Below are 224,417 nucleotides of genomic sequence, written 5' to 3' on the forward strand. Positions count from 1 at the left end.
CGCCAGGTCGTACGGGTCCTGCGGCGTGATCCAGGGCGCCAGCAGCGCCGCGGCGACGATCACCACCACCACCGCCAGCGCGATCACCGCGACCCAGTTCTCCCGGTACTCGTCCCAGAAGGCGCCGAAGGCCGCGGTCATGCCGCGCGCCCCCCGCGCCGGAGCCGCGGATCGAGCAGCGCGTAGGTCAAATCCACGATCAGGTTGATGGTCACGAACAGGAAGGCCACGAGCACGAGGTAGCCGACCATCACGGGCCGGTCGAGCGAGGTGATGGAATCGATGATCAGCTTGCCCACGCCCGGCCAGGAGAAGATCGTCTCCGTCACCACCGCGAAGGCGAGCGTGGAGCCCAGTTCCAGCCCGAACACCGTGACCAGGGGAATGGAGATCAGCCGCAGCACGTGGCGGCGCAGGATGGTGATCTCCGAAAGGCCGGCGGCGCGGGCGAACTTCACGGTATCGGAGAGCATCACTTCCCGCGTGCCGGCGCGCGACAGGCGGATCATCATCGCCAGCTTGAACAGGCTGAGGTTGAGCGCCGGCAGGATCAGGAACTGCAGCCCCTCCCAGGTCAGGAACGACCATTCGATGCCCAGCACCTCCACCGTCGGGCCGCGATTGCCCGCCGGCAGCCAGCCGAGATTCACCGCGAAGGTCAGGATCAGGATCAGCCCGATCCAGAAGGTCGGCACCGAGAAGCCCAGGACCGACAGCGCCATGATCCCACGCGAAAGCGGGCTGCGCGGCCGATACCCGGCGTAGATGCCGAGCGGGATGCCGATGAAGGCGCCCGCCAGCACCGCGGCGAAGGCCAGCTCGATCGTCGCCGGCAGGCGGCTGAACACCAGCTCCGTCACCGGGATGTTCAGCACGAAGGAGGTGCCGAGGTCGCCCCGCAGCAGCCGCCCCAGGAAGGCCAGGTATTGCTGCCAGAGCGGCAGGTCCAGCCCGTAGTGCCGTATCGCCTGCTCCCGGATGTCCTGCGTGGCGTCGGGCGAGATCAGCACGTCGATGGGATTGCCAATCGCGTATACGCCGACGAAGACCAACGCCGACATGGCCAGCATGACGATGGCGGCCTGCAACAGGCGTTGGATGATGTAACCGAGCATCCGCCCGAGTATCGGGGCATGGACAGCGGGCGCAAGCCGTTCCTAGCATGGGGGACGCAGGAAGCTCACGGGAGAACGGGACCATGCGCCGCAAACTGCTCGCCTTCGCCGCCGCCTCTGCCCTGGTATCAGGCAGCGCCACGGCCCAGAACCTGACGATGGGCGTGATCGCCGGTCCGGAAAGCATGGACCCACACTACACCGCCACCGGCACCCATTCCGAGGCGCTGAAGCACATCTTCGACACGCTGACCAATTCCGGCGACCGGCTGCAGATCGAGCCGGGCCTGGCGGAATCCTGGCGCGTGGTGAACCCCACCACCTGGGAATTCAAGCTGCGCCGCGGCGTGAAGTTCCATGACGGCTCCGACATGACGGCAGAGGACGTCGCCTCCTCGATTCGCCGCATGCAGACCCTGTCGGGCCCGAATCCCACGCGGATCTATGTCCGCCGCGTGCAGGAAGTGCGGATCGTCGATCCCCACACGCTGCATATCGTCACGGATGGCCCGGCGCCGACCCTGCCGAACGATTTCATCCGTCTCTTCGTCACCTCCGCCCGCGCGACGCAGGGGCTGACGCCCGAGAACTCCAACGAGGCCTTCAACAGCGGCCGCGCCATCATCGGCACCGGCCCCTATCGCTACGTCTCCTGGACGCCGCGCGAGCAGTTCACGGTGGAGCGCAGCGACAACTACTGGGGCGCCCGCCCGGCCTGGGCCCGCGTGGTGCGGCGCGAGATCAGCAACCCCGCCGCGCGCGTCGCGCAGCTTCGCACCGGCCAGGTGGACATGATCGTCCGCGTCCCTGCCGCCGACGTGCCGACGCTGGAACGCGACCGCACGCTGACGGTGATGAAGGGCGAGACCGTCTATGTCTTCAACCTGGCACTGGACCAGCGGGAAAGCACGCCGCAGGTGACGGCGCGCGACGGCTCGCGCCTGAACGCCAACCCCTATCGCGATCCGCGCGTGCGGGAGGCGATCGACCTCGCCATAGACCGCCGCGCGCTGGCCGAAGTCGCGATGGAAGGCCTCGGCACGCCGCAGAGCCAGATGGTGACGCCCGGCATCTTCGGCTACAACCCGGCCATCACCATCCCCACCCCGAACGTCGCGCGCGCGCGGCAGCTTCTGGCCGAGGCCGGCTATCCCAACGGCTTCCGCATGGTGCTGAACTTCACCAACAACCGCCTGCCCGGCGATGCCGGCGTCGGCACCGGCATCACGCAGATGCTGGCGCGCATCGGGCTGGAGGTGCAGGCCGCCGGCCAGCCCGCCGCGGTGATCTTCCCCGCCCGCGCGCGCGGCGAGCTGTCCAACATCATGGCCGGCTGGGGCACGCTGACCGGCGAGGCGAACTACTACTACGCCGCCAATGCCCACACGAACGATCCGGCGAAGCGGCTCGGCGCCTTCAACTGGACCGGCTTCTCCAACGCCGAGATCGACGCTCTGATCGAGCAGGCGAATGTCGAGCTCGACGACAAGAAGCGCGAGGAGCTGCTGCAGCGCATCGGCGCGCTGTTCACGTCGCAGCGCATCGCGATCCCGCTCGCCGCGGTGGGCTCGGCCTGGGCGATGCGGCGCGACCGCGTGACGCTGCGCGTCACCCGCGCCGATGAGGAGACCTATGCCTGGGACCTGACGCCGGTCCAACGATGAGGATTGCGGACGCCAACTGGCAGGACGTCGAAGCCTACCTCACGCGTGACGACCGCTGCGTGCTGCCCTTCGGCAGCACGGAGCAGCATGCCGGCCTCTCGCTCTGCGTGGACGCGATCCTGGCGGAGCGCGTGGCGGTGGAGGCGGCGGAGCCGCTGGGCGTGCCGGTCTACCCCGCCATGCCCTTCGGCCTCGCACCCTACTTCGCCGCCTTTCCCGGTAGCGTCTCGCTGCGCGTGGAGACGCTGCTGGCCGTGGCGCGCGACCTGATCGAGAGCGTCGCCGCCTCCGGCTTCCGGCGCATCCTCCTCGTCAACGGCCATGGCGGCAACGCGCCGGTCGGCGCGCTCGCGCAGCAGATGATGACGGAGCGGCCCTCGCTCTCGATCAAGTTCCACAACTGGTACAACGCGTCGCGAACCTGGGCCGCGGCGATGGCCGCCGATCCCTCGGCCAGCCACGGCAACTGGTTCGAGAATTTTCCCTGGACGCGCCTGCCGCATGCGCCAGCGCCCGAAGGCCGCAAGGCAGCGGTGAACACCGCACTCATGAAGGCGTCGCCGCCCGCGAAGGTGCGGGAGATGCTGGGCGACGGCTCCTTCGGCGGACCGTGGCAGATGCCCGACGTGGTGACCCAGGCGATCTGGGACACCGGCGTCGCCGAGACGCGCGAAGCGCTGGAAGGACCTTGGCATTGAGCGCCTCCGACCCGATCGTCATCTGGGGCGCCGGCGCCATCGGCGGCACGCTCGGCGCCTATTGGGCGCGCGCCGGGCATGACGTGCTGCTGGTGGACACGGTGAAGGAGCATGTCGAGGCCTGCCGCACGGCGGGCCTCGAGATCTTCGGCCCCATCGAGGAATTCCGCATCGTCATCCCCGCCGTCACGCCGGAGGAACTGACCGGCACCTATTCGCGCATCGTGCTGGCGGTGAAGGCGCAGGCGACGAAGGTGGCGCTGCCCATGCTCGCGCCGCACCTGAAGCCGGACGGCTTCGTCTTCTCCGCGCAGAACGGGCTGAACGAGATCGAGATCGCCGAGGCCGTCGGCCCTCAGCGCACCATGGGCTGCTTCGTCAACTTCAGCGCCGACTGGCACGAGCCCGGCCGCATCCTGTTCGGCGGCCGCAGCGCCGTGGTGGTGGGCGAGATCGACGGCAGCATCCGCGACCGCACCCGCGCGATGCACGACCTCTGCCGCATCTTCGAGCCGGAGGCGATCCTCACCGACGACATCTGGGGCTATCTCTGGGGCAAGATGTCCTATGGCGCGATGCTGTTCGGCACCGCGTTGAACCACGATTCCATGACCGCCAACTTCGCCGATCCCGCGCGCTTCCCCGCCTGGCTGGCGCTGGGGCGGGAAGTGGTGGCGGTCGCGCTCGCCCGCGGCGTGACGCCCCGCGGCTTCGGCCAATACGACCCGATGGCCTTCGCGCCCGGCCGCGACCTGGCGGAAGCGCATCGCGCCGTGGACTGGCTGCGCGACTTCAACGCGCCGAACGCAAAGACCCATTCCGGCATCTGGCGCGACCTGGCCGTGCGCAAGCGCAAGACGGAAGCCGGCGCGCAGCTCAACGTGGTGCCGAAGCTCGCCGCCGAGCTCGGCATCCCCACGCCGGCACTGAACGCCGTCGGCCGCCTGATCGCCGATATCGAGGAAGGCCGCCGCGAACAGTCCGCCGAGACGTTCGGCGAACTGATGAAGGCCATCTCTTGACCGACCCGGTACTGACGCGGCTTCTGGACGAGCGCGAGAGCTTCGTCGCGCGGCTGACCGAGCTCGTCGCCTGCCGCTCCGTCTCCACCGATCCGGCCTATGCCGAGGGCATGGCGGCGGCGCGCGCCTGGTGGCGCGACCGCCTCACGCAACTCGGCTTCGAAGGCGCGCGCGAGGTCGCGGCCGGCGGCCATCCCGCCGTCACCGCACGCTGGCACGGGGCAGGGCGCGATGCACCGACGCTGCTGGTCTATGGCCATTACGACGTACAGCCGCCCGATCCGGTGGAAGGCTGGGCCTCGCCACCCTTCGTGCTGACCGCGCGCAACGGCCGCCTCTACGCGCGCGGCGTCTCCGACGACAAGGGCCCGTCGCTACTCGCCATCGAGACGCTCGGCGCCTTCCTTGCGGTCGAGGGCCGGCTGCCCTGCAACGTGACGATCCTGCTGGAGGGCGAGGAGGAGTGCGGCTCCGCCACGCTCGCCCGCATCCTGGAGACTCATCGCGACGACTTCGCCGCCGATGCCGTACTCTCCGCCGATGGCGCGCGCTGGCGCGCCGACCTGCCCACCATGACCATCGGCACGCGCGGCTCCGCGGCGCTGGCGCTGACCTTGCGCACCGCCGCGAAGGACCTGCATTCGGGCCGCTATGGCGGCGTCGCGCCGAATGCGCTGCACGCCATGGCCCGCCTGGTCGCGACGCTGCACGATGCGCGGGGCGCCATCGCCGTCGCCGATTTCGAGCGCGACGTGCCGCCCGTGACGCCGGCGATGCGCGCGGCGCTCGCCGCAATCCCCTACGATGTCGCGGCGCATGACGCCTCCATCGGCATCGCGCCGAGCGGCCGGGACACCGCGGATTTCCTCGAACGCCTCTGGCTGCGCCCGACGCTCGACCTGAACGGGATGTGGGGCGGCTATACCGGCGCCGGCGGCAAGACCGTGATTCCCGCGGAAGCGCACGCAAAGATCTCGATGCGCCTCGTCCCCGGCCAGGATCCGGCGCAGGCAGTCGCTGCCGTCACGACCCATCTGCGCGCACATTGCCCGCCCGGCGCCACGCTGGAAATCACGCCGACGCGCGAGGGCACCAAGGCGACGCTGCTCGCCGCCGACCATTGGCTGCTGCGCGCGGCGGAGCAGGCGCTGGAGACCACCACCGGCCGCGCGCCGCTGCGCGTCCGCATGGGCGCGACGCTGCCGCTGGCCGATATCGTGCAGCGCGTGCTTGGCCTCGATACCGTGATGTTCAGCTTCGCGACGGCCGACGAGGACTTCCACGCGCCGAACGAGAACTGGCGCGAAAGCGCCATCGCCGAAGGCTTCGCGGCCTGGGTCGCGCTGCTGCGTGGCATCAGGACGGGCTGATCAGCCCTCCGCGCCGCCGCGCGCCCGCACCACCGTCACGCTGCAGGGCGCTTCCGCCGCCACCTCCGCCGAGACGCTGCCCAGCACGCGCCGTTTCAGCGATTGCGCGCGCGCGCCCATCACGATGTGGTCCACGCGATTCGCCCGCGCGTGGTCCAGGATGGCGGCCGCCGCATCCACCGCCTCCAGCACATGGAAGGTCGCGCGCCCTTCCGGCAGGCCCAGCGGCGCGGCCCAGTGCTTCAGCTCCACCAGTCGCTGCAGGTGCTTGTTGTTGCCCTGCTCGTCGAGCGTGGTGTCCAGCGCGATGCGGTTCTGGCGCAGCACGTTCAGGCAGGCCAGCCGCGCATCCGGCAGCGTCGCCAGGATGCGCCCGACGGTGCCGCGCAGCGCGGCCTGCAGCGCGGGATCAGGTTCGGAAAGATCCACCGCGGCGATCACGATCGGTGCTGCCGCGCCGGCATCCTCCATCTCCGCACGCGTGCGCGCGAAGCGCGGCTGGTGGTCCGGATGGAAACGGCGCTGGATGGTCCGCGCCCAACCGTCGCGCCGTTCCTTCCGCGCCCGCGCCGTCAGTGCCACCTGCTGCGGATGGCGCAGATCGAAGGCAAGCTGCGCCGCGGTGGGATGGCGGCGTTCCGGCTGAACCTCCAGGCATCGCAGGATCACTTCCTGCAGCCAGTCCGGGCAATCCTTTCGCAACTGCCTCGGCGGCTGCGGGTCGCGCCAGATGCGCCGCTTCAGCCCGTTCAGGCGCTGCGGATCGCCGAAGGGGCGCTCGCCCGTGGCGAAGAAATACAGCATCGCGCCGAGCGCAAACAGGTCGCTGCGCGGCTCGCAGCGGATGCCCATGATCTGTTCCGGCGCCATGTAGGGTGCCGTGCCGTAGGGCAGCCGGAACTCCTCCTCCATCAGGTCGGGGAGCAGCGCGTGGCGCGACAGGCCGAAATCCACCAGCACCGCCTCGCCGGTCGGCCGCATCAGGATGTTGGAAGGCTTCACGTCCAGATGGATCACGTGCTGGCGGTGCAGCGCATCCAGCGCATCCGCCACCTTCGCGCCGATCTCCGCCACGCGGTCGATGCGCAGCGGCAATTCCTCGATCAGCGGCAGCAGACTCGCGCCGTCGATGCGCTCCATCGCGATGTACGGCGTGCGGTCGAATCCGCTGGCGCTGGCGAAGCGCGGCACATGCGGGCCGGAAAGCCTCGGCAGGATCATCTGCTCCATCTCGAAGGAGACGATGGCGGCGGGATCCTCGCCTTCCGCCAGGCGCGGCACCTTCACCAGCAGCGGTCCCGGATGGCCCGGGTGCGTCGCCTCCCACAGCACCGCCATGCCGCCGACATGCAGTTGCGCGCCGATGCGGAAGCCGTCGATCTCCTGGCCTTCGGCGAGACGATGCGCGGTCATGCTCAGCGCCCCCGGGAAAGGCGCGCGGCCAGCGCATCCGGCAGCCCGACCGCACGGATCTTCTGGGCTGCTGTCTCGATATCGTAGGGCACGCGAATGTTCGTCAGCGTGTTCGCATCGGCGTCGAGCATCGCATAGGCCGCGGCCGGGTTGCCGTCGCGCGGCTGACCGACGGCGCCGACAACGGCAAGCCAGCGCCGCGGCCGTGTCAGCGGCACCGCCACTTCCGCCACCGGCCGGTGCGCCACGATCTTCGCCGCCGCCGTCAGCCCGTACAGCGCGGGCACATGCACATGCCCGCACAGCACCACGCGCGCGCGCACGGCGTCCAGCGCGGCGCGCGCATCCTCGGCATCGCGCGTGTAGCGCCAGCGCGTGGGATGCTGCGCATCGGCGTGCACATACAGCCTGTCCTCCTCCTCCACTTCCATCGGCAGCAGGTCGAGGTAGCGCTTGGCGTCCGCGTCCAGCACCTCGCGCGTCCAGGCCGCGGCCGCGCCGGCATCCGAGGTCATGCCGCCGCGATCGGCGACGGCCGCCTCGTCATGGTTGCCCTTGATGACGACGGCGCCGCCTTCCGCCAGCTCGCGCGTGCGCTGCACCGCCCAGACGGGATCGGCGCCGTAGCCCACGATGTCGCCCAGCAGCACCAGGCGCTGCGCGCCGCGGCGCGCGGCATCAGCCAGGCAGGCCTCGAACGCCTCGCGGTTGGCGTGGATGTCGGTGAGGATGGCGACTCGCATGCGTCAGGCGTCTCCGTCCCCGGGCGAGGCCGCGGCGGACGTTCCTGGCGTGATCCGTTCCCGGCGCGCTTGAAGCACGGAGTCAGGCGCCAGGATAGGGGCCAAGCTCCGTCGCGAAGCGACGCGCGCAATCCAGGCCGAAGGGTGTCGGCGGCAGGGCTGGCGGGCGCTCGATCACCTCCGGCAGGCGCATGCGCCAGCCGGTCATGCGCTTGCCGTAGCAGAGGAAGACGGCGACGCCTTGCATCGCGAAGGCGATCATCGGCGCGATGCGGCGGTATTCCGCATCGGCGGCACCGAGGTCGCCGCTCGCGAACAGGTCGTACACCCGCGCCTGCACATCCGCGCATTCCGGCGCCGGGATCATGCCCGCGCAGCCCGCGCGCAGGCAGTCCGGCAGTTCGAGCCCGGCGCGGCCATTGAACACGGTGAGCGATCCACCCGTCGCCTCGATCAGCCGCTGCACATCCACCGCGCTGTCCTCGGCCTTGATAAGCTTCACATTCGCATGGTTGCGCGCCAGCGCGGCGATGCCCGCGGTGGAGAGGCCGACGCCGATATAGGCCGCGGCGTTCTGGATGCCGAGCGGGATGGCGCTGCGCCGCCCGACGAGATCCGCGACGCGCCCGTACCACGCCACGTATTCCGCTTCCGGCAGCCCGCGCACCGGCGGCGGCTGCAGGATGATCCAGGCGGCACCCAGCGCCTCCGCGTCCAGCACGAATTGCGCCGCGTCCTCCGCCGTCGCCTCGGCGACGGTCACCGCAAGCGGCACGCGCCCGCCGATCTCCTCCGCGCTCCAGCGCACCACGTCGCGCTTCTCGGCCGGGGAGAGCTTGTTCACTTCGGTCGCCAGGCCCAACACCGCCAGGCCATGCGCGCCGCCGGCCAGGCAGCAGCGCACCTGCCGGCGCATCGCCGCCTCGTCGAGCCGGCCATCGGCATCGAAATAGGCGTAGAGGATCGGATAGATGCCGCGGAACCCGGTGCTCATCAGGCGTCCTCCCGCAAGGCGGCGATCGCCTCCGCCACCAGCGCATCCGGCGTCGCCGCGACGTCGAGCGTGATCACGCCCTCGTCCGGCGTCGGCGTTTCGAGCGTCGCGAACTGGCTCGGCACCAGGCTCGCCGGCATGAAGTGGCCCTGCCGCGCCGCCTGCCGCGCGGCGACCAGCGCGACGTCGCCATGCAGGTGGACGAAGCGAAGGCCGGGCGCCGCGGTGCGCAGCCGGTCGCGATAGGCGCGCTTCAGCGCGGAACATGTCACGACGCAACCCGCTGCGCGATGCGCCGCCAGATGCGCGCCGATCGCGTCCAGCCAGGGCCAGCGGTCGTCATCCGTCAGCGGCTGCCCCGCGCTCATCTTCGCGATGTTGGATGGCGGATGGAAGTCGTCGGCGTCGCGGAACGGCACGCCCAGGCGCTCCGCCAGCTTCGTGCCGACGGTGCTCTTGCCGGCGCCGGTCACACCCATGACGACAACCTGGGCACTCATTTCGGCTCCAGATGCCCACCGAAGGCATTGCGCATCGCGCTCAAAGCGCGATCCGCGAAAGGCCCGTCCTGGCGCGAGCGGAAGCGCGCATAGAGCGCCGCGGAGAGCACCGGCGCCGGCACCGCGCTCTCGATCGCCGCCTGCACGGCCCAGCGACCCTCGCCGGAATCGCCGACGCGGCCGGTGAAGCCCGAGAGCTCCCCGTCATGCGCCAGCGCCTGCGCCGTGAGGTCGAGCAGCCAGGAGGCCACGACGGAACCGCGCCGCCAGGCTTCCGCGATGTCGGGCACGGGAAGCTGCGCGTCATGCGCGTGCAGCAGCTCCAGCCCCTCGGCCATCGCCTGCATCATCCCGTATTCGATGGCGTTGTGGACCATCTTGGTGAAGTGCCCGGCGCCGTTCGGCCCGCAATGCACATAGCCGTTCGGCGGGCGCGGATCGGCGCCCGCATCGCGGCCCGGCGTGGGCGACGCGGCGCCCTCGCCCGGCGCCAGCGCACGAAAGACCGGATCGAGCCGCGCGACGGGCTCCGCCGGCCCGCCGATCATCAGGCAGTAGCCGCGCGCCAGGCCCCAGACGCCGCCCGATGTGCCGATGTCGAGGAAGTCGAGCCCCTTCTCGCGCAGCATCGCGCCGCGGCGCTCCGCGTCCTTCCACATGCCGTTGCCGCCGTCGATCGCGACATCGCCGGGGGACAGGATCTGCGCGAGTTCGAGCAGCGCGCCCTCGGTCGCGTCGCCGGCCGGCAGCATCACCCAGACGGCGCGCGGCGGGGCGAGGCGCCGCACGAGGTCCGCCACGTCGCTCGCCGCTTCCGCGCCCTCGGCGGCCAGCGCGGCCACGGCGGCGGGGTCGCGGTCCCACACCACGGCGCCGATCCCGGCCTTGCCCAGTCGCCGCACCAGGTTGGCGCCCATCCGGCCGAGGCCGATCATCCCGAGGCGCATGCTTCCTCCCAAGGTCACGCTGGCCCCCACCCCGACCCTCGCCCGCAGAGCGGGGAGGGAGAAGCGGCGCAACCGGCCCCCTCCCCCGCAGTGCGGGGGAGGGCTGGGGTGGGGGCTGCTTCTGACCGGGAGAGTGCGGGCCCGCGGCGCTCAGGACAAGGCGGCGTCCGGAACCTTGGCCTTCACCGGAATCTTCAGGTAGCGCACGCCATTCGCTTCCGCCGCCGGGAAGCGTCCGGCGCGGATGTTCACCTGGATCGAGGGCAGCAGCAGCGTCGGCGCCGAGAGCTTCGCGTCGCGTTGCGTGCGGAAGGCGACGAAGTCCTCCTCGGTCTTGCCGTCCTTCACATGCGGGTTCTGCGCGCGCTGCTCGGCGACGGTGCTCTGCCAGGCGAAGGCATCCCGCCCCGGCGCCTTGTAGTCATGGCACATCCACAGCCGAGTCTCCGGCGGCAGCGACAGCAGGCGGCGGATCGAGCGGTACAGCGTATGCGCGTCGCCGCCCGGAAAGTCCGCCCGCGCCGTGCCGTAGTCGTGCATGAAGATCGTGTCGCCGACGAAGACGTCGGAGACGCCCTTCGGTTCCGATTGCGGCGGCAGGATGCGATAGGCGACGCAGGCCGGCGTGTGGCCGGGCAGATGCATCACCTCCACATCCAGCGTGCCGATACGGAAGCGCTCGCCGTCGCGAAACAGGTGGTCGAAGTCGCCGCCCTCCGGCAGCATGTCCTGCAGGTTGAAGACCGGGCGGAAGATGGTCTGCACCTGCTTCACGCCCTCACCGATGCCGATGCGCGCGCCAGTCTCGCGTTTGATCCAGGGCGAGGCGGTGAGGTGATCCGCATGGACATGCGTCTCCAGCACCCAGTCCAGCGTCACGCCCTCGTCGCGCGCCGCGTCGAGAATCGCCCTGGCCGATTTCAGGTCGGCCTCGCCGCTGCGGTTGTCCCAGTCCAGCACGGGATCGATCACCGCGCCGCGCTTCGTCGCAGGGTCCCAGACCAGGTAGCTGACCGTGTTGGTCGGCTCGTCGAAGAATGCCCGGATCGCCGGGCCGCTATCCATTGCCATGCCGTCCTCCCGCCAAGGCGGGTGGGAGCATATCCTACTCCCCCGCCAGGCCGTCAGCCCCTGTTGCGCAGGGCCATCAGAACCCGTTCCGGGGTGGCGGGCAGGTCGAGCGCCGGCGTCCCGATGGCATCCTTCAGCGCGTTCCACACACTGGTCGCGAGAAGCAGCGGCGGCTCGCCCACGGCTTTCGAGCGGAAGATCGTGTCCACCCGCGCCGGCGCGCTTTCCAGCAGCCGCGTCCGGAACACCGGCGGCACGTCGCGCGATCCGGGTATCTTGTACGTCGAGGGGCCGACGGTACGCAGGCACCCCTGCGCGTCCCACCACAACTCCTCGCAGGTCAGCCAGCCCATGCCCTGCACGAAGGCGCCCTCGATCTGTCCGAGATCCACCGCCGGATTCAGGCTGCGGCCGCAATCCTGCAGCAGGTCGGCGCGCAGGCAGCGATGCTCGCCGGTCAGCGTGTCCACCACCACCTCCGCCACCGCCGCGCCGTAGGAGAAGTAGAAGAACGGCTTTCCTGTCATCGCCACCGGGTCCCAGTGGATGTCGGGCGTGCGGTAATGCCCCGTCGCGGACAGGCTGACGCGTTCCAGGAAGCAAAGCTTGGCGAGCTCGCCGAAATCGAGCCAGCGATTGGCGCCGGCGCGCTCGGCCCAGGCGCGGTTGTCGGCGAAGACCACCGCCTCCGGCGCGATGCCCCATTTCGCCGCGGCCACCTCCGCCATGCGCCCGCGGATCGCGACCGCTGCGTTGTGCGCCGCCCAGCCATTCAGGTCGGAGCCGGTGGAGGCCGCGGTCGGCGCGGTGTTCGGCACCTCCGCGGTGGAGGTCGCGGTGATGGCGACGCGGTCGAGATCGACGCCGAAGGCCTCGGCGACGACCTGCGCGACCTTGACGAACAGTCCCTGCCCCATCTCCGTGCCGCCATGGTTCAGGCGGATGGAGCCGTCGGAATACACATGCACCAGCGCGCCGGCCTGGTTCAGGTGGCGGATGCCGAAGGAGATGCCGAAGCACAGCACCATGCTGCCAAGGCCGCGCCGCAGCGTCGGGTGCTGCGCGTTGAAGGCTGCGATCTCCGCGCGGCGGCGATCCCATTCGGACTCGGCCTTGGCTTCCGCCCAGACGCGCGCGATCAGGTCGCCTTCCACCCGCTGGCCGTAGGGCAGTTCGTCGCTGTTCCCGCCGACGCCCAGGAAGTTGCGCGCGCGCACCTCCTCCGGCGTGCGCCCCAGCGCCGCGGCAACGCGATGCACCACGTCTTCCATCAGCAGCGCGCCCTGCGGGCCGCCGAAGCCGCGGAACGCAGTGTTGGAGACGGTGTTGGTCCTCACCGCGCGCGCGGTGATCGCCACGGCCGGCACGTCGCAGCAATTCACCGCATGGGTCACCGCGCGGAACACCACGCCGCCGGACATGTCCAGGCTCCATCCGCCATCGGCGGCAAGCAGCGCCTCCAGCCCCGTGATGCGCCCGGTCTCGTCGAAGCCCGCGGTCCAGCGATAGAGGAAGGGATGGCGCTTGCCGGTAGCGATCATGTCGGCGCGGCGCGGCAAGCGCAGCTTCACCGGCTTCCCCGTGACGCGCGCCCCGATCGCCGCCGCGGCGGCCACCCAGCTTGCGTTGCTTTCCTTGCCGCCGAAGCCGCCGCCCATGCGCCGGCAGGTCGCCGTCACCTGGTTGTAACCGGCGCCAAGCACGCGGGCGACGATGTGCTGCACCTCCGAGGGATGCTGCGTCGAGGAGACCACGGCCATGTCGCCGCCCTCGCCCGGCGTCGCCAGCGCCACCTGGCCTTCCAGGTAGAAATGCTCCTGCCCGCCGGCGCGGAATTCCGCGGAAAGCCGGCGCGGCGCCGCGGCGATGGCGGCGGCCGCATCACCGCGCCGGATCACCTGCGGCGGCACCACGTCCTGCCCAAGCTCCAGCGCCCGCTCGATGGTCAGCACCGGCTCCAGCGGTGCGATCTCGGCCTGCACGGCGGCCGCGGCGCGCAGCGCCTGGTCGCGCGTGCCGGCAACGACCATCGCCAACGGCATGCCGGCGAATTCCACCACCGGATCGGCGAAGAGTTTTTCCTTCTGGGTCGCCGGGCCGATGTCGTTCTCGCCCGGCACGTCGCCGGCAGCGATGATCGCGACCACGCCCGGCATCGCCCGCGCGGCCTCCATGCGCAGCGCCGTCAACGTGCCATGCGCCACGGTGGAGAGTACCAGCGCCGCATGCAGCGTGCCCGGCACCTCCGGGATGTCGTCGGCGTAGCGCGCCGCGCCGGTGGTGTGCTTCAGCGCGCTGTCGTGGCGCAGCGCGGCGCCGACGGACTTCGTCGCGATCCCGTCCATCACGCGATCTCCAGAGCGGTCACGTCATGCACCAGCTCGGGCCGCGTCGCGCGGAGATGCAGCCGCCGCAGCAGCCCCTGCGCCACCGCCAGGCGATAGGCCGCGCTGCCGCGCCAATCCGACAGCGGCGCGATGTCCTGCGCCAGCGCCGCGGCCGCCGCCTCCACCGCCGCCGCATCGAAGGGCTCGCCCAGCAGCGCCGCCTCCGCGCCCGCCGCGCGGATCACCGTCGCGCCGACGCCGCCGAAGGCGAGCCGCGCCTCCGCCACCACCCCCGCCGCGACGCGCACCAGCATCGCAGCGCCCACCGTCGCGATGTCCTGGTCATGCCGCTTGCTGATCTTTTCGCACGCCAGCAGCGCATCGGGTGCGGGACGCGGGATGAACACGCGGAGGATCACCTCATCCGCCGCCAGCGCGTTGCGGCGATACCCGGTGAGGAACTCGGCGACGGGCATCGTGCGCTCGCCCCGCACCGAGCCCAGCGTCACCGTCGCGCCCAGCGCCACCAGCGGCGGCAGCGCATCCCCGATCGGCGAGGCCGTGCCGAGATTGCCGCCCAGCGTGCCGAGCCCGCGGATCTGCCGCGAGCCCAGCCGCGCCAGCAGCGCCGCCAGCGGACCGAACCCCGCCTCCGCCCGGCAGAGATCGAGCAGCCGCGCATAGGACACCGCCGCGCCGAGCCTCAGCCCCGCTTCCGTCGCCTGCACGGCGTGCATCTCCGGCACGTTCAGCAGGCAGGTCACCGCCCCCGGCACCTCCCGATGGTCGGAGACACGCAGCCCGAGATCGGTGCCGCCCGCCAGCAGCCAGGCCTCCGGGTGCGCCGCGCGCAGCTCCAGCAACTCGGGCAGCGTCGCCGGCGCCCAGAACACCTGCCCCGGCGCCTCGAACCGCGCCGAACCCGGCGCCGCCAGCGCCGGCGCCGGCGCCGCGTCGTCCGAAACACCGGAAAACACCTCGACGATCGGCCGGTAGCCGGTGCAACGACAGAGATTGCCGGCCAGCGCCTCATGCACCTCCCCGCCCACCCGGGCATGCGCCCAGGCGGACATGACGATCCCCGGCGTGCAGAAGCCGCATTGCGTGCCGTCGCTCTCGGCCATCGCCACCTGGATCGGATGCGCCGCGCCATCCGGCGCGCGAAGCCCTTCCACCGTGCGCACCGCGCGCCCATGCACCTGGCCGAGCAGCGTCAGGCAGGCATTGATCGGCGTGCGCCCACCGTCCGCCCCCTCCAGCACCACGGTGCAGGCGCCGCAATCGCCCTCCGCGCAGCCCTCTTTCGTCCCGGTCAACCCGGCCGGCCCACGCAGCCAGTCCAGCAGGGACATGGTCGGCGAGGTCCCTGGCGGCAGGCTTTGCGCCCGGCCATTCAGGGTGAAGGCGATCGAGGTGGCGGTCATGCGGCCGAGTTAAGCAAAGCCCGCGCCGCGACCGAAGCCCCGCCTGCGGAAGGGACCGCTTGACCCTGGCCGGGCAGCCCCGCAGCCTCGGCGCGATGAGACGGCTTCGACGATGACACTCGGCTTCCAGCTCCGCCGCCCCCTGCGCGCGCTGTTCGTGCACCAGAACTTTCCAGGGCAATACGCGCATCTCGCCCCCGCGCTGGCGGAACGCGCGGGCGTTCAGGTCTTCGGCATGGGCGAGAAGCCCGGCTACAGCGCCCCCGGCGTCGCCTATTTCGCCTATGGCGCGCCGCGCGGCGCCGGCGAGCAGACGCATCGCTACATCCGCCCGCTGGAAGCCGCGATCCGCCGTGGCCAGCACCTGGCCAATCGCCTGGTGCATCTGCGCGACAAGGAAGGGCTGCGGCCGGATGTGATCGTCTGCCATCCCGGTTGGGGCGAGGGCATGTTCCTGAAGGACGTCTTCCCCCGCGCGAAGACGCTCTATTACTGGGAATTCTACTACAACGCCTTCGGCCAGGACCTCGGCTTCGATCCCGCCCACCCCGTCTCGCTGGACGATGCGGCGCGGGTGCGCACGCTGAACGCGACGCAGCTCATTTCCCTGCAGGTGGCGGATTGGGGCGTCAGCCCGACCCGCTGGCAATGGAGCCGCTACCCCGACTGGGCGCGGCAGCGGATGACGGTGCTGCACGAAGGCGTGGACACCGCCCGCTGCGCGCCCCGCGACGGCGCGGTCTTCCGCACGCCGGAGGGCCGCGAGTTCCGCAAGGGCGACCCGGTCATCTCCTACGTCGCCCGCAACCTGGAGCCCTATCGCGGCTTCCCGTCCTTCATGCAGGCGCTGGAGATCATGCAGCGCGAACGGCCCGATCTTCAGGCCGTGCTTGTCGGCGGCAACGAGGTCTCCTACGGCCGCAAGCCCGATGGCGCGCCGGACTGGAAGACCAAGATTCTGGGCGAGATGGAAGGCCGCCTCGACCTCTCGCGCATCCATTTCACCGGCCGCGTGCCGCATGACGCGCTGCACGACCTGTTCCGCGTGACCGCGGCGCATGTCTACCTCACCTACCCCTTCGTCCTTTCGTGGTCGATGCTGGAGGCGATGGCCTGCGGCGCGCTGGTGGTCGGCTCGGACACGCCGCCGGTGGCGGAAGCCATTACCCATGGCGAGAACGGCCTGCTCGTCCCCTTCTTCGACCCCGAGGCCATCGCGCGCACCGTGCTGGACGTGCTGGCCGACCCCGCCGGCCATGCGCCGCTGGCCGCCGCGGGGCGCCGGAGCATCGTCGATCGCTACGACCTCCGCAGCATCTGCCTGCCGCGCCAGCTCGATCTGGTGGAGCGCTTGGCGGCCGGGGAGGCGCCCAACCCCGGCTGAGCCGGTGCTTTCCGCCCCCGCTGGCCTGGGGTAAGCACCGCGGCCGTTGCGCTGCGCCAGGGAGACGACAGGACCATGCCGGACGAGGCGCCGACCCCGCTGCGGTCCGGCAATTTCGGCGCCGCGCCGCTGCCCATCCCCGGCCCGCTGCTGATCACGCTGCGCCCCTTCGCCGATTCCCGCGGCGCCTTCGCCGAGACCTACAGCCGCCGCGACTTCGCTGCCCTCGGCATCACCGAGGAATTCGTGCAGGACAACCACTCGCTCTCGCGCCAGCCGGGCACCGTCCGCGGCCTGCATTTCCAGGCACCGCCGCACGCCCAGGCGAAGCTGGTCCGGGTGCTGCGGGGCCGCATCCTGGACGTGGCGGTGGATTTGCGCGCCGCATCGCCGACCTTCGGCCGCCACATCGCGGTCGAACTCGCGGCGGAGGATGCGCGCATGCTCTACATTCCCGTGGGCTTCGCGCATGGCTTCGCGACGCGCGCGCCCGACACCGAAGTCGCCTACAAGGCCAGCGCCGCCTATGCGCCGGAGGCCGACCGCGGCATCGCCTGGGACGACCCCGCGCTCGGCATCTCCTGGGGCATCTCGGCAGAGGATGCGGTGCTGTCCGACAAGGACCGCCGCCTGCCGCGCCTCGCCGAACTGGCGAAGCTGTTCTGATGCGCGTGCTGGTCGCCGGCCGCGAGGGCCAGGTCGCCCGCGCCCTGGCATCCGTCCTGCCGCGCGAAGGCCACGCCGTGGTCGCGCTGGAACCGCCGGAGCTCGACATCACCGATGCTGGCTCGATCGAAGCCGCAATGCGGCAGGCGCAGCCGGACCTGGTGGTGAACGCCGCCGCCTACACCGCCGTGGACCGCGCCGAGGACGAGCCGGAGGCCGCCATGGCCGTGAACTGCGACGGCGCCGCGCGGCTGGCCGAGGCGGCCGCCACGCGCGGCCTGCCCGTGCTGCACCTCTCCACCGATTACGTCTTCGACGGCACGAAGGGCGCGCCTTACGTCGAGGCCGACGCGCCCAACCCGCTCGGCGTCTATGGCGCGACCAAGCTGGCGGGCGAGGGCGCGGTGCTGGCCTGCAACCCCCGCAGCCTGATCCTGCGCACGGCCTGGGTGTGCAGCCCTGACGGCGCGAATTTCGTGAAGACGATGCTGCGCCTGGCGGCGGAGCGGCCGGAACTGCGCGTCGTCGCCGACCAGCAGGGCGCACCCACTTTCGCCGAGGACCTGGCCGACGCCATCGCACACCTCGCACCCCGCATGATCGCCGCGCCGGCGGGCGATCCCGGCTTCGGCCTGTTCCACCTCACCGGGGTGCCGCACACGACCTGGCACGGCTTCGCCGCGGCGATCCTGGATGGCGCCGCACGTCGCGGCCATCCGCGGCCGGCGCTTGCCGCCATCGCAACCGCCGACTATCCCACCCGCGCCCGGCGCCCGGCGGATGCCAGGCTGGACTGTGCGCGGATCGGCCGCGTCCACGGCATCGTCCCAGCGGATTGGCGGCTCTCGCTCGCGCGCTGCCTCGATGCGCTGCTCGGCCCCGAGAAGGAACAACAGGCATGAAGGGCATCGTGCTCGCCGGCGGGTCCGGCACCAGGCTGCATCCGGCGACGCTGGCCGTCTCCAAGCAGCTCCTGCCGGTCTACGACAAGCCGATGGTGTACTACCCGCTCAGCGTGCTGATGCTCGCCGGTATCCGCGAGATCATGCTGATCACCACGCCGCATGACATGCCGCTGTTCCAGCGCCTGCTCGGCAGCGGCGAGGCCTGGGGCATCCGCATCGAATACACCGTGCAGGAACGCCCCGACGGCATCGCCCGCGCGCTGATTCTCGCGGAAGAGTTCCTGGCCGGCGCACCCTCCGCCCTCGTGCTCGGCGACAACCTGTTCTATGGCAACGAGCTGGACGAGCAGCTCGCCGCCGCGCGCAACGGCACCGCGGGCCATGGCGCCACCGTCTTCGCCTATCGCGTCGCCGATCCCGAGCGCTACGGCGTGGTGGAATTCGACGCGCAGGGCCGCGCGCTCACCATCGAGGAGAAGCCGAAGGCGCCGCGCTCCAACTGGGCGGTGACGGGCCTCTATTTCTACGATGGCCGCGCGCCGGCCTTCGCCCGCGCCCAGAAGCCATCCGCGCGCGGCGAGCTGGAGATCACCGACCTCAACCGCGCCTATCTCGAGGAAGGCACGCTGCGCGTGACCCAGCTCGGCCGCGGCTTCGCCTGGCTCGACACCGGCACGCATGACAGCCTGCTGGAAGCCGGCGAGTTCGTCCGCGCGATCGAGAAGCGCACCGGGCAGAAGATCGCTGCGCCCGAGGAAGTCGCCTGGCGCATGGGCTTCATCGACGCCGCGCAGCTTCGCCTGCTCGCGCAGCCGCTGCGCAACAGCGGCTACGGCACCTATCTGGAAAACCTGCTGGCACGCGAGGGCGCATGACGACGATGGAGAAGCGTCTGGTCATCGTCGGCGCCGGCCCGGTCGGGCTGGTCCTCGCGCTCCGTCTCGCGACGCTCGGCCTGCCCAGCCTGGTGCTGGAGGCCGAGGCCGATGTCAGCGAGGATCTGCGCGCCTCCACCTTCCACCCGCCGACGCTCGACATGCTGGCGGAACTCGGCCTGGCCGATGCGCTGATCGCGCAGGGGCTGGTGACGCCGACCTGGCAGATCCGCCGCCACGAGGATGGCGCGCGCGCGGTCTTCGACCTGTCCGTGCTGAAGGACGACACAGCGCATCCATACCGGTTGCAGGCGGAACAATGGAAACTGTCCCGCCTTCTGCTCGCCAAGCTGCGCGCGGAGCATGCCGGCACCGTCGAACTCCGCTTCGGCTGCCCCGTTGAGACCGTCGCGCAGGATGCCGATGGCGTGACGCTGGCAGGGCCGCGCCTGGACCCCATCCGCGCGCCCTACGTCGTGGGCTGCGACGGCGCGCGCAGCGTGGTGCGCCGCGCCATGGGCCTCGACTTCCCCGGCGACACCTATCCGGAGACGACGATCCTCGCGACGACGGAATTCGACTTCGCCCAGGTCTTCGAGGGGCTGTCCAACGTCAACTACATCTGGACGCAGCACCCCGCCTTCAGCGGCACCTTCTCCCTGCTGCGCGTGCCGGGAAAGTGGCGCGCCAGCCTCTATCCCGCGCCCGGCGAGACGGTCGAGCAGGCGCTGGAACCCGCCGCCATCGAGCGCAAGCTGCAGGCGATCCACCCCAGGGACACGCGCTACGACGTGCCCGACCTGCGCCCCTATCGCATCCACCAGCGCATCGTCGAACGCTACAACGCGGGACGATTGCTGCTGGCCGGGGATGCTGCGCATCTGAACAGCCCCTCCGGCGGGATGGGCATGAATGGCGGCATCCACGACGCGATCGAGCTTGCCGCCACGCTCGCTGCCCTCTGGCGCGGCGAGGGCGATGCCGCCCTGCTGGACCGCTACACGCGCCGCCGCCGGCCGATCGCGGAGAAGGAGATCATCGCCCAGGCCGACCGCAACCGCGCCCGCATGCGGGAGACGGACCCGGCGCGCCGGGCGGAGATGCTGGCGGAGATGCAGCGCATCGCGGGCGATCCCGTGCGGGCGCGGGAGCATCTGTTGCGCTCCTCGATGATCGCGGGGCTGCGGGCGGCGGCCGCCGTCGCCTGACGCGATCGGGCCTTCATCCCGTTGTCATAAGACTGTAAGAAGGAGGCAACGCGGCGCCGATACCAGCCCGCGGCCAACGCGTCATGGGAGAGGAATAGCCTGATGCACCGCCGTACGCTCATGGCCAGCGCCGCCGCGCTCGGCCTTGCCGGAAGTTTCCGCCCGGCCCTCGCGCAGCAGCGCACCGAGATCCAGTTCTGGCACGGGCTGAGCCAGCCGCTCGGCGGCATGCTGGAAGCCGTCGTGAAGGAATTCAACGACAGCCAGACCCGCTACACCATCGTGCCGAGCTACCGCGGCTCCTATCCGGAGACGATGGTCGCCGCGATCGCGGCCTTCCGCGCGGGGCAGGCGCCGGCGGTGGTGCAGATGTTCGAGGTCGGCACCGGCACGATGATGAACGCCGGCCGCGCCATCATCCCGACCTACCAGCTGCTGGCCAACACCGGCGTGACGATCAATTGGGACGACTTCCTGCCGGGTGTGCGCGGCTACTACGCCGCGGCCGACGGCAAGCAGATGTCCATGCCGTTCAACAGCTCCACCGCGATCACCTACTACAACAAGGACGCCTTCCGCGCGGCCGGGCTGAACCCCGACCAGTTCCCGGAGACCTGGGGCGGCATCGAGGAGGCGATGCGCAAGCTGAAGGCGGCGGGCCCGATGGCGCCGCTCTCGGTCGCATGGCCGACCTGGACGCAGATGGAGCAGTTCAGCGCGATCCATGACATCCCGCTGGCGACCCTCGGCAACGGCTTCGGTGGCCTGAACACCGAGCTGAGCATCAACAACGAACTGATGCTGCGCCACCTGACCAACCTGACGAACTGGCAGAAGGACGGCCTCTTCAAGTACGGCGGCCGCAACAATGCCGGCGAGCCCGCCTTCCCCGCCGGCGAATGCGCGATCATGCAGACCTCCTCCGGCTTCCGCGCACGGGTCCAGCGCGAGGCGCGGTTCGGCTGGGGCGTGGCGATGCTGCCCTTCTACGAAGGCCGCCGCCCCGCCAACAGCATCATCGGCGGCGCGAGCTTCTGGGTGATGAACAACGGCCCCAACGCCCCGCGCAGCGAGGCCGAGCAGAAGGGCATCGCCGACTTCTTCGCCTTCCTCGCCAAGCCCGACGTCGCGGGCAAGTGGCACATGGACACCGGCTACCTGCCGATCACGAAGACCGGCTTCGAATACGCCAAGTCCACCGGCTTCTACCGCAAGCCGGAGAATGTCGGCGCCGAGGTGCCGATCGAGCAGATGCTGCGCGGCGCCACCACGGAGAACACCCGCGGCATCCGCCTCGGTGGCTTCGTGCAGATCCGCGACATCTGGCAGGAGGAGATGGAGAAGTCCTTCCAGGGCCAGCAGACGCCGCAGCAGGCGCTGGTCGCCATGACCACGCGCGGCAACCAGGTGCTGCGCAACTTCGAGCGGGCGAACCGCGGCTGACCACGTGCCGTAACGTCCCGCGTGGCATCCTTGCCGCGCGGGCCGGGGGGTTTAAGGGGGGCTGGCACTGCCCCCCTTTCCGCCCGGCAGCTAGGGTTGGTGTGGCGGCTAGCTGACGGGCGGACGAATCTCCATGCGCAAGAAGGTCATCTTCAAGGGCGTCGCCCTACCCTACCTGCTGCTGCTGCCGCAGCTTCTGATCACCGCGGTGTTCTTCTTCTGGCCGGCGGGCCAGGCGATCTACGGATCGTTCCTGCGGGAGGACGCCTTCGGCCTCTCGCGCGACTTCGTCGGCTTCGCGAATTTCGCCGAGATCTTCGCCGACCCGAACTACCTTGGCGTCGTGTGGAACACGGTCGTATTCTCGGGCTCCGTCGCCTTCTCGGCGCTCGCCGTGGCGCTGTTCCTCGCGGTGCAGGCGGACAAGGCGATCCGCGGCGCCGATGCCTACAAGACCCTGCTGATCTGGCCCTATGCCGTGGCACCGGCCATCGCCGCGGTGCTCTGGCTCTTCATGTTCCACCCGCAGATCGGCCTCTTCGGCCGCCTGCTGAACGGCATGGGCGTGCCCTGGGACTACAAGCTCAACGGCAACCAGGCGATGCTGCTGGTGATCGTCGCCGCGGCGTGGAAGCAGGTGAGCTACAACTTCATCTTCTTCCTCGCCGGCCTGCAATCCATCCCCCGTTCGGTGCTGGAGGCGGCCGCCATCGACGGCGCGCGGCCGACGCGGCGTTTCTGGACGGTGGTGTTCCCCCTGCTGGCGCCGACCGGCTTCTTCCTTCTGGTGGTGAACATCGTCTACGCCTTCTTCGACACCTTCGGAACGATCCACGCGCTGACGCAGGGTGGCCCCGGCCAGGCAACGACGACGCTGATCTACCGGGTGTATCTGGACGGCGTGCAGAACCTGAACTTCGGCTCCTCCGCCGCGCAGAGCGTGATCCTGATGGCCATCGTGATCGCCCTGACCGCGATCCAGTTCCGCTTCATCGAGCGGAAGGTGCATTATTGATGGCGCTCGTTTCGCCGCGAAAGCCCTCTCCACCCGCAGGGGGGAGAGGGTTGGGTGAGGGGGGCGCAGGCTCAGCGATGCGCGCGCGCAGTTGCGACCGCGACGATATCCGCCAGAACGCCGTCCAGGTTCTCGACGACCTCCGAGTTCCAGTAGCGCAGCACGCGCCAGCCCGCCGCCTGCAGCGCCGCATCGCGTGCCGCGTCACGCTGGCCACCGTGCTGCCCGCCATCCACCTCGACGACGAGCCGCGCCTCGATGCAGGCGAAGTCCACGGTGAAAGGCGGAATAGGATGCTGCCGGCGGAATTTGAAGGCCGCCTGCCGGCTGCGCAGCGCGGCCCAGAGCGCGCGTTCCGCGTCCGTGGGTTCGCGCCAGAGGGCGCGTGCCCTTCGATGCTGAGGGCGACCGGGCATGGGCGCCTACGCTACTCCCCCACGCCCCCCTCACCCAACCCTCTCCCCCCCGCGGGTGGAGAGGGCTTTCGGGGTCCGCTGCCATGCTGATGCGCGACACCACCGCACAGGATCTCGCCCTCGCGCGTGCCACGGAACGGCGACAGTCGCGCAGTAGGTGGCTGGCGCATGCCGTGCTCGCGCTCGGCGTGCTGGTCTTCGCCTTCCCGATCTGGGTCACAATCGTCGGATCCAGCCACGACGCCAGCACCATCGGCCGTGGCGACATGCCGCTGTGGTTCGGCGGCGAGGCTGTGGCGAACTACGTCTCCGCCTGGGTCAGCGGCGGCACCGCGCGGCGCACCACGGGCGGGCTGCCCGCCTGGCTGATGCTGTGGAACAGCCTCAACATGGCCGTGCTGATCGCGGTCGGGAAGATCGCGATCTCCCTGCTCTCGGCCTATGCCGTGGTGTTCTTCTCCTTCCCCGGCCGCATGGTCTGCTTCTGGCTGATCTTCATCACGCTCATGCTGCCGGTCGAGGTGCGGATCATCCCCACCTTCGAGGTGATGGTGAACCTGCAGCTCACCAACACCATGACCGGCCTCGTCGTGCCGCTGATCGCCTCCGCCACCGCGACGCTGCTGTTCCGCCAGTTCTTCCTCACCATTCCCGACGAGTACGTCGAGGCCGCGAAGATCGACGGCGCCGGCCCGCTGCGCTTCTTCAAGGACGTGGTGCTGCCGCTCAGCGTCACGAACATCGCGGCGCTGTTCGTCATCCTCTTCATCTATGGCTGGAACCAGTATCTCTGGCCGCTGCTCATCGTGACGGACAAGGACCTGACCACCGTCGTGGTCGGCATCACCAAGATGATCGGCAATGGCGACGCGCAGAACGAGTGGAACATCATCATGGCCACCTCGGTGCTCGCCCTGCTGCCGCCCGTCGCGGTGGTGATCTTCATGCAGCGCTGGTTCGTGAAGGGCCTGACGGAGACCGAGAAGTAATGGCCACCCTCACCCTCTCCGGCATCCGCAAATCCTTCGGCGCCACGCAGGTTCTGCACGGCATCGACCTCGATGTCGCCGATGGCGAGATGATCGTCGTCGTCGGCGCCTCCGGCTGCGGCAAGTCCACGCTGCTGCGCATCGTCGCCGGGCTGGAGACGCCCACCGCGGGCAGCGTGCTGATCGATGGCCGCGACGTCACCCGCCTGGAACCGGCGGACCGCGACATCGCCATGGTGTTCCAGAACTACGCGCTCTATCCGCACATGTCCGTCTTCGACAACATGGCCTACGGCCTGCGCATCCGCGGCATGCCCACGGCCGAGATCCGCAAGCGCGTGGCGGATGCGGCCGAGATGCTGGAGATCGCGCAGCTGCTCGACCGCAAGCCGCGCCAGCTCTCTGGCGGCCAGCGACAGCGCGTCGCCATGGGCCGCGCCGTGGTGCGGGAACCCAAGCTCTTCCTGTTCGACGAGCCGCTGTCGAACCTCGACGCCAAGCTGCGCGTGCAGATGCGCGCCGAGATCCGCCGCCTGCAGAAGCGCCTCGGCGTCACCAGCCTCTTCGTCACGCATGACCAGGTGGAAGCCATGACGCTGGGCGACCGGCTGGTGGTGATGCATCAGGGCCGCGCCGCGCAGGTGGCGGCGCCGATGGAGGTCTGGGGCACGCCCGCCGACACCTACGTCGCCGGCTTCATCGGCTCCCCCGCCATGAATTTTCTCTCGGCCGCCCTCTCGGATGGCGGTCGGGCAGCGAGTCTGAAGGCCGGCCCGACCCTGCCCTTCGCCGATGGCCCGCGCGCCGCCGCCGACGGCACGCCGCTGACCATCGGCATCCGCCCCGAGCATGTCGAGCATCGCCCGGAGGCTGCCGACGCCATCCCGCTCAGCGTGGACCTGGTCGAGCCGCTCGGCTCGGAGACCGTGATCCACGGCCACCTGCCCGGCGGCGAGTCGCTGGTCGCGCGCCTGCCGCTTGCGGCCGGTGCCATCGGCGATGTTCTTCCCGTCGGCCTGCCGCCCGCCGAATGGCATGTCTTCGGCACGGAGGGCTCCCGCCTGCCGGCGCGCCAGGGCGTGGCAGCGGCCGCGTCCCGCTGACCTCCGCGGGCCTGCCGGGCGGCGCGACTCGTCGCCCCGTGCCATGCTGGCGAGGTGCCGCTGCCCGATAGCCTCGCCCGCCGCCGCCTCTGCCTGATCGCCCCCGGCCCGGATCGCGATCCGGAGACCGACCGCATCATGCGCCGCCTCGCCGCGCTCGCCGCCGAAGCCGGCGCGGAAGCGGTGCTGCTCACCCCCGAAGCGTCCATGCCCGCCGCGCCCGAGCCAGGTCCCGTGCCGCGCCTGCCCTGCCCGACCCCGCCGCAAGAGGCGCTGCACGCCGCCGCCGCCCTGCGGGAGGCACTCGGTGTCGTGCAGCGGCTGCGCGCGCTGCGGCCAGAACTCGTGGTGGCGGCCGAAGCGGGCGGGCTCGGCTATGCCGTGGCGGCGCTGCGCAGGCTCGGGCTCGACTTCGTCGCCACGCGGCTCCTCGTGCTCGGCACCGGGCCGCGCGGTTTCCGCGCCGCGCTGGATGGTCGCCCGCCCGCCGGCCGGGAGGATCTGGCGCTCGACCATCTCGAACGCTGCAGCCTCGCCTGGGCGGATGCGGCGGTCATCGCCGCGCCGGACCTCGCGGATTGGCTGCGGCGCGAGGAGTGGTCCCTGCCGGCGGTGCTGCACCACATGCCGCCCCCCGCACCGCGGGCACTCCAGGCGATCAGCGGGCGCGGCACCGCCACCAGCGAACCGGCCGCGGAGCCCGAGATCCTGTTCCCCGGCGATCTCCGCCGCGGCGCGGGGCTGCCGCTGCTCGTCCAGGCGCTGCGGCGCCTTCCGGCGGAGCGGCGCACCGGCCTGCGCGTGACGCTGCTCGGGCGCCAGCCGCGCGAGCCCTGGGCCTGGCCCGCCATGCCCTGGCTCGCCGCCGCCATGCCGCCCGGCCTCGACTGGCGGGTGGAGGCGCCGCCGCAAGGCGCCAGTGCCCTTGCGGCCCGGCTCGCTCGCCCCGGCAGCATCGTGGTGGCGCCGGGCAGGCTGCCGCCGGACGAGGCCACGCGGCTCTGCCGCGCCACCGGCATCCCGGTCATCGCGCCGGACAGCGTCGCACCCCGGCCGGGGCCGCTGGCCGAGGCGATCGCGCAGGCGCTGGACCGCGGGCTGCCCGCTGCTGCCGCCGAGCCCGACGCCTTCGGCGGCCGGGCCGCCTGGGCCGCGCTGCTTGCCGCGACGCTAGACCTGCCGCTGCCCAGCCCGGCCGAGCCCGGGCCGCTGGACGGCGCCGCGGTCAGCGTCGTCCTGATCCACCGCAACCGCCCGGCGCTGCTCGCCCAGGCGCTGGACGGGCTGCGCGCCCAGACCCTGCCGGGCTTCGAGGTGGTGCTGGTCGATGACGGCTCCGACCAGCCTGCCGCGCTCGCCGCGCTGGATGCGCTCGAACCCGACTTCGCCGAACGCGGCTGGCGCATCCTGCGCCAGGAGAATGGCTGGGCGGCGGCGGCGCGGAATGCCGGCTGGCGCGCCTCGCGCGGGCGCTGGGTGCTGTTCCACGACGACGACAACATCGCCATGCCGCACCAGCTTGCCACGCTGCTGGCGGCGGCGCGGCATTCCGGCGCCGCCGTCGTCTCCTGCTTCCCGGCGATGTTCCGCGGCGACACGCCGCCGGCCGAGGAGGCGGCGCCGCTCTTCACCCTCGGCATGCTCGGCGACGCGCTCGCCGCTGCCGTCTTCGACAACGTGCTGGGCGACATGCATGCGCTGGTGCGGCGCGACCTGCTGGAGGCGATGGACGGGCTGGAGGTGGTGTTCGGCCTCGGCCACGAGGATTGGAGCTTCTTCGCCCGCGCCGCCCTCGCCGGCCATGCCGTGATGGCGGTGCCGGAGGCGCTCTACTGGTACCGGATCGGCACCGATTCCATGACCGGCGAACGCCCCGATGCCGAGCCGGCCTATCGACGCAGCCTGGCGCCCTTCGCCGCGCTGCTGCCGCCGGCGCTGCGCCCGGCGCTCGAACTCGCCGAGGCCGATGTGCGGCGCCTGGCCGCTTCGCGGCAGGACATCGCCCGGCTCTCGGCCGGTCTTGCCGCGGCGGAAGCGCGTGCCGCCGAGGTGGAGCGCCGCGCCGCGGAGGTCGAGGCCGCACGCCACGCCGCGCTCGAGGCGAAGGCGGCCGCGGAGGCGGAACTCGCAGCCCTCGCCGCCACGCTGCGGGCGGAAGCGACGGAGATCGGCGCGTCGCGCTCCATGCGGATCGCGCAGGCGATCGGGCTCGGTCGCGCCCTGCCTGCCGCCGATCCGCCGCACGCCCCGCAGGAACTGGACCGGCTGCGGCGCCTGCGCGCCTCGGCCGGCTGGGAAGCGACGGCGCCGCTCCGCCTGCTCGGCAAGCTGCTCGCGCGGCTTCGCGCCCGCTGACCCCGTCTGGCCGAAGCATGGCCTTCCCGTTACGGTCCTGCGTCAGAGACGCGCCGGAACCTGCGCATCCGGCACGGATCAGAACGACGACCCGGACGAAGGGCTCCGCTCCTGCCAGCCTCCCGCGACGACGCCGACGCCGAGCGCGCCATGCTCCGTGCGCATCTCGCCGCCCTGGCGCCCGCGCTCGAAGCCGCCCGCGCCGAAGCCGAGGCGGCTGGCCGGATCGCGCGGGACCGGGAGGCCGCGGCGGCACGGGCCGAGGCCGCGCTGGGCGCCATGCAGGCGAGCACGTCCTGGCGGGCGACGGCGGGGCTGCGTCGCCTCGCGAAGCTCGCGCGCCGGCTGCGGCCCGCGCTGCCCGATCCGGCCCCACAGCAGGACATGCCGCCGGCACCCGTGCCGGCGGAACACACCGTCGCGCCACAGCCGCCTGCACTGCCCTGGTACGATGCGGCGGAGCCGGAGGTTTCCATCCTCGTCGTCGCCCATGGCCAGGCGGCGCTGACCCAGGCCTGCATCGCCAGCATCCATGCCGCCACCACCGGCCTGCGCTACGAGATCCTGCTGGCCGACAACGGATCCCCGCCTGACGAGCAGGCGCGCCTCGCCGCGATACCCGGCCCCGTCCGACTGCTCCGCATCGCCAAGAACCGCCGCTTCGGCGAGGGTTGCAACATCGCGGCGGAGCAGGCGCGCGGACCGCTGCTCTGCCTGCTCAACAACGACACGGAGGTGACGCCGGGATGGCTCGCCGCGCTGGCGGCGACGCTGCGCGACCATCCCGGATGCGGCGCGGTCGGCGCGCGACTGGTCTTCCCCGATGGCCGCCTGCAGGAGGCCGGCGCGACGCTGCTGCCGGACGGCCATGCGCGCCAGCACGGCAAGTTCGGCGATGCCGCCGACCCCGCCTATGCGACGGGCCGCGAGGTGCACTACGTCTCCGGCGCCTGCCTGCTGATGCGCCGCGCCGACTTCCTCGCGCTCGGCGGCTTCGACCTGCTGTACGAGCCCGGCTACTACGAGGATGCCGATCTCTGCCTGCGGCTGCGTGCGGCAGGCAGGACGGTGCGCTACTGCCCGGATGCGGTGGTGCGCCACCATGAGGGCGTCTCGCATCGCGGCCTGCCGGGCCTGCCGGACAGCATCCGCATCAACCGCGCGAAATTCGTCGCGCGCTGGCGGCAGGGAACGGCCCCTGCACCGCGCAAGGCTGCGCCGCCGACTCCCGCGCCGGGGACGGGCGGCATCCTGCTGCAGGTGCCGGACCCGCTGGTTGCCGGCAGCGGATTGCGCAGCCTGCTCGGCCTCGCCGCCCTGCTCGCCCCGCGGCATCGCGTGGCGCTGCTGCCGGAGGGGCCGTGCAGCCGGATGCGGCTGGATCGCCTCGGCACCGTGCTCGGCCTCGACCTCGCCGCGGTCGCGCTGCTCGACGCGGCGCGTGCGCAGGACTTCGGCGCCGACCTCGTCGTGACGATCGGAGCGGGCATGATGCCGCCGGAGGCACCGCCCGCGCCGCGCCGCATCCATCTCTGCCGCCAGGCGACCCCGCCCGGGCTGCCGGATGCCGCCGCGCTGGCGCGGCTCGCGCGCTGCGACCGGCTGGTCGTGCCCTCCGCCTTCCTGCGCCGGCAGGTCGAGGCCGCCGCACAGGTGGCGGGGATTGCCCTGCCGCCGCTCCGCCTGCTGCCGCCCCTGATCGCGGCAGGTCGCGCGCGCGCGCCGCGACCCTCGGGCGAGGTGCTCGGAATCCTCGCGCTCGGCGCATTCCGCGAGGGCCCCGGCGGCAACGCGCAGGACATGCTGCTCCGCGCCTTCCGGGAGGTGGCGGCAAGCGCGCGGCGGCCGGTCGTGCTGCACTGCGCCGGCGCCACGCATCCGGAACCGCGGCACCAGCGCTTCGTCCAGGCCTGCCGCGATCTCGCCGAGGGCCTGCCGGTGCGCTTCCATCTCGGCCTGGACGACGCGGCGCTGGCGCCGCTGCGGGAAGCCGCCGACCTCGCCTGGCACGGCAGCGGCTTCGGCGTGGATGCAAGCGCGGCACCCTGGCATCTCGAACCCTGCGGCACCACGCTGCGGGAGGCGATGGCCCAGGGCGCGCTGCCCTTCGCGCGCGATGCCGGCGCGCCGGCGGAGCTGATCGAGGATGGCCTCTCCGGCCATCTCTGCGCCGATCCCGGCGCGCTCGCGCGGCGCACGCTCGATGCCATCGCCGCCTGGGACTCGCCGTCCGTGCAGGTGATGCGCCATCGCGCGCTGGCAGGGGCGCGGCGCGAGGAGGCCGCCTGGCTGGCGCTCGTGCAGGAAGTGCTGCCGGCGGAGGCCGCGCTCGCCTCATGAACGACGCGGCGATGACCTTCGGTTTCCGCTGCAATCTCTGCGGCGCGGCGAACCTGCCGGATGTGCAGGATGGCCCGGCGCCGGCCTGCGGAGGATGCGGCGGCACCGCGCTGTCGCGCGACATCGCCGCGGCGCTGACGGAACGTCTGTTCGGCGTGCCGCATCCGCTGCCCGCATTGCCGCTGGACGATCCGCGCAGCGGCATCACCATCGGCGCCGCCGCGCGCTGCGTCGGCGCGATGGAGCAGCGCTTCGCCTGCCAGCATGCCGGCGGCGACACGCCGCTCGACCTCGCCAGGCCCGAGGATGCGTCGCTGTGGCTGGCCGCGGATTTCGTGGTCTGCGCAGCGCAGCTTGTCCGCCTGCCGCCGCCCGTCTCGCACGGCTTCGCGCGACTGCACGCGCTGCTGCGCCCCGGCGGGCTGCTGGTGCTGGCCGAGCCCAGCGCGCCGATCGCCACCACCATCGAGCATGTGCCCGCGTATCACGACGCCCGCATCCTCGCCTTCGGCGCACAGCGCGTGCTGGTGAACCGCTCGGCCTCGGGCGCGATCCAGACCTTCGCCGCGCTCGACTTCCCGGACGAGACGGATCGCCCCGTCTTCCGCCGCTTCGCCACCGGCGACCTGCCCGCGCTGCTGGCCGAGGCCGGCTTCCGCGACATCGTGCTGCATGACCCCGCACCCTTCGCCTTCGGCACGACCGGGCGTGAGGGCGGGCCGGTCGTGACCGCCCGGCGCGCGGCGTAGCCGCTATCGCCCGGGCGATTCCTCCAGGTCTTCCGGCCGGCAGGCGCGCGTCATGTCGAGCTGCTTCGCCAGCCCGCGCAGCGCCGTGCGCAACCCCGTCTCCAGCACCGGGTGGTAATAGGGCATCGCCAGCGCCGCGGGCACGCAGAGCCGCTGTTCCACAGCCCAGGCGATGAGCTGGCCGATATGCTCCATCGCCGGCCCGAACATCTCCGCGCCGACGATCCGCCCATCATCCCGCGCGGCATAGACGCGCAGCAGGCCGCGGTTCACCGCCATCGCCCGCGCGCGCCCCTGGTCGTCGTAGCTTGCCGCGCCGATCGCGTGCTTCGCCGGATCGAGTTCCTCGTGGCGCAGACCCACCATCGCCATCTGCGGGTCGGTGAAGGCGATGGCGAGCGCGGTGCGGCGATCATGCCGCGTCACCGCGGGAAACAGCGCGGCATTGTCGCCGACGATGCGCCCCTCATCCGCCGCCTCGTGCTGCAGCGCGCGATGCCCCGCGACGTCGCCCGCGAAGAAGATCGAGGAAGCGCCGCACTGCCCGGTCTCCGGATCGCTCTCCGGCACGCCATGCCGGCCGAGCGCCAGCCCGGTCGCTTCCAGCCCGAGCCCCGCCACCTGCGGCCGTCGCCCCGCCGCGACCAGCACGCGCGCGAAGCGTTCCGTGCGCTCCTTGCCGTCCGGCTCGCGCCAGCGCAGCGTCGTGCCATCCGCACCGGGTTCGGCGGCCAACATCTCCCGCTTCAGCCGCAGGTCCAGCTCGGCGCCGAGGTCGCGCCGCACCACCGCGATCACCTCCGGATCGCTCAGCGGCCCGAGCTCGTCGAAGGGCGAGAAGAAGGCGGTGCGCACGCCGAGGCGATGCATCGCCTGGCCCAGTTCCAGCGCGATCACGCCCGTGCCGATCACCGCCAGGCTGTCCGGCAGCTCCGCCAGTTCGAAGATCTCGTCGCTGGTCAGCACCTGCGCGCGGTCGAAGGGTTCCGGCACGAAGGGCACGCTGCCGGTGGCGACGACGATGCTGCGCGCGCGGAGCTCCGTCGCCTCGCCCACGGCGAGCCGGTCCGGGCCGAGGAAGCGCGCGCGCCCGTGCAGGAACTGCTCCGGCGGGATCGCCTCGATCCCCTTCACCGTGCCGGCGACATACCGGTCGCGCTCACGCTGCACCCGCGCCATCACCGCGCGGCCGTCGATGGAAGGCGCCGCATGAATGCCGAACACCGCCGCGTCGCGCGCGGATTGCGCGGCGTCCGCGGCGGCGATCAGCAGCTTGGACGGCATGCAGCCGACGCGGGCGCAGGTGGTGCCGAAGGGCCCGGATTCGACCAGCACCACGCGCGCGCCGCGTTCCAGCGCCGCGCGTCGTGCGTTCAGCCCGGCCGTGCCTGCGCCGATGACCGCCACATCCGTCTCGATCACCTGCATCCGTCGCCCTCCCGTGCCGGCGTTCCGAGGCGAGCCACGCTCAGCGCGGCGCGGCCTCGGCCGTGTCCTCCTCCGCCGCGGCGGCGTCGCCCGGGCAGGACGCCGCGCGCCGCTGGAGCCAGGCGCTGCGCAGCACCGCATAGGGATCGAGCGATTGCGCCGCCACCCGCGCGAGTTCGCCCTCCGCGCGCTCATAGGCGAGGAACCCGTCGCTCGCCTGCCAGCCCGCGACCGGCCCGGCGCCCAGGCCCTGCGCCAGCGCCGCATTGGCCGCGAGCCCGGCGGTGGCGTCGCGCAGGGTGCTCGGCCCGAGCAGCGGCAGCACGAGATAGGGCCCGCTCGGCACGCCCCAGGCGCAGGCGGCATCGCCGGGCGCCATGGCGCGGCGTTCGAAGCCGCGCGGCGCCGCCGCCTCGCGCCAGCCGCCCCAGCCGAGGGTCGCGTTGATGCCGAAGCGGGCGGTGGCGTTCCAGGCGCGCGAAAAATCCCCGGCGGCGACCGCGCTGAGCGCCGTCACGGGCTCACCGAGATTGGCGACGACGCGCCCGATGCCCTCGCGCGTGTCGGACGGCACCTGCGCGCGCCAGAAGGCTGCGGCGGGGGCGAGGGCGTATGTCTGCGCAAGGTCGTTGAAGGCGTGGACGCGCCGGTTCACGCCTTCCCAGGGGTCCGGCGCAGCCTGGGCGGCGGCGGGGAGGAGCAGGGCGGCGCAGAGGGGCAGGAGAAGGGCGCGCATGGGCGGAGGGTAGCGCGGCGGGGCGGCTGGCGCGACGGGCGAGATGTCGGCGAAGGGCGGTGAACGGATATACGCGAACTGCAGCGAGATAGCTGCTCTGCGCCCATCTCAGTCGTTTAGCGCGTGGCCTTCAACTTCCGAGAGCAGACGTATAGCCGGAGAGTGAGCTCGGCCGCCGTCGTTTACCATCTCTAACAGGCAAAACGGATGGCTCGCTACGGCAGTATGGTTATGCTGCGCCAGGGTTGCCGAAAAGTACGCCGAGAAAAGCCATGCATATGCTATCAGACCATAATCGGAAAGAGTTTCTCGCGACGCCGCAGCTGGTGCGCTTCGACTTTGTCAGCGGCACGAACGGGTTCGAGCCGACCTTGCTGATCAAGGCCGATGTCGTTGTGCTCAAATACCTTACCCGAGGCGTCCGGCTTCAGCTGATGATCGCGCAGACCCATGGCCATCGGCTGATTTATAGCCTCATTGTCCATGATGATCCGACATCACCCGGGGTCATCTGGTCAGTACTTGAACGTGAAGAAGAGCGTCAGGCGCTGCTCGGTGTTGCGGAAGGCAAGCCGCTCCAGGTTTTCCTGTTCAACGAACTGGCGATTAACGTCGCTTGGGCGGAGATACAGGTTGCCGTCGCCGGCAATAGGCTTGGATCGCTCGCCGCGTATGCTGGGCTCGGCAAATTTGATCATTCAAGCGTCGTCGCGACAATTGATGACATTTACCCCCGCTTACGCGATGGCGAGGTCGACGATCCGACAATGTTGCTCATTGACTTGCCGGCCGTGTCAGAATGGAACCGGGTGCGGAACTTGTTGATCACCAATAGATCGGGTGTTAGCGAAGTCGACCTGTTCCATTTTGACGAAGGTCGCCAGCAGGAGAAGCTCGTCATCTGGCTCGCTGACAATCTGCATCCCGATGTCATTATCGACCAGCCGCAGATCATGAAGGGCGGCCGTTTCCGTGAGCTGACCGACATAATTCTCAGCTACTCGGGCGGCACATTCATCTTCGAGTCCAAGGCGCTCACGCTACTCAACCGACCCGAGCTTCCCGATCGCACCAAGCTCAGCAGTAATATTTCTGCCAGTATCGAGAAGGCGTTCAAACAGCTGAAAGGTGCTGCGCGCCAGATACGGGACGGCGCGACGATCTGCGACCTCGCTGGTCGCGAGCACGAGGTTGAGCGCACCCAACCGATCCACGCAATCATCCTCGTGCCCGACCTAAGCTTGCTGCCACCAAAGTTCGGGTTTGACATGATGGTGGAGTTCGTAAAGGCGACAGGCGGCTATCTTCACATCCTCGACCCCTCGGAACTGCTTCGGGTCGTTGGGATAGCCGAGGAGCTCGTTCGGCGCAGTGAGAGCCAAACCATTACGCCAATGACGGCGCTCGACAGTCGGTTCATCCAGCGCGCTGAAACCTGCGTCGAAGCTCAGTCGCTGAACGTCGAGATCATCACGCGATTCAAAGCCGCGTCCTGACACTGCGTTGCCCAGGCGGACATCGCGTGGGCAGCGGCGATGGCCGCTCCGGGTCGAACCCGGCTGCGCCGTTGCCCTTCGCTCGGCGCCGCTCACGCCGACAGCTTCAGCATCGCGATCCCCGCCGCGATCAGCGCCACGCCCCCGATCTTCAGCGCCGTCGCCGGCTCGCCCAGCACCAGCATGCCGAAGGCCGCCGTGCCCACCGCACCGATGCCGGTCCACACCGCATAGGCCGTGCCTACCGGCAGCGAACGCAGTGCGACGCCGAGCAGGAAGATGCTCGCCGCCATCGCCACCGCGGTCCACACGCTCGGCCAGAGCCGCGTGAACCCCTCGCTCAGCTTGAGCCCCACCGCCCAGCCGATCTCCAGCAGCCCCGCGAGGAAAAGCCAGAGCCAGGCCACGCCGCTCAGGCCACCCCGGCGCGGCGCAACTCGGGCTCCAGCCGGCCGGCGGCCAGCAGCCAGGCCATGCGCAGGTCGGAGAACAGCGACCACAGCGGATAGCGGAATGTGGCGGGACGGTTGCGCTCCACCAGCAGGTGCGAGCCCCAGGCGAAGCCATAGCCCGTCGCCAGCGCGGCCAGCGCCAGCCACAGCGGCCCCACCAGCACCGCCCAGGCCAGCACCACCACCCCCAGTACCGTGCCCACCGCATGCACCGACCGCGTCATCGGATTCGCATGCTCGCGCAGGTAGTAGGGCCAGAATTCCTCATAGGTGGCGATGCGTTCGACCATGACCGGAGCGTAACCCAGCCCGCCCGGCGCCGCCAACGCGCCTTTGCGCTACCGCCGCGGCGGCGCGGCTGGCAGGTTGCCCCGCGATGCGCCTGCCCACCGCCCTGATCCCGCTCCGCCATCCCGCCTTCCGGCTGCTCTGGCTGTCCAACCTCGTGGCCAACACCGGCATGTGGATGCAGAACACCGGCGCGGGCTGGCTGATGACCAGCCTGGCGCCCACGCCCCTGATGGTCAGCCTGGTGCAGGTGGCCTCGCTGCTGCCGGTGTTCCTCCTGGCGCTGCCCGCGGGGGCGCTGGCCGATATCGTGGACCGCCGGCTGTTCCTGCTGGCGACCCAGGCCTGGATGGCGCTCTCCGCCCTGCTGCTGGCGCTGCTGACCCATGCCGGCGTGCTCGGCCCCTGGGGGCTGATCCTGCTGACCTTCGCCATCGGCGCGGGCACGGCCATGTCCTCGCCGGCCTGGCAGGCCACCACGCCCGAACTTGTGCCGCGCGACGACCTGCCAGGCGCGATCGTGCTGAACGGCATCGGCTTCAACCTCAGCCGCGCGGTCGGCCCCGCCATCGGCGGCGTGGTGGTCGCGCTGGCGGGAGCGGAGGCGACCTTCGCGCTCAACGCGCTCGCCTTCCTCGTCGCCATCGCCGCGCTCGCGACCTGGAAGCGGGAGGAGCCGCGCAGCACCCTGCCGAAGGAGAGCTTCCTCTCGGCACTCCGGGCGGGGCTGCGCTTCGTCCGCGCCAGCCCGCCGCTGCGCGCCGCGACGATCCGCGCCTGCGTCTTCTTCGGCGGCCTTGCCGCGATCTGGGGTCTGCTGCCCCTGGTGGTGCGGGAGGGGCTGGGCCTCGGCCCCGAATGGTATGGCCTGATGCTGACGGCGATGGGCGTCGGCGCGGTGGCGGGCGGCTTCATGCTGCCCGCGCTGCGGGCGCGGCTCGACCGCGGCAGCATGGTGGTCGCCGCCTGCATCCTCGGCGGCGGCTCCCTCGCCGTGCTCGGCGTCGCGCCGCATGTGACGGTGGCGCTGCTGGCCATGCTCGGCTTCGGCTTCGCGTGGCTGGCCGGCGCCTCCACCCTGCAGGCCGCGGCGCAGCTTGCCACGCCGCCCTGGGTGCGGGCGCGGGCGCTCGGCTTCTACCAGGTCGCGACCTTCGGCGCGCTGGCGCTCGGCACCGGGCTCAGCGGCTGGGCCGGCGACGTGGTCGGGCTGCCCGCCGCGCTGGCGGGTTTCGGCGCGGCCTGCGCCATCGGCGCGATCGCGGTCCGCGGCATGTCGATCGAGGCCGTCGCCGCCCCCACCGCGCCGGCGCGCAGCGACCGCGCTCCGCGGCCGGAACCCGCCGATCCCAGCCTGACGCCGCTGCTGGCCGATGAACGCCACCGCGTGCTGGAAGCGGTGCGCTACACCATCGATCCCGCCGACCGCCGCGCCTTCCTCGAAGCCATGCGCGAATGCCGCGGGGTGCGGCTGCGCGGCGGCGCGCTCTCCTGGCGGCTCTATGAGGATGTCGCACACCCCGAGCGTTGGGTCGAAATGTGGATCGTCGAAAGCTGGACCGCGCATCTGCGGGAAGCGGAACGACTCACCGAGTTCGACCACGCCGCGCTCGCCCGCGCCGCCGCGTTCCAGCGCGATGGCGGCGCGCCGGAGGCGGGGCGCTACCTCAACGTGACCGGCGACCTGCCGGAATGAACCGCGCCGGTGACATTGTCATGGGGCATGTCTCAGTACGCGTGTATTTCGCACGAGACTGAACAGCCCTTCCCCTCCCTGTTCCGATAGGAGGAAGCACCGAGGACCCGGCGCCGTGCCGGCTGCCCCTCGACGGACCAAGGAGGATGACCTCATGCGGATTCACGCGCTGGCCCTTCTGGCCGCGGCCGGGCTGGCGATCGCGCCGGCCGCGCAGGCCGACTGGCTCTATGTGGGAAGCTGGGAGGTGAACGAGGGGCCGAGCTGGGTCACCCTGCCTCCGGCCTATACCGGTCAGCAGGCCGCCGCCCTGCTGTTCGGTGGCAACCCGGCCGACTATGCGATCTCCACCGCCGGCTCCGACCCCGGGCAGATCACCAACACCGCCTGGTACAGCGTGCTCGGCGTCTTCGGCCTGAACAATGGCGGCTTCGAATTCGCGCAGGACTACGTCGCCCCCGCCTCCAGCCAGGCGCCGGGAAGCTACTATTCGGGCGCCTCCTTCCCCTCGCTCGCGACCGATGCCGCCTCTGCCTATGTTTCGGACAATGCCGGCGAGGGCAACGTCAACTACGCCTTCGTCTGGGGCACGGCGACGGTGCCGGAGCCGATGTCCTTCGCCCTGTTCGGCCTCGGCCTGGCCGGACTGGGCGCGATCCGCGCACGGCGCCGCTGACCAGAACGGGCCCGCGGCGCGGGCCCGCTCATCCTGCATGGCTGCGGAACGGCACGCCGGTGGAACCCGGGCGTGCCGTCGCCAGTTTAGGCAGCGTAACCAACCCTGGTGCGATGCAGGAGACCGCCATGCCGAAAAGCCGCAACGACCTGAACGACAACGCGAAGAAGACGTCGATCGGGGTGCTGCAGGCCTGCCTGACCGACAGCATCGACCTCTACAACGGCACGCGCCAGGCGCACTGGAACGTGCGCGGCCCGAACTTCCGCTCGCTCCACCTGATGTTCGAGGAATTCTACAACAGCCTCGCCACCGACATCGACGAGATTGCCGAACGGCTGGTGCAGCTGGGCGGCACCGCCAATGGCACGAGCCAGTCCGTCGCCTCCGGCACGACGCTGCCGCCCTTCCCGACCGACCTGCACGCCGGCGACAAGCTGCTCGCGGCGATGCTGGAGCGCTACACCGCCGTGGCGAAGAGCCTGCGCGAGGGCATCGACACCACCGACGAGGCCGGCGACGCCGACACCGCGGACCTGTTGACCGGCATATCGCGAAACGTGGACAAGGCGGTATGGATGATGGAGGCAACGGCGGACCGCTGACGCCGGCGGCGGCCGCAGCGACGCGCTGCGAGACGCCGGAGGCCGCGGTGGATGCCCTGGCGGCGCTGCATGGCGCCGCCACCGCCGCGTTGCGCGCGGCGCTGGAACGAGTCCTGTCCGGTGGACCACCGCCCACACCCGAGGAGCGCGCCGCCTTCCGCTACCCGGAGCTTCGCCTGACCTATGCGCCAGGCACCGGGGAGCGGCCGGCGGTGCGGCGGGCCTGGGCCAAGTTCCAGGCGCCCGGCATCTACGCCACCACCATCACCCAGCCCGGCTTCTTCCGCCGCTACCTGCTGGAGCAGCTCCGCCCCCTCATGGGCGAGTTCGGCGCCACCGCCGAGGTCGCGCCCAGCACGCAGGAGATCCCCTACGCCTACGTCCTGGAACCCGGCCGCGGCGTGGAGGCGGGCGACGCCACTGGCGCGCTGCTGGCGCGCCACTTCCCCACACCCTCGCTGGCCGAGGTCGGCGACGAGGTGGCCGACGGGCTCTGGCGCTTCGCGCCCGGCACGCCGGAGCCGCTGGCGCTGTTCGACGCGGTGCGCGTGGACTACTCGCTGCGCCGCCTGGTGCACTACACCGGCACCGACTGGCGCGCGGTCCAGCCCTGGATCCTGCTGACCAACTACCACCGCTACGTGGACCAGTTCCTGCGCTGGGCGGTTTCGGAACTCGCCCGCGCGGACAGCCCCTGGTCCGGCCTGGTGCTGCCCGGCGGCGTGCAGGTCGGCCGCGGCGAGCTGCGCGACGAGCAGACCGGCACGGTGGAGGCGCTGACCGCCGCCTCCCCCTGGCACCGCTTCCAGATGCCGGCCTATCACCTCGTGCGCGCCGACGGCTCGGGCGGCGTCACGCTGATCAATATCGGCGTCGGTCCTTCGAACGCGAAGAACATCACCGACCACCTCGCGGTGCTGCGGCCGCATTGCTGGCTGATGGTCGGGCATTGCGCGGGGCTGCGCGGCAGCCAGGCGATCGGCGACTACGTGCTGGCGCATGCCTATCTGCGCCGCGACCGCATCCTGGACGAGCTGGTGCCGCCCGACATCCCCCTGCCCGCCCTGGCCGAGGTGCAGGTCGCGCTGCAGGAAGCGGCGGCGCGGGTGACCGGGGAGCGTGGCGACGCGCTGAAGCGCCGCCTGCGCACCGGCACCGTCGTCACCTATGACGACCGCAACTGGGAACTGCGCTGGTCGCGGGAACGCCGGCCGCTGAACCTCTCCCGCGCCATCGCGGTGGACATGGAAAGCGGCACGCTGGCGGCGCAGGGCTATCGCTTCCGCGTGCCCTATGGGACGCTGCTCTGCGTTTCCGACCGTCCGCTGCATGGCGAGATCAAGCTGCCCGGCGCGGCGAGCGCCTTCTACGAGCGCGCGGTCGGCCAGCACCTGATGATCGGGCTGGAGGCGCTGGAGATCCTGCGCGGCGACCTCGGCTCGCTGCACAGCCGCAAGCTGCGCAGCTTCGACGAGCCGCCCTTCCGGTAGAGCTCGTTCCGATCGGCTGGAATCAGTCGATCGGACGGTCGTGCTCCAGGAAGCTTGATTCCAGAGCAGCCTATGCCCGTTCGGCGGAACCGCGGAGCGGTTCCCGTGCTCTGCGGCAAAGGCGCGCAGCAGCGACCGAGCGGCGCACGCGTGCACGAGGCAGCGGTGCCTCGGAGCGGACGCGCAGGCCGCGCATCGGCGCATGGCTGTTCAACCCTGTGTGGCGGCTGGCATGATGCGACCGCGGCGCAGGGGAACCGGTCCGACATGCGGCATGCAAGACCGATCCTGGTGGCGGCCCTGATGGGGGTGTCGCTCGCGATGCCCGGCTGCGCCACGCTCCAGCCGCCTGACGCTTCCATCGGCTGCGGGTCGCAATCCGCGCTCTTCGCCTCCCAGGGCGCCGTCGTCCTGCAGCCTGCGCCGGCCCTGGCGCGCTGGGGTGCGCCCGCGCCCGCGGCCCCGGTGCTTGAAGCAGAGCTCGACACCGAGAATGCGCTGCTGGAGGCGCTGCAGATTGCCTTCGATTCCCTCCTCTATTGCCGCTGGATCGAGGCACGCTGGGTGCGGGCCGATGTCGCCGCCCGCCGCATCACGCCGGAGCAGGGCAGGGCGGAGATGGGCGCCCTGCGGGCGCGGGTCGCGCAGGACCTGGCGCAGGCGCGGGCGGTGCTGGCGGCGCTGGACCGCCGCGCCGATGGCCGGAAGGATCGGGTGGAAGCCGCGGCGCCCGGCACCGGCGCGGTGGTGGGCCGCCGGCGCTCCGACAGCGCCGGTGCGCAGCGCGCGGTGGCCGCGGCGACGGTTGCGCTGCGCCAGCGGCCCGAACCGGGGGCGCCGACGATCGGGCGCGTGGGTGCCGGCGACACGGTGATGCTGCGCCCTGCAGGGCGGGGCTTCGCGCTGGTGGAAGGGCCCGGCGATCTCCGCGGCTACGCGCCGCTCGGGGCGTTCCAGGCGCCGGAGCTCCCCGCGCAGGCTGCGCAGGCCGAGGCAGGCGTCAGGCAGCTTGCCGCGACGAACATCGCCCGGCGCGACAATTTCGAGGAGAGCATCGCGCTCGCCGCCCGCGCGGCGGAAGCCGGCTTCGAACTCGCGAGTTGACGCGCGGCGGCAGGGCCGTCCCTGCCCCTACCAGCGCGAGGAGACGACGATCTCCACCTCCATCGTCGAGGCGAAGCCGTCGCCGAGATCCGCCCGCAGTTCCACCACCGCATAGGGCGTGGCCCAGGACGTCTTCACCTCGGTCGCGGCACGCGACGGCGGCGTCGGCTGGGCGTCCGACAGGCAGTGCCCGATCTCCCCCTGCAACTGCTCGAAGCGACGGGCGATCTGCGGCTGATGCTCGCGCCCCTCGGCACGCAGCATGGTCGCGAAGATCGCGCCGCGCTCCGGCCCATCCATCCGCCGCACCACGCCGCGATGCTCGGAGATCGAGCCGGGGATGAGATGCGGCGCGCGGGCGATGTCGTTGAACCCCCATTGCGCGGCCGCCGTCAGGCGCTTGAGCGCCGGGCAGAAGGCCTCGTTCGCCTCGGCCGGCAGCGGCATCAGCAGGGGCAGGAGCAGGCTCAGGCGGCGCATGGCGGGAATCCCGGCGGGCTGGGGCGGCGCAACTTGGCCGTTCGCAGCGCCGCGATCAATGCGCGCCAGCGCGCTTTGCCGGAAACGGATCGGCTTCGCGCCGCTTCCCCCGACTCGTGCCCTGTTGGTTGTGTGCAGCGCACCCCGTCGCTATCTTCACCCCGAGGGCGAGAACACAGCATGAACGATCTGTTCGGCCGCGGCAAGCTGAAGGGCGGCGCCGCGGCACTCAGCACGGGTGAGTATTCGGCCAAGGACATCGAGGTCCTGGAGGGGCTGGAGCCTGTCCGGCGCCGGCCCGGCATGTATATCGGCGGCACCGACGAGAACGCGCTGCACCACCTCGCGGCCGAGGTCCTCGACAACGCCATGGACGAGGCGGTGGCCGGCCATGCCGACTTCATCGAGGTCGTCCTCGAATCGGGCAACTGGCTGACCGTGCGCGACAATGGCCGCGGCATCCCGGTGGACCCGCATCCGAAATTCCCCAAGCTCTCGGCGCTTGAGGTGATCCTCACCACCCTGCATTCGGGCGGGAAATTCTCGGGCAAGTCGTACGAGACCTCGGGCGGCCTGCACGGCGTCGGCAGCAGCGTGGTCAACGCGCTCGCCGAGCGGCTGGAGGTGGAGGTCGCGCGCGACCGCACCCTGTTCGGCCACGCCTTCGAACGCGGCAAGCCGGTGCAGAAGCTGAAGAACCTCGGCGCCATCCACAACCGCCGCGGCACCACCATCCGCTTCAAGCCGGACCCGGAGATCTTCGGGAAGCAGCTGTTCAGCCCGGCGCGGCTGTACCGGCTCTGCCGCTCCAAGGCCTATCTGTTCCGTGGCGTCGAGATCCGCTGGAAATGCGATCCCGCCCTGGTGCAGGGCACGGAGACGCCAGCCGAGGCCGTGCTGCATTTCGAGCGCGGCCTGGTGGACTTCCTCGCCGCGGCGATCGAGGGGCGCAGCACGGTCGTCCCCGTCCCCTTCGAGGGCACCCTGCCCTTCCCCGACCATGCGGGCCGCTGCGAGCTGGCGCTGACCTGGCTGGAGCAGGGCGAGGGCTTCCTCAACACCTATGCCAACACCATCCCGACGCCGCAGGGCGGCACGCATGAGGCCGGGCTGCGCGCGGCGCTGGTGAAGGGCCTGCGCGCCTATGGCGAACTCAAGAAGGACCGCCGCGCGGCCAACGTCACCGCCGAGGATCTGTTCGGCGGCATGGCGGGCATGCTCAGCGTCTTCATCCGCGAGCCGCAGTTTCAGGGCCAGACCAAGGACAAGCTGACCAGCCCGGAAGCCGCGCGCCTGGTGGAAGCCGCGCTGCGCGATCATTTCGACCATTGGCTGGCGGGCGACCCGGCCACCGCCGACAACCTGCTCGCCTGGGCCGTGGAACGGGCGGAAGAACGGATCCGCCGGCGCGAGCAGAAGGACACGCCGCGCAAGAGCGCCACGCGCAAGCTGCGCCTGCCCGGCAAGCTGGCCGATTGCTCGCGCGAATCCTCTGATGGCACCGAGCTGTTCCTGGTGGAGGGCGACAGCGCCGGCGGCAGCGCCAAGCAGGCGCGCGACCGCGAGACCCAGGCCGTGCTGCCGCTGCGCGGCAAGATCCTGAACGTCGCCAGCGCCAGCGCCGACAAGCTCCGCGCCAACCAGGAGCTCAAGGACCTGATCGAGGCGCTGGGCTGCGGCGTGGGCGAGAAGTTCGACCTGGCCCGCCTGCGCTACGGCCGCGTCGTGATCATGACCGACGCCGATGTGGACGGCGCGCATATCGCCGCGCTGCTGATGACCTTCTTCTACAAGGAACTGCCGGAGCTCGTGCGGCAGGAGCGCATCTTCCTGGCGCAACCGCCGCTCTATCGCCTGCAGGCCAGCGGCAAGACCGTCTACGCGAAGGACGACGCCGACAAGGACCGGCTGATCAGGCGCGAGTTCAAGGCGAACCAGAAGGTGGACGTCTCCCGCTTCAAGGGCCTGGGCGAGATGCCGCCGGCGTCGCTCAAGGAGACGACGATGGACCCGAAGCGGCGCACGCTGCTGAAGGTGGTGCTGCCGCCGGAGGAACGCGCGCGGACGAGCGAACTGATCGAGGCGCTGATGGGCCGCAAGCCCGAGCTCCGCTTCCGCTTCATCCAGGACAATGCGGCGAAGCTGGATGAGGAAGCCGTGGACGCCTGAGCGGGGCGCTCGGCGCAACGGGCGAAGCCCCCCACCCCGACCCTCCCCCGCACTGCGGGGGAGGGAGAGTCCGCCCGCCTCTGCTCCCTCCCCCGCAGTGCGGGGGAGGGCTGGGGTGGGGGCGCGACCGTCCGACGAAACAGGCGCGCCGTGCGTTCCTGCGCCGCAGCGGACTGCGACGCCGCTACCTCATCCCCGCGCCGCCTGCGTGATCCCGACGATGAACGGCTCCGGGTCCACCGGCACCACCGGCCGCGCCGGCGCGGTGATCTGCACCTTCAGGAACCGCCCGGCCGCGGCGCCGACGCAGACCAGCGTGCCCACCTGCTGCCTGCCATAGGTGCCATCCAGCCGCGCGCAGGACAGCGGCGCGCCGCCCGGCACCGAGAGCGCGGTACGGCCGCTCTCGGCCATCTGCTGGCTGGTGCGCGTGCCCGCCACGGCGATGGCGTCGGACACCGCGGCAGAGAATTCACGCGCCACCCGCGCATCGCCGGGCTGCGAGGAGACCGGACCCTGCCCGCGGTCATAGAGGCTGACCGTCGCCACCGCCGCGCGCGACGGCCCGGCATATTCGACCGAGGCACCCAGCCCCGGGCGCTCCCGCTCATGCCAGACCGTGTCGCCACGCTCGAAGCCGGCGACCGAGGCCGGCAGCCGCGCGACCGCGGCCTCCAGCCCCGGGCGACCGCCCGCTGTGTCCTGGAAGGCGGTGCCCTGGCCGGCACAGCCCGCCAGGACTCCCAGGAACAGAAGACTCGCTCGCCGCATGCCTCAACGGTTCCGCCGCAGAAGCTGCAGCGTCAAGTCCACCACCACGGTCGTTATGGCCGCGAGGATCATCACCTGGAACACCGTGGCGAAGACCCAGAGCCCGATCGGGAAGGTCGAGACCCCCGCCGGGATCGCCATCCAGCCCAGCGGCAGCAGCAGGTAGCCATAGGCATGCGGCACCTCCTCGGCGATCTGGTGCGTGCCTTCCCAGATCATCTGCGCCGCGACGTAGAGGATCAGCAGCAGGCCGACCCAGGCGATCCAGCGATGCTTGTCCAGCAGCTTGGCGATGAAGGTCGCCGCAACGCCCATCAGCACCACCGAGAAGGCGAGGCCGATGATCATGATGTAGGGATGGTCCTTCGCCGCGCCGGCCACCGCGAGCACGTTGTCGAGGCTCATCGAGACGTCGGCGACCAGGATCTGCGTGATGGCCTGGCGCAATGTCTTGCGCGGTGCCTGCGGCGACGCGCCGTCCAGCGCGGCGACCCCATCGGCATGTTCCGTCTCGTCCGGATGGTTGTGCGATCCGCCGTCGCGCAGCTCTCGGTACATCTTCCAGCAGACCCAGAGCAGCAGGATGCCGCCCGCGAGCACGATGCCGACGACGGAGAGCAGCTGCACCGTGATCGAGGCGAAGCCGATGCGCATCACCGTCGCCGCGACGATGCCCCAGAAGATCGCCTTGCGGCGCTGATCCGCCGGCAGGCCGGCCGCGGCCATGCCGACGACCACCGCGTTGTCGCCAGCCAGCACGATGTCGATGAACAACACCGTGACGAGCGCCTCGAGCTGAGGGCCAAATGAAGAAAAATCCATGTTTTCGCAGCCTGATCCCCGGACCTTACAGGGCGGACATGAGTCGCCAACGCGCGGGCTTGTCAACTGCCGCCCGGCCGCGCGAAGACGCGCCCGCGCCCGCTCCGGCGCCCCCCACCAACGGACCGCAAGAATGATCCCGCGCTACAGCCGGCCCGAGATGGCGGCGATCTGGTCGCCCGAAAATCGCTACCGCATCTGGTTCGAGATCGAGGCTCTGGCGGCCGAGGCGATGGCCGAGCTCGGCACCATACCTGCCGAAGCCGCCCGCGCGATCCGCCAGCGCGGCGCCCCGCGCCTTGCCGCGATCGGGCAGGCCGATCTCGACCGCATCGACGCGATCGAGCGCGAGACTCGCCACGACGTGATCGCCTTCCTCACCTGGCTCGGCGAAGGCATCGGCGATGACGCGCGCTTCATGCACCAGGGCATGACCAGCAGCGACGTGCTCGACACCTGCCTCGCGGTTCAGATGACCCAGGCAGCCGACCTGCTGATCGCCGGCGTGGATGCGCTGCTCGATGCGCTGCGGACGCGCGCGATCGAGCACAAGCACACGCCGACCATCGGCCGCAGCCACGGCATCCACGCCGAGCCCACGACCTTCGGCCTGAAGCTGCTCGGCCACTGGGCCGAGTTCCGCCGCAACCGCGACAGGCTCGTCACCGCGCGCCGGGAGATCGCGACCTGCGCCATCAGCGGCCCCGTCGGCACCTTCGCCAGCGTGGATCCGCGCGTGGAGGCGCATGTCGCGAAGCGCCTCGGCCTCGCGGTCGAGCCGGTGAGCACGCAGGTGATCCCGCGCGACCGGCACGCGGCGTATTTCTGCGCGCTCGGCGTCGTCGCCTCCGGAATCGAGCGGCTGGCGACGGAAGTGCGTCATCTGCAACGCAGCGAGGTGCGCGAAGCGGAGGAGTATTTCCACAAGGGCCAGAAGGGCTCCTCCGCGATGCCGCACAAGCGCAACCCGGTGCTGAGCGAGAACCTCACCGGCCTCGCGCGAATCGTGCGCGGCTATGTCGTGCCGGCGCTGGAGAACGTGGCACTCTGGCACGAACGCGACATCAGCCATTCCAGCGTCGAGCGCATGATCGGCCCGGATGCGACCGTCACGCTCGATTTCGCGCTGCATCGCGCGGCGGCGATGATGGCGAAGCTCACGGTGTATCCGCAGCGGATGCAGGCGAATCTCGAATCGCTCGGCGGCGTCGTGCATTCGCAGAAGGTGCTGCTCGCGCTGACCCAGGCGGGCATGAGCCGGGAGGCCGCCTATGCCGCCGTGCAGCGCGCGGCGATGGCGACCTGGTCGGCGCTCGGCACCGCCGAGGCACGCGACTTCGCCGCGAACCTTCTGGCCGACGCCGAGGTCGCGCAGCGCCTCGATGCGCCGGCGCTGCGCGCGACGATGGATCCCGCGCGCGACTTCGGCCAGGTCGAGGCCACCTTCGCGCGCGTCCTCGCCGAAGCGTGACCGGGATGTGGCAGGAATCGCGCGGCGAATGCCGCGCTCCCGCCACAGCCGCTGCGTATCTCCTGCACATGACGAGGAGAGCGCAACGCATGTCGAACCCGGTCCCGTTGCTGCCGCTTGCCCTCGCCGGCGCGCTGGTGCTGGGCCCGGCGGACCCCGCCTCCGCCGCACCGGCCAAGGCGGATGGATGGCAGGATGCCTCGGTGCAGCTCGTGGATGGCCGGGACCGCGGGCGCGGCCGCGGGTACGGCCATGGCCGTAGCTGGGGGCCGCCGCCGCGGGCGTACTATCCGCCGCCGCGCGTCTACTACCCGCCTCCGCGCTACTACGCGCCGCCGCCGCCGGTGGTGTACTACCCGCCGCCGCCGCGCTACTACTATCCGCCGCCGCCCCCGCCGCCAGGCGTCGGCCTCTACTTCCGCTTCTGACGCGGCGTCACGCCGGCCAGCGCCGCACCGCGACGCTGGCCGCGCGGATGCGGTCCCAGTCATAGGTCACGCCGAGGCCCGGGCCGGAGGGCACCGGGAAGCAGCCATCGGCGCCAATCGCGTCGATCTCCTCGCTGTAGTCGCAGGCGAAGACCGGCGGGATGGGATTGCGCCGCCCCGGCGCGAGAAGCGACAGCTCGTAGAAGTTCGTGTTGCGGATCGCTGCCATGCAGTGGCGCTGCGCCGGCCCGGCGCCGTGCAGTTCCACGTCGATGCCGAAGGCCTCGGCGAGATGCGCGGTCTTCATGGTGCCGGTGATGCCGCCATCGTATTCCGGATCGGCGCGCAGGAAGTCGGTCGCACCCTCCTGCACCCAGGCAACCTTCGCTTCCAGCGTGCGCACATGCTCCGTCAGCAGCAGGGGCGTACGCAGCTTCTCCCGCAGGCGCCGATGCGCCGTCGGCGCGGTGCCCATGTCGGCGAAGGGATCCTCGTACCAGAAGCAGCGCGCGTCATCGCAGGCGTGGCCCAGATGCAGCGCGTCGGCCCAGCTCGCCAGCGTGCAGGCGGGATCGATCATGAGCGCCATCGAATCGCCGATCGCGCGCCGAACATGCAGCAGGTTCGCCGCCTCCTCGCGCGGATCGCCCTCGCCCCAGCCATGGATCTTGAAGCCGGGATAGCCGAGGTCGCGGCACTGCTGCGCGAAGGCCGCGAAGGCCTCCTTCGAGGACAGCACGCCCACGCGATCCGCATGAGTGGTGCTGGCATAGGTCGGCAGCCTCTCGCGGTAGCCGCCGAGCATCCGCGCGATGGACTGGCCGCTCGCCTTCCCCGCCAGGTCCCACAGGCAGACATCGATGGCGGAGAGACCGATCGCGCCGAGATGGCGCTGCGACCAGCGCAGCGCGTGCCAGATGCCCTCCCGCGCGAAGGCATCGCGCCCGATCAGCCGCGGCGCCAGCGCCGCCACCTGCGGCACGATAGCTGGGTTCTTCCCGCTGTGCCCCGGCACGTATTCGCCGCGATGCCCGTCCGCCGTCTCGATGACGATGCAGAAGGCCGGCACGGTCTGCTGCCCGGTCGGATGCGGGCAGAGCGCGCCGTGATGATCGCGCCCGAAGCCCTCCACGACATAAGTGAACTCGTGCAATTCAACGCGGGAGATGCGGCTCATTCCGCGCGGATTCCCGCCTCGCGGATCACCTGGCCCCAGCGCGCGAATTCGGCGCGCTGGAAGGCGCCGAATTCCGCCGGCGTGTTGCCCACGGGATTGGCGCCGAGCTCGCGGATGCGCGCCGCCACCTCCGGCCGGCGGATCGCGGCACCCGCGGCCTCGCCGAGCTTCGCGACGATCGCGGGATCGGTGCCCGCCGCAACGAACAGCCCGTACCAGGTGAGCGAGGTCGCGCCCGGCAGGCCGAGCTCCGCCATGGTCGGCACGTCCGGCAGCAGGTGGCTGCGCTGCTCCGAGGTGACGGCCAGCGCGCGCAGCTTGCCCTCCCGCACCATCGGCAGCAGCGCCAGCGGGTCGCCGAAGGTCAGGTTCACGCGATTCGCCAGCAGGTCCGGCAGCACCTGCGCGAAGCCGCGGGTGTAGTTCACGATCTCGAACCGCACGCCGGCGGCGCGCTCGAACAGCACGGCCGAGAGATGCTGCGAGGATCCCATGCCGCCGGTCGCCGCGATGATCCGGCCCGGCGAGGCCGCCGCCATCGTGCGCAGCGCCGCGACGCTATCGATGCCGGTGTCCGGATTCACCACCAGAAGCTGCGGCACGGTCGCGATCAGCGTGATCGGCGCGAAATCCGTCACCGCGTCATAGGGCGTGCGCGGATAGATGTGCGGGTTGGTGCCGTGTGTGGAGAAGGTGCCGGTCAGGATCATCCCGCCATCCTTCGGCCCCTTCGCCACCATCTCCGCGGCGATGCCGCCATTCGCGCCGGTGCGGTTCTCCGCGACAAAGGGCTGGCCGAGCGCCGCGCCGAGCTGCTCGGCCATCAGGCGGGAGAGGATGTCGGTCGCCGCGCCGGGGGCGAAGGGGATGACCACGCGCACCGGGCGCGTCGGATAGCCCTGCGCGCGGGCCATGCCCGGCAGCGCGGCGCCGAGCGCGAGCCCGGCCGCCAGATGGCGTCGCGTGATCATGGAGACACGTCCCTTCCCTCGGCGCCGCCTTGGCTGGCGGCCTCGTGCGATCATGCTGTCAGACAGCTTGGCAGGCAAGCTGCTTCACAAGCAGGGCTGCGGCGTGCCACAGCTTGCCCATGTCACAGACCTTCCCGGCCCAGGCGCCGGTCCGCCGGCTGCGCCTCTACGAGGAGATCGCCGGCCGCATCGCCGACCACATCCGCGACCGCGACATCCCCGTCGGCGGCCGGCTCCCCGCAGAGAGCGAGATCGCCCGCAGCCTCGGCGTCAGCCGCCCCGCCGTACGGGAGGCGATCGTGGCGCTGGAGACCGCCGGCATCGTCATCGCCCGCTCCGGCGGCGGCCTGTTTGTGCTGCGCCGGCCGCGCCGCGGCTCCCCCCTGCCCTGGGCGCGCCGCGGCGACCCCGGCCCCGGCCCGCGCGAGCAGTTGCGTGCCCGCCAGCTCGTCGAGCCGGAGATCGCCGCCGAGGCCGCCCGCCGCGCCACCCCGGCGAAGATCGCTGCCCTCGACCAGGCCGCGCGGGCCATCGCCGCCGCGGCCGCCGCGGGCCTGCCTTTCGCCGAGGAGGCGGTGGAGTGGCACATCCAGCTCGCCGAGGCCGCCGGGGTCGGTCCGCTGGCGGCGTTCCTGCCCCGCCTGCTCGACAGCAGCCAGCACGCGATGTGGCGCCTCATCCGCGCCCGGTCGGAGACCGACGAGCAATGCTCCGCCCGAACCGGCATGCGGGAGAGGCTGGTCGCCGCGCTGCGCGCCCGCGACGCGGAGGAAGCGCGGCGGCTGATGCGGGCGCATCTCGATGCGGTCGAGGCCGCCGTCTTCGGAGAGCCCGAGGGGCTGTAGCCGCCGCCTTCCCCTGGCAGGATCGGCCGCGTGTGCACCGTGATCCTGCTGCGCCGGCCCGGCGATGCCTGGCCCCTGATCCTGGCGGCGAACCGCGACGAGCGGCTCGAACGCGCCTGGGACCCGCCGGCCGCGCATTGGCCGGAGCAGCCGAGCCTGGTCGGCGGGCGCGACCGGACAGGCGGCGGCACCTGGATGGCGATGCGCAATGGCGTGGTGGCCGCGGTGCTGAACCGGCCTGGCAGCCTGGGACCGGCGCCGGGGAAGCGCTCGCGTGGGGAGTTGCCGCTGATCGCGCTGGAAGGCACCACGGCCGCCGATGCGGCTGCCGCGATCGCCGCACTGGAAGCCGCCGCGTGGCGCCCCTTCAACATGGTGGTGGCCGATGCGCGGGACGCCTTCTTCCTGCGCGGCCTGGGCGAGGGAAGGCCGGAGGCGGTGGCCTTGGAGGCGGGCATCAGCATGGTGACCGCGCATGATCCGAACGACCTGACGAGCCCGCGCACCGCCCGCCACCTGCCACGCTTCCGCGCCGCGCCGGCACCCGATCCCGGGCGCGGCGATTGGGCGGTGTGGGAGGCGCTGCTGGCGGATGACAGCGTCGGCACGGCAGGCATCGGCGCCGCGCTGAACGTCCCGCCGGTGAACGGCTTCGGCACGGTCTGCTCCAGCCTTGTGGGGATGGACGCGACCGGCGCGGTGCAATGGCGGTTCTGCCGCGGCCGCCCGGCGCCGGGCGGCTTCCTCCCCTTGCCGTCGGAGCGCACGCCATGACCCGGCGCTCCGGCCACCGTGGCGCGCCCGCGGCCCCGTCAGACCAGCATGATGTCGCCGAGCGAGAGCGCCGGCAGCCCGAGTAGTGCCGCGATGCGCACCGGCGCATCGCCGCCCTGGCCGTCGGCATCGAAGAACATCATCCCGGTCGCCGTGTTGTAGATGAATTGCGCCGTGCCGCTCGCCGCGGTGCTCCCGTTCCCGACCCGCGCGACGAACTGCGCCGCCTCCAGATCGCCAGGCGAGGCAAAACCGAAACCCGCGGCCGAGACGGCGATACGGTCCTCGCCGGGCGTGAAATCCGCGATGCGGTCCGCGCCATCGCCGGGCAGGTCGTAGCGGAACCAGTCGGCCCCCGCCCCGCCCAGCAGCAGGTCGGCGCCTGCACCGCCCAGCAGCGTGTCCTCGCCGCCGCCGCCGGCGAGCATGTCCGCGCCATCGAGGCCTCTGAGCAGGTTCGCCGCGGCATTGCCGTGCAGCGCGTTGCCGCGCGCATCACCGGTGCCGGACAGCGGCATCGTGCCGCCCTGGCGGAGGATCTCGACATGCCCGGGCATGATGAGGTCGACGAAGGCCACGACGACGTCGCGCCCCTCGCCCGCCGCCTCGATCACGCGATCGCCGGCGTGATCCACGCGGTAGCGGTCGTTGCCTGCGCCGCCCTGCGCCGTGTCCGCGCCGGCGCCGCCATTCAGCAGGTCGTTCCCCTCCCCGCCGGAGAGGCTGTCCGTGCCGCCACCGCCGCCGAGCAGATCGTCGCCCTCGTCGCCGGACAGCGTGTCGCTGCCGCCGAGTCCGATCAGCGTGTCGGCGCCGCCAAGTCCGACCAGCGTGTCGGCCGCCGCCGTGCCGGTCAGCAGGTTGTCCGCCTCGTTGCCGATGGAGCCGCCGGTCGAATCCTCGATGAGGATGGTCAGGGAGCCCAGGCTCCCATCGAGCGTCGCCACGGAAATCACGTCGTACAGCGCCTCGCCCGGCGCCAGCGCCTGCACGGCGGGGTTGGTCTCATCCAGCAGATAGGTCCAGAAGCCGGACTTCGCGCTGACCAGGCTGAAGGTGCCATAGGTCGTGGCGACGCCCGTCTGTAGCACGAAGCGCGCCTCGGGCGGCGGGTCGCCGCCGTCGGTGTCGGGATCGGCGATCTGCAGGAAGCCGCCGGCCGCCGGCTGCACGCCCTCCCGCACCACGGCAATCCGGTCGCTGGTGATCGTCGCTGCGTCGTTGGCGCCGGTGACGACGACCTGCAAGGCCTGCCCGACCGATCCGCCGCGCCCGTCCAGGATGTCGTAGGTGATGTCGAAGATGCGGCCACCGCGCGCGGGAATGCCCTGGAAGATCGCGGCGCTGCGGTCCAGCGTCAGAGTCGTGCCGCTGACGGTGAGCCCCTCGCCCAGCCCACGCACATGCGCGACGGAGAGCGCGTCCCCGTCGGCATCGGCCGCGCCGGCGAGCAGGTCGATGACCTCCACGCCGGTGTCCTCGAAGGCGGCATAGCGCCGCGTGCCCGCGACGGTCGGCGCGGCGTTGGGCGTGGGCGAGACCGCGTCGAGGATATCCTGGCGGTCGAGCAGCGTGCCGCCGATGTCGAGGACCTCGATCCCCTTCGCGCCCCCCAGGAAATGGTCCCGCAGCGTGACGGTCTCGGCACCGACCGCAAGGCGCAGATCGTCGCCGACGCGCGAGAGCGCCACGCCCGCCGGCGTCACGCCGGCGAGCTGCAGCGTGTCGGTCTCCGCCGATACGGCGAAGAAGCTGGAGCGCGCCGGCCCGTCCTCGATGATCAGGTCGTCGCCGTCGCCCGGCGCCCAGACATAGAGGTCGGCGCCGCCCCGTCCCATGAGCGTGTCGGCGCCGCCGCCGCCGGACAGGGTGTCGGCATCGCGACCGCCGGTCACCTCGCTGGCCTGCGCGTCTCCGCGGAACTCGAAGGGAAGGCCGCCAGCGACGAAGTTCTCCTGGAGACGCCGCAACTCGAAACGCTCGAAGCCGGTGAAGACGGCGCCCGCCAGTGCGCCGGCGTTGTTCGCCTGGTCCGTCAGGTCCAGCACGGTGATTGCGCGCGGCGTGATGACCAGCAGGTCGCTGCCCGCCCCGCCTTCCGCCGTGACCGGATCGGTGATGGCGTTGGCTCGCATCCAGAGCGTGTCGTCGCCGCCGCCCATGTCGATGTCGAGCGCGCCTGCACCGACCTGAAGCTGTTGCGGCGCGTCGTCGCCCCGGAACACCAGGCCGCCGAAGCTGTTGCCGAAGTCGCTGCCAACGGCGAAGACCTCGAAGTTCAGGAAGCGGCTGTCGCGGAACATGCCGGCGTTGTTCGCCTGGTCCAGCAGGTCGAGCACGTTGCCGTCCCGGTCATACTGGAACAGCAGCGCGTCCAGGCCGGCGCCGCCGTCGATGGTCGCGCCGGCGAGGGACGGGATGACATCGGCGAGCGAGTAGAAGCCAACGATGTCGTCGCCGCCGCGCGCGTCGATCACCACGCCCGCCGTCTCGCTGCGCGCATCGCCGATGATGTTCGACCCGTCCGTGCCGAGCACCGTGTCGCCCGGCTCCAGGCCGAACACGTTCTCGACGCTGGTGAGCGTCAGGGTACCGCCATAGGGGTTGGCGCCGGTGCCCGCGGCAAGGTCCACGAACAGCGGCTGCACCCGCGGGCTGGCGCCGGCGAAGCCGAATTCGGGCGCGAAGGAGAGCCCGTCGCGCCCTTCCCCGCCATCGTAGACGAGGTCGCCCGGGTCGAACTTGACCAGCATGTTCGGACCGTCGCCGAAGGTCACGGTGTCGTTGCCGGAGCCCGCCACCGCGGCGTCGAAGGGGCCATCGCCCTCGATCAGCGTGTCGCCGGTGGCCAGCCTGGCGAACATGGCGTAGCGCAGGCCGGCCTCGTTGCTCGCCATCGCGGCGAAGAAGGCCACCGCGTCCACGGGCGTCAGGTCGTAGCTGGCCGAGAGCAGGCGCCCGAATTCGTCGCGGAGGACAAGCGCGGTGACCTGCCCGCCAGTGACCGTCAGGTTGCCCGGGCTGCCGGCGGCGGTCAGGCCCGGCCCGAAGGCCTCGAACCAGACCGTATTGTTGCCGATGCGTCCCTGAAGGCCGTTGTTGCCCTGGATGGCCGCGCGCAGCTTGTCGATGTCTTCGATGGGCCAGAAGAGCGCGATCATGGGCGAGATGGCCGCGCTCACCACCACGCCGACATTGATGCTGGTGTCGGAGGCCTTCTCCTCTTCCGTGGAGAGCTCAAGCAGCCGCTTCTCCAACTCGGGATCCGGCTGAGGCCGGAGCTTGTCCATCGCCTCCTGCAACGCCGCGAGCTCGGCCAGCGACACCGCGGGGATATCGACCAAGACCTGCGTCCCCATGGCGCTTCTCCTTCCCCCGCATCCGTTGGGTGAGCCCGGCACGAGGCGGGCCCGCCCGTCCGTCGCCGGCAGGCAAGATTAGCTGCAAACGGAGGCGTTCGTTGCAAGACTCGGCCATTGGCGCGGCGCGGCCCCCGGTTTCGTATTCAACCTGGGAATGACATGCCTCCGCCGGCCGCCGCGCGGCCTGCATGCCCCCTGCCCGCGGCCGGCGTGGCGGCGCCCGGCGGGGCCTGCTATACGCCAGCCCGGCCTGCCGGGGCGCCCACGCCCCGCGGCCTCGTGCGCCCGCCCGGACGGCTCCGGGGCCCGGGCGCGCGGCAGAGACAGGAGTTCCCCCCGCCATGGCGCGCCGCCGTCAGGTCTATGAGGGCAAGGCGAAGGTCCTCTTCGAGGGACCCGAGCCCGGCACCCTCGTGCAGTATTTCAAGGACGACGCGACCTCCGGCAACGGCGCCAAGAAGGGCACCATCACCGGCAAGGGCGTGCTGAACAACCGCATCAGCGAATACCTGATGACGCGGCTGAACGAGATGGGCGTGCCCACCCATTTCATCCGCCGCCTCAACATGCGCGAGCAGCTGATCCGCGAGGTGGAGATCATCCCGCTCGAGGTCGTGGTGCGCAACGTCGCGGCCGGCAGCCTCTCCACCCGCCTCGGCATCCAGGAAGGCACGCGGCTGCCGCGATCGATCATCGAGTTCTACTACAAGAACGACCAGCTCAACGACCCGATGGTGTCGGAGGAGCACATCACCTGCTTCGGCTGGGCCAGCACGCAGGACATCGACGACATCGTCGCGCTGACGCTGCGCGTGAACGACTTCCTCTCCGGCCTCTTCCTCGGCGTCGGCATCACGCTGGTGGACTTCAAGCTGGAATTCGGCCGCCTGTGGGAGAACGAGGACATGCGCATCGTCCTCGCCGACGAGATCAGCCCCGACAATTGCCGCCTGTGGGACGCCAAGACCGGCGAGAAGATGGACAAGGACCGCTTCCGCCGCGACCTCGGCAAGGTCGAGGAAGGCTACCAGGAAGTGGCGCGTCGCCTCGGCATCCTGCCCGAAGCCGGCGTGCGCGACCTCAAGGGGCCGGAGACGGTGCAGTGACATCCGGTCGTCGCAGGGCGCAGCGGAACGCGAGCACCGGAGACGTGAATCGGATGTCCGGACCATGAAGGCGCGCGTGTATGTCATGCCCAAGGCGGGCGTGCTGGACCCGCAGGGCAAGGCGATCGGCCATGCCCTGGAAGGCCTCGGCTTCGAAGGCGTCGGCGAGGTGCGCGCGGGCAAGGTGATCGAGCTCGACCTGGCCGAGACCGACGCCGCCAAGGCCAAGGCCGTGGCCGAGGAGATGGCGCGGCGGCTGCTGGCCAACACGGTGATCGAAAGCTTCCGGGTCGAGGTGCTCTGACCGCCGATGGTCAAGGCCTCGGTCCTCATCGTCATCGTCCTGACCGTGCTGATCGCCATGGGCCTGCGCTGGCGCGAGCAGCGCATGCCGCAGGTGGCGCAGCAGAAGCGGCTCGGCCTGATCGGGCGCGGCAAGAAGGGCCTGGACCGCTGGGTGACCGCGGCCGCGCTGGCGGTGGTCGCCACGCTGGTGACGCTCGGCGGACTGCACTGGCTGCGCGTGTGGATGGAGTAGGGGCATCCGATGACCGGAGGGCGGAGCGCGTGAAACGAGCGAGCACCGGAGGTCTGAATCGGATGCCGCGCGGAGCGCAAGCATCCGATGACCGGAGGGCGGAGCGCGTGAAACGAGCGAGCACCGGAGGTCCGAAGCGAATGCCGCGCGGAGCGCACACATGAAGGCGGTGGTCGTCGTTTTCCCCGGCACCAACCGCGAGCGCGACATGGCGATCGCGCTGGAACGCGCTGCGGGCCGCAAGCCCGTGATGCTGTTCCACCGCGAGACGGCGCTGCCGCAGGGCACCGACCTGGTCGTGCTGCCCGGCGGCTTCTCCTATGGCGACTACCTCCGCTGCGGCGCGATGGCCGCGCAGTCGCCGATCATGCGCGAGGTCGCGGCCTTCGCCGCGAAGGGCGGCCATGTGCTCGGCGTCTGCAACGGCTTCCAGATCCTGTGCGAGGCCGGCCTGCTGCCCGGCGCGCTGCTGCGCAATGCCTCGCTGCGGTTTCTCTCCATGGACTGCCACATGCGGGTGGAGCGCGCGGGCACGCCCTTCACGGCGCATTGGCAGCAGGGCGCAGTGTTCCGCGCGCCCATGGCGCATGGCGACGGCAATTTCTTCTGCGACGATGCGACGCTGGCGCGCCTTGACGACGAGAACCTGGTCGCCTTCCGCTACTGCACGGCGGAGGGCACGGTGACGCAGGCCGCAAACCGCAACGGCGCGCGCGACAACATCGCCGGCATCCTCTCGCCCAATCTCCGCGTCTGCGGCCTGATGCCGCACCCCGAAGACCTGGTGGATCCGCTGATGGGCGGCGAGGACGGGCTGCCGATGTTCACCGCGCTCGCGGCAACGCTGCAGGCGGCGTAGCGCGCCTCATACCCGGCGGACGAAGGTTTCACCTTCGTGCCTCAAACGCCGGCGCTCCGCTTGGTTTCGCCGCATAAGCGGCGGGCCGCGTTCGCAGCGTCGCCCGCCTTCTGCGGGCGCAGGTCAGAACGTCGTGCGCCAGGTTTCATTCCACCCGCACCGCTTCCACCCGGCGGTTCAGCGCGCGGCCGGCCTCGGTGTTGTTGTCGGCGATCGGCTCGTTCTGCCCGCGGCCATCGGTGACGATGCGGTCGGCCGAGATGCCGTTCCGCACCAGCCAGGCCCGCACCGCCTGCGCCCGGCGCTGGCTCAGCGGCATGTTGATCGCCGGCCCGCCCTGGTTGTCGGTATGGCCGACCAGCCGCAGCCGCAGCGCCGGATCGGCCTCCAGCGCTTCCTGCACCTGCGCCAGGATCGGCGCGACCGAGGCCTCCAGCTCCGCCGAGCCCGTACGGAAGGTGACGTAGAGCGATACGCGCCCCGTGCGCCGCAGCGAATCCGCCACCGGCGCCTGCACCGGCGCCGCCGCCGCCACGCGCTGCGCGCCTTCGAAGCGGAAGCTCGAGCGGTAGTCGCCGAAGGCCATGCTCTGCACGCCGTTGCGGCTGCTGCCGGCATAGCGCGGCTCGCCCGGCAGCATCCGCACCGTCACCGCGCCCCCGGTCACCGGCACCACACCGGCATGGCGCGCGGCGCGGCAGACGGCGCTGTCGCCGGTATAGGGACCGCTGCCCCACACGGCCGAACCGCGCAGCACCGCCTCCCCGGTGCAGACGCATTGCAGCGTCTCGTCGGTGTTGGCGTAGGCGCTCATCGTGTCCGGGCAGATCTGCGGCCCGGCGGTGACGCCGACGAAGGCATAGCTCGCGCCGTAATCGGGGTAGTCGATGCTCTGCACGCCGTTGCGCGTGGTGCCGGGATAGCGCGGCCGGCCCGGCGCCATGCGCAGCGTCACCAGCCCGCCGCGTCGCGTCACCGCGCCGGCATGCAGCGCCGCCGCGCAGACCGCGCTGTCCGCGGTGTAGATGTCCGTCCCCCAGACGCTGCCGCGGGGCTGCGAGACCTCCGGGCAGGTGCAGGCAAGCTGTTCGGTCGTGCCGGCATAGGCGGTCATGTCGTCGGGGCATGGCTGCGGGCCGGTGGCGACGGGCACGCCGTCGAAGGCGAAGCTGGCGCGGTAGTCGCCGAAGCTCATGCTCTGGATGCCGTTGCGCGTGCTGCCGACGTAGCGCGGCTCGCCCGGCAGGATGCGCAGCGTCACCGTCCCCCCGCGCCGCGTCACGGCGCCGGCATGCAGCGCGGCGGTGCAGATGCCGCTATCCGCCGTGTAGGGTCCGCTGCCCCAGATCGCGGAGCGCGCGGTGCTGGTCTCCGGGCAGGTGCAGGTGATGGACTGGCCCTTGCCGACGAGGTCGAGCGCATTGTTGGGGCAGGGCTGCGGCGCAGCGGTGACCGGCGCGGGGGCGGCCGGCGGCGTGGCCGGCGCGGTCACGGCCGGCGACGTGGGCGGCGGCGCAGCGGCCCCGCCCTTGCCCTTGCCATCCTGCGCCAGCGCGACGGCCGGCAGCAGCAGAAGAACGCCCAGCAGATGCCGCATGGACAGGGTTCCGTTCGCGCCGGCCGCGCATCGGGCGCGGCCTTCGGCACGCACAGATTGCCACCCTTCGCGCCGCCCCGCGCGCCTTTTCCACTGCACATCCGCGCGAATCCGCATCATTCTCCCCGTCGCCGTCCCGCGGTTGCCGCCGCCGCGCGCCCGCAGCAGGATCGGCATGGCAGCACAAGGGTCAGCGGGCGATGACGGCTTTCCTGCGGGAACGCGAGATGGGCTTCGATGCCTCGCGCCTCGGCTTCCCGAGCGTCGCGAACTGCCTGGCGCTCTGCTACGTCACGCCCAACGGCCTGTTTGGCCTGCACAACAACGGCGCCATGACGCCCCAGACGCGCGCCGAGCGCGCCACCGCCTTCGGCAACTGGGTGATGAACCACGCGAATTATGCGAAGGGCACGCGGCTTTATGGCGTGACCTTCGCCGCGAACAACCGCTACTCGGCCTCGCCCGACGCGGAATGGGCCGAGGAGCTTGCGGTCTTCGCCACCGCGCTCGGCTTCAGTGGCAAGCTGCGCGGCTACGACCTGCGCAACGGCGTCACCACCAACTCGGCCTATGTCGAGTATCGCTGGGCCGGCGAGAAGGCCGAGATCTGGTACGCCCCCTGGACCAACCAGGCCATGACCACCGGCCCCGCGACGAACCCCACCTTCCAGGGCTTCATCGCCAACCGCCGCATCGGCGGCAACGACCTGGTGCTGCTCGAACAGAAGCCGGCGGTGGTGACGTCCGTGGCGATGGGTGCGCTGACGCGGGCGCATTCGGTGCGGCTGCGGGGGTGAGTGGGCGGGGCTGACGCGCACGGCTCAGCGCGGGGCGTTCCCGCTCTCCTGCAACCGCGCCTCCAGCTGCGCCGCCGGCTCCGCGCGGTCGCCCTTCAGCGCCTCGTCATGCCGCCGGTCGGGTTGCGCGACGCGACGGCCGTCGGGCCAGTCGATCATCCGGCCTTCAGACTGGCCGGCCGAGCCGCCGCAGGATGACGAGGCCAGCCAGCGTGACGATGGCGAGGTGCCCGAACGCCAGCGCCCAGCCCGTCGCGCCGGTCCCGGCGAGGTCGAGCGCCAGGCCGACGCCGATAGGCCCCATCAGGCCGCCCGCGTAGCCGCACATGCTGTGCAGCCCCATCGTTGCGCCGCGCCGCTCCTTCGCCGCCGCCTGCACGGTGCCCGCGGTCAGCGCCGAGCTGTCAAGGTAGATCGCCGCGTTCCAGACCAGCACGCAGAGCGCGGCCAGCGGCGCCGAGACCAGCAGCGACCAGCCCGCCAGCAGCGACAGGGCCGCGGCGCCGCCCATCGCGGCCGCCACCACGCGCGGCCGCCCGAAGCGTTGTGCCGTCTCGTTCCCCGTGATCGAGAAGGCGATGCCGACAAGGCCAGCCGCGGTGAACAGCACGCTTGGTCCGGGCAACCAGGCCGGGGTACCATGCAGGGCGACAGCGGTGGCGAGGAAGGTCACGCCCCAGGCCCGAAGCGCGGCCAGTTCCCAGGTATGCACCGTGTAGCCGGCGATCCAGGCCATCGCCGCCCGGTTGCGCAGCACGGGCCGGAAGTCGAGCAGGGCTGCCGGTGCCACGACGGGGCGCGGCACCGCCCGCGGCATCGCCGCCAGGCCGATCGCAAAGGCCACCGCCGCGCACGCAGCGCCGAAAGCGAAGGCGGCGGGCGGCCCGCCGAGACTGTCGAGCGTGCCGGCCACGGCAAAGGACGCCGCGCCGGCGATGCCCACCCCGGCGGCGTGCCAGCTGACGGCCCGGGACTGCGCGTCCCCTTCCAGCCGGTCGGCGATGGCCTTCAGCCCCGGCATGTAGCACCCCGCCCAGCCGACGCCGGCGAGCGCGCGCAGCGCCAGCCCGCTCCAGAAACCGTCGGCAAGCAGGGCGAAGCCCAGGTGCGACAACGCCGTGGCGCCAGCGCCGAGCAGGTAGACCCGCCGCGCCGGCACGCGGTCCGTCAGCGCGACCAGCACCGGCACGGCCGCCACATAGGCCCCGAAGAAGGCCCCGATCAGCCAGCCTGCCTCCGTGGCCGAGAGCGACCACGCATGCAGGTAGTGCGGCAGCAGCGCGGGCAGGATGAAGGCACCGATCTGCACCAGCACCTGGGCCGCCACCACCGCGGCCGTGAACCGGGCAGCGGGCGAGAGGCTTGTCGGGGAGAGCACGGGCCGATCCTAGGCGCGGTGCCGGAACGGGAACACCCGGCCTTGGCCTGCTTCGGCCCGTCCGCCGGGCCCGAGACGAGCAGGAATGATCTGCCGGCGCCAGCGCGCGCGAGCGCTGCACGGGGCGGCCTGGCCACATCGCCGCGGAGCGACTCTACATTTCAGGACACGGAATTTATGCCTATACTGCCTGATGGTCGAAGCCGCCCGCCTCCTGGTCCGCACGTGCGTGCCGATTTTCCCCACGGCAGGCCCGCGACTCTGTCCGAAACGCGCCCCTTCCGCCGACCCCGGTGACGTTGTCCGAAAACGCGCCCCCGCCCCAGCTTCCCCGCGCTGGACACCGCGCGCGCCCGGCCTGACAACACGCCCATGTCGCCCGCCCCGCTCGACCCCACCCGCGCCCAAAAACTCTCGGCCGAGTTCGGCCTCAAGCCCGACGAATACGACCGCGTGCTCGCCATCCTCGGCCGCACGCCCTCGCTGACCGAGCTCGGCATCTTCTCGGTCATGTGGTCGGAGCATTGCTCCTACAAATCCTCCCGCGTCTGGCTGCGCACCCTGCCGACCAAGGCGCCCTGGGTCATCCACGGCCCCGGCGAGAATGCCGGCGTCATCGCCATCGGCGACGGCCTCGCCGCCATCTTCAAGATGGAGAGCCACAACCACCCCAGCTTCATCGAGCCCTACCAGGGTGCGGCCACCGGCGTCGGCGGCATCCTCCGCGATGTCTTCACCATGGGCGCCCGGCCGATCGCCAACCTCAACGCGCTGCGCTTCGGCGCACCGGACGCGCCGCGGATGAAGCGCATCGTGGATGGCGTGGTGCGCGGCATCGGCGGCTACGGGAATTGCGTCGGTGTGCCGACCGTCGGCGGCGAGGTCAATTTCCACCCCGCCTACAACGGCAATCCGCTGGTCAACGCCATGACCGTCGGCATCGCCCCCGCCGACCGGATTTTTCTCTCGGCTGCCGCGGGCATCGGGAATCCGGTCGTCTATGTCGGCTCCAAGACGGGGCGCGACGGCATCCATGGCGCCACCATGGCCAGCACCGAATTCTCCGCCGACACGGAGGAAAAACGCCCGACCGTGCAGATCGGCGACCCCTTCGTGGAGAAGCTGCTGATCGAGGCCTGCCTGGAGCTGATGGCCACCGACATGATCGTCGCCATCCAGGACATGGGCGCGGCCGGCCTGACCAGCAGCAGCGTCGAGATGGCCGGCAAGGGCGGCGTCGGGATCGAGCTCGCGCTCGACAACGTTCCCCAGCGCGAGACCGGCATGACCGCCTACGAGATGATGCTGTCGGAATCCCAGGAACGCATGCTGATGATCCTCAAGCCCGGCCGCGAGGCCGAGGCCGAGGCGATCTTCCGCAAGTGGGAGCTGGATTTCGCCGTCATCGGCCACCTGACGGACACCGGCCGCATCGTCATCCACCACCAGGGCGCGCTGGAGGCCGACATCCCCCTCGCGCCGCTGGAATCGGAAGCGCCGCTCTACCGCCGCCCGACCGCCGAGACGCCGAAGCAGCCCGCGCTGGACGCCGCGACCATCCCCGACCCGGTGGGCGTCGCGCCCGCGCTGGAAACGCTTGTCGCCTCGCTCGACCTCTGCTCGCGCCGCTGGATCTGGGACCAGTACGACAGCACCGTCGGCGGCCAGACCGTGCAGCGCCCCGGCGGCGCCGACGCGGCGGTGGTGAAGCTGGAAGGCCTCAAGCGCGGCCTCGCCATGACCACCGATTGCACCCCGCGCTACTGCCTGGCGGACCCCGAGGAAGGCGGCAGGCAGGCCGTCGCCGAGGCCTGGCGCAACCTGACCGCCGTGGGCGCGCTGCCGCTCGCCATCACCGACAACATGAACTTCGGCAACCCGGAAAAGCCGGAGATCATGGGCCAGTTCGCCGCCGCCGTGCGCGGCATGGCCACCGCCTGCACCGCGCTGGATTTCCCGGTCGTGAGCGGCAATGTCAGCCTCTACAACGAGACGAACGGCGCCGCGATCCTGCCCACGCCGGCCATCGGCGGCGTCGGCGTGCTGGAGGATGCGGCCCAGGCCGTCGGCCTCGCGCTGCAGCCAGGCCTCGACCTGGTGGTGATCGGGCAGACACAGGGCTGGCTCGGCCAGTCGCTCTGGCTGCGCGAGATCGCGGGCCGCGAGGAGGGCGCGCCGCCGCCCGTGGACCTCGCCGCCGAGCGCCGCAACGGCGATTTCGTCCGCGCGCAGATTCTGTCGGGCCATGTCGCCGCCTGCCATGACGTCGCCGATGGCGGCCTGCTGGTGGCGGTGGCCGAGATGGCGATGGGCAGCGGCATCGGCGCCACGCTGGAAGCCCCCGCGGGCCTGCCCCCCCACGCCTTCTGGTTCGGCGAGGATCAGGGCCGCTACGTGCTGGCCGTGGCCGATTCGGCGGCCCTGCTCGCCGCGGCGGCCGCTTCCGGGGTGCCGGCCATGCGGCTCGGCCGCAGCGGCGGCGGGGACTTGGTTCTCGGCGCCGGCTCCTCCATATCCGTGGCGCGGCTGCGGGACGCCCATGAGGGCGCCCTTCCGGCACTGATGGAGGCCGCGGGCTGATGGCCCCGGCGACGAAGGAGCGTCCTGCATGGCGATGAACGCCGCCGAGATCGAGGCGCTGATCAAGTCGGCCCTGCCCGACGCCCAGGTCACTATCGAGGACCTGGCCGGCGACGGCGACCACTACGCCGCCAAGGTCGTCTCCTCCGCCTTCAAGGGCATCTCGCGCGTGAAGCAGCACCAGATCGTCTATGCCGCGCTGCAGGGCCGCATGGGCGGCGCGCTGCACGCGCTCGCCCTGCAGACCAGCGCACCCGATTGACCCGAACCCTGGGAACACAAAGCCGATGACCGAGATCCACGACCGCATCCAGGCGGAGATCACCGAGAACCCGGTGGTGCTCTACATGAAGGGCACGCCCGTCTTCCCGCAATGCGGCTTCAGCGCCCGCGTGGTGCAGATCCTTTCCCACGTCGGCGTGCCCTTCAAGGGCGTGAACGTGCTGGAGGACATGGAGCTGCGCGAGGGCATCAAGGGCTTCACCAACTGGCCGACCATCCCCCAGCTCTACGTCAAGGGCGAGTTCGTCGGCGGCTGCGACATCGTCATGGAGATGTTCCAGTCCGGCGAGCTGCAGAGCCTGCTGGAAGAGAAGGGCGTCGCCGCCAAGGCCTGACGCCCCGCCCGGCGCCGCCTGCGGGCGGCGCCGCGCAACGGATGCAACACGGCGCGCAACGCCGCGACATACCCCGCGCATCCGGCCATGCGATGCTCCTCGCGACAACGAGGACCGCATGGACACCACCGCCGACAGGCGCCCGATCGCGGCGCGCGACCTCACCCTCACCCGCCGCATCGCGGCCTGGCTGGTGGCGCGCGGCGCCTCGGCCGACGGGATCTCGCTGGCCGGCATGGCCGCGGGGCTCGGCGCCGGCCTCTGCCTCGCCGGCACCGCCTGGTGGCCCGGCGCGGCAATGCCCCTCTGGCTGCTCGGCGCGCTGCTCATCCAGCTTCGCCTGGCCGCCAACCTGCTGGACGGCATGGTCGCCATCGGCCGCGGCATCGCCTCCCCCGCCGGGGAACTGTTCAACGAGGTGCCGGACCGCGTCTCGGACACCGCCGTGCTGCTCGGCCTCGGCATCGCCGCTGGCAGCCCGGCGCTGGGCCTGGCCGCGGCGCTGGCGGCGATGGCGACCGCCTATGTGCGTGCCGTCGGCAAGGCTGCCGGCGCGCCGAGCGACTTTCGCGGACCCATGGCGAAGCAGCAGCGCATGGCGCTGGTGACGGCGCTGGGCGTGGCCTGCGCGCTGGCGCCGGCCGCCTGGACCGCGCCGCTGCCCGTCGTGGTGCTCTGGATCATCCTGGCGCTGTCGCTGGTCACGGCCTGGCGGCGGCTTGCCGGCAATTACCGCACGCTGCGCGCGGGAGCCGGCCGATGAGCGCCGCCTTCGCCAGCCCCGTCACCATCTGGATCGTCTCCGCCACCGGCGCGGTGCTCGCCCTGGCGGCGGCCGCCATCGGCTGGCTCTCCGCCAGCGGCCGCGCGAAGCCGGAATTCCGGCGCGAGCTGTGGCTGCGCTTCGGCTCCTGGTGCGTGCTGCTGCCGCTGATGATCGTCCCCGTGCTGGCCGGCCGCGCCTGGACCATCGGCGCCGTCACGCTGCTCGGCCTCGCCTGCTACCGCGAATATGCCCGCGCGACGGGGCTGTTCCGGGAGCGTGTGCTGTCCGCCGTCGTCGCCCTCGGCATCGTCGCCGTGAACTTCGCGGCGCTGGATGCCTGGTACGGCTTCTTCGTGGCGCTCTTCCCGCTGACGGTCTGCGTGCTCGCGGTCGCCTCCATCCCGCTCGACCGGCCGCAGGGCTACGTGCAGCGCGTGGGGCTCGCGGTGCTGGGCTACATGCTTTTCGGCGCAGGCCTCGCACATCTCGGCTTCATGGCAAATGATGCGAACTACCGCCCGCTGGTGCTGCTGCTGCTGACGGCGGTGGCGCTGAACGACTGCGCCGCCTTCACCTGCGGCAAGCTGATCGGCGGCCCGAAGCTGCTGCCGGCGACCAGCCCGAACAAGACCATCTCCGGCGCGCTCGGCGCGGTGGTGGTGACGGGCAGCATCGTCGCGCTGCTGGGCTCCGTGCTGTTCGCGGGCACGCCGATGGGCCAGTGGCACTGGCTGGTGCTGCTCGGCGTGCTGGTGAGCGTCGCGGGGCAGGCGGGCGACCTGATGCTGTCCTCGATCAAGCGCGACATCGGCATCAAGGACATGGGCGCGGTGCTGCCCGGCCATGGCGGCATCCTCGATCGCTTCAATTCGCTGCTGCTGGTCTCGCCGCTGGTCTTCCACCTGGTGCACTACCTTGTGGGGCTGGGGATGGACATGCCCGCGCGGGTGATCACCGGTGGCTGAGATGGATTGGCAGCTTCGCCCCGCCCGCGACCTCGGCCTCGCCCCCGGCGACCGCCTGCGCAGCCTCCGCCGCGAGCGCGGCCTGTTCGGCATGGCGGCGAGCGGCCTCTGGCGCCGGCTGCTGCGCCTCTATTTCCGCCTGTTCCACCGGCTGGAGGTGGAGGGGCGGGAGAACCTGCCGGCGGCGCCCTTCGTGCTGATCGGCAACCACACGAGCCACCTGGATGCGCTGGTGCTGGCGAGCATCCTGCGCGGCGATGTGGCGCGGCGCGCGCATGCGCTGGCAGCCGGAGAAGTGTTCTTCGGTTCCGGCGCGGGTGCGGTGTTGTCCGCCTACGCCATCAACGCCTTCCCGATCTGGCGCGGGAAGACGAAGCGCGGGGAGATGGCGGCGCTGCGGACGCGGCTGGTGGAGGACGGGCTGGTCTATATCCTGTTCCCGGAGGGCACGCGCAGCCGCACCGGAGAGCTGGGCGAATTCCAGCCGGGCCTGGCGATGCTGCTGGCCGGCACCGGCGTGCCGGTGGTGCCGTGCTTCATCGAGGGCGCCTTCGAAGCCTGGCCGGCGACGCGCAAATGGCCGCGGCCAGGGAAGGTGCGGGTGCGGATCGGCGCGCCGGTCTCGATGGAGGGCGACCGCGCCGCGGCGATGGCGGCATGCCGGTCAGCAGTGGTCGCGCTGGATCGCTGAAACGCGAAACGCCGGCCCTGTGAAGGGCCGGCGCTCGAAAAGCGGCACGGTCGATCGTGCCCCCACCCCGGCCCTCCCCCGCATGCGGGGGAGGGAGAAGGTGGCGGGAGGAACAGAATCAGCGGCTGTAGAACTCGACGACCAGGTTCGGCTCCATCTGCACGGGGTACGGCACGTCGGAGAGCTTCGGGGCGCGGAGGATTCGGCCGCGCATCGCGCGGTGGTCGACCTCGAGATACTCGGGCACGTCGCGCTCGCCGGACTGCGTGGCGTCGAGCAGCGCGGTCATCTGCTTCGACTTCTCCTTCACCTCGATCACGTCGGTGTCCTTGACGAGGTAGGAGGGGATGTTGAGCCGCTTGCCGTTGATCGTGACATGGCCGTGGTTCACGAACTGCCGCGCCGCGAAGGGCGTGACGGCGAATTTCATGCGGTAGATCACGGTGTCCAGCCGCCGCTCCAGCAGCTCGATCAGGTTCTCCGAGGTGTCGCCCTTCCGGCGCACGGCTTCCTCGTAATACTTGCGGAACTGCTTCTCGCCGATGTTGCCGTAGTAGCCCTTCAGCTTCTGCTTGGCCATCAGCTGCACGCCGAAGTCCGTGGGCTTCTGCTTGCGGCGCTGGCCGTGCTGGCCGGGGCCGTATTCGCGCTTGGCGACCGGGGACTTTGCGCGGCCCCAGAGGTTCACGCCCAGGCGGCGATTGATCTTGTACTTGGATTCGGCGCGCTTGCTCATGCGCAGCACCTGCCGGGCCTCTCGGCTCCGGTCCTTCGTCTTGCGGGCGCTGAAGCACCCTGGTTGTCCCGGTAGTCCCAGAGAGCCTCTTGGAAGGCCCAAGGGCGGGCGCGAGGGATCACCCCTCGTCCACGTTCCCGGAAGGAGGCGGCGCTATAGGCGGCGGGGGCATGGCTTGTCAAACCGCGCTCCGCTCCCCTACTCGCGCGGCATGGTGACACGCGCGGATATCCTGGTGCTCGGCCTGACGGCGGGCGTGACCGGCAGTCTGGTGGGCGGCCTCATGTTCGGCATCGGCATGGGGCTGGTGGCCGACGGCATCCATATCGGCTGGCTGCTGGCCCTGCCCGGCGCGCCGGTGGGCGGGCTGCTGGGCTATCTGCTGGCAAGGAAGCTGGCGAAGAAGGTGGGGTAGCGCGAGATGCCCTCTCCCCCGCTTATAGGGGAGAGGGATGGGTGAGGGGGACGCGCGGGATCGGGACGCGCTTGGTCTTGCCACGCCCCCCTCACCCAACCCTCTCCCCCCTTTGGGTGGAGAGGGCTTCGACACGGCTTGCTACTCCGCCTTGATCCCCGCGGCGGCGATCAGGCGGCGCTTGTAGTCCAGGTCCTCGCGCAGGAAGGCGGCGGTGGCTTCCGGGGTGCGGGCATGCAGGGTGAAGCCGGCGGCGTCCACGAAGCGGGCGCGCAGCGCCGGTTCGTTGATCGCGGCGGCGATGTCGGCATGCAGGCGATCCAGAAGCGCGGGCGGCGTACCACCCGGGGCGAAGCAGCCGAACCAGGTGCGCGGGTCGATCTCGGCATAGCCGGCCTCGGCGAGCGTCGGCACATCCGGCAGGCGGTCGCTGCGCGTCTCACGCCCGATCGCCAGCGCGCGCAGTGTGCCGGCGCTCAGGTGCTGCGCGGCGCTCGGGATGCCGGTGAGGGTCAGTTGCACCTCGCCCGAGACGGTCGCCAACACCGCCTGCGGCAGGCCGCGATAGGGCACATGCACCAGCTCCAGCCGCTCCCGCGCCGCCAGCGCGCCGAAGGTCAGGTGCGGCTGGGAAGCGTTCCCGTAGCTCGCGAAGTTCAGCGCGCCGGGCCGCGCGCGCGCCACGGCCACCAGTTCCGCCATGCTGCCGGCGCCGACCGAGGGATGCGCGACGATCATCTGGTGCACGTCGACCAGATGGCTGACCGGCGCGAGGTCGCGCATCGGGTCGTAGGGCAGGTTCTTCACCACGAAGGGGTTCGAGGTGATGGAGTTGTCGGTGGTGATCAGCAGCGTGTGCCCATCCGGCGCCGCCTTCGCGACCGCATCCGTGCCGATCACCGTCGCGCCGCCGGGCCGGTTCTCCACCACCACGGGCTGGCGCCAGGCGGCCTGCAGCCGCTCCGCCAGCGCGCGCGCCAGCGCATCGAGGCCGCCGCCCGCGGTGTAGGGCACCACGATCCGCACCTGGCGCGTCGGGAAGGCGGCGCCCTGCGCCCGCGCGACGGCGGGCAGGGCGAGCGGGGCGATCAGCAGCGCGCGGCGATGCATCACGTCTTGTCTCCGAACAGGTGGTCGCGCACCAGGGAGAGCGTGCGCGCGGGGAATTCCATCTCGGGCAGGTGGCCGCATTTCTCGGGACTGACGAAGCGCCCGCCGGCGATCGCATCCGCCACGGCGCGCCCCACGGGCGGCGGGTTCACGCCGTCGGAATCGCCGGTGACGCAGAGCGTAGGTGCCGTGATGCGCGGCGCGAAATCCTCGACCACGTCCACCGGATCGGTGCAGCGCGCGGCCTGCAGGTAGCCGCGCGGCTCTGTCGCCGCGACCATGGTGCGGACCAGCGCGCGCACCGGCTCCGGCGTGCCCGCGGCGACGAGGTTGCCGCTGCGCGTGGCCGCGAGATCCAGCGGGCCGTTGGCGATGGAGGCCTCCCGCATCGCCAGCATCCGCGCACGTTCCTCCCTGCCCTTCCAGCGCTGCCCGCGTGAGGTGCCGAGCAGCACCATGCGCCCGACGCGCTGCGGATGCCGCGCGGCGAGACAGGCGGCAAGCATCGAGCCGAAGGAGGAGCCGAGCAGATGCACGGGCCCCCTCACGCCGAGCGCGTCCAGCAGCGCGACGGCGGCCTCGGCGTACTGGCCGGGCGTCGGCGCGGCGGCGACGAAATTGTCGGACAGCATGTAGCCAGGCGCGTTCCAGGCGATGACGCGCGCGCGGCTGGAAAGGCCCGCGAGGATGAAGCGCCAGCCCATGGCGTTCGCGCCGATGCCGTGCAGGCAGAGCACGGTGCGCTGCGTGCTCTCGCCCGCTTCCATGTAGGACATGCGCGGGCCTTCCAGGCCGAGCGCGGTGGCGTCGAGGCCGACGAAGCGCAGATCGGGCAGCGGCGCGATGGGGGTGCCATCGGGATGGATCACGTCTTCTCCTCCCAGGGCGGGTCGGGCACGTCGCCGGCGAAGCGGCCGCGCACCATGCGGCCGCGCGCGAGTTCCGTCACCACGCCATGCAGCGTGCGCAGCTCCTGCTCCGTCACCTCGCCGCGTTCGAACCAGTGGCGCAGGTTGCGCACCATGCCCGGGCGCTTCGGCGGGTTGTGCAGGAAGCCGGCGGCGTCGAGCTCGGCGATGAGCCGGTCGAGGAATCTCTCGAGCTCGCCCTTGGTCGCGATGCGCGTCTCGTTGGTTTGCAGGGAACGCGGCGGCGTGGCCTCGGCCTGCATCCACCATTCGTACGCCAGGATCATCACCGCTTGCGCCAGGTTCAGCGAGTTGTGCTGCGGGTTAAGCGGGTAGCGCACAAGCGTGTCGCAATGCGCGAGGTCATCGGCTTCCAGCCCCGCGCGCTCCGGCCCGAACAGCACGGCCAGGCGCAGGCCGCGCGCGTTGATCGCGCGGAAATCCTCGGCGGCGGCGCGGGCGTCACGGACGGGGACGACGACGTGGCGCGGCCGCGGGCAGGTGCCGAAGACGCGGTGGCAATCCGCGACGGCGCTGCGGATATCGGGGTGGATGGTGGCAGCGTCGAGGATCGCATCGGCGCCGGAGGCTGCGGCATAGGCATTGGGCTGCGGCCATCCGTCGCGCGGGGCGACGATGCGCAGATGGAAGAGCCCGCCATTCGCCATGGCCCGTGCGGCGGTGCCGATATTGGCCGCCATCTGCGGGCGGACGAGCACGACGATGGGGGATTCGCCGGGAGGGGGCGTGAGAAGCGCCCCGCCGACGGGGCGGCCGCCGGTCATGGGATGTCTGCGGATGGCGAGATCGGTCGTGCCCCCACCCTCCCGTGCTCCGCACGGGCCCCTCCCTCCCCCGCTGCGCAGGGGAGGGCGATTCGGTGCGCCACGCCCCCTCCCCCGCACTGTGCGGGAGGGTTGGGGTGGGGGCGCGATTGCGCAAGCAAGATCGGAGGCAATGCCTCCGCCCTCCATAACGCCGAGTGCAATAAGCTGACGGCATGCCAAGCAAGGATGAACATGCCAAGACGCGTCGGCTGCGTCGCGCAATGACAGACGCCGAACGCAAGCTGTGGCAGGCGCTTCGCTTCGACGCGCTCGGCGTGCGGTTCCGAAGACAGCACCCGGTGCCGCCTTACGTGGCGGATTTTGCGGCGCCCGCCGCAATGCTGATCGTGGAAGTCGATGGCGGACAGCACGGCGGGGACACCGACGCAGCGCGTGATGCGGCGCTGCGCGCGGCGGGATGGCGCGTACTGCGCTTCTGGAACGACGAGGTGCTGGGTAACCGGGACGGAGTGGTTCAGCGGATTGCCGAGGCGCTCAGCTGCATAAAGCGATAAGGTTGGTCGCGTCCCCGCCCCAGCCCTCCCCCGCACGCGGGGGAGGGGGTGGATGCGCGGGCTGCTGGCCTGCCTCACCGCGCCGGCTGGCGCGCCAGGAAGGCGCGGAGCTGCGCGATCTCCGCTTCCTGCGTGCGGATGATGTCCTCCGCCAGCTTGCGGATCCCCGGATCGCGACCGTAGCGAAGCGCCACGCGCGCCATGTCGATGGCGCCCTGGTGATGCGGGATCATCGCGGCGGCGAAGTCGCGATCGGCATCGCCGGTGAAGCGCACTGCCATCTCGCGATGCATGCGGTCGTTGATGGCGCGGTATTCGCGCGTGCTCGCAGGCTCGCTCGCCGCGGCGGGCGGCGCACCGTGGCCCGCATGCTGCGCCAGGGTAGGCGCGGCGAGGACGAGAGCGAGCATCGAGGCAAGGACAAGACGGCTCATGGCGGGATCCTCCGGTGTGTAGCCGGAGCGCTCCCTGCAACATTGCCACGGGGGCAAGGCAAGGGGTCAGGCGCGCCGCCATGTCGTGCCCTGCGGCCCGTCCTCCAGCAGGATGCCCTGGCCGGCGAGTTCCTTCCGGATTCGATCGGCCTCGGCCCAGTTCTTTTCCTTCCGGGCCGCGAGGCGGGCGGCGATGGCGGCTTCGATGGCTGATTCGCCGGACGCTGTTGCTGTGCCGGGATGAAGCGTCGCACCGACACCTAGAGCAGCGCCGGGGGCGGTCGCATCCTGAAAGTCGCCGCGCAGCCACGCCGAAGGGTCACGTGACAGCAGACCAAGCATCTTCCCGGCCATCAGGATACGCCCCTTCAGCCAGGGCAAGTCCTGCGCGTCGTCCGCCGCCATCGCCTTGTTCGCCGCCGAAACCAGGTAGTGCAGCGACGCCAGCGCCAGCGGCGTGTTCAGGTCGTCGGCCAGCGCCTGCTCGAAGGGCGGCTGCTCCACCGGGTGTGGCTCCTCGCTGCGCTCCGGCGTCACCTCCGCCATCTTCGACAGCGCGCGGTAGAAGCGGTCGAGCTCCCTCCGCGCCTCCTGCAAGGCGGCCTCGGTGTAGTCCAGCGCCATGCGGTACTGCGTCTTCAGCAGCAACAGCCGGAACGCCTCGCCCGCCCACGGACCCAGCCCCAGAATGTCCTGCACGGTCCGGAAATTGCCGAGCGACTTCGACATCTTCTCGCCGTCGACGAGCAGCATGCCGTTGTGCATCCAGTATCGCGCGAAGTGACTGCCGGGAAACGCGCAGAGGCTCTGCGCCACCTCGTTCTCGTGGTGCGGAAACAGCAGGTCGGCGCCGCCGCCGTGAATGTCGAAATCCGGCCCCAGATGTTTCCACGACATGGCGGAGCACTCGATGTGCCAGCCCGGCCGCCCGCGTCCCCAGGGGCTCTCCCAGCCGGGCTGGTCGGGCGTGCTCGGCTTCCACAGCACGAAGTCACCGGGATCGCGCTTGTAGGGCGCGACCTCGACGCGCGCACCGGCCAGCAACTCGTCCGGCGAGCGGCCCGACAGCTTGCCGTACTCCGCGAAGCTGGCGACGGCGAACAGCACATGACCTTCCGCCGCATAGGCGTGGCCGTTGGCGATCAGCCTCTCGATGAGCGAAACCATCTCCGGGATGGTGCCGGTCGCGCGCGGCTCGACATCCGGCGGCAGTACGCCGAGGGCTGCCATGTCGCGGTGGAAATCGGCGGTCGTCCGCGTGGTCACGCTCTCGATGCTCTCGCCGCTGTCGCGCGCGCGGTCGATGATCTTGTCCTCGACATCGGTGATGTTCCGCGCATAGGTCACCTTCGGGTAGAGCCGCCGCAGCAGCCGCACCAGCACGTCGAACACCACGTTCGGCCGCGCATTGCCGAGATGCGCCAAGTCATAGACCGTCGGGCCGCAGACATAGATGCGGACATGGTTCGGATCGAGCGGGACGAAGCGCTCCTTGCGGCGCGTCGCGCTGTTGTGGATCTGCAGTTCCATGGTGCTCAGCCTGCGGCCTGCTGCAGGCGCTTCAGCGCCCGCGCACGGCCGATCAACGGAAGGAAGACCTTGAGGTCGGGGCCGTGGTCCTCGCCGGTCAGCGCCCGGCGCAGCGGCAGGTACAGCGCCTTGCCCTTGCGCCCGGTGCGCTCCGCAAGCGTCGCTGTCCAGCCAGGCCAGGTGGCCTCATCCCAGGGCTCCTCGGGCAGGGTCTCGGCGGCGGCACGCAGCAGCGCGGCATCGGCCGGATCGCCCGCGGGCACGATATCACCGGCGACAACATCCCACCAATCACGGACTTCGCGGAACAGGTCGAGGTTGCCGCGCACCGCGAGCCAGAATTTTTCGTCCGCTCCATCAGGGAGCCTCTCCTGCACGGCGGTGAAGTCCAGGCCGTGCAGCCATTTCCGGTTCAGCGCCAGCAACTGCTTCGTGTCGAAGCGTGCCGTGCTCTTCGATACCTTCGTCAGGTCGTAGGACGGCGCGAGGTCGGCGGGCATGCCGGGCACGGGATCGGTGCTGGACCCGAGCGCCACCAGATAGCCCGCCAGCGCCGCCGGCTCCACGCCATCGCGCCGCAGCTGCCGCAGCCCGACGCTGCCGGTGCGCTTCGACAGCGGCCCGCCATCGGCATCGGTCAGCAGCGGCAGATGCGCGAAGCGCAGCGTGCGCGCATCGCCACCCAACGCCCCGAAGATATCGAGCTGGATGCCGGTGTTGGTGACGTGGTCCTCGCCGCGCACCACATCGGTGATGCCCGTCTCCAGGTCGTCCACGACCGAGGTGAAGGTGTAGAGGAAGCTGCCATCGGCGCGGATCAGCACCGGATCCGACAGGCTGGTCAGCTTCACGCTGCGCTCGCCCAGCACGCCGTCCTTCCAGGACACCGACCCGCCCGAAAGCAGGAAGCGCCAATGCGGCTGCTTGCCGTTGGCGATGGCGCGGTCCAGCTGCTCCTTCGTCATCTTCAGCGCGGCGCGGTCGTACAGCGGCGGCTTGTGCTGCCGGATGCGCTGCTCCCGCTTGTAGGCCAGCTCCTCCTCGGTCTCGAGGCAGGGATAGAGCCGGCCGGAGGCCTTCAGCCGGGCGGCCGCGGCCTCATAGGCGGCGATGTGGTCGGACTGGCGGCGGAACTCGTCCCAGTCGAGGCCCAGCCAGCGGAGGTCCTCCTCGATCGCCTGCGCGTATTCGGGCTTGGACCGCTCGGTGTCGGTGTCGTCGAGGCGCAGCAGGAAGCGCCCGCCCTGGCGCCTTGCCAGGCACCAATTGGCGATCGCGATGCGGGCATTGCCGACATGCAGCAATCCCGTGGGTGACGGCGCGAAGCGGACCTTCATGGGGCGCGACAGGAACGCCAGATGCGGCGGGAAGGCAAGGCGGACTGCCTTGATGCGGGCGCAATCGGGTCGTCTGATGGCGTCCTGCGCAGAGGCGCAACGGAGGCGCGGGCAATGAGCGGGTCACTGGCGGTTCGGGGGGCGGTCTTCGCGGCGGTGATGGCCGCCGGGACGCTGGCGGCGCCGGCGGCCCAGGCCGATTGGCGCGGCCGTCCGGGCTGGGGCTATGCGCCGCCGCGCGCCTATTACGCGCCCCCGCGCTACGTGGCACCGCGGGCCTATTACCCGCCGCCGGCCTATCGGGGCTATTATCCCGGCGCCGGGCTGGCGCTGGGCGCTATCGTCGGGCTGGGCATCGGGGCTGCCATCGCCTCGCAGCCCTACTACGCGCCGCCGCCCCCGCCGCCGGTCTACTACGCCCCGCCCCCGCCGCCCGTCTACTACGCGCCGCCGCCGGCGGTGGTCTATCCGGCGCCCGGCTGGGTCGGGCCGGCAAAGCAGGGCTGGTAGAGCAGGCGGGCGGCCGGGGAACGGGTCAGACCCGCTCCGTCTGCGCCGCCTTCACCCGCTCCAGCTCGCCGCGCAGGCTGGCCAGTTCGGCGCGCAGCGCAGCGATCTGCTCGCCCACCGGGTCCTCGTTGAGGCCGCCGAGCCCATAGCCGATCCCGCCATCGTCGCAGGGCGAGCCCTTCGGCGGGCGCGCGGGGATGCCGACCACCGTGCACCCGGCCGGCACCGCACTCACCACCACAGCATTCGCGCCCACGCGCGCGCCACGGCCGACCCGGATCGGGCCAAGCACCTGCGCGCCGGCGCCGATGGTCACATGGTCCTCGATGGTCGGGTGCCGCTTGCCCGGCTGGCCGGAAAGCCCGCCGAGCGTGACGCCATGATAGATCAGCACGTCGTCGCCGATCTCCGCCGTCTCGCCGATCACCACGCCCATGCCGTGGTCGATGAACAGCCGCCGCCCGATCGTGGCACCCGGATGGATCTCGATCCCCGTCAGCATGCGCGCGACGTGGGAGGAGAGCCGCCCGGGGCCGCGCAGCCCATGCGTCCACAACCAGTGCGACAGGCGGTGCCACAGCACCGCATGCACGCCGGCATAGCAGAAGACGCTCTCGAACCAGGATGGCCGCGCGGGGTCGCGGGCGCGGACGTTGCGGGCGAGTTCCAGCAGTTCCATGGGAAGGATCACTCCATCCAGGCCGGCGCCGGCAGGCCGCGCGCGCGCAGGAAATCCGGATTGAACAGCTTCGACTGGTAGCGGGCCGCGCCGTCGCAGAGCACCGTCACCACCGTATGGCCGGGCCCGAGGTCGCGCGCCACGCGGATCGCCGCGGCCACGTTCAGCCCGGCGCTGCCGCCGACCGAGATGCCTTCATGCATCTGCAGGTCGAACACCTGCTCCAGCATCTCGGGGTCCTGCACCTGCACCGCGTCGTCGATCAGGTCGCGCGCGGCGGCGAGGTTGCCGGGCGCCCGCGCGGCCTGGCCGATGCCCTCGGTGATGGAATTTCCCTCGGCCTTCACCTCCCCGGTCTTCACCCAGGAGAACAGGCCGCTGCCGCCGGGATCGGCCAGCACGATGCGCACATCCTTGCGCCGCGCCTTCAGCGCGCGCGCGACGCCGGCCAGCGTTCCCCCGGTGCCGCAGGCGCAGGTGAAGGCATCCACCGCGCCGCCGGTCTGCTCCCATATCTCGGGGCCGGTCGTCGCCTCATGCGCGGCGGCGTTGGCCAGGTTGTCGAACTGGTTGGCCCAGACGGCGCCCAGTTCCTCCGCCAGGCGGCGCGAGACATGGACGTAGTTGCCGGGATCGGCGAAGGGCTTCGGATCCACGAGCCGCAGGTCGGCGCCGATCATGCGGAGGTAGTCCAGCTTCTCCTTCGCCTGGGTGTGGGGCACGACGATGATGCTCTTCCACCCCATCGCATTCGCCGCCAGGGCGATGCCGATGCCGGTGTTGCCGGCGGTGCCCTCCACCACGGTGCCGGGCTGGCCAGGCGTCAGCAGCCCGCGATCCACGGCATCGCGCAGGATGCCGAGCGCGGCACGGTCCTTCACGCTGCCGCCGGGGTTCATGAACTCGGCCTTGCCGAGAATCTCGCAGCCGGTCGCCGCCGAGGCGCGCCGGAGCCGGATCAGCGGCGTGCGTCCCACCGCCCCCCAGAAGCCGTCCACCACGGAGGAAGTCACGGGCAAGGCGGCATCCATCGTCGCGTCCTCTGGCCGGTCCATCGCAGATAAGGCGTCGCCGCCGCGGCTTTCCAGCGTCGCGGTCCGGGCGTTCCCGCGAAAGCGAGGATCATGCATGCTCCGCGCGCATGATGACGCCGAAAGCCTTCTGCGGTTCTGCTTACCCGGAGAGTGGAATTTCACCTCGGCCGCCGCGGGCAGCCGGATGTTTTTTCTTGCCGCCGCAAGCGCGGCGGCCGCGATGAGCCTCGATGCCGCAACGGCGGAGCGATTCGCCCGGATCGCGCTCGGCCATGTCGGGCAGGAATGGCCCCAGAAGCTCGACCTGGTGCTGGAAGGCCCGCAGGATCTGCTGCGCCCTGCCCTGCTGCACCCCGCCTTCCATGGCAGCTTCGACTGGCATTCCTGCGTGCATGCCCATTGGATGCTGGCCCGCCTGCTGCGCCGCTTCCCGGACCTGCCGAGCGCCGGTGCCATCGCCGCCCGTTTCGACCGCGCCTTCACACCCGACACTATCGCGGCCGAGCGCGCCTTCCTCGCCCGCCCCTCGGCGCGCGGCTTCGAGCGCCCCTATGGCTGGGCCTGGCTGCTGAAGCTGCATGCGGAGCTTGAGGACCGGTGGGCTTCGCGCCTCGCTCCGCTCGCGCAGGATTTCGCCGCCCGCTTCGCCGCCCACCTGCCGCGCGCGGATTACCCGGTGCGGCATGGCGTGCATGCCAACACCGCCTTCGCCCTGACGCTGGCCGCCGACTGGGCGGAGCGGCACGACCCTGGCCTGCTGGCCCTGTTCCGCGCCACCGCGCAGCGCTGGTACGCCGCCGATTCGGATGCCCGCCCCTGGGAGCCCTCCGGCGAGGACTTTCTTTCGCCCACCCTGGCCGAGGCCGTCTGCATGGCGCGTCTGCTGCCGCCGGCCGCATTCGCCCCCTGGTTCGACCGCTTTCTTCCGCGCCTGGCCGATGGCGAGCCCGCGGCGCTGCTGACGCCGGCGCGCGTCAGCGACCGGACCGATGGGCGCATCGTGCATCTGGACGGGCTGAACCTGTCGCGCGCCTGGTGCTGGCGGGCGCTGGGCACCACGCTGCATGCGGCAGACCCTCGCCGCGCGCTGGCCGAAGCGGCGGCGGAGCGGCACCTCGCCGCCTCGCTGGCCGAGGTCGGCGGGCACTACATGGGCGCGCATTGGCTGGCGAGCTTCGCGGTGCTGGCGCTCGACGGGGCGTGATCCGGCGACATCCTGCGTCGAATGTCGCGCGAACACCCCACAACGCCCGCGCGAGACGCTGCATTCCGAACAAAACCGAACACACCGGAATCGTCCCGGTGGGTTAGATTGTTCTCGTTATTCGCGGGGACCGACCCACCACAATGGTTGCAATGACCAAGCCGCTGGCTGGTCGAGGCGAGACCTCGGCCGACTACAAGCGCGACCTGGGCCTGTACGTCCGGGACCTTCGCATGCGCCGCGGCCTGACCCAGGCCGAGCTCGCGAAGGCCGTCGGGATGACATACTACACCTCGATCAGCGCCATCGAGGTCGGCCGCAACGTCGTTCCCTCCGAGCGCTACATGGCCTTCGCGGAGGCGCTGGACGTGGACCCCCGCATCTTCGGCCGCCGCGTGCTGGCGCTGACCAATCCCTGGATGCACGCGATGCTCTTCGCCGCGCGGCCGAAGGAGGAGATCGACCGGCTCAACGCCGTGCTGGGGCAGCGCGTCAGCTCGCAGTAGGCGCGACGCGCTCGGCGGCGGGAGAATCGGCTGTGCCGTTCAAGCTGTTTGGAAAGAAGCCATCTGCCACCACCAGGCCGGACATCGCCGAGATGCTGGCCGAGGCGGAGGTGCGAAGCGGCGCCGCGACGCGCGCCAAGGAAGTGCCTGCCTGGGCACTGCTCTTGCGTTCGCCCTACAAGTCGTACCCCGAACCGACCAGTTGGCTGGGCGGTACGCCCAAGGTTCCGCCGACATTCCAATGGCCCGAGGACAAGGACGGCCGCGCTCTTCATTTCGTCGCGCAGATCGACCTGGCCGCCTTGAAGCCAGAACCCTCCACCGGCGCCCGCGCGCCCGGCTTGCCCGCCGAGGGCGCGCTTCTGGCCTTCATCGGCAACGGCCATGCGGTGCGCGTTCTCTCCCGGCGGGAGATGGAGCATGCCGTCGCGACGCCGCCGCCATCGACGCTGCCGGACCTGTCGGAACATGGCTTCTGGGGCCCGGGTTCGACCTTCGGGCACTGGCCGGTCGATCCGGTGGCCTATGTCAGCCGCGGCGAGGAGCGCCCGGCCTTCCTCCCCGATCCATTCGCGACGCCGCAGCAATGGATCACCAACTGGGGTCTGGCCGCGCTCGAAGCCTCCTTGGCCCACGACGCGCTTGCGCTGGAACTGCGCCAGGGCCGCGAGTTCATGGAGCAGCGCCGGTCCCAGGCGGCCCTCGGCCGGGCGTTGCCGTCGATGCCGCACATCGAACGACGCATCGCCCATTGCGCGCTGTTGGAAGAGCGTGCCCCCGCGGTGCTCGATGCATTGCAGGACTGGCGGGCGACCTGCGCGGCGCGGCCTGCCGAGACGGCCGTCGATGTCTCCGCCCTTGCCGCCATCTTCGCCGTGCGCACGCGCCTCAGCGCGGCGATGCAAAGCAACTACGGCGCGCGCACGGTGCTGGCAGGCACCGCGCGTGCCGTGTGGCAGAAGCTCCTTGCCGATGCGCCGGGCACGCAAGGCCGCAAGGACTTCTCCGCCATCGCGACCGCCTATCGCCCGTTCGTCGAAGCCAGGATCACGGACTGGCGCGGCCACCGTCTGTTCGGCATCGAGCCGGAGTTCCCGAACAACTTCGAAGACCTGCGCAACCAGAGCCCGCTGATCTCGATTGCTGCGGACGAGCTTCTCGGCACGCAATCGGAACACGACTACGGCTTCTCCGTGTGGCTCGAGGACCAGGACGTCGCCCTTGGCCGCTACACGGGCGGACAATTCATCCAGCATTGCGCGGTCTGAAGCGCCGGACCGCTCCGTCTCCGCCGAATTCCATCGGTCGCCGGCAGGCATGACGTGCCGAAGCGGCAGGATCTGGCGCGCCCGGAGGGATTCGAACCCCCGACCTACGGAGTAGAAATCCGATGCTCTATCCAGCTGAGCTACGGGCGCCCATGCGCGGCCTTACCATCCGGGGCGCGGACCGGGTAGGCCGCTGATCGCTCGCCTTTCTCGGGCAGTATACGAACGCAATCCAACCCAGGATTGACGCCCCGCACCCTCGCCCGGCAATTTCGCCTCCCCTCTCTCGTGCCAGGAGCCGAGCGCGATTCCGCGGCGAGCAGCGACGATCCCGCGCCTTCGCCGCCTGCTTGCCGCCGCGTTGCTGCTCGCGCTGCCCGGCGTCGCGCGGGCGCAGACGCCGCCGCCCCTGCCCGGCATCATCCAGCGCGTGTTGCCGCCGCAGCCGCCCGAGCTTGGCCCGCCCCTGCTGCCGCCGGAGACCGGGCCGATCACCGGCCCCGGTGCCGGCCGCCTCATCCTGCCCGCGCGCGTCACCATCGCCGGCAACACGGCGCTGGCCGAGGCAGCGCTGCGCGTCCGCTTCGCCGCGTTGGAGAACCGCCAGGTCACGCTGGCCGAGGTGGAGCAGGCGCGGCTGGCGATCCTCGGCGCCTATCGCGAGGCCGGATTTCCCTACGTTGCCGTGCGGGCGACCCTGGCCGCCCTCGCCGAAGGCGGTATCGAGCTCCGCTTCCTGGTGATCGAGGGCGTCATCGCGGAGATCACGCTCGAGGGCGACATCGGCCCGGCCGAGCGCCAGGCGCGCCGCTTCCTCGATCCGCTGCTGGGGCAGCGCCCGCTGCCCGCCGCCGCGCTGGAACGCGCGCTGCTGCTGGCGGGCGACATCGCCGGCGTCACCGCGCGCGGCGTGCTGCGGCCGATCCCGGAGGAGCCGGGCGCGCTGCAGCTTGTCGTGCAGCTTGCGCGGCAGCCTTTCGACGGGTTCTTCAACCTCGACAACCGCGGCTACGACCTGACCGGCGCCTGGCAGGGGCTGCTGGTGGCGCATCTGAACGCCTTCACCGGCCTCGGCGAGCGCACGGAGATCGCGGCCTTCGAGACCGACGGCCACGGCCAGACCTTTCTCCAGGTCACCGAGGAGTTCTTCCTCGGCGGGTCGGGCCTCAGGCTGCGCGCCTATGCCGGTGGCGGGCGGGCGGCGCCGGGCTCGGCTCTGGCCGCGATCGGCTATGCCGGGGAAACGCGCGTAGGTGGGGCGGCGCTGCTCTATCCCGTCATCCGCAGCAGGCCGCTGAACCTGAACGTATCCGGCCATCTCGACGCCTATGAGAGCACCGTCGAGTTCCGCAGCGCGCCCGGCGAATCGCGCAGCCGGCAGAGCCGGGACGGCGTGCGGGCGCTGCGGCTGGGGGCGGATGGCGCCTTCCAGGATGCCTGGCTCGGCTTCGCCCCGGCCGCGGCGGCGAGCACGGGGCTGGTGCGGTTCTCGCAGGGGCTGAGCTGGCTCGGTGCCAGCGACGGCGACAGCGGGCTGACCGCCCGCCTCGGCAGCGATTTCGGCTTCTCGAAGGTGGTGGGCGAGGCCAGCCGGCTGCAGCCGCTGTTCTCGCCGGCCGAAGGCTGGCTGGTGTCGCTGTTCGGCGTCGTCGCCGGGCAATGGTCGGACGACGTGCTGCCGCCGGCGGAGAAGTTCTATCTCGGCGGCAACCGGCTGGGCCGTGGCTTCTATGCCGGCCAGGTCACCGGCGACCGTGCCCTGGCGGGCAGCCTCGAGCTGCAGCTTTCCACCGTGCTCGAACTACCGCGGCTCCGCCTCGGCACGCAGTTCTACGCCTTCCGCGACGAGGGCAGCGCCTGGGACAACGGCCCCTTCGCGCTGGATCGCTCGGTGGGGTCCTGGGGCGGCGGCGTGAGGCTGCAATTCGACGAGCGGGTGCAGCTGGACATCGAGGGCGTGCGGCGCATCACGCGGCAGCCGGATGGCGCGAACACCCAGGCGCTCAGCGCGGATGCGGCGTATGTGCGGCTGCTGGTGCGATTTTAAATCGTTGCGACGGGAGCCTTCATCATTTATAATTTACTAATATAACATATTGGGAGGGATCAGCATGCGCCCAGTCATTCGCGTTCTCGGCGCCGCTCTTCTCGCAACAGCCCTGCTCTACGGCAACAGCACATCGCCGCAGGCAGCGCCGATCCTGCAAGTCACCATCGATACTCCAACAAGGGGCCGAGCCGTCCTGGCAGGCGATATCACACGCGGTGACATACGCAGATACGAACTGGTGACCAGTGGCGCTTTCTGGAGCTATGAAGCGACAGTCACGATCATTGACGGCCTTCTCGGCACTGGCGACGAATCGGTTTCGTTGCTGGTGAAGGCGCGGCATCTTGTCGCCGTCCATCCCGGCGAAGCGCACCCTGCGCTGTTGCTGACACTGCCGATCGCATACTTTGCCAACCGCACGCCTCCCGACTTCGTTGACGAGTCGGGTCCGGCCCGGTCGAAGACCAGCGTGCTCCATCCTGGAAGCGACGAGGGGCATCAAGACAGGCTTGTCCTGACGCTCGACGATCTGAACGGCGTGCTCCCGGGCTTCGTCCTCAGCGGAGTACAATCCGACCAGATCTCGGCGCGGCTGGACGTCGCGCATATCCCAGAACCCGGCAGCATCGCTATCCTGCTTGCGGGGCTGGCCGGCACCGCCGCCCTTCGGCGTTGGCGGCGTCAGGGCTGAAGCGATCAGGCGGGCAAGGCCTCGCCTTCAGTGCGTCCAGTTCTCGGTGCGGCCGAAGCGGAAATTGTCGGCGTAGCTTTTCGGCTTGATCTCGGCGCGGACCGGTGCCGGCGCCTCGACCTCGCAGGGTATGCCCTTGGCCTGGCAGAACGCCACCGCATCCTCGGCGGTCGCGAATGCCAGCCGCACCTGCGCCTGCGTGTCGCCGGAGCCGGACCAGCCCATCAGCGGGTCGATCCGCTTGGCCTCCAGCGGCTCGTATTGCAGCGTCCAGTCGCCGGCGCGCGCGCGGCCGGACTGCATCGCGGATTTCGGCGTGCGGTAGATGCGGGCCTTCTGCATGCGGCGCAAACTACCACCCGCGATGCGGCTACAGAACCCCCGCCCGCAGCAGGTCGTGCAGGTGCAGGATGCCCACCGGGCGCCCGGCCTCCACCACGAAGACGCTGGTGATCCGCTTCTCGTTCAGCAGCCCGAGCAGGTCCGCCGCCAGATCCTCCGGCGCCGCGGTGCTCGGCCTCGGAGTCATGGCGGCCGCCACCGGCCCGGCCATCGCCAGGCCGCGCTGGAAGGCGCGGCGCAGGTCACCATCGGTCAGCACGCCCACCAGCGCGCCGCCCTCGTCCACCACCCCCGTCACGCCGAAGCGGCGCGAGGTCATCTCCACGATCGCCTGCTCGAGCGTCGCGTCGCGCGCGACCAGCGGCAGCTCCTCCGCCCCGTGCATCAGGTCCCGCGCGCGCTTCAGCCGCGCCCCGAGCTTGCCGCCGGGGTGGATCGCGCGGAAATCGGCCGGCGAGAATCCCCGTGCCTCCAGCAGGCACATCGCCAGCGCATCGCCCAGCGCGAGCTGCATCGCCGTGCTGGTGGTGGGCGCGAGCCCGTTCGGGCAGGCTTCCGGCATGCGCGGCAGCGCGAGACACAGATCCGCCGCGCTCCCCAGCGCGCTCTCGCTGCGGGAGGTGATGGCCAGCAGCTTCACGTCGAAGCGGCGCGTATAGGCGATGATGTCGGCCAGTTCCGGCGCCTCCCCCGACCAGGAAAGCGCCAGCACCACATCCTCCTTCCCGATCATCCCGAGGTCGCCATGGCTGGCCTCGGCCGGGTGGACGAAATGCGCGGGCGAGCCGGTGGAGGCCAGCGTCGCAGCGATCTTGCGGCCGACATGCCCGGACTTGCCCATGCCCGTGACGATGACGCGGCCGGGATGGGCGAGGATCAGCGCCACCGCCTCCAGCACGCGGTCGCCGAGCGGGCCTTCCAGCGCCGTGCGCAGCGCGGCCAGGCCCTCGGCTTCCAGCGTGACGGTGCGCAGCAGCGTGGCGCGGCGTGCGGCCTCGCTCATCCGACGCGGCCCGAAAGAATCTCCCGTGCGCGCGCGAGGTCCTCCGCCGTGTCCACGCCCAGCGGCACCGTATCCACCGCGATCGCCTCGATCCGCATGCCCGCTTCCAGTGCCCGCAATTGTTCCAGCTTCTCCCGCTGCTCCAGACCCGAGGGCGGCAGTGCCACGAAGCGCGCCAGCGCGGCGCGGCGCCAGGCATAGAGCCCGATATGATGCCACAGCGGCCCCTCCCCCCAGGGCGCCGTGGCGCGGGTGAAATACAGGCAGCGGAAGCGGCCCGGCGCCAGCTCGCTGCCGACCATCTTCACCACCTGGGGCGCCACCCGCTCCTCCGGCCGCACGATCTCCGCGACCAGTGTCGCCATGTCCACGTCCGGGTTCATCAGCGGCACCAGCGCGGCGCGGATCGTCGCCGGGGCGATGGTGGGCAGGTCGCCCTGCACGTTCACCACGGCATCGTGCGCGCCCGTGGGATCGAGCACCGAGAGCGCCTCATGCACCCGGTCCGTGCCGGAAGGATGATCGTCCCGCGTCATCTGCACGCGCCCGCCGACGCGCGCCACGGCTTCCGCGATCACCGGGCTGTCGGTGGCGACGACGACGGCGCCGAGATCGGCCTCCATCGCCCGGCGCCAGACATGCACGATCATCGGCTCGCCATGGATGTCGGCCATCGGCTTGTCGGGCAGGCGGGTGGCGGCCATGCGCGCGGGGATGACGACGATCGGGTTCATCGCGGGACGCCCTTCTTCCCCCCGTTCGGTTCAGGCCCCGGCGGCGCCGGCGGCACGATCCTCGGCGGCAAAGGCCTTGGCCAGCGCATCCAGCGCCTGCAGCCGCGCGACCAGCGCCTCGAACCGATGGAGCGGCACCATGTTCGGACCGTCCGAAGGCGCCTTGTCCGGGTCCGGATGCGTCTCGATGAAGAGGCCCGCGACGCCGACGGCCACCGCCGCGCGGGCCAGCGTCTCCACGAATTCCCGCTGGCCGCCGGAGGACCCGCCCTGCCCGCCGGGCTGCTGCACGGAATGGGTGGCGTCGAACACCACGGGATGGCCGGTGCGCGCCATGATCGGCAGCGCGCGCATGTCGGAAACCAGCGTGTTGTAGCCGAAGGAGACGCCGCGCTCCGTCAGGATCACCCGCGGATTCCCCGCGCCCGTGATCTTCCGGGCCACATGCGGCATGTCCCAGGGTGCGAGGAACTGGCCCTTCTTGACGTTCACCGCGCGGCCGGTGGCGGCGGCGGCGAGCAGCAGGTCGGTCTGGCGGCAGAGGAAGGCGGGGATCTGCAGCACGTCCACCACCTCCGCCACCGGGGCGCATTGGCCGGCGTCGTGCACGTCGGTCAGCACCGGCAGGCCGAGCGAGTCGCGGATCTCCGCGAAGACAGGCAGCGCGGCCGCCATCCCCATGCCGCGCGCCGCGGAGCCGGAGGTGCGGTTCGCCTTGTCGAAGCTGGTCTTGAACACCAGCCCGATGTTCCTGGACGCGGCGATTTCCTTCAGCGCCTGCGCGACTTCCAGCGCATGGGCGCGGCTTTCCATCTGGCAGGGGCCGGCGATCAACGCGATGGGCAGGTGATTGGCCAGGCGCACGGCACCGGGGCCGGCGCCGATCTCGACGGTCTGGGGCGGGAGGGTCATGGCCTGGCGTGGCTGCCACCAGCGCGACGGCGGCGCAAGGGCCGCGCGCGACCGGGCCGCTGCGCGCCGCCGGCGGGTCGCGCCAGCGACGGTCGGACCACTACCCGAAATACCCCCGCCACCAGGCCACGAAGCGGCCGAGGCCGGTCGCCAGGTCGGTGGTGGGTCGCCAGCCGAAATCGCGCTCCATCGCGGAGACATCGGCATAGGTCGCGGGTACGTCGCCCGGCTGCATCGGCATCAGCACGCGCTTCGCCTGCACGCCCAGCAGCGCCTCCAGCATCGCCACCATGTCCAGCAGCTCCTCCGGCCGGCTGTTGCCGATGTTGTAGAGGCGGTGCGCCGGTGCGGCCGGCGGGCAGTCCAGCGCGGCCACCACGCCGGCGACGATGTCGTCCACATAGGTGAAGTCGCGCTTCATCCGGCCCTCGTTGAACAGCCGGATGGGCTCGCCCTTCAGCATCGCCTCGGTGAACAGCCAGTAGGCCATGTCGGGCCGGCCCCAGGGGCCATAGACCGTGAAGAAGCGCAGCCCCGTCAGGCTGAGGCCGTAGAGGTCGGTGTAGGACTTCGCCATCATCTCGCCCGCCAGCTTGGTGGCGGCGTAGAGCGAGGCCGGGCGGTCGGCGCAGTCGGTCTCCCGGAACGGGCCGTCGGTGCGCGAGCCGTAGACCGAGCTGGTGGAGGCATAGACGGCGTGCCCGATCCGTCCCTCGGCCCGGCGCACGCCTTCCAGGATCGCCAGCGTGCCCGTCACATTGGCCGCGGTGTAGGCGAAGGGCGCCTGCAGCGACCAGCGCACGCCGGCCTGCGCGCCGAGATGCACCACGCGATCGAGGCCGGGATTCGCCGCCATGAGCGCCAGCACGGCATCATGGTCCGACAGGTCCAGCCTGTGGAAGGCGAACTGCCCGGGGCGGGCCGCGCCGGTCAGCGCGGCCAGACGGGCTTCCTTCAGCCTGGGGTCGTAGTACGGGTTGAGGTTGTCGAGCCCGATCACCGCCTCGCCCCGCGCCAGCAGCGCCTGGCACAGATGCGCCCCGATGAAGCCGGCCGCGCCGGTGACAAGGACCTGGCCCATGCTCAGGCGGCGCCGATTGGGGAAGGCATGCGGGCGAGACTCCTGGCCGGTGCCGCCGGCGTGCTGCGGGGCGGTATAATCTCGGCGGGCGCAGGGCGCCAAGCCGCGCGCCCTTCCCCGCCGTTAACCCCACCGCAGTGCCCGCCGCGCCAGATTGCGCCCGGCCGCCGCGCCGCAACCCCGCCCCTCCGCGCCGCCGCCCGGCCGTGGTATGGCGGCGCCGACCGGGCCAAGGGGGCCCGAGGCGGCATGCTTCCGGGCCGCGACAGAGAAAGAGGTTTGCGATGCGCGTGGCGATGATCGGGTCCGGCTATGTCGGGCTGGTGTCCGGGGCCTGCTTCGCCGATTTCGGGCATGAGGTGATCTGCGTCGATGTGAACGAACAGCGCATCGCCGACCTGAAGAAGGGCATCATCCCGATCTACGAGCCCGGCCTGGACCGCCTCGTGGCGGACAACGTCGCGGCAAACCGGCTGTCCTTCACCACCGATCTGGCCGAGGCCGTGCCGACGGCGCAGGCGGTGTTCATCGCCGTCGGCACCCCGGAACGCCGCGGCGACGGCCATGCCGACCTGCGCTACGTGCGCGACGCCGCGAAGGACATCGCGCGGGTGATGGCCGGCTATACGGTGGTGGTGAACAAATCCACCGTCCCCGTCGGCACCGGCGACATGGTGGAAGGCATCATCCGGGAAGCCCGGCCGGATGCCGAGTTCTCCGTGGTGTCCAACCCGGAATTCCTGCGCGAGGGCGCCGCGATCGAGGATTTCAAGCGCCCCGACCGCGTCGTGGTCGGTGCCAATGACGAGCGTGCGAAGGAGGTGATGGCGGAGCTCTATCGCCCGCTGTCGCTGAACGCCGCGCCGGTGCTGTTCACCGACCGCCGCACGGCGGAGCTGACCAAGTATGCCGCGAACGCCTTCCTCGCCACCAAGATCACCTTCATCAACGAGATCGCCGATCTCTGCGAGGAAGTCGGCGCGGATGTGCAGCTGGTGGCGCGCGGCATCGGCATGGACAAGCGCATCGGGCCGAAATTCCTGAACGCCGGCCCGGGCTATGGCGGGTCCTGCTTCCCGAAGGACACCAAGGCGCTGATGCGCAGCGCGCAGGATTACGGCGTGGCGATGCGCATCGTCGAAAGCGTCGTCGCCGTGAACGACGCGCGCAAGACGGCGATGGCGCGCAAGGTGGTGAAGGCCTGCGGCGGCAGCGTGCAGGGCAAGACGATCGCGGTGCTCGGCCTCACCTTCAAGCCGAACACCGACGACATGCGCGATTCGCCGGCCATCAGCATCATCGGCGCGCTGCAGCGCGCCGGCGCGCATATCCGCGCCTTCGATCCCGTCGGCATGGAGCAGGCGAAGAAGGAACTGACCGACGTCACCTACGCCACCGATGCCTATGATTGCGCGCATGGCGCGGATGCGCTGGTGCTGATCACCGAGTGGGACGCCTTCCGCGCGCTGGACCTGGCGCGGCTGAAGCAGCGCATGGCGGCGCCGGTGCTTGTCGATCTGCGAAACGTATACCGCGCCGAGGAGATGGCGCGGCACGGCTTCCAGTACAGCCGCGTCGGGGGCCGGTCGGCCGGCAACTGACCGGCGGCCCCTGCGCGGCATTCGCCTTGCCTGACAAGAAGGCGCAAGGGCGGGCGTTGTGCCCGCCCCCCTTTCATCGCATACGCCCGACCCGGACGCGCATCGCCCGCGGCATCATGCAACCGGGGCGCAAGGCTCGCTGCGGGGCCGATCTGCATATGGTCTACGAACTGTCAATATCGATCGGGCCACACCTCCGACCAAAGCAGCAACACGCATCTCATTTTCCGTGCATTGGTGGCTTGCCCCTAGAAAACAACATGGACAGTATGCCGCACCTGGGATCGGGGCCGCATCGCGACTGAGGTCTTCCGCCTGAAGAAGCGGACTTTCATTAAGATTAATGACCTGCTGCTTGCTTGTGGCCTGCGGACTGGCTGCTACGGGGGGTTTTCGTATGGGTTTTCTGACCAATGCGCTCGCTTTGCTGCGCGCGCGCTATGAGGCTGACGCAGCGGCCGAGCAGGAAGAGACCACAACCACCGCGCCGCCCCCTCCGCCCCTGGAACGGCCGGAGCCGGACATCGTCTCCGGCGGCAACTCCGGCTCCGGCTTCACCTGCGACGACGGCGTGGACGCGCCCGGGGACAGCGGCCTCCATGCAACCGGCTGCGGCTGCGGCGCCTGCGGCCTGCCGACGGTGACGCCGCTCGGCGAGGCTCTTGAACCGACCATCGCGGAGCAGAAGGCCACCGCCGGCCACCCAACGGTCCAGCAGGTGATCGCGGACACGGTCACGCTCGATGCGGTGCCGGACAACGGCCTTGGCATCGCCTTCGGCGACACCTTCAAGCTGCACAGCCTGCCCGGCGCAAAATACACCGTCTATCTCGACTTCGACGGCCACACGACCACCGGCACCTCCTGGAACAGCTACTGGGGGACGGCAACGATCAACTCGCCCGCTTTCTCCCTCGACACCGCTGCGGCCTTCTCCGCCTCCGAACTCAGCTCCATCCAGCAGGTCTGGCAGCGCGTGGCGGAATACTTCTCCCCCTTCAACATCAACGTCACCACCGAGGATCCGGGGCTCGAGGCGCTGCGCTACACCGGCAAGGGCGACGAGGCCTTCGGCGTGCGCGTGGTCATCACCGACGAGGGCGGCAAGAACTTCGGCGGCATCGCCTATACCGGCAGCTTCGACTGGGGCAGCGACACGCCGGTCTTCATCTATGCCAACCGCCTGGCCGACAAGGCGAAGAACATCGCCGACGCCGCGGCGCATGAGATTGGCCACTCGCTGGGCCTGAGCCATGACGGCATCACCGTCAACGGCACGCGCAACGACTACTATTACGGCCATGGCAGCGGCGCGACGGATTGGGCGCCGGTGATGGGCGTCGGCTACAACGCCAACATCGTGCAGTGGAGCAAGGGCGAATACACCGGCGCGACGATGCTGCAGGACGACCTCGCGGTCATCACCACGCAGAACAACGGCGTCGGCTACCGCGCGGATGACTGGGGGAACAGCTTCACCACGGCCGGCGCGCTCGGCGGCAGCATCGTGGACGGCATCGCCGAGGTGCAGACCTTCGGCGTGATCTCGGGCTCCGGCACGAACAACGACGTGGACATGTTTCGCTTCACCGTCGCCGCCGGCGGCAGCCTGGACCTCACCGTCTCCGCCTGGTCGCGAATCCACGTGGCCGGCTCCGCCACGCCCACCTACGCCGCCTCGGCCTTCAGCATGATGGATGTGGCGCTCAGCCTCTACGATTCGTCGCGCACGCTGATCCAGTCGGTGAACGCCGCGACCTCGCTCGGGGCGCAGATCACGGCCACCGATCTGGCGGGGGGCACCTACTATCTGGCAATCGACGGCGTCGGCTTCGGCGATCCGCTGGCGGCCAAGCCGACGGGGTACAGCGAATACGGCTCGCTCGGGCAGTACATGGTGACGGGCAGCTACACCGAATCCCTGCCGTCAGACCCGGAGCCTCCGCCTCCGCCGCCCCCGCCACCACCCCCGCCGCCTCCGCCGCCACCCCCGCCACCCGATCCCGATCCGGAACCGCCGCCGCCGGTGACGCCGAAGCTGCTGGTGGACCGGACCACGGTGACGACGTCCGAGGCGGGCGAAACGGAGATCGTCGTCGTGCGCGCCGAGGGTGTCGCCGGCGAGGTGCTGGTGACCATCAGCGGCCTCAACGCGAATGAGGGCGCGCTCAGCGCCGGGACGCTGCTGCTGAACGCCGCGAACAGCTGGACCGCCAACCTTGCCATCACCGGCGTCGACGACGAGGCCGCGGACGGCTCGGCCGCCTACACGCTGACCCTCGCCGCGGCCGGCCTGCCGGAGGCGAGCGTCGCCGTGACGAACCTCGACGACGACCTGGCCGCCACCAATGGCGGGAAGCCCTATGGGCAATACCTCGTCTCGCCGAGCGTCGTCGGTGCGACCAAGGGCGCGCAATTCGCATTGGACAGCCGCTTCACCACCCTGCGGGAAGGCGTCACCGCGGACGGCGCCACCATCGACTTCCGCTGGCAGTTCGTGAACCTCGCGCCGGGCGACAAGGTGATGCAGGTGGTCGCGAACTCGACCACTGAGGCCTTCCGCTTCGAGTATTCCGCGGACAACGGCACCACCTGGCAGCGCTTCATGGATGCGCCGGATTCCGCGCTCTCCTGGGACGGCGAGTTCATCGCGACCGGCGTTGGCAGCGTCATGTGGGTGCGGCTGGTAGACGCAGTGGTGCAGGGCGACACGGTGCGCGACACGATCATCGTGAACCTGTTCACCATGTCCGACGCCCAGGTCTCCGGCATCGAGGCGATCTGGTGAGGACGCTGCCGGCGGGCCCGGATCGGCCCGCCGGCAGCGCGCACCGCGTCACAGGATGAAGGCGGCCGCGCCCAGCCGCGCATCGCCCGCGAAGAGCAGCGCGAAATCCGCGCTGCCATCGCCATCCACATCCGCCTCCACCCGGAAGCCAAGCCCCGGTTCGGCCTGCACGCGCAACTGACCGGCATCGGCCGCGCCGCCGCCGCCGAAGGGCGCCGCGCCGATGAAGGCGAAGCGCTGGTCGCCATCCTGCAGCGCATCGGCATCCAGCCGCGCCAGGTTGATGCGGTCTGTCCGCCAGGCGAAGTCCAGAATCAGGTCGGGCGCATCCGGCGTGCTCTCCGCAATGTCGCGGAAGATGAAGAGATCGGCGCCCTCCCCGCCACGCAGCGAATCCGCGCCGAGGCCGCCGAGCAGCATGTCGTCCCCGCCGTCGCCGGCGAGGCTGTCCACGCCCGCCTCGCCCAGCAGCGTGTCGTTGCCCTCGCCGCCGTCCAGCCGGTCGTCATCCGCGCCGCCAAGGAGCAGGTCCTCGCCCTGCCCGCCCTGCAGGCTGTCGGCGCCGGCGCCGCCCTGCAGCCGGTCGTCATCCGTGCCGCCGCGCAGCAGGTCGTCGCCGGCGTCGCCGAACAGCGCATCGCCGCCGCTGCCGCCATCCAGGCTGTCATCCTGCGCACCGCCGCGCAGCACGTCGAAGCCGGCATCGCCGGAGAGGCTGTCCGCACCGTCCTCGCCGACCAGCACGTCGTTGCCGCCGAGCCCCGCCAGGCTGTCCGGACCCGCCCCGCCCAGCATCCGGTCGGCATCGCCGGTAGGACGTTCCCGGCCCACCGGGCTGGCCTCGCCATCGATCCGGTCGGCACCGGCCGTGCCCTTGATCCGCAGGCCCGGCGCATCCGTGACGGCGATGACGACGTCGCGGTCCAGGAACAGGCCGGCCGCATCCGTGACGCGCAGGCCGATGCGCTGCCAGGGCCCCTCCTCGGCATCCAGTTCGCGCGTGGTGACCAGCCGATCGCCGTCCAACGCGAAGCGTCCGCCGGCATCGTCGCGCAGGATGAAGGCCAGGCTGTCGCCCGCATCCGGATCCGTCGCGGCAAGCAGCCCGACGAGCGTGCCTGCCGCGCTGCCCTCCGCGACGCGCGCGGCGGAGAGGGTGAGCGCGGCGGGCGCGTCGTTCACCGGCGTCACCGTCACGGTCACCGTGGCGCTGCGCGTGAGGCCGGAGCCGTCGGTGACCGTGTAGGTGAAGGAATCCACGCCGGCGAAATCCGCATCGGGCGTGTAGATGACCTGGCCCGCACCCTGCATCGCCGTGCTGCCATGCGCCGCTTCGCCGACGGAGAGCAGCGTCAGCGTGTCGCCCACGCGCACGCTGTCATTCGCCAGCACGGCGATGACCACGGGCACATCCTCGGCGGTGGTGGCCGCGTCGTCCGCTGCGTCGAAGCCCGGCGCGCCGGGATAGGCGCGGGCATCGCCATCGTCGGCATCGTCGCCCGTCGCCGCAAGGCCGGCGCCGAGCGCATAGGCCGGCACCGGATCGCCCGCGCCGAAGCCGTCGCCATCCAGGTCGCGGTACAAGGGATAGGGTCCGGCGCGGCCTTCCACCTCCAGCGCGATCTGCCGCGCCAGCCGCGCGCCGCCGGCATCCACCACCTCATAGGACAGGGTCAGCCGCGCAAGGGCGCCCTGCGCGAGACCCGCGGCAAGCTGGAAGGGATCGAAGGTCAGCAGCGTCCCCGACAGCGCGAAGCCAAGACCCTCCGCGCCGCTCAGCGCCACCGCCTCCACAGACAGCGCCGCGCCTTCGGGATCGCTGACGCCGGCAAGCAGGTCGATGACCACCGGCGCGTCGTTCTCCGCCATGCGGATCGGCGCGGCAGCAAGTGCGGTCGGCGCAAGGTTGCCGGTGTCGTCGTTGAGCAGGATGGTCTGCGCCACCGCCGTGCCGATGGCGGCCCCCTCGGCCGAGAGGATGCGCAGCACCAGCGCCTCGTCCGCCTCCTGCGTCGCGTCGGCACGGATCGCCACGGGCACCGCGAGCGTCGTGGCCTGCGCCGGCAGGGTCACCTCGATCAGCCGTGCCTGGCCGGAAGCGAGATCCGCGGCATCGACGCCAACGCCGAGCGACGGCGCGACGATGCCGATGCGCACCAGCACCGGCGTGTCGCTGGGCTCGCTCAGGGTCAGCGTGAACACCACGTCGCGGATGCCGCCCGTGCCTTCCTCCGCGGAGGCGGATGCGGCGGCGATGGACAGCACCGGCAGCGGAACTGCGTCGTCATCCGCCACCACCGCGACGGCGAGCGGCGCCATCACCAGAGCGCCGACCGGGCGGTCCACCGGCGCGATGCGCACGGCCAGCGTGCGATCCGCGCCGGGCATGTCGTCGCCAGCGAGCAGCAGCGTGAACTGCGCCTCCGTCGCGCCGGCCGCGATGGCGATCTCGGCGGGCAGGCCGAGCGCCGCGCCATCCGTGCCGTAGTCGCCTTCCAGCGACAGCGTGAAGCGCTGCACTGTCGCGATCGGCCCGGTGCGCCAGACGGAGAAGGTGACCGGCACCGGCGCGCCATCGCCCTCCGCCACCCTCCCGTTCAGCGCGAAGATGCCGAAGGTCGCGGACGGCTCGGGGGCTTCGGTCGGCAAGACAGCGGCGACGGGCGTGGCGACACCCGCCGCGATCGCCTCGACGAAGGCAGGGTCGCCGGTGAGGAGCAGGTCGTACAGCGCATTGGCACGCAGCACGGGATCCGTGATGCCCGCGGCATCCACCACCGCCTCCGCGGCCGCGCGCACCGCATCGGGGACAGCGTCGATGTCGAAGCTGGCACGCGGGAAGCCGAGATCGGTGTAGTCCGCCGTGCCCAGCCCTTCCGGATAGGTGAAGAGCGATTCCGCATCGTCGATGCGCCAGCTTTCGGCGAAGTCGCCATAGAGCAGCGCATGCGTCAGCGGCTGGTCGAGGACGGTGCCGTCGCGCAGCGCCAGGTCGTTCCCGGCATTGCCGTCCGGCGAGCCCATAAGGCCGCGCAGCTCGCCGGGCTGGCGCGATGCCAGCAGGAAGACGCCGAGGTCGAGGAAGCCCTCGGCGACGCCGACGCGCACCGCCTCGCCATTGGCGAAGACGATGACGACGCCGTCGCCCTCGCGCCGCACGAAGCCGCCGCCGACCGCGATCTCGCCCGGCACCTCCGGGATGCTCGTCGCAACGCCGTCCACCAGCAGCAGGCCCGGCGTGTCGAGGTTAACCTCCACGCGGATGCCGTCGATCGCCGTCGCCATGGCCGTGATGACGCTGGCGACCTCGCTGCCGGGCACGGGCGCGGTGCGCACCTGGATGCTCAGCCTGTCGCCCGCGACGGCCTCGGCGAAGACGAACTCGCCCACCGCGTGGAAGTCGTAGGCGAGGCCGTCCACCGTCACGAGGTGCGGATCGCCCCACCAGTTGAAGCGCAGGAAGCGCAGCTCGCGGGTCAATGAGACGCTGTCGTCGTCGTCGATCACGGTGACGTAGGCGCTGGCCGTGTCCACCACCGGCGCGCCGGGCGCATCGATCACCGCGCCGTCGATCTTCAATTCCAGAAGCTGGTTCGCCTCCGGCGTGCGATCCTTGGCCAGCGCGAAGGAGACCAGCTTCTCCGTCTCGCCCGGCGCGAAGGTGACGGAACCGAAGCGCAACGCGTCCGGGTCCGGCGCGAAATTGCGCACGGGGATCTCGAAGCTGCGCGACGCGGCGCCGAAGGCGTCCTCGGCCAGGTCGAAGGACAGGTTGAAGAAATCGGCGCCATACTGCGCCAGCGTCACCTGCGCCTCGCCCTCCGCCACCGGGCCGATCTGGTACTCGAGCTTGGAGGTGGAGGGCGCGTAGCCCGCCTCGAAGGCGGCGGACAGCAGCTCGAAGCCGGCCGCCGCGAAGGGCGCGACGCCATAGGCGACATCGAGCGTCCCGCCGAGCTCATAGGTCACCTCGACGTCGAGCATGCCGGCCGCGTCGCCCGCCACGGCGAAGTCGAAGCCCTCGCCGAGCGCGCCTTCCTGCGCCGCGCCGTTCACCACGTATTTCGCGGTGATCGTCGGCGTGAAGGTATAGGTCTGGGTGAAGTTCAGCCCGGCCTTCAGGAAGAGATCGAGCAGCGTGTAGGTCAGCTTGACGTCGACCGGGTAGTCCGAGCCATCGGGCTTCTTGTCACCCTCGAACTCGCCCTGCAGCAGGTCGAGCCACCTGGTCTGAGGCAGCGGCAGGTATTTCGCCAGCTCCAGCAGCGAGAAGTTCAGCGACACCAGCGGCGATGTCGCCATCGCCGTGACCGGCGCGAGCGTGCCGACCTGGCCGAGGACGGAGGCTTTGCTGGGCGATCCGTCCGGCAGGCCCATGACGATCTCGAAGCCGTCGGCGATCTCGATCCTGCCGAAGGGCTTCTCGGGATCGCCGACCAGCCGGTCCAGGATCTCCTGCGCGCCGAACTCGAACAGCGTCAGCGTCTGCGTCTCGATGTCGGCGAACTCGATGGAGCCGAGATCGGCCAGGTCGAAGCCGAAGGCGGTGAGGGTGATGTCCTCGAGGCGCGTCGTGTTCGCCAGCTCGAGCTTCAGCGAGGCGGTGCCGTAATGCAGCGTCTCGCCGGTGATGGTGCTCTGGAAACGGAAGTCGCCCTGCGTTCCCACCGTGACGACGTCGCCGGGCAGCGCGTATTGCGGCAGCGAGATCCGCGACGCCAGCGCGGCCTCGATGTCGAACTCGCCGAGCGAGGGCGATGCCAGCGCGAAGGTCAGCGCGCTCGTCAGGTCCTGCACGACGTCGGCGCGCAGGATGCCCGGCACGAAATACACATCGTCCTGCTGCAACTGCTGCGCCAGGCTGAAGATCGGGTAGTCGATGTCGAGGCTGGGATTGCCGGTATAGGCGTTGAGATCCGTCTCGCCGCGGAAGTCGAACTGCGTGCTCAGGTTGATGCTGAGCTGGTCGCCGGCACCGGGCTCCGTGGTGCCGGCCGGCGCGAAGGCGGAGGCGGTGTTCGCCACCTGGCTCGACCAGCCGGAAAGATCGGCGCGGAACGGGTTGGGCGGATCGAAGCCGAAGCTGAAGGTGCTGATGAAATCATCGTCCACATAGCGCGCGACCGTGTAGCTGCGCGCGGCAGCGCCAAGATCGAGCAGCGAGTAGTCCACCGTCAGCTCGGTATCCAGCTCGCCGCTGCGGAGGATGCGGAACTCCACTACTCCGGCGCCCTCGGCCTCGGCTTCCATGAAGGGATAGCTGAAGGGCGGCTGGCCGGAGGGCTGCTTGCCCGCCAGCGTGTTGTTCGCCCCCTCCTGCACCGAGGCGCGCACCGCCTCCACCGCGACGCGCGTGAATTCGTCGTCGTTGCGGATCGTGGTCTGCGCGCTGCCGCTGCCGAGGATCTGCACGGCATTGCCGACATCGCTCTCTGCATCGAGGATCTCGAAGCGCACCGTCTCGTCGGCTTCGGGAATGCGGTCGCCGATGATGTCGATGGAGACCTGGCGCGTCGTCTCCCCCGGCGCGAAGGTGACGCTACCGGTCGCGGGCACGCCGATGGCGTCGCTGCCGTCCACCGTGCCGGACAGCGCGTACTGCACCGTCACCTCGTCCTTCTGGCCGCCGCCGCGCACCAGCGTGAAGGTCAGCGTGGCCAGGCCGCTGTCGGTCTCGTCCATCGCGGCGGGGCCGGAGACCTGGATCACCGCCGGCGTGTCGTCGTCCAGGATCGTGCCCTGCGCCGTGGCGCCGATGATCGGGACCGCCGTGCCGTCGCCCGCGCGCTGCGCGCCGGTGAGCGTCAGCGTCACGCGCTCGGTGCCTTCCACCAGCCGGTCGCCGGCGACCGGCAGGGTGATCGTCGCGCTGGTCTCGCCGGCCGCGATGGTGACGAAGCCAGTCACCGGCAGCGCCTCGCCGAGATCGGCGCTGGTCGCGCCGTCGCCGGCGATCGCGTAGTTCACATGGATCGCATCGGCCGTCGCGCCCTCCCGCACCACCTCGAAGGTCAGCGCGACGAGGCCGGCATCGCCTTCCGTCACCGTCACGTCGCCACCGGCGCGGATCACCGGCTCCTCGCCCAGCGCGGCGCCGACCGCATCCGCATCGGCGATGGAGACGCTGCTGCCATCCGAGGCGGTGGTGCCCGTCACGACCAGCCGGAACCCCGCCGCATCCGCGCTGCCGGAGGCATCGAGAAGCTGCACGGGAATCGTCACCTGCGTCTCGCCCGGGGCGAACACCGCCGTGCCGGTCTGCGGCAGCCCGCCGGCGATGTCGGCCGCGCTCAGCGGCGCGTCCCCGAAGGCCTCGATCCGCCAGGCGACGCTCAGCGTGCCGGTGGTGGTGCCGCTGCGCGTCAGCAGGAAGGCGCCCGTCTCGCCGCGCGGCACGGCGAAGTCGCCCCCGGCGGTCAGCACCTGCGCGCCAGGACCGCCGCCACTGCCGCCAGAGCCGCCCTCGCCGCTGACGCGCAGCAGGTAGTCGCCGCCGCCGGTGAGGAAACCGTTGCTGCTGCCGACGCCGATGAAGAACCGCCCGGTGGAGGGTGCGAGGAATTCGGCCTCGGTCAGCGCATAGGTGGGCTGGTTGTCGGCGGCGGCGAATTCGACAAGCAGGTTCCCGTCGGCGTCGTAGAGCGCGAGGTCGGCGAACTCCAACCCGAAGAAGCCGCGCCCATCCGCCTGCAGCGCGTAACGCTGGCCGGCAACAAGGTCCACGCCGAACCAGTCCTCGTCGGTGCGGCCGAGCAGCACGCCATAGGCGCTGCCATCCACCGCGATGCTGCGCGCCGTGGTGGGCGCGGCCGGCGCGGTGTCGAACATCTGCACGGCGGAGAGCAGATACTGGCCGGTCGTGGTCTGGTTGCCGAAGCCGTTGTCCACCTCGACATACAATTCGCCCACGGCCGGCATCTCGATGATGCGGCCGAGATCATCCACGCCGCCATTGCCGAAGCCGCCGAGAAAGGTGAGCGTGTCGGTGCCGGGCGCACGCAGATAGAGGTTGAGCGCCATGGATTGCAGCAGCACGGCGGGGTTGGCGCCGCCCGCTGCGTCCATCGGCGTCGCGGACAGCATGAAGGCGCTGCCCGCGGGCGCGACGATGCGGTAGAGGTCCACGTCATCGGCAGTGTCGATGCGCGCGGTCAGCGCGCTGCCAATTGCCAGCGTGCCGGCGCCGGCGATCACGGCGCCGATGGAATCGCCGCCACTCTCCGCCGCCACCGCTTCGAGCACGGAGAAGCGATAGTCGCCGGTGAGGTCTGCGCGCTCGCTGAAGAAGTCGGCCGCGACGACGCTGGTCGGCTGCCCGAAGGACGCGACGACGTCGGCATCGAAGGCGACGAAGCTCTGCGCGATCTGCGGCCCTGCGGAATAGCCGGTGGAGAAGGCGCCGGCCGGCACAAGCAGCGTGAACTGGTCGAGCGGATCGACGCCGCCGATGGCGACGGCGGAGATCACATAGCTCCTGCCCGCGCGGTAATCGACGAGGAAGCTGTCGCCGAGGCCCGCCGCGTCGCTCTCGTCGAACTGCGCCGCGATGCCCTGCCCCGGCGCGATGCGCGTGAAGATGCCGCCCGGCGGCACCGCGGGCGAGAACGGATCGGCGACGCCGCCTTGCTCGGTGTTGGCCGGCCCGGTCTCGTCATCGGTCCGTTCGATCACCAGGCGATAGCCCGTGGCGGGTATGCCGGCATCGGTGCTCACCCGGACGAGGATCGTCCCCGTCTCCTCCGCCACCAGCTCGAAGCCGGACATGAAACCGGCATAGTTCTGGAACTCCCCGAGCGTCCCGGCGGCGAAGCTCTCGACGCTGCCCAGCACGGTGCCCGACGCATCGGCGAAGTCGGCATAGGCGAAGGCGATGGCATAGGTGGCACCCGCCTCCGCCTCGAACATCCAGACATCGATGTCGAGCGCATCGGTGAAGCTGCCGCTGACGAGCACATCCGGCGCGACGAAGCCCGGATCGGCAAAGGAGGTATCCGCGGTCTCCTCGACGCGCGTGACATCCAGTGCCGCGCTTGCCAGCGTGTAGCCGCCCTCATCCACGGCGTCGCCGATCTGCACGACATGCTCGCCGCCGAAGCCGGCCAGGATGTAGCCCTGCGCCAGCACAAGCTGCTCGTCGCGGTTGGTGCCGAAGAAGGCGTTGCTGAACAGCGGCCCGAAGGCAGGATCGTCGAAGACCGACAGGATCGGCAGCGGCGCGTCGCCGGTGGCGCGGAAGCGGTAGAGCGTGTCCGCTTCCAGCGCGACGCGATAGGCGTCCTGGTCGAATGCGGTGAGCGTGCCCGTCGCCGCCTCGCCGACCGGCAGCGCCACGTCGGTGGAGGATGCCTCAGGCACGTCCTCCAGCAGGTCACGGTCGACGGTCATCAGCAAGTCCTCACGCAGGGCCGACCCTCACGCGGAAATCGGCCCGGCAGTGAGGCGCGCGCATCAGACAGCGCCAATCGCCGCGCGGTCAACCTGCTGGCGAAAGCCCTGCACGATCAATTCCACCGGCACGCTTCAGCAGGAACGCATGCAGTGCGATCCATCCGGGTCACCCCGGCATGGCGCACAACTCATCCGTGCAGGCAGTACTGGAGCAAGGATCGGGGCGGCGGGATTCGAACCCACGGCCTCCTGTACCCAAAACAGGCGCGCTACCAGGCTGCGCCACGCCCCGATGCGGCGGCAAACTAGGCAAGCCGCCGCACGGCGGCAAGCTTCAGGGCGCGCTGCCGAACATCCGGTGCAGCACCCGGTCGCCCACGCGGATGTCGAGCTTCTCCGTGATGCCGCCCTGCAGCTCCAGCGTCGCGCGCACCGGGCCGCGGCTGTCCACCGGCGTCAGGCTCAGCGGCACGGTGCGTTCGGCGATGCGGTGGATGCGCCCGTCGGCGGCGATGAACACCATGTCCAGCGGCGCCAGCGTGTTGCGCATCCACATGCTGCTTTCGCGCGGCTGGCCCCAGTCGAAGATCATCCCCTCATCCGGCTTCACCTCGCGCCGGAACATCAGGCCGATGGTCTGCTGGTCGGGCGTCAGCGCCATCTCCACCGTGAAGTCCAGCCGCCTGCCGTCGCGCGTCAGGATCACCATGCGCTCGGTCGGCAGGCGCGGCTGCGGCTGGTCCACGCCGGGCTGGGCGAAGGCGCCGGGGGCGTCGGCCGCGGCGATCAGCGCGGCGATGGAGGCAAGCAGCGGGCGGCGATAGGTCATGGCGCGAAGGATGGCACGGCGCCCATGGGGTCCGGAAGCTCACGAAGGGTAACGGCGGCCAGCGCGCGGACGGCGTCGCGCACCGGCCCCGGGCGGGCCGCGTCGGCGATGGTGGTGAACCAGTGCTCCGGCGGGTTGCGCCCGGCGGCCCGCGACCAGGCCAGGCCGCGCAGCACCGCCTCGGCCGGGGGCGGCAGGCGCGGCGGGATCGGCAGGCCGTTCAGCGTCGCCCAGACGCCCGCCCAGCAGCGCGCGACCGACCAGGGATTGTAGCCCCCGCCCCCGCTGACGATCAGCCGCGGCGCCAACGGCATGACGGCGCCGACCACCGCGCGATGCGCGGCGTTGGAGAGTGCAAGCCGCGACAGCGGGTCCTCCTCCACCGCGTCCGCGCCGCACTGGATGAAGATCGCCTGCGGGCGCAGGTGGCGGATCACCGGCAGCACGGCGTGGCGCAGCAGCCAGTCCATCTCGGAATCGTTGAAGCCGTCCGGCACCGGCAGGTTGCGCGCATGCCCGCCGGCCCGGTCCTCGGCGCGGCCGGTATGCGGCCAGCGATTGGCCTCATGGATCGAAAGGGTGAAGACGCGCGGATCGTCGTGGAAGGCCAGTTCCACCCCGTCGCCGTGATGCGCATCGAGGTCGAGATAGACGATGTTGGTCAGCCCCTGCCCCAGCCATTCCATCAGCCCCAGCACCACGTCGTTGAGGTAGCAGAAGCCGGAGGCGCGGTCGGGCATCCCGTGATGCGTGCCGGCGCCGGGCACATGCACCACGCCGCCCTCCCGCGTGAGCTTCGCGGCCAGGATCGCCCCGCCCGCGCCGGTGGCGGGGCGCCGAAAGATCTCGCGATACACCGGGTTGCCATGCGCGCCGATGTGGTGGCGCGCGCGGTCCGCCTCCGTCACGGCCTGCGAGGCTTCGGTCCGCATCAGCGCCGCGACGTAGTCCGGCGTGTGGAAGCGCGTCAGCTGGTCCGGCGTGGCGCGCGGGCTGTCGCGATACTGCGCCGGCTCCACCCAGCCCATCGCGCGGATCAGGTCGAGCGTGGTGGAGACGCGCGGGATCGCCAGCGGATGCTTCGGGCCATAGGTGGAGCCGCGATAGATCTCGGAGCCGATGAGGAAGGGCCGCGCCATCCGCCCCGTTATGGCCGCGGCACGGCGCGGCGCAAGGTCACCCCCGCCGCGCCACCATGCCGTAGCCGGGCCCGTCCTTGGGGTGCAGGTTGCCGATGGCCGCGGACAGCATCTCCCGCGCCATCACGGGTGCGATGCCGCGATAGCGGCAGGCCGCGATCACCTGGCCGATCAGGAAGGCGGGCTGGTAGGCAGCGAGCGCCACGCCATGCCGCTGCGTCAGCTCGGACACCACGAAGTCCACCGCCTCGTCCGGCGCCTCCAGGTGCCGCGCGCGGGCCACCAGGCGGAAGATCTCGCGGAACTCCGTGGGCGAAGGCCCCGTCACCTCGATCTTGTAGGGAATGCGCCGGAGGAAGGCGGGGTCCATCAGCTGGCTCGGCGGCATGTTGGTGGAGAAGATCACCAGCTCGTCGAAAGGCAGCGCGAAGCTCTTGCCGGTGTGCAGCTTCATGTAGTCGCGCCGGCTTTCCAGCGGCACGATCCAGCGGTTCAGCAGCATCTCCGGCGCGACGAGCTGGCGGCCGAAATCGTCGATCAGGAAGGTGCCGTTCAGCGCCTTCACATGCAGCGGCGCCTCGTAGAACTTGGCGAGCGGGTTGAAGCTGAGGTCCAGCATCTCCAGCGTCAGCTCGCCGCCGGTGATCACGAAGGGCCGCCGGCAGGGTACCCAGCGCCGGTCGAAGCGCGTGGCGCGGATGCTGGCATTGCCCGACGCGCCGTCCCCGCTCGTCGGCACCACCTCCTCATGCACGTCGGGATCGAACACCTTCACGATCTGCCCGCCCACCTCGAAGCAATGCGGCACATAGATCATCGAGGCGAAGACCGAGCCGATGCGCTCCGCGACGGAGGTCTTGCCGTTGCCGGGCGGCCCGTAGAGCAGGATCGGCCTGCCCGAATTCACCGCCGGCCCGACCTGGGAGACCAGGTCGTCGGAGGTGATCAGCCCGTCCAGCGCGCGCGCCACCGCCTCGGGCGACACGCGCTCGTCGCCGATCGCCTGGCGCCGGATGCGCGCGACGTAATCGGCCAGCGGCACCGGGGCGGGGCCGACATAGGCGTTCTGCTCGAAGGCCTGCTGCGCCCATTCGCGGCCGGCCTCGGTCAGCGCGATGGCGCTGTGGGAAGGCAGCAGCGCGCCGCCGGTGAACTCCACCAGCTTGCGCTGCCTCGCCTGGTCCACCAGCAGCCCGGCGAGGCGCGGCGGCAGGCGCAGCGCATCCGCAACCTCGTTCATCGTGTTGACCGAGCCCGAATGCATCGTCTTGGTCAGCAGGTTGAGCAGGTCCGGCAGGGCGAGGCCGGTCTCCTCCAGCGAATTCGGCGCCACCGGCACGTCATCCAGCACCTTGGTGACGGCTTCAGGCGAGAGGTGCCCTGCGGCGACCAGCACCTCGCCGAGCAATCCGCCACGCAGGCGCTGCTGCTCCAGCGCATCGTCCACATCCGCACGGCTCACCAGGCCGTTCATGACCAGCAGGTCACCGATCAGCATCCGGAATCCCCCAAATTGTCCCAAGCCTGGCCGTGATCGCTGGTCGCTTCCGCAACCATCACGAGTGTATACTGTCGTCCACCCGCGATGCGTTCATATTGTAACGGCCCGGGCCGCACCAGCGCCGCGGCGGGCATTGCGGCATGATCGGACAATTCCGCAGCCGGCCGGACGCTTCGTGACATCCACGCGGTCCGACGGGCGTTTCCGTGAGCGGCGGCGCCGTCGTGCGCGCGATGCCGCTATCCGATCGTCACGTCGATCGCGGTGTTGAACAGCGCCGCGACACCCAGTACCAGCAGCGTCTGCGTGCCGAGGAAATCCACGCGGAGGATCACGTCGTCGCCCCGGGTGGTGGTCGTCACGTCCTCCGCCTGGATGCCGGCGGCGAGCACGATCCCATCGAAGCCGATCTCGAAGTCGGTGATCACGTCGTAGCCGAAGGCGCCTTCGAAGATGAAGGTGTCCACCGCCTTGTCGCCGCCGGGGATGTTGCCGGAGAGCATGTCGCGCCCGAAGCCGCCATTGAGGAAATCCGCCCCGGCGCCGGAGGCCAGCGAATCCGACCCGGCGCCGCCGAACAACTCGTCCGATCCGCTGTCGCCCAGCACTGTGTCGTGGCCGTTGCCGCCGAACAGGATGTTGGTTCCGCCATCGCCCTGCACCCAGTCGTTGCCGGCGCCGCCATCAATGGTGTCGCCCTCGGCGCCGCCGAGCAGCATGTCGTTCCCCTGGTCGCCGGCGATGCTGTCCGGCCCGTCGCCGCCTTCGATCGTGTCGGCATCCGCCCCGCCATGCAGCGTGTCGGCGCCTTCCTCGCCCTGCAGCAGGTCGGCGCCGGCCCCACCGAAGGCGAGGTCGGAATCCGCGCCGCCGCGCAGGCTGTCGGCGCCCGTATCGGCGTAGAGGGAATCGCGCCCCGTGCCGCCCAGCAGCACGTCGTTGTCCTCGCCACCCAGCAGCAGGTCGTCGCCGTCGCCCCCGGTCAGCAGGTCGTCGCCGGCATGGCCGAGCAGCGTGTCGGCGCCGCTCAGCCCGTCGAAATTGTCGTCGCCGTCCAGGCCCAGCGCGATGTCGTTGAAGGAGCCGTTGATGAACACGTCGTCGAACTGCGCGCCGACGAACCTGTACTCCAGCGGGATCAGCAGCAGGTCGCCGAATGTGACATCCGGGTCCGAGACCAGCGTGTTCAGCTTGTCGAGCGAGGTCTCGAGGTTGGTGAAGCGCCAGCGGTTCTCGGGCGTGTCCTTCTCGTAGCCGAGATAGGCGGTGACGGTGCCGGTGTAGCGGCCGTTCTCGTCGAGGCCGAAGCCGTTGCCGTACAAGATCTGCACATAGGTGATGGCGTCGTTGAAGCCGCCCTTGAACTCGAGCCGCGCCGCCGTGTCGGACAGCACCGTGTAGCTGGCGCTCTGCTTCGCCAGGCCGTTGACGAAGTTCGGTCCCTCGAAGTGGTTGGAGATCTGGACCTTCGCGCGTTGGAAGTCGAGGCCGCCGGGCATCGCGTCATTCTCTTCGGTTGTGAACGCGCGCGGACTTTCCCGCTTTGCGCGGTCCGCACGCTATCAGCGCAATCCGCGCCGCGTCCACGCCACTTGCCCTGTGTCGGTCACTGCGCCATAGGAAGCGCACACATCGGGGGGAGCCCATCGGGGGCTGAGAGGCGGGCGACCGCGACCCCACGAACCTGATCCGGGTCATGCCGGCGAAGGGAACGGTGTCCACGTCGCGCACGCCCGCTCCGGGCTTTTCCGTCATCCTGCCATCCGGGCTCAGCCTCGGCGGCGCAGCCGTGCTGGGCGCGTGCCGGCTGGACGTTCCGGCTTCGCGCGTCACGGCGCTGCTCGGGCCGTCGGGATCGGGCAAATCCACGCTGCTGCGCATCGCCGCGGGGCTGCTCGACGTGCCGGGCGCGGTGACGACGGACGATGGCGCGCCGCTGGCCGGACGCATCGCCTGGATGGCGCAGCAGGATCTGCTGGTGCCGTGGCGCGACGCGCTCGGCAACGTGACTTTCGGGGCGCATCTGCGCGGCGGTCGGCCGGATGTTGCGCGGGCGGAGGCGCTGCTGCGGGAGGTCGGCCTCACGACGGACGACGGAAGAAAAATGCCGGCGCAGCTCTCGGGCGGCATGCGCCAGCGCGTGGCGCTCGCGCGCACGCTGATGGAGGACCGGCCCGTCGTGCTGATGGACGAGCCGTTCAGCGCCGTGGACGCGCCGACGCGCCATCGCCTGCAGGACCTCGCCGCGCGGCTGCTGGCCGGGCGCACCGTGCTGCTGGTGACGCATGACCCGCTGGAGGCTTTGCGGCTGGCCGACCGCATCCTGGTGCTGAGCGGCAGCCCGGCGGTGCCGGTGGAGGTGCCGGTGCCCGCCGGCACGCCGCCGCGGCCGGCGCGCGATGCCGCGCTGCTGGATGCCCAGGCGGCGCTGCTGGAACGGCTGGCGGAGGGCATCGCGGACGATGCCCCCACCCCGACCCTCCCCCGCTTCGCGGGAGAGGGAGCATCGGCGCGACAGACTCCCTCTCCCGCTTGCGGGGGAGGGTCGGGGTGGGGGTCGTGATGCACGCCCTTCTCGCCGCCGCCGGGCTGATCCTGTTGTGGCAGGGCGTCGTCTGGATCACGCAGGTGCCGCCCTTCCTGCTGCCCTCGCCGCTGCGCGTCGCGGAAGCGCTGGTCGCGCGCTGGGACAGCCTGGCGCAGCACGCGCTGGTGACGGGCACGGAGATCCTGCTCGGCCTGCTGCTGGGCACGCTGCTGGGCTGCGCGGCGGCGCTGACGCTGGCGGCGTGGCGCGGCGGGCGGCGCTGGCTGCTGCCGCTGCTGCTGGTCTCCCAGGCGATCCCCGTCTTCGCCATCGCGCCGCTGCTGACGCTGTGGTTCGGCTTCGGCCTGGCGAGCAAGGTCGCGATGGCGACGCTGATCATCTTCTTCCCCGTCGCCACCGCCTTCTATGACGGGCTGCGCCGCACCGAGCCGGGCTGGCTCGACCTTGCGGCCACGATGCAGGCGACGCCCGCCGCCGTGCTGTGGCGGCTGCGCGTTCCCGCCGCGCTGCCCGCGCTGGCTTCGGGCCTGCGTGTCGCGGCCGCCGTCGCGCCGATCGGCGCGGTGGTCGGCGAATGGGTCGGGTCCTCCGCCGGGCTCGGCTACCTGATGCTGCACGCCAACGGCCGCAGCCAGACCGACGTGATGTTCGCCGCCCTCTTCGTGCTGGCGCTGATGGCGCTGGCGCTGTGGTTCTGCATGGACCGGCTGCTGCGCCGGGCCATCCCCTGGCAACCCGACCAACTCATGGACGACGCAAGATGATCACCCGCCGCGCTGCTTTCGCGCTGCCTGTCCTTGCCCTGCCCGCGCTGGCCCGCGCGCAACAGCGAACCGAGATCACGCTGCTGCTCGACTGGTTCGTGAACCCGGACCACGCACCGATCATCGTCGCGCAGGAAGCCGGCTTTTTCGAGCGTGCGGGGCTCGCGGTGCGCGTCGTGGCACCCGCCGATCCGAACGACCCGCCGCGGCTGATCGCGGCGAAGCGCGGCGACATCGGCGTGTTCTACCAGATGAACCTGCACCTGGCCGTGGACCAGGGCCTGCCGCTGATGCGCGTCGGCACGCTGGTGGCGACGCCGCTGGCGACGCTGACGGTGCTGCGCGACGGGCCGATCCGCAGCCTCGCCGACCTCCGCGGCAAGCGCATCGGCTTCTCGGTGGCGGGCTTCGAGGAGGTGGTGGTCGGCACCATGCTGGACAGCGTCGGGCTGAAGCTTTCCGACGTGCGGCTGATCAACGTGAACTTCGCGCTGTCCTCCGCCCTGATGTCCGGCCAGGTGGATGCCATCGTCGGCGGCTACCGCAATTTCGAGCTGCACCAGCTTGAGATCGAGGGCCGGCCCGGCCGCGCCTTCTTCCCCGAGCAGCATGGCCTGCCGATCTATGACGAGCTGATCTACATCGCGCATCGCGACCGCGCGCGGGATGCGACGCTGCGGCGCTTCATGGACGCGGTGGAATCCGCCACCACCTTCCTGGTGAACAACCCCGAGGACTCCTGGCGCATGTTCATCGCCGGACCGCGCCGCGAACTGGACGACGCGCTGAACCGCCGGGCCTGGGCCAGCACGATCAATCGCTTCGCGCTGAACCCCGCGGCACTCGACCGCAACCGCTACGATCGCATGGCGCGGCTGCTGGCGGACCGCAAGCTGATCCGCAGCGTGCCGCCGGTGGAGAGCTACGCCGTCGAACTGCCGGTCGCCACGCGATGACCGCGCCGCGGCTGATCGTGGACGCCGACGCCTGCCCCGTGCGCGACGAGATTCTCCGGGTCGCGGGACGCCTGGGACTGGAAACAATCTTCGTCTCCAACGGCGCACGGCCGATGCGCCCGCCCGGCGGCAACACGCGCATCGTCGTGGTCACCGAAGGCGCCGACAAGGCCGATGACTGGATCGCCGAGGCGGCGACGCCCACCGACATCTGCCTGACCAACGACATCCCGCTGGCGGCGCGCTGCATCGCCAAGGGCGCCTTCTGCCTGTCCTACAAGGGGCATGCCTGGACGGAGAACAATATCGGCTCCGCGCTCGCCGGGCGGGAGTTGTCGCGGCACCTGCGGGAGATGGGGATGGGCGGCGGGCCGCCGCCCATGGCGCAGGCCGACCGCTCCCGCTTCCTCAATGCGCTGGACGCCATGGCGCAGGCCGCGTTGCGCAAGGCGCGCGCAAGCCTGTAGCCTGCCGGCGTGGGAGGCACCGCGCCGATGGACAGCCAGACCGACGCCCTGCCCGGCCGCGCCTTCGAAGGCCTGCCGCCGCGCGACCCGCTCGACGAGAGCTGGGCGATGCGGCGCATCCGGCTCTCGACCGGCGCGGACATCGCCTTCACCTTCCGCTCGGGCACAGGCCTGCCGCTGCTGTGCCTCACGGCGAACCGCACAACGCGGAGAATCTTCGACTTCGTGCTGGCCGATCTCGATCCGCGCAACCCGGTCTGCGCCCCGGACTACCGGGGCCTCGGCGAGAGCGGCGACATGCCCGCCGCCGCCGATCTCGACGACCACCTCGACGACATCGAGGATCTCTGCGACGCGCTCGGCTGGGAGCAGTTCGCCGTCATCGGCCAGGCCACCGGCGCGACGCTCGCGCTGCTGCTGGCGACGCGCCTGCCGGACCGCGTGGTGGCGCTGGCCGCCGGCGATGCCGCCGTGTCGCTGCGCGCCGACGTGTTCGACCTGTTCCTGCAACAGGTCGAGCGCCACGACCGCGGCTTCGCCTCGCGGGCGGAGGCGCTGGCGGAAACGCCCTTCCGCGCCGCATGGTCCGATGTCGTCGCCGCGCACTGGCTCGACACCGCGCTGCGCCGCGACTCCGATGGCCGCCTGCGCTGGCGCTACCACACGCCGTCCATCGTCGCGACGCAGCGCGCGCTGACCGAGGACCTCTGGCCGCGCATCCACGTGCGCCAGCCGACGCTGCTGTTCCATGGCGAGCACTGCACGGTCATCGACGCGGATGCCATGCGAACCGCCCGGAAGAACATCCCGCAGGCGCGCTTCGCCACGCTCGCCGGCGCGAACCACCGACTGACGCAGGATGCGCCGGCGGAATTCGCCCGCCTGGTCGGTCGCTTCCTCGCCGAGGAAGGGCTGCTCTCACGCTGAACGGAGGAGGTCCGCATGCAGGCCCGCAACCGGGACGTGATCGGCGAGATCTACGAGCGATACGCGAAGGGCGACGCCGGCCCCCTCTTCGCCGCGCTGGCCGATGACGTCGTGTGGTACACCGAGGGCATCGGGCTGCCCTGGAGCGGCCGCTTCGTCGGCTCGGCCGGCGTGCAGGACTATTTCGCGAAGCTCACCGCAAGCTGCGAACTGCGCGGTTACGAGATCGAGCACCTGCTGGCCGACGACACCTGGGTGATGGCGCTGGCCACCGTGCACATCCACATCCGCTCGACCGGCCGGACCGACGCGTTCCGCAAGGTGGACGCGATCCGCCTGCGTGACGGGCGGATCGTCGAGTTCCGCGAATACTATGACAGCGCGCGGGCCGCGGCGGCGCTGGCGGGCGGCGCTGCCTGAGCGGCGCTACAGCCGGTTGTGCGTGCCGTCGCAGATCGGCGACTTCCCTGTCTTCTTGCAGCCGCAGAACCAGGCCTTGCCGTCCTTCTCCGCCGTCCAGGAGACGGGGGAGAGGCCGCTGCCCTTGTGGCTGCCGTCGCAGAAGGGCTGCTTCTTCGACAGGCCGCAGGCGCACCACCAGTAGGTCCTGCCCTCCGTCACCTCGACGCCGAAGGGCGCCTTCTGCGCCACGGCCGGCAGTTGCTGTTCCGACATCGTCCGGTCCTTCTTTTCGCGCAGGAGTCAGCCCTGCGGCATGCCCTCGGGCACCACGGTCTTCACCAGGCTCGCGTCCAGCGCCTCGTATTCGTGGTAGCCGATGGTCTCGTAGAGCTGCGCGCGGGTCTGCATGCGATCGAGCGCCGCCATGGTGCCGCCGGTCTCGCGGATGGTGGCGTAGAGCTCCTCCATCGCGCGGTTCGCCACGCGCAGATGGCTGACCGGCCAGATCACCATGGCGTAGCCGAGCGCCTCGAACTCCGTCGCGGTCAGGAAGGGCGTGCGGCCGAACTCGGTCATGTTGGCCAGCAGCTTCACGCCCGGCATGCGCTTGGCGAATTCGGCGAACATCTCGCGGCTGGTCAGTGCCTCGGGGAAGATCGCATCCGCGCCCGCATCCAGATACAGCTTCGCGCGCGCCACCGCGCCGTCCATCCCCTCGCTCGCCGCCGCATCGGTGCGGGCGATGATGTAGAGATGCTTCCGCGCCTTGCGCGCCGCCGCCACCTTCGCCGCCATGTCGCGCGCATCGGCCAGCTTCTTGTCGTTCAGGTGGCCGCACTTCTTCGGCAGAAGCTGGTCCTCCAGATGCACCGCGCCGGCGCCGGCTTCCTCGAAGGCGCGGACCATGTGCATGACGTTCAGCGCCTCGCCATAGCCGGTGTCGCCATCCACCAGCGCCGGCAGCCCGGCCGCGCGCACCACCTGGCGGATGTACCAGCACACATCGTCCACGGTGATCATGCCGAGGTCGGGCAGGCCCATCGTGGCCGACATCGCCGCGCCGGACATGTACAGCGCGGGGAAGCCCGCCTTCTTTGCCAGCAGCGCCGCGATGCCGAGATGCGCGCCCGGCATCTGCAGGATCTGCGGCCGGTCGAGCAGCGCGCGGAAGCGCTCGCCGGCGGGGGCGTCGGGCAGGTCTGCACCGATCACATAGGGCATGGGCTACCATCCTCGGAAGGCTGAGGCCCCAAGGTTACCGCCCCCGCGGCGCGGCGTCGAATGGCCGCGCCGCCCTGCGCCGGCTACCCCTTCCGGGCGTTCCAGAACACCGGCACGGTCCCCGGCAGCGCGCCCTGCACCTCGTTCCTGAGGCCCGAGGGGAAGCGGATGATGGACAGCGTCGCATAGGGCGCCTCGGCGAAGGCGTGGCGCTGGATCTCCAGCGCGGCCGCCTTCTGCTCCGCCGGGCTGGTCGCGTTGAACCAGCGCTCCCGCGCCGCCTCGATGGCCGGCACGTTCGGCCAGCCGAACCAGGCATTCTCGCCATTGGCGCGCATCTGCACGTTGACCGCCGGGTCGATCTGGTCGGCGCCGGTGAAGCCGGTGCAGAACACGTTCCACTGCCCCGGCGCCTTGTTGGCGCGGCGCTGCACCAGCGTGCCCCAGTCGGTGGCGAACAGCTCCACATTCATGCCCATGCGCTTCATCAGATCGTAGGTGAGCTGGCTCATCGCGACGTTGTCGGGGATCTCGCTGGGCTGCATCACGATCACCTTCTCGCCGGCATAGCCCGAGCGGCCCAGCGCGGCCTTCGCCGCCTCGATGTCGCCGGTGCGCAGCGGCGCGTTGAAGTCGTTGATCGCCGCCAGGTCGCCATAGGGCGTGCCGCAGGTGAAGAAGCTGGGGCAGGCATCCCGCAGCTCGGCATTGTCGCCCATGATCGCCAGGCCGTAGTCGCGCTGGTTGATGCCCAGCAGCACGGCGCGGCGCACCGCGGCATTGTTGAAGGGCGGATGCAGGCAGTTGAAGCGCATCGTCATGAAGGTGCCGAGCTGGTTGCGCACGAACACCCGCGCCCCGCGGGAGCGGCGGATCACCGGCACGACGTCCGGCTGCATCTGGTCCCACCAATCCACCTCGCCGGTCTGCAACGCGGCGGCCGCGGTCGCGGCATCGGGGATGTGGCGCAGCTCGAAGCGGTCGAAATGCACCACCTTGCCGCCCGCCGTGCCGGAGGGCGGCTCGTTGCGCGGCACGTAGCGCTCGTTCTTGGCATAGGCCGCGCCATGGCCGGGCCGCCATTCGTCGCGCAGGAAGCGGAAGGGGCCCGATCCGGTCGAATCGGTGATCTGCTGGAACGGGTCGGTCATCGCAACCCGCTCCGGCATGATGAAGGGCACCACGGAGCTCGGCTTGCCCAGCGCGGCGGTGAACAGCGGGAAGCGCTGCTTCATGCGGAAGGTCACGGTGCGGTCGTCGGTCGGGATCATCTCGGCGATGGCCGCCGCCCAGCTCTGGCCGAAGCCGTCGCGCTTCGACCAGCGCGAGAGGCTGGCGATGACGTCACGCGAGCGCACCGGCTCGCCGTCGTGGAAGCGCAGCCCCTCGCGCAACTTCAGCGTCCAGGTCATGCCGTCGTCGCTGGCGGCGGCGCCCTCGGCCATCTGCGGGCGGATGGTGTAGTCGGCATCGGTGCCGAACAGCGTGTCGTAGACCAGGTACCCGTGGTCGCGGATGTTGAAGGCGGTGGTCCAGATCGGGTCGATGCTGGACAGGTCGGCGAAGGGCACGAAGCGCAGCGTGCGCGCGCCGGATGGTTGCGTCAGCGCGGGCGCGGCGATGCCGGCCATTCCCGCGGCCAGCAGGGTGCGACGATACATGGCCCTTCCTCCCCGATTGGTTTCGGGAGGCGATTGGGCCTTATCGCGGCGGTGGAGGCAACGGCAAAGATCCGCCGCCGCGCCCGGCTCAGAAGAACAGGAAGGTCACGACCACGAAGAGCGGGATCAGGAACACCGCCGCCCAGGCGCAGTAGCCGAAGAAGCTCGGCATGCGCACGCCGTTCTCCTCCACGATGGCCTTCACCATGAAGTTCGGCGCGTTGCCGATGTAGCTGTTCGCCCCCATGAACACCGCGCCGCAGGAGATCGCCGCCAGCACCAGCGCGCCATCGGTCATCAGCTTCACCGGATCGCCGCCGGCCAGCTCGAAGAACACGATGTACGTCGGCGCATTGTCGAGGAAGGAGCTCAGCGCGCCGGTCAGCCAGAAATAGACCCAGGGGATCGGCTGGCCGTCCGGCCCCGAGGTCAGGGCGACCAGCGGCGCCGCCGCGCCATCCGCCCCGGCGCGCAGGATCGCAAGCACCGGCGCCATGCAGATGAAGATCGCCGCGAACAGCTTCGCCACTTCCAGGATCGCGCCCCAGGCGAAGCCGTTCGCCTCCCGCAGCGCCGGCGAGGTGAAGCGCACGGAGGCGGCCGTGATCGCCAGGAACAGCAGGATGCCGATGCCGCGCTCGATCTCCATGCGCTGCCCCAGCACATACATGTGGCCCAGCCGCACATAGCCCATGGCGATCACCACAGCGACGATCGCCACCACCAGCCACACATTGACCCAGCCCTCGATCCCGAGCCTCTCCTTCGGCCCGGTATCCGGCACCACCGGCCGCTCCTTCTTCCACGCCCAGCTGTCGAGCAACCAGTACACCGCCAGCAGGATGACGGCGCAGGTCAGGAACTCGCCGAACAGATGCGTGGTCGGCCAGAAGAAGGACACACCGCGCAGGAAGCCCAGATACAGCGGCGGGTCGCCCACCGGCGTCAGGCTGCCGCCGATATTGGCCACCAGGAAGATGAAGAACACGAAGGTATGCGTCTTCTGCCGCCGGAAGCTGTTGGCGCGCAGCACCGGGCGGATCAGCAGCATCGCCGCACCCGTGGTCCCCATCAGGCTGGCCAGCGCCGTGCCCACCGCCAGCAGGGCGGTGTTCGTGGTGGGCGTGCCGACCAGGGAGCCCTTCAGCAGCACGCCGCCGCCAGCCGTATACAAGGCCAGCAGCAAGGCGATGAAGGGCACGTATTCCAGCACCATCACATGCGCCAGCTCGTACCAGGCCGCGCCCACCCCATGCACCGCCGCCAGCGGCAGCAGCAGCAGCATCGCCCAGCCCGCAGCGATCTTGCCGTAATGGTGATGCCAGAGATGCGCGGCGAACAGCGGCATCAGCGCGATGGACAGCAGCACGCCCGCGAAGGGAATGGCCCAGAGCAGCGACAACTCGGCGCCGGACACGCCACCGGCCGCGGCCGCGCTGCCGGGCAGCATCGCCACCAGGGCCGCCAGCAATCCGCACCCGGCCCGGTTCCGCCACCCCCGCATCAAGCCCATCCCCCCATGCCCCATCCCGACCCCGGGCTTAACCCGTCCGGCCGGGAAGGTCACGATGGGCCCGGCCCTGCCCTTTCCCCCGCGCGCAGCAGAACGTAATTAGCGCCCGAACCTGATCGAGGGACCACGCACGATGGAAATGACCGGCGAGCGGCGCATCGCAGCCCCCCGCGAGCGCGTGTGGGAGGCGCTGAACGACCCCGCCGTGCTGCAGGCAGCCATTCCCGGCTGCGAGAGCGTGGAGCGCGTCGGCGACGACCAGTTCCAGGCCAAGGTCGCGGTGAAGCTCGGCCCGATGGCCGCCCGCTTCGGCGGCAAGGTCACGCTGTCCAACATCAACCCGCCGGAATCCTACACGATCAGCGGCGAGGGCCAGGGCGGCGCGATGGGCTTCGCCAAGGGCGGCGCCGATGTGGCGCTGGAGGCGGTCGGGCCGGCCGAGACGGTGCTGCGCTACACCGCGAAGGCGCAGGTCGGCGGCAAGATGGCCCAGCTTGGCGCCCGGCTGATCGACAGCACCGCCAAGTCCATGGCCGACCAGTTCTTCGACCGCTTCGCTGCGCAGCTCGCCCCGCCCGCGCCGGCCGAGCCCGTGCCCGCCATCCCCGCGGCGCCGCAATACGATGCCGCCGGCTGGCAACGCGGCGGCGTGATGGACCAGGTCAGCGGCGTCCTGGCCTCGCAGCCGCTCGGCATGCCCTTCCAGGTCTGGTTCGGCCTGGGCGCGATGGTGGTGGTGCTCCTGCTGCTCTTCGCGGCGGGCTGAGGGGCATGGTCCCGGCGACGGTCGAGGAGACGCAGCGCCTGCTGGCCGCCGGCGGCTATGTCGCCGACCGCCAGCTTGCCACCACGGTCCATCTCGCACTGCGCATGGGCCGCCCGCTGTTCCTGGAAGGCGAGCCCGGCACCGGCAAGACCGAGATCGCCAAGGTCCTGGCGGCGCAACTGCCGCGCCGCCTGGTGCGGCTGCAATGCTACGACGGCATGGACCTGGCCTCGGCGGCGTACGAGTGGAACCATGCACGCCAGCTCATGGCGATCCGCCTGGCGGAGGCTTCGGGCGAGGCGGGCGACCGCGCGGCGCTGGAACGCGGCATCTACGACCGCCGCTTCCTGCAATCCCGCCCGCTGCTGGATGCGCTGGAAGGCGAGCCGGCGGTGCTGCTGATCGACGAGCTGGACCGCGCCGACGAGCCCTTCGAGGCCTTCCTGCTGGAGATTCTGGCGGACTTCCAGATCTCCATTCCCGAGCTCGGAACCGTGAAGGCCGCGGTGCCGCCCGTGGTGGTGATCACCTCCAACCGCACGCGGGAGGTGCATGACGCGATCCGCCGGCGCTGCCTGTATCACTGGGTGGACTACCCCGATGCCGCGCGGGAACGCGCGATCCTGAAGCTGCGCGCGCCGGGCGTGGCGGAGCGGCTCTCCGCGCAGGTGGTCGCCTTCGTCCAGGCGGTGCGCCAGGGGGACACTTTCAAGCCGCCGGGCGTCGCGGAGACCATAGACTGGGCCGCGGCGCTGGCCGCGCTCGACGCGCAGGAGCTGGAGCCGGCGCTGGTGGATGAGACGCTGGGCGCGCTGCTGAAATACCAGGACGACATCGCGAAGATCCGCGGCGCCGAGGCGGCGCGGCTGGTGTCCGAGGCCAAGCAGGCGGCGGCGTGACGCGCCTCCTCCCCCGCCCCCCTTCTCCCTCTCCCGCTTGCGGGGGAGGGTCGGGGTGGGGGAACGCGCACCGGCCCCCACCCCAGCCCTCCCCCGCATGGCGGGAGAGGGAGTTCTGCCCATGATCCCCCCCAAGGCCGCCCTCACAATCCTCGCGCCGACCGCCTCCGGCGCGCTGCCCGCCAACCTGATCGCCTTCGGCCGCCTGCTGCGCCGTGCCGGCCTGCCCGTCGGCCCGTCCGAGATCCTGACCGGCGCCGCGGCGCTGGAAGCGGTGGATATCGGCGACCGGACCCAGGCGAAGGCCGCGCTGCGCGCCACCATGGTCCACCGGCACGAGCATTTCCTGCTGTTCGACCACGCTTTCGGCCTGTTCTGGCGCGACCCGGAATCCGGCCGGCACGCCGCCGCCATGGGCCTGCTCGACGGTTTCAAGGAGCCGCCGAAGCCCTCCGCCGCCTCCCGCCGCCTGGCCGAGGCGATGCGCGGCGACCGCCGCGACCAGCCCCCCCCGCCGGAGCCGAAGCAGGAAGAGAAGCTCGACGTCACCTTCACCGTCAGCGACCGCGAACGGCTCCAGGCAATGGATTTCGAGGCGATGTCGGCCGAGGAGATCGCCGCGGCGAAGCAGGAGATCCGCAAGCTCGTCCTGCCGCTGGATGCGCGGCCGACGCGCCGCTTCCGCGCGTCCCATATGGGCAGGCATGCCGATCTGCGCCTGACCGTGCGCGACAGCCTGCGCACCGGCGGGGAGATCCTGGACATCGCGCGCCGCCGTCGCGTGACGCGCACGCCGCCGCTGGTGGTGCTCTGCGACATCTCCGGCTCCATGTCGCGCTACGCGCAGATCCTGCTGCACTTCGTCCATGCGGTGACGAACGACCGCGACCGCGTCTCCTCCTTCCTGTTCGGCACGCGGCTGACCAACGTCACGCGCCAGCTTCGTCACCGCGATCCGGAAGCGGCCTTCGAGATGGTGGCGCACAACGTGCCGGACTGGTCCGGCGGCACGCGCATCGGCGAATCGCTGGAGAACTTCAACCGGCTCTGGGCCCGGCGCGTGCTGGGCCAGGGCGCGGTGGTGCTGCTGATCACCGACGGCCTCGATCGCGAAGGCGCGAAGGGGCTTGCCGAGGCAACGGAGCGCCTGCGCAAATCCTGCCGCCGCCTGATCTGGCTCAATCCCTTGTTGCGCTACGCCGGCTTCCAGCCCAAATCCCAGGGCATCCGCGCGATGCTGCCGCATGTGGACGAATTCCGTCCGGTGCATAATCTCGCCAGCCTGCGCGAGCTGGTGGCGGCGCTGTCGGACCGGCAGGCGGGACGCGGGAAGGAGTTCTCCGCATGACGAAGACGGACGCCGAAGACATCCTGGGCATCGCGCAGGACTGGCTGGCCGAGGGCGAGACCGTCGCGCTGGCGACGGTGGTGGAGACCTGGGGCTCCTCGCCGCGGCCGGCGGGCTCGCGCCTGGCCGTGACGCAGTCGGGCCGGCTCGCCGGCAGCGTCTCCGGCGGCTGCATCGAGGGTGCGGTCGCCGATGTGGCGAAGCAGACCATGGCGAGCGGCACGCCGCAGCTCCTCGATTTCGGCATCAGCGACGAACGCGCCTGGGAAGTGGGCCTCGCCTGTGGGGGCAAGCTGAAGGTCTTCGTGGAGAAGGTCGGGTGAAGCGCGACCTGCTCCAGCGCCTGCAGGCGGCCCGCGCCGCGAAGCGCCCCGCCGCGCTGCTGACGCGGCTGCCCGATGGCGCGCAATCGCTGTTCCCCGAGGACGACGTGCCGCCGGCGCTGGCCGAGGCGGCGCAATCCGCGCTGCACGACGACGCCTCCCGCACCGTCACGCTCGGCAACGAGCAATGGTTCGTCGCGGTGGAGAACCCGCCGCTGCGCCTCGTGGTGGTCGGCGCCGTGCACATCGCGCAGGCGCTGGTGCCGATGGCCGCGGCGCTTGGCTATGCCGTGACGGTGGTCGATCCGCGCCGCGCCTTCGCCACCGAGGAACGCATGGGCGAGCGGGTGACGATCTCCACCGACTGGCCGGACGACGCGCTGCGCGCGCTCGCGCCCGATGTCCGCACCGCCGTGGTCACGCTGACGCATGACCCGAAGCTCGACGATCCGGCGCTGGAGGTCGCGCTGCGCAGCCCGGCCTTCTACATCGGCTCGCTGGGCAGCCGCCGCACCCATGCCAAGCGCGTCGCGCGGCTGACGGAGGCCGGGCTGACCGAGGCCGAGATCGCCCGCATCCAAGCCCCCGTCGGCCTCGACATCGGCGCCGTCACCGCGCCGGAGATCGCCGTCTCCATCCTTGCCCAGGTCGTGGCAAGCCGCCGTGGCGGGCCGAAGAAGAAAGCGGAACAATGATCTTCGGCCCGACACCCCTCGACGAAGCCCGCGGCGCGATCCTCGCCCACACGCTGCGCCTGCCGGGCAAGGTGCTGAAGAAGGGCACCGTGCTGGACGAGCCCGCCCTCGCCCTGCTGAAGGAGGCCGGCAAGCGCGAGGTGATCGCCGCCCGCCTCGAAGCCGGCGACGTGCCGGAGGACGAGGCCGCCGACCGCATCGCGCAGGCGCTGCTCGCGCCGCTGCTCGCGCGCTCCCGCGCCTCCACCGGGCGCGTGAACCTGTTCGCCGAGAGCGCGGGCCTCTTCACCGTGGATGCCGGCCTGGTGGACCGCATCAACCAGGTGGATGAGAGCATCACCATCGCCACCCTGCCCGACCGCACGGTGGTGACGCCGAAGGAGATGCTGGCGACCATCAAGGTCATCCCCTTCGCCGTGCCCGGCACGGTGATCGCGGTGATCGAGGGCCTGCTGCGCGGCCGCCAGCCGCTCACCGTGCAGCCCTTCCGCCCGCTCTCCGTCGGCCTGGTGCTGACCGAACTGCCGGGCATCAAGGAGAGCGTCATGGAAGGCGCGGTGGAGGCGACGGAAGCGCGCGTCACCGGCCTGCTCGGCACCATGCTGCCGGTCGAGCGCGTGCGGCACGAGGAAGGCGCGGTCGCCGACGCGCTGGTGCGCCTGCGCAAGGCGGGCGCGCAGCTGCTGCTGATCGCCGGTGCCTCGGCCGTGGTGGACCGGCGCGACATCGGGCCCGCGGCCATCCTGCGCGCCGGCGGCGCGATCGAGCATTTCGGCATGCCCGTCGATCCCGGCAACCTGATCTGCCTCGGCCGCATCGGGGATGTCCCCGCGATGGTGCTGCCGGGCTGTGCGCGCAGCCCGAAGCTCAACGGCTTCGACTGGGTGCTGCAGCGCATCTTCGCCGGCGAGCGCGTGACGGCGCGGCACATCATGGGCATGGGCGTCGGCGGCCTGCTGAAGGAGATCGAGGCGCGGCCGCTGCCGCGCGCGGAGGCACCGCGCACGCCCGTCTCCCCCATCGCGCCGCGCCGCGCGCGCCAGGTCTGCGCGCTGGTGCTGGCCGCCGGCCGCTCCCGCCGCATGGCGCCGCTGAACAAGCTGCTGGTGCCCGACAACAAGGGCGTGCCGATCATCGCCCGCGTGGTGGACAACGTGCTGGGCTCCCGCGCGCGGCCGGTCATCGTCGTGACCGGGCATGAGCGCGAGCGCGTCGAGGAGGCGCTGGCGGGGCGGGCCGTGCTGCTCGCCCATGCCGAGGACTATGCCGAGGGCCTGTCAGCCTCGCTCAAGGCCGGGCTGCGCGCCGTGCCGCCGGAGGCCGAGGGCGTGCTGATCTGCCTCGGCGACATGCCGCTGGTGAGCGGGGAGATGCTGGACCGGCTGATCGGCGCCTTCGACCCCGAGGAAGGCCGCGCCCTGGTGCAGCCCACCTTCCGCGGCAAGCAGGGCAACCCGATGCTCTGGGCGCGCGAGTTCCTGCCGGAGATGCTGGCCATCAGCGGCGACATCGGTGCCCGCCACCTGGCCGCGAAGCATGCCGACAGGCTGGTGGAAGTGGAGATGGCGAACGACGCCGTGCTGCGCGACTTCGACACCACGGAAGCGCTGCGCGCCCTGCCGGACTACGCACCGAAGCGGTGATCAGGGTAGATAATTATACGAAACATGACGTGACTTGCAGGTCAGCCGACGGCAATTCTTGATCGTTGCTGACCGGGACTCATGTCATGGCCACCGCCGCGCAGTCATGCCCCGCGCGCGAGCTCATCGAGGAGCTCGACGTATTGCGGGGCCTGCTTCCGAACTTTCTGGATCTCGACCGCCGCGGCAACGAGGTGGGGCTGGAGGTGATCGCGGCGCACTACAAGCTGTTCGCCGCGAAGACCTGGAAATACTTTGGCGAGATCGAGCAGCAGGCCGGCTTCGCCGGCCGCGTCGCGCTGAACACCGCCGCACGGCACAGCCGCAAGACCTTCCAGGCGATGGCGATGTACGAGGAGCGCTTCCAGGGCTTCCGCACGCGCCCGGATGGCGGCGCCGTGCCGGACCGCGACGAGATGGAACACGTCGTGCAGATCTTCCGGGAGTATTGCGAAACGACCGACGCCTTCTTCCGCGGCGCGCTGCGGCAAAGGGCGCGCGCGGCGGCGTGAGGGGCGCTGCGTGAGGGGCGCTGCGTGAGGGGCGCTGCGTGAGGGGAACAGAATTGGCATTGGGCGGAAAGCGACGTTCGCGCCTCGGGGCTCGGGCTTGGCTCGGCACCCACGCAGCGGGGCGCTTTTCCAGGCAAGGCAGCCCAGCGCGACCATCGCAGGGCTGGACGCTTCCCCCAGGCGGCGGTTCAGTGTCGAGCGTCAAGCGTCACCATCGCGGAGTGCCCGGCGGGAATTGCCCCGACAAGCGGGTTGCGACCATGAATGGGCCTCTTTCGCGCCTGCTCCGTTCCGAGTGCGTCCTCACCGTGCGGAGTTCGTCGAGCGAGCGGCGTTGCGCCTATCGGCCGCGCGTCTCGAGGCTGTCGACGGCCAGGCTCACACCCACTGCTCCTTTAACCCCGTAATGATTGCACGCTTGATTGAGCAGCCGTAAATTACGCGACGTCAGCCGAAACCAAAGCGACGCGTGAATGGGACAGACCGATGAGTGACTTCGAGCAGAAGCCCTACACCCCCGACGCCTTTACCGAGGACGCTGGCATTTTCGCCGATAATCCCGATCCGCGCTGCCCCGTAGTGCTCCTACTGGATCGCTCCGGCTCGATGTCTGGCGAGCCGCTTCGCCAGCTCAATGCTGGCCTGCGTCGCCTGCGCGACGAGTTGCGTCAGGACGCGTTGGCGGCGCGCCGTGTCGAGCTTTCGATCGTGTCCTTCGGCCCGGTGACGACGGATGTCGGCTTTGCTACGGCCGACCGGTTCGACCCACCCGAACTCACCGCGGGCGGAGATACACCGATGGGGCGCGCAATTGAGACCGCTCTCAATCTCCTGGCTCAGCGCAAGGAGGAGTATAAGTCGCACGGTATAGCCTACTATCGGCCGTGGGTGTTCCTGATCACCGATGGCGCTCCGACGGACCCGTGGCAGAACGCAGCGCAACGCGTGCGGACCGAGGAGGACGCCAAGCGCATCGCGTTTTTCGCGATCGGCGTGCAAGGCGCGGACATGGACCAACTCGCACGGATCAGTGTCCGCGCGCCGATCAGGTTGGACGGCCTGAAATTTGGTGATCTGTTTGTCTGGCTGTCGCAGTCACTAGCAGCAGTCTCCCAGTCGCAACCGGGCACCAGCGTTGCGCTGCCGCCGCCCTCCGGCTGGGCCTCGGTGTGACGAGATGCTTCGCTGGGTGGCGCCACGCCGCCAGCAGCGTTATTGGCACCTCGCATCTGCGCAACGGCACCGAGTGTCAGGATTTCCACGCCGTCAACGTGGCGTCTGCCGCCTCAGGCGCCGAAGTCGTCATTGCAGCGGCGGCGGATGGCGCCGGAAGCGCCAAACGATCGCTAAACGGCGCGCGGCAGGCCTGTCATACCTTCTTCGAATGCGCCCAGTTGGCAGTTGCTCAACTGGGACAGGCGCTCGACTTCTTGCATGACGGTTTCGCCCGCGACACGCTAGAGGACGTTCGCGCCCGCATAACCGAGCTTGCCAACGAGTCCGATGAGCCGCTTTCAGCCTATGCCTGCACGATGTTGGGCGCGATTGTTGCGGACGACGCGGCCTTCTTTCTCCAAATTGGCGATGGCGCGATCGTCTATCGTATGCGCGACGATGATGCCGCCGTCTGGCGCCTCGCGCTTTCGCCCCAGCGCGGCGAATTTGCCAATGAGACGATCTTTGTCACGCGTGGCGACGCGGCACAGCGCATCTCGGTCGCGCGCGTCGCTGGCCCGATCGCCGAGTTTGCGCTGATGACGGATGGTATCGAACACCTGGCCGTCAAGATGGCGACGGGAGAGCCGCATGCGCGCTTCTTCGAGCATGTGTTCGCGGGCCTTCGCGCTGCCCAGGAGACCGGTACTGCTGTCGCCCACGAGGCTTGGTTGGAGGCCTTCCTCGGCTCCCAACAGGTCTGCGCGCGAACGGACGACGACAAGACGATGGTCCTCTGTTCCAGGCAGTCGGCCGCCTGATGTCGCTGGTCGTAGCCGGCACTCCCCTCCGGATCGGCCGCGAGATCGCGAAAGGTTTTGAAGGGGCTGTGCATGAGTTACCGAGCATGCCCGGCCATGTGGCCAAGATTTACCATGCGCCGCCGGACCCGGTACGCGCCCGGAAGCTCCAGGCCATGGCGGCAATGCCGTCCGGTGCGCGCCCAGCCGGAGCCGCATGGCCGGTCGCTGTAGTGCAGGACGAGTCACGGATTGTGGGCTTCGTCATGCCCCGTTTCGAGAACCGACGAGAACTCCACGCTGTTTGCGCGCCCGCAGAGCGCAAGAAGACGTTTCCGCTGGCAGATTACCGATTTCTTGTCGCCGTTGCTGCTAACCTCGCCCGGGCCTTCGCCACGGTCCATGCGGCCGGTGCGGTGATTGGCGACGTAAACGAGCGCCTAGCACTTGTAGACCAGCGCGCGACCGTCGGGCTGGTGGATTGCGATAGCTTTCAGATCGAGGTCGATGGTGCGGTCCTCACCTGCGACGTTGGCGTCGAGCAATATCAGCCGCCGGAGCTGCAAGGTGTTGCGCTGCGCGGTCGCCAACGCCTGCGCAATCATGACTGCTTCGGTTTGGCAGTGCTCGTCTTTCAACTGTTGTTTTTCAACCGTCACCCATTTGCGGGCGTGCCGCTGCATGGCGCACCGCCTTCGCTCGGTGAGGCAATAGCGCAGCACCGTTTCGCCTGGAGCGCCGAAGCGGCCGCGCGCGGGGTGCGCCAGCCGCCGAACACGCTGCCATTCAACGCACTCGACAGCCGTCTGCGCGTTATGTTCGAGCGCGCCTTCGGGCCCGAGGGACGTTCCGAAGGCCGCCACAGCGCGAGCGTCTGGGTTAAGGCCCTCGAAAGCTATGCAGCACAACTCGTCTCCTGCCGCGCCAACTCACACCATGCCCATCTTCCTGGGGCCTGCCCGATCTGCGTCATCGAGGGACGCACCGGAGCGCTGATGTTCGTTCCGCGTGCCGGCGCGGCAGTGCCGGCATTGCCGGATTTTCCGGCGCTGGCTGCGCAGTTGCGTGCTGAACTCGGGCGACGGCTGCTGCCCCGGGCGCCGGGCACCCCGCCGTCCGAAGGCGATTACGCGCGCCGCGTGACCGGCAGGCCGCTTCCGCCGGGTGTCGAACGCCCGGGCTTTTTCGGCCGCATTCTCGATTTAGTCGGCATCAGCGAAGATTCCTGGGCGAAGGAAATCGCAAGGCGCGACGCCGCCTTCCAGAGGGCGCAGCTTGTTTATCAGACTGCGCTGGCCAACTGGCGGGCTGAGGTCCACAGGGACGCGATCGCGACTATGGTCCGCGAGATTGGCTCCCAGTGCGATCGCCTCGCCAACCTGAGCCGCGAAGCCGATGCCGCTATCGCTGGTGCCGCGGGCCGCTCGCGGGGTGCAGCTTTGCGCACTTTTCTCGAAACATTCCCCATTGCTTCCGCCTCGATAGAGGGGATCGGCCGGGGCCGCATCGCGGCCCTGGAGGGCGCAGGCATTGACACCGCAGCGGACGTTAGCAGCAAGGCTCTGGCGACTGTCCCTGGCTTCGGCCCGGTCCTGAGCAGCCGCGTTCTCTCTTGGCGAAAAGCTTGTGAGGCCAGATTTAAGGCCCCGGCGACAGAGGGCGTGCCAGTCACCAATACTCCGGCGCTGGCGGCAATTCGGGGCAAGGCCACATCTCTGGAGGCCGCGATCCGCGCAGGACTTGCCAAGCTCGACCACATGATCAGTGCTGAAGCGGCGAGGATTGGCGGCGTCAGGGCCGATCTCGACCGGCTTGCGCGCGACTTGGCGCAGGCCGGTGCGGATCGGGCCATGATGGCCTAGTCTCCCTCGGTCGCTGTCATCATCGGTAGGCGCGCCGCAGCAATCGGCCGTCAACGCCGCGTTGCGCGTACCACTGCTCCCGCCAACTCATCTCCCGGCCTTCCATCGCTTCCCGAACACCGGTCGTCCACGACGCTGTCCAGCGACTATGCGGCACGCGCCGCGGGGGGCGTAAACATCCTCATAGGCTCGCAGGCAGAGACACGGTTGCTCAGCAAAACTCCTCCTCTCCGCCACCAATCCCCCTACCCCATCGCCCCCTGCAACCACCGCGCCCAGCCCAGCACCGCCGCATCCTCCCCGATGCGTCCCACCAACTGCACCCCCATCGGCAGCCCCTTCGGCCCCGTGCCCGCGGGCACCGTCACATTCGGCCCCCACAGCGTCGTCCAGAGCAGGTTGAAGGTGGGATCGCCGGTCCAGCCCAGCCCTTCCGGCGCCTCGCCCGGCGCGCTCGGCGTCAGCAGCGCGTCCAGCCCCTCCGTCGCCCGCGCGAAACCGAGCTTCGCCGCGGATTGCGCCAGCCGCGCCTCGCGGAACGCCGCCATCGGCAGCCCGCGCGCCCAGTCGAGCTTTTCCACCAGCACGTCCGAAAGCTGCGCCCGCGCCTCGTTCAGCTCCCAGGCCAGGGACTGCGCGGTCTCCATGTTCATCAGGACCGGATGCGTCTCGGCGGCCTTCAGCATCTCCGGTGTCAGCGTGAAGTCCACCACCTCCGCGCCAGCCTTGCGCGCCTGCTCCGCCACGCGATGCAGCAGCGCCACCGTCTCCGGCGCCGCCTTGCCCGGATCATGGCCGAGCGTCAGGCCGAAGCGCGGCGCGCGCTCTGGCTTCGCCTCCGGGTCGCCCATCGTCCGCCCGGTCATCGCCGCCATCGCCAGCGCGCAATCGGCGACGGAACGGGCCAGCACCCCGATCGTGTCGAGGCTCTCGGCCATCACCTTCATGCCGGCGCGGTGCAGCGCGCCATGGGTCGGCTTGTAGCCGACCACCCCACAGAAGGCGGCCGGCCGCACGATGGAGCCGGCGGTCTGCGTGCCGAAGGCCAGCGGCAGCATGCAGTCCGCAACCGCCGCCGCCGAGCCCGAGGAGGACCCGCCCGGCGTATGGGCCAGGTTCCGCGGATTGGCCGTCGCGCCGGGATGGCGCGTGGCGAATTCCGTCGTCACCGTCTTGCCCATGATCACCGCGCCGGCCGCCCTCGCCGCGGCGACGGCGGCCGAGTCCCCGCGCGGACGCCAGCCCGCCCAGATCGGCGAGCCATAGCCCGTCGGCATGTCCGCGGTGTCCAGCACATCCTTCACGCCGAAGGGGATGCCGTGCAGCGGCCCGGGCCTGGCCCGTGCCGCCGCGCGGCGCGCCTGGGCGGGGTCGAGATGGACGAAGGCGTTCACCGCGGGCTCGCGCTCGGCGGCGCGGGCCAGGCAGGCCTCCATCAGCGCGGCGGGGGAAAGGCGGCCGGCGGCGATGGCGCGGGCGGCCTCGGTGGCGGTCAGGCGGGTCGGGTCCATGCGCCGATGATGCACGCCACGGCGCCCTTGCGAAGCCGGCCTTGCCCTTTCCCCGCGCCGCGCCCCGCCCCACATGGGCGCGATGCCCGACACCGCGATCCGGGTGGCCGAGGACGCGCATGGCGCCCTCGCCTACGCCATCCCCTGCCCGCCCGAGACCCTCCCCGCGGTGCGGCCGGACGCGCTGCTGGCCGCCTGGGGCGCCGCCCGCGCCGGCGCCGCCGCGGGCCGCTGGGGCCCGCCGCGCACCCTGGTCTTCCGCCGCGGCGACGCGGAGCCGACCGTGCTGGCCATCGCCGACCGCGACGCCCGCTGCTGGGCGGAAGCGGTGGACCGCGGTGCCGACCTCGCCACGCTGGCCGGGCTCGCCCTCTGCCTGCGGCTGCTCGCTCTCGTGGAGGTGATGGGGCGCGCCGAGTTCCTCGCCGGCCTGTTCGACGTGACGCCGCAGGGCGTGGACCTCCACCCGGCGCTGCTGCGCGCCGCCGCGACCATGCCGCTCGATCCTGCGGCGAGGTTCGACGCCGAGACGCTTCGGAGGCTATTGTCGCGGGGACTCCCCGCCCGGGCCTTCGCCTGAGGCGATCCCCGCGCGAAAGTCCCCGGCCATGCGTTACCTGCTGCTACTGCCCCTGCTGCTCGCCGCCTGCGATTCGCCGCGGCTCGCCGGCGGGTCGCTGGACGTGCCGATGGGCGGCGCGCCGCGCGGCACCAGCGATCCGCGCCTCGACGCATGCCGCGCGGAGGCGACGCGCGTGGTGCAATTCCGCGAGCGCGGCCAGCTCATGCGCACCGACGAGACCGAGTCCGGCCGCGGCTTCATCACGGTCGCGCCCTACAGCCGCGCCGAGAACGACCGCGCTTCCGCCCAGCTGACCCGCGACCAGATGATCCAGGATTGCTTGCGCCAGGGATCGGCCCAGGGACAGGCGCCGGGGCGCTAGGGCGGCAGCGAGGTGGCCTCGCGCAGCGCCCTCGGGCGCGCGCTCTCGCACCGGGACAGCCGCATCTTCTTCGGCGGGTCGATGGTGGCCTGGACCGGCCTCTGGATGCAGCGCATCGCCGTCTCCTGGCTCGCCTGGGAGCTGACGGGCAGCGCCTTCTGGGTCGGCATGGTCGCCTTCTGCGACCTGGCGCCGGCGGTCTTCATCAGCCCGCTCGCCGGCGCCGTGGCGGACCGGGTGGACCGCGTCAAACTGGCGCTGTGGTCGCAGGTCGGCATCGCGGCGCAGGCCGCGGCGGTGGCCGGCATCACCGCCAGCGGTCACATGACCATCGGGGTGCTGCTGGTGCTGGAGGTGCTGGGCGGCATGGCCGGCTCCTTCGCGCAGCCGGCGCGGCAGACGCTGATGCCGGGCATCGTGCCGCGCGCCGACCTGCCGGCGGCGGTCGCCGCCAACTCGCTGACCTTCGCCGTGGCTCGCTTCGTCGGCCCGGCCATCGCGGGCCCCGTCATCGCCGCCTTCGGCGTGGTGCCCGCCATCGCCGCCAATGCCGTGGGCTACCTGGTTTCCGGGCTGACGCTGCTGCTGCTCAACGTGGCCGGCGCCGAGCGGCGCGGCCATGCCGGCAAGGGCGGCATCTGGGCCGAGGTGGCCGATGGCGTGCGCTATGCCGCGCGCCATGCCGGGCTCGGCCCGCTGCTGCTCTATGCCGCGCTGACCGCGATGCTGCTGCGCGGCGTGCAGGAGGTGCTGCCGCCCTTCGTCGAGCGCATCTACGGGCTGGGCGCCGAGAGCCTCGCGGTGCTGACCGCCTGCTTCGGCGTGGGCGCGCTGACCGCGGGGCTCTGGGTGGCAAGCCGCGGCCGGCTGGAGGGCACGACGCGGCTCGCGGTGTGGTCGGGCCTGGCGCAGGCCGGCGCGACCGCCGGCTTCGTCGCGACCGGCTTCTTCCCGCTGGGCATGCTGAGCGCGGCGCTGATCGGCGCCTTTGCCTCGGTGCAGGGGATAACGGTGCAGACCCTGATCCAGGCGGCGACGGACCCGGTCTATCGCGGGCGGATGCTGAGCCTCTGGGGCCTGATCACCCGCGCCTTCCCCGCGCTCGGCGCGCTGGCGCTCGGCGCGGCGGGCGAGGCCTTCGGGTTGCGCCTGCCCACCCTTGCCGCCGTCGGCCTGTTCCTGGCGGCCTTCGCCTGGGGGCTCTGGCGGCTGAAGCGCATGCAGGCGGAGCTCGAGGGCGTGCCGCCCGACATCTCCGCACGGTGAGCCGTTTCCACGCGGCGCCAAACCGCATTAGAACCCGCGCGCGCCATCATCCCAGGAGGTCCGCGCCGTGTCCAAGATCACCCGCCAGGGCAGCAACCAGATCCTCTCGAGCTCGGTCGAGTACCACAACTTCGTCTACCTGGCCGGGATGACCGCCGACGACCTCTCCAAGGACGTGGCGGGCCAGACGCGGGAGGTGATCGCGAAGATCGACGCCGCGCTGGAATCCAACGGCACCGACAAGACGCGCCTGCTGCAGGCGCAGATCTGGCTGAAGGACATCCGCGATCGCGACGCGATGAACAAGGTGTGGGTGGAGTGGCTGGGCGATGCCGGCCGTCCGGCGCGCGCCTGCGTGCAGGCCAACATGGCCGACCCGCGCCACCTGGTGGAGATCATGGTCACGGCCTGCAAGTAGCCGGCCGGGTTGTGCGGTCGCCGGCCTCCTCTCGGGGCCGGCGAGTTGCGTAACCGCAACGGGCTTCCGGCTCATGACAGCCATGCCACCGCTGCGTGACGAGTCTGTTTCGCGTGTTTCGTGTGTTGCATCAAAGCCGCAACACTGTGTCACCTTCGCGTTGCGCGTTTCGATGTAGGACGATTTCCCGCAACAAGTCGCTTATCCACAGGGCTGCCGAACGAATCACGACAGATTACTGCATGTAACGCACACGGCGGGTTGGCAGGCAGCGAACCGCCCGGATACCCCATTCTCACGGGTCCGTTACGGGTCTGGTGGGCACTGGCAGGGGTTTCCGAATGCGGGCAGGACGCGCGCTGGTTTGTGGCTTCGCCATGCTTGTCGCAACCGCCGTGGGGTCGGCGGCGGATGCGGCGGGGGAACGGCAGGCGAGGGGAACCAGCGCGCAGAACGCCAGCGCCCCGCAGCGCAGCGCGGCACGCCCCGCAACCGCCCGCCGCGCGCCCGCGCGTCCGGCTGCGCAGCGCGCCCAGGCACGCCAGACGCCGCAGCAACAGAACGCGGCCCGCTCGCCCGAGTTGCGCAACGCGATGCATAGCGGCGGCACGCCGATCCTGCATGTCGCGCAGAGCTCCGGCCTCTCCTGCGTTCCTTTCGCCCGCATGGCCACGGGTATGCAGATCAGCGGGGATGCGCGGATGTGGTGGCACAATGCCGCCGGCAGCTACGACCGCGGCAGCCGGCCGGAACGCGGCTCCGTCCTCGCCTTCACCGCCTCGGGCGGCATGCGCCGCGGGCACGTCGCGGTCGTCAGCCGCGTGGTCAATGACCGCACCATCCTGATCGACCACTCCAACTGGGCCGGCCCCGGCATCCGGCGCGGCACGGTGATGCGCGGCGTGACCGTGGTGGACGTGTCCGACCGCAACGACTGGACCGCGGTGCGGGTGCAGGTGGGCTGGAACAACGACGCCTTCGGCCGCACCTATTCGACCTATGGCTTCATCTACAACCGCCGGCCCGGCGAGCGCATCCGCATGGCCGGCGCCGCGGCGATGCAGGAGGTGGCGGAGGCTCAGCCTTCCCCGCATGCCGCGCAGCATATGCGCCTGGCGGCGGAGACGCTCGGCCGCTGAGCCGGCGGGAACCGCCGCGCCGCGCCATGTGCTAACCTCCGCAACAGGCGGAGGCCGAGGGATGCACGACAAGCGGGCGGATGGCGCGGAGCGGCTGATGCTCCCGACAGGGGGCGAGATCCCCAACAACCCGAGGCTGCCGGTGCTGCTGCACCGTGCGGCCGTGCCGCCGGGCGATGCCGCGGCGGCGGAGGCGCTGTTCGCGGGGCGTGGCTGGCCGCCGGCTTGGCGCAACGGGATCTACGACTTCCACCACTACCACCCCAACGCGCATGAGGCGCTGGCGATCGCGCGGGGCAGCGTGCGGGTCAGGCTCGGCGGCGAGGCGGGGGTGACGCTCGACCTCGCGGCCGGCGACGTGGTGGTGCTGCCGGCCGGCACGGGGCACCGCAACCTCGGCCAGTCGCCCGACCTGCTGGTGGTCGGCGCCTACCCGCCCGGCGATCCGCCCGAGCAATACACCGGGCGCCCCGGCGAGCAGCTGCGCGCCGAGCGCGCCATCCCCGCCACCCCCGACCCGCCCTGCGATCCCGTGACGGGCGCGCCCTATCCGCATGGATGAGCTGACCTTCCACAGCCGGCTGCACCGGCCGGGCACGATCCTCGATGCCGGGGCGCATGACGGGCTGCTGGCGCTGCCGCTCTCCCGCCTGGCCGGCGCGCGGGTGCTGGCCTTCGAGCCGCTGCCCGCCGCCTTCGCGCGGCTGCGCGCGGCGACGCTCGCCGAGTATGGCGCGCCGCCCCCGCATGTGACGCTGCGGCCGGAAGCGCTGGGCGCGGCGCCGGGGCGGCTGACGCTCTCGGTGCCGGTGCTGCAGGGCGTGGCGCAGGAGCAATGGGCCAGCCTCGCGAAGGATTATGCCGCCTTCGCCTCCGTCCGGGCGGAGCGCCACGAGGTCGAGGTGATCACCCTCGATTCCCTCGGCCTGCGCGACCTCACTCATCTCAAGGTCGATGTGGAGGGACACGAGCAGGAGGTGCTGGAGGGCGGGCGGGAGACGCTGGCCCGCTGCCGCCCGGTGATCAGCCTGGAACTGGAGGAGCGCCACCGCGCCGGCTCCACCCGCGACGTCCCTGCCCTGCTCGCCGCGCTCGGCTACGAGACGCGGTTCTGGCTGGATGGCGCGATGCAGCCGCTTTCCGCCTTCGATCCCGCCACGATGCAGGTGGCGTCGAGCGACCCGGCGGTGTTCGGCGCCTCCGACCCCTATGTCTTCACCTTCTACGCCTGGCCCGTGGAGCGGGCGGCCGAGGTGCTGGCCGCGCTCAACTGACGTCGGAGGGCAGCCAGAGCACCTGGCCGATCCGCTCCGCCCCGCCGGCCAGCATCGCCAGGCGGTCGAAGCCGAGCGCGATGCCGCTGCCCGCGGGCATGCCGTGGTCGAGGGCGCCCAAAAAATCCTCGTCCACCTCCCAGCCTTCCTCGCCGGCTTCCGCCTTGCGGGCGGCGACGTCGCGGGTGAAGCGGTCGCGCTGCTCGGCGGGGTCGGTCAGCTCGTCGAAGGCGTTGGCCAGTTCCAGCCCGGCGACGAAGAGCTCGAAGCGCAGCGCCGCGCGCGGATCGGCCGGGTCGCGGCGGGCGAGTGCGGCCTGGGGGGCGGGCCAGTGGGTGAGGAAGGTGGCGCGGTCCCGGCCGAGGCGGGGTTCCACATGCGTCAGCAGCAGGTGGAAGAAGGCATCTTCCCAGTTCAGCGTTTCGGACAAATCGAGCCCCGCTTCGCGGGCGGCGCGGTGCAGGGCGGCGGCGTCGCCCTCGGCGGTGCGCGGGTCCACGGTCGCCAGGATGTCCAGGCCATTGCAGAACGCCCGGAATGCCTCGGCGCAGGACAGGCGCTCGAACGGTTCGGCGAGGTCCGTGGCGACGCCCTGATGCGCCACGTAACGCGGGCACACGCTTCGGACAAACTCCTCGGCCTCGTCCATCAGGCCATCCAGCGTCAGGCCGGGCGCGTACCACTCCAGCATGGTGAATTCCGGGGCGTGGCGGGGGCTGAGCTCGCCGTTGCGCCAGACCCGCGCCAGCTCGAACACGCGCCCGGCGCCGGCGACGAGCAGTCGCTTCAGCGCCAGCTCCGGCGAGGTGCGCAGCCACAGCGTCGTGGCGCGGCCGGCGCCGAGATGCGGGCGGTATTCGGTGCGGAAGGCGCGCAGATGCACCTCCATGCCCGGGGCGGGCACCAGGCAGGGCGTCTCGGCCTCGGCGTAGCCGCGGGCGGTGAAAAAGGCGCGGGTCTCGGCGGCGAGGCGGGCGCGTCGGCGGAGGAAGGGCAACCGGGCCGCGAGGCTTTCGGGGTGCCAATGAGGCGTCGGGCGTGGGAGGGGCATGGATTCGGGCGGTCCGCCAGTCTAGAGCCAAGCCGGGCACGGTCGGTCGCACCCTCACCCTCCCGCGCGGCGCTGCCGCGCGGGCCCCTCCCTCTCCCGTTGCACGGGAGAGGGTGTCCGGGCGCAGCCCGGACGGGTGAGGGCACGACCGACCTGCCCGGTTCGGCACGGAGTCTCGTTCGCCAGCATGCCCGATGACGCGACGCCCCGCACGCTGCGCTCCGCCCGCGCCCTGGTGGCGGCCGGCCTGCTGGACCCGGCCGAGGAAGCGGCCGTGGCCCGCGTGGCCGCGCGCTACGCCATCAGCGTGACGCCCGCCGTGGCCGGGCTGATCGCGGCGCCGGACGACCCGATCGGGCGGCAATACATCCCCGACGCCGCCGAGCTTCTGACCGCGCCGCACGAGATCGAGGACCCCACGGCCGACGCCCCCTTCACCCCCGTGAAGGGCGTGGTGCGGCGCTATCCCGACCGGGCCCTGCTGAAGCCGCTGCTGGCCTGCCCGGTCTATTGCCGCTTCTGCTTCCGGCGGGAGGTGGTGGGCCCGGATGGCGGGCTGCTGACCGAGGCGGAGCTTGCGGCCGCACTGGACTGGCTGGCCGCGACGCCCGAGATCCGCGAGGTGATCCTGACCGGCGGCGACCCGCTGATGCTCTCCGCCCGGCGGCTCGGGGCGCTGATGCAGGCTTTCGGACAAATTCCCCATCTGGAGATCATCCGGGTGCACAGCCGGGTGCCGGTGGCCGACCCCGCGCGTGTAACCGACGACCTGGTCGCCGCGCTGGATTCGGACAAAGCCTTCTTCCTGTGCGTCCACGCCAACCATGCCCGCGAGTTTTCCGCGGACGCCGCGGCGGCGCTGCGGCGGCTTTCGCGCGCGGGGGTGCCGCTGCTGGGCCAATCCGTGCTGCTGCGCGGCGTGAACGACAGCGCGGAGGCCCTGGAAGACCTGTTCCGGGCGATGCTGCGGCACCGGGTGAAGCCCTATTACCTGCACCAGCTCGACCCCGCGCCCGGCACCGCGCGCTTCCATGTGCCGGAGGCGGAGGGCCTTGCCCTCGTCGAGAGCCTGCGCGGCCGGATCAGCGGCCTGGCGCAGCCGACCTATGTGAAGGAAACGCCGGGCGGCGGGGGCAAGGTGCCGGTGCGGCGGGCGGCAGCGCGCTGAACGCCGGCGGCCGGGGGACGAAGCCGCCGGCGCGGTGGAGGGCGCGGCCGGCCTCGGCCGCTGGGAGCGTCGCGCGCGCATCCATGAGAACATACAGGAAACGCGCGGCAACCTGCCACCGGAATCAGGCGCCCGCCACGCCGCTACGGCACCGCCGGCGGCCCGCCGAAGGCGTAGCGCAGCCCGAACAGGATCAGCGAGTGCTGCTGCGATTCGAGGGTCAGCGGCGCATCCGTGCGCCGGCCCCGCGGGTTGATGCGGAAGCCGTCATAGCTCTGGTGGCCGAAGGTGCCGAGGAAGCGATACTCCGCCGTGAGCGACAGGCCCGGCACCGCGCGCAGCGGGAAGGCCGCGCCGAGGATGGCCTGGTAGGCGAAGGCGCTGTCGGTGCCGGATGCGCTCATCCCGAAGGCGCGGCCATCGGCCGGGCCGAGGCGGTAGTCGTCGAGCTCCGTCCACTGGTAGCCCAGGCCGGCGCCCAGATAAGGCCGCACCCAGTCCACGCCGAGCCGGACGTCGTAGAAGCCGTTGACCATCAGCCCGTAGCTGCGCTGCGACCCGCCCGAGAAATTGGCCACGTCCGTGCCGCTGATCGAGCCGATGGACGAGGACCGGTAGGAGCCCTCCAGCTCCGCGCGGAACCCGTTCGCGAAGCCGTAGCCGAGCGACAGCACGCCGGCGAAGCCGGTGCCCCAGCTGATATCCAGCGCCTCGTCCGCCAGGCCCGAGGCGATGATGGTCTGGTCCTGCGGGATGTCGAAACCCATGCCCGCGGCGAGATAGAGCCCCGGCGCCGGCTGCGCCGATGCCATTGCGGGCAGGGCGACGGCAAGCGCGCCGACCAGGGCGCAACGCGTGACAGTCATCGCGGTGACCTCCTCCCGTTTCCGGCGGGCCGACCGAAGCGCAGGGCCCGCGCGACACCTCCCTTCATAAGGAAGATCGAACGGATCGGAGATGATCTCGATCAAGCCGGCGGCGGCGCACGCCCGCGGTGTTCCGGGGCGGTGCGGTGCGGTGTGGTCAGGCGCCGGGCGGCGTGCCCCAATGGGGCGGCCAGGTCTCGCGGACCACGGGCAGCGCCTCCATCCGCGCCATCCAGCCCGCAAGCTTCGGCCCGGCGAGTTCGCCTTCCGTGAGGCCCGGATTTCGCTGTGCGATGCGGCGGCCGAGGGCGATCAGCGGAAACAGCGTGAGGTCCGCCGCCGAAAGCCCGCCCGCCAGGTATTTTTGTTCGTTGATTCGGCTTTCCCAGAACGACAATTCCTGCCGCATGCCGGCCCAGGCGGCGGCGATGCGGGGCGGGTCCCGGCGGTCGGCGGGGGTGAAGAGCACGGCCTCCACGAGGTGTTCGAGCTCCGGCGCGAAGTAGCCATCGGCCTCCCGCACCATGCGGCGCTGGATGGCGCGGCGGCGCGGATCGGCATCGAGCAGCGGCGGGGTGGAGGCGATGTCCTCGAGGTATTCGAGGATGGCGGCGGATTCATAGAGGCTGAATTCTTCTTTCGTCTTGTCGTCCTCCTCGATGAGGACGGGGACGCGGCGACGGGGGTTGAGGGCGGCGAAGTCGGCGCTGCGGAAATCGCCGGCGTCGTAGGACATGGGGCGGAGCGTGTGCGGGATTTTCTTCAGTGCCAGCGCCATGTGGACGCGCCAGGTGTAGGGGGAGCCGGAGAGGTAGAGCAGCGTGAGGGGCATGGGGGCCTCCTTGGGGGTGCTGCGGCGTCGGGTTTAGAGGTAACCTTGATGACCCGATAGGGTGCGGGGGAAAGCTGGACTCAAGGGTCAAATCAATCGTCTCGCGTAGCATTAGATCACCAGGCGCGATAACGGGCTTGAGAGCGGGCGTCGGGCGGAGGTCGCGCCCCTCCAACGCTACCATACTAAGGACGTGATGTGCCGGCACATTGCCATGGGATGAAGCTTTGACAGCGCAGGGATGTCGTGCATCTGCGCTACATGCTGGAAGACCGTTGCGAAGCAGCTTGGCAGAACTGCTTTATCCGACCGATAGTCGGATCGTGCTCGGGTGAGGGAGAAGTCGGAGTGAGCCAAGATAATGAAAGTTCACGCAACGGCGATCAGGTCGAGCGCATCGCCGACATTTTCCGGACTGGAGGTCAGCCCACTGTCACTTATGTAAGGCGTGACCATGGTAGATTCGAAGCCGAGCTAGAGAGCGCCTTACTCGAGCCAGGCCAAATATGTTTGGTCACAGGCCCCTCGAAAACTGGAAAGACTACACTGTATAAACAAGTACTTTCTAACAAGAAATTCATTGCGCTGCACATATACTGCAGCTCAGAGATGAGCGCAACAGATGTTTGGCTGCGCATACTGGAGAAGATTGATTTCGAGAGAGTTTCCGCAAGAAAGAAATCACGCAAAGACACCCTCACGCTGCAGGGTGAGGCGAACACCACGTTCGGGTGGTCATGGTTGGCTAAAAGCGCACTCAAAGTTGGCGTATCGAAAGGATCCGATGCATCAGAAGAAGAAGCTCGGGAGCGCATCCTCTCATCTCCCGGCCCAGAGCTTCTCATTCCTGTTCTACAAGAAACGAACTATATTCTCGTATTTGAAGATTTTCACTATTTACACGAAGCTCAGCAAAAGCTTTTGGCGGAGCAATGGAAAAAATTTACAGATAATGACATATCATTCCTTGTGGTTGGCACGACACACCGCGCTGTAGATATCGTGCGAGGAAATAAAGATCTCATAGGAAGGATCACTCACTTTAAGGTCGGAAACTGGAGCATATCTGACTTAGAAGAAATAGTAAAAAAAGGTTTTCAACATATCGATGTAAAAATCAAAGCGAATTACCGTTCTTTTATAGCAGCAGAAGCGGTCGGTTTGCCCATTGTTGTCCAACAAGTCTGCCTAGAATTATTTCTTCGTAAAGGAATTACTGAAAAATCACAAGTTGATCGGAGTCTTTTCAATATCGATGACGCAGATATTAGCGCTGCATTAAACGCGGTGGCGAAGAAAAGGTACGAGTCTTACGAAAATTTTTACGCAGTCTTGGTCAGAGGGCCTCGTCAAAGAGCCAGAAAATACAACAGTTATGAGTTGTTAATCGCCTGCTTTGGTGGTGATCCGGTAAAATTCCAATTGACTCGTGGAGAAATCGACGACCGCATTCGAGCTAGCGGGCTTGAGCAGAATAAGTTGCCGCCGACAGCCTCTATCCAGTCTGCATTGCGGGCCTTGGATAAACACCAGCAACGTAAATTTGGCTCTCCTTCAACAGAAAAAAATCGTGGATTGCCTGGCAAACTCCGCATAAAATCTAGTCCATCTAGCAGTCATTTTAGGCTTTTAGAATGGCGTGAAAAGGAAGACACTTTGTACATACTTGAGCCTACGTTCCTGTTTTACGTCAGATGGCGTAATGCACGCCCCGTCAGCCGGCCGAAACTGCAGGAATGGTTCGATATTTTCTTGAAGACGAAAGTGGGGAACGCCACAGAGGAAGTCGTGCGGGTCCGCGTTCGTAATCCGCTTTTGTAAAGGTCGCGGCAACGCGCAGTATGGTGTAGCGGCCATATGGCCAGTCACAAGGTCTGTCCGGATCCTTGCCCTCCCCGCCCCCTCGTTGTAAGCGCGCCGCGATCCATCAGACCCCACAGACGACGTCAGGATACCGCCCGCCATGGCGAAGATGCAGGCCAACCAGATGCGTGCCGGCATGGTCATCGAGTTCGAAGGCCAGCGCTACACCATCCTCAAGCAGAACATCATGATCCCCGGGAAGGGTGCGGCCGTCATCCAGGTGGAGATGCGCAACATCAAGTCCGGCGCGAAGAAGGACCAGCGCTGGCGCACCGCCGATACCGTCGAGCGCCTGACCACCGAGGACAAGGAGTTCACCTACTCCTATGCCGATGGCGACATGCTCGTGCTGATGGACCCGCAGACCTACGAGCAGACCTCGGTCTCCAAGGACATCCTGGGCGACCGCCTGGCCTTCCTGCAGGAGAACATGACCGTCAATGTCCGCCTGATCGAGGGCGAGCCGGTCTCCATGGACATCCCGGAGACGGTGATCCTGGAGGTGGTGGAGGCCGATCCGGTGGTGAAGGGGCAGACGGCCAGCTCCTCCTACAAGCCGGCGGTGCTGTCGAACGGGGTGAAGACGATGGTGCCGCCCTTCATCACGGCGGGCGAGAAGATCGTCGTGAAGACGGAGGATGCCAGCTACTACGAGCGGGCGAAGGGGTAGAGCCTTCGCGGCGTAGGGGGGGCGCGTCGCTTCTCCGCTTCGCAGGTCGGTCGCGCCCCCACCCGCCTCGCTGCGCTCGGCACCCTCCCCCATTTCATGGGAGAGGGAGAGTTCGGCGGGAGCGCCTACGGATGGAGGGGTCCGGGGACGATCATCGTCCCCGGCGGGGGTTTTCGGGGGCGGCGCCCCCGGCTTACACACGCATCGGGCCGGCGGCAGACAGCCGACCGGCCTTCGTTCTTTCCAGGGTATCGCATCCGATGGCCGTCTCGCCGCGCATCTCGCCTGCCATGAACGTGTTGCACCAGGCCGTGCAGAAGGCCGGTCGGCGGCTGCTGCGCGACTTCGGGGAGGTCGAGAACCTCCAGGTCAGCAGCAAGGGGCCGGGGGATTTCGTCAGCCAGGCGGATCTCCGCGCGGAGCAGACGCTCAAGGAGGAGCTGTCGAAGGCCCGGCCGGGCTGGGCGTTCCTGGGCGAGGAAGGCGGGCAGGCGGAAGGCGACTGGGAATGGCGCTGGGTGGTCGATCCGCTCGACGGCACCACGAACTTCCTGCACGGCATCCCGCACTGGGCGATCAGCGTCGGCGTCGAGAAGCGGCTGGACGCGGAGAAGACCGAGCTGGTGGCGGGGTGCATCTACAACCCCGCGGCGAACGAGCTGTTCTGGGCGGAAAAGGGCGTCGGCGCCTTCCTCAACGACCGGCGGCTGCGGGTTTCCGGGCGGCGGGACATGCTGCAGGCGGTGTTCGCCACGGGCATCCCCTTCGCGAAGGTGCAGCGGAAGGCGGAGTTCTCGCTGACGCTCCAGAAGCTGATGCCGCAGGTCGCGGGGGTGCGGCGCTTCGGCTCGGCGGCGCTCGATCTCGCCTGGGTGGCGGCGGGGCGGTACGACGGGTTCTGGGAGCTGGGGCTGAACCGCTGGGACATCGCGGCGGGGCTGGTGATGGTGCGGGAGGCCGGGGGGATCGTCTCGGACCCGGCCGGCGGCGAGGGCTTCTACGAAAGCGGGCATGTGGTGTGCGGCAACCCGACGCTGCAGCCGAAGCTGCGCGAGGTGGTGGCGGAGGGGATCGCCGCGGCGGAGAGCGCGCGGGGGCGGGACGCCTGAGGGCGGCCGGCATCTGCCGGCCGAGCCGCCGAATGGCGGCCGCCGCCCGTGCGGCATGCGAATAGCATGCTTCCAGCATGACGGGCCAAGCGGCCGGAGGCCGCGCCCGGCGTCTGAGGGCGACATCATCGACCCCGGCGTGGCGCCGAATCGGCGTTGCGGGTAGGTTGGGCGCGATGACCTCGCGCCGGGCCCTGCTTGCGCTGACGATGATCGCCGCGCCCGGCGTGGCGGGGGCGCAGTCGCGCGGCGCGCCGGCGCCGCCGCTCGCGCTGCCGGCGGGGATGTCGCCGCTGCCGCATGGCGCCTATCGCGTCGCGTTCCGCGGCAACGCCACCACGCTGCCCGATGGCGCGGCGGAGGCGCTGGCGGAGATCGGGCGCCGGCTGGCGGCGACGGCGGCGGGGTCCGGGCGGATCACGGTGGAAGGCCAGGCCAGCGGGCCGCGCAACGATGCCTCGACGGCGCGGCGCATCTCGCTGGAACGCGCGATCGCGGTGCGCAAGGCGCTGGTCGCGGGCGGGCTCGACGAGACGCGGGTGGATGTGCGGGGGCTGGGGCGGGTGCCGGCCGGGCTCGACGCCGCGGATGTGCTGCCGCCGGGCGCCGTGCGCGCGGGACAGAGGGGGTAGGGCGCGCGGATGACCAGCCCCACGATGTATCTCTGGCGCATGCTGATCTTCGTCGCCGCGGTGGCGGGGCTGGTGGCGCTGCTGGTGGACCAGATCAGCCATGCCTTCCTGGCGAACCCGCTGCTCAACGGGGTGATCCTGGCGGTGCTGCTGCTCGGGATCGGCTGGACCTTCCGGCAGGTGCTGGCGCTGACGCGCGAGGTCGAGTGGATCGAGCAGTTCCGCAACCCCGCGCCCGGCGCGCCGAGCCGGCCGGCGCCGCGGCTGCTGGCGCCGCTGGCGAGCATGCTGGCCAGCCGGCGGAACGAGCGGCTTTCGCTCTCCGCCATGTCGATGCGCAGCGTGCTGGACGGGATCGGCTCGCGGCTGGACGAGACGCGGGAGATCTCGCGCTACGCCACGGGGCTGCTGATCTTCCTCGGCCTGCTCGGCACCTTCTGGGGGCTGCTGCTGACGATCGGCGCCGTGTCGCAGGTGATCAACGACATGTCGGTCGGCACCGGGGACATCAACGCGCTGTTCAACCAGCTGAAGTCCGGGCTGAGCGAGCCGCTGCGGGGCATGAGCATCGCCTTCTCGTCCTCCATGCTGGGCCTGGCCGGGGCGCTGGTGCTGGGGTTCCTCGACCTGCAGGCGGGGCAGGCGCAGAACCGCTTCTATTCGGAGCTGGAGGATTGGCTGGCGAGCGCGACGCGGCTGTCCTCGGGCGCGCTCGGGCAGGATGGCGAAGGCTCGATGCCCGCCTACGTCCAGGCGCTGCTCGAGCAATCAGCCGAGAACATGGACGAGTTGCAGCGCGCGATGGCGCGCACCGAGGAAGGGCGCAATGTCGGCAACCAGGCGCTCATGAACCTGACGGAGCGGCTTTCCGTCCTGGCGGATCAGATGCGCGCGTCGCAGGTGCTGATGAGCCGCATGGCGGAAGCGCAGGCGCAGCTGCAGCCGACGCTCTCGCGCCTGGCCGACAGCGCGGGCGGCGGCGCGATGGACGACGCGACGCGCGGGCATATCCGCAACCTGGAACTCTATCTCGCCCGCATCCTGGAGGAGATGAGCCAGGGCCGCATGCAGGCGACGACGGAGATCCGGAACGAGATCAAGGTGCTGGCGCGCACCATCGCGGCCCTGGCGGAGGAGCCGCGGCAGTGACCTGGTGCGAAGCCCGGCGCCTGGCGCCGCGCTGTTGCGGCCGGTCGCGCACCCACCCGCCCTCGCTGCGGTCGGGCGCCCTCCCCCGCGGTGCGGGAGAGGGACGATCGGCGCGGCCCCGCTCCCTCCCCCGCAGTGCGGGGGAGGGCTGGGGTGGGGGCGCGACCGGGTTTGCCGATGGCGCGCTGCCCCCACCCCGACCCTCCCCCGCAAGCGGGGGAGGGAGAAGCATGGTGCCCTGCCCCGCACGCGGGGAAGGGAGAAATCCGGTGTCCTCCCCCGCATGCGGGGAAACAAGCGACCTGGACGCATAGATGGCGCTCGGGCGGGGCAGGCGCGACAGGGGCGGGATCGATGCGTGGCCGGGCTATGTGGACGCGCTGTCCACGCTGCTCATGGTCATAATCTTCGTCCTGCTTGTCTTCGTCCTCTCGCAGGGTTTTCTCTCCGTCGCGCTGTCGTCGCGCGACCGCGCACTCGACCGGCTGAACCGCCAGGTGGCGGAACTCGGCGAGTTGCTGGCGCTGGAACGCGGCCAGGCGGAGGAGCTGCGCGGCACGCTCGGCCGCACCAACGAGGAGCTGCGCGCCGCCGCGACTGCGCGCGACACGGCGCTGCGCAACCTCTCCCTGCTGCGCGACGAGCGCGACCGGCTGGCGACCGAACGCGACAGCTCCCGGGGCGAGCGCGACCGGCTGGCGGCGCGGCTGGCCGACCTCGAAGCCGCGGCGCGCGGCGGCTCTGCGCGCGTCGCGGAGCTCGAAGGACGGCTGGCGGAGGCGCTGGCGCGCACGGAAGCGGTGGGCGGCGACGCCGCGCGCACCGCGCGTACCCTGACCGAGGCACAGCGCCTGCTCGCCGCCGAGCGCGCGGCGCTGGAAGCGGTGCGTCGCGACCTCGGCACGTCGCGCGAGCAGGCCGCCGCGCTCGGCCGCGACCTCGATGCGGAACGCCGCGCGCGGGAGGCACGGGAACGCGACCTGGCCGCGGCACAGACGCTCGGCGAGGGGCTGACGCGCGACCTCGCTACCGAACGCGCGGCGCGGGAGGCGCGGGAGCGCGAGCTGGAAGCCAGCCGCAACCAGGCCGAGACGCTGACGCGCGAACTGGCCGAGACGCGCAGCGCGCGGGATGCGAACCAGCGCGCGCTCGCCACTAGCCGGCAGGAAGCGGAGTCGCTGACCCGCGACCTCGCGCAGACGCAAGCCGCGCGGGAGGCGCTGGACCGCGACCTCGCGCAGCGCCGCCAGGAAGCCGCGGCGCTGGCGCGCGACCTGGCCGCGGCGCGCCAGCAGCTCGAAGCCGCGCGGCGCGACATCGCCGGCTTGCGCGAGGAGCAGGCAAAGCTCGACCAGACCGTGCAGGCCGACCGCGCGACGATCGAGGCGCGGCTGTCGGACATCGCGAAGCTGGCCGACCAGGTGCGCGCGCTGGAGGCGCTGCGCGACCAGTTGGAACGCCAGGCGGCCGAGGCCATCGCGCGCGCCGGCGAGCAGGAAAGGCTGCGCACCGCCGCACAGCAGGCGGCGGCCGAGGCTGCGCGCCGCGCCACCGAATCCGACCAGCAGCGGACGGCCGCGCAACGCGCCGCGGAAGAAGCCGCCCGCGCCCGCGCCGCGGCGGAGGCGCTGGTGGCGCAGGCCACCGGCCGCACCACGGAAGCCGAGCGCGCCGCCGCCGAGGCCGCGCGGCAGCGGGAGGAAGCCGCGCGCCTCGCCGCGGAGGCCGAACGCCAGCGCGACGCCGCCGCGCAGCGCGCCGCGCAGGCGGAACGCGAGCGCCAGGCGGCGCAGAACCAGTCCGGCGAATTCGCGCGGCTCTCCGAAAGCGCGCGCGCGCAGGTCGCGCTGCTGAACAGCCAGCTCGAACAGCTTCGCGGCGAGATCGCGCGGCTGAATGCGGCGCTCGATGCAGCCGAGGTCGAGGGCCGCGACCGCGACACGCAGATCGCCGTGCTGGGGCAGCGGCTGAATGCCGCGCTGGCGGCGCGGGTGGAGGAGTTGCAGAGCTACCGCTCCGACTTCTTCGGCCGGCTGCGCCGCGTGCTGGGCGAGCGGCCGGAGGTGCGCATCGCCGGGGACCGCTTCGTGTTCCAGTCGGAGGTGCTGTTCCCCGTCGGCAGCGCGGAAATGTCTCCGGCCGGGCAGCAGCAGATCCGCGACCTCGCGCGCGTGCTGCTCGATCTCGCCGCGCAATTCCCGCGCGACCTGTCCTGGGTGCTGCGGGTGGACGGGCATGCCGACCGCAGCCCGATCCGCGGCGGCGGCCGCTTCGCCAACAACTGGGAACTGTCGGCCGCGCGCGCCATCGCGGTGGCGCAGCTCCTGATCGATGCCGGCCTGCCGCGCAACCGCGTGGCCGCCGCCGCCTTTGGCGACACCCAGCCGCTGGACGACCGCGACACGCCGGAGGCCTACGCCCGCAATCGCCGCATCGAGCTGCGGCTGGAAGCCGGGCCGGCACCCAATGCGCCCGCCGATGCGCCCTCCCCCGCGCAATCCCCGGCCCAGGCGCCGGTGCAGCCCGCCACGCGAGACCTGCGGGAGGCGACGGCGACGCTCGCCTGCGCCCGCGTCGCGGTGGCGGAGACGCCGCAGGGGATGCAGGTGACAGGCCTCGGCCAGCGCGGCACCACGGCACGTCTGCGCGCCACGGCGCCGGCCAACACGCGGCTTTCCGTTGCCGAGTTCGAAGGCCCCTATTGCGGCGTGCTGCAGGCGCTGCGCCAGGCGCAGGCCGGGGCGCTCGGGGTGCAGGTGGTGGGCGGCACCACCCTGCCCCGCCGCAGCCTGCTGCGCGTGGACCTCGCCTTGCCGGGATGGCAAGCGGAGGTGCTGCTGGTCTTCCTGGCCAATGACGGCCAGGTGGTGCAGCTGCGGCGGCTGGAGCGGCAGGACGCTGGCGCCCGGCTGCGCATCGGCGAGCCGCAGGGCGATTTCTCCGGCTGGGCGGTGGATGAGCCGCTGGGCACGGATCTGGTGCTGGCCATCGCCTCCGAAGGCCCACTCTTCGCCACTCCGCGGCCGGAGGCGGAGACGACCGAAAGCTTCGCGCCGGCGCTGGCCGCCGCGGTGGCGGCGGCGCAATCCGCCGGTCGGCGCGTGGCGGCCACGGCGGTGGTTGTGGAGGTGGTGCCGTAGCCGCGGCGCTTGGCGCGCTCGCCGCGACGTAGGACAACAGCGGGCCCCTGACGCCGGACACCGCATCATGACCGCCAGCCTGCATGTCGTGGACCACGCCCTGCTCAGCCACCGCCTGGCGGAGCTGCGCGATGCCGCCACGCCCTCCCCGCGCTTCCGCCGGCTGCTGGCGGAGATCGGCGCGATGCTGACGGTGGAGGCGACGCGCAACCTGCCGTCCGTGATCGCCAAGGTGACGACGCCGCTGACCACGATGGACCATCGCCGCCTGGCCGGGCCGGAGCCGGTGCTGGTGGCGGTGCTGCGCGCCGGGCTCGGCCTGCTGGAAGGCGCGATGCAGATGATGCCCGACGCGCCCGTTGGGCATGTCGGGCTGGTGCGGGACGAGCACACGCTGAAGCCCTCGCAATACCTGCTGCGCATGCCGCCGGAGGTGACCACGCGCGGCGCCATCCTGTTCGACCCGATGCTGGCCACCGGCGGCAGCGCGATCGCGGCGGTGGCGCGGGTGAAGGAGGCCGGCGCGCCGCATCTGCGCTTCGTCTGCGTCGTCGCCGCGCCGGAAGGTGTCGCGAAGCTGCGGGAGGCGCATCCGGACGTCGCGATCTACACCGCGGCGCTCGACGTGAAGCTGAACGAGCGCGGCTTCATCGTGCCGGGCCTCGGCGATGCCGGCGACCGCTGCTTCGGGACCGAGGGGTAGCGGCGCCGGACCCTCGCCAGGATGGACGGCAAGCGGCCACGCCCTGACCGCAAGCGGCTGGAACCGCCCACCCATGCCGAGGCGGCGGCGGCGTACAGATCCGGCCGCAGGCTTGTCATCGGCGGCATCGCCGGGATCGGCGCGCTGCTCGCCGGGCTCGTCGTCGGCATCCCCGCGCTCTTCCCCGATGCGCAGCCGAAGCAGCGCTTCGACAACCGCCGCATCATCCCGCCTCTGCTCCGCGCGCGCATGGAGCTTCGCCGGCCCGGCGGGCGGGAGGCCGACCAGCGCGGCACGCTGCCGGGCGATCTCGACGAGCAGGAGGCGCTGCTGGTGCTGAGCCGCGTCGAGATGCGCGACTGGAACCTGTCGCTCGAGACGCCGGCGCAGCGCGAGATGCTTGAGGTGACGTCCTATCTGGCGGACGACATCTGGCGCGCGGCGCAGGTGCGCGTCGCGGTGGTCCCGACAGGCGGCGCACCGGATGCGCGGCTGATCGCCGCGCAGGGCAACACGGCCTGGGTCTGGGCCGACCAGCTTGTCGCTGCCGGGCCCGGCTTCATGGGCAGGACAGCGGACCAGGCGGAGCTGATCCGCCTCAATCCCGAGCTCGGCCTGGACCGGCCAGGGCTTGCAAGGCGGCTGAGCCTGGCGGAGGCGCTGGTGCTGGACGGCACGGCATCCGGGCGCGGCGGCTTCGCCTTCGATCCCGCGACGCGCATCGCGCAGCGTCGCACCGAGCCGCGCGCCACGCCGCTGCCCCCGCTGTTCCCCGCCCCCGCCTTCGCCGGGCCGGCGCTGGCGCGGGAGGGGCGGGTCGGCACGGGCTGGTTCGGCCTGCTGCCGGCGGCGATTGCGATCACCGCGGCGGTCGGGGCGCAGGATGCCGGCGGCGCCTTCCTGCCGCCGACGCCGGAGCCAGGGCCGATGCGGCTGTGGCGTGGACGGGTACGCGAGGCGGGCGGCACCGGCGCTGTGCTGGAGGCAGCCGAGCCGGTGCCGGGCGTCGCACCGCTGCCCGCCGGCGGGCTGATCGTGGACGCGCCGGGACGGCTGCTGGCGCCGGGGGACCCGCCCTCCATCCTGTTGGCGCAGGTCGGCCCGTTGGGCGCGACACCCGAATGGGTCAGGCGGCTGCGGCTGGACGGCACGACGCTGTGGGAGACCGCACTTCCCACCGCGGAGCATATCGCCTTCGCCATGGCCGAGCCGGGGCGGCTCTGGCTGCTCGCGACTCCGGATCGCCTGAGCCAGACCCTTTACGCGATCGCGCTGGCCGATGGCCGTATCATCCGGTCGAGGCCGGTGGCGTGACGGGGCAGGAGGCGACGATGGGCGGCATGCAGGATCAGGCGGCGGCGGGTGCGCGGCGCGAGGGCTTTCGCGCGCTGCACGCGGAGGGGTGCTTCCTGCTGCCCAATCCGTGGGACGTCGGGACGGCGAAGTATCTCGCGGCGCAGGGGTTCCGGGCGCTGGCGACGACCAGTTCCGGCGCAGGCTGGAGCCGCGGAATGGCGGATGGCGCGATGGATCTCGACGCGGTGCTGCGCCACGTCGCGGAGATCGTCGGCGCGACCGACCTGCCGGTGAACGCCGATTTCGCGCATGGCTACGGCGCGGATGCCGAGGGCGTGCTGGCGGCCGTTGCGCGCTGCCTGGACACCGGCGTCGCCGCGCTGTCGGTGGAGGATGCCACCGGCGATCCGGCACGGCCGCTGTTCCCGCTGGAGGAAGCGGTGGCGCGCATGAAGGCGGCGCGCGCCGCCTGCGATGCGGCGCCGGGGCGCGGCGTCCTGGTGGGCCGCGCGGAGTGCTTCCTGACGGGCCATCCCGATCCGCTGGCGGAATCGCTGAAGCGCATCGCCGCCTATGCCGAGGCGGGGGCGGAGGTGCTGTACGTGCCGGGCATCCGCACGCGGGAGGAGATTTCCGCCGTGGTGGCGGCGGCCGCCCCCCTGCCGGTGAACCTGCTGGTGTCGCGGCCGATCGGGCTGGGCCTGGCGGAGATTGCGGCACTCGGCGTCCGACGCGTCAGCATCGGCGGCGCGCTGGCGGGCGTGGCCTGGGGCGCGCTGGGCCGGGCGGTGAAGGATCTGCAGGCCGGGCGCTTCGACGCGCTGGGCGGGCGGATGCACGGCGGGGAGCTGGACCGGCTGTTCGGGGAGGCCTGACGCGGGCCGGCACCCCCGCGGCTCGGACCGGTAGCGTTACCACATCCGGTGGGTGACTTTGGGGGCTGACCACCATATCTTGTGTCTCCCGACTCGCACCCTGGCGAGAAGGCGAGGAAGGCACGCAATGGACGGTTCTCTCTACGGCCTGCGCCCCGACGCCCCGGCACAGCGCCCCGGCACGAGTTTCGGCGAGGCGCCCTTGCCGGCCCGCGCGCTCGACCCCGGGATGGGGGTCGCCGTTGCGCGGCGCACCGTGTTCCGGCCCGGGGATGACGAGGATTTCGGGCGGGTCGCGGACCGCGTCGCGGCGGGCAACATGGCGCTGCTCGGCGCGGCGGCCGATCCGGCGGAGCAGGCGCGGCTGCGCAATGCCATCGCCACGGGCGCGCTGATCACCTCCGGCCGGCACCTGCAGCATGGCGATGCCGAGCAGCCCGGGCGCAACATGGAGGTCTTCACCAACTGCGCGACGGCCGCCGCCTCCTTCGCGCTGTTCTACCTGCTGCTGAACGGCAGCGGCGTCGGCCGCGCCTATGACGACGAGCTGGTCGCGGTGGACTGGGCCAAGGCGCCGCGGCTGCTGCTGCATCTCGCGCGCGACCATGCGGACTGGCCGGAGACGCGCGCCGAGCTGCACCGCTTCGGCGCGGAGTTCGGCCTGCTGCCCTGGGGCACCACGCCGGACGCGATGAGCGACGCGCAGGAGGCGGAGATCCGCGGCTGGATCGCACGGGAATTCGCGGCCGATGCAGCGCCGACGGATGCGATCCGCCATGTCGTCGCCGACAGCCGCGAGGGCTGGGGCAAGGCGGTGGAGCTGCTGGAATGCCTGGCCTTCGAGGGCGCGGCGGATCGCACGCTGCTGCTGGACTTCTCCGCCATCCGGCCGCGCGGCGCGCCGATCGGCGGGATGCAGGGGCGGCCGGCCTCCGGCCCGCTCTCGCTGATGCGCGCCTTCGTCAACCTGCGCCAGCATGTGCTGGAGCCGGCGCGGCATCGCGCGCCGGATGACGAGGCGCTGCAGCCCTGGGAGCAGGCGCTGCTGGTGGACCACTATCTCTCGGTCGAGGTGCAGGTCGGCGGCGCGCGGCGGGCGGCGCGCATGGCGACGAAATCCTGGCGCGATCCCGGCATCTTCCGCTTCATCCGCGCCAAGTCCGAAGGCGGGCTGTGGACGGCCAACAATTCCGTGATGGTGGATGCGGCCTTCTGGGACGGCGTGCGCGCGGCGCGTGCCGGCAGCGAGGCGGCGCTCGATCGCCACGCGCTGGCGGTGTTCGAGGAAGCCACGCGCTGCGGCTACATCAATGGCGAGCCCGGCTTCATCAATGGCGACCGGCTGGAGGACCACCGCACCGGCGCGGCGCGGCAGAAGCCGGTGCACGACGACGGGCGCGACCTGCGCTCCGCGCGCTACCAGGCCGATCATGCCGTGCCGCTGCTGGCGGAGCTGTCGCGCCGCGCGCGCGACTCCCGCTTCCCGGTGACCACGAATCCCTGCGGCGAGATCACGCTGCATGTGACGGGCGGCTATTGCGTGATCGCCGATTTCGCACCGCTGCTCGCCTGCCCCGAGGATCTCGCCACCATCACGCCCGGCGCGGTGCCGGACGCGGTCGCGCGGCTGTGGGATGCGCGGGTGGAGGACAGCGTGCGGCTCGGCGTGCGCTTCCTGATGCGCGCGAACCTGATGGACGCGCTCTATGGCGAGGAGGTGCGGCGCACCAACCGCATGGGCATCGGGCCCACCGGGCTGCACGAATGGGCCTGGATGCGCTGGGGCCTCGGCTTCGACGACCTGCTGGACGAGCAGCGCGCGGCACCGTTCTGGGCGATGCTGGAGCGGCTTTCGGAGGCGGCGAAGGCGGAGGGGCTGGACTACGCCGCGGAGCTCGGCCTTGAGCAGCCGGTCACCGTCACCACCGTCAAGCCCGCCGGCACGACAAGCAAGCTGTTCGGCCTGACCGAAGGGGCGCATCTGCCGGCGCGGCGGCAATACCTCCGCTGGGTGCAGTTCAAGGGCACGCGCGATGCGGCGGGCGGCTGGGAAGCTGACAGCGACCGGCTGCTGCCGGACTACGAATCGCGCGGCTATCCCGTGCGCGAACTACGCTCCTTCCCGGGCATGTCCATCGTGGGCTTCCCGACGCTGACGCTGATCCAGCGGCTCGGCATCGGCGAAAGGCTGGTGACGGCGCCGGAAGCGCCGCCGGAGGCGCAGTACCGCTGGCTGTCGCTGCTGGAGAAGCACTGGATCGGCGCGGCGCGCGGCAACCAGGTGTCCTACACGCTGAAGATCTACACCGACCGGCACGACATCGACGCCTTCCGCGACCTGGTGCTGGAGCACCAGCCGCGCATCCGATGCTGCGCCATCCTGCCGAGCCGGCCGGACAGCGAACTCGGCTACGAATACCTGCCGGAGGAGGAGGTGCCGCTCGGCCGCTTCGCGGCGATCGTGGAGAGCATCCGCGATCCCGCGCTGCATGAGGCGGTGGACATGGCGCATCTCGCCTGCGCCTCGGGCGTCTGCCCGATCTGATTCGTCCGCGACGTTGCGATCAGGTGCGCGGCAGGCCGGCGAGGCTCCGGTCCGCCGCCGCCAGCGTGAAGGCGATGTCGTCCTCGGTATGCGCGGCAGAGACGTACCACAGCCCGCGCTCGATCAGCCGTACGCCTTCCAGCAGCATGGCCTGGCAGAAGGCGTGATAGGCCGCCTTGTCGTCGGCTGCGACGTGGCGGAATTCCGTGGCGCGGGCGAGTGTCGAGAAGCCCATGTGGAACATCGGCCCCGGCCCCTGCACGCGCAGCGCGATCCCGTGCTTCGCGCCGAGCTGCGCCAGCCCGTCGCGCAGCGCGGCGCCGAGCGTCGCGATGCGGCGCAGCGCGTCGTCGCGTTCGAGGATCTCGACCGTCGCAAGCCCCGCTGCGATGCAGGCGTTGTTCCCGTTCATCGTGCCGGCGTGATAGGTGCGCCCCGCCTCCAGCGGCGCCATCCATGCCTCGCGCCCGGCGATGGCGGCGAGCGGGAAGCCTGAGCCGAGCGCCTTGCCGAACAGCGCAAGGTCCGGCGTCACGCCGTAATGCCCCTGCGCGCCGCCGAGGCCGATGCGGAAGCCGGTGATGATCTCGTCGAAGATCAGCGCGCTGCCGTGCTCGTCGCAGATCGCGCGGAGCCCTTGCAGGAATCCCGGCAGCGGCTCGATGCAGCCCTGGTTGCACATCACGGGCTCCGTGATGATGGCGGCGACTTCCTGCCCATGCGCATCCATCGTGCGGCGCACGGCGTCGAGGTCGTTCCACGGCAGGCAGATGATGTCGGCCGCCGCGCTCTCCGCGATGCCCGCGCACCAGGGCACCGGCGCGTCGCCGGCATTGCCGGGCGGCGCGACGTTCCACGCCACGCTGTCGAGCCAGCCATGATAGTGCCCGTCGAATTTCAGGATGCGCTGCCGCCCGGTCTTTGCCCGCGCGATGCGGATGCAGGCCTGCGCCGCCTCCGACCCCGACGACGTGAATCGCAGCTTCTCCGCGCAGGGGATCAGCCGCTGCAACGCTTCCGCCAGCAGCACTTCCTCGGCGTGCTGGCCGGCGAAGAGCTGGCCCTTCGCCACCGCCGCCTGCACGCGCGCGACAAGCTCGGGATGCGAATGGCCGAGGATGCAGGGGCCCTGCGAGAGGGTGAAGTCGAGCAACTCGTTGCCATCCACGTCCCACATCCGCGCGCCGTCCGCGCGGGTGTAGTGCATAGGGTGGAACACGCCGAAGGCGCGGAACTGCGAGCTGACGCCGCCCGCCAGTACGCTGCTCGCGCGCTCGTGCCAGGCGCGCGATCCGGCAAAACGGGCTTCGGCCGTCACTGCACCTGCGCTCCGGATGCGCGGACCACGGCGCCCCAGCCGGTGATCTCCTTGTCGATGAAGGCGGCGGTCTCGGCCGGGGTGCTGCCGATCGGCAGGCCGCCGGCGATGATCAGCCGCTCCCGCACGGTCGGCTCCTCCACCGCGGCGCGCAGCGCGGCGCTGTAGCGCTGCGCGGCCTCGGCCGGCATGCCCGCAGGGCCGAGCACGGCGAGCCAGGAGCTGACCTGGAAATCCGTCAGCCCGGCTTCCGCGAAGGTCGGCACATCCGGCAGCGTCGGCCAGCGCCGCGGCAGCGCGACGCCGAGCGCGCGAAGCTGCCGCGCCTCCAGCGCGCCGGCGACGGCGGCGATGTTGGTGAAGGCGAGCTGGATCTGCCCCGTGGTGAGCTCCGGCACCATCAGGTTCTGCCCGCGATAGGGGACATGCACCATCTGGATGCCGGCCTTCTGCTCCAGCATCACGCCAGCCAGGTGCTGCGTGGTGCCCGGCCCGTTGGAGCCGTAATTCAGCTTGCCCGGATTGGCCTTCGCATAGGCGATCAGCTCCGCGACGCTGGTCACCGGCAGGTTCGGCGCGACGACGAGGATCGTCGGCACCATCACCACCAGCGAGACAGGCGTGAAGTCGCGCCGGGAATCGAAGGGCATGTTCGCCATCAGCGAGGGGTTGATGCCATGCGTCGAGGCGGAGGCGAGCAGCAGCGTCAGCCCGTCCGGCCGCGCCTTCGCGACGATGTCGGCGCCGATGTTGCCGGAGGCGCCGGCCCGGTTGTCCACCACCACGTTCTGGCCGAGGCGCTCGCGCATCTGCTCCGCCAGGATGCGGCCGATCACGTCGGAGGCACCGCCCGGCGGGAAGGGCACGACCAGGCGGATGGTGCCGCCGGTCTGCGCCGCGGCGGTGCCGGGCAAGGCGGCGGCGAGCAGCGCGGCGAGGTCGCGTCGTTTCATCGGGAAGCCTCCTGCAACGGTCGTGACGGCGTGGGGTCGGGCGTGCCCTGCATGCGGCGCTCGATGCGGCGGACGGCGTCGCGCAGCAGGTCGGCCACGCTCTCGCGCGCGGCCTCGTCCATGCGCTGGGCGATGCCGGCGACGCTGATCGCGCCGCAGACGCGGCCGAGCGCATCGCGCACCGGGCGCGCGATGCAGACGCCGCCGGGCTCGTGCTCCTCCATGTCGAACGCGCAATCCGTCGCGCGCACGCGGGCGAGTTCGGCGTCCAGCGCGGCGGGATCGGTGATCGTGCGCGGCGTGTGCGGGCGCAGCGGCAGCGCGAGCAGCGCGGCGCGTTCCTCGTCCGGCAGGAACGCAAGAATCGCCTTGCCGCAGGCGGTGGCGTGATAGGGCGAGGGCGTGCCGACATAGCCGGTGGCACGGATTGCGTAGGTGCCTTCCACGCTCTCCACGATCAGCGCGGCGTCGCGGCCGGGCACGGCGAGGTTCACCGTCTCGCCGGTGGCGCGGCACAGCGCGCGCAGCGCGTCGCCGGCGCAGCTCGTGAGATCGAGGCCGCGCTGCACGGCGAGCCCGCGCATCAGGTGCTTCATGCCGAGCCGGTAGCCGCGGCCATCCGGCGGCAGGTCGAGCAGGCCGAGCGCCACCATCGAGGAGAGCAGCGAGAAGGCGGTGGAGCGGTGCAGCCCGGCGGCCGGCGCGAGGCGCGCGAGCGGGATGCCTTGGGGATGGTGACGCGCGACGAGATCGAGCAGGCGCTCCGCGCGTTCCAGCGCCTGGATGCGGGGCGGGCGCACCGGCGTCATACGATATTGTCGGACTGCAGGATCATACAGGGGAACCTTGATTCACGCTTCTATGATGGTCAAGCTGAAAGCGCGGGGCGGGAGCAGCGCGATCCATCATGTCCGACAATGCAGAACGCGCACCCGGCGTCCGCCTGCGCATCGCGGTGCTCGGCGACACGCATCTGGAACCGGCTTCCGAGGGCACCGCGCCGCGCAGCAACCGCCGCTGCCGCGCCGCCATCGGCTGGATCAATGCGCTGAAGCCCGATCTCGTCGTGCATCTCGGCGACGTCGTGCATCCCCTGCCCTCGCTGCCCGACCAGGCCTCGGCCTTCGACGCCGCGGCGGCGCTGTTCGCCGGATTGCAGGCGCCGATGCTGGTGACGCCGGGCAATCACGACATCGGCGACAAGCCGAACCCCGCCATGCCCGCCGCCGCATCGCGGCAGGACTGGGCGGAAGCATGGGCTTCGCGCATCGGGCCGCTCTGGGAGTCGCGGAGCCTCGCGGGATGCCGCGTCGTGCTGGCCTGCGCATCGCTGTTCGGCAGCGGCACCGAGGACGAAGCGGCGCAGTGGCGCTGGCTGGAGGAGACGCTGCGCGCGGCGCGCTCGGCCGGCGAGCGCGTCTTCCTGTTCACGCACTACCCGCCCTTCATCCGCGCGCCGGACGAGCCCGGCCACTACGACAACCTCGATCCCGCGCCGCGCGCAAGGCTGCTCGCGCTCGCCACGCATTTCGGCGTGGAGGCGATCCTGTCGGGACATGCGCATGCCTTCTTCCTCAACGGCCTCGGGCGCATGCGCCTGCATGTCGTGCCCTCCGTCGCCTTTGCGCGGCGCGACTATGCGGAACTGGCGCGCGTGGCGCCGGGGCCGGGCGAGGAGTTCGGGCGCAACGAGACGGGGCGGCTCGGCTTCGCGCTGCTCGACGTGCTGGAGGAAGGGCACGCGCTGCATCCGGTGATGACGGGGGGAAGCGAGGATGCGGTGCCGGCGGCGCATGCGCTGCCGGGGCTGCGCACGCATCCGCGGCTGGGCGGCGCGGCGCCGCTCGGCCTGCCGCTGCATCACCCCTGGGCGGAGGTGGTAGCGCTGCCGACCAACCCGCCGACCGCGCCCTTCCGCCGCCGCCTGGCGCGCGACGACCGGACCATCCAGCTGCTGTGGCGGCTCGGCGCGACGCGGCTGCGCATCCCGCGCGAGGATCTGGAGGATGCTGCGGTGCGCGCGCGCCTCGTGCTGCTGGCCGCCGAGGGGTTCCGTGTCTGGCTGGCGACGGCGGGCGTGCCGGATGACGCGCTGATCGCCCTGGTGGCGGAAACGCCGCTGGACGGGTGGGAGATCACGCTGGGCGAGACGGAGGTCGCGGCGGCGGCGGCGATGCTGCAGGGTGTGCCGGGGATGCCGGCGGAGTGCGTGCTGGCGCCGATGCGCAGCACGGGCGCCACGCCGGGCGCCGCAGCCAGCGCGCTCTTTGTCGGCAGCGGCCTGGCGGCGGAGGAAACGCCCGATCTGGCCGGCGGCGCCGGCGTGTTCACCGGGTGGATGGCGCGCATCGGGCGGGCGGAGGCGGTGGCGCCGTCGGTGGCCCGGCTCGCCTTGCGTGGCGCCTCGCTTGGGCTGCGGCCGCATGCGACGGTGTGCCTGATGCCGGAACGCCCGGACGAGTCCTGGTGCGACGATGTGGCGATCGCGGCGCGCGTGGCGGAGGCGCGGGCGGCGGCGCTGGCGCATCCGGGGGTGGCACTGTGGCTGGATACCTTCCTGGACGTGGATCGCGGCTACCACGTGCGGAACGGGCTGGCGGACCGGCGGATGAACCCGCGCGCGGCGGGGTGGGCGTTTGCCGGCGGGGAGATCGGCTGAGCGGGGCGAGGCCATCGCCGTTGCCGTGCACCGCCCGTCGGCGGCATGGTGCCCGCGCCGCATGACGCCTGAACCCGACTCGCCCGAAGTCCTGCTCGACACCGGCGACACGCTGCGGGAGGCGCGCGACTGGCCCGGCGCCGAGGCCGCCTATCGCGCCTATCTCGCCGCGCGCCCGCTGCATTGGCAGATCCATGTGCAGCTCGGCCATGCCGTGAAGGAACAGGGACGGTCCGAGGAAGCGCTGGACCACTACCGCCACGCCGCGACGCTCGCGCCCGACGCGCTCGATCCCGTGTTCCAGGAAGGCGAGCTGCTGCGCCGCCTCGGCCGCGGGCAGGAGGCGGCGGACGCCATGGCGCGCGCCCGCGCCATCGCGCCGGACTCGCCGCTGCTGCGCCGCCTGGACGCGCTGCTGCGCCACCGTGTGGCGGAGGCGGCGGCGCCAGAGGCGATGCCGCTGCCGCCAGAGGGTGCGCCGACGCAGATCGCCTTCGACGTCACGGACCTGCTGGACTACCTGCGCGACGCGCGCACGCCCACGGGCATCCAGCGCGTGCAGATGGGCCTGGTCGGCGGCATGCTGGAACACCCCGCGCCGCCGGCGCCGCTGCTGCTGGTGGCCTATGACCCCTCCGCCTGGCGCTGGTGGCAGGTGGACATCGCACGCTTCCGCGGCGTGCTGGAGCTGTCGCGCATCGGCGCCGCGGCCGACGATCCGGCCTGGCGCGCCGCCACCGCCGCGCTCTGCCATGCCGACGCCGCCGAGGACGCGCCGCTGCTGCCGGGCGCGACGCTGGCCAGCCTCGGCAATGCCTGGGGCATCGAGGATTACTGGCGCGGCCTGCGCATGCTGCGTCGTCGCGTGCCGCTCCGCTACGCCGCCTTCCTACATGACTGCGTGCCGCTGGCCATGCCGGAGCATTGCCTGGAGCTGACTTCGCGGCTCTATGCGCGCTGGTTCGCGGCGCTCGCGCTGCATGCCGACCTGCTGCTGGCCAATTCCCGCGCCACCGCCGGCGACGTGCAGGCCTTCGGCGCGCCGCTCGGCCTGCGGATGGCGCCCACCGTCATCCCGCTGGCGGCCGAGCCGCCGCCGCCGCGCGAGGCCGCGCTTGCCGCGGCGGAGACGCTCGATCTCGACGAGGCCGATGCGCCCTTCGTGCTGTTCGTCGCCACGCTCGAAAGCCGCAAGAACCACCTGATGGTGTTCCAGGCCTGGATCGAGCTGCTGCGCCGCCTGCCGGCGGATCAGGTGCCGCGCCTGGTCTGCGTCGGCCGTCCCGGCTGGCGGGCGGAGGGCGCGCTCGGCCTGCTGGAACGCTCGGCGCTGCTGCGGCGGAAGGTGCAGGTGCTCTCGGGCGTGTCCGACCTGGCGCTGGCGGGGCTCACCGCGCGCTGCCTGTTCACGGTGTACAACTCCTTCCACGAAGGCTGGGGCCTGCCGGTCAGCGAGAGCCTGGCGGCGGGCAAGCTCTGCGTGGTGCCGGCGCATAGCGGGCTGCTGGAATCGGGCGCGCCCGGCGCGGTGTTCTTCCCGCCCGGCGACCTGCCGGCGCTGGTGGAGACGTTGGCGCGCCTCGCCACCGATGCGGCGCATCGCGCCCTGCTGGAATCGGCCATCGACCGCGCGGCCGCGACGCGCGAATGGCCGGTGGCGGCGGCCGAGGCGCTGTCCCGCCTTGCCGCGCCGCAGCCCGCGCCGCCGCCGCGCCCCCCCTTCCCCGCGGGCGAACGCCTCTCGCTGGCCGCCGCGCCGCCGCCGCCCAGCCTAGCCGGCGCCTGGGGCGAGGCGGTGCGGGAGGGGCTCGGCTGGTGGTGGCAGGAGGGGTGGGGCTGCTGGACGCGCGACGGCATCGCCACGCTGCTGCTGCCGCTGGATGTGCCGGAAGGCACGCCGGTGCGCGTGCTGCTGGAACTGCGCGGCCCGCCAGGCGGCATCGCGCTGCGCCTGCGCGCCCGGGGCGGGGAGTCGACGCCCTGGCGGCGGCTCGACCTGGCAGAGGAGGCACGGCCCGGCGTGGTGCTGCAGGCCGAGGCCGGGCCAGGCGGTGTGCTGGTGGAACTCGATTCCGGCGACGGCGTGCCGCTCAACGACCGTGCGCAGCGCCGCGTCGGCGTGGGCGTGGTCGCGGTGATGGCCTGCGCGGAGGATGATCTGGCCGCGCGGCTCGCGGCACTGGAGGCGGCGGAGGGCTGAGGTCGCCCTGCCGAAACTTGATCCGCCGCAAGGAATCCGGCTTCCCGTTGCGGCAGGCTTGCCGCCATGGACGCCCTCCCCGACCCGCGCGCCCGGCTTGAAGCCTATGCGCGCCAGAACCTGCCGCGATACACCTCCTACCCGACGGCGCCGCATTTCCAGCCGCTGGACGAGGCCGCCTATCGCGGCTGGCTGGCGGAGATCCGGCCGGGCGACACGCTCTCGCTCTACCTGCACATCCCCTTCTGCAAGGAGCTCTGCTGGTATTGCGGCTGCCACACCGCGATCACCCGCAACCAGGCCCGGCTCTCGCGCTACGCCGCCGGGCTGGTGCGGGAGATCGGGCTGCTCGCCGCTGCGCTGCCGCCGCAGCTTCCGGTGGAGTCGCTGCATCTCGGCGGCGGCACGCCCTCCGCGATCGGCGCGCGCGGTCTTGCGGAGGTCATGGAGGCGCTGCGCGCGCGCTTCGCCTTCCGCCCCGATGCGGAGCTTTCGGTGGAGCTCGATCCGCGCACGCTCGATGACGATGTCGTCGCGCTGCTCGGTCGCGCCGGCTTCAACCGCGCGAGCCTCGGCGTGCAGGACCTCGACCCGGAGGTGCAGAAGCTCGCCGGCCGCATCCAGCCGCGGGAGATGGTGGAAAGCGCGGTGACGCGGCTGCGCGGCGCCGGCATCCACGCGATCAATTTCGACCTGATGTACGGCCTGCCCGGCCAGGACAGCCGGCATGTGGCCGAGAGCGCGCGTTTCGCGGCGGAACTCGGCGCGGATCGCGTCGCCGTCTTCGGCTACGCGCATGTCCCCTGGATGAAGCCGGCGCAGAAGGCGATCCGGGAGGAGCTGCTGCCCGACACCTTCGCCCGCATGGAGCAGGCCGATGCGGCGGAACGCGCGCTGCTCGCCGCCGGCTATGTCGCGATCGGGCTCGACCATTTCGCGCGGCCCGGCGACCCGATGGCCGTCGCCGCGGCGTCGGGTGTGCTGCGGCGGAATTTCCAGGGCTATACGACGGATCGCGCGCCGGTGCTGCTCGGCCTCGGCGCCAGCGCCATTGGCGCGCTGCCGCAGGGCTACGCCCAGAACACGCCCGATGAACGCGGCTGGCTCGCCGCGGTGGAGGCCGGCAGGCTGCCTGTCGCGCGCGGGCTGGCGCTGACCGAGGATGACCGCACCCGCCGCGCCATCATCGAGGCGGTGATGTGCGACCTCGAACTCGACCTCGCCACGGTGCCGCCGCCGGTCTGGGACAGCGCGGAACCACGCCTGGCCCCGCTGCTGGCGGACGGGCTGGCGCGGCTGGAGGCGGGGCGGCTCAGCGTGACCGAGGCCGGCCGCCGCTTCGTCCGGCACGTCGCCGCCTGCTTCGATGCGCGCCTGGCCGCGAGCCAGGCCCGGCACAGCCGGGCGGTGTAGTCGGGGCCGATCAGGCCGCCTGGCGGCAGAGCCGGCCGAGCACGGATGTCAGCTCTGCCGGATCATAGGGCTTCGCCAGCACCGTCGCGTCCTGGTGCCCCGCCGGCAGGCCGGAAGCGCCATAACCCGTTGCGATGACATAGGGAATGCCGCGCGCGGCGAGTTCGTCGGCGACCGGCGTGGAGGTCTCGCCGGCGAGATTCAAATCCAGCACCACGGCATCCGGCCGCTCCAGCGACAGCAGCGCCATCGCCTCCTCGACCGTCGCCGCCGGCCCCATCACGCCGAAGCCGGCATCCACCAGCGCATCCTCGACAAGCATGGCGACGAGGGCCTCGTCCTCGACCACCATCACCCTGCGCGGACCATCCGCCATCATCACTCTCCCGCCATCGCCGCGCGGCGACCCGGGGCAGCCTGTACCCCGGCGGCGCATAAGTCACCGCTCACATTCGCGCGTGGCAGCATCCTGATTGCAGCCCAGGGTCGTGCCGGGTCCGCTCGCCACCCCCGCGCCACCCAGGCCCGGGCCCGCCGCGGCCCGCGCGCCGTGGCGACCCGGACGGGGCGCAAGGCGTATTCCGGCCCTTCATAGGCAGCGAGTCGCACCAGCGCCGCCGCCCCGAGCCGCGGCAGCAGCAGCCCCGCGACCTCGCCCGCCCCGGCGAGCAGCGTGGGGTAGGGCGTGCCGCGCAGCGCGACGCGCCTGTACCCCGCCAGCCGCGCCGGCAGCGCCCGGCGCAGCGGCGCCCGGCCGGCGAAGCGCGCGAAAACGACCGGATCGAGCAGTGTCCCGTAGAGGAACACCGCGGCCAAGGCGCGCCTCAGTGGCCCGCGTTCTCGCCCGAGAAATCCGGCGCCTTGAGCCCGGAGGCTTCGAGCTGATGCCCGATCTGCGCCTTCAGCCGGTCGAGCCCCGCCTCGGTCGTCGCCTCGGCGCGCGCCACCAGCACCGCCTGCGTGTTGGAAGCCCGCAGCAGCCACCAGCCATCCTCGGTCAGCACGCGCACACCGTCCACGTCCTGCACCTTCGCGCCATCGGCGGCGAGGCGGTCCTTCACCTCGGCCACCACCTGGAACTTGCGCGTGTCCGGGCAGTCGAAGCGGAGTTCCGGCGTGTTGATCACCTGCGGCAGCGCGGCGCGCACCGCGGAGAGCTTGCCCTGCATGCGCGCGACGATGCCGAGCAGGCGCACGGCGGAATAGGGGGCGTCGTCGAAGCCGTACCATTTGTCCGCGAAGAAGATGTGGCCCGACATCTCGCCGGCCAGCGGGCTGCCGGTCTCGGCCATCTTCGCCTTGATCAGCGAATGCCCGGTCTTCCACATCAGCGGGTTGCCGCCGGCCTTGGCGATCTCGTCGAACAGCACCTGCGATGCCTTGACGTCGGCGATGATCGTCCCGCCGGGCTTCGACTTCAGGACATCCCGGGACAACACGATCATCAGCTGGTCGCCGAACAGGATGTGGCCCTCGTCGTCCACCACGCCGATGCGGTCGCCGTCGCCGTCGAAGGCGATGCCGAGATCGGCCTTCTCGCGCGCCACTTCCGCGATGATCTGCTCGAGGTTCTTGGCCACCGTCGGGTCGGGGTGGTGCGCCGGGAAGGTGCCGTCGATCGTGCCGTTGATGACGAAATGCGTGCCCGGCAGCCGCGCCACCAGCATCTTCACGATCTCCGCCGAGGAGCCGTTGCCCGGGTCCCATACGACCTTCAACGCACGGTCGCCGCCGTCCCAGTCCTCCAGCACGCGCGCGACATACTGCTCGGAGATGTCCACCTGCCGGTCGGAGCCGATGGCGGCGGGCACCACGTCGCCCTCGGCCGCCATGCGGCCGATCTCCTGGATCTGCTTGCCGAAGAAGGGCTTCTTGCCCAGCATCATCTTGAAGCCGTTGTAGTTCGGCGGGTTGTGGCTGCCCGTGACCATCACCGCGCCATCGGCCGAGAGCGCGTAGGCCGCGTAGTAGAGCATCGGCGTCGGCCCGCAGCCGATCCGCAGCACCTCCAGCCCGCAGGCGCGCAGCCCCGCAACCAGCTGCGCTTCCATCTCCGGCGAGGAGAGGCGGCCGTCATAGCCGACCGCCACCTTGTGCCCGCCGCCGCGCGAGACGATGGAGCCGAAGCAGCGGCCGATCGCGAAGGCGTCCTCGGGCTTGAGGGTCTGCCCGACGATGCCGCGGATGTCGTATTCGCGCAGCGAAGTCGGGTCGAAGCTGTGGTGGAAGGCCGTCATCGTCGGAGACATCCCTGTCTAGGCTTGGCGGGGGCGGCAGGGCGGCCCGCAAAGCGGGCCGAGGCCGCGAACGCGGCCCGCGGCGAGTGCCGCGAAGCCAAGCCGCGCGGAGGCGCGGCGCCCGGCGTCCGAGGGGCGTTGATGCGTAGCGGCAACGCGCATCACGAAGAGTATTTCTTCAGGATGCTCTGCATGGCCGGCGCCATGTCGTCGCGCGAAAGGGCGAAGGCGACCTGCGCCTCCAGGTAGCCTTCCTTCGATCCGCAGTCGAAGCGCCGCCCCTCGTAGCGCAGGCCGTGGAAGGGCTGGCTGCCGATCAGCTTCGCCATGCTGTCCGTCAGCTGGATCTCGCCGCCGGCGCCCTTCTCCATCTTCGACAGATGCGCCATCACCTCCGGCATCAGCACGTAGCGGCCGATCACGGTGAGGTTCGACGGCGCCTTCTCGATGGGCGGCTTCTCCACCAGGCCCGTCACCTCGACCAGGTTGCCGCGCGTCGTCCCCGGCGCGATCACGCCGTAACGGGAGACATGCTCCTTCGGCACTTCCTCGATCGCCACCACGTTGCCGCCGGTCTCGGCATAGGCATCCGCCAGCTGCTTCATGCAGGAGGTGTCGCAGAGCATCAGGTCGTCGGGCAGCATGATGGCGAAGGGCTCCTCGCCCACGAAGCTGCGCGCGCACCAGATCGCGTGACCGAGGCCGAGCGGCACCTGCTGCCGCGTCGAGACGATGGCGCCCGGCGCGAGCGCCTGGTCGCGGAGCATCTCCAGCTCCTTCGCCTTGTTCCGCTCGGCCAGCGTCCGCTCAAGCTCGTAGGCGACGTCGAACTGGTCCACCAGCATCGTCTTGCCGCGGCCGGTGACGAAGCAGAACTGCTCGATGCCCGCCGCGCGCGCCTCCTCCACCGCATACTGGATCAGCGGCTTGTCCACGACCGGCAGCATCTCCTTCGGCATCTGCTTGGTCGCGGGCAGGAAACGCGTGCCGAGGCCGGCGACGGGGAGCACGGCCTTGCGGAGAGGCTTGGGCACCGGTGGTCTTCCCTGGCGATTCTGGGCGGCACAACTGCCACGGACCGCGGAAAGCGTCCACCTGCGGACCGCGGCGCCGGCAACGCCCGGTTGATGAGGAAGGGCGGCCCCTTCCCGGCGTCACCGGAACGGGTGCGGGGCGGGGCGGTTCCTCACCCCAGCAGAACGTCCCGCGCCTCGTTCAACCGTGAGGCCAGCCAGTCCGATCCGCCCTGGTCGGGGTGGTTGGCCCGCATCAGCCGGCGATGGGCGGTGCGGATCGCCGCCGCATCGGCGCCCTCGGCCAGGCCCAGCACCGCCAGCGCCTCCTCCCGCGTCATGCGGCCGGAAGGCGGCCGGCGCGGCGGCGGCTCGGCCTGGGCCCGGGCCTGCTCGCGCCAATCGGCATGGGCGCGGTCGAGCCAGGCTTCCAGCAGCGGCACCCCCTCCGGGTCCTGCACCGACAGCTCCGCCAGCAGGTCCAGCAGCAGCGGCTCGTCGAGGTCGCTCAGCTCCCGCCCGGCATAGCGCCCGGCCTTCACCCGGCCGAACATCCGCCCGCTGTCATGGTCGAGCCCCATGGCCAGGTAGCCGGTCTCGACATCGCTCGCCTGCCCATCGCTCGGCCGGCCGGCACGGGCGAAGGTCCGCGCGGCGCGCAGCCCCTGGATCCAGCGCCAGGCCATCGGCCCGAACAGCGCCAGCGCCCAGAGTGCCTGCGGCCCCCGGCCGGAGGCGAGCAGCGCCACCAGCAGCACCGCGCCGAGCAGCCCCCCGCCCCAGACCGCCGCCGTCTTGATCTGCCCCGGCTTCGCATCGGCGAACAGGCGCAGCAGGCCCAGCAGCGCCAGCAGCGCGATCAGGCCGACGATCAGATAGGCCATCGCTCAGCGCGCCTTCGGCGCCGGCAACTGCCCGGCGATCTGCCGCGCCGAGGCCGAGGTGAGGCGCGCCAGCGCCTGCCGGCCGCCGGCGGCGAAGACCGCCACCGCCCGCAGCAGGTCGCGCAGCGCGCCGGCGCTCGCGGCATCGAAGGGCGCCCAGGCGCCGCCCGAGAGCTTCGCGACCTGGCGGAAGGCATTGCCCGCGATCGGGTTCTGCCCTTCCTGGAAGCAGAACACCGGCGTGCCGCGCAGGCCGAGCTCGCCCGCCACATGGCAGATCGGGTCCACATCCTCCTCCAGCGCGTCGCCGATGAAGATCACGGCATTCACCTTGTCGCGCTGTGTCTCGTCGCGCGCATGCTTCAGGGTGCGCAGGATCTGGGTATGGCCGCCGAGGCAGCTCACCCCGGTCATGCGCCGCGCCAGGTCGTCCGCATTGGTCAGGAAGGGCGTCGCCGCGAATTCCCCGAAGCCGCGGTAATAGGCGAGGCTGACGGCAAGCCCGCCGACATCCTTCACGGCCATGAACATCTCCCCCTGCAGCTGGCAGGCGCGGTCCCAGGAGGGCTGGCGAGAGGCGGTGGCGTCGATGGCAAAGATCAGCCGCCCCGGCTTCCCCGAAGCCGGGCGGACCACGGGCATGGCCGCCACCTTGTGCAGGAAGGCGGCGACGGCGGGATTGCCCTTCTTCTCGGGCAGGTTGCTCATGCCAGGGAGATAGGGTTCCTCGGCGATGGGCGGAAGGGCCGGGCAGCCTGCCCTAAGCGGAAGCCTTGGCATCCGGCAGGGCGACGCCGAGGCCGGTGTAGTAGTCGCGATGGCGTTCCAGCAGGAAGGTGTTCTCCACCGCGTTCAGCCGGGCCTCCTCCCGCTCGAAGCGCTCCATGGTGTAGCTCTTGGTGGCGCGGTTGTTCTCGAGCCAGTAGCCCTTGCGCTCCATCTTGCGGCGGTAGAATTCCAGCGACTGGTGGATGTAGTGGTTCTGCAGGATGCGGAATTCGCCGAGCCGCGCGGCGAAGCGGTTCTCGACGTAGAAGTTGCCCTTCACCTCCGGCAGGCCGTCCAGCGGCAGCACGCTGCGGCCCTCCACGTCGTGGATGTGGATGTGCATCCGCAGGAAGGCGCGGCTGCGGACGATGCCCTTGGCATGCCAGGGCTGCTCCTTGTCCGGGATGGAGGGCCGGCGCGACATGTCCTCGGACCGCAGGCAGCCGGGCACCACCTGGGGCGGCTGGCTGACGTTGCCGCCGGTGCCGAACACCACCCAGGGCACTGCCACCTGCCCGACATCGGCCGGCAGGCGGCGCAGGAAATCGGCGATGGGCAGCGGGCCGGTGGCGTGCATGAACTCGTCCATGTCCTGCAGGATCACCCATTCGGACTGGTTCAGCGCAGGCTCCACGAACAGCTTGCGAAGTTCGGTCGAGCTGCCCGTCGCATCGGGCAGCACGGTCACGGTCACGAGTCCGGCGCGGATATGGTCCTCGATCCGGCTGCGCCAGTCGTCGGTGCTGCCGTGATCCACGAGGTAGAAGTGCTCGACGCCCTCGCGCAGGTGGATCTCGATCCATTCGCGGATCGAGTGTCCCTCGTTCTGCATGATGGCATAGGCCGAGAGGAAATGGCGCGGGCGGTGATGGACCCGCCGCAGCGCGCGGTTCAGCCGCGAGCGGAGCCCGCGCAGCTTCGATACCGCGAAGGCCTTCAGTCCTGCTTCACGGGCCATCGACCCTACCCCGACTCTTTGTCACGAATGTGCAACGTCGAACTTTTCCCGCGCACGAGCGGGGGAAGCCCTGCCCGCCTGCGCGGGTGTGGAGGCTCATGTCGGAAGGTGCGGCGAAAGACAAGCCTGCAGGCTGTCGACCACTGCGCCCGCCGCTTCACGCACAGCGGTCCGGACGGATCGGCTCAGGATGCGACCAGCTTCTCCGCCGGGGCGGCGGCATCGGCGTCCGGATGGCGGTCGAGCAGCAGCGTGTTCCGCACGGCGTTCAGCCGCGCCTCCTCCCGCTCGAAGCGCTCCATCGTGTAGCTCCTGACGCCGCGGTTGGTCTCCAGCCAGTAGCCGCGCCGCTGCATCTTGCGCCGATAGAAGTCCAGCGACTGATGCACATAGTGGTTCTGCAGGATGCGGAAATCGGCGATGCGCTGTGCGTGGCGGTTCTCGATGTAGAATCGGCCGCCGACCTCCGGCAGGTCGTCCAGCGGCAGGACGGTGCGGCCCGCGACCTCATGGATATGGGCGTGCATCCGGCGCAGGTCGCGCGCGCGCACGATGCTCTTCACATGCCAAGGAAGGTCCGCGTCGCGTGTGGCCGCACGCAGCGCCATGTCCTCGGCGCGGGTGCAGCCGGCGACGACCCCTGGCGGCTGGCGGAGATTGCCGGCGGTGCCGAACACCACCCAGGGCACCACGACCTGCGACACGTCCGGCGGCAGGCGGCGCAGGAAGTCCGGCATGGCGAGCCGGCCGGTCGCATGGGTGAACTCGTCCAGGTCCTGCAGGATCAGCCATTCGGCGCCGTCGAGCGCGAAATCCGCATGCAGCACGCGCAGCCTGTCGAGGCTGCCCTCGGCCGGCAGCGTCCTTGCCGTCACCCGTCCCGCGCGGATGTGGTCGGCGACCTGGCCGCGCCAGTCATCGGTGCTGCCGTGGTCGAGCAGGAAGAAGTGCTGCACGCCTTCGCGCAGGTGGATGTCCATCCATTCCCGGATGACATGCGCCTCGTTCTGCATGATGGCGAAGATGCCGAGGAAGTGCCGCGGGCGGTGATGGATCCGGCGGAGGGCGCGGCGCAGCCGCCAGGTCAGGCCGCTGCGCCGGCGCGCAAGCTGGTCCCGCAATGCGGTGGCGATGTTCATGCGCGCAGGAAGTCCAGGGCTCCCGGCGTGAGCCACAACGCCGGCGGGTCCTCCGCCATGCGCCCTCCACGCCCGGTGGCACTGATACTGAGGAAGTTTCAATCCCGAGGCAAGATGATGGCGCCGGCGCTACCCCGCCTTCAGCCCGTTGGCATGCGCGGCCGCCAGCGCCGTCATGTTGACGATGCCGCGCGCGGTGACGCTCGGCACCAGCACATGGATGGGCTTGGCCATGCCCAGCAGGATCGGTCCGACCTGCAGCCCCTCGGCGGCGGCCTTCAGCAGGTTGAAGGCGATGTTGGCGCTGTCGATGTCCGGCATGACCAGCAGGTTCGCGGCATCGGTCAGCGTCGAATCCGGCACCGCCCGCGCCCGGATCGCCGGCACCAGCGCGGCATCCGCATGCATCTCGCCATCCACCTCGAAATCCGGGTCGTGGGCGCGCAGCAGCTTCAGCGCCGCGCGCATCTTCGCCGCACTCGGCGCGCCGGAGGCACCGAAGGAGGAATGGCTCAGCAGCGCCGCCTTGGGCGCGATGCCGAAGGCGCGGATCTGCTCGGCGGCCAGCAGCGTCATGTCGCAGATCTGCTCGGGCGTCGGGTCCACCGTCAGGTGGGTGTCCACGAAGAACAGGTGGCCGGTCGGCAGGATCAGCGCGGAGAGCGCATAGACCCGGCTCACCTCCGCCTGCTTGCCGATCACGTCATAGGCGTGGTGCCAGTGGCTCAGCCAGTCGCCGGTGCCGCCGCAGAGGCAGGCATCGGCGAGCCCCGCTTCCAACAGCAGCGCAGCGGCGACGGTCGGACGGTTGCCGACGCGCCGCGCCGCCGCATCGGGCGGCACGCCACGCCGCCCAACCTTCCGCTGGTAGAGCGGCACCAGCCGGCCGAACAGGTCGGCATCGGCATTGGGATCCAGCACGCGCACGGATTCGGAGAAATTCATGCGCAGCCCCATGGCGGCGGCCCGCGCCTCGATCGTTTCGCGCCGGCCGATCAGGATGGGCTCGGCCAACCCCTCGTCCAGCACGGTCTGCACGGCGCGCAGCGTGCGCTCGTCCTCGCCCTCGGCGAAGACCACGCGGGCAAGCTGGCGGCGCGCCACCTCGAAGACGGGGCGCATGAGGTTGCCGGAGCGGAAGACGAATTTCTCCAGCTCGCGGCGATACGCCTCCAGGTCTTCCAGCGGCCGGCGCGCCACGCCGGATGCCGCGGCGGCCTTGGCCACCGCTGGCGCGATCTCCAGGATCAGCCGCGGGTCGAAGGGTTTCGGGATGATGTAGTCGGGGCCGAAGACCGGCGCCTCCCCGCCATAGGCGGCGGCGACCACCTCGCTGGCCTCCATGCGGGCGAGCGCCGCGATGGCGTCCGCGGCCGCGACCTTCATCGCCTCGTTGATCGTGGTCGCACCGGCATCCAGCGCGCCACGGAAGATGAAGGGGAAGCAGAGGACGTTGTTGACCTGGTTCGGGTAGTCGCTGCGCCCGGTCGCCACGATCGCGTCCGGCCGCGCGGCGCGCACGGCTTCGGGCAGGATCTCCGGCTCGGGATTGGCCAGCGCCAGCACCAGCGGCTTGCGCGCGAGCTTGTGCAGCCACTCCGCCTTCAGCACGCGCGGTGCCGAGAGGCCGAGGAAGACATCCGCGCCTTCCAGCACCTCCTCCAGCGAGCGGGCCGCGGTCTCCTGCGCATAGGCCGCCTTGAAAGGGTCGGTGTTCGGCCGCCCCTTCCACACCACGCCGTCGATGTCGCAGATGGTGACGTTCCCGCGCTTCAGCCCCATCGCCACCAGCAGGTCGAGGCAGGCGATCGCCGCGGCGCCGCCGCCGGTGTTCACCACCCGCACATCCTCGATGCGCTTGCCCTGCAGCAGCAGGCCGTTGCGCACGGCGGCGGCGACGATGATGGCGGTGCCGTGCTGGTCGTCGTGGAAGACCGGGATCTTCATGCGCTCGCGCAGCGTCCGCTCGATGGCGAAGCACTCCGGCGCCTTGATGTCCTCGAGGTTGATCGCGCCGAAGGAGGGTTCGAGCGCGGCCACCGCCTCGATGAAGCGATCGGGGTCGCGCTCATCCACCTCGAGGTCGATGGAATCGATGCCGGCGAACTTCTTGAAGAGGACGGCCTTGCCCTCCATCACCGGCTTGCCGGCCAGCGCGCCGATGGCGCCGAGGCCGAGCACGGCGGTGCCGTTCGAGATCACCGCGACCAGGTTGCCGCGCGCGGTGTAGTCCCAGGCCTTGTCGGGATCCTTCGCGATCTCCTCGCAGGCGGCGGCGACCCCGGGGCTGTAGGCCAGCGCGAGGTCGCGCTGGGTCGCCATGCGCTTGGTCGGCTCGACCGAGAGTTTCCCCGGCCGCGGCAGGCGGTGGTAGTCGAGGGCGGCCTTGCGGAAATCATCGTCCATCCCGCCGTTGTAGCGGCAAGGTGACGCCGCCCGCTACCGCTCCGCGAGGGCCAGCCTGACCGCCGCCGCGGCTTCGTCGCCACGGCAGGGCTTGGGCAGCACGGCCGCGCGGGCGTAGCGCGGCGGCAGGACCAGGCGCGGCTCGTAGCCCGTGGTGAAGACGATGGGCACGCCCTGCTCCGTCAGGCGGTCCGCGATCGGGAAGACCGGGACGCCGTCGATGTCGATGTCGAGCAGCGCGGCGTCCGGCAGGGACGCGGCGATCGCCGCCTCGGCCTCCTCCATGCGGGCGACGGGGCCGAGCACCTCGGCGCCGGCGGCTTCCAGCCCGTCGGCCATCTCCATGGCGACGAAGGCGGAATCCTCCACCACCAGGACCCGCGCGCCCTTCAGTTCCGTCGCGCGCGGCGGGGGCGTCGGCGCCGCGCCGGGGGCGGCCAGCGTGGCGAGCGGCAGGATGGCGCGCCAGCGCAGGCCGGCCGGGTCGAAGTCGAGCCGGCTCTCGCCGCCCAGCTCGCCGGCCAGGCCGCGCTCGATGACGAGGCTGCCGAAGCCGCGGCGGGCGGGCGGCGCCACCGGCGGCCCGCCCTGCTCGGCCCAGTCGAGCCGCAGCCGGTCGCCGGCGACCTGCCAGGAGAGGTGCACCTGCCCCGCATCGCCGCGCAGCGCGCCGTGCCGCGCAGCGTTGCTGGCGAGTTCCTGCAGCGCCAGGGCGAGGGCGAGCGCGGCGCGGGCGCGCAGGCGCAGCTCCGGCCCGTCGATGGCGATGCGCGGCGCGGCGACGGGCAGCGGGCGAAGCTGTTCCTCCGCCAGGCCGCGCAGCGAGGCGCCTTCCCAGCGGCCGAAGGCGAGCAGCCCCTGCGCCTGGGCCTGGCCGCGCAGCCGCGCATGCAGGCCGCCGAGCAGTGCCTCAAGCCCCAGCACGCCGGCGCCGTCCGGGGCGGCCAGCGCGTGGATGCGGGCGAGCATGGCCTTCACGCGATGATCCAGCTCGTTGAGGCGGGCATCCTGGCGCTGGCGGGCGCGGGCGCGTTCCTGCGCCACCTCCTCCATGCGGTGCAGCACGCTTTCCAGCAGCGCGACGCGCAGCGCCTCGGCGGCTTCCAGTTCCAGCGGCGACCAGCGATGCGCCGGCAGCGGGCCGGCGGCGCCGCGGCGGAACCACAGGATCGCGCGATCCTCCGGCAGGGCGAGGCGCAGGACGCCGATGCCGCGCTCGGCGGTCTCCGGGCAGGAATCGGCGATCTCGTCCAGCGCGACCACCCCGGCGGCGCCAGCCAGCGCCCGATGCAGCGCGTGCAGCGTGGCCGCGGGCGGTGCCGCGCCATCGGTCAGTGCTGCGTCGCCGGCCAGCACCGCGATGGCGGCATCCGGCAGGAAGGCGCGGAGGGGCGCGCGCTGCGCGCGCAGCCCCTCCTCCAGCGATGGCGCGGCGGCGAGGGCGGCAAGCAGCGCGGCCTCGGCGGCGACGAGGCGCGCGGCCTCCCCGGCCTCGGCGGCCTGGGACGCGGCCTCGATCTGGAGGGAGACGAGCTGGGCGAAGAGCTCGCAGCCCGCGCGGGTGGCCAGCGGCAGGTGGCGCGGCGCCGCGGCATGGCAGGCGAAGACGCCCCAGAGCCGGCCCTCGCGCAGCACCGGCAGGGTCATCGCCGCGCGCACCCCGGCGCGCAGCAGATCCGCCAGTTGCGCGGGCGAGGCGGCGCGCAGCCGGGCGAGCGCCAGGTCGGTCGGCGCGCCGGTCAGCGGCGAGAGCGGCGGATCGAGCGGCGCGGGGGTGCCGGCGGCATCCGGCACCAGGCGTGACCAGCCCTGCAGCTCCGTCTCCCGCGCGCGGTGCGGCGCCTGGAGGGCGGGGTCATGCGGCTCGGCGCCCGGCAGGCAACCGGCGCGCGCCACCAGGACGCTGCCGCCCTCGGGCGCGAGGCGATGGAGCGCGACGCTGTCGAAGCCGGTGAAGCCGCGCAGCGCCTCGACCGCGGCCTGGCAGAGGGAAGCGACATCGGGGGCGGCTTCGAGCCTGGCGGCCATGGCGGCGACGGCGGGGAGCGCGGCCTCCTCCCGCGGCGGCGCGGGCGGGCGCTCGAACTCCAGCAGCACGCCCGCCTCGCCATGCCGCGCCGAGACATCGAGCCGGGTGCCATCCGGCAGGGCGATGGCGGCGGCGTGCAGCTCGGCCTCGGGCGGCTGGGCGAGAAGCTGCATGACCTCCGCCAGCGCGGCGGGCGGCAGGAGATCGGCGAGCTTCATGCCCGGCCTCGGCGCGGCGCCGAGCAGCGCAGGGTCGCCGGCGCGCTGCAGCACCTCCAGCCGGCCGGGGTGGAGGACGAGGAGCAGGCCATGCGGCTGGATCGCGGGGGGCGGCGCGCCGGGCTCGGGCGCGCGCGGTTCCCCGCCGGATTCGGTGCCGGTCGGCGCGGGCGCCGCTACGGCCTTGATCCGGAAGGATGTCTCAAGCGACATGGCGCGAGGGCGGACGGCGCGTCACCCGACAGGTTTAGCCCAGATTCGCGCGCAGCCTGCGGCGGGGCGGGACTCAACTTGCCGTGAAGGATTGTTTTCGGGGGTATGGTGCGGTCGAGAAGATTCGAACTTCCACGGGGTTGCCCCCACCAGCACCTCAAGCTGGCGCGTCTACCATTCCGCCACGACCGCAAAACCGGTAGAGGCGCGGCGTATAGACCATGACATTCGACCCGACAACGCCCCTGGAGACGGCCCCGAAGGTGTCGTTCCGCGTCTCCGAGGGGCTGACGCCCTATGCGGACGCGATGGCCGCGATGGAGGCGCGCGTGGCCGCGATCCGCGCCGGGGAGGCGGAGGAGCTCGTGTGGCTGGTGGAGCATCCGCCGACCTACACGGCAGGGACCTCGGCGAAGCAGGAGGACCTGCTGGACCGGCGCTTCCCGGTGTTCGCGGCCGGGCGCGGGGGGCAGTGGACCTATCACGGGCCGGGGCAGCGGACGGGCTATGTGATGCTGGACCTGACCCGGCCGCATGGCGGCGTGCGGGCGCGGGACGTGCGGGAGTACGTGCACGGGCTGGAGGAATGGCTGATCCGGGCGCTCGACCATTTCGGCGTGCACGGCGAGCGGCGCGAGGGCCGCGTGGGCATCTGGGTGGCGGACCGGGTCCGGGGGACCGAGGACAAGATCGGCGCCTTGGGCGTGCGGGTGACGCGGTGGGTGAGCTGGCACGGGGTGGCGCTGAACGTGGACCCGGACCTGTCCCATTTCGGCGGCATCGTGCCCTGCGGGGTGCCGGAGCATGGGGTGACGAGCCTGCACAAGCTGGGCGTGCTGGCGACGATGGAAGAGGCCGACGCGGCACTGATGGCCGCGTGGGGGGACGTGTTCGGGTAGCCCTGTAGGCCTGCGTCTCGCGCTGCCTCGTTTGGCAAAGCCAGGTTTGGCGCGTGGGAGTGCAGCGCCCCCGTTGCACGCTTTGCCGCCTTGACGCAGCGCAAGGACGCCGCCCCGCGCCGCGCCTAGCTCTCACACGCGGCGCGCTCGTGGCGCTGCGGAGACAATACGCATGCGCCTTCGGCTGGTTCTGGCAGTCACGGCCCTTCTGGCGGCAGGCGCCGGCGGGGGGTGGTGGTATGCGACGCAGCGGCCGCTGCCCGTGCCGGTCGCAGCCGTCGCCGAGGACGTGCCGGTGACCGTGTTCGGGCTGGGCGCGGTCGAGGCGCGCGTGCTCTCGCGCGTCGGGTTCGAGGTGCCGGGGCGGCTGGTCGCGGTGCTGGCCGATCATGGCGACCAGGTGCGCGCCGGCGCGCCGCTCGCCCGGCTCGACCCGGAAAGCCAGGAGGCGCGCGTCGCGAAGGCGGAAGCGGCGGTGCTCTCGGCCGATGCCGCGGCGGAACGGGCGGAGGCGCAGCGGGAGCGGGCCGAGGCGATCCTCGCCCAGCGCCAGTCCACCGCACGCCGGCGGCGGGAACTCGCGGCGCGCGGCGCCGGCAGCGCGGAGGCAGCCGAGCTGGCCGAGACGGAGGCGCTCGCCGCGCAGGCGGACCTGGCGGTGAACCGCGCCGATGCCGCGCTCGCCCGCGGCGCGCAGGCCGAGTCGCGCGCGACGCTGCGCGCCGAACAGACCGCGCTGGCCAAGCACACGCTGACGGCGCCCTTCGACGCGGTGGTCATCGCACGCACGCGCGAGCCGGGGGCCGCGCTCAATGCCGGCGAGGCGGTGTTCACGCTGGTGGCACCCGACAGCATCTGGGCGCTGGCCTATGTGGACGAGGGCCGCGCGGGCGACCTGGCGCTCGGCCAGCCGGCGATGGTGACGCTGCGCAGCCGGCCCGGCAGCGCGGTGCGCGCCCAGGTGGTGCGCATCGGGCTGGAGGCGGACCGGGCGACGGAGGAGCGGCGCGTGCATGTCCGCTGCCTGAGCTGCCCCGCCATGCCCGTGATCGGCGAACAGGCGGAGGTCGTGATCGAGACCGGCCGCCTGCCGCGCGCGCGACTGATCCCGGAAAGCGCCGTGCATGGCTTCGATGGCGCCGGGGGCGAGGTCTGGACCGTGGAGGATGGGCGGCTCGCGCGGCGCAGCGTGCGCTTCGCGGCGCGGCTGATGGATGGTCGCGTTGCATTGACGGCCGAGGGGCTGCCCGAAGCGATTCCCGTGGCGGTGCAGGTCGGGCCTGGCTTCGCCGAGGCACGCCCCGCACGGCCGGTGATCAGGCGATGAACCTCGCGCTGGCGGATATCCGGCACAATCTCGGCCGCTTCCTGATGACCGGCGTCGGGCTCGGGCTGCTCATGGCAGTCGCGCTCTCCATGGTCGGCATCTACCAGGGCGTGGTGGCGGAAGCGCTGGCGCTGTCGCGCAGCCTGCGCGCCGACCTGTGGGTGGTGGAGGAAGGCACGCGCGGACCCTTCGCGGAATCGTCGCGCATTCCCGGCGACGTGCGCGCGATGGTGGCGCGCCTGCCGGGCGTGGCGGATGCCGGCGCCATCACGCTGAGCACGACGGAGATGCAGGCGCCGCAGGGCATCATCCGCGTGCAGGTGATGGGCTACGAACCGGGCCGGCCGGGCGGGCCGGCGGCGATCGCGAGCGGCCGGGCGCTCGGCGGCGTGCGGCGCGAGATGGTGGCCGATGCGCGCGCGGGGCTGCGGCTCGGCGCGGTGGTGACGATCGGCGGCGACCGCTATCGCGTGGTCGGCACGACGCGCGGGCTGGTCGCATCGGGCGGCGACCCGCTGGTGTTCGTCCATCTGCGCGATGCGCAGGAGCTGCAGTTCAAGCTGGCGCCTGCGGCGGCGCGCCGGGCCGTGGCGGCGGGCGGCGCAGCCGGCTCCATCGACACGGTGAACGCCGTGATCGCACGGCTTTCGCCAGATGCCGATCCGGATGGCGTGGCCGGGACCGCGCGGCGATGGAAGCACCTGTCGGCGCTGACCGACGCGGAGCAGTCCGCGCTGCTCACGCGCTCCGTCGTGAACCGCGCGCGGGTGCAGCTCGGCATGTTCACCGTCGTGCTGCTGTTCGTCTCCGCGGTGATCATCGCGCTGATCATCTACACCATGACGATGGACAAGCTGCGGGAGATCGCGACGCTGAAGCTGATCGGCGCGCCGGACCGGACGATCGTCGGCCTGGTGCTGCAGCAGGCGCTGCTGCTCGGCGGCGCAGGCTTCGCGGCCGCGACGGCGCTGGTCTTCGCCGCGCGCGACGTCTTCCCGCGCACCGTGGCGCTTGGCGTGGCGGAGGTGTCCGCGATGGCGGGGGTGATCGGGCTGATCTGCATCCTCGGCAGCCTCGTCTCGATCCGCGCGGCGCTGCGCATCGAGCCGGCGCAGGCGCTGGGGGGCTGAGGCGCATGGCGCCGCTGGTGCAGCTGGAGGCGGTCAGCAAGGTGTTCGGCACCGGCGAGACGGCGGTGCGTGCGCTGACGGAAGTCGATCTGGCGGTGGAGGCGGGCGAGGTGGTGGGGCTGAAGGGCCCCTCCGGCAGCGGCAAGTCGACGCTGCTGAACGTCGTGGCCTGCATCCTGGAGCCGAGCAGCGGGCGCCTGCTGCTGGACGGGCAGGTGGTGTGGGATGGGCGCTACCGCATCGGCGATCTGCGCCGGCTGCGGCGCGAGAGGATCGGCTTCATCTTCCAGTTCCACAACCTGCTGCCTTTCCTTGACGCGACGGAGAATGTCGCGCTGCCGATGACGCTCGCCGGCACGGATCCGGGGGCGGCGCGGGCGCGGGCGCGGGAGTTGCTGGACTATCTGCAGATCGGCCGGCGCGCTTCCGCCATGCCGTCCCGCCTGTCGGGCGGTGAGGCGCAGCGCGTCGCGATCGCGCGCGCGCTGGCCAACCGGCCGCGGGTGATCCTGGCCGACGAGCCGACGGCGGCACTCGATTCCGAACGGGCACGCGTGGTGATGGACCTGCTGCGCCAGGTCGCGCGCGACCAGCAGGCCGCGGTCCTCGTCGTGACGCATGACGAGAAGATCTTCGACCGCTTCGACCGCATGGTCGCGCTGCGCGACGGGCGCGTCGAGCAGGTGGAGGCGCGCGCCGCGTGAGCGGTGAAGCGAGTGGCGGCGTAGCGCCGCCACCCTGTCCGGCTCGCGCCGCCTGGCTACGGCCTCAGAAGATCCGGTCCACGGGCGCGCCCAACGCCATCGCGCCGGCGTAGCGGGCTTGCGGGCCGGCCTGGAGCGGGTGGTAGCGGGCGCCCTGGATGTCGCGGAACAGGCGCTCCAGGCCCGCGGCGCGGTGGAAGCCGGCGCCGCCGGACAGTTCCAAGGCGAGTTCGACGGTGCGGATGGCGTGCTCCGTCACCAGCGCCTTGCCGGTCATCACGTCGTTGATGCTGTCGGCGCTTGGCGCGTTGCGCTCGGCGGCTTGCAGCATCCAGTCATGGGCGAGGCGGGCGGCGCGCAAGGAGGTGTCCATGCGGCCTGCGAGGTGCAGCGTGTCCTCGGTGGGCGGGCGGCGCTTCGCGAGCGTCACGGCCAGGTCGCGCGCGTGCTCGGCGACGCCGAGATAGACGGCGTAGACCAGCGGGAAGGCGATGGTCGCGATGATGTGGAACAGCGGGTGCCACTGCCCCGCCGGGCGCTTCAACGCGGCGCCGGCATCGGGGATGAACAGGCCCTCGATCGCGACGTCGTGCGAGCCGGTGCCGCGCATGCCGAGTGCGCGCCAGGTGTCCAGCACCTTCACCTCGGGCGCCTTCATGTTGACGGCGAAGTGCAGCACATGGTCGGCGCCGTCCTCGTGCAGCACGGCGCCCGTCATCATCAGGTCGCCGACCGGCGCGCCGGAGGAGAAAACCTTGCGGGCGGTGATGCGGTAGCCGCCCTCGACGCGCTCGGCCTTGCCGGAGCCGGGCAGCCAGTCGGAGCCGCCGGAGGAGAGCAGGATGATGCGCTCGGAGGCGATGCGCTTCAGCAGCGGCTCCATCGCCGCGAGCTTCTGGTGGCGCCAGCGCCAGGCCGGCACCGCCACCTGGTGGGTGTGCATCGAGAAGGCGAGCGCAGTGGAGGAACAGCCCTGCGCGAGGATGCGCAGCATCTCCGCCAGGTCCCGCACGCCGGCGCCGGCGCCGCCGAGTTCCGTGGGCACGCCGGCCTCGACCAGGCCGGCGGATTTCAGCAGCGTGTAGTTGTCGGCGACGAAGCGGTCCTGGGCGTCGGCCTCGGCGGCGCCGGCGGCCAGGTGCGGGACCAGGCGGCGGGCGCGCTCGGCGACCGGGCCTTCGGTCAGCACCGTCTCGGGCTGGGTGGGGGTGGCGATGACGTTCATGTCGTTCTGCTCCCGTTCGTTGGTGGTGGGGGGAGCATCACGGATCGGTGGCGCGGCATTCCAGTTCAGGAAATGAACTGCCACCCGACGGCCCTGCCCTGGTAGGATGGCTGCGTCCGAGCCGGAGACGACCCATGCGGAACGTCGAGCAGGAGAAGGGCAGCTACGGGCAGTTCTGCCCGGTCGCGATGGCGGCGGAGATCCTGTGCTCGCGCTGGACGGTGCTGGTGCTGCGGGAACTGCTGGCCGGGTCCACCCGCTTCAACGAACTGCGGCGCGGGGTGCCGCGCATGTCCCCTGCCCTGCTGTCCAAGCGGCTGAAGGAGCTGGAGCAGGCGGGGGTGGTGGTGGCGGCGCCGGGTGCGCGCGGCGTGGCGGAATACCGCCTCTCGCCCGCTGGGGAGGAGCTGCGGCCCATCGTGTTCGGCATGGGCTTCTGGGGGCAGCGCTGGGTGGAGAGCCAGCTCTCGCTGAAGAACCTCGATCCGTCGCTGCTGATGTGGGACATGCGGCGGAACCTGCGGACGGAGCCGCTGCCGCCGCGGCGCTGCACCATCGCCTTCCAGCTTTCCGACGTGCCGGAAAGCCGGCGCAACCACTGGCTCGTCGTGGAGGGTGGGGCGGTGGATCTGTGCTCGGTGGATCCGGGCTTCGAGGTGGACCTCTACGTGGTCGGCACGCTGCGCGCGCTGACGGCGATCTGGATGGGGCTGACCACGGTGCAGCGGGAAGTGACGGCGAAGCAGCTGGAGCTGCTCGGCGATGCCGCGCTGGCGCGGAGCATCGAGCAGTGGCTGGGACTCAGCCCCTTCGCGGGGGAGGCGCGGAAGGTCGCGTAGTTCAGATCCTGAACTGGAGGCTGCCGCAAGCAGGCGCGCAGGCTTCGCATCGCGGGACCAGCATCGGCTCGCCCGCCCCGGCGGCATGGCCGGGGTGCGCCATGCGGTGAGGAGGCAGCAATGAGCATGAACATGTATGAGCGGCTGGGCGGCGCGCCGGGCATCGGCCGCCTGGTGGACGACATCGTCGAGGCGCACATGGCCAATCCGCTCATCCAGGCGCGCTTCCTGCCCTATCGCGAGCAGCCGGAGCGCCTGGCGGCGGTGAAGCGCCATCTGCGCGATTTCCTCGGCATGGGCAGCGGCGGGCCGGAGCAGTACGACGGCAAGGGCATGGTCGGCGCGCATCGCGGGATGAACATCGGGGCCGACGAGTACATGGCCGCGATGGACGACATCCTGGGCGTGCTGGCGAAGCACGGGGTGGACGACCAGACGCAAAAGGACGTGCTGGCGATCGCCTATTCGCTGAAGGGGGAGATCCTGCGGGTCTGACGGCTCAGGGGCCGTCTTCCTCGATCTGCCAGCCCTGGGCGAGGTAGCGCGCGAGGATCTCGGCGTGGCGGTCCTCGGGATGGGATTCGAGCAGCTCGTCCTCGCCGTCCAGCACCTCGGTGCCGGCTTCGGTGGTGACGATGACGATGGTCGCCATCTCGCCTTTCATCAGGACGGTTTCGCGCATGGTGGGCTGCATGGGTTGAGGTTGTCGTGCCCCCCTAGCCCTCCCCCGTGGAACGGGGGAGGGAACGGGCTGGTGCTTCAGTGGCCGCGGCGGAGGAAGGCGGGGGCGTTGCCACCGTCGCGGAAGTCGGCGTCGCGCCACGCCCGGTCCTTGCGCTCCGGCTGGGCGGCGGCCGCGGCGGGGCGGCGCTGCGGGGCGTCACCGCCACGTCCCTGCGGCTTCGGCGCATGCGCGTCGCGGCGCTGGCCCTGCTGCGGGCGGCGCTGCTGCTGCTGCTGCGGGCGGCCGCGGCCGCCGCCGGCAGGCTTCACCGCGTCGGGGCGGCCGGCGGTGCGGTGCATCGGCTGGCTGACATCCTGGCGGCGATCCTCGCGCGGGATCTCCTGGCGGATCAGCTTCTCCACCTGCCACAGCTTCTCGCGCTCGTCCGGGCTGCACAGGGCGATGGCGATGCCCGTGGCGCCGGCGCGCGCGGTGCGGCCGATGCGGTGGACATAGGCTTCCGCGGTGTCGGGCATGTCGTGCTGGATCACATGCGTCACGCCGTCCACGTCGATGCCGCGCGCGGCGATGTCGGTGGCGACGAGCACGGGCGCGCGCCCCGTGCGGAACTCGGCCAGCGCGCGCTCGCGCTGCGGCTGGCTCTTGTTGCCATGGATGGCGTTGGCCTGGATGCCGTCGGCGGCCAGGTTCTTCACCACCTTGTCGGCGCCGTGCTTGGTGCGGGCGAAGACCAGGGCGCGGCCGACGCCCTCGGCGCGCAGCAGGCCGGCCAGGACGCCGCGCTTGCCGGAATTCTCCACGAAGATCAGCTTCTGCTCGACCTTCTCGGCGGTGGTGGCGACGGGCGTCACCTCCACGCGGAGCGGGTCCTTCAGGATCTCGCCGGCGAGCTTGGCCACCTCGGCGGGCATGGTGGCGGAGAAGAACATGGTCTGCCGCGGCTTCGGCAGCAGCGGCAGGATGCGCCGGATGGCGGGCCAGAAGCCCTTGTCGAGCATCTGGTCGGCCTCATCCAGCACCAGCGCCTCGACGCGGTCGAGCCGCGCGGTGCCCTGGTCGAGATGGTCCTGCAGGCGGCCCGGCGTCGCGACGAGGATGTCCACGCCGCGCGCCAGCGCCGTGCGCTGCGGGCCGTAGCCGACGCCGCCGAACACCACCGCGACCGAGAGGCCGAGATGGCGGCCATAGGCCTTCAGGCTGTCGGCGATCTGGCTGGCCAGTTCGCGCGTGGGGGAGAGGATCAGCGCGCGGCAGCCACCGCGCGGCGGGCGGGCGCCGCCCTGGGACAGGCGATGCAGCAGCGGCAGGCCGAAGGCGGCCGTCTTGCCGGTGCCGGTCTGGGCGATGCCCAGCAGGTCGCGGCCCTCGAGCGCCGCCGGGATGGATTGCGCCTGGATGGGGGTGGGGGTGGTGTAGCCCTCCTCGGCGAGAGCCTGGAGGATGCGGCCATCGAGGCCGATCGTGTCGAAGGACATGGAGTGAAATCGAATCCGCTCATGCCGCCGCGCGTCGCATGCGGGCGGTGGGTGCGGTGCGCCCCGCGTGCTGCGAGCGCGCCAGAAGGAATGTCGAAGCCGGCTTCGGCAAAAGGCGGAAGCCCTGGACTGGTGCGCCCTGGCCCGGACCCGCTGATGGGCCCGATCACGCAACCGGACGCGGCGGGATGTCCCCGCTGACCCAACCTAGATAGGGCAGGATGGGTGACGGAACAAGGGAAAACGGGTGACGGATGTAGGGCGATTGCGCGGGAGGGTTCTTCGTCACCCCGTCGGGCGGCGGTGGAAGCCGGGTTCCTCGGGCGGTTCGGCCAGGCGTTCCTCGATGCGGTCCACGCGGGCCAGCGCCGGGCCGCGGCGGCAGGCCGTCAGCAGGGTGCGCACCGCGCCTTCCTCGCCGGCCACCAGCGCCTGCACGCTGCCATCCGGGCGATTCCGCACCCAGCCATGCAGGCCGAGCCGGTTCGCCTCGCGGATCAGCCAGTCGCGGTAGCCGACGCCCTGCACCCGCCCCTCGATGCGGAGCAGGCGCGCGGGCATCAGGCGCGGGCCAGGGCGATCAGCCGGGCGGCCAGGGAGACCTCGGACGCCATGCGGGTGCGGCGCGCCTCGGCCTCGGTGTCCAGGCCCCAGAACTCCTCCTGGAAGCGCTCATCGAGCGTCGCGAGGTCATGCGCGGCGTTGGCGTCCAGGCGGCCGGTGGCCAGCGCCAGGCCTAGCACCAGCGAGCCCAGCGCGGGCACGGCGACGCCGAGGGCGGCGATCTCCACGGGCGGGAGCGCCTCGATCGCACGCCGCAGGGCGGCCAGCGCCTGCGCATCCTGCGCCACCGGCATGACGCCGGCGGTGACGCGCAGCGGCGCGTCGAGCGTCAGCGTCGCCCAGTCCAGCAGCGGGTCCCATTCGGCCGCCTGACGGTCGGCCAGGCGAGGGTCCTCGGCGCGGTAGCAGAGCAGATCCGTCTCGCCGTAGCGCGCCAGCGCGGTGACGGTCGGCGCGGGGTCGGGCGCGATGCGCTCCTCGGCGGTGCCGACGAGGCGCGTGAGCGGAACCTCCTCCGGCGTGAAGGGGCTGTCCTTCGCTCCGCCGGCAGCGGCATTCCATTCGGCGGCGATCGCCTCGGCCAGCGGGCGCGAGGCGACGCGCAGCGGCGTGCCGCCGGGCAGGCGGACCGGCCGCGAATCGAGCGCCACGGCGAAGCGCCCCTCGGATTCGGCGACGGAGGCCGCGTCCCAGAAGCGCTTCATCGCGGCTCCGTCAGCGGCGCGCGGCCGAGCGGGTGTTCGCGGCCTGCCGGGCGGCGGGGCGCGCCGGCGCCGAGCTGGTCGTGCAGGTCGGCGTGGAGAGCGGGTTCAGCACGTTGCGCTCGACCGAGATCATCGCCAGTTCCTCGACGTTGCGGGCGCTCAGCGCAACCTGGAACAGCGGCGTGACCAGCGGGCAGAAATGCGAGCCGGCGCGGATGCCGTCCTGCGACTGCGCGTTGGCGAGCTGCGTGATGAAGCCGTCCGTCTCGCGGGCGCTGTTGCGGCCGGCGGTGCGGCGGTAATGGCTCTCGACGCCGCGATAGGAGGCGGCGAGGTCGCCCTGGAACTTGCGGACGAAGGCGTTGTAGTCGTTGTCACGATTGCAGGCGAGCGCGGCCACCATGAGCTGGCTCTGCAGCGCACGCACCTCGAAGGCGGTGCGCTCGGCGCTTTGCAGGCAGCTCTGGGCGATGGCGGGCCCGGCGACAACGGCGGCAAGGCCACCGAGCAGGAAGCGGAAGCTGGTCACGCGGCGAATTCCCTGGCGCATGGGCGATGGTCTCCCCTGTGGCGCGCCTGCGCCCGGCCCCCCGGCCGGACACCCGGGCCCCCCGGCCCCGCGGCGTCGCACAATGGTCCAATGCCTACTCCAGCCGGAGCGCCAGTGCGAGAGTCTTCTGGCGCATCCGCGCCGCTGGACCGCGGAGTTGATCGCCGCGTCCCGCCGTGCGGGCCGGCAGGACACGGCGCGGGGATCAGAACACCCCGAACAGATACAGCAGGATGATGATCGGGATGGGGATGCCGATCAGCCACAGAAGAATGCCGCGCATGGGTCGCTCCGGTTTCGTTGCCCCGGAGCAACGCGCGATCACGCGGCCCGTTTCGTCGTGCCCCGCCTGGCTCCGCGCGGGCGCATGAGGCGCGCGAGATCCTTGAGACGGCGGTGCAGGAAGGCGCGGGTGGCCGGAAAGCCGGGCTCGTCGTCCTGCAGCCAGAAGGCCAGCGTCGCGCCATAGACCCCGGCCAGCGTGGCGCGACGCGTGTACCAGGACAGGTCGGCCGAGGTGTCGCCGGCCGCGGCCCACATCGAATCGGCACTGCGCGCCACCGTGCGCAGCGCGGAAGGGACATTCCAGGGCAGCGACTGCAATGCCAGGGCGCGGCGCACCGCTTCCTTGTGCGGCTCGGCCCGTTCCAGGCGCAGTTCGATCACGCGACGGATGCGATCGGGGATGCGCAGCGCCGTGAGGTCCTCCTCTGCGGCCGCCGCCTCCATCTCGCGATCCGTGAGGTCGAGCCAGGCCTCGATCGCCTCGACCGGGCCGCCGGGGAACAGCCAGTCCAGTTCCATCGGGTCGCGCCCGGCCTCCCGCAGACCTGCCCGCAGCGCCGCGCGGGTCCAGCCCAGCGCGGGCACATGCGGCAGAGCGGCGCGGATGGCGGAGTCGCGCTCCTCGCTGCGCTCGATCATGGCTTGTCTCCCTCGGCGTCGCCGCCCGCTTCGGCGGTCTTCGCCGCGGCGCGCGCCAGTTCGTCGGTGAAGCCGAACAGCGTGAAGTCGGTCATGCGCATCGGATAGAGCAGGCCGTCGAGATGGTCGTATTCGTGCTGGATCACCCGCGCCGTGAGGCCGGCCGCCTCGCCCTCCACCGGCTTGCCCGCGATGTCGAGGCCGCGGAAGCGGATGCGGGACGCCCGGGGGACGGAGCCGCGCAGGCCGGGGATGGAGAGGCAGCCCTCCCAGCCCGATTCGGTCTCCTCGCCCACCGCCTCGATCTCGGGATTGATCAGGGCGATGACGTTGCCGGCGCCGCCGCGCCAGACGAAAAGCCGCAGCGGCACATGCACCTGCGGCGCGGCCAGGCCGATGCCGCCGGCATCCTCCATCGTCTCGGCCATGTCCGCGACCAGGCGGCGGATCTCGGGGTGCGTGGGGTCCTCGACCGGGTCGGCCCGGCGCAGCAGGACGGGATGGCCCATGCGGGCGATCTTGAGGATGGCCATCTGGCGAGGTCCGGCGTTGAGGCCCCATGAAGGTAATGCGCGGGGCGGGCTTCGGGAGGGCCTTCCGTCCCGCGCCGGACACGTGCTAAGGAGCGCGCCTGTTTTGGCGGGGGGCGCCGGGACGATTCCCGGAGCCGACCCCGCCTTCGTGCATCCATCCATTCGTTAACACCACACCAGGAGGTTGAGCCGCGTGCAGGTCGTCGTTCGCGACAACAACATCGACCAGGCCCTGAAGGCGCTGAAGAAGAAGCTGCAGCGTGAGGGCGTGTTCCGTGAGATGAAGCTCCGTCGTCACTACGAGAAGCCGTCCGAGCGCCGCGCCCGCGAGGCCGCCGAGGCCGTTCGCCGCGCCCGCAAGGTCGAGCGCAAGCGCCTGGAGCGCGAGGGCTTCTGAGGGTCGCCTGGCCCTCCGGGCCGGGACATGCAGGATCGTGACCGGCATCGCGCCAGGTGGAATGCTCCGCCGGGCGCTTTCGCTGCGTACGGTGTCCTGACCGAACTCAGGGCGCGAGGCGCTTGCCCCCTGCCCCGCCCCATTGTGTGATCCGCGCGGCAGCGGAGGATCGGCGGTGGACGGGCTTTCCACAAGCGAAGAAGCGGCGCTTGCCGCGCGTGCGCGGCGGGTGCTGCCCGGCGGCGGCTTCGGGAACTTCGCGCCCGAAGTGATCCTGCGCGAGGGCCATGGCGGCCGCGTGTGGGACGTGGCGGGGCGCGAATACGTGGATTTCCTGCTCGGCTCCGGCCCGATGTTCCTGGGGCATGGGCATCCCGAGGTGCTGGACGCCGTGCGCGAGCAGCTTTCGCGCGGCACCACCTTCTTCGCCACCAACGAGCACGGCATCGCGCTCGCCGAGGCGATCGTGGAGGCGATGCCCTGCGCCGAGCAGGTGCGCTTCACCGGATCCGGCACCGAGGCCGACCTCTACGCCATGCGCCTGGCGCGCGCCTTCACCGGGCGCGAGCGCATCCTGAAGTTCGAAGGCGGCTACCACGGCATGAGCGACTACGGGCTGATGAGCCTGGCGCCGAAGGTGCTGGCCAACTTCCCCCGCCCCGTCCCCGATTCGGCCGGCATCCCGAGGAGCGTGCAGGAGGAGGTGCTGGTCGCGCCCTTCAACGACCTCGATGCGGTCACGCGGCTGGTCGAGGCGCATGGCACGGAGATCGCCGGCATCATCGTGGAGCCGCTGCAACGCCTGGTGCCGCCCGCGCCCGGATACCTCCAGGGTCTGCGCAACCTCTGCGACGCGCATGGCATCGTGCTGATCTTCGACGAGGTCGTGACGGGCTTCCGCTTCGCCTATGGCGGCGCGCAATCCTACTACGGTGTGACGCCCGACCTCTGCACACTGGGCAAGATCATCGGCGGCGGGTTCCCGCTGGCGGCGGTGGCGGGGCGGGCCGCGATCATGGCGCATTTCGACCGCGCGCTGGTCGGCGATGACGGGTTCCTGATGCAGGTGGGCACGCTGTCGGGCAATCCGGTGGCCGCCGTGGCGGGGCTGAAGACGCTGGAGGTGCTGCGGCGCCCGGGGATGTACGAGCGCGCCTTCGCCACCGGCCGCGCGCTGATGCAGGGCATGACGGAGGCGATGGAGCGGGCGGGGCTGCCGGGCCAGGTGGTGGGCGAGCCGGTGCTGTTCGACGTGGTCTTCGCCACCGGCGCGATCGCCGACTACCGCGCCACGCTGCGCGCCGACCGCGCGATGGCCACGCAGGTGAACTGCGTGCTGCGCGAGGACGGGATCATGAAGGGCGAGAGCAAGTTCTACGTCTCGGTCGCGCATGAGGCGCGCGACGTGGAGCAGACGCTGGCCGCCTTCGCACGGGCGGTGGAGGTGCTGGGGGTTTCTCCCTCTCCACCCGCAGGGGGGAGAGGGTCGGGGTGAGGGGGGCGCCGGGGCGGGGCGACTCCGCGGTGGCGGGGTGTTCGGTGCACGGGCGTCTTGGGGAACAGGCGTACTGCGGAGCGGGCGGCCCCCCTCACCCAACCCTCTCCCCCCTGTGGGGGGAGAGGGCTTCAGCGGGTGGGGGAGAGGGCTCCAGGCGATAAGGGAGAGGACCTGCGGCGAGGTCAGGGGCGCCAGGGCATGAAGGCGGCGAAGGAGTGCTCCCGCCATTGCCGCACGGCGGGCGCGGCCTCGATCGAGACGGGCAGGCCGTCGCCCGAATCGATCGCGGCCAGCGCGCGGGCCAGGTTCCAGCGCGACAATTCCAGCGTCTCGGCGCGGCGCGGCAGGCGCTGGGGGTGCGGGCCGCTCAGCGTCGGGTTGGTGTTGATCTCGAACACCACCTCCCGCCCCTCCGCGGTGGCGTGGTCGGCGCGGCCGTATTCCACGCCGGCGAGCTCGAAGACCGGGCGCAGCGCCGGCAGATAGGGACCATCGCGCGCCGCGCGGTACTCCTCCTCGGCCATCGCCTCGGTGCTGAGGCCGAGGGTGCCGGCCTTCACCCACCAGCCATCCTGGATCACCGAATGGTCGGTGTGCATCGCCTCGCCGATGCGGAAGGTGCCGTAGCGGCGCCAGGCGGCGGGCGTGACCGGCTCGGCGCAGAACTCCACGACCAGCACGCCGGCCAGCGGCAGGCCCCGCGCCTGGAATGCGGTGAGAGCCGCTTCCAGCGCCGCCTGGTCGGGAAGCAGGTCGCTCAGCGGCGGCTCGTGCCCGTCCTCGAAGCGGAGGAAGACGGGGAAGCGGTTCGGGCGCGGCGCGCCCTCCTCGGCGCGCCAGGCGCGGAACGGGTTGAGGCCGGCCGCATGCAGCCGCGCCAGCAGCGCGTGGCGGGTCGGGATGCGCGCGGGGTCGTTGAGGCAACGCAGCCCGGCGGCGCGGATGGCGCGATAGGTGTCGGCGGCCATGCGGCGCTCATGCGGCGTCAGGCGCTCGAGGTCGGTGAGGATGTAGGTCGCCTGCGGCAGGTGGTCGGCGCGCAGCAGCGCATCCCAGGCCATGTGACGCACCACGGGCAGGGGCGGCCCGAAGCTGCCGTCCAGCAGGTTCCTGACCGTGTAGGCGTGGTGGCGCGTGGTGACGAAGACGATCATGGGCCCGCTGCCGGCTGCGGAAGGAGGATAGGGGCGGAGCGTGATGCCGGGCCAGACGCAGCTTCGTCGCGTGACAGCCGGGCCGAAGCATGGGAAGATTCGCGCAGAATGAGGAGAGACGGATGACCAGCAGCAAGCATGCGGCGCTCGCCGCCCTGCTCGATCGTCTGGCGGGCCAGGAGATGCTCGGCTTCGCCGTGTCCAGCGTCACCGCCGCCCCGCCGCTGGCCAAGGTCGGCGCCGTGAAGCCGCCGCCGGACAACGTGATGTCGGCTTCGACCCTCACCAGGGTCGGCAACGTCAAGGTCGGCGCCGTGAAGCCGCCGCCGGCCGATGGGGGCGTGCCGAAGGGCATCGCCAAGCTCGGCAGCGTCATGGTCGGCGCCGTCAAGCCGCCGCCGACCATCTGAGCGGGGCCGGAGCCGGCGCCTTCGCCCCCAGCGCCGCGCGGGGGCAAGCGCTGGACAGCGCGGTGCGGGCCCGGCTGGCGGCCAGCCTGCGCACCCTGGCGGAGGCCGCGTCGGGGCTGATCGCCTGCGACGCCGCAGCCATCGGGGCGCTGGCCGATCTGGTGGCGGCGCGGCCGGTGCGCCCGGCGGTCATGGCCCGCTACGCCGAAGCGATGCTGGCGATCGGCGCGGGCGATGCGGCCACGGCGGAAGCGGCGCTGGCGGCGCTCGCCGATCCTGCGCTGCGGACCCCAGCCCTGCCCCGCACCGTCACGCTGGACGACGACGATCTCGGGCCGGGCGTCGCGGCGCTCTACACCAGGCTGCTCAACGACGATCCGGACTCGCCGGTGGCGATCCGCGCGCTGGACGCTGCGGAGCGCGATGCGGCGCCGTCGCGCATCGCCGCCGCGCTGGCGCTGCTCGGCCCGGATTTCGCGGGCGAACTGGCCTCGGTGGCGCAGGAGGTGGTCGCCGTCGCGGCCGCGCCGGGCGGGGCGCTGCACTTCCAGGGTGCGACGAGCTTCCACTTGTGGGGCGCGATCGCACTGAACCTGCCGGCGCACCCGACCGACGCGGCGCTGGCGGTCACGCTGGCGCATGAGAGCGGGCATGCGGTGCTGTTCGCGCAGAGCTTCGGCGCGCCGCTGACGGCGAATGACCCGGCTTCGCGCTACGCCTCGCCGCTGCGCGAGACGCCGCGGCCGATGGAAGGCATCGTCCACGCCACCTGGGTGCTGGCGCGGATGCATCTGGCGATCGAGCGCATGCTCGCGGGCGGCGCGGCGGATGCGGCGGCGCGCGAGGCGTTGCGGGCGATGCGCGGCGACATCCGCCGCGACTACGCGGCGGGACTGGCCGTGGTGGACGCGGCGGCGCGCTTCACCCCGGAGGGCGAGGCCGCCTTCGCGCCGGCCGCGGCGTACATGGCAACTGCCGCATAGGGATTCGCGAAGCGTTCAGCTTCGCCCGGCAGGATGGCGCGGCACAGTCATGGATGCCCGCATGCAACACTCCCCCGGGCCTGCCGACGCGCCCTTCCCCGCCGAAGCCACGGACAGCCTCACCGGCCTGCTGCGCCGCGACGCGCTGCTCGCGGCGCTCGAACGCGCCGCCACGCCGGAAGGCGGCGGCGGGCAGCCCTTCGCGCTGCTCGCCCTCGACCTCGACCGCTTCAAGTCGGTGAACGACACGCTTGGGCATGCGGTGGGGGATGCGCTGCTGCGCGCGGTCGGGCGGCGCATCCGCACGGCGATCCGCGACGGCGACGCCGCGGGGCGGATCGGCGGCGACGAATTCGCCATCCTGATGACGCCGCCGGCGGGCGAAGTCTCTGCCAGTGCGCTGGCGGCGCGGGTGGTGGAGCTGCTCGGCCGGCCCTTCCTGCTCGATGGCCACAGCGTCGTGACGGGCGCGAGCGTGGGGATCGCGCTGTATCCCGCCGATGCGGCGGAGCCGGAGGCGCTGCTGCGCTGCGCCGACCTCGCGCTATATCAGGCGAAGCAGGAAGGGCGCGGCGATCTGCGTCGTTTCCAGCCGGCGCTGCGCGCCCGTGCGGAGGAACGGCGCCGGACGGAATCGGAGCTGCGCGCGGCGATCGCGCTCGGCCAGTTCGAGCTGCACTACCAGCCGCATGTCGAACTGGACGGCGGAAGGCTGGCGGGGTTCGAGGCGCTGCTGCGCTGGCGCCATCCCGCGCGCGGGCTGGTCGCGCCCGCCGAATTCGTGCCGCTGGCGGAGGAGACCGGGCTGATCCTGCCGATCGGCGAATGGGTGCTGCGCACCGCCTGCCGCGAGGCGGCGGGGTGGAGCGATCCCTCGCTGGTCGTCGCGGTGAATGTGGCGGCGGCGCAGCTCGCGCGGCGCGAGCTGGAAGGCCAGGTGCGCGCGGCGCTCGCTGCCTCCGGCCTGGCGCCGCAGCGGCTGGAGCTGGAGGTGACGGAGACGGCGCTGCTGCAGGATACGGCGACGGCGGAGGCGACCTGCGCCCGGCTGCGCGCGCTCGGCGTGCGTGTCTCGCTGGATGATTTCGGCACGGGCTATTCCTCGCTGACGCGGCTGCGCAGCTTCCCGCTGGACCGGGTGAAGATCGACCGCAGCTTCGTCAGCGGCGTGGCGACCGAGCCGGAGAGCGCCGCCATCGTGCGCGCGGTGGCGGCGCTCGGCCAGTCGCTGGGGCTGCGCACCACGGCGGAAGGGGTGGAAACGCCGACGCAGCGCGACGCGCTCTCGGCCAATGGCTGCACCGATGCGCAGGGCTACCTGTTCAGCGAGCCGGTGCCGGCGGCATCCGTGGATGCGCTGATCCGGCGTATCGCGGATGGGCGGCGTGCGCAGGACGACAAGGCGATCGCGGCGTGAGCGCGGAGCGGGAAAGGCTGCGGCGCGTGGTTTATGTCAGCCACACCGCGGTGGAGCCGGGCCAGCCGATGTGGCCGGTGCTGGATTCGATCCTGACGGCGGCGCGGCGCAACAACCGGCGCGCCGGCGTGACCGGTGCGCTGGTGTACAGCGCGCGGCGCTTCGCGCAGGTGCTGGAAGGGCCGCCGGAGTCGGTGGAGGCGGTCTTCGAGCGCATCCAGTGCGACCTGCGGCACGACCATGTCACGGTGCTGGAGGTCAGCGAGCCGGAGGCGCGCGCCTTCGGCGACTGGAGCATGGCCTTCGTGGCCGATGCGCCGGTGCCGGCGGAGGCGCTGGAAGGGCCAGGCGGTGCCGCGCGGCTGATGGCGATGCTGCAGGCGGCGATTCGGAACACGGAGGCGGCGGCGGGGTAGTTTGCCGCGGCGCTGACGGCGCACACTCGTCGCCGAAGACGGCGCTGCATGGTGAGATGCTTCGCTCGGGCGATCACGCCCCCCTCACCCAACCCTCTCCCCCCTGAGGGGGGAGAGGGTAAGGAAAAGTGGGGGAGAGGGCGAGCGCGCGGCGGGGAGAGGGTTGGCGGAGCGGTGGGCGTTACCGCTGCAGCGCCTGGACGATCTCCTGCGTCACCTTCTTGGCGTCGCCGAACAGCATCATCGTGTTGGGGCGGAAGAACAGCTCGTTCTCCACGCCGGCATAGCCGCTGGCCATGCCGCGCTTGATGAAGAACACTGTCTTCGCCTTCTCCACGTCCAGGATCGGCATGCCGTAGATCGCGGACGACTTGTCGGTCTTGGCGGCCGGGTTCGTCACGTCGTTGGCGCCGATCACGAAGGCGACGTCGGCATCGGCGAATTCGGGGTTGATCTCCTCGAGCTCGTGCACCTCGTCATAGGGCACGTTCGCCTCGGCCAGCAGCACGTTCATGTGGCCGGGCATGCGCCCCGCCACGGGGTGGATCGCGTAGGAGATCTCCGCCCCTTCCTTCTTCAGCAGGTCCGCCATCTCCCGCAGGACCTGCTGCGCCTGCGCCACCGCCATGCCGTAGCCCGGCACGATGATGATCTTCTGCGCGTTCTTCATCATGTAGGCCGCGTCCTCCGGGCTGCCGGCCTTCACCGGCGCGCGGTCCGCGGCACCCGCGCCCGCCGCCGCCGCGCCGCCATCCGAGCCGAAGCCGCCCAGCAGCACGTTGATGATCGAGCGGTTCATGCCCTTGCACATGATGTAGGACAGGATCGCGCCCGAGGCGCCGACCAGCGCGCCGGTCACGATCAGCAGCAGGTTGCCGATGGTGAAGCCGATGCCCGCCGCCGCCCAGCCGGAATAGCTGTTCAGCATCGAGACGACCACCGGCATGTCCGCGCCGCCGATCGGGATGATCAGCAGGAAGCCGAGCGCGAAGCTGAGCAGCGCGATCATCCAGAACAGCACCGGGCTGCCGGTGGCGCAGAAGGCGATGATCAGGATCAGCAGCAGCGCACCGAGGCCGGCATTCAGCATGTGCTGGCCGTTGAAGATGATCGGCGCGCCGGACATCCGCCCGGCCAGCTTGAGGAAGGCGATGACCGAGCCGGAGAAGGTGATGGCGCCGATCGCGAGGCCGAGCGACATCTCGATCAGCGACGCGGTCTTGATGGCGCCGGGATAGCCGATGCCGAAGCTCTGCGGCGCGTAGAAGGCGGCGGCCGCGACGAAGACCGCGGCCATGCCGACCAGGGAGTGGAAGGCGGCGACCAGCTGCGGCAGCGCCGTCATCTGGATGCGCTGCGCGACGATGGTGCCGATGGTGCCGCCGATCGCCAGGCCGACGATCACCAGCGCGATGCCGCCGAAGCCCATGCCGGGCTTGAGCAGCGTCGCGGCGATGGCGATGCCCATGCCGACCATGCCGTAGAGGTTGCCCTGCCGGCTGGTCTCGGGGTGCGACAGGCCGCGCAGCGCGAGGATGAAGAGGACCGACGCGACCAGATAGGCGAGCGTCGAGAGCGTGGTCGCCATCGGCTCAGCTCCCCTTCTTCTTGAACATGGCGAGCATGCGCCGCGTCACCATGAAGCCGCCGAAGATGTTCACCGCGGCGAGCGTGACGGCGAGGAAGCCGAAGACCTTGGCGGCGACGCTGTCGGAGAGGCCCGTCGCCAGGATGGCGCCGACCACGATGACCGAGGAGATGGCATTGGTCACGCCCATCAGCGGCGAATGCAGCGCCGGCGTCACGGACCACACTACGTAGTAGCCGACGAAGCAGGCCATCAGGAAGATGGTGAGCAGATAGAGGAAGGGCTCGGCGGCGGCGGCGACCGGCGCCACGGTCTCGGCCATCTGGCGCGCCTGTTCGGCGAGCAAGGCCGCGCGGTCGGCGATGCTCGCCGCCTCGTTGGCGATCTGCTGGGGAGTGGACATCAGGCGGTTCCCTTCGGAAACGTCGGTCCCGAGGCCCTCTCCACCCGCAGGGGGGAGAGGGTTGGGTGAGGAGGGCGGGAAGGAAGGAGAAGGCGCGCCGGCACGCCGACGTCCCCCTCACCCAACCCTCTCCCCCATAAGCGGGGGAGAGGGCTGAACGGCGCTCGCCTGTGACGCATCGTCAGGCGGACGCCAGAGAGGGGTGGACCACGGCGCCGGCGCGGGTCAGCGCGACGCCCTTCACGATCTCATCGTCTTCCTTCAACGCGGGCTTCTTCGCTTCCTTGTCCCAGAAGGTGGTCAGGAAGGTGAGCAGGTTGCGCGCATAGAGCGCGGAGGAGGCGCCGGCGATGCGGCCGGGCCAGTTCGACCAGCCGAGCACCTTCACGCCGTTCGCGGTCGTGACCGCCTCGCCCGGCTTCGTCAGCGCCACGTTGCCGCCGGCGTCGGAGGCGATGTCCACGATCACGCTGCCCGGCTTCATGGAGTGCACCATCGCCTCGGTCACCAGCGTCGGCGCCTTGCGGCCCTGCACCAGCGCGGTGGTGACCACGATGTCCTGCTTGGCGATGTGCGCGGCCACGACCTCGGCCTGCTTGGCGTAGAACTCGGCCGAAAGCTGCTTGGCGTAGCCGCCGGCGGTCTGCGCCGACTTGCTCTCCTCGTCCTCGTAGCCGACGAAGCTGGCGCCGAGCGACTTGATCTCCTCCTTCGCCGCGGGGCGGACATCCGTCGCGCTCACGCGGCCGCCGAGGCGGCGGGCGGTGGCGATGGCCTGCAGCCCGGCGACGCCCGCGCCCATGATGAAGACATTGGCGGCAGGGATGGTGCCGGCGGCGGTCATCAGCATCGGGAAGCCGCGGTCGAAGGTCTCGGCCGCCTCGATCACCGCGCGATAGCCCGCGAGATTCGCCTGGGAGGACAGCACGTCCATGGACTGGGCGCGGGTGATGCGCGGCAGCAATTCCATGGCGCAGGCGTCGATGCCGGCCTCGGCATAGGCCTTCGCCGCGGCGGCGTCGGCCTGCAGCGTGCCGATCAGCAGCGCGCCGCGCGGGATCCTCGCGAGTTCGGCGGCTTCCGGCGCGCGCACGGCGAGCACGATTTCGGCGCCGGCCAGCGCCGCGCCGGGATCGGCTGCGATCTCGGCACCCGCCTCGGCATAGGCGGCATCCGGAATGCCGGAGGCCGTGCCGGCGCCGGTCTCGACCGCGACCGTGTTGCCCAGGCCGATCAGTTTCTTCACCGTCTCCGGTGTCGCGGCCACCCGCGTTTCCGCCGCGCGTCGTTCGCGCAGGACCGCTACCCGCATACCAATTGACCCCCCGGTTGAGGCTGAAGCCGGCGCGATATGACGCCATGGGGCCGGTCTGACAAGGCAAGGGATGGCGGCGAGGGTCCCGAGCCGCCATCCTGTTGCCGAGCGAAGGAGGGCGCGATGCTGTTCAGGGACCTGCCGGACGGATCCTTCCTGGCGGTGAGCCAGCCGATGCATGCGCTGGTCTCCGGCCAGATGGCGCGCGCCTGGGGCGCCGCCGGCTTCGCGCGGCCGGAGCCCTTCGAGGAGATCGCGACGGCCTGCGCGCAGCACGACGTCGCCTGGATGGATTGGGAGGCCGCGCCGAGTCTCGACGCCGCGACCGCCCGCCCGCATGCCTTCCGCGCCGTGGGCGCGCGCATCCATGCGCCGATGTGGGCCGCGGGCGTGACGCGCGCCGTCGCAAGCTGGGGGCCCTGGGTCGGGCTGCTGGTCAGCCGGCACGGCACGCGGATCTACGCGGCCTACAATGACCGGCACCGGGTGGAGCCTGAGGACGCGGCGGCGGCCGAGACCTACCAGCGCGAGCAGGCTGGTCTGCGGGCAAAGCTTCTGGCGAGGCTCGGGGCGACCGAGGCGCAGCTGGAGGAAGCCGCATCGCTGGTGGCGGTGACGGATGCGCTGAGCCTGGCCGCCTGCGGCGGCATCGCGACGCTCGGCTGGTCCGGCATGGCGCCGCTGGCGGGCGGGGGCGAGGTGCCGCTGACGCTGGCGGAGGGCGAGGGCGTGATGACCGTCTCGCCCTGGCCCTTCGCGGCCGCGGAGGTGTCGCTGTGCTGGACGGCGCGGCGCTTCGCGCCGGGCACGCGCTGGACCGACGAGGCCAGGATGCGCCGCGACTACGCGGCCGCGCCGGTGCAGCGCATCACGGCGCGGCTCGTAGCCGGCTGAAGCGCGGGCGGGCACGCCCGCCGGTCCTGAGCACCGAGGATAGCGAGGGATGGCCGGCACGCCGGGCGTGCCGGGCTGCGTCGCGGCGCGGCAATGGCGCGCGGAACCGGCCCAAAATTCATGCGAACATCAATATATCAGAGCAACTATTATATTTATCCTGAGTCAAGCCTGAATATAAATGAAACCCCAATGGGTACATTGCGCGTGCCGTCAGAGATTCTTACAAGATCCTCCATCACGATCGGCGCGCCTCTCTCAACCTGCTCGGATCATTGCTGATCTCCTTCAGGTACGATTCTTGCGAAGACTCATATTGGTGCGGGTCGCCTACTGATCTGTCACCAAATTGTTATCGAGAATATGGAGGGTCTTTTCCATGCATGTTTCCAAGCTCCGCGCAGCGTTGCTCGGCACCGCGCTCGCCTTCGGCGTCGGCGCGGCCCAGGCAGCGCCGACCACCGCGCTGTACCTCTCGATGGATGGGTCCGGCAGCATCACCGGCAGCCAGTTCACCAACCAGGTGAACGGCTATGTCTCGGCGCTGAACAGCTTCTTCTCGTCCAACCCCACGGCCTATGGCCAGGTGGCGATCGGCGCCAACATCTTCGGCGTCAATGTGAGCGAGTTCTTCGCGGTCCAGACCATCACGGACTCCACGGTGCTGGGCCAGCTCACCACGGCGATCAGCGACCTCGATCCCGGCCGCAACGGCATCAGCACCGGCGCGACCTCGATCGGCGACGCCGTCACCGCAGCGACCAGCTCGCTGCTCGCCTTCGAGACGGCGGAAGGCGTGGACCTGCGCCTGCTGATCGACGTCACGACGGATGGCGTCAACAACAACGGCGAGAACCCGACGACCGCCGCGGGCAATGCGAGCGCCGCCGGCGTGAACCAGGTGAACTGCCTGGGCATCGGTGGCGGGGCGAGCTGCTCCTGGGTCAGCATCTACGGCACCGACTTCGGCACGGTCAGCTTCGAGAACCTGGGCGACGCCCTGGCGACGAAGATCCGCACCGAAGTCTTCGGCGTGCCGGAGCCGATGTCGCTCGCGCTGTTCGGCCTCGGCCTGGCGGGCCTCGCCACGCTGCGCCGCCGCGCCGACTGATCCGCGCGATCGGGGACGGGCCTCACGGCCCGTCCCGCCTGCGCCGTGTGGACAGGCGCGGCGCGCCTGCTATGGCTGGCGGAGCGACCGCGTGCGCAGTCCGTGCGCCGCCGCGGCACCGAGCAGCGGAAGCAGCGCCAGCATGCAGCCCATCTCCCCGCCCTCCTACACGCCGTCGAAGCAGATCGCGGTGCGGGAGGATTGGCTTGCGCAGCGGGTGGAGGCGGCGATCGAGCCGGGGCTGCCCATCGTCGATCCGCATCATCACCTCTGGGACCGTGAGGCCGAACGCTATCTGCTGGACGACCTGCTGCGCGATGCCGCAACGGGCCACGACATCCGCGCGACGGTCTTCATCCAGTGCGGCGCGATGTATCGCCCGGACGGGCCGGAGGAATTGCGGCCGCTGGGGGAGACGGAGTTCGTCAACGGCGCCGGCGCGATGGCGGCGACCGGCTGGTACGGGCCGGTGCGCGCCTGCGCGGGCATCGTGGGCTTCGCCGACCTGACGCTGGGTGATGCGGTCGCGCCGGTGCTGGAGGCGCATCTGGCCGCGGCCGGTTCGCGCTTCCGCGGCGTGCGCAACCGCACCGCCTGGCATCCCGCGCCGGAGGTGCGCTCCAACCTGATCACGCCGCCACCGGGCCCGCTGGAGCATCCGCGCTTCGTCGAGGGCGCACGGCGGCTGGCGGCGCATGGGCTGGTGCTGGATATCTGGGCGTATCAGACGCAGATGGCGCATGTCGCAGCCCTGGCGCGCGCGGTACCGGAGCTGACCATCGTGGTGAATCATTGCGGCGGGCCGCTCGGCGTCGGTCCCTATGCAACGCGGCGCGACGAGGGCTTCGCGGCGTGGCGGGATGCGGTGCTGCCGCTGGCGGCGCTGCCCAATGTGGTGATGAAGCTCGGCGGGCTGGCGATGGAGACGGCGGGGCATGATTTCCACCTGCGCGCCACGCCGCCGGGCTCGGCAGAGATGGCGGCGGCGTGGCGGCCGGTGATCCACACGCTGATCGAGGCCTTCGGCGCAGAACGCTGCATGTTCGAGAGCAACTTCCCCGTGGACAAGGGGATGTGCGGCTACGGCGTGCTGTGGAACGCCTTCAAGCGGCTGGCCGAAGGCGCCACGGACGCGGAGCGCAAGGCGCTGTTCGCGGGGACGGCGACGCGCGTGTACCGGCTGCACGAGTCGCCCGGCTGCGCCGGGCTCGGCGCGCTGATCGCGGGCGGCCGAAGCGCGGCGGGCGCATGAGCGAGATACGTCTGCCCTTCGCGGAGCCGCCCGCGCCGGGTGCCGCGACGGAGGTCGCGCCGGGGCTGTTCTGGATGCGCCTCGCCCTGCCCTTCCGGCTGGACCATGTGAACATCTACCTGCTGGAGGACGGGCCGGGCTGGACCGTGGTGGATACCGGCCTCGGCGATGCGGCGACCGAGGCGCTGTGGCGCGCGCTGCTCGATGGCAGGCTGCGCGGCCGGCCGGTACGGCGGGTGATCGCGACGCATTTCCATCCCGACCACGCGGGCATGGCGGGCTGGCTCTGCGAACGCACAGGCGCCGAGCTGTTCATGAGCCAGACGGACTACCTGACGAGCCTGGTGATCCAGTTGCAGCCGGACATGCTGCGCTCCGAGCCCTATGTCAGCTTCTATCGCGACCACGGGCTCTCGGCGGAGGTGACGGCGGAGCTGCTTTCCGGCGGGCATCGCTACCTGCGCATGATGACGGGCCTGCCGCGCACCTTCCGCCGCCTGGTCGCGGGCGAGACGCTGGAGATCGGCGGACGGCGCTGGGCGGTGATGACGGCGGGTGGCCACGCGCCGGAACAGGTGATGCTGCACTGCCCGGAGGACCGCCTGCTGCTGGCGGCGGACCAGATCATGGTGCGCATATCCCCCAACATCAGCGTGCAGGCGATGGACCCGCAGGGCGATCCGCTCGGCATCTACATCCGCTCGCTGGAGGCGCTGAAGGCGGGGATCGCGGCGGAGACGCTGGTGCTGCCGGGGCACCACCAGCCCTTCATCGGCCTGCACCGTCGCGCGGACGAATTGCTGGCGCATCACGTCGCGCGCTGCGACGCGATCCTGGCGGCGTGCCGGGAACGGGCGCTGACGGCGGCGGAGCTGATCCCGGTGGTGTTCGGCCGCGTCATCGAGGACCCGCACCAGGTCGGCTTCGCCTTCAGCGAGGCGCTGGCGCATATCAACCATCTGGAGCGCGCGGGCGCGCTGGTGCAGCGGGCGGGGCGCTACGACGTGGGGTGAGCGGCGCGCAACACGGGATGCCACGCTGCGTACCCCCCTCACCCAACCCTCTCCCCCCTGAGGGGGGAGAGGGCAGCAAGAGGCGGTCAGCCCTGCGGGACGCCGGCGGCGTCCAGGGCGGCCTTCTGGCGCGACGCGATCGCGGCCTCGTCGAAGTCGCTGACGAGTTCCATGAACATGCGGTGCCAATTCGCCTCGGCGCGCAGGCGGTAGAAGACGCTGCCGAGGCCGATGGCGGCGCGGTCCATCAGCGGGAATTCGCGCGGGATCTTCACCCCGCCCGTCCGCTTCAGCCCCTCATGCACCTGCATCGCGATGCGGCGCCCGTATTGCGGGTCGTCGAGCGGCGTGATGGTGCGCACCTCGTCGCGCACCAGCGGCTCGTAGAGGAAGCGCGCCCAGACGTTCAGGACCTCCATCGTCTCCTTGCTGAGGTTCTTGAAGCCCCAGATGCGATAGGCCTCCGCCGCCTTGTCGATGTCCTCGTCGCGCACCGCCTCGTACAGCATGATCACGCCGGTGACGAAGCTCGGCGGGAAGACGCGGATGACGCCGAAGTCGAACAGGTTCACGCCGAAGCGCACATCGGGGTCGGCATCCTCGCGCACCTGGTAGTTGCCGAGATGCGGGTCGCCATGGATCACGCCGTAGCGGTAGAAGGGCACGTACCAGGCGCGGAACAGCGCCTTGGCATAGGCCACGCGCTCCTCGGCCGGCGGGTTCTCCTCGAGCCGGCGGAGGATCGGGCGGCCCTGCAGCCAGGTCATCGTCAGCAGGCGCTTCGTCGTGTACTCGGGCACCGGCTCCGGCACGGCGACGCCGGGGATGTTGCGCAGCATCAGGCCATAGAGGCGCATATGCGCGGCCTCGCGCAGGTAGTCGAGTTCCTCGCGCAGGCGCATGGAGAGCTCGGTATAGGCTTCCTCGTTGTCGAGCGTGCTGTCCATGCGGCGATAGAGCGACAGCGCGATCTTGAGCTGGCGGAGATCGGCTTCCACCACGCTCGGCATGTCCGGGTATTGCAGCTTGCAGGCGACATCGCGGCCATCCGGCAGCGTGGCGCGATGCACCTGGCCGAGCGAGGCCGCCGCCGCGGCCTCCTGGCCGAAGGTCTTGAAGCGCGATTGCCAGGTCGGGCCGAGCTCGGTCTGCATGCGCCGACGCACGAAGTTCCAGCCCATCGGCGGCGCGTTGGATTGCAGCGTCGCGAGTTCCTGCGCGTATTCCTCGGGCAGCGCCTCCGGCACGGTCGCGAGGAACTGCGCCACCTTCATCAGCGGGCCTTTCAGCCCGCCGAGCACCTGCTTCAGCGCCTCCGCATGCGCGTTCTTGTCGGACTTGATGCCGAGGAAGCGCTCGCCCGCGACACGCGCGGCGACGCCGCCGACCGCGCCGGAGGTGCGGACCATGCGCCGCACCTCGCCGAACAGAGTCGACTCGCGCTTGCTGTCGGACATCGACTCAGCCGGCCTTCTCAAGTTCGTCGATGAAGCCGCTGATCACGTCGAGGCCCTTGTGCCAGAAGGCGGGATCCGACGCATCGAGGCCGAAGGGCGCCAGCAGCTCCTTGTGCCGCTTCGTCCCGCCAGCGCGCAGCATGTCCAGGTATTTCTGCTGGAAGCCGGGATGCCCCTCGCGGAACACGCCGTAGAGGGCATTCACCAGGCAATCCCCGAAGGCATAGGCATACACGTAGAAGGGCGTGTGCACGAAGTGCGGGATGTAGGCCCAGTAGACGTTGTAATCCGCCGTGAAGTCGAAGGCGGGGCCGAGGCTCTCGGTCTGCACCTGCATCCACAGCTCGCCGATGCGCTCCTGCGCGACCTCGCCCTTCTTGCGCTCGTCATGCAGCAGCGTCTCGAAGCGGTAGAAGGCGATCTGGCGCACCACCGTGTTCAGCATGTCCTCCACCTTGGAGGCGAGCAGCGCGCGGCGACGCTTCGGGTCGGTCTCCGCATCCAGCAGGCTGCGGAAGGTCAGCATCTCGCCGAAGACGCTGGCGGTCTCGGCCAGCGTCAGCGGCGTGGAGGAGAGCAGGTAGCCCTGGTGGCCCGCCAGGATCTGGTGGACGCCATGGCCGAGCTCATGCGCGAGCGTCATCACGTCCCGCGTCTTGCCGTGGTAGTTCACCAGCAGATAGGGATGCACCGAGGGCACCGTGGGATGCGCGAAGGCGCCGGAAGCCTTGCCCGGCCGCAGCGCGGCATCTACCCAGGGCTTGTCGAAGAAGCGCCTGCCGAGCGCGCCGAGCTCCGGGCTGAAGGCGCTGTAGCTGTCCAGCACGCGCCGCGTCGCCTCCGGCCAGGCGATGGTCGCATCGTCCTGGTCGGGCAGCGGCGCGTTGCGGTCCCAGTGCTTCAGCTTCTCCATGCCGAGCCACTTCGCCTTCATCGCGTAGTAGCGATGCGACAGGCGCGGATAGCTCTCGCGCACGGCCGTCACCAGCGCGTCCACCACCTCGTCCTCGACCATGTTCGCGCGGTTGCGGGAACTGGTCGGGCGCGGGTAGTGGCGCCAGCCGTCGACGATCTCCTTGTCCTTGGCGAGGACGTTGGTGATCAGGCTGAACAGCCGCGCCTTCTCCGCGAAGGCTTCCGAGACGCCCTTTGCCGCGGCGGCGCGCACATCCCGGTCGCGGTCCGAAAGCTTGTTCAGCGCGGAGGAGACGGTGAGATCCTCGCCGGCGACCTTCACCCGCATGCCCGCGATGGTCTCGTCGAACAGGCGGTTCCAGGCGGAGCGGCCCGTCACCTCCTTCTCGTGCAGCATCTTCTCCAGCTCGTCGGAGAGCTGGTGCGGGCGGAACACGCGGAGGTCGCGAAGCCAGGGCTGCCAGTGCCGCAGCGCGGCGGAGTCCTTCAGCTTCGCCTCGAGCGCGGCATCCTCCACGCGGTTCAGCTCCAGCGTCAGGAACAGCAGGTGGGAGGAGATCACCGTCACCCGTTCCTGCATCGTCTGGTAGAAGCGGCCATTCGCCGCATCCTGCGCATCGGCGGAGAAGACGAGCTGGGCATAGGACATGGCGCGCCCCAGCCGTTCCTCGATCTTTTCGTACGTGGCGATGGCCTCGGCCAGGGTGTCGCCGGAGAGCGATGCGACCTTGCCGGCATGGGCCGCGGAGAAGGCCTTGGCCTCGGCTTCCGCGGCGTCGAGGTCGGAAGCCAGGCGCGGGTCCTCGGGCGAGGCGTAGAGATCGGAAAGATCCCAGGACGGCAGCGCCTCGGCCGTGGCGGCGCCGCCCTTTCGCGCGGTGTCGCGGGCAGGGGACAGGCGGGATTGGGCGAAAATCGTCACGGTGTCTCTTGTGTCCGGGGGCGTCTCACCCTGGATATAGACTTCCGGCCCGGCGGGAAAAGCCATCGGGCCGATTCACCGGGCCAGGGGGAAACGACGGGGGATGCAGCCGGGCAAGCGGATCCGCTGGAACAGCCTGCCGCAGATGATGCTGGAGCTTGCCGCGCAGCGGCAGGACCGGCCCATGCTGCGCTACTGGAAGGACAACGCCTGGCACAAGGTGAGCTGGGGCGAGTTCGCCCATCGCGTGGCCGCGGTGGCGGCGGGGCTGCGCGCGCGTGGCGTGGGGCCGGGCGACCGGGTGCTGCTGGTCAGCGAGAGCCGGCCGGAATTCATCATCGCCGACACGGCCATCATGGCGATCGGCGCGGTGACGGTGCCGACCTACACCACCAACACCCCGGCCGACCACGCACATATCCTGCGCGATTCGGGCGCACGGGTGGCGATCGTTTCCAGCGCCGCGCTGGCGAAGCGGGTGACCGAGGCCGCATCCGGCACCGGCGGGCTTGACCTGCTGGTCACCATGGAGGCGGCGAAGCCGGGCGGCGGGCCGGAAGCCCTGCCCTGGGCGGAGCTGGAAGCCACGCAGGCCGATCTCGACCTGCTGCGCGCGGAGGTGGAGCAGATCCCGCCCGGGCGGCTCGCCTGCCTGGTCTATACCTCCGGCACCGGGGGCGCGCCCAAGGGCGTGATGCTGCCGCACCGGGCGATGCTGTCGAACCGCGACGGCGTGGCGCAGCTGGCGGACCGGCTGCACCTGGAAGGCGAGTGCTACCTGTCCTTCCTGCCGATGTCGCACAGCTACGAGCACACGGTGGGCGGCTTCCTGCTGCCCTCCCTCGGCGTGGAGGTCGTGTTCTCCCGCGGCGCGGAGCGCCTGGCGGCGGAGTTCCAGCAGGTGAAGCCCGCCATCATCACCGCCGTGCCCCGCCTGTTCGAGGTGCTGCGCGCGCGCATGCTGGCGGATATCGAGAAGGAGGGCGGCTGGAAAGCGAAGCTTTTCTTCCGTGCGGTCGAGCTCGGGCTTCGGAAGATGGACGGCCCGCCGCTCGGCCTGTTCGAGCGCCTGCAGGATGCGGTGCTGGACAGGCTGGTGCGCGACAAGGTCCGCGCGCGCTTCGGCGGGCGGATGCTGGCGATGGTCTCGGGCGGCGCGCGGCTGGATCCGGATCTGTCGGGCTTCTTCCTGGCGCTCGGCCTGCCGGTGATCCAGGGCTATGGCCAGACCGAGGCCGGCCCGGTCATCAGCGTGAACCTGCCCTGGGACAATGTCCGCTCCACCGTGGGCCCGCCGCTGCCCGGCGTGGAGGCGCGCATCGCCGAGGATGGCGAGCTCTGCGTGCGCGGCGAGCTGGTGATGGATGGCTACTGGAACCAGCCGGAGGCGACCGCGAAGGCGGTGCAGGATGGCTGGCTGCACACCGGCGACGTGGCGGAGATGGTGGACGGGCGCATCCGCATCACCGATCGCAAGCGCGACTTCATCAAGACGCTGGGCGGCGACATGGTGAGCCCCGCCAAGCTCGAGGGCCTGCTGATGGCGGAGCCCGAGATCATGCAGGCGGTCGTCGCCGGCGAGGGCAAGCCCGCGCTGGTGGCGCTGGTGGTGCCGGCGCAGGGGATGGAGGCGAAGGTCTCGGAAGCCATCGCACGCGTGAACGGCAAGCTGGCGTCCATCGAGCGCATCCGGAAGACGGCGACGGTCGCGCCGTTCACCGTGGAGAACGGCATGCTGACCCCGACCATGAAGGTGAAGCGGCGCGTGGTGCTGGAGACGCACAAGGCGGAGATCGAGGGGCTGCACGGGCGGGGGCCATAGAGACACTGTTCACAAAATTGTATTTTAACATCGTAATAACAAGGACGCCTGCACTCAGTGTTGAGGACGGTAGGCGCAAACTAAATGTGAATACAAAACGAATATCTTAGATCGGCACACGAAATGTAGCGAGCCAGCGCGTTACCCATTCGCTTGAGGCTGGGTTCCCATCGAATGATGGCAAAAAGGTTCGAATGAGCAAGCTCTCTTCCTGCCCCTGTCGCGTTAGGAAGATTATCTCTTCATCAATGTATACGCGCTGCGCGGCGACACCCGACCTGCCACGAGGGCCAAGCGTTGTTCTCATTCGTAGATAAAACACATTTCCCACCTTTTGCGCAGACCCTATTTCAAAACTCGCGGGAGCAAATAATTGAACGCGCAAAGCTCGCTGCATTAACATGTCCATCATCATGAGAGCAGCAAGATCCCCCCGCGCATAGGACGAAAGCATTTCGAGAAGATCTTGTGACTCCCGCCCCCTTTCTCGGTTCAGCTCGTTCTGCAGCGCACCAAGGACCTGCTCGGTCTGGGTTCTCTGTTGAGCGACATCATCTTGAACTGAGTCGTCTGATAATGCGCCAGCGATGGCTTGAGCTCTTTCTTGTAGGATCGATTCAGAGATTGGCATCACATACACTACCGGTCGCAGCACCAGTCTATTGAGCCCAATCATCATTCGCATTGCATTGGATGGCATGTCCAACTCTACCACCTCTGCATCAGGGCCAGACCACAAAATACCATGTTCCTGTTGCATGTTGCTTCGAAGATTGTCAGGCATCTCCTCTAGTAGGCGATCAAACCACGGGCCCAACGAACGGGATCCGAGTTGCGCTTCGCTAGCCCGCGTCGAGCGCCATTGAGGATCCGACGCAGGCGGACTCACAAAGAAAATACCATTTAGAAATCCTGTATATCGTTCTCTCGGCAAAGAACTCAGCTCGGACTTCCGAAGAAATATGCTTCTTATGTCAAAAAAACTACGATCATCCCCAATGCGACGCTCTATCGACGCAAGCCGGAGTTGAAGATCTTGTATTAGTTGATTTAGGTTTGCCTCCCGCGATCTGTGTTCCATCCGCAATTGTTCGCTTGCGGCTATCACGTCCAGCTGCGCCTTGCGCTGCAATTGCTCAATATTACTCTCGTGCTGGCGCCGCTCGGTCTCAGCCCTTATATTGACGACATCGAGCTTTTGCCCGAACCACCAAGTGGCCGCACCACCAGACGCCCCGGCAACGGATATGAGGGCCGTCCCCAGCACGGCGGCCGGACTTCTGTCGAGGACGACTTTGAGCTTCGTCCACATGCTTGCCACCGCCTCGTCTCCCAATGGAGATGCGATGGAGCATAGCGGCCCTACTCGTGCCTGTCACTAAACGTTCCATTTATTCAATAATCGACCCGATGGTTCTTCCCTGTCGGGACTGGCAAACATCTGCACCGCCTCGCATCAGCAGTCCCCTTCTGCGCGGCGTTCAGCTTGCGGTGTCGGTAAGGGGACCGCGGAGAGCAGTTACGGCACATGGAGGTAGTCGCAAAATCCGCTTTTTTCGACGGTGCTGGCGGCGCGAATGCCAGGCGGCCGTCCCCGTCACGCAACGCGCCGTGCTGGATCACCTCGCAACCCAGCGCGGCCAGGCTGGCGGCCATGCGCGGAGAGTTCACCAGGGCGCAGGCGGTGGTCGCCGGCGAGGGCAAGCCCGCGCTAGTGGCGCTGGTGGTGCCGGCGCAGGGGATGGAGGCGAAGGTCTCGGACGCCATCGCACGAGTGAACGGCAAGCTGGCGTCCATCGAGCGCATCCGGAAGACGGCGACCGTGCCGCCCTTCACCGTGGAGAACGGCATGCTGACGCCGACGATGAAGGTGAAGCGGCGCGTGGTGCTGGAGACGCACAAGGCGGAGATCGAGGGGCTGCACGGGCGCGGGTGACGCCCGGCAGCCCCCGTTGCCGTCTCAGGCGCGGAAGCCGATATGGCTGACGAAGGCGCGCAGCACGTTGCGCCAGAGCTGGAAGGCGTGGCGGAAATTCGCTTCGCTGACGCCGCCTTCCAGCGTCATGAAATAGGTCAGCCGCGGCTGGCCCGAATTGTTCAGCGTCGCCTCGCCGAGCGTGCGGCTGCGGTTGAACTCGTTCAGCGCCTCCAGCGTCGGCGGCTTGCCCATGCGGAAGGTGACCGCATACTGGATGGACTGGCAGTTCGCGTTCTCGCGGCAGCCCAGGAAGTAGATCACGAAATTGATGCCCTCCGCGGCCGAGCGGATCATCGGATCGCCACGCGGATTGCGGCTGACGGCGGCCTGGAATCCCTGCGCCTGCAGGATCTGCGCGATCCGTTCGGGGTCGGAAGCGTCGAGTAGCGCCGCATCCTGGGCCTGCGCACCCCACGCATGCAGCGCGCCGGCAAGCGCCAGTGCCGCGCCCAGGCGCCGGCGCGCCGTGCGCCCGCGGAACATCGTTTCGTTGATCATGCCTCCCCCTTTCCGATGGCGCGGCGAGGGTCGCCGGATCGCGGCGAGGGGGACAGTAAGAACTTGGCGAGCGCGCCGGATCAGCGGTCCTTCTGGCCCGGCGCCCAGCTTCCGCGATCCGTGGGGCGCAGGGCGGAGAACAGTTCCGTGACATGCAGGTAGTCGCGATACCCGCAGCGCGCGACGGTGCCGGCGGCGAGCATGTCGAAGCGGCCGTCCTTCACGACGGACTCGGCGAGGTGCACGCCGACGACCTGGCCCATCACGAAGACGCCGCCGGTGTCGCGGCCTTCCACGTCGCGCAGCGCGCCGTGCTGGATCACCTTGCATTCCAAGGACGCCGGGCTCGCCGCCACGCGCGGTGCCTTCACCAGCCGGCAGGGCGCGGTCTCCAGCCCGGCGAAGGCGAATTCGTCCTCGCCCTCCGCCAGCGTCTCGGAGGAGGCGTTCATCGCGTCGAACAGGTCGCGCGTGGCCAGGTTGAAGACGAATTCGCCGGTGGCGATGGCGTTGGCGGCGGTGTGCTTCACGCCGTCGCTGCCGAACACCAGGATCGGCGGGACGGTCTGGATCATGTTGGTGAAGCTGTAGGGCGCGAGATTCGGCCGGCCCTGCGCATCCAGCGTGGACAGCCAGCCGATCGGGCGCGGCGCGACGATGGCCTTGACCGGGTCATGCGGCAGCCCCGCCTCGCGGTGCTGCCCGGCGACGTAGAACATCACGACTCTCCTGTGCGGCTGCGCTACCAGCTTTCGGTGCCGGGCGCGCCCTTGAACGGTCCCTCGACATCGGCGGTGATCCAGCCGCCATAGAAGCGCGAGGGCTGCGGCACCACGCGCTCCTCATCCACGAAGCAGGCATCCACCTTGCCGGGATAGAGCGCGACATGGCCGGCGATGGCGGCGAAGGCGGGCGTCGGGGACGGGTAGGACCACGCCGCGCGGGACGCCGTGACGCCGCCGGCGGAAAGATCAAAATACTCCGCCTCGCCCTTCCATTCGCACACGCTCTGCCCGGCCGCGTTCCGCAGCGTGCCGGGGGCGAAGGCCTCGCGTGGGATGTACCAGCTCGGCGGGTGGAAGGTTTCGAGCACGCGCCAGCACTCCGTGCTGTCCACGATGGTGACGCCGCCGAGCACCACCCGCACGCGCCGCGTGCTGCGTTCCAGCCGCGGCGGGCGCGGGTAGTCGGCGACGCGCTCGCGCATCACATGCCGAGCGCGCGGCGGTAGAGATCCAGCAGCGTCTCCTGCTCCTCCACCTCGGCCGGTTCCTTCTTGCGGAGGGAGATGATCTGGCGGATCACCTTCACGTCGAAGCCGGCGGATTTCGCCTCCGCGTAGATGTCCTTGATGTCGCCGGCGAGCGCCTTGCGCTCCTCCTCCAGCCGCTCGATGCGCTCCACGATGGAGCGCAGGCGGTCGGCGGCGATCCCGCCGACGTCGCTTTCTGGGTCGGCCTTCTGGCGATTGCGGCTCGCCTTGGCGTCCTGCACGTCGGTGTCGCTCATCGAAGGCTCCGGGCTGCGATATGCGGCGCGCGACGCTGTGTAGAGACACGCCGCTCTGCTTGGATTTCGGGGGGGCGGCCGATATAGCCCGGGGGTGATGGTCGGCGCAAACAGGCCTGGGCGACTACCGGCAGGCCCTGGTGGGGACGTGCACCCTGCCCGGGGCAGGTCGCGGCAGCCGCGACAGATCGACGAACCAGAGTTCCACCCGGCGGTTCTGGACATCCGTCGAACCGGGCGGCGTCTGCACCAGAAGCCGCCGATCGCCGAATGGCTGGACGACCACGTGGTCTGGCGGAATGCCGAGCGCCGCGAGACGGGCGCGGACCAGCGCACCGCGGCGAAGGCTCAAGGCGCACTGGTCCGACACGTTGTCCTGGGCATGCGCATCGACGAGCACGCCTATCTCGATGCCGGGTCTGAGCGGGCCGGACATGAGCCGCCGTTCGGTATCGGTCGGGGCGCGGCGGTCGAGGTAGTAGCGCGCAGCCTCCGCGAGCCGCGCCTCACCGCGCGGACCGATCTCGTCCGAGCCGTCGTCGAAGAAGACGAGCCAGGTCCGCGAGAAGGCGCCCGCGTCAAGCGGCAGCAGGGCAAGCCAGATCGCAACGATAACGGCGCGGGCGAGCATCAATGGCCGGGGTTCGCGGCGGCGAACTTGGCCTTCTGCTCGGCGCTGGCCTCCTTCTGGAACTTCGCCTGCCATTCCTTGTAGGGCATGCCGTAGACGATCTCCCGCGCGTCGGGGTCGGCGATGGTCAGGCCCTGCTCGGCCGCGGCCTCGCGGTACCAGCGGCTGAGGCAGTTGCGGCAGAAGCCGGCGAGGTTCATCAGGTCGATGTTCTGCACGTCGGTGCGCTCGCGCAGATGCTGCACCAGGCGGCGGAAGGCGGCGGCTTCCAGCTCGGTCTGGGTCTGCTGGTCCATCTCGGGTGCGGGCATGGGGTGGTCCTCCTGGACCGTAGATGGCGCGACGCGGGCGGCTGCGCCAGAGTGCCGGCATGGCCTGGACCGATGCCGCCGCCCGCGGCGCCCTGAAGACCCTGTTCGACGCGGCCCTTTCGGCCGCCGATCCGCTGACCTGCCTGCCGCCGCACCTGCCGGCGCCGCCAAAGGATGGGCGCGTCGTGGTGGTGGGCTGCGGCAAGGCGGCGGCGAAGATGGCGGCCGCGGTGGAGGCGGCCTGGGCCGGGGTGCCGCTGACGGGCGTGGTCGTCACCACGCATGGTGCGGACCTGCCGGAGCCGCCCGCGCACCGGCGCATCGCCCTGCGCTTCGCGAGCCATCCGGTGCCCGACGCGCACGGCGCGGCGGCGGCGGCGGAGATGCTGCGCGCGGTGCAGGGGCTGACGGCGCGCGACCTGGTGCTGTTCCTGGTCTCGGGCGGCGGCTCCGCGCTCTCCACCCTGCCGGCGCCGGGGCTGACGCTGGAGGATCTGGTCGCGGTGAACCGGGAGCTGCTGCGCTCCGGCGCGCCGATCGGCGAGATGAACTGCATCCGCAAGCATCTTTCCGCCTTCTCCGGCGGGCGGCTGGCGGCGGCGGCGCATCCGGCGCGGGTGGTGACGCTGGCGATCAGCGACGTGCCCGGCGACGACCCCGCGGTGATCGCGAGCGGCCCGACCGTGGCGGACCCCACCACCTTCGAACAGGCGCGCGCGCTGGTGGCGCATTACGGCATGGCGCTGCCCGAAGCCGTGACGGCCCATCTCGCCGCCGCGCGGGAGGAGACGCCGAAGCCCGGCGATCCGCGGCTCGCGGGCGCGGAGCTGCGCATGATCGCGACGCCGCTGATGGCGCTGGAGGCGATGGCGGCGAAGGCGCGCGAGATCGGCCTGGCGCCGATCATCCTCGGCGATGCGCTGGAAGGCGAGGCGAAGGTGCTCGGCACGGTGCTGGCCGGCATCGCCCGCAGCGCCGCCGCGCATGGCCATCCCCTGCCCGCCCCTTGCGTGATCCTCTCGGGCGGCGAGACGACCGTCACGCTGCCGCCCGGCGCCTCAGGGCGTGGCGGGCGCAGCACGGAATGCCTGCTTGGCCTGGCGCTGGCGCTGGAGGGCGCGGCGGGGATCTGGGCGCTCTGCGCGGACACCGACGGCATCGACGGCAAGTCCGACGCTGCCGGCGCGATCTGCGCGCCGGACACGCTGGCGCGCGCGCGGCAAGCCGGGCTCGATCCGCGCGAGCGTCTGGCCGCGCATGACAGCTACGGCGTGTTCGACGCGCTCGGCGACCTGCTGCGCACCGGGCCGACGCTGACCAATGTCAACGACGTGCGGGCCGTGATCGTCGCCTGATCTGCCTGCCGGCCGCGATCGTCACGCCGCTGGCAGCGCGCGAAGCCGCGGATCGTGTCGCGACGGTGAGCACCTCGCGGCAGCGGGTCGATGCGCCGCAGATGAGCCGGCAAAGCCGATGCTGCTGGCCCCTTCACCTGGTCGGGCCTGCCGCGCGGCGGCTCCGCCGCCTGACTCACCAGGCGGGCAAGGGCGCGCATGGTGATGTGACAGATTATATTACAAAGAAGGTGACAATCCCGGATCGAGCCGGCACGATGGTGCGTCAGGTCCGGTGAATCCGCATGCCAGCGGAGGCCGCGCCGACAAGGGAGACTGGAATGCTGAAACGTGCCTTGATCGTCCTCGGGCTGGTCGTCGCCCTCGCCGGCCATGCCCAGGCCAGCCTGCTCGGCGTGCAGGTGAACGGAAACCTCAACTTCGGCGGCCAGAACTTCGCCGATCCAGCGAACGGCTTCGTGCCCTCAGGCTATGGCAACAGTGGCGGCCTGCCGGTCACCATCGCCGATCCGCTCGTCGAGTTCGGCGTGGCCAGCACCAGTGACGGGTTCTTCGTGGATTTCACGGCGACGCAGATGACCTTCACCTTCGCCTCGGGTATCGCCGGGTCCTTCGCGAACCTGCAGATCGTGCTGACCGCGCTCACCGCCGGGGCGTTCGAGGAACTGACGCTGGTCTCGTCGAATGTGCCGGGGCTGGCGGCCTCGCTGGCCGGCGATGTCATCACGCTGTCCATCGCGTCGGCGACCACCGCGGTGACCACCTACAGCGCCACCTACACGCTCGCCGCCCCGGATACGCAGGTGCCGGCGCCGCCCGCACTCGCGCTTTTTGCCGTGGGCTTGGCTGGCCTCGTCGCGACACGCCGGCGGGCGTGACTCACTGAAGGCGAAGGACGCCGGAGTCACCCGCCGTTCTGCTGCACGACTTGTGCCAGGGTCGCGCCCATGCGTGGCGCGGTCGCAGGGATCGCGACCGCGCGCGGCATGGGACCGCGGGTTCGACATGCTCCGCGACCTGCCGCGCGCCCTGGCTCAGGCCACCAGCGCCAGGTCGGCGGCGCTGAGCGAGGGCGCGCCTTCCAGTTGCGCCAGCAGCACCGGGGCCTTCGCGCCAGTGCCGTCGGCATCCCAGGTCAGCAGGCCCGATACCGTGTCGTAGACGAGCTGCGCGACCTTGCCGACCGGCGCATCCTCGGCGAAGCGGGCGGGATCGAGCGCGCCGGCGACGCCGAGCGCACCGAAGGCGAGCAGCGAGAGCTCGATGCGGTCCTCGCCCGGCGTGAAGTCGTGGATCGTGTCCATCCCGTCCTTGTTGCTGAGGAAGCGGAAGGCGTCCGCGCCGGTGCCGCCGGTGAGCTCGTCCGCGCCACGGCCGCCGATCAGCGTGTCGTTGCCGTCGCCGCCCGCCAGCGAATCCTCGCCGCCCAAACCGGTCAGGCGATTGTTGCCCGCATTGCCCGTCAGGTGGGAGGCGGTGGCGGAGCCTGTGCCGTCGATGTCGTCGGTGCCGACCAGCACAAGCGCCTCGATGAACGGGAACAGCGTGTAGGAGGCGGCGGATTCCACCGTGTCCTGGCCGCTGAAGGGCAGCTCGATCGCCTTCGCGCCCGAGGTGCCGACGCGATAGAGGTCGTCGCCCGTGCTGCCGGAGAGCAGGTCGTCCGGCCCGAAGGGCTGGCCGGTGACGTCGATCACGTCGTCGCCGAGGCCGGCGCCGATCAGATAGAGGTCGTCGGCCGAGAGGCTGATGCCGGCGCTGTCGAAGGCCTTGAGCTGGCCGTTGGTCAGCCCGGTCACGCGCGTGGTGGAATCCACCGCGTCCACGCCCGCCGCGCCGAGCTGCGCGATCTCCGCCTGCGTCAGCAGCGTCAGGCGCAGGCCATGCGCGGTCGCGGTGACGGTGTCGGAGGGATCGAGCGTCACGCCGCCGAGCGCGAGCAGCGCATCGACCGGCAGGCGCAGCTCGCCATCGGTGGAATCCAGCACATCCACCAGCCGCGCGCCGAGCGACTTCAGGCCGGCGGTGCCCAGCGCCGCGATGGCGTCGCTGCCGTCGCGCAGCGTGACCTGGTCGCCCGCGGTGAGCTTCACCTTCAGCTTGGCCAGCGCGAGATACTGCGCGACGTCGAGCACGAGCGCGTCGTCCGTCGCGTCGAGGAAGTCCACGCCGCGCGCCGCGAGCGCGGCAAGCTGCGCGGTGGTGAGCGCGGCGAGCTCCGCGCCGGTTGCGGCGACGGTCACCCGGTCCGCGGGATCGAGGATCAGCGCGCCGAGGCCGAGCGCCTGCTCGAGCGTCAGGGTGACGTCCTTCTCGACGGAATCCACCACATGCGTGCCGCCGAGCTCGAGCAGGTTGAAGTCGGTCGGCGTCATCGTGCCGAGCTGCGGGGCGGTGAACAGCGCGGTGCTGACGGTGATGTCGAGCGTGAGCGGAAAGCTCGCCCAGCCGTAGTTGTGCCCGTCCGGCGTCTGCTCGGTAATGGTGACCTTGTAGGTGCCGGACTTGGCGAAGGTGTAGGCGGTGGTGGTCTGCCATTCGCCGTCGATGTTGGCGATGCCCTTGAGCGTGCCGACCGCCTTGTTCGTCGCCGTGTCGGTGATGGTGACCAGCGCGACGTCGAGGGCGTGGATCTTGTTGGTGGGGCCGGAGATCCAGCTCACGCCGATCGGGTTCTTGCCGCTCCAGGCAAAGGCGAGCGTCTGCGCGCCGGTCAGGCTCAGCGTGATGGACTTCCAGTTCGTCTGGCCGGCCAGCGCGGTGAAGCTGGTGCCGGAGAGCGTGCCGGCGACCGGCGCGTAGATCAGGTCGTTGTGGTTGATCGGGTCGGGGTTGTGCGGGATGCTGTCGAGGTAGTCCTGCGACGTGTCGCGGATGAGGTCGCCGGGCGGTATGGCGTCCTTCTCGCCGCCGAGCAGCACGGCGGTGAAGGTCTGGTAGGGGCCGGGGACGTTGGGGAAGACCGCGGTGCCGAGGCCGTCGATGGCGGTCTCGGTGAAGCTGCCGGAGGCGTCGGTCTTGGCGTAGAGGTGGAAGGTCTTGTCGCCGACCACCAGCTCATAGACCACCGTGGTGTTCGCCGCGCTCGGGAACTGGTTGAAGGTGAGCGTGCCCGTGGTGGTCTTGGTGAACTCCGTGGTCGCGGTCGGCGTGGTGACCAGCGCGAATTTCTGGCCGGCCGGCTTGGTGTCGTCGAAGGTGATGCGCCAGTTCTGCCAGTAGCCGCCGCCCTTCTGGTCGGCGCCGGTGGGGATCGAGAGGTACTGGAAGGTCCCGTCACCGAGATAGAGGCCGAGCTTGACCGCGACATTGGCGATGTCGACGACCATGCCGCCATTGGCCAGCGCGACGCTGATGTTGAGGTTCTGGTTGATCATCGACACCGCGGCGTAGTCGTCGCCATTCGGCGCCAGGTAGTTGGCGATCTTGTTGCCCGCGAAGAAGGCGGTGCTGGTGCCGGGCACGTGCCCCATCGCCTCCTCCCGCCCATAGGCCCAGAGGTCGATGGTGGCGTAGTTGCGGCCCGCGGCATGGTCGTACACCGGCAGCAGCACGGATTGCGTGAACTTGCTGGTCAGCGCATCGGAATAGGCGCCGCCATAGACGCCGGCATTGTCGAAGAAGACCTTCGCATAGGGGTCGTAGTGCTGGAAGCCGAGCGCGGTGTTGCTGCGCGCGCCGTCGAAGGCGTAGGTCGGATCCCAGTTGTAGCTCTTGTTCAGGTTGACGGCGAAGTCCGCCAGCTTGGTGGCGCTGTCGAGCGCGGTGGGGATGGAATGCCCGACTCCGCCGTAGTAGCCGCCGGAGAAGCCGGTGAAGATCTGCGTGAAGATCTTGCCCCACTGGTTGTTCTCGCCGGTGTTCATCTCGCCGTTCGGCGAGGTGCCGTCGATGTTGAAGGGGTTCTTCAGCGCGGCGTCGCTGAACACGTAGGCCTTGGCGGTGGCGGTGCCGAGGCCGGGCGAATAGAGGTTGTCGCGCAGCCCTTCGGGGCTGATGACGATGTAGCCCTTCACCTGGCTCGACGCTTCCGGCGAGAGCAGGAAGTAGGTGCCGGCATCGCCATAGACGCCGGAGGTCTTCAGCTCGGTCTTGGTCAGCGTGTACGCGAAATAGCCGGGATTGTGGTAGGTCGCGACGTTGCCGCGCTTGTCGGCGGCGCCGTTGAAGTAGCCGGAGACCTCGATGTCGGTCATCGCGAGCACGGCATCGATGTATTGCTGCCACTGCGCCGACTTGAACGCTTCGTAGTCGGTGCCGCCCTGCGCGGACTGGGCCGGCGTGAAGACGATCATGTCGGTGGACTTGCCGTCGTGCCATTCGGCCGCGGTGCTGCCGGCGGGATAGGGCGCGACGGGGTTCACGCCCTTCGTGGGATCGGCGGGATCGCTCGCCTTCTGCCCGGCCGCGGCGATCAGCGCATCGAGCGCCGTCGCATCCACCAGGGAGGAATAGCCGCGCGCGTTGGTGCCGCCCGTCCCCGTGACGCTGACGCCGAGCTGGCGCGAGAAGCTGTCGATGGCGGAGAGGTTGCCGGCATCGTTGGGCGAGTTGCCGAGCGTGACTTCGAAGGTGTCGTAGCCGAAGTGGTACTGCAGCGCGTTGCCGGGATTTATCATCGACTGGCTGGTGAGCGTCGTCTCCAGGTCCACATGCGTGGCGGTGATCGGCTCGCTCTGGACGATCAGATAGATCTTGCCGGCGGTGACCTGCTTGGTGCCGTCGCTGGAATCCGGCGTGAGCTGGACGGTGAAGTCGTGCGTGCCGAGGGTGGCGTTGGCGGTGCCGCCGACCAGCGCGCCGTCGTTGACGAGCTGCGTCCAATGCGATCCGCCGCTCTTCGGCTGGTCGTACCAGAGATAGGCGTAGATGCCGTTGCCATCGCCGGGCTGCGCGGCGCTGTGCTTCTGCGTCAGTTCGTCGATGAAGGCCTGCGTCAGGTGCAGCGAAAGATCGACCGGGGTAGCCATGCGCGCATCTCCGAGCCACCCGGAGCTTTCGCCCGGGGACAGTGTCCGGCAGCGCGCGCAGTGGCTCGGCTTCTTGCATCGCGACCGGAATTCCGGCGCGATGCCACCAATTTGATATGCCTTGAGCGAACGCGGCCGCAGGGTGTCGTCACCGCGCCGGTCGCGTCAATAGCGCATCAACATTTCTCTCGCTGATTGAGAGACCGCTTATGCAGGAGGCAGGCGGCAGCCGGGGCGTTGCGGCGCCGCGAGCGCGCCCGGCGCCGCCGACCCTTCCCAAGACAGAAGGGAGGGACGGCGGGCCGCGCGCGCATCACGCCTCAGCGCAGCACGATCTCCACGCGACGGTTCTGCGGCTCGCGCACGCCGTCGGCGGTGGGCACCAGCGGGCGGCTCTCGCCGAAGGCCTGGATGACCATCGCCGAGCGCGGCACGCCCTGGCGCTCGAGTTCCGCCGCCACGGCCTGGGCGCGACGCTCGGACAGGCGCTGGTTGTACTGCGGCGTGCCGGAGCGGTCGGCATGGCCGGCCACCTCGATCCGCGTGGTCTGCACGCGGGTGGAGTTCATCGCGGCTTCCTGGATGATCTGGCGCGCACGCTCGTTCAGGTCGGCGCGATCCCAGTCGAAGAACACCAGGTAGGTGCGGGCCGGGGCCGGGGCAGGCGCGACCGGAGCGGCGACCGGCGGCGGCGGCGGGGCGGCGCCGAAGGTGTAGCGCAGGCCGACCAGGATGCTCCAGTTGCTGTTGTCCACCTCGACCGCGCCGCGCTGCGTGGTCGTGGTGCCCGCGGCGTTGGTGAAGGTGGCGTCCACGTCGTCCGACAGCGTGGCGAAGTAGCGGCCTTCCGCCGTGAAGGCGAGGCCGGGGACGGAGGCGACCGGGAAGGCCGCGCCGACGATGGCCTGCCAGGCGAAGTTGCCGTTGTCGCCGTCGATCTGCACGCTGCGCCCCGTGCTCGGCGAGTTGATGCGGACGTTGTCCCAGTTCTGCACGGCGTAGCCGATGCCGCCGCCGATGTAGGGCACGATGCCGACGCCGCCCAGATTCCAGCCGAGGTCGAAATCGTAGAACAGGTTCGCCATCGCGCCATAGGTCTGCACGTCGCCGCTCTGCGTGCGCGGGGCGGCGATTCCGGCGAAGCCGTTGATGCCGTTGATGCTGTTGTCGCGGTAGTTGCCCTCGATCTCGGCGCGGAGGCCGTTGCCGAAGGCATAGCCGACGCTCAGCACGCCGACCCAGCCGGTGTCGAAATCGGCATTGCCGGTCTGGCCGACACCGGCCGCGCCGAGCGCGTTGCGGAAGGCGCCCTGGCTGTTGAGGTCGCTGTCGCCCAGCCAGTTCACGCCCGCGCCGCCGGCAATGTAGATGCCCGAGCCGGCGCCACCGAAGGTCGGCAACAGGCCCTGGGCGCCAGCCACGCCAGGCAGGATGAGCAGCGTCGTGGCAAGCAGTGACGTCCTGAATCGCATCGTCGAAATCTCCTTGGTCCCTGCCGCCAGATTGCGGCGGGCCGGTTGCGCCCGCGCGACCAACGCGGTTGCCGCGCGCCGGCAGCATCGGCGGGGCCAATTCGCCCCCGCTGTGACCGGACGGCCACACACAGGCGCGCTACACGGATTCAAACAGGCGCGATTAGCGCGCGGCGGGGTGCCTTAGCGATGATAAGCTGCGCACGGCGTGCTGGCGCGGCTGGCTTTGAAACGCTAACTTAGCGCCATGCGCGACCCCCGATTGGAGGCGCTGCTCGCCCAGCGCGGCGCCGTCACCCGCATCGCCACCGCCCTCGGCATCTCCACCGCCGCGGTGAGCCAGTGGAAACGCGTGCCCGACGACCGGGTGGCGGAGGTGGCGCGCGCGCTCGGCGTCCCGCCCGAGACCGTGCGGCCGGACCTGCCGCCGGAATTGCCGAAACGCGAAGGAGCCTCCCTGCGCATGGCGCAACGCATGCCGCTGCGCCGGCGGCGCCGCACCAAGATCATCGCGACGCTCGGCCCCGCCTCCTCCTCGGCCGAAGTGATCGAGCGCCTGTTCCGTGCCGGCGCCGACGTGTTCCGGCTGAACTTCTCGCACGGCTCGCACGCCGACCATGCCGAGCGCATCGCCATCATCCGCGCGCTGGAACGGCGGGTGGAGCGGCCGATCGGGATCCTTGCGGATGTGCAGGGGCCGAAGCTGCGCGTGGGGAAGTTCCAGGCGGGGCGGGTGCAGCTTCAGGCCGGGCAGACCTTCCGGCTGGATCTCTCGCCGACGCCGGGCGACGTACGGCGCGTGCAGTTGCCGCATCCCGAGATCATCCAGGCGGCGGGCATCGGCACGACGCTGCTGCTCGACGACGGCAAGCTGCGACTGCGCGTGACGCGCCGGCGCGAGGACCATCTGGAGACGGAGGTCGTCACCGGTGGCCCGCTGTCCGACCGCAAGGGCGTGAACGTGCCGGATGTGGTGCTGCCGATCCCCGCGCTGACCGAGAAGGACCGCACCGACCTCGCCTTCGTGCTGGACCAGGGCATCGAATATGTCGGGCTGAGCTTCGTGCAGCGGCCGGAGGACGTGGCGGAGGCGAAGGCGATCGCCGATGGCCGCGCCTGGATCATGGTGAAGCTCGAGAAGCCGCAGGCAATCGACAATCTCGACGAGATCGTGCGGCTGGCCGATTGCGTGATGGTGGCGCGCGGCGACCTCGGCGTGGAATGCCCGCCGGAGGAGGTGCCGCTGATCCAGAAGCGCATCGTCCGCACCGCGCGGGCGGCCGGCAAGCCGGTGGTGGTGGCGACGCAGATGCTGGAGAGCATGATCGCGGCGCCGGCGCCGACGCGCGCGGAAGCCTCCGATGTCGCGACGGCGGTGTTCGACGGTGCGGATGCGGTGATGCTCTCGGCCGAGACCGCGGCGGGGCAGTATCCGTACGAGGCGGTGAACATGATGGACCGCATCGTGGCGCGGGTGGAGCAGGATCCGGGCTGGCGTTCCATCACCGACGCGGACCGGCCGGCGCCGCAGCGCGATTCGGCCGGCGCCATCGCCGCCGCCGCGCGCCAGGTGGCGCACACGATCGAGGCGGAGGCGATCGCGACCTTCACCTCCACCGGCAGCACGACGCTGCGCGTGGCGCGGGAGAGGCCGGATTGCCCGATCCTGGGCCTGACAGCGAGCGAGCAGACCTGCCGGCGGATGGCGGTGATCTGGGGCGTGCATCCGGTGATGGCGCCGGAGTTGCATTCGATGACCGACATGGTGGCGAAGGCGGTGCGCGCCGCGGCGCAGGAAGGCTTCGCCAAGCATGGCGACGAGGTGGTGGTGACCGCGGGCGTGCCCTTCGGCACGGCGGGCACGACGAATGCGCTGCGCGTCGCGATCGTGAAGTGATGCCGCCCGCGGCGGGTTGACGCGGGGCCGCGCCGCGCCTTCCTTGCGGCGGCCCTGGAGTTCCCGCCGATGCGCCCTGCCCTGCTCGCCCTGACGGCCCTGCTCTTCGCCAGCCCGGCGCTGGCCCAGCGCGACGGGCTCTACAACGTGACGGGCGTGAACCTGGACGGCACCGACTACACGGGCGTCGCGCAGATCCGCAGCGTCGGCATCAATTCCTTCAACATCCTCTGGCGCATCGGCAACCAGATCGTGGAGGGCGTGGGCATGGCCTCCGGCCGCACGGTCACCGTCGCCTATGGCATGGCGCAGCGGCCGGGGATGGGCATCTACACGCTCAACCCGGACGGTTCGATGGAAGGCGAGTGGACGATCATCGGTGCGCCGAGCATCGGGCGGGAACGGCTGGTGCCGCGGGCGGAAGCGCCGGCGCAGCCGGCCGCGCCTGCTGCGCCCGCACCCGCTACGCCCGCGCCGGGCGCGGCCGCGCCTGCGACCCCGCCGGCGCCGCGGCCCTGAGACGCGAAAGGCCCGCGCCTGGCGGCGCGGGCCCTGTCGCTTGCGCCCGGTGACGGCGGGTCAGGCCGTCGCGCGGCGGCGGCGGATGGCGCCGAGGCCGAGCAGCGCGGTGCCGAGGATCGCGAGGGTGCCGGGCTCCGGCGTCTCGATGATGATCGGCCTGTCGTTGAAGGCGACGTTGTCGAACTCGAAGGCGAATTGCGTGCTGGTCGCCACGACCTTGCGGAATTCGACGTTGGAATTGATGTTCACGTAGCGCGTGCCCTGCGGGCCCTGGTCCCCGTTCGGGAGGGCAGCGACATCGGCGCCGGTGATCTGGCCGATCAGCGTGTCAGTGCTGTCGTAGAAGCTGAGCGTGTTGTAGCCGTCCACCGAGCCCCAGAGCAGGCCGATATACTTGGCGTCGAAGGGCAGCGTCAGCGAGATCGCGGCATTGGCCAGCGAGCCGGTGGAGCCGGACGTCAGGTAGGGCGTGGCGTTCGCCCCGTCAGCCTGGTCGGTGCCGCCCGGACCGAAGCCGAGGCCGTTGCCGCCGGAGAGGTTCGGCGCAGCGTACACGCCGGACACCGAGCCCTGCACCACCGCCGCATCGGGCTGGATCTGGACGGAAATGCCCGTGCCCGTCACCTGCGGAGAGAGCGTTCCGAGGATCAGATTGTCGAAGTTCTCCTTCGTCACGCCGGTCGGCGCGCCGCCGACGCTGCTGACGATGGTGAAAGGCGAGGCGCTCGCGATCGCGGGCGCAAGGGCCGCGAAGACAATGCCTGCCTGCAGGAAACGTCCGAGCTTCATCTTCGCCCCCATCTGCACACCGCATACCCTCACACGGTGAGACAATGGATTAACGCATCCGGAACGAAGAGTCAAATCGTAATTTTTTGGATGAACAACGACCGACGGATGTAGAACCGGACGCAACACTGTCTCGAAACGTGTGGCAATCCGGTTCCTTCCACCCTTGGTCGCTCAGGCCGCTTCCTGACGCCGCCGCACCATCCCAAGCCCCACCAGCCCCATGCCGAGCAGCGCCAGCGTGCCGGGCTCCGGCACGCCGAGCGCCGGCGGCGGGGCGATGTTGAAGGCGACATTGTCGAATTCGAAGGCCCAGCCATTGCTGGTCGCCACCACCCGGTCGAAGGCTGCGGTCGAGGTGACGTTCACGTAGCGCGTGCCGCCCGGCCCCTGGTCGCCGTTCGGCAGCGGCGCGACCTGGCCGCCGGTGATGCTGCCGACCAATGTTGCGCCGTCGTAGAAGCTCAGCGTGTTGTAGGAATCGACCGACCCCCAGAGCAGGCCGAAGTATTTCACCTCGAAGGGCAGGATCAGCGTCATCGCCGAGGCGGCGCCGCCGGTCAGGGAACCCGTGGTGAGATAGGGCGAGGCATTCGCGCCATTGGCCTGATCGCCGCCGCCGGCGCCGAAGCCGGCGCCATTGCCGCCGGAGAGAGACGGCGGCGCGTAGCGGCCACTCTGGAATCCCTGCACCACGCCGGCCGTGCCGGCATACTGCACCTGGATGCCGCTGGGCGTCAGGGGCTGGGCGGCGCTGGCGCCGCCGACGGTCAGGGTGTCGAAATTCTCCAGCACCACCCCGGTCGGCGCGCCGCCGACGCTGCTGGTCCAGGTGAGGGAGGAGGCCTCGGCGCCGGCGGCGCTGAGCAGAAAAGCGGCGGCGCCGGCGCAGAGCAGGCTGCGGAAGGACATGGGAGGGGTCCTGGAAGGATCGGGAGGACCTCTTGCCCTGGCTGACGCGCTTTTCGATTATTTTTGAGACGATGTCAAGAGTTTTCGGGACAGCCGGGACTCACCCGCCAGCAGCGCCGCCTTGCGGGGCACGCCCCAGCGATAGCCGGTGAGGTCGCCATCGGCGCCGACCACGCGGTGGCAGGGCACTGCGAGCGAGACCGGGTTGCGCGCGCAGGCCCGCGCCACGGCGCGCACGGCGGCGGGGTTGCCGATGGCCGCCGCCAGGCCCGCATAGGTCCGCGTCTCGCCCAGCGGGATCTTCGTGAGTGCCTCCCAGACCTGGCGCTGGAAGGCGGTGCCGCGGAGATCGAGCGGCAGGCGCAGCGCCGCCGCGGGTTCGGCGATGAAGGCGGCGACGGCCTGCACCGTCTCCGCCAGCGCCGTGTCGGCGGGCTCGATGCGGGCCTTGGGGAAGCGGCTGCGCAGGTCACCTTCCAGCGCCTCAGGCGGCTCGGCGAAGCCGATGAAGCAGACGCCCTTCTCCGTCGCGCCGACCAGCAGCGGGCCCATCGCGCTGTCGGCATGGGCGATGCGGATCACCTCGCCCGCGCCGCCGCGCCGCGCGGCGCCGGGCGTCATGCCGAGATGGCGCGCGGGATCGGTGTAGACGCGGGATTCGCTGCCGAAGCCGGCGCCGGCCACCGCCTCCGCCACGCGGTCCCCGGCGGCGAGGGCGGCCTGCAGTCGGCGCGCGCGCACGCCTTCCGCATAGGAGCGCGGCGTGACGCCGGTGACGTCGCGGAACAGCCGCAGGAAATGGTGCCGTGCATAGCCCGCGCGATCGGCCAGCGCGGCGAGGGAGGGCATGGTTTCCGCCGCCTCGATCATCGCGCAGGCCGCGCGGACGGCCTCGGCATGCAGGGCGGCGCGATCGCCGCGGGGGTCGCAGCGCTTGCAGGCGCGGAACCCCGCCTGCTCCGCCGCCGCGGCATCGGCGAAGAAGCGCGTGTTGCGACGGAGCGGCGCGCGGGAGGGGCAGCCGGGGCGGCAATACACGCCCTGGGTCGTTACGGCGTAGAGGAAGGGTCCGACCGCGGGGTCGGCATCGCGGTCCAGCACGGCCTGCCAGCGCAGCGCGTCCGGGTCGGTGGGCATGGGTGCTTCAGGCATGGCGGTCACCCGATATGGTGTGTCGGCCCTCATCTCGCGCGCCAGCCCCCCGCGCCGCCATCCGCGCGTTGCGCCGGCGCGCGCGAACCATCCGGCCGCCCGCGCGTCCCCCCGTGATGATCACCCTGCAATCGCACCCGTTCCATGTTCGGTGAGGCGGTGGACCGGCTCGATGCGCTGGCGCGCGGCGCGGCGGCGCTGCTGCCGGGGCTCGTCATCGGCCTCATCGTCTTCCTGGTCCTGCTGCTCGTCGCGCGCGGCGTGCGCGCGGGCGTGCGGCGCGCCGCGGCGCTGCGCGAGGCCTCCGCCGAATCCGCCGCCGTGCTGGGGCGCATCGCGGGCGGCGTGTTCACGCTGCTGGCCTTCCTCGTCGCGGCCTCCGTGGCGTTCCCCTCGGTCTCGGCGGCGGACCTGTTCAACCTGCTGGGCATCGGCGGCGTGGCCATCGGCTTCGCCTTCCGCGACGTGCTGCAGAACCTGCTGGCCGGCATCCTGATCCTGCTGACGCGGCCCTTCCGCATCGGCGACCAGATCCGCGTGAAGGAGGACGAGGGCACGGTGGAGGACATCTGGGTGCGCGCGACGGTGCTGCGCACCTATGACAACCGCCGCATCCTGATCCCCAATGCGACGCTGTTCACCGACACGATCCAGGTGATCACCGCGCATGAGACGCGCCGCCTGGCCTTCACGCTGACCATCGGCAATGGCGACGACATCGCGCTGGCGCGGCGCGTCATCGTGCGGAGCCTGCGCGAGACCGAGGGCGTGCTGGCGGAACCCGCGCCGGATGCGCTGGTGAGCGGACTCGGCGCCTCGGGCGTCGACATGATCGCGCGCTTCTGGATCCACCCGCCGCGAAGGCGCGACGCGCTGGATGCGCTGGACCTGGCGATCGAGCGGGTGAAGCAGGGGCTGGCGGAGGCGGGGGTGGATCTGCCCTACCCGACCTCGCAACTGCTGTTCCACGACCAGACGGAGGACACCGACGGCGACCGGGCGCGGCAGCGCGAGGGCTGGCCGGCTTCGGGGCGCGTGGTGCCGCGGCCGCGCTGGCGGGTGGAGCGGGAGGCGAGGCCTGATCGGTGAGGGGGTTGCCCCCACCCGGCCGCGCCGGGCGCGGCCACCCTCCCCCGCAAGGGCGAGGGAGGGGCCGGGAGGCTACAACGCGTCGCCTTCGGCCTTGCGCTGCAATTCGCGGCGGCGTTCCTCGGCGCTCGCCATACGGGGATGCAGCGCCAACGCGGCGTCGAAGCTGCGCAGCGCGCCGGCTGCGTCGCCCGCCTCGTCCTGCATTTCCGCAAGCTGCACCAGCGCGACGAAGTGGCGCGGTTCCAGCCGCAGCGCTTCCTGGATGTCGCGCGCGGCGGCACGGCGGTCGCCGAGGGCGGCCAGCGCGCGGGCGCGCATCAGCCAGAGATCGGGTGCCTCCGGCTCCAGGACCAGCGCGGCGTCGAAATCCTCCAGCGCCTCGTCCGGCGCATTGCCCTGCATGTTGCGCATCCCCCGCCGCACCAGCAGCGAGGCCGCGGGCGAGACCATGCGCGCCCAGATGCCGCGGATCCTTGCCTCGACAAGCTGGGCGCCGCTGGCGTCCGGCGCATCCTTCAGCGCGGCGAAGAGCCGGTCGAGCTCCGCCTGCCGGGCGGCGGCGGGATCGGGGCGGGTCGCCGCGGGGGCGTCCGGCCTTGGCTGCGCCGCGCCGATGGCCGGCAGGAGCAGCAGGGGCAGCAGCAGCGCGAGGAGGCGGGGCATGCGGCAAGGCTTGGGCACGCCGGGCAGATCATGCAAGGGGCGTGTGGCGGGCCGCCCCCTGCCCGTCCCCCGCTAGATCAGGATGACGTCGCTGGACTCCGGGAAATTGTTCTCGAAGAAGATCGTCGAGAAGCGCTCGGCGCGCGGGCCGGCCTGCGCCTCGTAGGTGATGACCAGGTCGGCGTCGCCGTTCTCGAAGTCGTCCAGGATGAGGAAGCCGGCGAAGTCGGTCTGGATCACCAGCTTGTCGCGGCCGGGCTCGAAGCCCTCAATGACGAAGTCGCCGGCGCCCGGCCTGCCGCGGAACACGAAGTAGTCCACCTCCGGCGTGCCAGTCAGTGTCCCGCCTTCGCCGCCCTTGGCACGGATGAGGTTGACGTCCTCCAGGCCAGGCCTGTCGGCGGCAGAATGCTTCTTCATGCGGGAGACCTCCGGGCGCCGCCCTGGCGCGGCGATGACCGGAGGATTCTAGGCCCGGCAGGAAGGCCGGCGTCTCAACTCTGCGTGCAAGGCGTGGAACGTGATGCGCGTGCCGCGACCGCGGCGGGCGGCTCCTTCCCGCCCGCCATCCAGTCCAGCAGCTCCACCGTGTGCACCACCGGCAGGGCGCCGCCGCCGAGCTGGGTCAGGCAGCCGATATTGCCGCTGGCGATGAGGTCGGCGCGGGTGCGGTCCAGGTTCTCCAGCTTGCGCGCCTTCAGCCTGCCGCTGATCTCCGGCTGCAGCAGGTTGTAGGTGCCGGCGGAGCCGCAGCAGAGATGCGCCTCCGCCGGCTCCTTCACCGTGAAGCCGGCACGCTTCAGCAGGTCTTTGGGGGCGGCGGTGATCTTCTGGCCGTGCTGCAGCGAGCAGGCGGCGTGGTAGGCCACCGTAAGGCCGGGCTTCTCGCGCGTCGGCGCGTAGCCGTAGTCCAGCAGCACCTCCGAGATGTCCTTCGCACGGCGCGCCACGGCTTCCGCCTTGGCCGGCCAGTCGCCGGGCTCGGCGCGGAACATGAAGCCGTAATCCTTCACCGTGGTGCCGCAGCCGGAGGCGTTGACCACGATGGCGTCCAGCCCCTCCCCCCGGATCTCGGCGTGCCAGGCGGCGATGTTGGCGCGGGCCAGGCGCATCGCGGGGTCGTGGTGGCCCATGTGGTGGTCCAGCGCGCCGCAGCAGCCCTGGCCATGCGCCACGACCACGTCGAGGCCCATGCGGGTCAGCAGGCGGATCGTCGCCTCGTTGATCGAGGGTGCCAGCACCTGTTGCGCGCAGCCGGTCAGCAGCGCGACGCGCCCGCGGCGCTTGCCCTCCGCGCGGTAGACGCCCGGACGGTCGAGTGCACTCGGCGCCGGCACGGATGACGGGGCGAGGCGCAGCATCGCGCGCAGCCGCTCGGCCGCCTGGGAGGCGCCGGGGATCAGCCTGGCCAGAGGCCGCGCCAGCGGGCTGCCGAGCAGCGCCAGGCGGAAGCGCCGCGGATAGGGCAGCAGGAAGGAGAGCAGCCGGCGCAGCGCGCGCTCCGAGCGCGGGCGTTCATAGGTCTCCTCGATGTGGCGCCGGGCATGGTCCACCAGGTGCATGTAGTGCACGCCGGAAGGACAGGTGGTCATGCAGGACAGGCAGGAGAGGCAGCGGTCCACATGCTTGACCACCTCCGCCGTCGCGGGGCGGTCGTTCTCCAGCATGTCCTTGATCAGGTAGATGCGGCCGCGCGGGCTATCCAGCTCGTCGCCGAGCAGCACGAAGGTCGGGCAGGTAGCGGTGCAGAAGCCGCAATGGACGCAGGTGCGCAGGATCCGGTTGCTCTCGGCGATGTCGGGGTCGCGGAGCCGGTCCTCGGTGAAGCTGGTCTGCATGGCGCGAATCTAGGGAAGCCGCGGGGGCCACGCCAGCCCGGGACGGCGTTGCGCCGCCGCGGCGGCCGGTCGTAGCATTTCGCCATCGGCAGGAGTCGCCGCCATCAACGACCTCCTTCTCGACGTCGCTCGGCTGGGTGCCCTGCCCTTCGCGGCCGTCCTGTTCCTTGCCCAGTTCCTCGCGCGCGAGGCCGGGTTGGTCATCGGCCACCGCCAGGCGGCCAGGCAGAAGCCGGCGGCCGAGGGCATCGGCGTGATCGTGGGGGGCATGCTGGGCCTGCTCGCCTTCGTGCTGGCGCTGACGCTCTCCTTCGCCAGCACCCGCTTCCAGGAACGGCGCGACGGCACGCTGGTGGAGGCGAACGCCATCGGGACCGCCTGGCTGCGCGCCGAGGCCATCGACCATCCCCGCGCCGCCGCCGTGGCGCGGCTGCTGGAGACCTACACGCCGGTGCGGCGCGACTACGTGGCCGCGCATCTCGACACCGCCGTGCTCGCCGGGCTGAACGAGCGCTCCGCGGCGCTGCAAGGCGAGATCTGGGGCCATGTGACGGCCCTGGTGCGGGAGCAGCCGAACCCGGTCACCGCGTCGCTGATGGCGGCGGTGAACGACGTGTTCGACAGCGCGACGGCCGAACAGCTCGCTTTCACCACGGGCATGCCGCCGACGCTGCTGTGGATGCTGATCGGCATGACGATCGCCAGCATGGGGGGCCTTGGCTACCAGCTCGGCGTGCGCGGGCTGTCGCTGCGCGTGCTGAGCGTGGTGCTGATGCTGATGTGGACCGTGGTCATGACCGCCATCCTCGACCTCGGCTCGCCACGGCTGGGCAGCGTGCGCACGGGCACGGCGGTGTACGACTGGACCATGCAGGGCTTCCGGGGCGGGGTGAGCATCCCGCCGCTGCGCTGACCGGCCCGGCCCCGGCAGGAGGAGGCGCGCCATCTACGCGATCGTCGTGCAGATCGCCGCGACCAGCATGGCGCTGCTCGGCCTGCTGCTGTTCCTGCTGCAGGTGGCGGCGCGGGAGATCGGCTACCGGCTCGGCCGGCGCCATGCGGAGCGGCGCAACGCCAATGCGGAATCGGTCGGCGTCATCGTCGGCGGGATGCTCGGCCTGCTCGCCTTCGTGCTGGCGCTGACGCTCTCCTTCAACAACCAGCGCTACGAGGAGCGCCGCGCCGGCGCGCTGGCGGAAGCGAATGCGATCGGCACCGCCTGGCTGCGCGCCTATACCGTCGGGCATCCGCGCGGGCCGGAGATCGCGCGGCTTGTCGAGGAATACGCGGCGCTGCGCACGGAGTTCGTGCGGGCTCCCGCGACCAGCACGGCACTGGACGCGATGGCGACGCGCAGCGGGGCGCTGCAGGCCGCGATCTGGGGGCAGATGGCCGGCATCGCCGAGGAGCGGCGCGATGCCATGGCGGAATCGCTGCAGCGCGCACTGAACGACGCCTTCGACCTGGGCGCGGCGGAGCGCTACGCCTTCAACTTCCCGATGCCGGCCGAGTATTTCTGGCTGCTGCTGGGGCTGACGGCGGTCTCCATGGGCGCGGTTGGCTACCAGCTTGGCCTGCGCGGCACGCCGTTGCATGCGCTGAGCCTGGCGCTGATCGGCATGTGGACCCTGGTGATGCTGGTGATCGTCGATCTCGGCACGGCGCGGCTCGGCCGCTTCCAGACCTCGACGGAGCCCTATGAGTGGACGCTGCAGGGCTTCCAGGGCGGGGTGGTCGTGCCGCCCATGGCGCCGGCCGCGCGTTGAGCGGCAAATTCCGACAAATCTTCACCCCTCCTTCGCGATCCTGCCCTCATCATGCCACGCAGGGCGGTGCAGAAGCCGTCCGCGCGTTACCCGGGGCCGGGACGGTCCTGGACATGGCGCCGCGCCGCACCGGGCGACCGGGCGGCGCGGCGCCATAGACCTCCCGCTCAGCGCCGCGCCATCAGCACCGCCCCGACAATCCCGCCGAGCAGCGCGGCGGCGGGGGTGATGACCAGCAGGATCATGATCGCCGTGCCCATCGCGGCATCGCCGCCCGGAATGGGGATCAGCAGCTCCGACAGGATGAAGGCGCCGAGGCCGGACAGCACGGCGCCGAGCACAAAGCCGAGCAGGCCCCGCAACAGCCTTGCGCCGCCGCTGCGCCGCGGCGCCGGGGCGGGCTGCGGTGGCGATGGTGGAGGGTCCGGTTCGGGGATCGGCGGAGGCGGCGGGTCCGGCGGCAGGGCATTGGCGCGATCCAGCAGGTCGCGCAGGCGCTGTTCCAGCAGGTCCAGGTCGCGCGGCGTGCCCTCGGCGGTCCATGGCCAGGGCTCGATCAGCGTCTGCAATTCGCCGAGATGGCTCAGCGGGATGCGGGCCGAGACCTGCCGCACCAAATCGTCGCAGACTGGGCCGAAGACCGGCAGCTTCAGGTGGACGATGTCGTGATGGACGCTGTCGCCGGGTTTGCCGTTGGGCATGCGCGATGCTGGCAGGCGCGCAACGATTGCGCCAGGGTCACGCCCCCGCGCGCATCCGGCCGGGGTTGAAGAGGCCGGCGGGGTCCAGCGCGGCCTTCACCCGGGCGCCGATGGCGGCCAGCGCCGGGGGTTCCTCGGGCAGCACGGCGACGGCGGCGCGGAGCGGCTCCGGCGCGCGGAACAGGGTGAAGGTGCCGCGGGCGGCGGTGGCGGCGGCGACCACGGCGGCGTGCGTCGCGGCGTCCGCGGGCCCCGCGACCCAGACCAGGCCGCCACCCCAGTCGAGCAGGCAGCGCCCGCCAGCCTGCGCCATCGCCGCGACCACGCCAGGACCGGCGGAGGGGCGGACGGAGACGCGCCAGACGGCTTCCGCGTCGCCCACGCCAAGCGGCTGGGCGTCGCGGATGGCGGTCCAGAGACCGGTCGATTCTGCGGCGTCCAGCACGCGCACCTCGCCGAGGGGCGCGAGATCCTCGGCCAGGCGCGCCGAGCGGTAGGCGACGCTGTCGGCAAAATCCTCGAGCCGCATCAGGGCAACCGTCGTGGCCGGGCCGTCTGGGCCGCAGAAGGCCGGGATCAGCGCGGCGCCGGTCACGCCGAAGGGGCTGCCGAGCCCGGCCGACAGCGCCTTGACCCCCGTCGTGATGTCCGGCACGCGGATGCCGATGCTGGCGGAGGTTTCCGCCGCCGGCAGCACCTTCAGCGTCACCTCCGTCAGCACGCCGAGGGTGCCATGGCTGCCCGCCAGCAGCTTGCAGAGGTCGAGCCCTGTCACGTTCTTCAGCACGCGCCCGCCGGAATGGATCACCTCGCCCGCGCCGTTGACGAAGCGGATGCCGAGCAGGTGGTCGCGGATCGCGCCGGCGGTGATGCGGCGCGGCCCCGAGAGGTTGGTCGCGACGATGCCGCCGATCGTGCCGTCCTCCGTCGCGCCGAACAGGGCGCGCGTGTCGGGCGGCTCCGGCGCCAGCATCTGGCCCTTCTCCGCGAGCGCCGCCTCGATCTCGGCGAGGGTGGTTCCGGCGCGGGCGCTCAGAACGAGCTCGGTCGGGCGGTAGAGCGTGATGCCCGTCAGCGCGCGGGTGGAGAGGGTACGCGCGGCCTGCACGGGGCGCAGCAGCGCGCGCTTGGTGCCGCGGCCCTCGATGGCGAGCGGGCTCTGCGCGGCGCGCGCCTCGATCACCGCGGCGGCAATGCCGGCCTCGTCGGTGGGCGCGAGCGGGGTGGTCATGGATGGGCCTTCAACACGTGCTCGGTGGTGTAGAGCCGGGTCGCGCGCAGCAGGAAATGACCCACGTCATGCGCGATGGCGGCGCGGCCGGCCGCGTCGCGGAACCAGCGCGCGGTCATCGCCTCGACCGAGGGGAAGTGCAGCTCCGCGATGCCGTGGAAGGGCGCGGCGCCGGCGATCACCCAGTCGCGGACGTAGCGGGCCATGCCGATGTGGACCTCGAGCGCGAGCGGGGCGTGGTGCGCCCAGAGCCGGCGCGCGGCGGCCTCCGGCAGGTCGGGCTGGAAGGTCATCAGCGAGAGAAATTTCACGCCCGGCGCGCGGCCGACGGGGCGGGGCAGGTCGTCCTTCTCGACGGTCTCCGCGGCGCCGACGGCGATGCGCGGCAGGTCGCTGAGGACGCGGCGCGCGGCGTCCAGCGCGGCGGCGTCGCCCCAGAGGTCGACGACGGCATCGTAATCCGGCTCGCCCGTCGGCGGGGCGGGCTCGCCGGGGCGCTGCCAGGGCGGCACGGCGGGCGTCGCGTCCACGAGATCGAGCGAGATTGCGGCGAGCGCCGGCACGGCGTCGCGCAGCGCGGGGCCGGTCTCGGCCAGCAGGCGCGCGCGGAAGGCGGGGCGATCGGTGCCGGCCGGCGCGGCAAGGAAGAGGCGGGACTTGGGCATGTTCGTGCCGGCCAGCGCAGGAGATGCCCCCACCCCGACCCTCCGCCGCACCGCGGGGGAGGGAGAAGCGGCGCCATCTGCCCTAGGCCGCAATCTCCTTGAGCGGGAAGACCTTGTGGGGGTTGAGGAGCCAGGCGGGGTCGAAGGCCGACTTGATGGCGCGCTGCTGGTCGAGCTCATGCGGCGCGAACTGCGCGGTCATCAGGTCGCGCTTCTCCACGCCCACGCCGTGCTCGCCTGTCAGGCAGCCGCCGACCTCGACGCAGAGCTTCAGGATATCGGCGCCGAAGCTCTCGGCGGCGTGGAAGCTGGCGGGGTCGTTGGCGTCGAACATGATCAGCGGATGCAGATTGCCGTCGCCGGCGTGGAACACGTTCGCCACCTGCAGGCCGTACTGCGCACTCATCTCGCCGATGCGCTTCAGCACGAAGGGCAGCTCGCCGGTCGGGATGGTGCCGTCCATGCAGAGATAGTCCGGCGAGATGCGCCCGACCGCGCCGAAGGCGCCCTTGCGGCCCTTCCAGATCGCGAGCGATTCCTCGGCGCTCTGCGCGACCTTCAGGCTGATCGGGTCGAAGCGCTGGCATATCTGCTTGATGCGTTCGAGAAGCGCGTCCTGTTCGGCGACGCTGCCCTCGACCTCGATGATCAGCATCGCCTCGGCGTCCAGCGGGT

General features: G+C 71.1%; 207 protein-coding genes, 3 tRNA genes and 1 riboswitch (2 of these 211 cut by a window edge). Of the genes, 110 read left to right on the forward strand and 100 right to left on the reverse strand.

Annotated elements, in window-relative coordinates; genetic code table 11:
• Together E4T13_RS06860 and E4T13_RS06865 are read right to left on the reverse strand one after the other, a co-directional pair.
• Positions 1–141 carry the 5' portion of an ABC transporter permease gene (locus E4T13_RS06860; protein ID WP_137177446.1) on the reverse strand. It extends 732 nt beyond the left edge of the window, so 141 of the gene's 873 nt are visible here — the first part of the coding sequence; its start codon is at positions 139–141; its stop codon lies beyond the left edge, outside the window.
• On the reverse strand, positions 138–1,115 hold the full coding sequence (locus E4T13_RS06865) for an ABC transporter permease (protein ID WP_137177447.1): 978 nt from the start codon (positions 1,113–1,115) through the stop codon (positions 138–140). The genes E4T13_RS06860 and E4T13_RS06865 overlap by 4 nt, the downstream gene beginning before the upstream one ends.
• A gap of 83 nt (positions 1,116–1,198) precedes the next feature.
• Here E4T13_RS06865 and E4T13_RS06870 point away from each other — a divergent pair, with 83 nt between their 5' ends.
• The 4 genes from E4T13_RS06870 to E4T13_RS06885 are packed head-to-tail and all read left to right on the forward strand — an operon-like array spanning position 1,199 to position 5,869.
• Entirely contained in the window at positions 1,199–2,779 is a 1,581-nt protein-coding gene (locus tag E4T13_RS06870; RefSeq protein ID WP_137177448.1) for an ABC transporter substrate-binding protein, read from the forward strand.
• The gene (locus E4T13_RS06875) at positions 2,776–3,477 is read left to right on the forward strand and encodes a creatininase family protein (protein ID WP_137177449.1); all 702 of its coding nucleotides are present in this window, start codon (positions 2,776–2,778) and stop codon (positions 3,475–3,477) included. Before E4T13_RS06870 ends, E4T13_RS06875 begins: the two co-directional genes overlap by 4 nt.
• Positions 3,474–4,499: a ketopantoate reductase family protein gene (locus tag E4T13_RS06880; protein WP_206030086.1), complete on the forward strand. Its 1,026-nt coding sequence runs from the start codon at positions 3,474–3,476 to the stop codon at positions 4,497–4,499. The genes E4T13_RS06875 and E4T13_RS06880 overlap by 4 nt, the downstream gene beginning before the upstream one ends.
• Positions 4,496–5,869 (forward strand): M20/M25/M40 family metallo-hydrolase, encoded by a 1,374-nt coding sequence (locus E4T13_RS06885; RefSeq protein ID WP_137177451.1) that lies wholly within the window; start codon positions 4,496–4,498, stop codon positions 5,867–5,869. The genes E4T13_RS06880 and E4T13_RS06885 overlap by 4 nt, the downstream gene beginning before the upstream one ends.
• Here the strand turns inward: E4T13_RS06885 and E4T13_RS06890 are convergent, their stop codons facing one another.
• The 8 genes from E4T13_RS06890 to E4T13_RS06925 form a co-directional block, all read right to left on the reverse strand.
• Positions 5,870–7,282, reverse strand: coding sequence for a bifunctional serine/threonine-protein kinase/universal stress protein (locus E4T13_RS06890; protein ID WP_137177452.1), 1,413 nt, complete (start codon positions 7,280–7,282; stop codon positions 5,870–5,872).
• 2 nt (positions 7,283–7,284) lie between these two features.
• Positions 7,285–8,025, reverse strand: a complete 741-nt coding sequence (locus tag E4T13_RS06895; protein ID WP_137177453.1) for a metallophosphoesterase — start codon at positions 8,023–8,025, stop codon at positions 7,285–7,287.
• An 82-nt stretch (positions 8,026–8,107) separates the two neighbouring features.
• Positions 8,108–9,019 (reverse strand): dihydrodipicolinate synthase family protein, encoded by a 912-nt coding sequence (locus E4T13_RS06900; protein ID WP_137177454.1) that lies wholly within the window; start codon positions 9,017–9,019, stop codon positions 8,108–8,110.
• Entirely contained in the window at positions 9,019–9,519 is a 501-nt protein-coding gene (locus tag E4T13_RS06905; RefSeq protein ID WP_137177455.1) for a gluconokinase, read from the reverse strand. The genes E4T13_RS06900 and E4T13_RS06905 overlap by 1 nt, the downstream gene beginning before the upstream one ends.
• Positions 9,516–10,466 carry a phosphogluconate dehydrogenase (NAD(+)-dependent, decarboxylating) gene (gene gnd / locus E4T13_RS06910; protein WP_137177456.1) on the reverse strand — a complete coding sequence of 317 codons (951 nt, stop codon included), beginning with the start codon at positions 10,464–10,466 and terminating at the stop codon, positions 9,516–9,518. The genes E4T13_RS06905 and gnd overlap by 4 nt, the downstream gene beginning before the upstream one ends.
• A 150-nt stretch (positions 10,467–10,616) precedes the next feature.
• Positions 10,617–11,537 carry an MBL fold metallo-hydrolase gene (locus E4T13_RS06915; RefSeq protein ID WP_206030087.1) on the reverse strand — a complete coding sequence of 307 codons (921 nt, stop codon included), beginning with the start codon at positions 11,535–11,537 and terminating at the stop codon, positions 10,617–10,619.
• Between the two features lie 53 nt (positions 11,538–11,590).
• Positions 11,591–13,882, reverse strand: a complete 2,292-nt coding sequence (xdhB, locus tag E4T13_RS06920; RefSeq protein ID WP_137177457.1) for a xanthine dehydrogenase molybdopterin binding subunit — start codon at positions 13,880–13,882, stop codon at positions 11,591–11,593.
• Positions 13,882–15,288, reverse strand: coding sequence for an FAD binding domain-containing protein (locus E4T13_RS06925; RefSeq protein ID WP_137177458.1), 1,407 nt, complete (start codon positions 15,286–15,288; stop codon positions 13,882–13,884). The genes xdhB and E4T13_RS06925 overlap by 1 nt, the downstream gene beginning before the upstream one ends.
• A 112-nt stretch (positions 15,289–15,400) precedes the next feature.
• Between E4T13_RS06925 and E4T13_RS06930 the strand changes: the two genes are divergently transcribed.
• The 7 genes from E4T13_RS06930 to ugpA all read left to right on the forward strand — a co-directional run bounded on the left by E4T13_RS06930 (position 15,401) and on the right by ugpA (position 22,784).
• Positions 15,401–16,672, forward strand: a complete 1,272-nt coding sequence (locus E4T13_RS06930; RefSeq protein WP_240791009.1) for a glycosyltransferase family 4 protein — start codon at positions 15,401–15,403, stop codon at positions 16,670–16,672.
• A gap of 75 nt (positions 16,673–16,747) precedes the next feature.
• On the forward strand, positions 16,748–17,338 hold the full coding sequence (gene rfbC, locus E4T13_RS06935; RefSeq protein WP_137177459.1) for a dTDP-4-dehydrorhamnose 3,5-epimerase: 591 nt from the start codon (positions 16,748–16,750) through the stop codon (positions 17,336–17,338).
• Complete coding sequence (rfbD, locus tag E4T13_RS06940) at positions 17,338–18,240, forward strand: dTDP-4-dehydrorhamnose reductase (protein ID WP_137177460.1); 903 nt, start codon at positions 17,338–17,340, stop codon at positions 18,238–18,240. Before rfbC ends, rfbD begins: the two co-directional genes overlap by 1 nt.
• On the forward strand, positions 18,237–19,118 hold the full coding sequence (rfbA, locus tag E4T13_RS06945) for a glucose-1-phosphate thymidylyltransferase RfbA (RefSeq protein WP_137177461.1): 882 nt from the start codon (positions 18,237–18,239) through the stop codon (positions 19,116–19,118). Before rfbD ends, rfbA begins: the two co-directional genes overlap by 4 nt.
• Positions 19,115–20,326: an NAD(P)/FAD-dependent oxidoreductase gene (locus E4T13_RS06950; protein ID WP_137177462.1), complete on the forward strand. Its 1,212-nt coding sequence runs from the start codon at positions 19,115–19,117 to the stop codon at positions 20,324–20,326. Before rfbA ends, E4T13_RS06950 begins: the two co-directional genes overlap by 4 nt.
• Before the next feature lie 102 nt (positions 20,327–20,428).
• The gene (ugpB, locus tag E4T13_RS06955; RefSeq protein ID WP_137177463.1) at positions 20,429–21,769 is read left to right on the forward strand and encodes a sn-glycerol-3-phosphate ABC transporter substrate-binding protein UgpB; all 1,341 of its coding nucleotides are present in this window, start codon (positions 20,429–20,431) and stop codon (positions 21,767–21,769) included.
• Positions 21,770–21,902: 133 nt separating this feature from the next.
• Positions 21,903–22,784 (forward strand): sn-glycerol-3-phosphate ABC transporter permease UgpA, encoded by an 882-nt coding sequence (gene ugpA, locus E4T13_RS06960; protein ID WP_137177464.1) that lies wholly within the window; start codon positions 21,903–21,905, stop codon positions 22,782–22,784.
• A 71-nt stretch (positions 22,785–22,855) separates the two neighbouring features.
• On the opposite strand, the gene E4T13_RS06965 is transcribed toward ugpA, so the two are convergent.
• Positions 22,856–23,200 carry an endonuclease domain-containing protein gene (locus E4T13_RS06965; protein WP_137177465.1) on the reverse strand — a complete coding sequence of 115 codons (345 nt, stop codon included), beginning with the start codon at positions 23,198–23,200 and terminating at the stop codon, positions 22,856–22,858.
• Positions 23,201–23,283: 83 nt separating this feature from the next.
• Between E4T13_RS06965 and ugpE the strand changes: the two genes are divergently transcribed.
• From ugpE to E4T13_RS06990, 5 genes are all read left to right on the forward strand, one after another.
• Positions 23,284–24,189, forward strand: coding sequence for a sn-glycerol-3-phosphate ABC transporter permease UgpE (gene ugpE, locus E4T13_RS06970; protein WP_368773291.1), 906 nt, complete (start codon positions 23,284–23,286; stop codon positions 24,187–24,189).
• Positions 24,189–25,292 (forward strand): ABC transporter ATP-binding protein, encoded by a 1,104-nt coding sequence (locus tag E4T13_RS06975; protein WP_137177466.1) that lies wholly within the window; start codon positions 24,189–24,191, stop codon positions 25,290–25,292. Before ugpE ends, E4T13_RS06975 begins: the two co-directional genes overlap by 1 nt.
• A gap of 54 nt (positions 25,293–25,346) precedes the next feature.
• Entirely contained in the window at positions 25,347–27,647 is a 2,301-nt protein-coding gene (locus E4T13_RS06980) for a glycosyltransferase family A protein (protein ID WP_137177467.1), read from the forward strand.
• 150 nt (positions 27,648–27,797) lie between these two features.
• Positions 27,798–29,987 (forward strand): glycosyltransferase, encoded by a 2,190-nt coding sequence (locus E4T13_RS06985; RefSeq protein ID WP_137177468.1) that lies wholly within the window; start codon positions 27,798–27,800, stop codon positions 29,985–29,987.
• Positions 29,984–30,736 (forward strand): hypothetical protein, encoded by a 753-nt coding sequence (locus E4T13_RS06990; RefSeq protein ID WP_170984842.1) that lies wholly within the window; start codon positions 29,984–29,986, stop codon positions 30,734–30,736. Before E4T13_RS06985 ends, E4T13_RS06990 begins: the two co-directional genes overlap by 4 nt.
• A gap of 3 nt (positions 30,737–30,739) precedes the next feature.
• On the opposite strand, the gene E4T13_RS06995 is transcribed toward E4T13_RS06990, so the two are convergent.
• Together E4T13_RS06995 and E4T13_RS07000 are read right to left on the reverse strand one after the other, a co-directional pair.
• Positions 30,740–32,164 (reverse strand): dihydrolipoyl dehydrogenase, encoded by a 1,425-nt coding sequence (locus E4T13_RS06995; RefSeq protein WP_137177470.1) that lies wholly within the window; start codon positions 32,162–32,164, stop codon positions 30,740–30,742.
• A gap of 40 nt (positions 32,165–32,204) precedes the next feature.
• Entirely contained in the window at positions 32,205–32,900 is a 696-nt protein-coding gene (locus tag E4T13_RS07000; RefSeq protein ID WP_137177471.1) for an MlaA family lipoprotein, read from the reverse strand.
• A 278-nt stretch (positions 32,901–33,178) separates the two neighbouring features.
• Here E4T13_RS07000 and E4T13_RS07005 point away from each other — a divergent pair, with 278 nt between their 5' ends.
• Positions 33,179–34,396, forward strand: coding sequence for a hypothetical protein (locus tag E4T13_RS07005; RefSeq protein WP_137177472.1), 1,218 nt, complete (start codon positions 33,179–33,181; stop codon positions 34,394–34,396).
• Positions 34,397–34,488: 92 nt separating this feature from the next.
• Here the strand turns inward: E4T13_RS07005 and E4T13_RS07010 are convergent, their stop codons facing one another.
• Together E4T13_RS07010 and E4T13_RS07015 are read right to left on the reverse strand one after the other, a co-directional pair.
• Positions 34,489–34,803 (reverse strand): multidrug efflux SMR transporter, encoded by a 315-nt coding sequence (locus E4T13_RS07010; protein WP_137177473.1) that lies wholly within the window; start codon positions 34,801–34,803, stop codon positions 34,489–34,491.
• 5 nt (positions 34,804–34,808) lie between these two features.
• Positions 34,809–35,138: a DUF962 domain-containing protein gene (locus E4T13_RS07015; protein ID WP_137177474.1), complete on the reverse strand. Its 330-nt coding sequence runs from the start codon at positions 35,136–35,138 to the stop codon at positions 34,809–34,811.
• An 86-nt stretch (positions 35,139–35,224) separates the two neighbouring features.
• Here E4T13_RS07015 and E4T13_RS07020 point away from each other — a divergent pair, with 86 nt between their 5' ends.
• The 5 genes from E4T13_RS07020 (at position 35,225) to E4T13_RS07040 (ending at position 40,707) form a co-directional block, all read left to right on the forward strand.
• Positions 35,225–36,832: an MFS transporter gene (locus tag E4T13_RS07020; RefSeq protein ID WP_137177475.1), complete on the forward strand. Its 1,608-nt coding sequence runs from the start codon at positions 35,225–35,227 to the stop codon at positions 36,830–36,832.
• Between the two features lie 154 nt (positions 36,833–36,986).
• Positions 36,987–37,508, forward strand: coding sequence for a PEP-CTERM sorting domain-containing protein (locus E4T13_RS07025; RefSeq protein WP_137177476.1), 522 nt, complete (start codon positions 36,987–36,989; stop codon positions 37,506–37,508).
• Between the two features lie 128 nt (positions 37,509–37,636).
• Positions 37,637–38,113 (forward strand): DNA starvation/stationary phase protection protein Dps, encoded by a 477-nt coding sequence (gene dps, locus E4T13_RS07030; protein ID WP_137177477.1) that lies wholly within the window; start codon positions 37,637–37,639, stop codon positions 38,111–38,113.
• A complete protein-coding gene (locus E4T13_RS07035) occupies positions 38,083–39,603 on the forward strand; it encodes an AMP nucleosidase (RefSeq protein WP_137177478.1) in 1,521 nt (506 codons plus the stop codon). Before dps ends, E4T13_RS07035 begins: the two co-directional genes overlap by 31 nt.
• 267 nt (positions 39,604–39,870) lie before the next feature.
• Entirely contained in the window at positions 39,871–40,707 is an 837-nt protein-coding gene (locus E4T13_RS07040) for a hypothetical protein (protein ID WP_137177479.1), read from the forward strand.
• Between the two features lie 27 nt (positions 40,708–40,734).
• On the opposite strand, the gene E4T13_RS07045 is transcribed toward E4T13_RS07040, so the two are convergent.
• A complete protein-coding gene (locus E4T13_RS07045; RefSeq protein ID WP_137177480.1) occupies positions 40,735–41,187 on the reverse strand; it encodes a hypothetical protein in 453 nt (150 codons plus the stop codon).
• Between the two features lie 180 nt (positions 41,188–41,367).
• Here E4T13_RS07045 and parE point away from each other — a divergent pair, with 180 nt between their 5' ends.
• A complete protein-coding gene (parE, locus tag E4T13_RS07050; RefSeq protein ID WP_137177481.1) occupies positions 41,368–43,356 on the forward strand; it encodes a DNA topoisomerase IV subunit B in 1,989 nt (662 codons plus the stop codon).
• A 189-nt stretch (positions 43,357–43,545) separates the two neighbouring features.
• Here parE and E4T13_RS07055 read toward each other — a convergent pair whose 3' ends face one another.
• Together E4T13_RS07055 and E4T13_RS07060 are read right to left on the reverse strand one after the other, a co-directional pair.
• The gene (locus tag E4T13_RS07055) at positions 43,546–44,127 is read right to left on the reverse strand and encodes a hypothetical protein (protein ID WP_137177482.1); all 582 of its coding nucleotides are present in this window, start codon (positions 44,125–44,127) and stop codon (positions 43,546–43,548) included.
• Positions 44,128–44,130: 3 nt separating this feature from the next.
• Positions 44,131–44,949: a TerC family protein gene (locus E4T13_RS07060; protein ID WP_137177483.1), complete on the reverse strand. Its 819-nt coding sequence runs from the start codon at positions 44,947–44,949 to the stop codon at positions 44,131–44,133.
• A gap of 133 nt (positions 44,950–45,082) precedes the next feature.
• Here E4T13_RS07060 and purB point away from each other — a divergent pair, with 133 nt between their 5' ends.
• Together purB and E4T13_RS07070 are read left to right on the forward strand one after the other, a co-directional pair.
• Positions 45,083–46,420 carry an adenylosuccinate lyase gene (gene purB / locus E4T13_RS07065; RefSeq protein WP_137177484.1) on the forward strand — a complete coding sequence of 446 codons (1,338 nt, stop codon included), beginning with the start codon at positions 45,083–45,085 and terminating at the stop codon, positions 46,418–46,420.
• Between the two features lie 89 nt (positions 46,421–46,509).
• Positions 46,510–46,848: a hypothetical protein gene (locus E4T13_RS07070; protein ID WP_137177485.1), complete on the forward strand. Its 339-nt coding sequence runs from the start codon at positions 46,510–46,512 to the stop codon at positions 46,846–46,848.
• 7 nt (positions 46,849–46,855) lie between these two features.
• Here E4T13_RS07070 and E4T13_RS07075 read toward each other — a convergent pair whose 3' ends face one another.
• Both E4T13_RS07075 and E4T13_RS07080 read right to left on the reverse strand, forming a co-directional pair.
• Positions 46,856–48,025: an enolase C-terminal domain-like protein gene (locus E4T13_RS07075; protein ID WP_137177486.1), complete on the reverse strand. Its 1,170-nt coding sequence runs from the start codon at positions 48,023–48,025 to the stop codon at positions 46,856–46,858.
• Positions 48,022–48,996, reverse strand: coding sequence for a tripartite tricarboxylate transporter substrate binding protein (locus E4T13_RS07080; RefSeq protein WP_170984844.1), 975 nt, complete (start codon positions 48,994–48,996; stop codon positions 48,022–48,024). The genes E4T13_RS07075 and E4T13_RS07080 overlap by 4 nt, the downstream gene beginning before the upstream one ends.
• A 119-nt stretch (positions 48,997–49,115) precedes the next feature.
• Between E4T13_RS07080 and E4T13_RS07085 the strand changes: the two genes are divergently transcribed.
• Both E4T13_RS07085 and E4T13_RS07090 read left to right on the forward strand, forming a co-directional pair.
• On the forward strand, positions 49,116–49,841 hold the full coding sequence (locus E4T13_RS07085; protein WP_137177488.1) for a FadR/GntR family transcriptional regulator: 726 nt from the start codon (positions 49,116–49,118) through the stop codon (positions 49,839–49,841).
• Between the two features lie 30 nt (positions 49,842–49,871).
• Positions 49,872–50,615 (forward strand): NRDE family protein, encoded by a 744-nt coding sequence (locus tag E4T13_RS07090; RefSeq protein WP_170984845.1) that lies wholly within the window; start codon positions 49,872–49,874, stop codon positions 50,613–50,615.
• Positions 50,616–50,653: 38 nt separating this feature from the next.
• On the opposite strand, the gene E4T13_RS07095 is transcribed toward E4T13_RS07090, so the two are convergent.
• A complete protein-coding gene (locus tag E4T13_RS07095) occupies positions 50,654–53,974 on the reverse strand; it encodes a VCBS domain-containing protein (RefSeq protein WP_137177490.1) in 3,321 nt (1,106 codons plus the stop codon).
• A 344-nt stretch (positions 53,975–54,318) separates the two neighbouring features.
• On the opposite strand from E4T13_RS07095, the gene purC reads away from it, so the two are divergent.
• From purC to purQ, 4 genes are all read left to right on the forward strand, one after another.
• Positions 54,319–55,083, forward strand: a complete 765-nt coding sequence (gene purC / locus E4T13_RS07100; RefSeq protein ID WP_137177491.1) for a phosphoribosylaminoimidazolesuccinocarboxamide synthase — start codon at positions 54,319–54,321, stop codon at positions 55,081–55,083.
• Positions 55,084–55,147: 64 nt separating this feature from the next.
• On the forward strand, positions 55,148–55,387 hold the full coding sequence (gene purS, locus E4T13_RS07105; RefSeq protein ID WP_137177492.1) for a phosphoribosylformylglycinamidine synthase subunit PurS: 240 nt from the start codon (positions 55,148–55,150) through the stop codon (positions 55,385–55,387).
• A gap of 6 nt (positions 55,388–55,393) precedes the next feature.
• Positions 55,394–55,621 carry a hypothetical protein gene (locus E4T13_RS07110; protein WP_137177493.1) on the forward strand — a complete coding sequence of 76 codons (228 nt, stop codon included), beginning with the start codon at positions 55,394–55,396 and terminating at the stop codon, positions 55,619–55,621.
• Between the two features lie 160 nt (positions 55,622–55,781).
• Positions 55,782–56,480, forward strand: coding sequence for a phosphoribosylformylglycinamidine synthase subunit PurQ (purQ, locus tag E4T13_RS07115; RefSeq protein ID WP_137177494.1), 699 nt, complete (start codon positions 55,782–55,784; stop codon positions 56,478–56,480).
• 145 nt (positions 56,481–56,625) lie between these two features.
• Here the strand turns inward: purQ and E4T13_RS07120 are convergent, their stop codons facing one another.
• Entirely contained in the window at positions 56,626–58,077 is a 1,452-nt protein-coding gene (locus E4T13_RS07120; protein WP_170984846.1) for an LCCL domain-containing protein, read from the reverse strand.
• A gap of 200 nt (positions 58,078–58,277) precedes the next feature.
• Between E4T13_RS07120 and E4T13_RS07125 the strand changes: the two genes are divergently transcribed.
• Positions 58,278–58,874 carry a hypothetical protein gene (locus E4T13_RS07125; RefSeq protein ID WP_137177496.1) on the forward strand — a complete coding sequence of 199 codons (597 nt, stop codon included), beginning with the start codon at positions 58,278–58,280 and terminating at the stop codon, positions 58,872–58,874.
• A 24-nt stretch (positions 58,875–58,898) separates the two neighbouring features.
• Here E4T13_RS07125 and E4T13_RS30750 read toward each other — a convergent pair whose 3' ends face one another.
• Entirely contained in the window at positions 58,899–59,033 is a 135-nt protein-coding gene (locus E4T13_RS30750; RefSeq protein ID WP_256370437.1) for a hypothetical protein, read from the reverse strand.
• Positions 59,034–59,040: 7 nt separating this feature from the next.
• The gene (locus tag E4T13_RS07130; RefSeq protein WP_137177497.1) at positions 59,041–60,252 is read right to left on the reverse strand and encodes an MFS transporter; all 1,212 of its coding nucleotides are present in this window, start codon (positions 60,250–60,252) and stop codon (positions 59,041–59,043) included.
• Between the two features lie 372 nt (positions 60,253–60,624).
• Between E4T13_RS07130 and purL the strand changes: the two genes are divergently transcribed.
• The 6 genes from purL (at position 60,625) to E4T13_RS07160 (ending at position 65,871) form a co-directional block, all read left to right on the forward strand.
• On the forward strand, positions 60,625–62,832 hold the full coding sequence (gene purL / locus E4T13_RS07135) for a phosphoribosylformylglycinamidine synthase subunit PurL (RefSeq protein WP_137177498.1): 2,208 nt from the start codon (positions 60,625–60,627) through the stop codon (positions 62,830–62,832).
• 28 nt (positions 62,833–62,860) lie between these two features.
• Complete coding sequence (locus E4T13_RS07140; protein WP_137177499.1) at positions 62,861–63,094, forward strand: BolA family protein; 234 nt, start codon at positions 62,861–62,863, stop codon at positions 63,092–63,094.
• Between the two features lie 25 nt (positions 63,095–63,119).
• Positions 63,120–63,449, forward strand: a complete 330-nt coding sequence (gene grxD / locus E4T13_RS07145) for a Grx4 family monothiol glutaredoxin (RefSeq protein ID WP_137177500.1) — start codon at positions 63,120–63,122, stop codon at positions 63,447–63,449.
• 118 nt (positions 63,450–63,567) lie between these two features.
• The gene (locus E4T13_RS07150; RefSeq protein WP_137177501.1) at positions 63,568–64,212 is read left to right on the forward strand and encodes a CDP-alcohol phosphatidyltransferase family protein; all 645 of its coding nucleotides are present in this window, start codon (positions 63,568–63,570) and stop codon (positions 64,210–64,212) included.
• The gene (locus tag E4T13_RS07155) at positions 64,209–65,180 is read left to right on the forward strand and encodes a phosphatidate cytidylyltransferase (RefSeq protein WP_137177502.1); all 972 of its coding nucleotides are present in this window, start codon (positions 64,209–64,211) and stop codon (positions 65,178–65,180) included. The genes E4T13_RS07150 and E4T13_RS07155 overlap by 4 nt, the downstream gene beginning before the upstream one ends.
• A 1-nt stretch (position 65,181) precedes the next feature.
• Positions 65,182–65,871, forward strand: coding sequence for a lysophospholipid acyltransferase family protein (locus E4T13_RS07160; RefSeq protein WP_137177738.1), 690 nt, complete (start codon positions 65,182–65,184; stop codon positions 65,869–65,871).
• Positions 65,872–65,989: 118 nt separating this feature from the next.
• Here E4T13_RS07160 and rpsD read toward each other — a convergent pair whose 3' ends face one another.
• A complete protein-coding gene (rpsD, locus tag E4T13_RS07165) occupies positions 65,990–66,607 on the reverse strand; it encodes a 30S ribosomal protein S4 (protein ID WP_137177503.1) in 618 nt (205 codons plus the stop codon).
• Between the two features lie 175 nt (positions 66,608–66,782).
• On the opposite strand from rpsD, the gene E4T13_RS07170 reads away from it, so the two are divergent.
• Positions 66,783–67,022, forward strand: coding sequence for a hypothetical protein (locus E4T13_RS07170; protein ID WP_240791010.1), 240 nt, complete (start codon positions 66,783–66,785; stop codon positions 67,020–67,022).
• A gap of 141 nt (positions 67,023–67,163) precedes the next feature.
• On the opposite strand, the gene E4T13_RS07175 is transcribed toward E4T13_RS07170, so the two are convergent.
• The 3 genes from E4T13_RS07175 to E4T13_RS07185 are packed head-to-tail and all read right to left on the reverse strand — an operon-like array spanning position 67,164 to position 69,825.
• Positions 67,164–68,132, reverse strand: coding sequence for a tripartite tricarboxylate transporter substrate binding protein (locus tag E4T13_RS07175; protein WP_137177740.1), 969 nt, complete (start codon positions 68,130–68,132; stop codon positions 67,164–67,166).
• On the reverse strand, positions 68,132–69,001 hold the full coding sequence (locus E4T13_RS07180) for an alpha/beta fold hydrolase (RefSeq protein WP_137177504.1): 870 nt from the start codon (positions 68,999–69,001) through the stop codon (positions 68,132–68,134). The genes E4T13_RS07175 and E4T13_RS07180 overlap by 1 nt, the downstream gene beginning before the upstream one ends.
• Positions 68,998–69,825: an RNA methyltransferase gene (locus tag E4T13_RS07185; RefSeq protein WP_137177505.1), complete on the reverse strand. Its 828-nt coding sequence runs from the start codon at positions 69,823–69,825 to the stop codon at positions 68,998–69,000. Before E4T13_RS07185 ends, E4T13_RS07180 begins: the two co-directional genes overlap by 4 nt.
• Positions 69,826–70,040: 215 nt before the next feature.
• Here E4T13_RS07185 and E4T13_RS07190 point away from each other — a divergent pair, with 215 nt between their 5' ends.
• Entirely contained in the window at positions 70,041–70,382 is a 342-nt protein-coding gene (locus E4T13_RS07190; RefSeq protein ID WP_137177506.1) for an endonuclease domain-containing protein, read from the forward strand.
• 74 nt (positions 70,383–70,456) lie between these two features.
• Here E4T13_RS07190 and E4T13_RS07195 read toward each other — a convergent pair whose 3' ends face one another.
• The 3 genes from E4T13_RS07195 to gltX form a co-directional block, all read right to left on the reverse strand.
• Entirely contained in the window at positions 70,457–70,816 is a 360-nt protein-coding gene (locus E4T13_RS07195) for a DUF305 domain-containing protein (RefSeq protein WP_137177507.1), read from the reverse strand.
• Between the two features lie 66 nt (positions 70,817–70,882).
• Positions 70,883–72,346, reverse strand: coding sequence for a cysteine--tRNA ligase (gene cysS, locus E4T13_RS07200; protein WP_137177508.1), 1,464 nt, complete (start codon positions 72,344–72,346; stop codon positions 70,883–70,885).
• Between the two features lie 5 nt (positions 72,347–72,351).
• Positions 72,352–73,683: a glutamate--tRNA ligase gene (gltX, locus tag E4T13_RS07205; RefSeq protein WP_137177509.1), complete on the reverse strand. Its 1,332-nt coding sequence runs from the start codon at positions 73,681–73,683 to the stop codon at positions 72,352–72,354.
• A gap of 114 nt (positions 73,684–73,797) precedes the next feature.
• On the opposite strand from gltX, the gene E4T13_RS07210 reads away from it, so the two are divergent.
• Complete coding sequence (locus E4T13_RS07210; protein WP_137177510.1) at positions 73,798–74,193, forward strand: DUF3300 domain-containing protein; 396 nt, start codon at positions 73,798–73,800, stop codon at positions 74,191–74,193.
• A 25-nt stretch (positions 74,194–74,218) separates the two neighbouring features.
• Here E4T13_RS07210 and cysE read toward each other — a convergent pair whose 3' ends face one another.
• Entirely contained in the window at positions 74,219–74,884 is a 666-nt protein-coding gene (cysE, locus tag E4T13_RS07215; protein ID WP_240791011.1) for a serine O-acetyltransferase, read from the reverse strand.
• Entirely contained in the window at positions 74,881–75,903 is a 1,023-nt protein-coding gene (locus E4T13_RS07220) for a cysteine synthase A (RefSeq protein ID WP_137177512.1), read from the reverse strand. The genes cysE and E4T13_RS07220 overlap by 4 nt, the downstream gene beginning before the upstream one ends.
• A gap of 97 nt (positions 75,904–76,000) precedes the next feature.
• Here E4T13_RS07220 and E4T13_RS07225 point away from each other — a divergent pair, with 97 nt between their 5' ends.
• From E4T13_RS07225 to E4T13_RS07235, 3 genes are all read left to right on the forward strand, one after another.
• Positions 76,001–77,110 (forward strand): DUF2891 domain-containing protein, encoded by a 1,110-nt coding sequence (locus tag E4T13_RS07225; RefSeq protein WP_240791012.1) that lies wholly within the window; start codon positions 76,001–76,003, stop codon positions 77,108–77,110.
• Positions 77,111–77,262: 152 nt separating this feature from the next.
• The gene (locus E4T13_RS07230; RefSeq protein ID WP_170984847.1) at positions 77,263–77,616 is read left to right on the forward strand and encodes a helix-turn-helix domain-containing protein; all 354 of its coding nucleotides are present in this window, start codon (positions 77,263–77,265) and stop codon (positions 77,614–77,616) included.
• Positions 77,617–77,648: 32 nt separating this feature from the next.
• Positions 77,649–78,884 carry a DUF1963 domain-containing protein gene (locus tag E4T13_RS07235; RefSeq protein ID WP_137177514.1) on the forward strand — a complete coding sequence of 412 codons (1,236 nt, stop codon included), beginning with the start codon at positions 77,649–77,651 and terminating at the stop codon, positions 78,882–78,884.
• 73 nt (positions 78,885–78,957) lie between these two features.
• Here the strand turns inward: E4T13_RS07235 and E4T13_RS07240 are convergent.
• Positions 78,958–79,034 (reverse strand) — tRNA-Arg (locus E4T13_RS07240).
• A 211-nt stretch (positions 79,035–79,245) separates the two neighbouring features.
• On the opposite strand from E4T13_RS07240, the gene E4T13_RS07245 reads away from it, so the two are divergent.
• A complete protein-coding gene (locus tag E4T13_RS07245; RefSeq protein WP_137177515.1) occupies positions 79,246–80,931 on the forward strand; it encodes a ShlB/FhaC/HecB family hemolysin secretion/activation protein in 1,686 nt (561 codons plus the stop codon).
• 64 nt (positions 80,932–80,995) lie between these two features.
• Positions 80,996–81,625 carry a PEP-CTERM sorting domain-containing protein gene (locus E4T13_RS07250; RefSeq protein WP_137177516.1) on the forward strand — a complete coding sequence of 210 codons (630 nt, stop codon included), beginning with the start codon at positions 80,996–80,998 and terminating at the stop codon, positions 81,623–81,625.
• Positions 81,626–81,652: 27 nt separating this feature from the next.
• Here the strand turns inward: E4T13_RS07250 and E4T13_RS07255 are convergent, their stop codons facing one another.
• The 5 genes from E4T13_RS07255 to E4T13_RS07275 all read right to left on the reverse strand — a co-directional run bounded on the left by E4T13_RS07255 (position 81,653) and on the right by E4T13_RS07275 (position 85,697).
• Positions 81,653–81,967, reverse strand: coding sequence for an ETC complex I subunit (locus E4T13_RS07255; RefSeq protein WP_137177517.1), 315 nt, complete (start codon positions 81,965–81,967; stop codon positions 81,653–81,655).
• Positions 81,968–81,995: 28 nt separating this feature from the next.
• Positions 81,996–82,970: an SIS domain-containing protein gene (locus E4T13_RS07260; RefSeq protein WP_137177518.1), complete on the reverse strand. Its 975-nt coding sequence runs from the start codon at positions 82,968–82,970 to the stop codon at positions 81,996–81,998.
• Complete coding sequence (locus E4T13_RS07265; RefSeq protein ID WP_137177519.1) at positions 82,967–83,704, reverse strand: 3-deoxy-manno-octulosonate cytidylyltransferase; 738 nt, start codon at positions 83,702–83,704, stop codon at positions 82,967–82,969. The genes E4T13_RS07260 and E4T13_RS07265 overlap by 4 nt, the downstream gene beginning before the upstream one ends.
• Positions 83,705–83,734: 30 nt before the next feature.
• Positions 83,735–84,616, reverse strand: coding sequence for a 3-deoxy-8-phosphooctulonate synthase (gene kdsA, locus E4T13_RS07270; RefSeq protein ID WP_137177520.1), 882 nt, complete (start codon positions 84,614–84,616; stop codon positions 83,735–83,737).
• 100 nt (positions 84,617–84,716) lie between these two features.
• The gene (locus E4T13_RS07275) at positions 84,717–85,697 is read right to left on the reverse strand and encodes an NAD-dependent epimerase/dehydratase family protein (protein WP_137177521.1); all 981 of its coding nucleotides are present in this window, start codon (positions 85,695–85,697) and stop codon (positions 84,717–84,719) included.
• Positions 85,698–85,981: 284 nt separating this feature from the next.
• Here E4T13_RS07275 and E4T13_RS07280 point away from each other — a divergent pair, with 284 nt between their 5' ends.
• On the forward strand, positions 85,982–87,298 hold the full coding sequence (locus E4T13_RS07280) for a UDP-glucose/GDP-mannose dehydrogenase family protein (protein ID WP_137177522.1): 1,317 nt from the start codon (positions 85,982–85,984) through the stop codon (positions 87,296–87,298).
• Between the two features lie 397 nt (positions 87,299–87,695).
• Positions 87,696–90,086 (forward strand): zinc-dependent metalloprotease family protein, encoded by a 2,391-nt coding sequence (locus E4T13_RS07285; protein WP_170984848.1) that lies wholly within the window; start codon positions 87,696–87,698, stop codon positions 90,084–90,086.
• 48 nt (positions 90,087–90,134) lie between these two features.
• Here the strand turns inward: E4T13_RS07285 and E4T13_RS07290 are convergent, their stop codons facing one another.
• The 6 genes from E4T13_RS07290 to E4T13_RS07315 all read right to left on the reverse strand — a co-directional run bounded on the left by E4T13_RS07290 (position 90,135) and on the right by E4T13_RS07315 (position 103,442).
• Positions 90,135–98,471 carry an Ig-like domain-containing protein gene (locus E4T13_RS07290; RefSeq protein ID WP_137177524.1) on the reverse strand — a complete coding sequence of 2,779 codons (8,337 nt, stop codon included), beginning with the start codon at positions 98,469–98,471 and terminating at the stop codon, positions 90,135–90,137.
• Between the two features lie 221 nt (positions 98,472–98,692).
• Positions 98,693–98,766: transfer RNA gene (locus E4T13_RS07295), tRNA-Pro, on the reverse strand.
• 42 nt (positions 98,767–98,808) lie between these two features.
• Positions 98,809–99,303, reverse strand: coding sequence for a DUF192 domain-containing protein (locus E4T13_RS07300; protein ID WP_137177525.1), 495 nt, complete (start codon positions 99,301–99,303; stop codon positions 98,809–98,811).
• Complete coding sequence (locus E4T13_RS07305) at positions 99,300–100,442, reverse strand: acetoin utilization protein AcuC (RefSeq protein ID WP_137177526.1); 1,143 nt, start codon at positions 100,440–100,442, stop codon at positions 99,300–99,302. Before E4T13_RS07305 ends, E4T13_RS07300 begins: the two co-directional genes overlap by 4 nt.
• Before the next feature lie 37 nt (positions 100,443–100,479).
• Positions 100,480–101,940 (reverse strand): hypothetical protein, encoded by a 1,461-nt coding sequence (locus tag E4T13_RS07310; protein WP_137177527.1) that lies wholly within the window; start codon positions 101,938–101,940, stop codon positions 100,480–100,482.
• A gap of 242 nt (positions 101,941–102,182) precedes the next feature.
• On the reverse strand, positions 102,183–103,442 hold the full coding sequence (locus E4T13_RS07315; RefSeq protein ID WP_137177528.1) for a calcium-binding protein: 1,260 nt from the start codon (positions 103,440–103,442) through the stop codon (positions 102,183–102,185).
• A gap of 126 nt (positions 103,443–103,568) precedes the next feature.
• A riboswitch (TPP riboswitch) is annotated at positions 103,569–103,672 on the forward strand.
• On the opposite strand from E4T13_RS07315, the gene E4T13_RS07320 reads away from it, so the two are divergent.
• The 6 genes from E4T13_RS07320 to E4T13_RS07345 all read left to right on the forward strand — a co-directional run bounded on the left by E4T13_RS07320 (position 103,658) and on the right by E4T13_RS07345 (position 108,025).
• Positions 103,658–104,506: an ABC transporter ATP-binding protein gene (locus tag E4T13_RS07320; protein WP_408906386.1), complete on the forward strand. Its 849-nt coding sequence runs from the start codon at positions 103,658–103,660 to the stop codon at positions 104,504–104,506. It overlaps the preceding riboswitch by 15 nt.
• The gene (locus E4T13_RS07325) at positions 104,506–105,255 is read left to right on the forward strand and encodes an ABC transporter permease (RefSeq protein ID WP_137177529.1); all 750 of its coding nucleotides are present in this window, start codon (positions 104,506–104,508) and stop codon (positions 105,253–105,255) included. The genes E4T13_RS07320 and E4T13_RS07325 overlap by 1 nt, the downstream gene beginning before the upstream one ends.
• Complete coding sequence (locus tag E4T13_RS07330; protein ID WP_137177530.1) at positions 105,252–106,211, forward strand: ABC transporter substrate-binding protein; 960 nt, start codon at positions 105,252–105,254, stop codon at positions 106,209–106,211. Before E4T13_RS07325 ends, E4T13_RS07330 begins: the two co-directional genes overlap by 4 nt.
• Complete coding sequence (locus E4T13_RS07335; protein WP_137177531.1) at positions 106,208–106,678, forward strand: DUF188 domain-containing protein; 471 nt, start codon at positions 106,208–106,210, stop codon at positions 106,676–106,678. Before E4T13_RS07330 ends, E4T13_RS07335 begins: the two co-directional genes overlap by 4 nt.
• 27 nt (positions 106,679–106,705) lie before the next feature.
• Complete coding sequence (locus E4T13_RS07340; protein WP_137177532.1) at positions 106,706–107,605, forward strand: alpha/beta fold hydrolase; 900 nt, start codon at positions 106,706–106,708, stop codon at positions 107,603–107,605.
• A 15-nt stretch (positions 107,606–107,620) separates the two neighbouring features.
• A complete protein-coding gene (locus E4T13_RS07345) occupies positions 107,621–108,025 on the forward strand; it encodes a nuclear transport factor 2 family protein (protein WP_137177533.1) in 405 nt (134 codons plus the stop codon).
• Between the two features lie 6 nt (positions 108,026–108,031).
• Here the strand turns inward: E4T13_RS07345 and E4T13_RS07350 are convergent, their stop codons facing one another.
• The 4 genes from E4T13_RS07350 to E4T13_RS07365 form a co-directional block, all read right to left on the reverse strand.
• Complete coding sequence (locus tag E4T13_RS07350; RefSeq protein WP_137177534.1) at positions 108,032–108,280, reverse strand: CDGSH iron-sulfur domain-containing protein; 249 nt, start codon at positions 108,278–108,280, stop codon at positions 108,032–108,034.
• Between the two features lie 27 nt (positions 108,281–108,307).
• Complete coding sequence (prpB, locus tag E4T13_RS07355) at positions 108,308–109,228, reverse strand: methylisocitrate lyase (RefSeq protein ID WP_137177535.1); 921 nt, start codon at positions 109,226–109,228, stop codon at positions 108,308–108,310.
• An 83-nt stretch (positions 109,229–109,311) separates the two neighbouring features.
• A complete protein-coding gene (locus E4T13_RS07360; protein ID WP_137177536.1) occupies positions 109,312–110,889 on the reverse strand; it encodes an ABC transporter substrate-binding protein in 1,578 nt (525 codons plus the stop codon).
• Between the two features lie 88 nt (positions 110,890–110,977).
• On the reverse strand, positions 110,978–112,393 hold the full coding sequence (locus E4T13_RS07365) for a sodium:proton antiporter (RefSeq protein ID WP_137177537.1): 1,416 nt from the start codon (positions 112,391–112,393) through the stop codon (positions 110,978–110,980).
• A gap of 142 nt (positions 112,394–112,535) precedes the next feature.
• Between E4T13_RS07365 and E4T13_RS07370 the strand changes: the two genes are divergently transcribed.
• The 10 genes from E4T13_RS07370 to E4T13_RS07415 all read left to right on the forward strand — a co-directional run bounded on the left by E4T13_RS07370 (position 112,536) and on the right by E4T13_RS07415 (position 122,405).
• The gene (locus E4T13_RS07370) at positions 112,536–113,168 is read left to right on the forward strand and encodes a carbon monoxide dehydrogenase subunit G (protein WP_137177538.1); all 633 of its coding nucleotides are present in this window, start codon (positions 112,536–112,538) and stop codon (positions 113,166–113,168) included.
• A 5-nt stretch (positions 113,169–113,173) separates the two neighbouring features.
• Complete coding sequence (locus tag E4T13_RS07375) at positions 113,174–114,067, forward strand: MoxR family ATPase (protein WP_137177539.1); 894 nt, start codon at positions 113,174–113,176, stop codon at positions 114,065–114,067.
• A 121-nt stretch (positions 114,068–114,188) separates the two neighbouring features.
• A complete protein-coding gene (locus E4T13_RS07380; RefSeq protein ID WP_137177540.1) occupies positions 114,189–115,415 on the forward strand; it encodes a VWA domain-containing protein in 1,227 nt (408 codons plus the stop codon).
• A complete protein-coding gene (locus E4T13_RS07385; RefSeq protein WP_137177541.1) occupies positions 115,412–115,738 on the forward strand; it encodes an XdhC family protein in 327 nt (108 codons plus the stop codon). The genes E4T13_RS07380 and E4T13_RS07385 overlap by 4 nt, the downstream gene beginning before the upstream one ends.
• Positions 115,735–116,433, forward strand: a complete 699-nt coding sequence (locus tag E4T13_RS07390; protein WP_137177542.1) for an XdhC family protein — start codon at positions 115,735–115,737, stop codon at positions 116,431–116,433. The genes E4T13_RS07385 and E4T13_RS07390 overlap by 4 nt, the downstream gene beginning before the upstream one ends.
• Entirely contained in the window at positions 116,430–118,076 is a 1,647-nt protein-coding gene (locus E4T13_RS07395; RefSeq protein WP_137177543.1) for an NTP transferase domain-containing protein, read from the forward strand. The genes E4T13_RS07390 and E4T13_RS07395 overlap by 4 nt, the downstream gene beginning before the upstream one ends.
• An 86-nt stretch (positions 118,077–118,162) precedes the next feature.
• The gene (locus E4T13_RS07400; RefSeq protein ID WP_137177544.1) at positions 118,163–118,588 is read left to right on the forward strand and encodes a hypothetical protein; all 426 of its coding nucleotides are present in this window, start codon (positions 118,163–118,165) and stop codon (positions 118,586–118,588) included.
• A gap of 486 nt (positions 118,589–119,074) precedes the next feature.
• The gene (locus E4T13_RS07405; protein ID WP_137177545.1) at positions 119,075–119,761 is read left to right on the forward strand and encodes a VWA domain-containing protein; all 687 of its coding nucleotides are present in this window, start codon (positions 119,075–119,077) and stop codon (positions 119,759–119,761) included.
• Entirely contained in the window at positions 119,758–120,564 is an 807-nt protein-coding gene (locus E4T13_RS07410; protein ID WP_170984850.1) for a PP2C family serine/threonine-protein phosphatase, read from the forward strand. Before E4T13_RS07405 ends, E4T13_RS07410 begins: the two co-directional genes overlap by 4 nt.
• Positions 120,564–122,405 carry a helix-hairpin-helix domain-containing protein gene (locus tag E4T13_RS07415; RefSeq protein WP_137177547.1) on the forward strand — a complete coding sequence of 614 codons (1,842 nt, stop codon included), beginning with the start codon at positions 120,564–120,566 and terminating at the stop codon, positions 122,403–122,405. The genes E4T13_RS07410 and E4T13_RS07415 overlap by 1 nt, the downstream gene beginning before the upstream one ends.
• A gap of 245 nt (positions 122,406–122,650) precedes the next feature.
• Here E4T13_RS07415 and E4T13_RS07420 read toward each other — a convergent pair whose 3' ends face one another.
• Positions 122,651–123,916 carry an amidase gene (locus tag E4T13_RS07420; protein WP_137177548.1) on the reverse strand — a complete coding sequence of 422 codons (1,266 nt, stop codon included), beginning with the start codon at positions 123,914–123,916 and terminating at the stop codon, positions 122,651–122,653.
• A gap of 82 nt (positions 123,917–123,998) precedes the next feature.
• On the opposite strand from E4T13_RS07420, the gene E4T13_RS07425 reads away from it, so the two are divergent.
• From E4T13_RS07425 to E4T13_RS07455, 7 genes are all read left to right on the forward strand, one after another.
• On the forward strand, positions 123,999–124,496 hold the full coding sequence (locus tag E4T13_RS07425; RefSeq protein ID WP_240791014.1) for a hypothetical protein: 498 nt from the start codon (positions 123,999–124,001) through the stop codon (positions 124,494–124,496).
• A 28-nt stretch (positions 124,497–124,524) separates the two neighbouring features.
• Positions 124,525–124,860: a hypothetical protein gene (locus E4T13_RS07430; RefSeq protein ID WP_137177549.1), complete on the forward strand. Its 336-nt coding sequence runs from the start codon at positions 124,525–124,527 to the stop codon at positions 124,858–124,860.
• 12 nt (positions 124,861–124,872) lie between these two features.
• Positions 124,873–126,126 carry an MFS transporter gene (locus E4T13_RS07435; protein WP_240791015.1) on the forward strand — a complete coding sequence of 418 codons (1,254 nt, stop codon included), beginning with the start codon at positions 124,873–124,875 and terminating at the stop codon, positions 126,124–126,126.
• Between the two features lie 67 nt (positions 126,127–126,193).
• On the forward strand, positions 126,194–126,544 hold the full coding sequence (locus tag E4T13_RS07440) for a RidA family protein (protein ID WP_137177550.1): 351 nt from the start codon (positions 126,194–126,196) through the stop codon (positions 126,542–126,544).
• Between the two features lie 377 nt (positions 126,545–126,921).
• The gene (locus tag E4T13_RS07445) at positions 126,922–127,683 is read left to right on the forward strand and encodes a CHAP domain-containing protein (RefSeq protein WP_137177551.1); all 762 of its coding nucleotides are present in this window, start codon (positions 126,922–126,924) and stop codon (positions 127,681–127,683) included.
• A 61-nt stretch (positions 127,684–127,744) separates the two neighbouring features.
• Positions 127,745–128,245 (forward strand): cupin domain-containing protein, encoded by a 501-nt coding sequence (locus E4T13_RS07450; protein ID WP_137177552.1) that lies wholly within the window; start codon positions 127,745–127,747, stop codon positions 128,243–128,245.
• Positions 128,238–128,957 carry an FkbM family methyltransferase gene (locus E4T13_RS07455; RefSeq protein ID WP_137177553.1) on the forward strand — a complete coding sequence of 240 codons (720 nt, stop codon included), beginning with the start codon at positions 128,238–128,240 and terminating at the stop codon, positions 128,955–128,957. Before E4T13_RS07450 ends, E4T13_RS07455 begins: the two co-directional genes overlap by 8 nt.
• Here the strand turns inward: E4T13_RS07455 and epmA are convergent.
• Positions 128,950–130,008, reverse strand: coding sequence for an EF-P lysine aminoacylase EpmA (epmA, locus tag E4T13_RS07460; RefSeq protein WP_137177554.1), 1,059 nt, complete (start codon positions 130,006–130,008; stop codon positions 128,950–128,952). The two genes, E4T13_RS07455 and epmA, sit on opposite strands and share 8 nt — an antisense overlap.
• 187 nt (positions 130,009–130,195) lie before the next feature.
• On the opposite strand from epmA, the gene E4T13_RS07465 reads away from it, so the two are divergent.
• The gene (locus tag E4T13_RS07465; protein ID WP_137177555.1) at positions 130,196–131,176 is read left to right on the forward strand and encodes a lysine-2,3-aminomutase-like protein; all 981 of its coding nucleotides are present in this window, start codon (positions 130,196–130,198) and stop codon (positions 131,174–131,176) included.
• A gap of 143 nt (positions 131,177–131,319) precedes the next feature.
• Here the strand turns inward: E4T13_RS07465 and E4T13_RS07470 are convergent, their stop codons facing one another.
• A complete protein-coding gene (locus E4T13_RS07470; protein WP_137177556.1) occupies positions 131,320–132,042 on the reverse strand; it encodes an outer membrane protein in 723 nt (240 codons plus the stop codon).
• 157 nt (positions 132,043–132,199) lie between these two features.
• Positions 132,200–132,874, reverse strand: a complete 675-nt coding sequence (locus E4T13_RS07475) for a glutathione S-transferase family protein (protein ID WP_137177557.1) — start codon at positions 132,872–132,874, stop codon at positions 132,200–132,202.
• A 348-nt stretch (positions 132,875–133,222) separates the two neighbouring features.
• Between E4T13_RS07475 and E4T13_RS07480 the strand changes: the two genes are divergently transcribed.
• The 10 genes from E4T13_RS07480 to E4T13_RS07525 all read left to right on the forward strand — a co-directional run bounded on the left by E4T13_RS07480 (position 133,223) and on the right by E4T13_RS07525 (position 146,856).
• Positions 133,223–134,695, forward strand: coding sequence for an ATP-binding protein (locus tag E4T13_RS07480; protein WP_170984851.1), 1,473 nt, complete (start codon positions 133,223–133,225; stop codon positions 134,693–134,695).
• 142 nt (positions 134,696–134,837) lie between these two features.
• Positions 134,838–135,407 carry an elongation factor P gene (efp, locus tag E4T13_RS07485; protein ID WP_137177559.1) on the forward strand — a complete coding sequence of 190 codons (570 nt, stop codon included), beginning with the start codon at positions 134,838–134,840 and terminating at the stop codon, positions 135,405–135,407.
• Positions 135,408–135,667: 260 nt separating this feature from the next.
• Positions 135,668–136,516, forward strand: a complete 849-nt coding sequence (locus tag E4T13_RS07490; protein WP_137177560.1) for an inositol monophosphatase family protein — start codon at positions 135,668–135,670, stop codon at positions 136,514–136,516.
• Positions 136,517–136,692: 176 nt separating this feature from the next.
• Entirely contained in the window at positions 136,693–137,148 is a 456-nt protein-coding gene (locus E4T13_RS07495; RefSeq protein ID WP_170984852.1) for an OmpA family protein, read from the forward strand.
• 9 nt (positions 137,149–137,157) lie between these two features.
• Positions 137,158–138,297 carry a flagellar motor protein MotA gene (locus E4T13_RS07500; RefSeq protein WP_137177562.1) on the forward strand — a complete coding sequence of 380 codons (1,140 nt, stop codon included), beginning with the start codon at positions 137,158–137,160 and terminating at the stop codon, positions 138,295–138,297.
• 314 nt (positions 138,298–138,611) lie between these two features.
• Positions 138,612–141,437 carry a peptidoglycan -binding protein gene (locus E4T13_RS07505; RefSeq protein WP_137177563.1) on the forward strand — a complete coding sequence of 942 codons (2,826 nt, stop codon included), beginning with the start codon at positions 138,612–138,614 and terminating at the stop codon, positions 141,435–141,437.
• A 67-nt stretch (positions 141,438–141,504) separates the two neighbouring features.
• Positions 141,505–142,140 (forward strand): uracil phosphoribosyltransferase, encoded by a 636-nt coding sequence (gene upp, locus E4T13_RS07510; RefSeq protein ID WP_137177564.1) that lies wholly within the window; start codon positions 141,505–141,507, stop codon positions 142,138–142,140.
• 21 nt (positions 142,141–142,161) lie between these two features.
• Complete coding sequence (locus tag E4T13_RS07515) at positions 142,162–143,454, forward strand: hypothetical protein (RefSeq protein WP_137177565.1); 1,293 nt, start codon at positions 142,162–142,164, stop codon at positions 143,452–143,454.
• Positions 143,451–144,311: an isocitrate lyase/phosphoenolpyruvate mutase family protein gene (locus E4T13_RS07520; protein ID WP_206030089.1), complete on the forward strand. Its 861-nt coding sequence runs from the start codon at positions 143,451–143,453 to the stop codon at positions 144,309–144,311. Before E4T13_RS07515 ends, E4T13_RS07520 begins: the two co-directional genes overlap by 4 nt.
• Positions 144,312–144,438: 127 nt before the next feature.
• Complete coding sequence (locus E4T13_RS07525; RefSeq protein WP_137177566.1) at positions 144,439–146,856, forward strand: recombinase; 2,418 nt, start codon at positions 144,439–144,441, stop codon at positions 146,854–146,856.
• 19 nt (positions 146,857–146,875) lie between these two features.
• Here E4T13_RS07525 and E4T13_RS07530 read toward each other — a convergent pair whose 3' ends face one another.
• The 3 genes from E4T13_RS07530 to E4T13_RS07540 are packed head-to-tail and all read right to left on the reverse strand — an operon-like array spanning position 146,876 to position 149,936.
• A complete protein-coding gene (locus E4T13_RS07530; RefSeq protein ID WP_206030090.1) occupies positions 146,876–148,174 on the reverse strand; it encodes an aspartate aminotransferase family protein in 1,299 nt (432 codons plus the stop codon).
• On the reverse strand, positions 148,171–149,127 hold the full coding sequence (locus E4T13_RS07535) for a tripartite tricarboxylate transporter substrate binding protein (protein WP_137177567.1): 957 nt from the start codon (positions 149,125–149,127) through the stop codon (positions 148,171–148,173). Before E4T13_RS07535 ends, E4T13_RS07530 begins: the two co-directional genes overlap by 4 nt.
• Entirely contained in the window at positions 149,124–149,936 is an 813-nt protein-coding gene (locus E4T13_RS07540; RefSeq protein ID WP_137177568.1) for an IclR family transcriptional regulator, read from the reverse strand. The genes E4T13_RS07535 and E4T13_RS07540 overlap by 4 nt, the downstream gene beginning before the upstream one ends.
• A gap of 98 nt (positions 149,937–150,034) precedes the next feature.
• Here E4T13_RS07540 and E4T13_RS07545 point away from each other — a divergent pair, with 98 nt between their 5' ends.
• The 3 genes from E4T13_RS07545 to hemN all read left to right on the forward strand — a co-directional run bounded on the left by E4T13_RS07545 (position 150,035) and on the right by hemN (position 155,399).
• Positions 150,035–151,786, forward strand: a complete 1,752-nt coding sequence (locus E4T13_RS07545; protein ID WP_137177569.1) for a metallophosphoesterase — start codon at positions 150,035–150,037, stop codon at positions 151,784–151,786.
• A gap of 61 nt (positions 151,787–151,847) precedes the next feature.
• Entirely contained in the window at positions 151,848–153,986 is a 2,139-nt protein-coding gene (locus E4T13_RS07550; protein WP_137177570.1) for a glycosyltransferase, read from the forward strand.
• Positions 153,987–154,052: 66 nt separating this feature from the next.
• On the forward strand, positions 154,053–155,399 hold the full coding sequence (gene hemN / locus E4T13_RS07555; RefSeq protein ID WP_137177571.1) for an oxygen-independent coproporphyrinogen III oxidase: 1,347 nt from the start codon (positions 154,053–154,055) through the stop codon (positions 155,397–155,399).
• 10 nt (positions 155,400–155,409) lie between these two features.
• On the opposite strand, the gene E4T13_RS07560 is transcribed toward hemN, so the two are convergent.
• The 11 genes from E4T13_RS07560 to E4T13_RS07610 form a co-directional block, all read right to left on the reverse strand.
• Entirely contained in the window at positions 155,410–155,775 is a 366-nt protein-coding gene (locus E4T13_RS07560) for a response regulator (protein WP_240791016.1), read from the reverse strand.
• A 2-nt stretch (positions 155,776–155,777) separates the two neighbouring features.
• On the reverse strand, positions 155,778–156,206 hold the full coding sequence (locus E4T13_RS07565) for a gamma-glutamylcyclotransferase family protein (protein WP_240791036.1): 429 nt from the start codon (positions 156,204–156,206) through the stop codon (positions 155,778–155,780).
• Between the two features lie 17 nt (positions 156,207–156,223).
• Complete coding sequence (pgmG, locus tag E4T13_RS07570) at positions 156,224–157,636, reverse strand: phosphoglucomutase/phosphomannomutase PgmG (RefSeq protein ID WP_137177574.1); 1,413 nt, start codon at positions 157,634–157,636, stop codon at positions 156,224–156,226.
• A gap of 161 nt (positions 157,637–157,797) precedes the next feature.
• Positions 157,798–158,670 (reverse strand): UTP--glucose-1-phosphate uridylyltransferase GalU, encoded by an 873-nt coding sequence (gene galU, locus E4T13_RS07575; RefSeq protein ID WP_137177575.1) that lies wholly within the window; start codon positions 158,668–158,670, stop codon positions 157,798–157,800.
• A 152-nt stretch (positions 158,671–158,822) separates the two neighbouring features.
• Positions 158,823–159,533, reverse strand: coding sequence for a molecular chaperone DnaJ (locus E4T13_RS07580; protein WP_137177576.1), 711 nt, complete (start codon positions 159,531–159,533; stop codon positions 158,823–158,825).
• A 3-nt stretch (positions 159,534–159,536) separates the two neighbouring features.
• Entirely contained in the window at positions 159,537–160,241 is a 705-nt protein-coding gene (locus tag E4T13_RS07585) for a VWA domain-containing protein (protein ID WP_137177577.1), read from the reverse strand.
• Between the two features lie 52 nt (positions 160,242–160,293).
• Complete coding sequence (locus E4T13_RS07590; RefSeq protein ID WP_137177578.1) at positions 160,294–161,259, reverse strand: glycosyltransferase family 92 protein; 966 nt, start codon at positions 161,257–161,259, stop codon at positions 160,294–160,296.
• A 185-nt stretch (positions 161,260–161,444) separates the two neighbouring features.
• Positions 161,445–162,398 carry a glycosyltransferase family 2 protein gene (locus E4T13_RS07595; protein WP_137177579.1) on the reverse strand — a complete coding sequence of 318 codons (954 nt, stop codon included), beginning with the start codon at positions 162,396–162,398 and terminating at the stop codon, positions 161,445–161,447.
• 129 nt (positions 162,399–162,527) lie between these two features.
• Positions 162,528–164,804: an NADP-dependent malic enzyme gene (locus E4T13_RS07600; RefSeq protein WP_137177580.1), complete on the reverse strand. Its 2,277-nt coding sequence runs from the start codon at positions 164,802–164,804 to the stop codon at positions 162,528–162,530.
• 33 nt (positions 164,805–164,837) lie between these two features.
• Positions 164,838–167,264, reverse strand: a complete 2,427-nt coding sequence (locus tag E4T13_RS07605) for an HWE histidine kinase domain-containing protein (protein WP_137177581.1) — start codon at positions 167,262–167,264, stop codon at positions 164,838–164,840.
• 106 nt (positions 167,265–167,370) lie between these two features.
• Positions 167,371–167,456: transfer RNA gene (locus E4T13_RS07610), tRNA-Leu, on the reverse strand.
• A gap of 29 nt (positions 167,457–167,485) precedes the next feature.
• On the opposite strand from E4T13_RS07610, the gene lipB reads away from it, so the two are divergent.
• The 4 genes from lipB (at position 167,486) to E4T13_RS07630 (ending at position 171,324) form a co-directional block, all read left to right on the forward strand.
• Complete coding sequence (gene lipB / locus E4T13_RS07615) at positions 167,486–168,163, forward strand: lipoyl(octanoyl) transferase LipB (protein ID WP_137177582.1); 678 nt, start codon at positions 167,486–167,488, stop codon at positions 168,161–168,163.
• A gap of 172 nt (positions 168,164–168,335) precedes the next feature.
• Positions 168,336–169,490: an efflux RND transporter periplasmic adaptor subunit gene (locus tag E4T13_RS07620; RefSeq protein ID WP_137177583.1), complete on the forward strand. Its 1,155-nt coding sequence runs from the start codon at positions 168,336–168,338 to the stop codon at positions 169,488–169,490.
• Complete coding sequence (locus tag E4T13_RS07625; RefSeq protein ID WP_137177584.1) at positions 169,487–170,620, forward strand: ABC transporter permease; 1,134 nt, start codon at positions 169,487–169,489, stop codon at positions 170,618–170,620. Before E4T13_RS07620 ends, E4T13_RS07625 begins: the two co-directional genes overlap by 4 nt.
• A gap of 5 nt (positions 170,621–170,625) precedes the next feature.
• Positions 170,626–171,324, forward strand: a complete 699-nt coding sequence (locus tag E4T13_RS07630; RefSeq protein WP_137177585.1) for an ABC transporter ATP-binding protein — start codon at positions 170,626–170,628, stop codon at positions 171,322–171,324.
• Positions 171,325–171,388: 64 nt separating this feature from the next.
• On the opposite strand, the gene E4T13_RS07635 is transcribed toward E4T13_RS07630, so the two are convergent.
• Positions 171,389–172,633, reverse strand: coding sequence for an acyl-CoA dehydrogenase family protein (locus E4T13_RS07635; protein WP_206030091.1), 1,245 nt, complete (start codon positions 172,631–172,633; stop codon positions 171,389–171,391).
• A gap of 50 nt (positions 172,634–172,683) precedes the next feature.
• On the opposite strand from E4T13_RS07635, the gene E4T13_RS07640 reads away from it, so the two are divergent.
• The gene (locus E4T13_RS07640) at positions 172,684–173,388 is read left to right on the forward strand and encodes a helix-turn-helix domain-containing protein (protein WP_206030092.1); all 705 of its coding nucleotides are present in this window, start codon (positions 172,684–172,686) and stop codon (positions 173,386–173,388) included.
• Positions 173,389–173,508: 120 nt separating this feature from the next.
• Positions 173,509–173,883, forward strand: a complete 375-nt coding sequence (locus tag E4T13_RS07645; protein ID WP_137177586.1) for a group 1 truncated hemoglobin — start codon at positions 173,509–173,511, stop codon at positions 173,881–173,883.
• Positions 173,884–173,887: 4 nt separating this feature from the next.
• Here E4T13_RS07645 and E4T13_RS07650 read toward each other — a convergent pair whose 3' ends face one another.
• The 7 genes from E4T13_RS07650 to def all read right to left on the reverse strand — a co-directional run bounded on the left by E4T13_RS07650 (position 173,888) and on the right by def (position 178,823).
• Positions 173,888–174,070 (reverse strand): hypothetical protein, encoded by a 183-nt coding sequence (locus E4T13_RS07650; protein ID WP_137177587.1) that lies wholly within the window; start codon positions 174,068–174,070, stop codon positions 173,888–173,890.
• 77 nt (positions 174,071–174,147) lie between these two features.
• A complete protein-coding gene (locus tag E4T13_RS07655) occupies positions 174,148–175,548 on the reverse strand; it encodes a DEAD/DEAH box helicase (protein ID WP_137177588.1) in 1,401 nt (466 codons plus the stop codon).
• Between the two features lie 285 nt (positions 175,549–175,833).
• Complete coding sequence (locus tag E4T13_RS07660; RefSeq protein ID WP_137177589.1) at positions 175,834–176,109, reverse strand: acylphosphatase; 276 nt, start codon at positions 176,107–176,109, stop codon at positions 175,834–175,836.
• On the reverse strand, positions 176,109–176,816 hold the full coding sequence (locus E4T13_RS07665; protein WP_137177590.1) for an ATP12 family protein: 708 nt from the start codon (positions 176,814–176,816) through the stop codon (positions 176,109–176,111). The genes E4T13_RS07660 and E4T13_RS07665 overlap by 1 nt, the downstream gene beginning before the upstream one ends.
• A gap of 10 nt (positions 176,817–176,826) precedes the next feature.
• Positions 176,827–177,366, reverse strand: a complete 540-nt coding sequence (locus tag E4T13_RS07670) for a hypothetical protein (protein WP_137177591.1) — start codon at positions 177,364–177,366, stop codon at positions 176,827–176,829.
• Between the two features lie 321 nt (positions 177,367–177,687).
• Positions 177,688–178,290: a COQ9 family protein gene (locus tag E4T13_RS07675; RefSeq protein ID WP_137177592.1), complete on the reverse strand. Its 603-nt coding sequence runs from the start codon at positions 178,288–178,290 to the stop codon at positions 177,688–177,690.
• Positions 178,287–178,823, reverse strand: a complete 537-nt coding sequence (gene def, locus E4T13_RS07680; RefSeq protein ID WP_137177593.1) for a peptide deformylase — start codon at positions 178,821–178,823, stop codon at positions 178,287–178,289. The genes E4T13_RS07675 and def overlap by 4 nt, the downstream gene beginning before the upstream one ends.
• 193 nt (positions 178,824–179,016) lie before the next feature.
• Between def and rpsU the strand changes: the two genes are divergently transcribed.
• Both rpsU and E4T13_RS07690 read left to right on the forward strand, forming a co-directional pair.
• Complete coding sequence (gene rpsU, locus E4T13_RS07685) at positions 179,017–179,220, forward strand: 30S ribosomal protein S21 (protein WP_007006360.1); 204 nt, start codon at positions 179,017–179,019, stop codon at positions 179,218–179,220.
• A 175-nt stretch (positions 179,221–179,395) separates the two neighbouring features.
• A complete protein-coding gene (locus E4T13_RS07690; RefSeq protein WP_137177594.1) occupies positions 179,396–180,715 on the forward strand; it encodes an aspartate aminotransferase family protein in 1,320 nt (439 codons plus the stop codon).
• A gap of 185 nt (positions 180,716–180,900) precedes the next feature.
• On the opposite strand, the gene E4T13_RS07695 is transcribed toward E4T13_RS07690, so the two are convergent.
• Positions 180,901–181,872 (reverse strand): hypothetical protein, encoded by a 972-nt coding sequence (locus E4T13_RS07695; RefSeq protein WP_137177595.1) that lies wholly within the window; start codon positions 181,870–181,872, stop codon positions 180,901–180,903.
• Between the two features lie 122 nt (positions 181,873–181,994).
• On the opposite strand from E4T13_RS07695, the gene E4T13_RS07700 reads away from it, so the two are divergent.
• The 4 genes from E4T13_RS07700 (at position 181,995) to E4T13_RS07715 (ending at position 185,098) form a co-directional block, all read left to right on the forward strand.
• Positions 181,995–182,282, forward strand: a complete 288-nt coding sequence (locus E4T13_RS07700; protein ID WP_137177596.1) for a hypothetical protein — start codon at positions 181,995–181,997, stop codon at positions 182,280–182,282.
• Between the two features lie 62 nt (positions 182,283–182,344).
• A complete protein-coding gene (locus E4T13_RS07705; RefSeq protein ID WP_240791017.1) occupies positions 182,345–183,265 on the forward strand; it encodes an aKG-HExxH-type peptide beta-hydroxylase in 921 nt (306 codons plus the stop codon).
• A 61-nt stretch (positions 183,266–183,326) separates the two neighbouring features.
• Positions 183,327–184,682, forward strand: a complete 1,356-nt coding sequence (locus tag E4T13_RS07710; protein WP_170984854.1) for a bifunctional diguanylate cyclase/phosphodiesterase — start codon at positions 183,327–183,329, stop codon at positions 184,680–184,682.
• Positions 184,679–185,098, forward strand: coding sequence for a BLUF domain-containing protein (locus tag E4T13_RS07715; protein ID WP_206030093.1), 420 nt, complete (start codon positions 184,679–184,681; stop codon positions 185,096–185,098). The genes E4T13_RS07710 and E4T13_RS07715 overlap by 4 nt, the downstream gene beginning before the upstream one ends.
• 181 nt (positions 185,099–185,279) lie before the next feature.
• On the opposite strand, the gene E4T13_RS07720 is transcribed toward E4T13_RS07715, so the two are convergent.
• From E4T13_RS07720 to E4T13_RS07730, 3 genes are all read right to left on the reverse strand, one after another.
• On the reverse strand, positions 185,280–186,686 hold the full coding sequence (locus tag E4T13_RS07720) for an NAD(P)(+) transhydrogenase (Re/Si-specific) subunit beta (RefSeq protein WP_137177599.1): 1,407 nt from the start codon (positions 186,684–186,686) through the stop codon (positions 185,280–185,282).
• Between the two features lie 4 nt (positions 186,687–186,690).
• Positions 186,691–187,089, reverse strand: a complete 399-nt coding sequence (locus E4T13_RS07725; RefSeq protein WP_137177600.1) for an NAD(P) transhydrogenase subunit alpha — start codon at positions 187,087–187,089, stop codon at positions 186,691–186,693.
• Positions 187,090–187,270: 181 nt separating this feature from the next.
• Positions 187,271–188,401, reverse strand: coding sequence for a Re/Si-specific NAD(P)(+) transhydrogenase subunit alpha (locus E4T13_RS07730; protein ID WP_137177601.1), 1,131 nt, complete (start codon positions 188,399–188,401; stop codon positions 187,271–187,273).
• 126 nt (positions 188,402–188,527) lie between these two features.
• Between E4T13_RS07730 and E4T13_RS07735 the strand changes: the two genes are divergently transcribed.
• The 4 genes from E4T13_RS07735 to E4T13_RS30865 all read left to right on the forward strand — a co-directional run bounded on the left by E4T13_RS07735 (position 188,528) and on the right by E4T13_RS30865 (position 192,674).
• Positions 188,528–189,298, forward strand: a complete 771-nt coding sequence (locus E4T13_RS07735; protein WP_170984855.1) for a DUF3891 family protein — start codon at positions 188,528–188,530, stop codon at positions 189,296–189,298.
• 379 nt (positions 189,299–189,677) lie between these two features.
• A complete protein-coding gene (locus tag E4T13_RS30170) occupies positions 189,678–190,409 on the forward strand; it encodes a DUF1194 domain-containing protein (RefSeq protein WP_206030116.1) in 732 nt (243 codons plus the stop codon).
• 142 nt (positions 190,410–190,551) lie between these two features.
• The gene (locus E4T13_RS07745) at positions 190,552–191,661 is read left to right on the forward strand and encodes an amidohydrolase (RefSeq protein ID WP_137177603.1); all 1,110 of its coding nucleotides are present in this window, start codon (positions 190,552–190,554) and stop codon (positions 191,659–191,661) included.
• Positions 191,658–192,674 (forward strand): MBL fold metallo-hydrolase, encoded by a 1,017-nt coding sequence (locus E4T13_RS30865; protein WP_137177604.1) that lies wholly within the window; start codon positions 191,658–191,660, stop codon positions 192,672–192,674. The genes E4T13_RS07745 and E4T13_RS30865 overlap by 4 nt, the downstream gene beginning before the upstream one ends.
• Before the next feature lie 86 nt (positions 192,675–192,760).
• Here the strand turns inward: E4T13_RS30865 and E4T13_RS07755 are convergent, their stop codons facing one another.
• Both E4T13_RS07755 and E4T13_RS07760 read right to left on the reverse strand, forming a co-directional pair.
• Complete coding sequence (locus E4T13_RS07755) at positions 192,761–194,131, reverse strand: AarF/ABC1/UbiB kinase family protein (RefSeq protein ID WP_137177605.1); 1,371 nt, start codon at positions 194,129–194,131, stop codon at positions 192,761–192,763.
• Positions 194,132–194,135: 4 nt separating this feature from the next.
• The gene (locus E4T13_RS07760; protein WP_408906389.1) at positions 194,136–195,962 is read right to left on the reverse strand and encodes a M3 family oligoendopeptidase; all 1,827 of its coding nucleotides are present in this window, start codon (positions 195,960–195,962) and stop codon (positions 194,136–194,138) included.
• A gap of 109 nt (positions 195,963–196,071) precedes the next feature.
• Here E4T13_RS07760 and E4T13_RS07765 point away from each other — a divergent pair, with 109 nt between their 5' ends.
• Positions 196,072–197,790, forward strand: a complete 1,719-nt coding sequence (locus E4T13_RS07765) for a long-chain fatty acid--CoA ligase (protein WP_137177607.1) — start codon at positions 196,072–196,074, stop codon at positions 197,788–197,790.
• 106 nt (positions 197,791–197,896) lie between these two features.
• Here E4T13_RS07765 and E4T13_RS07770 read toward each other — a convergent pair whose 3' ends face one another.
• Entirely contained in the window at positions 197,897–199,102 is a 1,206-nt protein-coding gene (locus tag E4T13_RS07770; protein ID WP_137177608.1) for a hypothetical protein, read from the reverse strand.
• Positions 199,103–199,444: 342 nt separating this feature from the next.
• Here E4T13_RS07770 and E4T13_RS07775 point away from each other — a divergent pair, with 342 nt between their 5' ends.
• On the forward strand, positions 199,445–199,726 hold the full coding sequence (locus E4T13_RS07775; RefSeq protein WP_137177609.1) for a long-chain fatty acid--CoA ligase: 282 nt from the start codon (positions 199,445–199,447) through the stop codon (positions 199,724–199,726).
• Between the two features lie 24 nt (positions 199,727–199,750).
• Here E4T13_RS07775 and E4T13_RS07780 read toward each other — a convergent pair whose 3' ends face one another.
• The 6 genes from E4T13_RS07780 to E4T13_RS07805 form a co-directional block, all read right to left on the reverse strand.
• The gene (locus E4T13_RS07780) at positions 199,751–200,266 is read right to left on the reverse strand and encodes a YbjN domain-containing protein (protein ID WP_137177610.1); all 516 of its coding nucleotides are present in this window, start codon (positions 200,264–200,266) and stop codon (positions 199,751–199,753) included.
• 80 nt (positions 200,267–200,346) lie between these two features.
• Positions 200,347–200,985: a flavin reductase family protein gene (locus E4T13_RS07785; RefSeq protein ID WP_137177611.1), complete on the reverse strand. Its 639-nt coding sequence runs from the start codon at positions 200,983–200,985 to the stop codon at positions 200,347–200,349.
• A gap of 23 nt (positions 200,986–201,008) precedes the next feature.
• A complete protein-coding gene (locus tag E4T13_RS07790; protein WP_137177612.1) occupies positions 201,009–201,473 on the reverse strand; it encodes a DUF427 domain-containing protein in 465 nt (154 codons plus the stop codon).
• Complete coding sequence (locus tag E4T13_RS07795) at positions 201,473–201,775, reverse strand: DUF2312 domain-containing protein (protein WP_170984856.1); 303 nt, start codon at positions 201,773–201,775, stop codon at positions 201,473–201,475. The genes E4T13_RS07790 and E4T13_RS07795 overlap by 1 nt, the downstream gene beginning before the upstream one ends.
• 124 nt (positions 201,776–201,899) lie before the next feature.
• A complete protein-coding gene (locus E4T13_RS07800) occupies positions 201,900–202,406 on the reverse strand; it encodes a hypothetical protein (RefSeq protein ID WP_137177613.1) in 507 nt (168 codons plus the stop codon).
• The gene (locus E4T13_RS07805; protein WP_137177614.1) at positions 202,406–202,717 is read right to left on the reverse strand and encodes a DUF1244 domain-containing protein; all 312 of its coding nucleotides are present in this window, start codon (positions 202,715–202,717) and stop codon (positions 202,406–202,408) included. The genes E4T13_RS07800 and E4T13_RS07805 overlap by 1 nt, the downstream gene beginning before the upstream one ends.
• A 59-nt stretch (positions 202,718–202,776) precedes the next feature.
• Between E4T13_RS07805 and E4T13_RS07810 the strand changes: the two genes are divergently transcribed.
• Together E4T13_RS07810 and E4T13_RS07815 are read left to right on the forward strand one after the other, a co-directional pair.
• Positions 202,777–204,072 carry a glycerate kinase gene (locus tag E4T13_RS07810; protein WP_137177751.1) on the forward strand — a complete coding sequence of 432 codons (1,296 nt, stop codon included), beginning with the start codon at positions 202,777–202,779 and terminating at the stop codon, positions 204,070–204,072.
• 320 nt (positions 204,073–204,392) lie between these two features.
• Positions 204,393–204,950 (forward strand): hypothetical protein, encoded by a 558-nt coding sequence (locus E4T13_RS07815; RefSeq protein WP_137177615.1) that lies wholly within the window; start codon positions 204,393–204,395, stop codon positions 204,948–204,950.
• Positions 204,951–205,106: 156 nt separating this feature from the next.
• Here E4T13_RS07815 and E4T13_RS07820 read toward each other — a convergent pair whose 3' ends face one another.
• Both E4T13_RS07820 and E4T13_RS07825 read right to left on the reverse strand, forming a co-directional pair.
• Positions 205,107–209,042, reverse strand: coding sequence for a calcium-binding protein (locus E4T13_RS07820; protein WP_137177616.1), 3,936 nt, complete (start codon positions 209,040–209,042; stop codon positions 205,107–205,109).
• Between the two features lie 320 nt (positions 209,043–209,362).
• Entirely contained in the window at positions 209,363–210,514 is a 1,152-nt protein-coding gene (locus E4T13_RS07825; RefSeq protein ID WP_137177617.1) for an OmpA family protein, read from the reverse strand.
• A 463-nt stretch (positions 210,515–210,977) separates the two neighbouring features.
• Between E4T13_RS07825 and pyk the strand changes: the two genes are divergently transcribed.
• Positions 210,978–212,411, forward strand: coding sequence for a pyruvate kinase (pyk, locus tag E4T13_RS07830; protein ID WP_137177752.1), 1,434 nt, complete (start codon positions 210,978–210,980; stop codon positions 212,409–212,411).
• 69 nt (positions 212,412–212,480) lie between these two features.
• On the forward strand, positions 212,481–212,930 hold the full coding sequence (locus E4T13_RS30175; RefSeq protein ID WP_206030094.1) for a hypothetical protein: 450 nt from the start codon (positions 212,481–212,483) through the stop codon (positions 212,928–212,930).
• 60 nt (positions 212,931–212,990) lie between these two features.
• Here E4T13_RS30175 and E4T13_RS07840 read toward each other — a convergent pair whose 3' ends face one another.
• The 3 genes from E4T13_RS07840 to ada all read right to left on the reverse strand — a co-directional run bounded on the left by E4T13_RS07840 (position 212,991) and on the right by ada (position 215,786).
• Positions 212,991–213,722: a PEP-CTERM sorting domain-containing protein gene (locus E4T13_RS07840; RefSeq protein WP_170984857.1), complete on the reverse strand. Its 732-nt coding sequence runs from the start codon at positions 213,720–213,722 to the stop codon at positions 212,991–212,993.
• Positions 213,723–213,896: 174 nt separating this feature from the next.
• Positions 213,897–214,634, reverse strand: a complete 738-nt coding sequence (locus tag E4T13_RS30870) for a PEP-CTERM sorting domain-containing protein (RefSeq protein ID WP_137177619.1) — start codon at positions 214,632–214,634, stop codon at positions 213,897–213,899.
• A 57-nt stretch (positions 214,635–214,691) separates the two neighbouring features.
• Positions 214,692–215,786 (reverse strand): bifunctional DNA-binding transcriptional regulator/O6-methylguanine-DNA methyltransferase Ada, encoded by a 1,095-nt coding sequence (gene ada / locus E4T13_RS07850; protein ID WP_137177620.1) that lies wholly within the window; start codon positions 215,784–215,786, stop codon positions 214,692–214,694.
• Between the two features lie 144 nt (positions 215,787–215,930).
• Here ada and E4T13_RS07855 point away from each other — a divergent pair, with 144 nt between their 5' ends.
• On the forward strand, positions 215,931–216,875 hold the full coding sequence (locus E4T13_RS07855; protein ID WP_137177621.1) for a mechanosensitive ion channel family protein: 945 nt from the start codon (positions 215,931–215,933) through the stop codon (positions 216,873–216,875).
• 72 nt (positions 216,876–216,947) lie between these two features.
• On the opposite strand, the gene E4T13_RS07860 is transcribed toward E4T13_RS07855, so the two are convergent.
• The 3 genes from E4T13_RS07860 to glcF all read right to left on the reverse strand — a co-directional run bounded on the left by E4T13_RS07860 (position 216,948) and on the right by glcF (position 219,379).
• Complete coding sequence (locus E4T13_RS07860) at positions 216,948–217,541, reverse strand: tetratricopeptide repeat protein (RefSeq protein WP_137177622.1); 594 nt, start codon at positions 217,539–217,541, stop codon at positions 216,948–216,950.
• A gap of 72 nt (positions 217,542–217,613) precedes the next feature.
• On the reverse strand, positions 217,614–217,961 hold the full coding sequence (locus tag E4T13_RS07865; protein WP_137177623.1) for a hypothetical protein: 348 nt from the start codon (positions 217,959–217,961) through the stop codon (positions 217,614–217,616).
• Positions 217,962–218,035: 74 nt separating this feature from the next.
• Positions 218,036–219,379, reverse strand: a complete 1,344-nt coding sequence (gene glcF, locus E4T13_RS07870) for a glycolate oxidase subunit GlcF (protein ID WP_137177624.1) — start codon at positions 219,377–219,379, stop codon at positions 218,036–218,038.
• A 196-nt stretch (positions 219,380–219,575) separates the two neighbouring features.
• On the opposite strand from glcF, the gene E4T13_RS29790 reads away from it, so the two are divergent.
• A complete protein-coding gene (locus E4T13_RS29790; RefSeq protein ID WP_240791018.1) occupies positions 219,576–220,292 on the forward strand; it encodes a hypothetical protein in 717 nt (238 codons plus the stop codon).
• 46 nt (positions 220,293–220,338) lie between these two features.
• Positions 220,339–221,145 carry a hypothetical protein gene (locus E4T13_RS07880; RefSeq protein ID WP_240791019.1) on the forward strand — a complete coding sequence of 269 codons (807 nt, stop codon included), beginning with the start codon at positions 220,339–220,341 and terminating at the stop codon, positions 221,143–221,145.
• A 167-nt stretch (positions 221,146–221,312) separates the two neighbouring features.
• Here the strand turns inward: E4T13_RS07880 and E4T13_RS07885 are convergent, their stop codons facing one another.
• The 4 genes from E4T13_RS07885 to E4T13_RS07900 all read right to left on the reverse strand — a co-directional run.
• Positions 221,313–221,846: a hypothetical protein gene (locus E4T13_RS07885; RefSeq protein WP_137177625.1), complete on the reverse strand. Its 534-nt coding sequence runs from the start codon at positions 221,844–221,846 to the stop codon at positions 221,313–221,315.
• Between the two features lie 37 nt (positions 221,847–221,883).
• The gene (glcE, locus tag E4T13_RS07890) at positions 221,884–223,077 is read right to left on the reverse strand and encodes a glycolate oxidase subunit GlcE (protein WP_137177626.1); all 1,194 of its coding nucleotides are present in this window, start codon (positions 223,075–223,077) and stop codon (positions 221,884–221,886) included.
• Positions 223,074–223,742: an EthD domain-containing protein gene (locus tag E4T13_RS07895; RefSeq protein WP_137177627.1), complete on the reverse strand. Its 669-nt coding sequence runs from the start codon at positions 223,740–223,742 to the stop codon at positions 223,074–223,076. The genes glcE and E4T13_RS07895 overlap by 4 nt, the downstream gene beginning before the upstream one ends.
• 82 nt (positions 223,743–223,824) lie before the next feature.
• Positions 223,825–224,417, reverse strand: the 3' portion of a protein-coding gene (locus E4T13_RS07900; protein WP_137177628.1) for an FAD-linked oxidase C-terminal domain-containing protein. Its footprint extends 838 nt past the window's final position; only the last 593 of its 1,431 coding nucleotides appear in the window; its start codon lies beyond the right edge, outside the window; its stop codon occupies positions 223,825–223,827.

The organism is Roseomonas sp. AR75, from assembly GCF_005222815.1.
In the GTDB taxonomy this organism is placed as follows: Bacteria; Pseudomonadota; Alphaproteobacteria; order Acetobacterales; family Acetobacteraceae; genus Falsiroseomonas.

Excerpts from the sequence above, each read along its gene's own strand:
- E4T13_RS06865 (WP_137177447.1), bottom strand. The coding sequence starts at position 1,115 with ATGCTCGGTTACATCATCCAACGCCTGTTGCAGGCCGCCATCGTCATG.
- E4T13_RS06870 (WP_137177448.1), top strand. The coding sequence starts at position 1,199 with ATGCGCCGCAAACTGCTCGCCTTCGCCGCCGCCTCTGCCCTGGTATCA.
- E4T13_RS06875 (WP_137177449.1), top strand. The coding sequence starts at position 2,776 with ATGAGGATTGCGGACGCCAACTGGCAGGACGTCGAAGCCTACCTCACG.
- E4T13_RS06890 (WP_137177452.1), bottom strand. The coding sequence starts at position 7,282 with ATGACCGCGCATCGTCTCGCCGAAGGCCAGGAGATCGACGGCTTCCGC.
- E4T13_RS06895 (WP_137177453.1), bottom strand. The coding sequence starts at position 8,025 with ATGCGAGTCGCCATCCTCACCGACATCCACGCCAACCGCGAGGCGTTC.
- E4T13_RS06900 (WP_137177454.1), bottom strand. The coding sequence starts at position 9,019 with ATGAGCACCGGGTTCCGCGGCATCTATCCGATCCTCTACGCCTATTTC.
- E4T13_RS06905 (WP_137177455.1), bottom strand. The coding sequence starts at position 9,519 with ATGAGTGCCCAGGTTGTCGTCATGGGTGTGACCGGCGCCGGCAAGAGC.
- gnd (WP_137177456.1), bottom strand. The coding sequence starts at position 10,466 with ATGCGCCTCGGGATGATCGGCCTCGGCCGGATGGGCGCCAACCTGGTG.
- E4T13_RS06915 (WP_206030087.1), bottom strand. The coding sequence starts at position 11,537 with ATGGCAATGGATAGCGGCCCGGCGATCCGGGCATTCTTCGACGAGCCG.
- xdhB (WP_137177457.1), bottom strand. The coding sequence starts at position 13,882 with ATGGACGGGATCGCGACGAAGTCCGTCGGCGCCGCGCTGCGCCACGAC.
- E4T13_RS06925 (WP_137177458.1), bottom strand. The coding sequence starts at position 15,288 with ATGACCGCCACCTCGATCGCCTTCACCCTGAATGGCCGGGCGCAAAGC.
- E4T13_RS06930 (WP_240791009.1), top strand. The coding sequence starts at position 15,401 with ATGACACTCGGCTTCCAGCTCCGCCGCCCCCTGCGCGCGCTGTTCGTG.
- rfbC (WP_137177459.1), top strand. The coding sequence starts at position 16,748 with ATGCCGGACGAGGCGCCGACCCCGCTGCGGTCCGGCAATTTCGGCGCC.
- rfbD (WP_137177460.1), top strand. The coding sequence starts at position 17,338 with ATGCGCGTGCTGGTCGCCGGCCGCGAGGGCCAGGTCGCCCGCGCCCTG.
- rfbA (WP_137177461.1), top strand. The coding sequence starts at position 18,237 with ATGAAGGGCATCGTGCTCGCCGGCGGGTCCGGCACCAGGCTGCATCCG.
- E4T13_RS06950 (WP_137177462.1), top strand. The coding sequence starts at position 19,115 with ATGACGACGATGGAGAAGCGTCTGGTCATCGTCGGCGCCGGCCCGGTC.
- ugpB (WP_137177463.1), top strand. The coding sequence starts at position 20,429 with ATGCACCGCCGTACGCTCATGGCCAGCGCCGCCGCGCTCGGCCTTGCC.
- ugpA (WP_137177464.1), top strand. The coding sequence starts at position 21,903 with ATGCGCAAGAAGGTCATCTTCAAGGGCGTCGCCCTACCCTACCTGCTG.
- E4T13_RS06965 (WP_137177465.1), bottom strand. The coding sequence starts at position 23,200 with ATGCCCGGTCGCCCTCAGCATCGAAGGGCACGCGCCCTCTGGCGCGAA.
- ugpE (WP_368773291.1), top strand. The coding sequence starts at position 23,284 with ATGCTGATGCGCGACACCACCGCACAGGATCTCGCCCTCGCGCGTGCC.
- E4T13_RS06975 (WP_137177466.1), top strand. The coding sequence starts at position 24,189 with ATGGCCACCCTCACCCTCTCCGGCATCCGCAAATCCTTCGGCGCCACG.
- E4T13_RS06985 (WP_137177468.1), top strand. The coding sequence starts at position 27,798 with ATGCTCCGTGCGCATCTCGCCGCCCTGGCGCCCGCGCTCGAAGCCGCC.
- E4T13_RS06990 (WP_170984842.1), top strand. The coding sequence starts at position 29,984 with ATGAACGACGCGGCGATGACCTTCGGTTTCCGCTGCAATCTCTGCGGC.
- E4T13_RS06995 (WP_137177470.1), bottom strand. The coding sequence starts at position 32,164 with ATGCAGGTGATCGAGACGGATGTGGCGGTCATCGGCGCAGGCACGGCC.
- E4T13_RS07000 (WP_137177471.1), bottom strand. The coding sequence starts at position 32,900 with ATGCGCGCCCTTCTCCTGCCCCTCTGCGCCGCCCTGCTCCTCCCCGCC.
- E4T13_RS07005 (WP_137177472.1), top strand. The coding sequence starts at position 33,179 with ATGCTATCAGACCATAATCGGAAAGAGTTTCTCGCGACGCCGCAGCTG.
- E4T13_RS07015 (WP_137177474.1), bottom strand. The coding sequence starts at position 35,138 with ATGGTCGAACGCATCGCCACCTATGAGGAATTCTGGCCCTACTACCTG.
- E4T13_RS07020 (WP_137177475.1), top strand. The coding sequence starts at position 35,225 with ATGCGCCTGCCCACCGCCCTGATCCCGCTCCGCCATCCCGCCTTCCGG.
- E4T13_RS07025 (WP_137177476.1), top strand. The coding sequence starts at position 36,987 with ATGCGGATTCACGCGCTGGCCCTTCTGGCCGCGGCCGGGCTGGCGATC.
- dps (WP_137177477.1), top strand. The coding sequence starts at position 37,637 with ATGCCGAAAAGCCGCAACGACCTGAACGACAACGCGAAGAAGACGTCG.
- E4T13_RS07035 (WP_137177478.1), top strand. The coding sequence starts at position 38,083 with ATGGATGATGGAGGCAACGGCGGACCGCTGACGCCGGCGGCGGCCGCA.
- E4T13_RS07040 (WP_137177479.1), top strand. The coding sequence starts at position 39,871 with ATGCGGCATGCAAGACCGATCCTGGTGGCGGCCCTGATGGGGGTGTCG.
- E4T13_RS07045 (WP_137177480.1), bottom strand. The coding sequence starts at position 41,187 with ATGCGCCGCCTGAGCCTGCTCCTGCCCCTGCTGATGCCGCTGCCGGCC.
- parE (WP_137177481.1), top strand. The coding sequence starts at position 41,368 with ATGAACGATCTGTTCGGCCGCGGCAAGCTGAAGGGCGGCGCCGCGGCA.
- E4T13_RS07055 (WP_137177482.1), bottom strand. The coding sequence starts at position 44,127 with ATGCGGCGAGCGAGTCTTCTGTTCCTGGGAGTCCTGGCGGGCTGTGCC.
- E4T13_RS07060 (WP_137177483.1), bottom strand. The coding sequence starts at position 44,949 with ATGGATTTTTCTTCATTTGGCCCTCAGCTCGAGGCGCTCGTCACGGTG.
- purB (WP_137177484.1), top strand. The coding sequence starts at position 45,083 with ATGATCCCGCGCTACAGCCGGCCCGAGATGGCGGCGATCTGGTCGCCC.
- E4T13_RS07070 (WP_137177485.1), top strand. The coding sequence starts at position 46,510 with ATGTCGAACCCGGTCCCGTTGCTGCCGCTTGCCCTCGCCGGCGCGCTG.
- E4T13_RS07075 (WP_137177486.1), bottom strand. The coding sequence starts at position 48,025 with ATGAGCCGCATCTCCCGCGTTGAATTGCACGAGTTCACTTATGTCGTG.
- E4T13_RS07080 (WP_170984844.1), bottom strand. The coding sequence starts at position 48,996 with ATGATCACGCGACGCCATCTGGCGGCCGGGCTCGCGCTCGGCGCCGCG.
- E4T13_RS07085 (WP_137177488.1), top strand. The coding sequence starts at position 49,116 with ATGTCACAGACCTTCCCGGCCCAGGCGCCGGTCCGCCGGCTGCGCCTC.
- E4T13_RS07095 (WP_137177490.1), bottom strand. The coding sequence starts at position 53,974 with ATGGGGACGCAGGTCTTGGTCGATATCCCCGCGGTGTCGCTGGCCGAG.
- purC (WP_137177491.1), top strand. The coding sequence starts at position 54,319 with ATGGCGCGCCGCCGTCAGGTCTATGAGGGCAAGGCGAAGGTCCTCTTC.
- purS (WP_137177492.1), top strand. The coding sequence starts at position 55,148 with ATGAAGGCGCGCGTGTATGTCATGCCCAAGGCGGGCGTGCTGGACCCG.
- E4T13_RS07110 (WP_137177493.1), top strand. The coding sequence starts at position 55,394 with ATGGTCAAGGCCTCGGTCCTCATCGTCATCGTCCTGACCGTGCTGATC.
- purQ (WP_137177494.1), top strand. The coding sequence starts at position 55,782 with ATGAAGGCGGTGGTCGTCGTTTTCCCCGGCACCAACCGCGAGCGCGAC.
- E4T13_RS07120 (WP_170984846.1), bottom strand. The coding sequence starts at position 58,077 with ATGCGGCATCTGCTGGGCGTTCTTCTGCTGCTGCCGGCCGTCGCGCTG.
- E4T13_RS07125 (WP_137177496.1), top strand. The coding sequence starts at position 58,278 with ATGACGGCTTTCCTGCGGGAACGCGAGATGGGCTTCGATGCCTCGCGC.
- E4T13_RS30750 (WP_256370437.1), bottom strand. The coding sequence starts at position 59,033 with ATGATCGACTGGCCCGACGGCCGTCGCGTCGCGCAACCCGACCGGCGG.
- purL (WP_137177498.1), top strand. The coding sequence starts at position 60,625 with ATGTCGCCCGCCCCGCTCGACCCCACCCGCGCCCAAAAACTCTCGGCC.
- E4T13_RS07140 (WP_137177499.1), top strand. The coding sequence starts at position 62,861 with ATGGCGATGAACGCCGCCGAGATCGAGGCGCTGATCAAGTCGGCCCTG.
- grxD (WP_137177500.1), top strand. The coding sequence starts at position 63,120 with ATGACCGAGATCCACGACCGCATCCAGGCGGAGATCACCGAGAACCCG.
- E4T13_RS07150 (WP_137177501.1), top strand. The coding sequence starts at position 63,568 with ATGGACACCACCGCCGACAGGCGCCCGATCGCGGCGCGCGACCTCACC.
- E4T13_RS07155 (WP_137177502.1), top strand. The coding sequence starts at position 64,209 with ATGAGCGCCGCCTTCGCCAGCCCCGTCACCATCTGGATCGTCTCCGCC.
- E4T13_RS07160 (WP_137177738.1), top strand. The coding sequence starts at position 65,182 with ATGGATTGGCAGCTTCGCCCCGCCCGCGACCTCGGCCTCGCCCCCGGC.
- rpsD (WP_137177503.1), bottom strand. The coding sequence starts at position 66,607 with ATGAGCAAGCGCGCCGAATCCAAGTACAAGATCAATCGCCGCCTGGGC.
- E4T13_RS07175 (WP_137177740.1), bottom strand. The coding sequence starts at position 68,132 with ATGCATCGCCGCGCGCTGCTGATCGCCCCGCTCGCCCTGCCCGCCGTC.
- E4T13_RS07185 (WP_137177505.1), bottom strand. The coding sequence starts at position 69,825 with ATGACCGGCGGCCGCCCCGTCGGCGGGGCGCTTCTCACGCCCCCTCCC.
- E4T13_RS07190 (WP_137177506.1), top strand. The coding sequence starts at position 70,041 with ATGCCAAGCAAGGATGAACATGCCAAGACGCGTCGGCTGCGTCGCGCA.
- E4T13_RS07195 (WP_137177507.1), bottom strand. The coding sequence starts at position 70,816 with ATGAGCCGTCTTGTCCTTGCCTCGATGCTCGCTCTCGTCCTCGCCGCG.
- cysS (WP_137177508.1), bottom strand. The coding sequence starts at position 72,346 with ATGGAACTGCAGATCCACAACAGCGCGACGCGCCGCAAGGAGCGCTTC.
- gltX (WP_137177509.1), bottom strand. The coding sequence starts at position 73,683 with ATGAAGGTCCGCTTCGCGCCGTCACCCACGGGATTGCTGCATGTCGGC.
- E4T13_RS07210 (WP_137177510.1), top strand. The coding sequence starts at position 73,798 with ATGAGCGGGTCACTGGCGGTTCGGGGGGCGGTCTTCGCGGCGGTGATG.
- E4T13_RS07220 (WP_137177512.1), bottom strand. The coding sequence starts at position 75,903 with ATGGATGCCGCCTTGCCCGTGACTTCCTCCGTGGTGGACGGCTTCTGG.
- E4T13_RS07225 (WP_240791012.1), top strand. The coding sequence starts at position 76,001 with ATGCTCCGCGCGCATGATGACGCCGAAAGCCTTCTGCGGTTCTGCTTA.
- E4T13_RS07230 (WP_170984847.1), top strand. The coding sequence starts at position 77,263 with ATGACCAAGCCGCTGGCTGGTCGAGGCGAGACCTCGGCCGACTACAAG.
- E4T13_RS07250 (WP_137177516.1), top strand. The coding sequence starts at position 80,996 with ATGCGCCCAGTCATTCGCGTTCTCGGCGCCGCTCTTCTCGCAACAGCC.
- E4T13_RS07255 (WP_137177517.1), bottom strand. The coding sequence starts at position 81,967 with ATGCAGAAGGCCCGCATCTACCGCACGCCGAAATCCGCGATGCAGTCC.
- E4T13_RS07260 (WP_137177518.1), bottom strand. The coding sequence starts at position 82,970 with ATGAGCGAGGCCGCACGCCGCGCCACGCTGCTGCGCACCGTCACGCTG.
- E4T13_RS07265 (WP_137177519.1), bottom strand. The coding sequence starts at position 83,704 with ATGAACCCGATCGTCGTCATCCCCGCGCGCATGGCCGCCACCCGCCTG.
- kdsA (WP_137177520.1), bottom strand. The coding sequence starts at position 84,616 with ATGACCCTCCCGCCCCAGACCGTCGAGATCGGCGCCGGCCCCGGTGCC.
- E4T13_RS07275 (WP_137177521.1), bottom strand. The coding sequence starts at position 85,697 with ATGGGCCAGGTCCTTGTCACCGGCGCGGCCGGCTTCATCGGGGCGCAT.
- E4T13_RS07280 (WP_137177522.1), top strand. The coding sequence starts at position 85,982 with ATGCGCGTGGCGATGATCGGGTCCGGCTATGTCGGGCTGGTGTCCGGG.
- E4T13_RS07285 (WP_170984848.1), top strand. The coding sequence starts at position 87,696 with ATGGGTTTTCTGACCAATGCGCTCGCTTTGCTGCGCGCGCGCTATGAG.
- E4T13_RS07290 (WP_137177524.1), bottom strand. The coding sequence starts at position 98,471 with ATGACCGTCGACCGTGACCTGCTGGAGGACGTGCCTGAGGCATCCTCC.
- E4T13_RS07300 (WP_137177525.1), bottom strand. The coding sequence starts at position 99,303 with ATGACCTATCGCCGCCCGCTGCTTGCCTCCATCGCCGCGCTGATCGCC.
- E4T13_RS07305 (WP_137177526.1), bottom strand. The coding sequence starts at position 100,442 with ATGGCGCGGCCCTTCCTCATCGGCTCCGAGATCTATCGCGGCTCCACC.
- E4T13_RS07310 (WP_137177527.1), bottom strand. The coding sequence starts at position 101,940 with ATGCTGATCGGTGACCTGCTGGTCATGAACGGCCTGGTGAGCCGTGCG.
- E4T13_RS07315 (WP_137177528.1), bottom strand. The coding sequence starts at position 103,442 with ATGCCCGGCGGCCTCGACTTCCAACGCGCGAAGGTCCAGATCTCCAAC.
- E4T13_RS07325 (WP_137177529.1), top strand. The coding sequence starts at position 104,506 with ATGCACGCCCTTCTCGCCGCCGCCGGGCTGATCCTGTTGTGGCAGGGC.
- E4T13_RS07330 (WP_137177530.1), top strand. The coding sequence starts at position 105,252 with ATGATCACCCGCCGCGCTGCTTTCGCGCTGCCTGTCCTTGCCCTGCCC.
- E4T13_RS07335 (WP_137177531.1), top strand. The coding sequence starts at position 106,208 with ATGACCGCGCCGCGGCTGATCGTGGACGCCGACGCCTGCCCCGTGCGC.
- E4T13_RS07340 (WP_137177532.1), top strand. The coding sequence starts at position 106,706 with ATGGACAGCCAGACCGACGCCCTGCCCGGCCGCGCCTTCGAAGGCCTG.
- E4T13_RS07345 (WP_137177533.1), top strand. The coding sequence starts at position 107,621 with ATGCAGGCCCGCAACCGGGACGTGATCGGCGAGATCTACGAGCGATAC.
- E4T13_RS07350 (WP_137177534.1), bottom strand. The coding sequence starts at position 108,280 with ATGTCGGAACAGCAACTGCCGGCCGTGGCGCAGAAGGCGCCCTTCGGC.
- prpB (WP_137177535.1), bottom strand. The coding sequence starts at position 109,228 with ATGCCCTATGTGATCGGTGCAGACCTGCCCGACGCCCCCGCCGGCGAG.
- E4T13_RS07360 (WP_137177536.1), bottom strand. The coding sequence starts at position 110,889 with ATGTATCGTCGCACCCTGCTGGCCGCGGGAATGGCCGGCATCGCCGCG.
- E4T13_RS07365 (WP_137177537.1), bottom strand. The coding sequence starts at position 112,393 with ATGCGGGGGTGGCGGAACCGGGCCGGGTGCGGATTGCTGGCGGCCCTG.
- E4T13_RS07370 (WP_137177538.1), top strand. The coding sequence starts at position 112,536 with ATGGAAATGACCGGCGAGCGGCGCATCGCAGCCCCCCGCGAGCGCGTG.
- E4T13_RS07375 (WP_137177539.1), top strand. The coding sequence starts at position 113,174 with ATGGTCCCGGCGACGGTCGAGGAGACGCAGCGCCTGCTGGCCGCCGGC.
- E4T13_RS07380 (WP_137177540.1), top strand. The coding sequence starts at position 114,189 with ATGATCCCCCCCAAGGCCGCCCTCACAATCCTCGCGCCGACCGCCTCC.
- E4T13_RS07385 (WP_137177541.1), top strand. The coding sequence starts at position 115,412 with ATGACGAAGACGGACGCCGAAGACATCCTGGGCATCGCGCAGGACTGG.
- E4T13_RS07395 (WP_137177543.1), top strand. The coding sequence starts at position 116,430 with ATGATCTTCGGCCCGACACCCCTCGACGAAGCCCGCGGCGCGATCCTC.
- E4T13_RS07400 (WP_137177544.1), top strand. The coding sequence starts at position 118,163 with ATGGCCACCGCCGCGCAGTCATGCCCCGCGCGCGAGCTCATCGAGGAG.
- E4T13_RS07405 (WP_137177545.1), top strand. The coding sequence starts at position 119,075 with ATGAGTGACTTCGAGCAGAAGCCCTACACCCCCGACGCCTTTACCGAG.
- E4T13_RS07415 (WP_137177547.1), top strand. The coding sequence starts at position 120,564 with ATGTCGCTGGTCGTAGCCGGCACTCCCCTCCGGATCGGCCGCGAGATC.
- E4T13_RS07420 (WP_137177548.1), bottom strand. The coding sequence starts at position 123,916 with ATGGACCCGACCCGCCTGACCGCCACCGAGGCCGCCCGCGCCATCGCC.
- E4T13_RS07425 (WP_240791014.1), top strand. The coding sequence starts at position 123,999 with ATGCCCGACACCGCGATCCGGGTGGCCGAGGACGCGCATGGCGCCCTC.
- E4T13_RS07430 (WP_137177549.1), top strand. The coding sequence starts at position 124,525 with ATGCGTTACCTGCTGCTACTGCCCCTGCTGCTCGCCGCCTGCGATTCG.
- E4T13_RS07445 (WP_137177551.1), top strand. The coding sequence starts at position 126,922 with ATGCTTGTCGCAACCGCCGTGGGGTCGGCGGCGGATGCGGCGGGGGAA.
- E4T13_RS07450 (WP_137177552.1), top strand. The coding sequence starts at position 127,745 with ATGCACGACAAGCGGGCGGATGGCGCGGAGCGGCTGATGCTCCCGACA.
- E4T13_RS07455 (WP_137177553.1), top strand. The coding sequence starts at position 128,238 with ATGGATGAGCTGACCTTCCACAGCCGGCTGCACCGGCCGGGCACGATC.
- epmA (WP_137177554.1), bottom strand. The coding sequence starts at position 130,008 with ATGCCCCTCCCACGCCCGACGCCTCATTGGCACCCCGAAAGCCTCGCG.
- E4T13_RS07465 (WP_137177555.1), top strand. The coding sequence starts at position 130,196 with ATGCCCGATGACGCGACGCCCCGCACGCTGCGCTCCGCCCGCGCCCTG.
- E4T13_RS07470 (WP_137177556.1), bottom strand. The coding sequence starts at position 132,042 with ATGACTGTCACGCGTTGCGCCCTGGTCGGCGCGCTTGCCGTCGCCCTG.
- E4T13_RS07475 (WP_137177557.1), bottom strand. The coding sequence starts at position 132,874 with ATGCCCCTCACGCTGCTCTACCTCTCCGGCTCCCCCTACACCTGGCGC.
- efp (WP_137177559.1), top strand. The coding sequence starts at position 134,838 with ATGGCGAAGATGCAGGCCAACCAGATGCGTGCCGGCATGGTCATCGAG.
- E4T13_RS07490 (WP_137177560.1), top strand. The coding sequence starts at position 135,668 with ATGGCCGTCTCGCCGCGCATCTCGCCTGCCATGAACGTGTTGCACCAG.
- E4T13_RS07495 (WP_170984852.1), top strand. The coding sequence starts at position 136,693 with ATGACCTCGCGCCGGGCCCTGCTTGCGCTGACGATGATCGCCGCGCCC.
- E4T13_RS07500 (WP_137177562.1), top strand. The coding sequence starts at position 137,158 with ATGACCAGCCCCACGATGTATCTCTGGCGCATGCTGATCTTCGTCGCC.
- E4T13_RS07505 (WP_137177563.1), top strand. The coding sequence starts at position 138,612 with ATGGCGCTCGGGCGGGGCAGGCGCGACAGGGGCGGGATCGATGCGTGG.
- upp (WP_137177564.1), top strand. The coding sequence starts at position 141,505 with ATGACCGCCAGCCTGCATGTCGTGGACCACGCCCTGCTCAGCCACCGC.
- E4T13_RS07515 (WP_137177565.1), top strand. The coding sequence starts at position 142,162 with ATGGACGGCAAGCGGCCACGCCCTGACCGCAAGCGGCTGGAACCGCCC.
- E4T13_RS07525 (WP_137177566.1), top strand. The coding sequence starts at position 144,439 with ATGGACGGTTCTCTCTACGGCCTGCGCCCCGACGCCCCGGCACAGCGC.
- E4T13_RS07535 (WP_137177567.1), bottom strand. The coding sequence starts at position 149,127 with ATGAAACGACGCGACCTCGCCGCGCTGCTCGCCGCCGCCTTGCCCGGC.
- E4T13_RS07540 (WP_137177568.1), bottom strand. The coding sequence starts at position 149,936 with ATGACGCCGGTGCGCCCGCCCCGCATCCAGGCGCTGGAACGCGCGGAG.
- E4T13_RS07545 (WP_137177569.1), top strand. The coding sequence starts at position 150,035 with ATGTCCGACAATGCAGAACGCGCACCCGGCGTCCGCCTGCGCATCGCG.
- E4T13_RS07550 (WP_137177570.1), top strand. The coding sequence starts at position 151,848 with ATGACGCCTGAACCCGACTCGCCCGAAGTCCTGCTCGACACCGGCGAC.
- hemN (WP_137177571.1), top strand. The coding sequence starts at position 154,053 with ATGGACGCCCTCCCCGACCCGCGCGCCCGGCTTGAAGCCTATGCGCGC.
- E4T13_RS07560 (WP_240791016.1), bottom strand. The coding sequence starts at position 155,775 with ATGGCGGATGGTCCGCGCAGGGTGATGGTGGTCGAGGACGAGGCCCTC.
- pgmG (WP_137177574.1), bottom strand. The coding sequence starts at position 157,636 with ATGACGGCCTTCCACCACAGCTTCGACCCGACTTCGCTGCGCGAATAC.
- E4T13_RS07580 (WP_137177576.1), bottom strand. The coding sequence starts at position 159,533 with ATGGCCTATCTGATCGTCGGCCTGATCGCGCTGCTGGCGCTGCTGGGC.
- E4T13_RS07585 (WP_137177577.1), bottom strand. The coding sequence starts at position 160,241 with ATGAGCAACCTGCCCGAGAAGAAGGGCAATCCCGCCGTCGCCGCCTTC.
- E4T13_RS07590 (WP_137177578.1), bottom strand. The coding sequence starts at position 161,259 with ATGGCCCGTGAAGCAGGACTGAAGGCCTTCGCGGTATCGAAGCTGCGC.
- E4T13_RS07595 (WP_137177579.1), bottom strand. The coding sequence starts at position 162,398 with ATGAACATCGCCACCGCATTGCGGGACCAGCTTGCGCGCCGGCGCAGC.
- E4T13_RS07600 (WP_137177580.1), bottom strand. The coding sequence starts at position 164,804 with ATGGACGATGATTTCCGCAAGGCCGCCCTCGACTACCACCGCCTGCCG.
- E4T13_RS07605 (WP_137177581.1), bottom strand. The coding sequence starts at position 167,264 with ATGTCGCTTGAGACATCCTTCCGGATCAAGGCCGTAGCGGCGCCCGCG.
- lipB (WP_137177582.1), top strand. The coding sequence starts at position 167,486 with ATGACATTCGACCCGACAACGCCCCTGGAGACGGCCCCGAAGGTGTCG.
- E4T13_RS07620 (WP_137177583.1), top strand. The coding sequence starts at position 168,336 with ATGCGCCTTCGGCTGGTTCTGGCAGTCACGGCCCTTCTGGCGGCAGGC.
- E4T13_RS07625 (WP_137177584.1), top strand. The coding sequence starts at position 169,487 with ATGAACCTCGCGCTGGCGGATATCCGGCACAATCTCGGCCGCTTCCTG.
- E4T13_RS07630 (WP_137177585.1), top strand. The coding sequence starts at position 170,626 with ATGGCGCCGCTGGTGCAGCTGGAGGCGGTCAGCAAGGTGTTCGGCACC.
- E4T13_RS07640 (WP_206030092.1), top strand. The coding sequence starts at position 172,684 with ATGCGGAACGTCGAGCAGGAGAAGGGCAGCTACGGGCAGTTCTGCCCG.
- E4T13_RS07645 (WP_137177586.1), top strand. The coding sequence starts at position 173,509 with ATGAGCATGAACATGTATGAGCGGCTGGGCGGCGCGCCGGGCATCGGC.
- E4T13_RS07650 (WP_137177587.1), bottom strand. The coding sequence starts at position 174,070 with ATGCGCGAAACCGTCCTGATGAAAGGCGAGATGGCGACCATCGTCATC.
- E4T13_RS07655 (WP_137177588.1), bottom strand. The coding sequence starts at position 175,548 with ATGTCCTTCGACACGATCGGCCTCGATGGCCGCATCCTCCAGGCTCTC.
- E4T13_RS07660 (WP_137177589.1), bottom strand. The coding sequence starts at position 176,109 with ATGCCCGCGCGCCTGCTCCGCATCGAGGGGCGGGTGCAGGGCGTCGGC.
- E4T13_RS07665 (WP_137177590.1), bottom strand. The coding sequence starts at position 176,816 with ATGAAGCGCTTCTGGGACGCGGCCTCCGTCGCCGAATCCGAGGGGCGC.
- E4T13_RS07670 (WP_137177591.1), bottom strand. The coding sequence starts at position 177,366 with ATGCGCCAGGGAATTCGCCGCGTGACCAGCTTCCGCTTCCTGCTCGGT.
- E4T13_RS07675 (WP_137177592.1), bottom strand. The coding sequence starts at position 178,290 with ATGATCGAGCGCAGCGAGGAGCGCGACTCCGCCATCCGCGCCGCTCTG.
- def (WP_137177593.1), bottom strand. The coding sequence starts at position 178,823 with ATGGCCATCCTCAAGATCGCCCGCATGGGCCATCCCGTCCTGCTGCGC.
- E4T13_RS07695 (WP_137177595.1), bottom strand. The coding sequence starts at position 181,872 with ATGATCGTCTTCGTCACCACGCGCCACCACGCCTACACGGTCAGGAAC.
- E4T13_RS07700 (WP_137177596.1), top strand. The coding sequence starts at position 181,995 with ATGACCAGCAGCAAGCATGCGGCGCTCGCCGCCCTGCTCGATCGTCTG.
- E4T13_RS07710 (WP_170984854.1), top strand. The coding sequence starts at position 183,327 with ATGCAACACTCCCCCGGGCCTGCCGACGCGCCCTTCCCCGCCGAAGCC.
- E4T13_RS07720 (WP_137177599.1), bottom strand. The coding sequence starts at position 186,686 with ATGGCGACCACGCTCTCGACGCTCGCCTATCTGGTCGCGTCGGTCCTC.
- E4T13_RS07725 (WP_137177600.1), bottom strand. The coding sequence starts at position 187,089 with ATGTCCACTCCCCAGCAGATCGCCAACGAGGCGGCGAGCATCGCCGAC.
- E4T13_RS07730 (WP_137177601.1), bottom strand. The coding sequence starts at position 188,401 with ATGCGGGTAGCGGTCCTGCGCGAACGACGCGCGGCGGAAACGCGGGTG.
- E4T13_RS07735 (WP_170984855.1), top strand. The coding sequence starts at position 188,528 with ATGCTGTTCAGGGACCTGCCGGACGGATCCTTCCTGGCGGTGAGCCAG.
- E4T13_RS30170 (WP_206030116.1), top strand. The coding sequence starts at position 189,678 with ATGCATGTTTCCAAGCTCCGCGCAGCGTTGCTCGGCACCGCGCTCGCC.
- E4T13_RS07745 (WP_137177603.1), top strand. The coding sequence starts at position 190,552 with ATGCAGCCCATCTCCCCGCCCTCCTACACGCCGTCGAAGCAGATCGCG.
- E4T13_RS30865 (WP_137177604.1), top strand. The coding sequence starts at position 191,658 with ATGAGCGAGATACGTCTGCCCTTCGCGGAGCCGCCCGCGCCGGGTGCC.
- E4T13_RS07755 (WP_137177605.1), bottom strand. The coding sequence starts at position 194,131 with ATGTCCGACAGCAAGCGCGAGTCGACTCTGTTCGGCGAGGTGCGGCGC.
- E4T13_RS07765 (WP_137177607.1), top strand. The coding sequence starts at position 196,072 with ATGCAGCCGGGCAAGCGGATCCGCTGGAACAGCCTGCCGCAGATGATG.
- E4T13_RS07770 (WP_137177608.1), bottom strand. The coding sequence starts at position 199,102 with ATGTGGACGAAGCTCAAAGTCGTCCTCGACAGAAGTCCGGCCGCCGTG.
- E4T13_RS07775 (WP_137177609.1), top strand. The coding sequence starts at position 199,445 with ATGCGCGGAGAGTTCACCAGGGCGCAGGCGGTGGTCGCCGGCGAGGGC.
- E4T13_RS07780 (WP_137177610.1), bottom strand. The coding sequence starts at position 200,266 with ATGATCAACGAAACGATGTTCCGCGGGCGCACGGCGCGCCGGCGCCTG.
- E4T13_RS07785 (WP_137177611.1), bottom strand. The coding sequence starts at position 200,985 with ATGTTCTACGTCGCCGGGCAGCACCGCGAGGCGGGGCTGCCGCATGAC.
- E4T13_RS07790 (WP_137177612.1), bottom strand. The coding sequence starts at position 201,473 with ATGCGCGAGCGCGTCGCCGACTACCCGCGCCCGCCGCGGCTGGAACGC.
- E4T13_RS07795 (WP_170984856.1), bottom strand. The coding sequence starts at position 201,775 with ATGAGCGACACCGACGTGCAGGACGCCAAGGCGAGCCGCAATCGCCAG.
- E4T13_RS07800 (WP_137177613.1), bottom strand. The coding sequence starts at position 202,406 with ATGCTCGCCCGCGCCGTTATCGTTGCGATCTGGCTTGCCCTGCTGCCG.
- E4T13_RS07805 (WP_137177614.1), bottom strand. The coding sequence starts at position 202,717 with ATGCCCGCACCCGAGATGGACCAGCAGACCCAGACCGAGCTGGAAGCC.
- E4T13_RS07810 (WP_137177751.1), top strand. The coding sequence starts at position 202,777 with ATGGCCTGGACCGATGCCGCCGCCCGCGGCGCCCTGAAGACCCTGTTC.
- E4T13_RS07815 (WP_137177615.1), top strand. The coding sequence starts at position 204,393 with ATGCTGAAACGTGCCTTGATCGTCCTCGGGCTGGTCGTCGCCCTCGCC.
- E4T13_RS07820 (WP_137177616.1), bottom strand. The coding sequence starts at position 209,042 with ATGGCTACCCCGGTCGATCTTTCGCTGCACCTGACGCAGGCCTTCATC.
- E4T13_RS07825 (WP_137177617.1), bottom strand. The coding sequence starts at position 210,514 with ATGCGATTCAGGACGTCACTGCTTGCCACGACGCTGCTCATCCTGCCT.
- pyk (WP_137177752.1), top strand. The coding sequence starts at position 210,978 with ATGGCGCAACGCATGCCGCTGCGCCGGCGGCGCCGCACCAAGATCATC.
- E4T13_RS30175 (WP_206030094.1), top strand. The coding sequence starts at position 212,481 with ATGCGCCCTGCCCTGCTCGCCCTGACGGCCCTGCTCTTCGCCAGCCCG.
- E4T13_RS07840 (WP_170984857.1), bottom strand. The coding sequence starts at position 213,722 with ATGAAGCTCGGACGTTTCCTGCAGGCAGGCATTGTCTTCGCGGCCCTT.
- E4T13_RS30870 (WP_137177619.1), bottom strand. The coding sequence starts at position 214,634 with ATGTCCTTCCGCAGCCTGCTCTGCGCCGGCGCCGCCGCTTTTCTGCTC.
- ada (WP_137177620.1), bottom strand. The coding sequence starts at position 215,786 with ATGCCTGAAGCACCCATGCCCACCGACCCGGACGCGCTGCGCTGGCAG.
- E4T13_RS07855 (WP_137177621.1), top strand. The coding sequence starts at position 215,931 with ATGTTCGGTGAGGCGGTGGACCGGCTCGATGCGCTGGCGCGCGGCGCG.
- E4T13_RS07860 (WP_137177622.1), bottom strand. The coding sequence starts at position 217,541 with ATGCCCCGCCTCCTCGCGCTGCTGCTGCCCCTGCTGCTCCTGCCGGCC.
- E4T13_RS07865 (WP_137177623.1), bottom strand. The coding sequence starts at position 217,961 with ATGAAGAAGCATTCTGCCGCCGACAGGCCTGGCCTGGAGGACGTCAAC.
- glcF (WP_137177624.1), bottom strand. The coding sequence starts at position 219,379 with ATGCAGACCAGCTTCACCGAGGACCGGCTCCGCGACCCCGACATCGCC.
- E4T13_RS07885 (WP_137177625.1), bottom strand. The coding sequence starts at position 221,846 with ATGCCCAACGGCAAACCCGGCGACAGCGTCCATCACGACATCGTCCAC.
- glcE (WP_137177626.1), bottom strand. The coding sequence starts at position 223,077 with ATGACCACCCCGCTCGCGCCCACCGACGAGGCCGGCATTGCCGCCGCG.
- E4T13_RS07895 (WP_137177627.1), bottom strand. The coding sequence starts at position 223,742 with ATGCCCAAGTCCCGCCTCTTCCTTGCCGCGCCGGCCGGCACCGATCGC.